The 230,686-nt window shown below is 44.5% G+C and carries 186 protein-coding genes and 1 pseudogene (1 of these 187 only partly in view); 49 read left to right on the plus strand and 138 right to left on the minus strand.

The window, feature by feature from the left end:
* Positions 1 to 132: 132 nt before the first annotated feature.
* Positions 133 to 654 (plus strand): DinB family protein, encoded by a 522-nt coding sequence (locus ACUTVW_RS07885; RefSeq protein ID WP_445645261.1) that lies wholly within the window; start codon positions 133 to 135, stop codon positions 652 to 654.
* 113 nt (positions 655 to 767) lie between these two features.
* Positions 768 to 1,535, plus strand: coding sequence for an AAA family ATPase (locus tag ACUTVW_RS07890; protein ID WP_445645262.1), 768 nt, complete (start codon positions 768 to 770; stop codon positions 1,533 to 1,535).
* Between the two features lie 174 nt (positions 1,536 to 1,709).
* Here the strand turns inward: ACUTVW_RS07890 and uidA are convergent, their stop codons facing one another.
* Both uidA and ACUTVW_RS07900 read right to left on the minus strand, forming a co-directional pair.
* On the minus strand, positions 1,710 to 3,497 hold the full coding sequence (gene uidA / locus ACUTVW_RS07895; RefSeq protein ID WP_445645263.1) for a beta-glucuronidase: 1,788 nt from the start codon (positions 3,495 to 3,497) through the stop codon (positions 1,710 to 1,712).
* Positions 3,498 to 3,579: 82 nt separating this feature from the next.
* Positions 3,580 to 4,932 carry an MFS transporter gene (locus ACUTVW_RS07900; protein WP_445645264.1) on the minus strand — a complete coding sequence of 451 codons (1,353 nt, stop codon included), beginning with the start codon at positions 4,930 to 4,932 and terminating at the stop codon, positions 3,580 to 3,582.
* A 269-nt stretch (positions 4,933 to 5,201) separates the two neighbouring features.
* Between ACUTVW_RS07900 and ACUTVW_RS07905 the strand changes: the two genes are divergently transcribed.
* Positions 5,202 to 6,446 carry an AraC family transcriptional regulator gene (locus ACUTVW_RS07905; RefSeq protein ID WP_445645265.1) on the plus strand — a complete coding sequence of 415 codons (1,245 nt, stop codon included), beginning with the start codon at positions 5,202 to 5,204 and terminating at the stop codon, positions 6,444 to 6,446.
* A 72-nt stretch (positions 6,447 to 6,518) separates the two neighbouring features.
* Here the strand turns inward: ACUTVW_RS07905 and ACUTVW_RS07910 are convergent, their stop codons facing one another.
* Positions 6,519 to 7,499 carry an ROK family protein gene (locus ACUTVW_RS07910; RefSeq protein ID WP_445645266.1) on the minus strand — a complete coding sequence of 327 codons (981 nt, stop codon included), beginning with the start codon at positions 7,497 to 7,499 and terminating at the stop codon, positions 6,519 to 6,521.
* A gap of 28 nt (positions 7,500 to 7,527) precedes the next feature.
* Positions 7,528 to 7,857 (minus strand): DUF418 domain-containing protein, encoded by a 330-nt coding sequence (locus ACUTVW_RS07915; RefSeq protein ID WP_445645267.1) that lies wholly within the window; start codon positions 7,855 to 7,857, stop codon positions 7,528 to 7,530.
* A gap of 410 nt (positions 7,858 to 8,267) precedes the next feature.
* Here ACUTVW_RS07915 and ACUTVW_RS07920 point away from each other — a divergent pair, with 410 nt between their 5' ends.
* The 3 genes from ACUTVW_RS07920 (at position 8,268) to ureC (ending at position 11,914) form a co-directional block, all read left to right on the plus strand.
* Positions 8,268 to 9,284 (plus strand): patatin-like phospholipase family protein, encoded by a 1,017-nt coding sequence (locus tag ACUTVW_RS07920; RefSeq protein ID WP_445645268.1) that lies wholly within the window; start codon positions 8,268 to 8,270, stop codon positions 9,282 to 9,284.
* Between the two features lie 294 nt (positions 9,285 to 9,578).
* Entirely contained in the window at positions 9,579 to 10,205 is a 627-nt protein-coding gene (gene ureA / locus ACUTVW_RS07925; protein WP_445645269.1) for an urease subunit gamma, read from the plus strand.
* Positions 10,202 to 11,914, plus strand: a complete 1,713-nt coding sequence (gene ureC, locus ACUTVW_RS07930; RefSeq protein WP_445645270.1) for an urease subunit alpha — start codon at positions 10,202 to 10,204, stop codon at positions 11,912 to 11,914. Before ureA ends, ureC begins: the two co-directional genes overlap by 4 nt.
* A gap of 116 nt (positions 11,915 to 12,030) precedes the next feature.
* On the opposite strand, the gene ACUTVW_RS07935 is transcribed toward ureC, so the two are convergent.
* Entirely contained in the window at positions 12,031 to 12,786 is a 756-nt protein-coding gene (locus tag ACUTVW_RS07935; RefSeq protein ID WP_445645271.1) for an SDR family oxidoreductase, read from the minus strand.
* 455 nt (positions 12,787 to 13,241) lie between these two features.
* Here ACUTVW_RS07935 and ACUTVW_RS07940 point away from each other — a divergent pair, with 455 nt between their 5' ends.
* Entirely contained in the window at positions 13,242 to 13,949 is a 708-nt protein-coding gene (locus ACUTVW_RS07940; protein ID WP_445645272.1) for a transglutaminase-like domain-containing protein, read from the plus strand.
* Positions 13,950 to 14,036: 87 nt separating this feature from the next.
* On the opposite strand, the gene ACUTVW_RS07945 is transcribed toward ACUTVW_RS07940, so the two are convergent.
* From ACUTVW_RS07945 to ACUTVW_RS07955, 3 genes are all read right to left on the minus strand, one after another.
* Positions 14,037 to 15,056, minus strand: coding sequence for a phosphotransferase enzyme family protein (locus ACUTVW_RS07945; protein ID WP_445645273.1), 1,020 nt, complete (start codon positions 15,054 to 15,056; stop codon positions 14,037 to 14,039).
* Between the two features lie 194 nt (positions 15,057 to 15,250).
* Positions 15,251 to 16,603, minus strand: coding sequence for a glucoamylase family protein (locus ACUTVW_RS07950; protein ID WP_445645274.1), 1,353 nt, complete (start codon positions 16,601 to 16,603; stop codon positions 15,251 to 15,253).
* Between the two features lie 364 nt (positions 16,604 to 16,967).
* Positions 16,968 to 18,782 (minus strand): family 43 glycosylhydrolase, encoded by a 1,815-nt coding sequence (locus ACUTVW_RS07955; protein ID WP_445645275.1) that lies wholly within the window; start codon positions 18,780 to 18,782, stop codon positions 16,968 to 16,970.
* Between the two features lie 191 nt (positions 18,783 to 18,973).
* On the opposite strand from ACUTVW_RS07955, the gene ACUTVW_RS07960 reads away from it, so the two are divergent.
* The gene (locus ACUTVW_RS07960) at positions 18,974 to 19,396 is read left to right on the plus strand and encodes a VOC family protein (protein WP_445645276.1); all 423 of its coding nucleotides are present in this window, start codon (positions 18,974 to 18,976) and stop codon (positions 19,394 to 19,396) included.
* A 199-nt stretch (positions 19,397 to 19,595) separates the two neighbouring features.
* Here the strand turns inward: ACUTVW_RS07960 and ACUTVW_RS07965 are convergent, their stop codons facing one another.
* A complete protein-coding gene (locus ACUTVW_RS07965) occupies positions 19,596 to 20,216 on the minus strand; it encodes an NAD(P)-dependent oxidoreductase (RefSeq protein ID WP_445645277.1) in 621 nt (206 codons plus the stop codon).
* Between the two features lie 119 nt (positions 20,217 to 20,335).
* Complete coding sequence (locus ACUTVW_RS07970) at positions 20,336 to 21,349, minus strand: alpha/beta fold hydrolase (protein ID WP_445645278.1); 1,014 nt, start codon at positions 21,347 to 21,349, stop codon at positions 20,336 to 20,338.
* Between the two features lie 339 nt (positions 21,350 to 21,688).
* Between ACUTVW_RS07970 and ACUTVW_RS07975 the strand changes: the two genes are divergently transcribed.
* The 3 genes from ACUTVW_RS07975 to ACUTVW_RS07985 all read left to right on the plus strand — a co-directional run bounded on the left by ACUTVW_RS07975 (position 21,689) and on the right by ACUTVW_RS07985 (position 25,158).
* Positions 21,689 to 23,284 (plus strand): hypothetical protein, encoded by a 1,596-nt coding sequence (locus ACUTVW_RS07975; RefSeq protein ID WP_445645279.1) that lies wholly within the window; start codon positions 21,689 to 21,691, stop codon positions 23,282 to 23,284.
* A gap of 77 nt (positions 23,285 to 23,361) precedes the next feature.
* On the plus strand, positions 23,362 to 24,252 hold the full coding sequence (locus tag ACUTVW_RS07980; protein ID WP_090916142.1) for an ABC transporter permease: 891 nt from the start codon (positions 23,362 to 23,364) through the stop codon (positions 24,250 to 24,252).
* A gap of 15 nt (positions 24,253 to 24,267) precedes the next feature.
* Positions 24,268 to 25,158: a carbohydrate ABC transporter permease gene (locus ACUTVW_RS07985; RefSeq protein ID WP_090916140.1), complete on the plus strand. Its 891-nt coding sequence runs from the start codon at positions 24,268 to 24,270 to the stop codon at positions 25,156 to 25,158.
* A gap of 46 nt (positions 25,159 to 25,204) precedes the next feature.
* On the opposite strand, the gene ACUTVW_RS07990 is transcribed toward ACUTVW_RS07985, so the two are convergent.
* From ACUTVW_RS07990 to ACUTVW_RS08030, 9 genes are all read right to left on the minus strand, one after another.
* Entirely contained in the window at positions 25,205 to 26,959 is a 1,755-nt protein-coding gene (locus ACUTVW_RS07990) for a cache domain-containing sensor histidine kinase (protein ID WP_445645280.1), read from the minus strand.
* Positions 26,960 to 26,970: 11 nt separating this feature from the next.
* Positions 26,971 to 28,599, minus strand: a complete 1,629-nt coding sequence (locus tag ACUTVW_RS07995) for a response regulator (RefSeq protein ID WP_445645281.1) — start codon at positions 28,597 to 28,599, stop codon at positions 26,971 to 26,973.
* A gap of 304 nt (positions 28,600 to 28,903) precedes the next feature.
* Positions 28,904 to 30,262, minus strand: coding sequence for a glycoside hydrolase family 30 protein (locus ACUTVW_RS08000; RefSeq protein WP_445645282.1), 1,359 nt, complete (start codon positions 30,260 to 30,262; stop codon positions 28,904 to 28,906).
* Between the two features lie 15 nt (positions 30,263 to 30,277).
* The gene (locus ACUTVW_RS08005; RefSeq protein ID WP_445645283.1) at positions 30,278 to 31,921 is read right to left on the minus strand and encodes a sugar ABC transporter substrate-binding protein; all 1,644 of its coding nucleotides are present in this window, start codon (positions 31,919 to 31,921) and stop codon (positions 30,278 to 30,280) included.
* Between the two features lie 51 nt (positions 31,922 to 31,972).
* The gene (locus ACUTVW_RS08010; RefSeq protein ID WP_445645284.1) at positions 31,973 to 32,860 is read right to left on the minus strand and encodes a carbohydrate ABC transporter permease; all 888 of its coding nucleotides are present in this window, start codon (positions 32,858 to 32,860) and stop codon (positions 31,973 to 31,975) included.
* Positions 32,861 to 32,874: 14 nt separating this feature from the next.
* Positions 32,875 to 33,867, minus strand: a complete 993-nt coding sequence (locus ACUTVW_RS08015; protein ID WP_445645285.1) for an ABC transporter permease — start codon at positions 33,865 to 33,867, stop codon at positions 32,875 to 32,877.
* Positions 33,868 to 34,004: 137 nt separating this feature from the next.
* A complete protein-coding gene (locus ACUTVW_RS08020; RefSeq protein ID WP_445645286.1) occupies positions 34,005 to 35,024 on the minus strand; it encodes a LacI family DNA-binding transcriptional regulator in 1,020 nt (339 codons plus the stop codon).
* Between the two features lie 227 nt (positions 35,025 to 35,251).
* Positions 35,252 to 37,630, minus strand: a complete 2,379-nt coding sequence (locus ACUTVW_RS08025; RefSeq protein WP_445645287.1) for a glycoside hydrolase family 95 protein — start codon at positions 37,628 to 37,630, stop codon at positions 35,252 to 35,254.
* A 346-nt stretch (positions 37,631 to 37,976) separates the two neighbouring features.
* Entirely contained in the window at positions 37,977 to 38,936 is a 960-nt protein-coding gene (locus ACUTVW_RS08030) for an NAD(P)H-dependent flavin oxidoreductase (protein ID WP_445645288.1), read from the minus strand.
* A 158-nt stretch (positions 38,937 to 39,094) separates the two neighbouring features.
* Between ACUTVW_RS08030 and ACUTVW_RS08035 the strand changes: the two genes are divergently transcribed.
* Entirely contained in the window at positions 39,095 to 39,466 is a 372-nt protein-coding gene (locus ACUTVW_RS08035; protein WP_090916121.1) for a winged helix-turn-helix transcriptional regulator, read from the plus strand.
* A gap of 195 nt (positions 39,467 to 39,661) precedes the next feature.
* On the opposite strand, the gene ACUTVW_RS08040 is transcribed toward ACUTVW_RS08035, so the two are convergent.
* A complete protein-coding gene (locus ACUTVW_RS08040; RefSeq protein ID WP_445645289.1) occupies positions 39,662 to 40,651 on the minus strand; it encodes an alpha/beta fold hydrolase in 990 nt (329 codons plus the stop codon).
* 409 nt (positions 40,652 to 41,060) lie between these two features.
* Positions 41,061 to 42,359, minus strand: a complete 1,299-nt coding sequence (locus ACUTVW_RS08045) for an NCS2 family permease (protein ID WP_445645290.1) — start codon at positions 42,357 to 42,359, stop codon at positions 41,061 to 41,063.
* 437 nt (positions 42,360 to 42,796) lie between these two features.
* Between ACUTVW_RS08045 and ACUTVW_RS08050 the strand changes: the two genes are divergently transcribed.
* Positions 42,797 to 44,155, plus strand: coding sequence for an alkaline phosphatase (locus ACUTVW_RS08050; protein WP_445645291.1), 1,359 nt, complete (start codon positions 42,797 to 42,799; stop codon positions 44,153 to 44,155).
* Between the two features lie 162 nt (positions 44,156 to 44,317).
* Here ACUTVW_RS08050 and ACUTVW_RS08055 read toward each other — a convergent pair whose 3' ends face one another.
* The gene (locus tag ACUTVW_RS08055; protein ID WP_445645292.1) at positions 44,318 to 45,517 is read right to left on the minus strand and encodes a macrolide family glycosyltransferase; all 1,200 of its coding nucleotides are present in this window, start codon (positions 45,515 to 45,517) and stop codon (positions 44,318 to 44,320) included.
* Positions 45,518 to 45,579: 62 nt separating this feature from the next.
* The gene (locus tag ACUTVW_RS08060) at positions 45,580 to 46,959 is read right to left on the minus strand and encodes an MFS transporter (protein WP_445645487.1); all 1,380 of its coding nucleotides are present in this window, start codon (positions 46,957 to 46,959) and stop codon (positions 45,580 to 45,582) included.
* A gap of 301 nt (positions 46,960 to 47,260) precedes the next feature.
* Between ACUTVW_RS08060 and ACUTVW_RS08065 the strand changes: the two genes are divergently transcribed.
* The gene (locus ACUTVW_RS08065; protein WP_445645293.1) at positions 47,261 to 48,487 is read left to right on the plus strand and encodes an NAD(P)/FAD-dependent oxidoreductase; all 1,227 of its coding nucleotides are present in this window, start codon (positions 47,261 to 47,263) and stop codon (positions 48,485 to 48,487) included.
* 83 nt (positions 48,488 to 48,570) lie between these two features.
* On the opposite strand, the gene map is transcribed toward ACUTVW_RS08065, so the two are convergent.
* The 6 genes from map to ACUTVW_RS08095 form a co-directional block, all read right to left on the minus strand.
* Positions 48,571 to 49,311: a type I methionyl aminopeptidase gene (gene map, locus ACUTVW_RS08070; protein ID WP_445645294.1), complete on the minus strand. Its 741-nt coding sequence runs from the start codon at positions 49,309 to 49,311 to the stop codon at positions 48,571 to 48,573.
* 285 nt (positions 49,312 to 49,596) lie between these two features.
* Positions 49,597 to 51,600, minus strand: a complete 2,004-nt coding sequence (locus ACUTVW_RS08075; RefSeq protein WP_445645488.1) for a glycoside hydrolase family 16 protein — start codon at positions 51,598 to 51,600, stop codon at positions 49,597 to 49,599.
* A 539-nt stretch (positions 51,601 to 52,139) separates the two neighbouring features.
* The gene (locus ACUTVW_RS08080) at positions 52,140 to 53,555 is read right to left on the minus strand and encodes a 6-phospho-beta-glucosidase (RefSeq protein ID WP_445645295.1); all 1,416 of its coding nucleotides are present in this window, start codon (positions 53,553 to 53,555) and stop codon (positions 52,140 to 52,142) included.
* A 13-nt stretch (positions 53,556 to 53,568) separates the two neighbouring features.
* On the minus strand, positions 53,569 to 55,503 hold the full coding sequence (locus ACUTVW_RS08085) for a glucose PTS transporter subunit IIA (RefSeq protein WP_445645296.1): 1,935 nt from the start codon (positions 55,501 to 55,503) through the stop codon (positions 53,569 to 53,571).
* Between the two features lie 27 nt (positions 55,504 to 55,530).
* The gene (locus ACUTVW_RS08090; RefSeq protein ID WP_253494598.1) at positions 55,531 to 56,085 is read right to left on the minus strand and encodes a DJ-1 family glyoxalase III; all 555 of its coding nucleotides are present in this window, start codon (positions 56,083 to 56,085) and stop codon (positions 55,531 to 55,533) included.
* A gap of 11 nt (positions 56,086 to 56,096) precedes the next feature.
* Positions 56,097 to 56,654 carry a DJ-1 family glyoxalase III gene (locus ACUTVW_RS08095; protein WP_445645297.1) on the minus strand — a complete coding sequence of 186 codons (558 nt, stop codon included), beginning with the start codon at positions 56,652 to 56,654 and terminating at the stop codon, positions 56,097 to 56,099.
* Positions 56,655 to 56,882: 228 nt separating this feature from the next.
* On the opposite strand from ACUTVW_RS08095, the gene ACUTVW_RS08100 reads away from it, so the two are divergent.
* The gene (locus ACUTVW_RS08100) at positions 56,883 to 57,824 is read left to right on the plus strand and encodes a LysR family transcriptional regulator (protein WP_445645298.1); all 942 of its coding nucleotides are present in this window, start codon (positions 56,883 to 56,885) and stop codon (positions 57,822 to 57,824) included.
* A 189-nt stretch (positions 57,825 to 58,013) separates the two neighbouring features.
* The gene (locus tag ACUTVW_RS08105) at positions 58,014 to 59,402 is read left to right on the plus strand and encodes an MmgE/PrpD family protein (RefSeq protein WP_445645489.1); all 1,389 of its coding nucleotides are present in this window, start codon (positions 58,014 to 58,016) and stop codon (positions 59,400 to 59,402) included.
* Between the two features lie 100 nt (positions 59,403 to 59,502).
* On the opposite strand, the gene ACUTVW_RS08110 is transcribed toward ACUTVW_RS08105, so the two are convergent.
* The 3 genes from ACUTVW_RS08110 to ACUTVW_RS08120 are packed head-to-tail and all read right to left on the minus strand — an operon-like array spanning position 59,503 to position 63,756.
* Positions 59,503 to 60,957, minus strand: a complete 1,455-nt coding sequence (locus ACUTVW_RS08110; protein ID WP_445645299.1) for a glycoside hydrolase family 1 protein — start codon at positions 60,955 to 60,957, stop codon at positions 59,503 to 59,505.
* A gap of 15 nt (positions 60,958 to 60,972) precedes the next feature.
* Positions 60,973 to 61,812: a BglG family transcription antiterminator LicT gene (gene licT, locus ACUTVW_RS08115; RefSeq protein WP_445645300.1), complete on the minus strand. Its 840-nt coding sequence runs from the start codon at positions 61,810 to 61,812 to the stop codon at positions 60,973 to 60,975.
* 45 nt (positions 61,813 to 61,857) lie between these two features.
* The gene (locus ACUTVW_RS08120) at positions 61,858 to 63,756 is read right to left on the minus strand and encodes a beta-glucoside-specific PTS transporter subunit IIABC (protein WP_445645301.1); all 1,899 of its coding nucleotides are present in this window, start codon (positions 63,754 to 63,756) and stop codon (positions 61,858 to 61,860) included.
* Positions 63,757 to 64,047: 291 nt separating this feature from the next.
* Between ACUTVW_RS08120 and ACUTVW_RS08125 the strand changes: the two genes are divergently transcribed.
* The 3 genes from ACUTVW_RS08125 to ACUTVW_RS08135 all read left to right on the plus strand — a co-directional run bounded on the left by ACUTVW_RS08125 (position 64,048) and on the right by ACUTVW_RS08135 (position 65,328).
* Entirely contained in the window at positions 64,048 to 64,233 is a 186-nt protein-coding gene (locus ACUTVW_RS08125) for a hypothetical protein (protein WP_445645302.1), read from the plus strand.
* A gap of 49 nt (positions 64,234 to 64,282) precedes the next feature.
* A complete protein-coding gene (locus tag ACUTVW_RS08130; RefSeq protein WP_445645303.1) occupies positions 64,283 to 64,753 on the plus strand; it encodes a hypothetical protein in 471 nt (156 codons plus the stop codon).
* Positions 64,754 to 64,857: 104 nt separating this feature from the next.
* Positions 64,858 to 65,328 (plus strand): ferritin family protein, encoded by a 471-nt coding sequence (locus tag ACUTVW_RS08135; protein ID WP_445645304.1) that lies wholly within the window; start codon positions 64,858 to 64,860, stop codon positions 65,326 to 65,328.
* 152 nt (positions 65,329 to 65,480) lie between these two features.
* Here the strand turns inward: ACUTVW_RS08135 and ACUTVW_RS08140 are convergent, their stop codons facing one another.
* The 4 genes from ACUTVW_RS08140 to ACUTVW_RS08155 all read right to left on the minus strand — a co-directional run bounded on the left by ACUTVW_RS08140 (position 65,481) and on the right by ACUTVW_RS08155 (position 69,676).
* Entirely contained in the window at positions 65,481 to 66,380 is a 900-nt protein-coding gene (locus ACUTVW_RS08140) for a cation diffusion facilitator family transporter (RefSeq protein WP_445645305.1), read from the minus strand.
* Positions 66,381 to 66,705: 325 nt separating this feature from the next.
* Complete coding sequence (locus ACUTVW_RS08145) at positions 66,706 to 67,425, minus strand: hypothetical protein (RefSeq protein ID WP_445645306.1); 720 nt, start codon at positions 67,423 to 67,425, stop codon at positions 66,706 to 66,708.
* Between the two features lie 113 nt (positions 67,426 to 67,538).
* A complete protein-coding gene (locus ACUTVW_RS08150; protein ID WP_445645307.1) occupies positions 67,539 to 68,849 on the minus strand; it encodes a sensor histidine kinase in 1,311 nt (436 codons plus the stop codon).
* Between the two features lie 119 nt (positions 68,850 to 68,968).
* The gene (locus tag ACUTVW_RS08155) at positions 68,969 to 69,676 is read right to left on the minus strand and encodes a response regulator transcription factor (protein ID WP_445645308.1); all 708 of its coding nucleotides are present in this window, start codon (positions 69,674 to 69,676) and stop codon (positions 68,969 to 68,971) included.
* Between the two features lie 159 nt (positions 69,677 to 69,835).
* Between ACUTVW_RS08155 and ACUTVW_RS08160 the strand changes: the two genes are divergently transcribed.
* Complete coding sequence (locus tag ACUTVW_RS08160; protein WP_445645309.1) at positions 69,836 to 70,093, plus strand: GlsB/YeaQ/YmgE family stress response membrane protein; 258 nt, start codon at positions 69,836 to 69,838, stop codon at positions 70,091 to 70,093.
* 146 nt (positions 70,094 to 70,239) lie between these two features.
* Here ACUTVW_RS08160 and ACUTVW_RS08165 read toward each other — a convergent pair whose 3' ends face one another.
* Positions 70,240 to 70,995, minus strand: a complete 756-nt coding sequence (locus tag ACUTVW_RS08165; RefSeq protein ID WP_445645310.1) for an alpha/beta hydrolase — start codon at positions 70,993 to 70,995, stop codon at positions 70,240 to 70,242.
* Between the two features lie 138 nt (positions 70,996 to 71,133).
* On the opposite strand from ACUTVW_RS08165, the gene ACUTVW_RS08170 reads away from it, so the two are divergent.
* A complete protein-coding gene (locus ACUTVW_RS08170; RefSeq protein ID WP_445645311.1) occupies positions 71,134 to 71,751 on the plus strand; it encodes a TetR/AcrR family transcriptional regulator in 618 nt (205 codons plus the stop codon).
* A 58-nt stretch (positions 71,752 to 71,809) separates the two neighbouring features.
* Here the strand turns inward: ACUTVW_RS08170 and ACUTVW_RS08175 are convergent, their stop codons facing one another.
* The 6 genes from ACUTVW_RS08175 to ACUTVW_RS08200 form a co-directional block, all read right to left on the minus strand.
* On the minus strand, positions 71,810 to 74,461 hold the full coding sequence (locus ACUTVW_RS08175) for an ABC transporter permease (protein WP_445645312.1): 2,652 nt from the start codon (positions 74,459 to 74,461) through the stop codon (positions 71,810 to 71,812).
* The gene (locus ACUTVW_RS08180) at positions 74,454 to 75,146 is read right to left on the minus strand and encodes an ABC transporter ATP-binding protein (protein ID WP_445645313.1); all 693 of its coding nucleotides are present in this window, start codon (positions 75,144 to 75,146) and stop codon (positions 74,454 to 74,456) included. Before ACUTVW_RS08180 ends, ACUTVW_RS08175 begins: the two co-directional genes overlap by 8 nt.
* A gap of 114 nt (positions 75,147 to 75,260) precedes the next feature.
* Positions 75,261 to 76,508, minus strand: coding sequence for an ATP-binding protein (locus ACUTVW_RS08185; protein ID WP_445645314.1), 1,248 nt, complete (start codon positions 76,506 to 76,508; stop codon positions 75,261 to 75,263).
* The gene (locus ACUTVW_RS08190; RefSeq protein ID WP_445645315.1) at positions 76,508 to 77,209 is read right to left on the minus strand and encodes a response regulator transcription factor; all 702 of its coding nucleotides are present in this window, start codon (positions 77,207 to 77,209) and stop codon (positions 76,508 to 76,510) included. The genes ACUTVW_RS08185 and ACUTVW_RS08190 overlap by 1 nt, the downstream gene beginning before the upstream one ends.
* 240 nt (positions 77,210 to 77,449) lie before the next feature.
* Complete coding sequence (locus tag ACUTVW_RS08195; protein WP_445645316.1) at positions 77,450 to 77,638, minus strand: hypothetical protein; 189 nt, start codon at positions 77,636 to 77,638, stop codon at positions 77,450 to 77,452.
* Between the two features lie 54 nt (positions 77,639 to 77,692).
* Positions 77,693 to 78,433, minus strand: coding sequence for a class I SAM-dependent methyltransferase (locus ACUTVW_RS08200; protein WP_445645317.1), 741 nt, complete (start codon positions 78,431 to 78,433; stop codon positions 77,693 to 77,695).
* 138 nt (positions 78,434 to 78,571) lie between these two features.
* On the opposite strand from ACUTVW_RS08200, the gene ACUTVW_RS08205 reads away from it, so the two are divergent.
* Positions 78,572 to 79,774 (plus strand): MFS transporter, encoded by a 1,203-nt coding sequence (locus ACUTVW_RS08205; protein WP_445645318.1) that lies wholly within the window; start codon positions 78,572 to 78,574, stop codon positions 79,772 to 79,774.
* Positions 79,761 to 80,408: a TetR/AcrR family transcriptional regulator gene (locus tag ACUTVW_RS08210; RefSeq protein WP_445645319.1), complete on the plus strand. Its 648-nt coding sequence runs from the start codon at positions 79,761 to 79,763 to the stop codon at positions 80,406 to 80,408. The genes ACUTVW_RS08205 and ACUTVW_RS08210 overlap by 14 nt, the downstream gene beginning before the upstream one ends.
* Before the next feature lie 171 nt (positions 80,409 to 80,579).
* Here ACUTVW_RS08210 and ACUTVW_RS08215 read toward each other — a convergent pair whose 3' ends face one another.
* Both ACUTVW_RS08215 and ACUTVW_RS08220 read right to left on the minus strand, forming a co-directional pair.
* The gene (locus tag ACUTVW_RS08215; RefSeq protein ID WP_445645320.1) at positions 80,580 to 81,617 is read right to left on the minus strand and encodes a ketopantoate reductase family protein; all 1,038 of its coding nucleotides are present in this window, start codon (positions 81,615 to 81,617) and stop codon (positions 80,580 to 80,582) included.
* Positions 81,618 to 81,630: 13 nt separating this feature from the next.
* A complete protein-coding gene (locus ACUTVW_RS08220; protein ID WP_445645321.1) occupies positions 81,631 to 82,377 on the minus strand; it encodes an acetoacetate decarboxylase in 747 nt (248 codons plus the stop codon).
* 165 nt (positions 82,378 to 82,542) lie between these two features.
* Between ACUTVW_RS08220 and ACUTVW_RS08225 the strand changes: the two genes are divergently transcribed.
* Complete coding sequence (locus tag ACUTVW_RS08225; protein ID WP_445645322.1) at positions 82,543 to 83,427, plus strand: LysR family transcriptional regulator; 885 nt, start codon at positions 82,543 to 82,545, stop codon at positions 83,425 to 83,427.
* Between the two features lie 408 nt (positions 83,428 to 83,835).
* A complete protein-coding gene (gene arr, locus ACUTVW_RS08230) occupies positions 83,836 to 84,252 on the plus strand; it encodes an NAD(+)--rifampin ADP-ribosyltransferase (protein ID WP_154959106.1) in 417 nt (138 codons plus the stop codon).
* Positions 84,253 to 84,395: 143 nt separating this feature from the next.
* Here arr and ACUTVW_RS08235 read toward each other — a convergent pair whose 3' ends face one another.
* The 4 genes from ACUTVW_RS08235 to ACUTVW_RS08250 form a co-directional block, all read right to left on the minus strand.
* Complete coding sequence (locus ACUTVW_RS08235) at positions 84,396 to 85,862, minus strand: glycoside hydrolase family 1 protein (protein WP_445645323.1); 1,467 nt, start codon at positions 85,860 to 85,862, stop codon at positions 84,396 to 84,398.
* A 95-nt stretch (positions 85,863 to 85,957) separates the two neighbouring features.
* Positions 85,958 to 87,955 carry a beta-glucoside-specific PTS transporter subunit IIABC gene (locus tag ACUTVW_RS08240; RefSeq protein WP_445645324.1) on the minus strand — a complete coding sequence of 666 codons (1,998 nt, stop codon included), beginning with the start codon at positions 87,953 to 87,955 and terminating at the stop codon, positions 85,958 to 85,960.
* Positions 87,956 to 88,108: 153 nt separating this feature from the next.
* Positions 88,109 to 88,957 carry a BglG family transcription antiterminator LicT gene (gene licT / locus ACUTVW_RS08245; protein ID WP_445645325.1) on the minus strand — a complete coding sequence of 283 codons (849 nt, stop codon included), beginning with the start codon at positions 88,955 to 88,957 and terminating at the stop codon, positions 88,109 to 88,111.
* A gap of 237 nt (positions 88,958 to 89,194) precedes the next feature.
* Positions 89,195 to 90,136, minus strand: a complete 942-nt coding sequence (locus ACUTVW_RS08250; protein WP_445645326.1) for an ArsR/SmtB family transcription factor — start codon at positions 90,134 to 90,136, stop codon at positions 89,195 to 89,197.
* Positions 90,137 to 90,444: 308 nt separating this feature from the next.
* Here ACUTVW_RS08250 and arfA point away from each other — a divergent pair, with 308 nt between their 5' ends.
* Entirely contained in the window at positions 90,445 to 91,953 is a 1,509-nt protein-coding gene (arfA, locus tag ACUTVW_RS08255; RefSeq protein WP_445645327.1) for an arabinosylfuranosidase ArfA, read from the plus strand.
* 1,062 nt (positions 91,954 to 93,015) lie between these two features.
* Here the strand turns inward: arfA and ACUTVW_RS08260 are convergent.
* The 11 genes from ACUTVW_RS08260 to ACUTVW_RS08310 all read right to left on the minus strand — a co-directional run bounded on the left by ACUTVW_RS08260 (position 93,016) and on the right by ACUTVW_RS08310 (position 105,886).
* On the minus strand, positions 93,016 to 93,600 hold the full coding sequence (locus ACUTVW_RS08260; RefSeq protein WP_445645328.1) for a hypothetical protein: 585 nt from the start codon (positions 93,598 to 93,600) through the stop codon (positions 93,016 to 93,018).
* Positions 93,601 to 93,736: 136 nt separating this feature from the next.
* Complete coding sequence (locus ACUTVW_RS08265; protein ID WP_445645329.1) at positions 93,737 to 94,465, minus strand: GAP family protein; 729 nt, start codon at positions 94,463 to 94,465, stop codon at positions 93,737 to 93,739.
* Positions 94,466 to 94,558: 93 nt separating this feature from the next.
* On the minus strand, positions 94,559 to 95,041 hold the full coding sequence (locus tag ACUTVW_RS08270; RefSeq protein ID WP_445645330.1) for a hypothetical protein: 483 nt from the start codon (positions 95,039 to 95,041) through the stop codon (positions 94,559 to 94,561).
* Positions 95,025 to 95,819, minus strand: coding sequence for a MerR family transcriptional regulator (locus ACUTVW_RS08275; RefSeq protein ID WP_445645331.1), 795 nt, complete (start codon positions 95,817 to 95,819; stop codon positions 95,025 to 95,027). The genes ACUTVW_RS08270 and ACUTVW_RS08275 overlap by 17 nt, the downstream gene beginning before the upstream one ends.
* 679 nt (positions 95,820 to 96,498) lie before the next feature.
* Positions 96,499 to 97,524: an alpha/beta hydrolase family protein gene (locus ACUTVW_RS08280; protein WP_445645490.1), complete on the minus strand. Its 1,026-nt coding sequence runs from the start codon at positions 97,522 to 97,524 to the stop codon at positions 96,499 to 96,501.
* Between the two features lie 199 nt (positions 97,525 to 97,723).
* A complete protein-coding gene (locus tag ACUTVW_RS08285; RefSeq protein ID WP_445645332.1) occupies positions 97,724 to 98,530 on the minus strand; it encodes a MerR family transcriptional regulator in 807 nt (268 codons plus the stop codon).
* Between the two features lie 199 nt (positions 98,531 to 98,729).
* On the minus strand, positions 98,730 to 99,536 hold the full coding sequence (locus tag ACUTVW_RS08290; RefSeq protein ID WP_445645333.1) for a lysostaphin resistance A-like protein: 807 nt from the start codon (positions 99,534 to 99,536) through the stop codon (positions 98,730 to 98,732).
* A gap of 358 nt (positions 99,537 to 99,894) precedes the next feature.
* Complete coding sequence (gene cydC / locus ACUTVW_RS08295) at positions 99,895 to 101,646, minus strand: thiol reductant ABC exporter subunit CydC (RefSeq protein ID WP_445645334.1); 1,752 nt, start codon at positions 101,644 to 101,646, stop codon at positions 99,895 to 99,897.
* Positions 101,643 to 103,403, minus strand: a complete 1,761-nt coding sequence (gene cydD, locus ACUTVW_RS08300) for a thiol reductant ABC exporter subunit CydD (protein ID WP_445645491.1) — start codon at positions 103,401 to 103,403, stop codon at positions 101,643 to 101,645. Before cydD ends, cydC begins: the two co-directional genes overlap by 4 nt.
* 96 nt (positions 103,404 to 103,499) lie before the next feature.
* Positions 103,500 to 104,513, minus strand: a complete 1,014-nt coding sequence (locus tag ACUTVW_RS08305) for a cytochrome d ubiquinol oxidase subunit II (RefSeq protein ID WP_445645335.1) — start codon at positions 104,511 to 104,513, stop codon at positions 103,500 to 103,502.
* Positions 104,510 to 105,886 carry a cytochrome ubiquinol oxidase subunit I gene (locus ACUTVW_RS08310; RefSeq protein ID WP_445645336.1) on the minus strand — a complete coding sequence of 459 codons (1,377 nt, stop codon included), beginning with the start codon at positions 105,884 to 105,886 and terminating at the stop codon, positions 104,510 to 104,512. Before ACUTVW_RS08310 ends, ACUTVW_RS08305 begins: the two co-directional genes overlap by 4 nt.
* A 721-nt stretch (positions 105,887 to 106,607) precedes the next feature.
* Here ACUTVW_RS08310 and ACUTVW_RS08315 point away from each other — a divergent pair.
* A complete protein-coding gene (locus tag ACUTVW_RS08315) occupies positions 106,608 to 107,168 on the plus strand; it encodes a GNAT family N-acetyltransferase (RefSeq protein ID WP_445645492.1) in 561 nt (186 codons plus the stop codon).
* A 269-nt stretch (positions 107,169 to 107,437) separates the two neighbouring features.
* On the opposite strand, the gene ACUTVW_RS08320 is transcribed toward ACUTVW_RS08315, so the two are convergent.
* Positions 107,438 to 108,352, minus strand: a complete 915-nt coding sequence (locus ACUTVW_RS08320) for a DsbA family oxidoreductase (RefSeq protein ID WP_445645493.1) — start codon at positions 108,350 to 108,352, stop codon at positions 107,438 to 107,440.
* A 134-nt stretch (positions 108,353 to 108,486) separates the two neighbouring features.
* Between ACUTVW_RS08320 and ACUTVW_RS08325 the strand changes: the two genes are divergently transcribed.
* Positions 108,487 to 108,837 carry a winged helix-turn-helix transcriptional regulator gene (locus tag ACUTVW_RS08325; protein WP_445645337.1) on the plus strand — a complete coding sequence of 117 codons (351 nt, stop codon included), beginning with the start codon at positions 108,487 to 108,489 and terminating at the stop codon, positions 108,835 to 108,837.
* Here ACUTVW_RS08325 and ACUTVW_RS08330 read toward each other — a convergent pair.
* Positions 108,820 to 109,140, minus strand: a complete 321-nt coding sequence (locus ACUTVW_RS08330) for an oxidoreductase (RefSeq protein ID WP_445645338.1) — start codon at positions 109,138 to 109,140, stop codon at positions 108,820 to 108,822. The two genes, ACUTVW_RS08325 and ACUTVW_RS08330, sit on opposite strands and share 18 nt — an antisense overlap.
* 17 nt (positions 109,141 to 109,157) lie before the next feature.
* Between ACUTVW_RS08330 and ACUTVW_RS08335 the strand changes: the two genes are divergently transcribed.
* Entirely contained in the window at positions 109,158 to 109,340 is a 183-nt protein-coding gene (locus ACUTVW_RS08335; protein ID WP_445645339.1) for a hypothetical protein, read from the plus strand.
* Positions 109,341 to 109,431: 91 nt separating this feature from the next.
* Here ACUTVW_RS08335 and ACUTVW_RS08340 read toward each other — a convergent pair whose 3' ends face one another.
* The 5 genes from ACUTVW_RS08340 to codB all read right to left on the minus strand — a co-directional run bounded on the left by ACUTVW_RS08340 (position 109,432) and on the right by codB (position 115,174).
* Positions 109,432 to 110,454, minus strand: coding sequence for a hypothetical protein (locus tag ACUTVW_RS08340; protein WP_445645340.1), 1,023 nt, complete (start codon positions 110,452 to 110,454; stop codon positions 109,432 to 109,434).
* A complete protein-coding gene (locus tag ACUTVW_RS08345; RefSeq protein WP_445645341.1) occupies positions 110,451 to 110,945 on the minus strand; it encodes an RNA polymerase sigma factor in 495 nt (164 codons plus the stop codon). The genes ACUTVW_RS08340 and ACUTVW_RS08345 overlap by 4 nt, the downstream gene beginning before the upstream one ends.
* 199 nt (positions 110,946 to 111,144) lie before the next feature.
* A complete protein-coding gene (locus ACUTVW_RS08350; RefSeq protein WP_445645342.1) occupies positions 111,145 to 112,209 on the minus strand; it encodes a polysaccharide deacetylase family protein in 1,065 nt (354 codons plus the stop codon).
* A gap of 444 nt (positions 112,210 to 112,653) precedes the next feature.
* A complete protein-coding gene (locus ACUTVW_RS08355) occupies positions 112,654 to 113,928 on the minus strand; it encodes a cytosine deaminase (RefSeq protein ID WP_445645343.1) in 1,275 nt (424 codons plus the stop codon).
* Positions 113,897 to 115,174 (minus strand): cytosine permease, encoded by a 1,278-nt coding sequence (codB, locus tag ACUTVW_RS08360; RefSeq protein WP_445645344.1) that lies wholly within the window; start codon positions 115,172 to 115,174, stop codon positions 113,897 to 113,899. The genes ACUTVW_RS08355 and codB overlap by 32 nt, the downstream gene beginning before the upstream one ends.
* A 457-nt stretch (positions 115,175 to 115,631) precedes the next feature.
* Between codB and ACUTVW_RS08365 the strand changes: the two genes are divergently transcribed.
* Together ACUTVW_RS08365 and ACUTVW_RS08370 are read left to right on the plus strand one after the other, a co-directional pair.
* Entirely contained in the window at positions 115,632 to 117,062 is a 1,431-nt protein-coding gene (locus tag ACUTVW_RS08365) for an N-acetylmuramoyl-L-alanine amidase (RefSeq protein ID WP_445645345.1), read from the plus strand.
* Positions 117,063 to 117,110: 48 nt separating this feature from the next.
* Entirely contained in the window at positions 117,111 to 117,680 is a 570-nt protein-coding gene (locus tag ACUTVW_RS08370; protein ID WP_445645346.1) for a GerMN domain-containing protein, read from the plus strand.
* A gap of 240 nt (positions 117,681 to 117,920) precedes the next feature.
* Here the strand turns inward: ACUTVW_RS08370 and ACUTVW_RS08375 are convergent, their stop codons facing one another.
* Entirely contained in the window at positions 117,921 to 119,696 is a 1,776-nt protein-coding gene (locus ACUTVW_RS08375; RefSeq protein ID WP_445645347.1) for a glycoside hydrolase family 3 N-terminal domain-containing protein, read from the minus strand.
* A complete protein-coding gene (locus ACUTVW_RS08380; RefSeq protein ID WP_445645348.1) occupies positions 119,693 to 120,193 on the minus strand; it encodes an S-layer homology domain-containing protein in 501 nt (166 codons plus the stop codon). The genes ACUTVW_RS08375 and ACUTVW_RS08380 overlap by 4 nt, the downstream gene beginning before the upstream one ends.
* Before the next feature lie 198 nt (positions 120,194 to 120,391).
* On the opposite strand from ACUTVW_RS08380, the gene ACUTVW_RS08385 reads away from it, so the two are divergent.
* Complete coding sequence (locus tag ACUTVW_RS08385) at positions 120,392 to 121,159, plus strand: sulfite exporter TauE/SafE family protein (RefSeq protein WP_445645349.1); 768 nt, start codon at positions 120,392 to 120,394, stop codon at positions 121,157 to 121,159.
* A 165-nt stretch (positions 121,160 to 121,324) separates the two neighbouring features.
* Here the strand turns inward: ACUTVW_RS08385 and ACUTVW_RS08390 are convergent, their stop codons facing one another.
* From ACUTVW_RS08390 to ACUTVW_RS08430, 9 genes are all read right to left on the minus strand, one after another.
* On the minus strand, positions 121,325 to 121,672 hold the full coding sequence (locus tag ACUTVW_RS08390; RefSeq protein WP_445645350.1) for a DUF4260 domain-containing protein: 348 nt from the start codon (positions 121,670 to 121,672) through the stop codon (positions 121,325 to 121,327).
* Positions 121,673 to 121,718: 46 nt separating this feature from the next.
* Positions 121,719 to 122,324, minus strand: a complete 606-nt coding sequence (locus ACUTVW_RS08395) for a TetR/AcrR family transcriptional regulator (protein ID WP_445645351.1) — start codon at positions 122,322 to 122,324, stop codon at positions 121,719 to 121,721.
* Between the two features lie 395 nt (positions 122,325 to 122,719).
* Entirely contained in the window at positions 122,720 to 123,148 is a 429-nt protein-coding gene (locus tag ACUTVW_RS08400) for a DUF3237 family protein (RefSeq protein ID WP_445645352.1), read from the minus strand.
* 227 nt (positions 123,149 to 123,375) lie between these two features.
* Positions 123,376 to 124,350, minus strand: a complete 975-nt coding sequence (locus tag ACUTVW_RS08405) for a diguanylate cyclase domain-containing protein (RefSeq protein WP_445645353.1) — start codon at positions 124,348 to 124,350, stop codon at positions 123,376 to 123,378.
* Positions 124,351 to 124,352: 2 nt separating this feature from the next.
* A complete protein-coding gene (locus tag ACUTVW_RS08410; RefSeq protein WP_445645354.1) occupies positions 124,353 to 124,979 on the minus strand; it encodes a chemotaxis protein CheC in 627 nt (208 codons plus the stop codon).
* A complete protein-coding gene (locus tag ACUTVW_RS08415; RefSeq protein WP_445645355.1) occupies positions 124,969 to 125,343 on the minus strand; it encodes a response regulator transcription factor in 375 nt (124 codons plus the stop codon). The genes ACUTVW_RS08410 and ACUTVW_RS08415 overlap by 11 nt, the downstream gene beginning before the upstream one ends.
* A 353-nt stretch (positions 125,344 to 125,696) precedes the next feature.
* Complete coding sequence (locus tag ACUTVW_RS08420) at positions 125,697 to 130,178, minus strand: carbohydrate binding domain-containing protein (protein ID WP_445645356.1); 4,482 nt, start codon at positions 130,176 to 130,178, stop codon at positions 125,697 to 125,699.
* A gap of 42 nt (positions 130,179 to 130,220) precedes the next feature.
* The gene (locus tag ACUTVW_RS08425) at positions 130,221 to 131,099 is read right to left on the minus strand and encodes a carbohydrate ABC transporter permease (RefSeq protein ID WP_434751159.1); all 879 of its coding nucleotides are present in this window, start codon (positions 131,097 to 131,099) and stop codon (positions 130,221 to 130,223) included.
* Between the two features lie 16 nt (positions 131,100 to 131,115).
* Positions 131,116 to 132,066, minus strand: coding sequence for an ABC transporter permease (locus ACUTVW_RS08430; protein ID WP_434751160.1), 951 nt, complete (start codon positions 132,064 to 132,066; stop codon positions 131,116 to 131,118).
* Positions 132,067 to 132,212: 146 nt separating this feature from the next.
* Between ACUTVW_RS08430 and ACUTVW_RS08435 the strand changes: the two genes are divergently transcribed.
* Positions 132,213 to 133,922, plus strand: a complete 1,710-nt coding sequence (locus ACUTVW_RS08435) for a sensor histidine kinase (protein ID WP_445645357.1) — start codon at positions 132,213 to 132,215, stop codon at positions 133,920 to 133,922.
* Positions 133,923 to 133,931: 9 nt separating this feature from the next.
* The gene (locus ACUTVW_RS08440; protein WP_445645358.1) at positions 133,932 to 135,572 is read left to right on the plus strand and encodes a response regulator transcription factor; all 1,641 of its coding nucleotides are present in this window, start codon (positions 133,932 to 133,934) and stop codon (positions 135,570 to 135,572) included.
* Positions 135,573 to 135,690: 118 nt separating this feature from the next.
* Here ACUTVW_RS08440 and ACUTVW_RS08445 read toward each other — a convergent pair whose 3' ends face one another.
* From ACUTVW_RS08445 to ACUTVW_RS08475, 7 genes are all read right to left on the minus strand, one after another.
* Positions 135,691 to 137,376, minus strand: a complete 1,686-nt coding sequence (locus tag ACUTVW_RS08445; protein ID WP_445645359.1) for an extracellular solute-binding protein — start codon at positions 137,374 to 137,376, stop codon at positions 135,691 to 135,693.
* Between the two features lie 171 nt (positions 137,377 to 137,547).
* A complete protein-coding gene (locus ACUTVW_RS08450) occupies positions 137,548 to 138,120 on the minus strand; it encodes a hypothetical protein (protein WP_445645360.1) in 573 nt (190 codons plus the stop codon).
* Between the two features lie 182 nt (positions 138,121 to 138,302).
* Positions 138,303 to 139,016: a beta-glucanase gene (bglS, locus tag ACUTVW_RS08455; RefSeq protein WP_145330760.1), complete on the minus strand. Its 714-nt coding sequence runs from the start codon at positions 139,014 to 139,016 to the stop codon at positions 138,303 to 138,305.
* A gap of 250 nt (positions 139,017 to 139,266) precedes the next feature.
* Positions 139,267 to 140,109: a formylglycine-generating enzyme family protein gene (locus ACUTVW_RS08460; protein ID WP_445645361.1), complete on the minus strand. Its 843-nt coding sequence runs from the start codon at positions 140,107 to 140,109 to the stop codon at positions 139,267 to 139,269.
* Positions 140,110 to 140,204: 95 nt separating this feature from the next.
* Entirely contained in the window at positions 140,205 to 140,837 is a 633-nt protein-coding gene (locus ACUTVW_RS08465; protein ID WP_445645362.1) for a glycoside hydrolase family 11 protein, read from the minus strand.
* A gap of 37 nt (positions 140,838 to 140,874) precedes the next feature.
* Positions 140,875 to 141,642, minus strand: coding sequence for an alpha/beta hydrolase (locus tag ACUTVW_RS08470; RefSeq protein ID WP_445645363.1), 768 nt, complete (start codon positions 141,640 to 141,642; stop codon positions 140,875 to 140,877).
* A 216-nt stretch (positions 141,643 to 141,858) separates the two neighbouring features.
* Positions 141,859 to 143,142 (minus strand): SGNH/GDSL hydrolase family protein, encoded by a 1,284-nt coding sequence (locus ACUTVW_RS08475; protein ID WP_445645364.1) that lies wholly within the window; start codon positions 143,140 to 143,142, stop codon positions 141,859 to 141,861.
* A gap of 316 nt (positions 143,143 to 143,458) precedes the next feature.
* Here ACUTVW_RS08475 and ACUTVW_RS08480 point away from each other — a divergent pair, with 316 nt between their 5' ends.
* Positions 143,459 to 144,601: a glycosyl hydrolase family 8 gene (locus tag ACUTVW_RS08480; protein ID WP_445645365.1), complete on the plus strand. Its 1,143-nt coding sequence runs from the start codon at positions 143,459 to 143,461 to the stop codon at positions 144,599 to 144,601.
* A gap of 120 nt (positions 144,602 to 144,721) precedes the next feature.
* Here ACUTVW_RS08480 and ACUTVW_RS08485 read toward each other — a convergent pair whose 3' ends face one another.
* From ACUTVW_RS08485 to ACUTVW_RS08555, 15 genes are all read right to left on the minus strand, one after another.
* Positions 144,722 to 146,380 (minus strand): ABC transporter substrate-binding protein, encoded by a 1,659-nt coding sequence (locus ACUTVW_RS08485; RefSeq protein WP_445645366.1) that lies wholly within the window; start codon positions 146,378 to 146,380, stop codon positions 144,722 to 144,724.
* Positions 146,381 to 146,397: 17 nt separating this feature from the next.
* Positions 146,398 to 147,318, minus strand: a complete 921-nt coding sequence (locus ACUTVW_RS08490) for a carbohydrate ABC transporter permease (protein ID WP_445645367.1) — start codon at positions 147,316 to 147,318, stop codon at positions 146,398 to 146,400.
* Between the two features lie 27 nt (positions 147,319 to 147,345).
* Complete coding sequence (locus tag ACUTVW_RS08495; protein ID WP_445645494.1) at positions 147,346 to 148,200, minus strand: ABC transporter permease; 855 nt, start codon at positions 148,198 to 148,200, stop codon at positions 147,346 to 147,348.
* Positions 148,201 to 148,481: 281 nt separating this feature from the next.
* A complete protein-coding gene (locus ACUTVW_RS08500) occupies positions 148,482 to 150,806 on the minus strand; it encodes a helix-turn-helix domain-containing protein (RefSeq protein WP_445645368.1) in 2,325 nt (774 codons plus the stop codon).
* Positions 150,807 to 151,121: 315 nt separating this feature from the next.
* Positions 151,122 to 152,837, minus strand: coding sequence for an RICIN domain-containing protein (locus ACUTVW_RS08505; protein ID WP_445645369.1), 1,716 nt, complete (start codon positions 152,835 to 152,837; stop codon positions 151,122 to 151,124).
* Between the two features lie 91 nt (positions 152,838 to 152,928).
* Positions 152,929 to 153,078 carry a hypothetical protein gene (locus tag ACUTVW_RS08510; protein ID WP_445645370.1) on the minus strand — a complete coding sequence of 50 codons (150 nt, stop codon included), beginning with the start codon at positions 153,076 to 153,078 and terminating at the stop codon, positions 152,929 to 152,931.
* Between the two features lie 69 nt (positions 153,079 to 153,147).
* A complete protein-coding gene (locus tag ACUTVW_RS08515) occupies positions 153,148 to 154,095 on the minus strand; it encodes a carbohydrate ABC transporter permease (protein ID WP_434751176.1) in 948 nt (315 codons plus the stop codon).
* Positions 154,096 to 154,112: 17 nt separating this feature from the next.
* On the minus strand, positions 154,113 to 154,958 hold the full coding sequence (locus ACUTVW_RS08520; RefSeq protein WP_445645371.1) for a carbohydrate ABC transporter permease: 846 nt from the start codon (positions 154,956 to 154,958) through the stop codon (positions 154,113 to 154,115).
* Positions 154,959 to 155,011: 53 nt separating this feature from the next.
* Entirely contained in the window at positions 155,012 to 157,582 is a 2,571-nt protein-coding gene (locus ACUTVW_RS08525) for a DUF5696 domain-containing protein (protein WP_445645372.1), read from the minus strand.
* 16 nt (positions 157,583 to 157,598) lie between these two features.
* Positions 157,599 to 158,234: a YIP1 family protein gene (locus tag ACUTVW_RS08530; protein ID WP_434751179.1), complete on the minus strand. Its 636-nt coding sequence runs from the start codon at positions 158,232 to 158,234 to the stop codon at positions 157,599 to 157,601.
* Positions 158,218 to 159,642 carry a hypothetical protein gene (locus ACUTVW_RS08535; protein ID WP_445645495.1) on the minus strand — a complete coding sequence of 475 codons (1,425 nt, stop codon included), beginning with the start codon at positions 159,640 to 159,642 and terminating at the stop codon, positions 158,218 to 158,220. Before ACUTVW_RS08535 ends, ACUTVW_RS08530 begins: the two co-directional genes overlap by 17 nt.
* Before the next feature lie 66 nt (positions 159,643 to 159,708).
* Positions 159,709 to 160,590: a carbohydrate ABC transporter permease gene (locus ACUTVW_RS08540; protein ID WP_445645373.1), complete on the minus strand. Its 882-nt coding sequence runs from the start codon at positions 160,588 to 160,590 to the stop codon at positions 159,709 to 159,711.
* Complete coding sequence (locus ACUTVW_RS08545) at positions 160,587 to 161,504, minus strand: carbohydrate ABC transporter permease (protein WP_434752992.1); 918 nt, start codon at positions 161,502 to 161,504, stop codon at positions 160,587 to 160,589. The genes ACUTVW_RS08540 and ACUTVW_RS08545 overlap by 4 nt, the downstream gene beginning before the upstream one ends.
* 58 nt (positions 161,505 to 161,562) lie before the next feature.
* Complete coding sequence (locus ACUTVW_RS08550; protein ID WP_445645374.1) at positions 161,563 to 164,460, minus strand: extracellular solute-binding protein; 2,898 nt, start codon at positions 164,458 to 164,460, stop codon at positions 161,563 to 161,565.
* A gap of 102 nt (positions 164,461 to 164,562) precedes the next feature.
* Entirely contained in the window at positions 164,563 to 165,918 is a 1,356-nt protein-coding gene (locus ACUTVW_RS08555) for an ABC transporter substrate-binding protein (protein WP_445645375.1), read from the minus strand.
* 274 nt (positions 165,919 to 166,192) lie between these two features.
* Here ACUTVW_RS08555 and ACUTVW_RS08560 point away from each other — a divergent pair, with 274 nt between their 5' ends.
* Positions 166,193 to 166,957 carry a helix-turn-helix domain-containing protein gene (locus ACUTVW_RS08560; RefSeq protein ID WP_445645376.1) on the plus strand — a complete coding sequence of 255 codons (765 nt, stop codon included), beginning with the start codon at positions 166,193 to 166,195 and terminating at the stop codon, positions 166,955 to 166,957.
* 154 nt (positions 166,958 to 167,111) lie between these two features.
* On the opposite strand, the gene ACUTVW_RS08565 is transcribed toward ACUTVW_RS08560, so the two are convergent.
* From ACUTVW_RS08565 to ACUTVW_RS08585, 5 genes are all read right to left on the minus strand, one after another.
* Positions 167,112 to 168,749 carry a response regulator transcription factor gene (locus ACUTVW_RS08565; protein WP_445645377.1) on the minus strand — a complete coding sequence of 546 codons (1,638 nt, stop codon included), beginning with the start codon at positions 168,747 to 168,749 and terminating at the stop codon, positions 167,112 to 167,114.
* Entirely contained in the window at positions 168,734 to 170,491 is a 1,758-nt protein-coding gene (locus ACUTVW_RS08570; RefSeq protein WP_445645378.1) for a sensor histidine kinase, read from the minus strand. Before ACUTVW_RS08570 ends, ACUTVW_RS08565 begins: the two co-directional genes overlap by 16 nt.
* 38 nt (positions 170,492 to 170,529) lie before the next feature.
* Positions 170,530 to 172,221, minus strand: a complete 1,692-nt coding sequence (locus ACUTVW_RS08575; RefSeq protein ID WP_445645379.1) for an extracellular solute-binding protein — start codon at positions 172,219 to 172,221, stop codon at positions 170,530 to 170,532.
* A 140-nt stretch (positions 172,222 to 172,361) separates the two neighbouring features.
* Positions 172,362 to 173,897 carry a glycoside hydrolase family 43 protein gene (locus ACUTVW_RS08580; protein WP_445645380.1) on the minus strand — a complete coding sequence of 512 codons (1,536 nt, stop codon included), beginning with the start codon at positions 173,895 to 173,897 and terminating at the stop codon, positions 172,362 to 172,364.
* A gap of 88 nt (positions 173,898 to 173,985) precedes the next feature.
* A complete protein-coding gene (locus ACUTVW_RS08585; protein ID WP_445645381.1) occupies positions 173,986 to 175,515 on the minus strand; it encodes a glycoside hydrolase family 43 protein in 1,530 nt (509 codons plus the stop codon).
* A gap of 208 nt (positions 175,516 to 175,723) precedes the next feature.
* Between ACUTVW_RS08585 and ACUTVW_RS08590 the strand changes: the two genes are divergently transcribed.
* From ACUTVW_RS08590 to ACUTVW_RS08600, 3 genes are read left to right on the plus strand one after another with little or no spacing between them, the layout of a single operon-like run.
* Entirely contained in the window at positions 175,724 to 176,605 is an 882-nt protein-coding gene (locus tag ACUTVW_RS08590) for a helix-turn-helix domain-containing protein (RefSeq protein WP_445645382.1), read from the plus strand.
* 32 nt (positions 176,606 to 176,637) lie between these two features.
* Positions 176,638 to 177,078 carry a ribonuclease domain-containing protein gene (locus ACUTVW_RS08595; RefSeq protein ID WP_445645383.1) on the plus strand — a complete coding sequence of 147 codons (441 nt, stop codon included), beginning with the start codon at positions 176,638 to 176,640 and terminating at the stop codon, positions 177,076 to 177,078.
* An 11-nt stretch (positions 177,079 to 177,089) separates the two neighbouring features.
* Complete coding sequence (locus tag ACUTVW_RS08600; RefSeq protein ID WP_445645384.1) at positions 177,090 to 177,365, plus strand: barstar family protein; 276 nt, start codon at positions 177,090 to 177,092, stop codon at positions 177,363 to 177,365.
* A gap of 167 nt (positions 177,366 to 177,532) precedes the next feature.
* Here ACUTVW_RS08600 and ACUTVW_RS08605 read toward each other — a convergent pair whose 3' ends face one another.
* The 7 genes and pseudogenes from ACUTVW_RS08605 to ACUTVW_RS08635 form a co-directional block, all read right to left on the minus strand.
* On the minus strand, positions 177,533 to 178,843 hold the full coding sequence (locus ACUTVW_RS08605; RefSeq protein ID WP_445645496.1) for a carbohydrate-binding protein: 1,311 nt from the start codon (positions 178,841 to 178,843) through the stop codon (positions 177,533 to 177,535).
* Positions 178,835 to 179,173, minus strand: a pseudogene (locus ACUTVW_RS08610) (hypothetical protein); the annotation flags it as partial. The gene ACUTVW_RS08605 and the pseudogene ACUTVW_RS08610, both read right to left, overlap by 9 nt.
* A gap of 94 nt (positions 179,174 to 179,267) precedes the next feature.
* Positions 179,268 to 180,188, minus strand: coding sequence for a carbohydrate ABC transporter permease (locus ACUTVW_RS08615; RefSeq protein ID WP_445645385.1), 921 nt, complete (start codon positions 180,186 to 180,188; stop codon positions 179,268 to 179,270).
* A 15-nt stretch (positions 180,189 to 180,203) separates the two neighbouring features.
* Positions 180,204 to 181,145: an ABC transporter permease gene (locus tag ACUTVW_RS08620; RefSeq protein WP_445645497.1), complete on the minus strand. Its 942-nt coding sequence runs from the start codon at positions 181,143 to 181,145 to the stop codon at positions 180,204 to 180,206.
* Positions 181,146 to 181,290: 145 nt separating this feature from the next.
* The gene (locus ACUTVW_RS08625) at positions 181,291 to 182,970 is read right to left on the minus strand and encodes an ABC transporter substrate-binding protein (protein ID WP_445645386.1); all 1,680 of its coding nucleotides are present in this window, start codon (positions 182,968 to 182,970) and stop codon (positions 181,291 to 181,293) included.
* A 128-nt stretch (positions 182,971 to 183,098) separates the two neighbouring features.
* On the minus strand, positions 183,099 to 184,829 hold the full coding sequence (locus ACUTVW_RS08630; protein WP_445645387.1) for a cache domain-containing sensor histidine kinase: 1,731 nt from the start codon (positions 184,827 to 184,829) through the stop codon (positions 183,099 to 183,101).
* Positions 184,826 to 186,394 (minus strand): response regulator transcription factor, encoded by a 1,569-nt coding sequence (locus ACUTVW_RS08635; protein WP_445645388.1) that lies wholly within the window; start codon positions 186,392 to 186,394, stop codon positions 184,826 to 184,828. Before ACUTVW_RS08635 ends, ACUTVW_RS08630 begins: the two co-directional genes overlap by 4 nt.
* A gap of 385 nt (positions 186,395 to 186,779) precedes the next feature.
* Here ACUTVW_RS08635 and ACUTVW_RS08640 point away from each other — a divergent pair, with 385 nt between their 5' ends.
* A complete protein-coding gene (locus ACUTVW_RS08640; protein ID WP_445645389.1) occupies positions 186,780 to 188,021 on the plus strand; it encodes a hypothetical protein in 1,242 nt (413 codons plus the stop codon).
* Positions 188,022 to 188,145: 124 nt separating this feature from the next.
* On the opposite strand, the gene ACUTVW_RS08645 is transcribed toward ACUTVW_RS08640, so the two are convergent.
* Positions 188,146 to 190,461 (minus strand): glycoside hydrolase family 95 protein, encoded by a 2,316-nt coding sequence (locus ACUTVW_RS08645; RefSeq protein WP_445645390.1) that lies wholly within the window; start codon positions 190,459 to 190,461, stop codon positions 188,146 to 188,148.
* A gap of 181 nt (positions 190,462 to 190,642) precedes the next feature.
* On the minus strand, positions 190,643 to 192,631 hold the full coding sequence (locus ACUTVW_RS08650) for a hypothetical protein (protein WP_445645391.1): 1,989 nt from the start codon (positions 192,629 to 192,631) through the stop codon (positions 190,643 to 190,645).
* Positions 192,632 to 192,787: 156 nt separating this feature from the next.
* Here ACUTVW_RS08650 and ACUTVW_RS08655 point away from each other — a divergent pair, with 156 nt between their 5' ends.
* From ACUTVW_RS08655 to ACUTVW_RS08665, 3 genes are all read left to right on the plus strand, one after another.
* Positions 192,788 to 193,648 carry a helix-turn-helix domain-containing protein gene (locus ACUTVW_RS08655; protein WP_445645392.1) on the plus strand — a complete coding sequence of 287 codons (861 nt, stop codon included), beginning with the start codon at positions 192,788 to 192,790 and terminating at the stop codon, positions 193,646 to 193,648.
* A gap of 59 nt (positions 193,649 to 193,707) precedes the next feature.
* Positions 193,708 to 194,589: a helix-turn-helix domain-containing protein gene (locus tag ACUTVW_RS08660; RefSeq protein ID WP_445645393.1), complete on the plus strand. Its 882-nt coding sequence runs from the start codon at positions 193,708 to 193,710 to the stop codon at positions 194,587 to 194,589.
* A 117-nt stretch (positions 194,590 to 194,706) separates the two neighbouring features.
* On the plus strand, positions 194,707 to 195,996 hold the full coding sequence (locus tag ACUTVW_RS08665) for a glycoside hydrolase family 27 protein (protein WP_445645394.1): 1,290 nt from the start codon (positions 194,707 to 194,709) through the stop codon (positions 195,994 to 195,996).
* 103 nt (positions 195,997 to 196,099) lie between these two features.
* Here the strand turns inward: ACUTVW_RS08665 and ACUTVW_RS08670 are convergent, their stop codons facing one another.
* The 6 genes from ACUTVW_RS08670 to ACUTVW_RS08695 all read right to left on the minus strand — a co-directional run bounded on the left by ACUTVW_RS08670 (position 196,100) and on the right by ACUTVW_RS08695 (position 203,397).
* Positions 196,100 to 197,512: an MFS transporter gene (locus tag ACUTVW_RS08670; protein WP_445645395.1), complete on the minus strand. Its 1,413-nt coding sequence runs from the start codon at positions 197,510 to 197,512 to the stop codon at positions 196,100 to 196,102.
* A gap of 82 nt (positions 197,513 to 197,594) precedes the next feature.
* Positions 197,595 to 198,185 (minus strand): TetR/AcrR family transcriptional regulator, encoded by a 591-nt coding sequence (locus tag ACUTVW_RS08675; protein ID WP_445645396.1) that lies wholly within the window; start codon positions 198,183 to 198,185, stop codon positions 197,595 to 197,597.
* Positions 198,186 to 198,246: 61 nt separating this feature from the next.
* Positions 198,247 to 198,633, minus strand: coding sequence for a hypothetical protein (locus ACUTVW_RS08680; RefSeq protein ID WP_445645397.1), 387 nt, complete (start codon positions 198,631 to 198,633; stop codon positions 198,247 to 198,249).
* A 165-nt stretch (positions 198,634 to 198,798) separates the two neighbouring features.
* Positions 198,799 to 199,527 (minus strand): amino acid ABC transporter ATP-binding protein, encoded by a 729-nt coding sequence (locus ACUTVW_RS08685; protein ID WP_445645398.1) that lies wholly within the window; start codon positions 199,525 to 199,527, stop codon positions 198,799 to 198,801.
* On the minus strand, positions 199,520 to 200,968 hold the full coding sequence (locus ACUTVW_RS08690; RefSeq protein ID WP_445645399.1) for an amino acid ABC transporter substrate-binding protein/permease: 1,449 nt from the start codon (positions 200,966 to 200,968) through the stop codon (positions 199,520 to 199,522). The genes ACUTVW_RS08685 and ACUTVW_RS08690 overlap by 8 nt, the downstream gene beginning before the upstream one ends.
* Before the next feature lie 347 nt (positions 200,969 to 201,315).
* Positions 201,316 to 203,397, minus strand: coding sequence for a serine hydrolase domain-containing protein (locus tag ACUTVW_RS08695; RefSeq protein ID WP_445645400.1), 2,082 nt, complete (start codon positions 203,395 to 203,397; stop codon positions 201,316 to 201,318).
* 249 nt (positions 203,398 to 203,646) lie between these two features.
* On the opposite strand from ACUTVW_RS08695, the gene pdxR reads away from it, so the two are divergent.
* Positions 203,647 to 205,077, plus strand: a complete 1,431-nt coding sequence (gene pdxR / locus ACUTVW_RS08700; protein WP_445645401.1) for a MocR-like pyridoxine biosynthesis transcription factor PdxR — start codon at positions 203,647 to 203,649, stop codon at positions 205,075 to 205,077.
* 64 nt (positions 205,078 to 205,141) lie between these two features.
* Here the strand turns inward: pdxR and glyA are convergent, their stop codons facing one another.
* The 9 genes from glyA to ACUTVW_RS08745 all read right to left on the minus strand — a co-directional run bounded on the left by glyA (position 205,142) and on the right by ACUTVW_RS08745 (position 214,305).
* Positions 205,142 to 206,401, minus strand: coding sequence for a serine hydroxymethyltransferase (gene glyA, locus ACUTVW_RS08705; protein WP_445645402.1), 1,260 nt, complete (start codon positions 206,399 to 206,401; stop codon positions 205,142 to 205,144).
* A gap of 25 nt (positions 206,402 to 206,426) precedes the next feature.
* On the minus strand, positions 206,427 to 207,632 hold the full coding sequence (locus tag ACUTVW_RS08710) for a benzoate/H(+) symporter BenE family transporter (RefSeq protein ID WP_445645403.1): 1,206 nt from the start codon (positions 207,630 to 207,632) through the stop codon (positions 206,427 to 206,429).
* A gap of 20 nt (positions 207,633 to 207,652) precedes the next feature.
* Positions 207,653 to 208,396 carry a YggS family pyridoxal phosphate-dependent enzyme gene (locus ACUTVW_RS08715; RefSeq protein ID WP_445645404.1) on the minus strand — a complete coding sequence of 248 codons (744 nt, stop codon included), beginning with the start codon at positions 208,394 to 208,396 and terminating at the stop codon, positions 207,653 to 207,655.
* A 230-nt stretch (positions 208,397 to 208,626) separates the two neighbouring features.
* The gene (rbsB, locus tag ACUTVW_RS08720) at positions 208,627 to 209,559 is read right to left on the minus strand and encodes a ribose ABC transporter substrate-binding protein RbsB (RefSeq protein WP_445645405.1); all 933 of its coding nucleotides are present in this window, start codon (positions 209,557 to 209,559) and stop codon (positions 208,627 to 208,629) included.
* Between the two features lie 15 nt (positions 209,560 to 209,574).
* Positions 209,575 to 210,546 (minus strand): ABC transporter permease subunit, encoded by a 972-nt coding sequence (locus tag ACUTVW_RS08725; protein ID WP_434751208.1) that lies wholly within the window; start codon positions 210,544 to 210,546, stop codon positions 209,575 to 209,577.
* Position 210,547: 1 nt separating this feature from the next.
* Positions 210,548 to 212,029, minus strand: a complete 1,482-nt coding sequence (locus ACUTVW_RS08730; protein WP_445645406.1) for a sugar ABC transporter ATP-binding protein — start codon at positions 212,027 to 212,029, stop codon at positions 210,548 to 210,550.
* A gap of 14 nt (positions 212,030 to 212,043) precedes the next feature.
* Positions 212,044 to 212,445 (minus strand): D-ribose pyranase, encoded by a 402-nt coding sequence (gene rbsD / locus ACUTVW_RS08735; protein WP_445645407.1) that lies wholly within the window; start codon positions 212,443 to 212,445, stop codon positions 212,044 to 212,046.
* Positions 212,445 to 213,323: a ribokinase gene (gene rbsK / locus ACUTVW_RS08740; protein ID WP_445645408.1), complete on the minus strand. Its 879-nt coding sequence runs from the start codon at positions 213,321 to 213,323 to the stop codon at positions 212,445 to 212,447. Before rbsK ends, rbsD begins: the two co-directional genes overlap by 1 nt.
* On the minus strand, positions 213,316 to 214,305 hold the full coding sequence (locus ACUTVW_RS08745; RefSeq protein WP_445645409.1) for a LacI family DNA-binding transcriptional regulator: 990 nt from the start codon (positions 214,303 to 214,305) through the stop codon (positions 213,316 to 213,318). Before ACUTVW_RS08745 ends, rbsK begins: the two co-directional genes overlap by 8 nt.
* 275 nt (positions 214,306 to 214,580) lie before the next feature.
* Here ACUTVW_RS08745 and ACUTVW_RS08750 point away from each other — a divergent pair, with 275 nt between their 5' ends.
* The gene (locus tag ACUTVW_RS08750; RefSeq protein ID WP_445645410.1) at positions 214,581 to 215,615 is read left to right on the plus strand and encodes a DMT family transporter; all 1,035 of its coding nucleotides are present in this window, start codon (positions 214,581 to 214,583) and stop codon (positions 215,613 to 215,615) included.
* A gap of 69 nt (positions 215,616 to 215,684) precedes the next feature.
* Here ACUTVW_RS08750 and ACUTVW_RS08755 read toward each other — a convergent pair whose 3' ends face one another.
* The gene (locus ACUTVW_RS08755) at positions 215,685 to 216,818 is read right to left on the minus strand and encodes a serine hydrolase domain-containing protein (protein WP_445645411.1); all 1,134 of its coding nucleotides are present in this window, start codon (positions 216,816 to 216,818) and stop codon (positions 215,685 to 215,687) included.
* Positions 216,819 to 217,038: 220 nt separating this feature from the next.
* Positions 217,039 to 217,236, minus strand: a complete 198-nt coding sequence (locus ACUTVW_RS08760; protein ID WP_445645412.1) for a hypothetical protein — start codon at positions 217,234 to 217,236, stop codon at positions 217,039 to 217,041.
* Positions 217,237 to 217,356: 120 nt separating this feature from the next.
* Here ACUTVW_RS08760 and ACUTVW_RS08765 point away from each other — a divergent pair, with 120 nt between their 5' ends.
* Entirely contained in the window at positions 217,357 to 218,028 is a 672-nt protein-coding gene (locus tag ACUTVW_RS08765) for a cyclase family protein (protein WP_445645413.1), read from the plus strand.
* Between the two features lie 86 nt (positions 218,029 to 218,114).
* Here ACUTVW_RS08765 and ACUTVW_RS08770 read toward each other — a convergent pair whose 3' ends face one another.
* Complete coding sequence (locus ACUTVW_RS08770; protein ID WP_445645414.1) at positions 218,115 to 218,987, minus strand: YitT family protein; 873 nt, start codon at positions 218,985 to 218,987, stop codon at positions 218,115 to 218,117.
* 142 nt (positions 218,988 to 219,129) lie between these two features.
* Entirely contained in the window at positions 219,130 to 219,486 is a 357-nt protein-coding gene (locus tag ACUTVW_RS08775; RefSeq protein ID WP_445645415.1) for a MerR family transcriptional regulator, read from the minus strand.
* A 113-nt stretch (positions 219,487 to 219,599) separates the two neighbouring features.
* Between ACUTVW_RS08775 and ACUTVW_RS08780 the strand changes: the two genes are divergently transcribed.
* Positions 219,600 to 220,391, plus strand: a complete 792-nt coding sequence (locus tag ACUTVW_RS08780) for an SDR family NAD(P)-dependent oxidoreductase (RefSeq protein WP_445645416.1) — start codon at positions 219,600 to 219,602, stop codon at positions 220,389 to 220,391.
* A 122-nt stretch (positions 220,392 to 220,513) separates the two neighbouring features.
* On the opposite strand, the gene nspC is transcribed toward ACUTVW_RS08780, so the two are convergent.
* The gene (nspC, locus tag ACUTVW_RS08785; RefSeq protein WP_445645417.1) at positions 220,514 to 221,641 is read right to left on the minus strand and encodes a carboxynorspermidine decarboxylase; all 1,128 of its coding nucleotides are present in this window, start codon (positions 221,639 to 221,641) and stop codon (positions 220,514 to 220,516) included.
* 1 nt (position 221,642) lies between these two features.
* A complete protein-coding gene (locus ACUTVW_RS08790; RefSeq protein WP_445645418.1) occupies positions 221,643 to 222,887 on the minus strand; it encodes a saccharopine dehydrogenase family protein in 1,245 nt (414 codons plus the stop codon).
* Between the two features lie 1,170 nt (positions 222,888 to 224,057).
* Between ACUTVW_RS08790 and ACUTVW_RS08795 the strand changes: the two genes are divergently transcribed.
* Both ACUTVW_RS08795 and ACUTVW_RS08800 read left to right on the plus strand, forming a co-directional pair.
* Positions 224,058 to 224,675, plus strand: coding sequence for a TetR/AcrR family transcriptional regulator (locus ACUTVW_RS08795; protein WP_445645419.1), 618 nt, complete (start codon positions 224,058 to 224,060; stop codon positions 224,673 to 224,675).
* Positions 224,676 to 224,753: 78 nt separating this feature from the next.
* Positions 224,754 to 227,078, plus strand: a complete 2,325-nt coding sequence (locus ACUTVW_RS08800) for an MMPL family transporter (RefSeq protein ID WP_445645420.1) — start codon at positions 224,754 to 224,756, stop codon at positions 227,076 to 227,078.
* Positions 227,079 to 227,212: 134 nt separating this feature from the next.
* Here ACUTVW_RS08800 and ACUTVW_RS08805 read toward each other — a convergent pair whose 3' ends face one another.
* The 3 genes from ACUTVW_RS08805 to helD all read right to left on the minus strand — a co-directional run.
* Positions 227,213 to 227,638 (minus strand): MarR family winged helix-turn-helix transcriptional regulator, encoded by a 426-nt coding sequence (locus ACUTVW_RS08805; RefSeq protein ID WP_445645421.1) that lies wholly within the window; start codon positions 227,636 to 227,638, stop codon positions 227,213 to 227,215.
* A gap of 135 nt (positions 227,639 to 227,773) precedes the next feature.
* A complete protein-coding gene (locus ACUTVW_RS08810) occupies positions 227,774 to 228,124 on the minus strand; it encodes a DoxX family protein (protein WP_445645498.1) in 351 nt (116 codons plus the stop codon).
* Between the two features lie 351 nt (positions 228,125 to 228,475).
* Positions 228,476 to 230,686 carry the 3' portion of an RNA polymerase recycling motor HelD gene (gene helD, locus ACUTVW_RS08815; RefSeq protein WP_445645422.1) on the minus strand. Its footprint extends 210 nt past the window's final position, so 2,211 of the gene's 2,421 nt are visible here — the last part of the coding sequence; its start codon lies off the right edge, out of view; it ends in the stop codon at positions 228,476 to 228,478.

Genomic DNA, 230,686 nt, shown 5'->3' on the forward strand with positions numbered 1-230,686 from the left:
AGCCCTATTTCGGTTAAATAAGCTCGTCTGAGATCGTTAGAATAATATCGAGTGCGGCGAGCCGCTTCGATTCTTTTAAAATTAGTGGTAAAATAAACAAAAAAATCAATCATCAGACAAAGGAGATATGACATGAACGAAAGACCTAATCAAGAAGAATATGCAGCATACTACGAAGGATATATCCACCTTGTTCCCGAAGGAAATGTAGTTGAATTGTTGGAAAAGCAAGCTGAACGAGTAGAAAGCGCAATTCGCTCTCTATCGGAGGAAGAAGTTAATTTCAGTTATGGTGAAGGGAAATGGAGTGTTAAAGAGGTTTTCGGCCATCTTATTGATAATGAGCGCATTATGAGCGCCCGTTTGCTTCGTATCGCCAGAGGGGATAACACTTCACTTCCGGGCTATGATCAGGACATTTTTATGGCAGGTCATCCTTTTGAAACGTATACCGTGGTGAATCTGGCTGAAGAATATGCAGCGGTACGACACTCCACGCTTCTTCTACTTCGTCGTCTGAGTCCCGAAGCCATGATACGCAAAGGTTTGGTCAATGATCAAGTGGCTTCCGCCCGCTCTATTGCTTACGTGATTACCGGACATGAGCTACATCACTTGTCTATCCTTCGTGATCGCTATAATGTCCAGATATAACGGGTGAGGTCATTCAACACGAAATAAATGTCGTATGCTATTCCGGGTATACAGGAAGCTTCATTGCTTCGGGTCAGACGAAGCGTATTATTAATCTCCGGGGGTGAAGTGAATTGAAAGGAACTCCAGCCTATTTGAGACAAATACAGCTGAAACGCAATCAAATTGCCGCTTACGATGAGTATCCTTTTGACTTGCCCGTCATTCGTAATCTACAAACGCTTGAGTTCCATCCGAAAGTGACATACATCGTTGGTGAAAACGGGATGGGCAAGTCTACGCTAATGGAGTCGATTGCTGTGTCATGGGGATTCAATCCCGAAGGTGGCACGATGAACTTTACGTTCTCTACCCGAGCCACGCATTCCAACTTGTATGAGTATGTTCAATTAGTCAAAGGCACACGGCGTCCCAAGGACGGTTTCTTTTTCAGGGCTGAAAGTTATTATAATCTGGCAACAACCATTGATGAGTTGGATCGTGAGCCTTCCTATGGTGCTCCAATCAAGGATTCATATGGCGGTAAATCGTTACATGAGCAATCCCATGGAGAGTCGTTTTTTTCCACGTTTATTCATCGGTTTGGGGGTCATGGTCTTTATATTCTGGACGAGCCAGAGGCCGCGTTGTCACCGCTTCGCCAGATGGCCATGCTTACTCGAATCCATGAACTCGTGCAACAAAACTCACAATTGATCATCGCTACCCATTCTCCCATTCTGATGGCGTATCCCGATGCGCAGATTTTCAACCTGACACCGAATGGAATTGAGATTCAGACCTTGGAAGAAACCGATCATTTCCTGATTATGAAGGAATTTTTGAATAACAAGGATAAGATGATTCAGCAGTTGTTTGAAGAACCGGACATTGACGATTAAGGACACCGAACTCCTCTCTTGCCTGCTCCTGCAACTAGTCTTTTCACTGCCACTCGACCAAAAAAGAGACAGCTAATCATTATGATTAGCTGCCTTATTTATTGATCACTCGAATTACTTCTAATTACTTCTTGATCACTTGGATTGCTTCATGTACATATTCCTTATTCGTTCTTAACTCTTGTAATAAAAATCCGGGATAGTTGTCCAACGTCTTTTCAGTTCATGTGCGATAGCTTTCGGTTTGCGATCCCGTGTAAAAATACCCTTTTTATTCCCCTGGACACGAATAATTCCCTGACTGGTGGCAAAATCAGCAAAATTCCATACTTGTTCACCCACAAAGTGTTTGAATTCATCAAATACATCATGATTCGCTTTATAAAATTCGACCTGGTATTCCTCAGTAAACATTACAGGTTCAACATCGTGTAATCCCGCGACAGTGTCTGCCCCGTATTCAGTCATCATGAACGGTTTGTTCGGGCATCGCTTAAGCCAGCCATTGAATTCAGCACGAAGCTTTTCCTTGGCAGCATCCAGATCCCCACCATCCACATACCAGCCGTAATATCGGTTAAAGGTGAGAATATCCAACAGCTCCGCAATCTGATCCTTCTCAGGTGAGGATTCCATTTGAGTAACAATAGTCACCGGACGTTTCTGTGGATCTAATTCTCTCGTTAGATCAATCAACGGTTTAAAATATTCATAGGCTCCCTTTTCTTCAGAGGCAGGCTCGTTAGCTATATTCCACATAACTACACAGGGGTGATTTTTGTCCCGCTGAATGAGTTCCCGAATGACGTCCTGATGATGTTCAAACGTATCAAGCTCATCCCATGTATTCTTCAGCACGCCCCCGCGATGAACGACCAGCATGTTCAGATGCATGCCAACCGCGGCCACCTCATCAATCACGACAAAACCTTCCCGATCTGCCAGTCGCATCACTTCTTCTGAGTACGGATAATGTGCGGTACGGAAAGAGTTGGCTCCTGTCCATTTCATCAGATTAAAATCAAGCACATTGGCGGCTTCATTAAAACCTCTGCCATGAATGGCCGTATCCTCATGCTTGCCATACCCTTTGAAGTAAAAGGGTTTATCATTAATCAGGAACTTGCCTTCCTTCACTTCGACACTTCTCACCCCGAATGGCTGTTCATAAACATCCATTGTTTCCCCTTCGGTTTCAAGTTCTACGCGCAACGTGTACAAGTAGGCATTCAGCGGCTCCCAGAGTCTAACATCTGATATGATCATTGTGCCTGATTCGCCTTCGGATTCTGCAACCAAAGAGCCGGATTCATCGATAATTTTAGCTTTCACTGACGCAGATCCAACCACATCAATGGAATACTGAACCCGACCATCCAGTCCGGTCACAATGGAGACATCTTTAATGTAGGTCTGCGGTGTTGTATATATTTTTACAGGGCGATGCAGACCGGCATAGTTGAAAAAATCAAAGTTTGGCAGATTGTGCAGCGTTTTTTGTCCGTCAGAATGTTGTTTTTCAATGACAGAGCCAACGGGTAACGTCGTTTCATCCACGATATTATTTACAGCGACGGTTATGCGATTCTTCCCTTTGTGCAAGTAACGGTTTATTTCAGCTTCAAAAGGTAAAAAGCCGCCTTTGTGCTGGGCAACAAACTCCCCGTTTACATACACTTTGGCCAAATGAGTAACGGAGCCGAACCTTAATACAACTCTCTCTTCACTCATCACACTCGGCAAGGTGATCTCCCGCTCGTACCATACCCAGCCCACATGGTCACGAATTTTGGCGCTTACTCCGATATCGTTATATGAGGCTGGGACAGCCATGCGCATCGGATCTTGGAGTTTTTCCTTTTGCCAACTTTCCTGAAATCCCTCTCCGGTATCCAGCTTGAAATTCCAAATGCCATTCAGATCGATCAGATTACGTGTTTCGGTCAATATAGGGTATAACATATGAACATCTCCTTCATTCTCTATAAAATAGGCGCTTCCTCTACCTCCTGTCTTCTATACCTTGTGAAATGGGCTTCGGGCATCAGTTCGTTCGTTTTTCTTTGATATCGCTTACAAGTTGTGCCGTACGTTTTTTGTTTAATGGATATAGGAAAGCAATGCAGATAAATACAAGAAACAGACCTATAGCCGGAACAAGCGTTGCCAAGAAATAGATGCCTTCAAGTGTACGTGGGGTTTGCACATGCATTGCAGCATTGTACCCGACAGCCGCCATGGCTACCCCGCCAATACCGCCCGCAACAGCCTGCCCGACTTTACGCGAAAAGGAATAAATGGAGTATATCGTCGCATCCTCCCGAAGCCCTGTAACATGTTCATGATAGTCAACCAGGTCTGTAATAAACGCCCAGCTGATCAGATTGAACAGAGCGTATCCAAACAACCCAACGAACAGGATCGACATGTATTGAACAGCCGAAAGATTCGGAATGAAATACAGCAGCAAGTATACGAGCGTTGAGAGTAAAAAGCCTGCAGCGGCGACTTCTTTTTTACCGAACTTTGCTACGAGCGGTTTGACTAACGGCATTCCAATGAATATAGGCGCAGCTTGAACTAGACTGAACACACTAAGTAACTGGGCATTCCCGAAATAGTCCTTGAACAAATACGTATTGACCGTACCAAGCAACATTAAATTGATTAAGAAAATGAGCGATCCGATCAGAAATATGATGAGTGGTTTATTTTTCAAAAGTCCATATAATGTCTTTCTCAAATTGGTGTTTGGCTTCTCATCCATATCCGGGATAACACGTTCTAGCGATAATTTATAACACGCCATATAAGAAGCAATGGACAATATTCCAAAAATAACAGCTCCCAGTAAAAAACGGCTCGCATTTGCTTCGTTGTTTACAAACAATAATAATGGACCCACAACGCCTACAAATAATTGAGCTAAAGTGGCTCCAAGCGATCTCCATGTAGATAATACGGTACGCTCCACAGGGTCAGATGTAATGACTGAGGCCATGGAACCATAAGGAATATTAACGGTGCTATACAACGTCCCCCACAGAATGTAAGTAACATAAGCGTAGGCAAGATAGAATCCATCCGACATTCCAGGGATGTAGACAAACATAAGTACCCCGGAGATCACAAGCGGAAATGACATTCGATAAATCCATGGTTTGAATTTACCATGTTTGCTTGCTTTCCGCGTATCAATAAAACGTCCCCACGTGACATCGGCTATGGCATCCCACAAACGAGCTAACAGGAATAACCCTCCAACCGCAGCCGGGTTAATATGAAAGACATCCGTGTAATAGACCATCAAAAATGAGCCAACCAGGGCGAAAAAGAAATCGTTTCCAAAATCACCAAACAAATAGCCGAATTTATCCTTATATCCGAAAGGACGCATAAAAATCCACCTCTTTATTCAAAATTTGGAGTAACCTATTGTTGTGTTTTATTGCAATACAAATCGGATCATTTGATAACGCTCTCAATTCAGGGTGTGGGTCGTTTTTTATATTGGTTAAGTAGCTGATCCCCCTTAAATCTATGCTTGAAATCGATTTCATGACAAATTATAATCGGTCTTGTGAGGTTTCATATGGTAAGTTTCACATGTAAATAAGAATATTCACATGTGTTTTTCACTTCTTAGACTGGAACGGAGGCTTGGTGATGTATAATTTCTCGGATGAAAACGTTGAATATATATGTAATATGACTCATCATTTATACAATGTACCCGTCTACTATTTTGATAACGATTACAAGCTAATCTATCAGGTTACCCCTGCGGATTTTCAGCATAATCCCTTATTTCCCTCTGACGATAAGATCATGACAGACCTGTTTTCCAGCACGCAAATCGAGCCATTCCCCGTCCTTCGTGAAACAATCTATTTGGAGAAATTTTTCGCAATACGTATTCGTTCGGATCATCAGTGGATCGGAATCATCATTGTAGGCCCGATTATCAATTTTAAAATGACAGAGGAAATCATTCGTGTTACTCTAAGTGATTTGTTAGCCAAAGCGGATCATCACGAAATGAAGATGTATTACGACGGAGTCCCTGTGATGAGTACTTTTAAATTGATTAATCTTAGTATGACGATGTATTTCATGCTCTATCAGGAAAAGCTAACGCTCGACGAAATCTTAATGAAAAATGAGGATGAGCGTTGGAGAAAAACGCTGGAAATCGAGCAAACGTATAAGCAAATCATAGACGACCGTCTAAATAATCTCGTTCACACGGAAATCGATAAAGAGAAGCAAGTATTTGATTTCATTCGATTGGGCAGAACCGATAAGGTGCTAGAATCCTTTCATACCATTCACAAACAAGGCAAAAAGAGTGTGTTATCCAAGACGAGTTATCTGCGTAGTCAAAAGAATCTGGCGATCTCTCTTGTCACGCTTGCAACAAGGTCAGCGGTAGAAGGTGGTGTTTTTCAAGAGATTGCTTATAATCTTAGTGATTTTTATATCCTTAAAATTGAGGACTTAACCGACAGCCAAGCGGTGGAGGATTTAATGGAGGTGGCTCTGCTTGATTTTGCGGAACGTGTGAAGCGTAGTAAAAAACACAAATACTCGAAACCGATTAACATATGCCAAAACTATATCTTCAACCATTTAAATGAACGGATTACGATCGCACAACTGGCTAAAATCACTTCGTTGCATCCGAATTATTTATCCAATCTGTTCAAAAAAGAAGTAGGCATCTCCATTTCGCAGTTTATTCTGAAAACGAAAATTGAAGAAGCTCAACATTTGTTGACGTATTCTCACTATTCATTGGCGGAGATTTCTACTCTTTTGAACTTCTACGATCAGAGTTATTTTGCGAAAGTCTTTAAAACGTATGCGGGATGTACTCCTAAACAATTTAAAGATCAAAGAAAACAAGATTAAATTAAATTTGATCAGAAACCTTCAAAAGCCGCTTTAAATCGGCTTTTGAAGGTCTATTTAGTAACTTACAAGTTACATTCCGGTGTTCGTAAGTAGTCTGTGATTCGCATATGCTGCAGCACCGATCACACCCGCTTGTCCGCCCAATTGGGCTTGCGCAATAGTACAAGCTCCAGAAGCGAGCTTTAATGAATGATTTTGAACGGTATTACGAACGGTGTTCAGAAGGCGATCACCAGCTGCGGACATGCCGCCACCTACGATAATCATTTCTGGATTCAACATATTGATCACATTGGAAAGGCCGAAACCCAATATCTCTCCTGTTTCGTGCATGACTTCAACAGCAAGTGCGTCGCCAAGGTCATACGCATTCGAGATCATATGAGCGGTAATTCTGGACGGATCTCCTTCTACCCACTCCGTAATCATACTGGATCGGCCTGCCTCCAGCTTTTCCGTCAACGTTCGAACCATTCCAATGGCAGATACGTATCTGCCCAGGCAACCTGAACTCCCGCAACGACAAAGACGGCCTTCTCTATACATATTCATGTGTCCAATTTCCCCTGCACTTGAGGTTGCTCCGTAGATTACCTTCCCGTCATTGATGATTCCAGAGCCTAGACCGGTTCCTAAGGTGATTAATACCAAGTTGCGGCAACCGACGCCTACACCAAACAGCCATTCACCATATAGATTAACACGTACATCATTGTCGATAAAAATGGGGAAATCAAGATGTTGGTTCATATGATTCACGACATGGACATTCTCCCATTCGGTGAAATTAGGCGAAAATATAGATAAACCCGTTTGTGGATCTAATAAGCCAGGTATGCCTATACCCATGCAATTTACCTCATCTGCATCGATTCCTTCGGCCAACATCATTTCTTGAGTTATGTTCGCCATTTTATGTAACACATGGTTTGAGCCTTTATCGGCTTCCGTGGCATCACTTCGTTCGTGGATTTTCTTGAATTCTGTATTAAAAATAGCGGATTTGATATTCGTGCCGCCCAGATCCATTCCAATTATATATTTAGTCATTATAAAACCTCAATCTTCTAGAATTTACTTACTCCCATCGCGACATCAACTTTTCCAACGGGCCGTGATTATACTGTTTCTTCCAGTAGACTGAAAATACGATGGCAGCAGCATAGAACAGAAATGCATAGAACGTTGAAAACATTACACTACCATTCTCTAATACGTCCAATAACTGAAGTGGGGCAAGTCCCATAATAACATGCGCTACATAATGTGTCAGCGACAGTTGTCCTGTGCTAATTAACGCTTGAACCCAGAGGCGAAATCTCCACCTCTCTGCTACTTGAATACAGATGATCAGCACGGCGAGTGCTGATGCGGCTGCGGCGCAGAAATACATCGGGTTGGGAGGCATCGGTTTCGTACCGAATAAGGATTGAGCACCTTACAGCGCTGAAGCACGTCCCTCGATTGCTCCCGTTGCCGTTTGTAACCATTCCGGCCCGGCGGTTGGAATTATTCCCAGCTTATAATTGACCAGAATTATACCAATGATAGCTAGTGCTCTTGCCAAGTCTAGACCGAAGATTCTTCCTTTTGGTTATGTACGTCCATGTTATAGCCCTACCGTATCCATCTCCATGATGTTTGCAGTTGCAAATACAACATGAAGCATATGGGTTGAGTCAGACCTAAGGTCAAGTGATATTATTTTTATTCAGATCAGATATGCCAAACCTAACGCGGTCTTGTTTGAATGAAAGTATTTAAATTGGAAAAAATGAAAACATTAATTACTAAAAACTAAAAATGGAGATGGTTTTAGTGACATATCATTTTAAAAATTTGGTCTTTGAAGGTGGAGGCGTACTAGGGTGTGCTTATGTAGGGGTCGTAGAAGTTTTACAAAAGAGAGATGTCTTTTCTAACATTTCAAGGGTAGGTGGAACATCTGCCGGAGCCATCGTAGCTCTTCTTATTAGTCTTAATTACTCAAGTACAGAAATCATGAAGGAACTCAAAGAGCTTGATTTAAGACAGTTTGTTGATGACGATTGGGGGATCATACGTGATACCAGCAGACTGTTTAATAAATATGGTTGGCATAAAGGAAAAGCAATGTTGAGTTGGCTAGAAGAAAAAGTTAAATGTAAAACGGGTAATTCAGATACTACATTTGGGGATCTTCAGAGACAAAAAGTGGAAAAGTCATTCAAAGATCTTTACATTATCGGGACCAATATAAATACACACTTCTCTACTATTTTTTCTCATGAAAAATACAGTGATATGAGAATAGCAGATGCTGTTCGTATTTCAATGTCTATACCTTTATTTTTTGAAGCGGTTGAGTTCAAAGAAGATATTTATGTAGATGGAGGCGTGCTACTCAACTATCCAATTAAAATATTTGATAGAAAGAGTTATCTAAACAATATTGAAAATGGGATTACCACTGAATCATATGACGAATATCAATTAGAAAGTCTCTCTGATCCGTTTATTACAAATACGGAGACACTAGGATTTAGAATCGAAAACTCGACCCAGCGGGATATCTTATTGGGGTTAGCTCCCAAAAAGAGAGAAGTAAAAAATGTGTATGACTTCACAAAAAATTTAATCGGTTCTATTTTAGACTTTCAGCAAAATGTTAGCTTGCAAGATCTTGATTCAGACCGGACTGTCTATGTATTAAACACCAACAAAACCTCAGCAGTAAATTTTAACATTACGGAATTAGAAAAGAATGTCTTAATTGAATCAGGGCGTGTTTCAACAGAAAATTATTTTAGCAGTTTTGACAATCCTGAGATTGAAATGAGTAACCGCCCCAGTTAGGATAATTCACTTAAACTTATCTAATTTCTCTAATTTAGACCCAACCTCCGCATTTAAGGTTAGGGTCTATTTTTTCGTGGTTAGATCTAAATTCATGTTTATAAGATCCTTTTTCAAAATCATTTGTTATCTTGCACAAATCAAACTCATGATGTTATGTTATTTGACATTCTTGTTTGACTGACACCGACAAGCATGTTACATTTTCAAACATAAGTGATTATTGGAAAAAGATTACATGATATTCATCCTGTTATTTCTCATTATTTTAACCCGGCAAAGGAGTTGCTGACTATGCATTTAACTGTACAGGAACGCGAAAAATTACTGATGTATCTAGCTGCAGATATGGCCGATAAAAGGCTGAAACGAGGCGTTCAGCTCAATTATCCGGAAGCGGCTGCCTATATTTCAGGATTTGTTGTAGAAGGTGCGCGGGATGGAAAAACCGTGAAACAACTGATGGAAGAAGCTCGTCACCTCTTGGCTGCGAATCAGGTAATGGATGGCGTAGCTGAGCTGCTGAGCGAAGTCCAGATTGAAGCTACGTTCCCGGATGGAACGAAGCTGGTGACTGTACATGAGCCAGTTGCCCGGATCGATGGTGCGATTATACCCGGTGAATACGAATTTTCGGATGACCCCATTGTGCTGCTGCCTGACCGGAAACGAATGACCCGTTCCGTGACCAATACGGGAAGCCGTCCTATTCAGGTCGGATCACACTTTCACTTTTTTGAAACGAACCCTGCTTTATCATTTGACCGCGAAGGAACCAAAGGATATCGGCTGGACATTGCTTCAGGTCTCTCCGTTCGCTTCGAACCGGGAGAAATACATGAGATTACACTCGTTGAGATTGGCGGTACGAAAGAAATCCATGGGTTTGCCGGGTTAACTAACGGGAGGGCTGAGTCATGAATACGATTGATCGCGCGACGTATGCAAGCATGTATGGTCCAACGACAGGAGACCGGATTCGGCTCGCGGATACCTCGTTAAAAATTGAGATCGAAAAAGACTTCACGGTGTATGGAGATGAGTGTGTTTTTGGCGGAGGTAAAACCGTTAGAGATGGCATGGGACAACATCCTTTAGCGACCCGGGACGAAGGTGTTCTGGATACGGTCATCACCAATGTTGTTATAGTCGATACTTGGGGAATTGTTAAAGCTGATATCGGGATTAAGGATGGACTAATCCGGGGCATCGGCAAAGCTGGAAATCCAATGATGATGGATGGTGTCGATCACGACATGGTTATTGGGGTGGGTACAGAGGTGATCTCTGGAGAAAATTTGATCGTGACCGCTGGCGGTGTAGACAGCCACGTTCACTTCATCTCTCCGCAGCAAATTGAGATTGCATTGCAAAGTGGGATTACCACGATGGTTGGTGGAGGCTCCGGCCCGGCTACAGGTACGCTTGCCACGAACTGTACCTCAGGGGTGTGGCATATTGAACGCATGCTGCAGGCACTTGATTCACTGCCCATGAATTTTGTCATGCTTGGTCGGGGGAACAGTTCCAGGCCTGAAGCGTTGATGGAACAAGTACTTGCTGGTGTCGGCGGACTGAAGATTCATGAAGACTGGGGCAGTACCCCTTATGTTATCGATAAATGTTTAAGTGTGGCAGAACAATATGATATTCAGGTCAATATCCATACGGATACTCTCAATGAAGCCGGGTATGTCGAAGACAGTTTGCGTTCGTTCAATGGCCGTGCCATTCATACCTATCATACGGAAGGAGCAGGCGGTGGTCATGCGCCGGATTTGTTACGTGTCGCTTCCATGCCGAACGTGCTCCCCTCTTCCACCAGTCCCACTATGCCATACACTCGAAATACGGTCGATGAGCATTTGGATATGTTAATGATCTGTCATCATCTGGATCCTAAAATTCCGGAAGATGTGGCTTTTGCCGCTTCAAGGATACGTGAGACGACGATTGGAGCGGAAGATATTTTACATGATATCGGTGCAATCAGTATGACCAGTTCAGATTCACAAGCGATGGGACGTGTAGGTGAGGTGGCAATCCGAACATGGCAGACGGCGGATAAAATGAAAAAACAACGTGGTTCGCTTACCGGTGATCATCAGGCTGATAATGAGCGCGTAAAACGATATATTGCGAAATACACGATTAATCCTGCAATAACCCATGGCATTTCCACATACGTAGGTTCAATTGAAGTCGGTAAAATGGCAGATCTCGTCCTGTGGAAACCAGCTTTCTTCGGAGTTAAACCGCAACTTGTCGTTAAGGGCGGCATGATTATTCATAGTGTGATGGGAGATCCGAACTCCACCATCTCTACACCACAGCCATACATGTACAGACCGATGTTTGGAGGTTATGGCCAAGCACGTTCAGCCATTTGTGCGACCTTTGTTTCACAAGCTTCCATCGATGCAGGCACTCTCTCCCCTCTTGGACTCAGTAAATCATTAAAACCTGTAACGGGCTGTCGTGCGGCTAGCAAAAAAGATATGATTTTGAACGGAGAAACCCCGAATATTATGGTTGATCCGAAAAAATATACGGTATCCGTGAATGGTGAAACACTGCGATGCCATCCGGTTGACGAACTTCCAATGGCACAGCGGTATTTCTTGAGTTAATTGGAAGAGCGTTCTATCCCTCGTTCAAGACTTTGATTATATCTTGGAAAAAGCCCAGCTAACTTAGCTGAGCTTTTTTATGAGTTCAATCTATTATTTTCGTCAGCCGTATTCGATTATTCCCTTATAAATCCACCTTCAGAATGAATGACCTGACCCGTGATCCAAGCTCCTGCTTCACTGACCAGAAAATCAACAATGTTGGCTGCATCCTCAGGTGCCCCGATCCTTCCTAATGGGAATTTTGGCAATAGAAAATCACGAATGGAGTCGTCCATCCACGTTGTATCCGTCGGCCCCGGATTTACGGCATTTACGGTAATCTTCAATGGTGCAAGTTCACGGGATAAAGACGTGGTAAAGGCGGAAATCGCACCCTTGGTTGCAACATAAGCTAATTCGCCCGGCATCGGCGATATATCCTGTCCCGACGTCATGTTGATAATTCTGCCTGAGGTTAGATTGGATTTTTCAAATTCCTGGGCGAATTTCGCACACAGTAGAAACGTCGATCGCATATTAACAGCATAGTGTTTATCCATGAGATCGGCGTCAAAGGACTTGTAATCGGTGTTGACACCATAAGCCGCATTATTAATCAGTATAGAGGGTTGTCCCAGCTGCTGGACCGCACGTTCATATACTTGATGAGCTGCATCACGGTCTGATAGATCGATCTCGATGGATGCACTGCGGACCCCCATATCTTCTATTTCCTTGTGAAAGGCATTGATCCATTCAGGGTCAGCCTTATAGTATGTGAAGAAAATATCAATATCTCTGGAAGCTAACTTGCGGCAAAAAGCACTGCCCATATCTCTTGGATCGCTGGCACCTGTGATGATTGCTATTTTTCTCTGAGTTAGAGTCATTATTTTACCTCCATGTCATGAAGTTGTTATGAAAATATTCATTAAGCTTTATCATAATAGATAATAGCGCTGATGAACATCACCTTTAACGATCTGACCAATGTTCTCTGATCCGCTCAACTAACCTCTTCCGTTTTCCCTTGATATGCAGATAAAATATCCTTTTCATCCACCACATATGTATCTCCACTTTAGGCGATTAGATGATACAATCTATTTGAAAGTTATCCCATAAGTAGTGTAATAGACAGTGAGCATGTACTTATTTTATCTATGAGGTGATACTCATGACTTTCTTTCATCTGGACATCATGCAACCTGCAATCACGGACTCTCGAATCAAGGAACTGATCCAATTGATGAAGAATTGCACGGATTCGGAGCACTCTATTCGTACTGTTTTTGCAAGTTTCCTCTCTGTACTGACGATACAATCTTTACAGGAGGTGCTCATCATGAATAACATGAATCACTATCTCGAGCAGACGGAATTGTTAAACTTTAATCACTCGGCCATCCAGAGTCTCATTCGCAGTCGTAATTGGGCCTCACTCCCTGTAAAGGAGCAGATTCTGCACGTATATAATTACGTTCGTGACGAGATTGAATTTGGTTATAATCGCGGTGATGATATTCAAGCTTCAGAAGTGCTGCAAGACGGCTACGGGCAGTGCAATACAAAAGGTATTTTGTTCATGGCATTGCTCAGAGTACTGGGCATCCATTGCCGCACTCACGGTTTTACGATTCATAAGCAATTGCAAAAAGGAGCTATGAATGGCTGGTACTATCACCTTTCTCCGAAAGAGATCATCCATAGCTGGATTGAAGTCTTATATAACGACAGGTGGTTAAATATGGAGGGTTTCATCGTTGATCTCTCTTATCTGAGCAAGCTTCAGCAAAAGTTCGAGCAATGTACGGGTTCATTTTGTGGTTATGGAGTGGCTACGGACGATTTTCAGAAACCTGCTATTTTTTGGAATGAAAATGACACCTATGTGCGGAAAGAAGGCATTGTCCAGGATTTCGGTACGTTTGACAATCCAGATCAATTCTTTTCTCTCCATCCCCAAAAGTTAAATCCAATCAAGAGAATGATATTCAGCCATGTGGTTCGTCGTCTAATGAATAGGAATGTGAGACGTATTAGGCGGGGGTGATCGTTTATTCTTTTGAAGCAAAACACCAAGAAAAAGACGGAAAGATTCGGGGTAGGTTCTCCGTTTCGTTCCGTCTGAAAGCTAGTATTAATCCATTTTTACAGGCTCGACCACTTCGAATAAAAATGGATTACCGTTCAAATATTCTCTTATGTATGCTTGGGCATATTTTTGTTCATCGATTAAACTGGCTGTTTCTCTTGGATCGGAGGCGTGATGGCAGAAGTTCTCGATCATGAACATGATGAAAAAACATTCCAGATCTCGAGTATAGTCCGCTTCCAGCTTCTTAATACTCTCATAACCTTTGATAAGCTGCCATCGATGTTTAGGCCAAAGCTCCAGCATGGTGCCTGCCATATCGTAGAGAAAATACCCGTACCCACATCTTTCAAAATCAATCGGTGAAGGTTGATCATCGTTAAAAACCATATTACCGGTATGTAAATCAGCATGAATTAGTCCGTAGTTATGTTCAGTTGGACGCATAGTGGTAAGTTGGGATACAACCTTCTCCGCTGCATCTTGATACAGCTTCCATGCCTTTTCGGATAAAAAACGTTGATGGTAACGTTCCAACTTAGCCAGTTCTCGTTTAAAGCTTTCTACTCCCCAAGCAGACCTTACAAAATCAGAAGGTGGATTGAAATCCTTTGCTGCTGCATGGAGCCTGCTTATCATTACTCCCATATTATACGCATGACTATCCGTAAATTCCCCTGTTGTTTTTTCACCCTCGATCCACCGCATCATTGTTACATAAGGCCGTCTATATCCCATTTCTGTTTCAATCTCCAAAACATAAATACCATCACAACTTGGTATCCCTTCGGATACATTTAGTTCTTTCGATTTTTTTAGTGCTTGTAACAGTAGGAGCTCCGAACGAATTTCCTCTCTGCTCAATCGGTCCGAATGAATGCGAAGCAAATAATGGTTAGCTGTACTGGTTTCAATTTTATACGTGATCGATTCAGATAGTTGAATAAACTCGATTTTATCCCATTCTAAATCATACTGTTGGATTGCTGATAAAGCAACCTTCCTTGCTCTGATTAATAACGCTTGCCGCTCTTCATCCTTATCAATTCTAAAAAAATCATTCACTTGTTATCCCCCCTGCAGTTTTCATGAAGTAAAAATCAACTACTTCTCTTATAAGTTATTGTAACGATCGTAAAAGCTTAAAAATATGTAGTAAACAATTTAAACTATGTTATACATAAAAAAGTCATATGCCTATTCAACAAAAAAAGGAACGAAGCGTCATCAAGCGATGCCTCGTTCCATTTGAATCGGGTCTACTGAATGGAGAACACTTCTTTTTTTAACAATTCTTCTGGTTTCTGACCGATGGGATCGCTGTGGAAATAATCACGGATAACTCCATCCTCCAGATAGTTCGCAATAGATACCATAATCATGCCCTGATCCAGTGCCAGATAAGCTTTGGCGATTTCTCTGGTCTCCAGATTAATGGAGTCATATAAGCCGTATTTCCCCATCATGTTTAACTTTTTCAGTGTTTTGATGTTTTTGCGTGCCTCTTCAGGCGCATAGTCCAAGGCAAGGAATGTTGCATGCGCAGTTACCGTTGCTCCGTCTTTGTAACCTGAGATGCCAAGCGGTGTTGCTGCAAACTCACTATATCCGGTAGGTGTTGCTGACGGGGAGAATCCCCATGCTGCATACCCTTTTTCTTTGGCATATTCGATTTGCAGATCGACATGACGTTTATTGTTTAGACCTAGTGCCTGAGTACCCAAGTCTTTTTCCTTGATCACCAGACCCGGCATCAGTCCTTCAAACATACTGCCTCCCCAGCTAGGAACAAACTTTTTACCTTTATACTCATAACTTCCTTCGAAGACATCGACGCCATCATAATTCACCGTTTGACCTTGAGGAATCTGAGACTGCCAATCCCATTCAAGTGGCATCGTGCGGTACATCTTCCACCAATGTTCTTTTGGTACATCTCCTTTACCGATGGCAATATAACTTCCTACACGAGGTTCCGTATAAAAGGACCCATAATGATGCTCTGTCAGTGCGCCTTTCGCGACATCATAGCCACCACGGAATTGGCCGACTTCCGGATCGTATAACGTTGTATAGTTCATCTGTTTAACGAGAGCGCTGGTTTGTGCATTTAACTCTTTATACGCTTGTCCAACGACGATTAATCCTGCGGATAACCAGCCGTTATCTACCTGTGATATAAATTGCCCCCAATCTTTTTTGACGGAACCATCGTCCGTGTTGTACCAATTATAAAAGAGCCCATTCCACTTATCCATCTTCTCCAGCGTGTTTAACGTTGTTTTCAGGCGGGATACGGCTTCTTTCTTCGAAAGCAGGCCCATTCGTTCCGCAGAAACGGTACTCATCATGTACATCGCAATGTTTGTTGGTGAGGTAAGCTTGGCTTCTTCCGTTCCCGTTTCCTTCATTCGCACTTCATCATACGTCAACCCGGTTTTGGGATCGGTAAAATCTTTGAAGTACTTGTACGTTTTTTTGGCAACCGCTTTCAATTCCGGTTTGAAGCCTGGCGGCTTGCCTGAATCATGTGCAGATATGACAGGAGCGAAAGCTGTGCTGGCAAACAGACAAAAAGTTAAAATGAATCCTAACCTTTTTACAATGTTCATCTCTTTTCTCCCTTCAAAAATGAATTCGAAACGTTTCGCATTTATGATATCACGAATGTACATACCTGGTAAATAACAAAATGAAAACCCTTACTTTTGAAGTTTTATTTAGGTTTATCTTTTGATTTTCAACTCGAAACGTTTCATCGATAAAAGGAATTCTTCTGCAAGCAGTCACTCTCTCTTGTGTAACAGCGATAATTCGGCCCATGTACGTATATAAGCAAAATCTAAAAAAGCCGCTATGGTTAGCGGCTTCCATGAGACGTACAAATGATGAATCTCCATTACGATACTCTATTTGAATTGCTTCGGTTTTGTATCGTGATTGTTCGCTTCAATACTGTTCAACCATCACATCATTTCACAAAACAATAGGCTTCATACGACCATCTGCTCCAAACTGAATCGGGTCAATACACACTTCCCGATGGTACCCTTTCCCCTCGGAGAACCGCGATAACGGAGTGACAAAACGATGGTAAGCCATGTGGTACTGATCCGTTTCAGAATCATGGAAAATACAGTGATGTCCTGTTCCAAGCATATCTTTTTCTACATTTTTACTTAAAACAGGGTAGTGATAAGTCACCGGGCCATAGAGGCTTTCCGACGTACCGTAATTGACATGGTAATCTTCACTTCCCGTATCATCACAAGACCATGTGAAGTGATACAGGCCATCCTTCTTTAACACCGTTACGGCCTCCCTGAAATCATGCAATCCTGCAAGGTTACGCATCGTTTCTTCATGAACAGTAATCATGTCGTCACCGAGCTCAACAATAGCAGCATCTCCGTTGCCAAACAACAGATACATCTTGCCATCCTGCTCTGCATAGATTGAAGGATCAATAGCTTGCCCCATCGTGATCCCAAGACGTCTTAATTGGTCCATTGTAATCAAAGGCTGAGGCTCCGCTCGGAATGGACCTGTTGGGGAATCGGCAACAGCGACACCAATAGCACTTTCCTGATTAGGCATTTTGCCGCAGAAGTAATAGTAATATTTGTTGTTGCGGCTGGCTATCGCTGGTGCCCATGCATTCCCGATGGCCCAAGGCACATCATCCGTTGCCAGATCAAGAATAATCCCTTCATCCTGCCAATATTGCAGATCGCTGGAGGAAAACACCTTAAACTGCGTACCTGACCACCCGTCGAAGCCATCCGTAGTAGGATACATATAATAGCGGTCGCCAAACTTCGCCACATCAGGGTCAGCGTATTGACCAGCCAGTACCTGGTGACCGTCTCCATAAGCGGCCAGTAGACGATTTCCTTCTTCCGCGGTGATTGGCAGAATGCCGCCGTGCCGCTTTTGGGTTTTTCCCATATCAAACTCATCATCTGAAGCTATTCGGAAGTTTCCGCTATCCAGATCAGTCGTCAACAGCGGAAGATACCCCTTCCCCTCTGCAAAACGATCCACAATCAGGCACCACTCATCCCGGTCATTAAATTTAAATATCTGCGGCCCTTCTACACCCATCAGCGCTTCCAGCACTGGCGCATGGATTGGAGTGAAGGCATCCTTGTCCAGAGAGTTCCCCTTTTCAACACGAATGTTTTTGGTTGTTTCATCTTTGGAGTATCGGTAGTAAGAACCAGATGAAGCAAGAATGGTTGTATCAATGATGTGATTTTCACGCTCGATATACTTTTCCGATGGAGTGAATGTACGGAAGTCTTTGGTGCGTGCGCTGTAAATCTTTTGTTTACGTTCAGATTCATCTGCATCTTGTGTGGCTGAGGCCCAGAATACAAGAAACTCATCAGCCGCTTCATCATATACGGCTTCAGGTGCCCACACACAACCTGCACCCGGGGTGCCAAGTGTAACTGTCCAAGGAGAAGACCAATCCATGAGATTACTGGACTGCCATACGACAATATCACGACTGCCTTCGTTTACAGCAACACCCCAGCCTTTGCCGCTTGCGATTCGTAGATCGGTTGCAATCAGATAAAACTTATTCTCCTTAGCGGAGCGAATGAGAAACGGGTCGCGTACACCCTGTTCCCCCAGATTGGAGCGCAATACGGGCTTACCCCCGTTTAAGTCCTTCCAATGAAGGCCATCCTCGCTATATGAAAAATAAACCTGCTCTCCATCGGGCTGCTCGCCGATAAAATGCACAAAAAGATATCCTGTGTAATTTGTGTTTGTATTCAACAAGTTTAGTAGCCTCCTAAGTATGTATATTGAATTTGATCTAAAAGAAAGCGCTTAACCTAGTATATATCATACTGCAAATCAGAGTTTAGGAGTAGGGAAACTTCCTGCTTTTCCTTATTTACCGTTGTAGTCTCTTCAATTACAATGGTATAACTGTATCGTTGACCAAAAGATGAAATGGAGGCCCCCTTATGATTCAGTCGATTATACATATCGCCTTGGTCGTTAACGATTATGATGAAGCGATCGAGTTTTATACTCAAAAATTGAACTTCACATTGCTTGAAGACACCTATCAACCTGAGCAGGATAAAAGATGGGTGGTGGTTGCCCCTCCTGGTTCGATTGGCACAACCATATTACTCGCTAGAGCTTCCAAACCGGAGCAAGAGCCGTTTATCGGTAACCAAGCTGGTGGGCGTGTTTTTCTGTTCCTGAATACCGATGACTTCTGGAGAGATTATAAGGACATGGTTGCCAAAGGCATTGAATTTGTGAGAGAACCAAAGGAACAAGACTATGGCATCGTTGCTGTATTTAAAGACCTATATGGGAACCTGTGGGATTTGCTGCAAATGAATGAGGATCACCCCATCTCCAGACGTATGAAGTAATTTTTCGAATAGGTTAAAGTTCTTTGATAGGGTACTCTGTTCAATCTCAAGTCACTGCTCTGTATAGGCTAAAAAAGCCTGGCTCCTATTAAATGAGTCAGGCTTTTTTCATGCGAATGTGACGGAATGTTTTTGCGTTATCAGAGAAAATTTCTATATTTTCCCACACGTTATTTATGTTCCTCAAGTTCCAAATTCCTCAGTAGCATATACCTACCCGCGAGTTGATAAATTGACGATCCATAAGTTGACGATAAGTGAATTCAGCAGTATCCCCAACGGAAATTTCAGTGCCGCTCTCTGGCAACATATCTCGTTCTACCCGGTAGGTACCAAGACGTTCCCCATCTGGCAAATACGTTGGACACACCATGGTCCACTCCAGATTAGATTCTTTAAGCAGCGCATACACCCGTTCATGTTCCTCAGCCGCTCGGGTTGACTTGCGCTTGGATTCACTGGATTGATAGCGCAGCTTCGCTGGCTCGGTTCTGCTTTGCAGAATACCAGCCGTTCCCACGGTAATGATTCGTTGTATGCCTTCGTGCACCATAGCATCCATAAGTAACGGCATACTTTCCGAAAGAGTGGTTGTTCCATCCGTATTCAGCGCACTGATCACCACATCAGTGCCTTGTATGGCACGGAGGAGATCTTGGGATTCCAGCACGTTACCTTGTATAATCGTCAAGCGATCGTGACGCGTGTTTATTTTCTCTGGCGCACGAACCAATGCAGTTACCTGATGACCGTCCTGAAGCGCGTATGTAACGATATGACTTCCGACACGTCCAGTAGCTCCGAGAACTAAAATATGCATAAAGAAACCTCCTGATTTGATGTTCACTATATGATGTATTTGCATGTTGCCCGTAAAACAATAGAATAACAAAAAAAACGTTATCCGGGTACTCCAAGTACGCCGCATAACGGTTTTCTTCAATGTGTAGTGATTTTTTCGGTGAACTCTTTAATCTTCTCAGCAATCTCCTTGGGATGGGAGCGATACAAGTAATGTCCGGCCTCCAGTAAAACCAGTTCTCCTTGTGTCGAGTTCGCCATCTGCTTTTGATGCTCTGGAACCCACTCTTTCACGACAGGGTGGTTCTTCTGTACAAAGAAAAGAACAGGTAAATCACTCGGCCATGTAAGCTGTTTTGCTGCCTGGAAGTTGGAATACATGCTTACGGCCTCGTTTAATTGTGTGTTATTATACATATTTTTTCGGATGAAGATGTTTAATTGATCTCTGGTATCGTCGTCATAGGAAAGCCCTTCATACGGGTCATCACTTAGCTTCAACTGCACACGGGCAAAACCGAGGTTACGGAACCATTTAATGGGCTCGATGTCGGATGCTTCAACTTTTTGCTCACTAAGAGACGGAACACTGTGATCTAACCCAATGAAGGCTTGTACCTCATCTGCATATCGGTTCACATAATCCAGACTATAGAGACCAGAGATGGAGTGAGCCATCAGCGTATAACGTTTGATCCCCAGGCTCTGCAAAGCGCTATGGATCTCATGTGTAATGTTAGCAGAACTACGCTCTTTGTCCGTCGGGTCACTTAATCCGTATCCAAAAGGTTCAACGACTACGACCTTATACTGAGGACTCAGTTCGGATATGAGCGGTTTAAAATCAAGCGCAGGCGAGGCTGTTCCGAACCCGGGCAAAATGACAACCGTTTCTTTTCCCTCACCCTGCATCAATACGTTCATATGCTTTCCATCGACAGGCACCTGCTGCCCGTAATGCTCTAATCTTTTTTGCTCGGAATGACTGCTGACCTGATTCACTGTGAATACAGTCGCGATGAATAACAGGATGACGATGACAATGGCAACCATAATTTTTAGCAAAAGTAGAAGAACTCGCTTTGTTTTGGAATACTGGCTTGCTTTTGATTTTTTTGAGTCCGAATGACTTGGTTCTATCAACACCTTCATCTCCTTTATGTCCTGTTTCTTTCTATGGTGGATATTGCGATCAAACCAAGTGTACTCGGCTTGGATGTCCCCAGAATGAATGCAATATGAACAGAAGATGAACTATGATAAACGAATTCAGAGTCTGATGCCCTTCCATCGATTCACTTAGGTCAATAAAGTGCAACCCGGTAAAATAAGTGCAATGCACATCTCACTTCTTACTTCTTACATCCCTCTAAAGTAAAAAATCATACAGATTCTGGTCAATAACGTTTATATCCCCTCCTCTTATTCTCCATTACAATATCTTCAAGTACAACTTTCCTAAATATGACTTGAACTTGAGGGGGAACGTGAATGAACCAAAAGATGAAGCTTCTAATCATGTCGGTGAGTATGTCCGCTCTGCTCATCACAGCTTGTAGTGACACGGGAAAAGGTAAAACACAGACCGATGCGGACGATGATGGCACAGGTGCAGTCACCATTCATACGGTCACATCGGAGTATAGTTCAGCGAAATATCCAAAGGGCGATGATATCACCAATAATGTCTGGACTCGCCGGTATAAAGAGAAGTTAAACATTAACGTCAAGACGGACTGGGTCAGTGATGAATATGAAACAAAACTCAATCTCGCCATCTCTTCCAATGAACTACCTGACGTTTTCCGGGTGAACCCTTCTCAGCTACGCCAGTTGGTTGAAGCCGATATGGTCATGGATTTGACCGAAGCCTTTGAACAGCATGCCTCGGAGCGTCTGAAAGGTTATATGAGAGCGGATGCAGACAGCTACGAATCAGGAAAAAAAGACGGGAAGCTCTACGGTATACCGCAGATGCACTGGGGATTAATTGAACAGCCCGACTTTATCTGGATACGGAACGACTGGAAAGAGGAACTTAAACTGCAAGATCCGAAATCCGTTGAAGATATTAAAAATATGGCACTCAAATTTATGGAAAAACACGGCGGATACGGCATCGCTGTGGATCAATCCCTGGACTACCTCAATCTGCTTGCCATTGCATGGAATGCACATCCCGACATGTGGATAGAAGATAATTCGGGAAAACTCACCTATGGCTCCATTCAACCTGAAATGAAAAATGCGCTTGCCGAGTGGGCGGAGTGGTATAAATTAGGCATTATTGATCCCGAATTTGCAATTAAAGACTTCAACGCGATGAATGCCGATATCGTTGCTGGTAAAGTAGGCATCCAGCCTTACTATCAGTGGTGGGGGTATAATCCGGGCGTAGATACGATTGCCAATCTGGGCAAAGATGCGATCTTTTATCCATATCTCATTCCAACCGTGGACGGTAAGGAGGCGAAACAGTCCATCTTTTTTGCCAACAATAACTACATTGTTATGAAAAAGGATGCCGCCAATCCGCAAGCGGTGATTGAAATCTTGAATGATTATGCCTACATCGTAGATGAAGGTAATGGCAAGGAAAAGCCGGAGACACTGTCTGCCCTGCTCGACAATGATATTGCCCACGTGGTTGGTGCGTTCCGTGTACTTAATCCGAATTCGGACTATGAGCAGTTTGAGGCTGTGTCCAAAGCTCTTGAAACGAAGGATACGAGCAGACTTACGACTTCAGGGATGTGGCAGAAATACAATAATAGCGTGGAGTTTATCAAAAATGCTACACCAGGCGCAACTGGAGATTACTTGCAGCAGGGAGCTCCGAAAAATGCGTATGGTCTGGCCAAAAAAGTGCTTGATAGCAATAACTATATCAAAACTGCGCTATGGGGCGTTACGCCGGAAGCTCTCTCCAGTTACGGCACAACGCTGGATGACATTCTGACCGAAGGATTTACGAAAATCGTTATGGGTAGCGAAAGCATCGATTATTTTGACGTGGTCGTACAGAACTGGCGAGCAGCTGGCGGAGACAATGCCATTGAAGCAGTCAACGAAGCCTACGGGAAATAAAGCATTTGCGCTGTGAAGCCTGAGGGGGTGAGCCCGTTCTCATCCCCTCTTTTTGATAACTGAACGGAGGAAAAGCCATGCTGAAAAAATGGAAGCAGCAAAGTCCTTACCACCTCATGTTGATCCCCAGCGTTGTGCTGGTATTTATTTTTAGCTACATCCCGTTCTATGGACTCATTATTGCGTTTCAAAAATATAACCCCGGTCTCGGCTTTAACTCACCGTGGGTCGGATGGGACAATTTCACGCATGTATTCAATCAGCCTAACTTTGTGAGAACGATCTGGAACACTCTCTACATGTCCATATTCAAAATGCTTGGCGGCATTGTGGTGCCGGTTGTTTTCGCGCTGCTACTGAACGAAGTCCTGCACAACGGGATCAAACGCACCTTTCAGACCCTCGTGTATATACCGAATTTCCTGTCGTGGGTCATTATGGCGGGTATCATGCTGGATGTTCTAAGTGCGAATGGCATCGTGAATACGTTTCTGAGTTTGTTTGGCGTCAAGCCGATCTCTTTTCTCGGTACCCCTTCAATCTTCCCATGGACAATGATCGTGAGTGACATATGGAAGGGTTTTGGTTTTGGAACGGTCGTTTATCTGGCGGCTTTAACCAGCATTGACCCCGGACTATATGAAGCCGCAGTGATCGATGGAGCCAAGCGTTGGAAGCAAACACTCTATATCACCCTGCCCCTACTCATGCCAACGATTGTTCTGATGTCTGTGCTTTCCCTTGGAAACGTGTTGAATGCCGGTTTCGACCAGATTTACAATCTCTACTCTCCTGTCGTTTATCAGACCGGTGATATTATCGATACTTATGTCTATCGTCTGGGGATACAGCAGGCCCAATATTCCATTGCGACCGCCGTTGGATTATTCAAATCCGTGATCTCCTGCATTCTAGTAGCTGTCTCTTACATTCTAGCTTACCGCGTGGCGGGTTACCGTATCTTCTAAGGAGGGCATATTCGCATGATCTATGATAAAAGTATAAGCAGACGCGTGTTTCTTATTATAAATTACACCATCCTGCTGACCATCTCGCTACTCTGTGTGTTGCCATTTGTGAATTTACTCGCTGTGTCCTTCAGTAGCAGTTCAGCGGTATCGGCAGGAAGTGTTACCTTCTGGCCTGTCGAATTCACAACCAAAGCTTATGAGTTTGCCCTTTCTGGTGGCGCATTTTATTCCTCGCTATGGGTTGCCATCCAGCGAACGGTTCTGGGTACACTTGTGAATCTGGTTTTAATTGTGCTCACAGCCTACCCTTTATCCAAAACCAAACAGAAAGTGATGGGGCGCAACGTCTACATGGGATTTTTTATCGTAACGATGCTGTTTAGCGGCGGTCTAATCCCAACCTATCTCGTTGTAGTGAAAATGGGACTGATTGATTCCATCTGGTCTCTGATTCTGCCAGGAGCGCTCCCTGTGTTCAGCATGATTATTCTGATGAACTTTATTCGTGGGCTTCCTGAAGAGATTGAAGAATCGGCTATCATTGACGGCGCAGGCCCTCTGCAAGTGTTGATCCGCATTATGCTGCCGCTTCTTAAACCTGCGCTCGCGACGGTTGGATTGTTCAGCATTGTGGGTCACTGGAACTCCTGGTTTGACGGCATTATCTATATGAACAATCCCGCCAACTATCCGTTACAGAGCTATTTGCAGACGCTGCTTCAAAGCTTTGAGCAGATGATGCTGAAATCCGGATCGGATTACACTCAACTGTTATCCATGATGAATGCCCGGACAGGGCGAGCCGCGCAGATGTTCCTCGGTGCGATACCGATTCTGCTGATCTATCCGTTCTTGCAAAAGTATTTTACCAAAGGACTGGTACTCGGCAGTGTTAAAGGTTAAAGTGTGACATCAAGGGCCACTTCGCATGCGACTGTCTAACCCACATTCACTTGTTATCTGGTAAACAGGAGATCGCTGGAAGCAGAATCGCAAACGTTGTTCCTTTGCCGACCTCACTTTTCACCTGTATCCCATACGGCTCACCGAAGTGAAGTTGAATACGCCGTTGTACATTATAGAGGCCTATCCCCCGGCCTCCATTTCCTGTTTCATGCTTTTCCTCCATCAAGCCTCGTACCATACTCTGATCCATGCCGGTTCCATTATCACAAACTTCAATGCAGATGTCTTCCTCCTGAGATCCTATTCGAATCGTAATTACGCCATCCTCTTCGATTTCGGCCAGGCCGTGAAAGAACGCGTTCTCAACGATGGGCTGCAGGATCATTTTAGGCATTGCATAATGCAGCAGGTTCTCATCGATCTCATATTTCATCTGAATACTGCCGTAATATCGAACATTTTGGATGGTCACGTAATGTGCAATGTGATTCAGTTCTTCACGAATCATGACGAGACATCCATCGGACTTGGTTGCATAACGGAGCATAGAGATCAGCGCATCAGTCATATCCACGATTTTGTCGGCCTGCTGCATGGAAGCGATCCATTTCACGGAACCTAAAGTATTATACAGAAAGTGTGGGTTAATCTGATCATGCAGTGCCCGCATCTCGGCAGCGGCTTTCTCGATCTCTTCCTGCTGCATGCGTTCCACCATTCGTTTCAATTCATGGGACATTCGGTTGAATCTGGTGGATAAATGACCAATCTCATCACGAGAGCGAATATCCTGCACCTGCTCAAACTGCCCCTTTTCGACAAGACGTATATTGTTTAACAGCTTTTTGATGGGACGTGTAATGACGTGAGACAGGAAAATGGAGATCACGGCAGCGAAAAGTGACATGACGATCGCTAGCGTTACGAGGTTTTTACCTAGTATTCTACCATCGGCAGTTAGCTCTTCCAGCGGCATATAGACATATGTAGTCCATTTCTGCTGACTAAGCGGACTCTTTACCACGACGTTGGTTGCTTCGGATGGACGAACGTTATCCCGAAACAAGGTGCCAATTAACTGGTCGTTGACGTTGTAAACGATTTTTTCGTCCTCATCAATGATCATGAATCTGGATCGAAGTCCTTCCTGCAAGTTACGATTGACGATTTCGATAAATTTAATATCGATGCTAACCACCATCACGCCAAGCAATTTGCCGTTCGTGACATCATGAATTTTTCGTGCATGGGACACGGCCAGTACTTTATTTTCGAGTTGCTTGTCAACCCGGGTTGTTAATGTGATCGTACGCTCATCCTCATGCATAAACTTCTTGAACCACAGCTCATTTCTCACATTGAAGGCCTTGTCAATCGGTTGATGTGGACTTACAAACAGGTCTTCTCCTCCGTTCATATTGTAGAGATAAATGGAAAATACACGATCCTTCATCATGATGTAATTCATTAGTATGTTATATGCCGAGATTTCGTTTTCTTCATTACTTACACGCAGAAAATCCTGGATCGGAAAGCTGCCTTCATGGGTAGCAGATAAACTGTCACTGAGTCCATTACTGGCGAGCAGGGTAATCTTTTCGATTTCTTTCAAAAACTCGTCAATGCGAATGTTCGTCTGTTTGGTTAAGTCGCTGAGTAATGTATTGTAATTTTGTGATAATAATCGCTCCGAAGAATAGTACGAATTAATGGTCATCACAACGACAGGAAAGATGATGACGATCATACAGATCACCATAATCTTGTATTTAATCTGAAAAGGCCGCTTATATTTCATCGATCACACCTCTATTTCCGAATGGCATGCACATGCTGCTGTTCCCGATATTCCTCTGGCGTAAGCCCTGTGTTCTTTTTGAAAATCTTACTGAAATACGTGTAGTTGTGATACCCGACTTTATCGGCAATTTCATATATTCTCAGCTCTTTGCTGAGCAGAAAAGCTTTCGCATGATTAATACGAACTCGGGTCAGATATGAGATGAAATTTTCCTTCTTCTCCTGCTTGAACAAACGACTTAAATAGGACGGATTCACGTTAATCTGGCTAGCTACACTTTGCAGGGAAAGGTCCTCTGCATAATAACTGTTGATGATGTCTATTGCGAGGTCTGTGTATTTGAGCTCATGTGTGACCTGGGAGCTGGCGCTAAATGTCTCCGTGATATACGTCAGCACATTCTCATGGATATCCTGCCAATGCTCCCCGTTCAGGACAATCTCATAGGGGGATTTCTCCGTCATGGAAAGCTTGCTTCGTGATGTGCTGTTCAGCAAATGGGCGTGCATTGTTTCGAGCAACGTAAGGTATTGCTTGCGGATACTGTTCTCGCCTGCCCTTACGGTCTTCAGGTCAATGTAGATTTCTTCAAGAAATTGCCGGGCTTTCTCCTTATTTTTGCTCATACAAATTTTCATGAATTGTTGCTCCTGCTGAGGACTCAGCAGATGTTCAACGTCTTCCCTACTGGGGGTTTCACGTATATCCTCAACATACAGGATCTGGCTTTCACCCGTAAAAAAACGTTCCTTAAGCGCAAATTCTGCCTCCTGACAAGCCTTCCGCAGCGACACAAAGCCGAAACTAATCGAACTTACTCCCGCTGTAAGTGACAGGTTCATAAAATCCTTAAGGGAAGTGAGTACTTTACGAATCAGCTTGTTCACGTCAACATGTGAGCCCTTGTCAGAACGTACGTTTACGACTATCCAGTATTCAGACGAACTTTCCACAAAAATCTCCTTTGCCCACCGGGATGGAATAACCTCTTCCATAATGTTGAGTATCGAGAAACGGAGCAGCTTTTCCCCTTTTTCAATGTACTTGCGTTTGACCTTCTCATAATGATTAACGATGAATTTGATAACCACCAGGTGGTTGGATTGGATGCGAAAATGAAGTTCTTCTGCTTTGGTAAGCAATTCCTTTTCATTTATGAATCCGCTTACAGCATCTTGAAAAAAACTATCCTTTAAATATCGGATACTCTTGGAATAATCGGGGGATTTATAGGGCAAGGCGTTTAATGGATGCTGTTCACTTTGCAACTTCTCCCGTATATTTGTCAAAAGTTCGATGAGCGATTGCTCATTAATTTCGCTTTTAATCAAGTAATCGGTGGCACCGAACTTTAAAGCATTTTTCACGTAATCTAATTCATCAAAATTGCTCAGAATGACGTATTTACAGTTCTTTAACGATGGGGATAACTGTTTGATTAACGCTAATCCATCCATTACGGGCATTCGGATGTCTGTAATGATCAAGTCAGGTACCTTTTCAAGCGCAAGCTCCAGTGCTTCTTTTCCATTACTAGCCTCACCTGTCACGCAAAAACCGTATTCTTCCCAGTTCAGCATGGAACGAATGCCCACGCGCATCAGCAATTCGTCCTCCACAATCATCAGTTTATACATGGAAGTCCTCCAAAGTTGGTTATTTATACACGAGCCATCACCCAAAAGATTCAGGGATAGGTACATTCCTATCTTGTACTTTATTCGGACTGCATGCATCAAATCCCCTTAAAAGGTTAGAAAAATGATCAGAAAACGATCAAAAAATACACAACAGATTAGAAAATAGATAAAAGACCGCCAAAGTTGGCGGTCTGCATGGTTCGCATTATTGCTCTCTAGGAATGTGGAGAATGCATGAATACATGCTGAGACAGGTGTTTTCATTTCTACAACCATTAGGTCATAGCCGGGCTACTGCCCTTTAATCGATCGATATTAATATGGATATAGCACTTTTGGATTCCATGTGTACAACAAGGCTTTCTTGATCTTGCATTTCAATCTTAACCTGTTTGCCTTCTTGCTCATCGTTAAACAGTACCAATGCTGTGCTTCCGTCCGTGTTCCGAAAAGCTACGGTATATACGGATTCATCACTGGAAACCGATTGGATCTGAACTGCTTTAGGACGGATCAAAGCACTAAAATGAGCTAGCGCGTAATAATCCAGCGTGTAGACTAACTCCCCCGTTTGCTGGTTGATCTGTACAATTCCGCGGCAAGTGCTTTGTCCAAAACCCGGTACGGTAGGACCGTTATTTTCATCCAGTGCCATATTCCATAAAACGAGTGACTTGCTATAGTTTCGCAGTATCTGAATGCCTGTTCGAATCACATTGGAGAATGCTTGTTCAAACGGTGGAATCCATTCCCCTCCGGAACCTTCGGTGAAATGCACTTCTTTTCCCGCAAAGGCTTCGTATACTTTGGATTGAGCAGAGGCATCTCCCCCATACCAATGCCAGGCAACCCCATCGACTGCTTCTCCCGCTTGCTCCAGAACAGTCAACGGATAATCCGGACGATCCCAGTTATGGTCATAACAGAAGATTTTGGTGTCAAGGTTGTTGCGCACGAGAGCAGGCTTGAGATGATTTGCAATGAAATCTGCTTGTGCCTCTGCAGGCATTAACATACCAGGGTAATGAGCTGGTTCATATAAAGCCTCATTCTGCGGCGTAATCGCATAGATCGGCAGGCCATGTACTGCGTAGGACTGAATGGTTTTTACGAAATACTCGGCGTAAGCCGAATACCACTCGGGCTTAAGCTGGCCAGTGATCATGGAACCACTTGTTTTCATCCAGCCTGGCGCACTCCACGGCGAAGCAAACAGTTTTAAATCGGAGTTCAGTGCAAGCGCCTGCTGCGTTAACGGAATGATATCCGCTTCATCATGTGCAATGCTAAACCCGGCTAATTCCGGGTCTGTATGTTGGTCAGGCAGATCGTTATAGCTGTATACAGTACGGGCATAATCCGAAGCACCCATCGGGTTGCGGATTACCGACAAGCCGATTCCTTCTGTCGGGTGGAACAGCCGCGTCATCACTTCCGCCCGCTGTTCTTCCGTTATCTTTTGATTCATGAGGTATGCCGCGGCGTCCGTAAAGGATGCTCCAAAGCCGTCCATCTCCTGGTACGTTTGGCGATCATCCAATTGTACGGTTACGGTTGAAGAATTAGCGTCCGTAGACTTGAACGGATTGTATTCCTCGGGGTGAACGAGACGGAACAGGTCATTTTCCCCCGCAGTTTTGAATAGTTTAAATGTTGTCATCGCGTAGCCTCCTCATTATTGCATGCCTAATTTCTCTTTATTCTGCTTCATCTTCTCGCTACGGATCTTTACGATGTCAGGCCAGCGATTTTCTTCCAGGAACGATTGATATGCCGCAAGGGCATTGTCAAACGAGGCATCATCCTTTGCCCGCAACATGCTTACCAGCGTGGAGTTCCATTTGGTGTTAACTGCCGACAAAGCACGAGCTTCTGGTGTTCCCAGGTTTGGATTAATATTTTCAAGAATAAAATGAGGTGTCAGCTTGCCTTTGCCCCATGCTTGCATTTGTTTAATGGCTTCCGGGAAGGCATCGGCACTCAGCGCCTTATGACGGTCGTGACCGAAAAACATAAATTCACCCAGACGATAATCCTTCTTGAATTGGTCCGCATTATGCAATTGCATGTCCTTTACCGCCGGAAGTAACTCCACTGTACCGTCTTCTTTTTTCTTAAACGTCTCTCCTTCAACGCCATAGTTCATCAGAACTTGGCCTTCTTCACTAAGCAAATACGTGAAAATTTGCATCGCTTTAGCCGGGTCTTTGGCATCCTTGGAGATGAAATTAATCATCCAGCCTGTAATACCGGATTGATTCAATGTTGGTGCGTTGCCCTTGGTACTTTGAGGCCCATCAATGGCCATGTACTCTTTGCCTTCGTTATCACTCATGTAGATCTGAAGGTTTCCACCCTGCTGAGGTGTACCATCGAGCAGCATCGCCGCATATTTACCGGATTTCACTTTTTCTTCAAAGGCTGTGCCGTCATCCGCAAAACTGTCATCACTAATATTACCGTCTCTATACACGGCGTTTAATGTTTTCAGCCAAGTCAGATAGTCTTCGTCCAGATTACGGTCATAGAACTCTCCGTTCTCCGTCTCCAGGGGTACGCCGATAAAATCCTGTAAGGCATCACCCAGTGAACCGGTACCTCCACCGATGGCGTTAAAGCCAAACGGAATGAGCGATGGGAACTTTTCCTTGATCTGTTTCATCACATTCTGGAATTGTTCCGGTGTTCCCATGACTGGACTGCCTAATGCTTCATATACATCCTTGCGGATAATAAAGGCGGTCTTTGCTGGAATGTTACCGCTATCATAATCTGCTTGTGTGTTGGAATAATTCGGATAACCGTAGGTCTTGCCATCCGCTTGCTGGAACCACTTCAGCGTGTCCGCAGCTGCGACCTTGTTGAAATACGGATCATATTTCTCAGCCAAATCGTTCAGAGGTATGGCCCAGGTTGATGCTTTGCTCACGACTTGAGAATTGGAATCAAACACTGTCAACATATCAGGCATATCTCCACCGGCAAAAAAGGTATTTAATTTGGTATCATCGCCTGTAATAAATTTGATGTTAATGTTCAAGTCTTCCTTAATCTTTTTAGTAACGATATCTTTGCCAAAATCGGTATTCCACCAGTCTGCATTGACGTACCAGGTTAGATCTGTGACTTCTTCCTTTTTATCGAGCTGCCATGCTGGTTTCTCCGGATCAACCGTATAACGATTCTCAATGGATACCCAGTTTGCTTCACTCGATCCATCGGAACCACCACTGCATCCCGTAATCATGAACACAGCTGTCAGTAATGCTGCACATCCTTTAACCCCTCTTTTGCCCAGTACCCGTTGAATATTAAACATATGTTTTCCCCCTCGTAGTCGAATATGAATCGTTGATGTGAATCTATCGCTTTATTCCTTAACAGCTCCAAGCATCATGCCTGAAATGAAATATCGCTGTAACAAAGGATAGATCAGCACAATTGGCAATGTGGTAATGACAATGGTGGCAAGCTGCACGCCTTTGGTTGTTGTTTCGATCACTACAGATCCGCCAACGTTCTGCATGGACTGGGTCTGGGATTGCACAATAATCTCATATAACATCATCTGTAATGGGTACAGTGATTGGTCTGTGATATACAGTTTGGTGGTCATGAAGTCATTCCACTGGCCTACCCCGTTAAACAAAGCAATCGTTGCCATGGCTGGCATGGACAGCGGGATAAAGATTTTGAGAAAGATATGCCAGTCTCCAGCCCCATCCATCTTCGCCGATTCTTCCAAGGAATCCGGTACATTACGGAAGAAATTCATCAGGATGACAACATCGAAGAAACTGAACAAAGCCGGAATAATATACACCCAGAAGCTGTTCAGGAGACCTAGCGCCTTAATAAGCAAAAAGGTTGGAATCATGCCGCCGGAGAAAAACATTGTAATTACACCCATGGCTACATACAATTTGCGCCCTCTTAGGTACTTCTTGCTCAGTCCGTATCCGACCATGGCACAGAAGAATACATGTGTCACGACACCGATCGTGGTTTTGGATATAGAGATGAAGAACGCCTGCCAGATGTTTGAATCATTAAACACCGCTCGATAGTTTTCCAGCGAGAACTCGGGTGACCAGAAGATGAACCCACCTTCTGCCAGTGCTTTGCCTGAACTAAAGGACGAGATGATGACATTCCAGAGCGGAACGATAATGACGATGGTACAGATCGTTAAAAAAATGATATTGAGGGTATCAAAGATCCGGCTGTCCAGATCTTCTTTGGCCGCTTTTCCATTCATGAGGGAACCTCCTTCTACAGCACAGACTGGTTGTCATTTAGCTTGCTAGTTATTTTGTTTGCCGTGACGAGCAGAATTACAGAAATGATGGAAACACCCAAACCTACGGCGGTAGCATATGAAAAGTCACCCTGCGACATCCCCATGCGATATACATATGAATTAATGACTTCGGCCTTCTCGCGGTTCTGTGAGTTCATGAGCACCAGCGTTTGGTCCAGATTCGAACCGAGTAGTCCGCTGACCGTCAGGATCAGATTCAGACTGATAATGGACTTCATGTTAGGCAAAGTGATATTCCATATCTGACGCATCCTGCTGGCTCCATCTATTTTGGCAGCCTCGTAATACGTAGGATCGATCTTAGACATGATGGCGAGATACAGAATGGTTCCCCATCCAGCTTCTTTCCAGATATCTGATAACGTAGCAATCCACCAGTACTTGCCTGCGTCCAGCAAAATGTTTTGTGGTTGGGAGATGATCCCGAGACCTAACAACAATTCGTTGAACAATCCAGTTGTGGAGAACCAGGTAATGAGCATGCCACCCAGTACGATCCACGAAAGAAAGTGAGGCAAATATGAAACCGTTTGCACGAATTTCTTGAATCGTCCGCTGCTTAATTCGTAGATCATGATGGCTAGAATAATTGGAATAACAAATCCAATTCCCAGTTTCAAAAAGCTGATGCCGAGTGTATTGACGACAGCATCCCAGAAGTATTTGTCTGACATGATGATTCTGAAGTTATCCAGCCCAACCCAAGGTGCACTGGACAATGTATCAATGACGGTATAATTTTTAAAAGCAATTGTTAATCCGTAGATCGGTATGTAACAGAAGACAATCATGAACAGGATTCCGGGTAGAACCATGGATTGGATCTCCCATTGTCTGGCGAAATCAATCCAAAACATTTTGGATCGTTGTTTCAACGGCAATTTGCCGCCAGGTTTTAGAGGTTGCTGCTGACTGCTTGCTGTTGTGGTCGTCAGATGACTCATCTTTCGTTGCTCCCCTCTGTATGTTCATATAACGCATTTATTCCATTATTCATAAAAACGTTTTTATTTTTGCTTCGGGAAACTCCCTTCTCTGTAATATCAATAAAAGAAGTAACCGAAGAATACTTCACCCGTTATTAGCGGGTATCTCTTCGGTTCATTCTTACATGACTTGAACCTCGTACCACCAGTTCCCCTGCCAGCTTTTGTGCTGTCCCTTGTTCCTGCTCCTTGATCATATTGACCAATTGCGTGACAGCCAGAATGCCTTGTCTTGCAATCTGATTTCGAACCGTCGTTAACGGTGGAGAATAATACGGAGCGATATCGATGTCATCGAATCCGACCACGCTGATGTCACTCGGAACTTCATAACCATGGGATTTCAACGCTTGAATGCATCCGATTGCACTTAAGTCATTACCGGCCAGAAAAGCATCTGGTAACTTGCCTGGATGCAGATGTACGAAGGATTTGATCGCACTGTAGGTGGCCTCTTCTTCGAAATATCCCTGAATAATATAGTCCTGGTCTACCGGAAGCTCGTATTCTCGAAGGGCTGCCAGATAACCCTCCCGGCGCTGTGCACTGTCAAACATCTCATCTACACCAGAGATGTAGGCAATTTTTTTGTGACCTAGCCCAATCAAATATTTGGTAGCTTCGTAGCTGGCTTCGTAGGAGTCAAAAATAACACTTCCCATTCGCTCGCTTTGATACACACGATCCAGGAAAACGGCTTTAATCTTATCCTTTTCCATCGACAGAATATCCTGTTCATCAATCCGAAGCTCTTCGTAGATGATTACGCCATCCACCCGCCTGCCCAGAATATTGCTCATAATGACATGTTTATCTTTTGTCACAAACACATTGAGACCATAACCAAGACGGTCACACTCACGCGACATGGCTTCGACTAACTTGTAAAAATACGGCCCCGACACACTTGTCGTGAAGAAACCAAGCATTTTTGTCTGCCCCGATTTCAACAGTTTCCCATTGAGATTGGGGATGTAATTCAAGCGTTCGGCCACTTTGAGCACATGGGACTTCGTTTCCGGATTCAGAACATCGACACCATTCAAGGCATTCGAAACGGTAGAGATGGAGACACCGGCTTCTCTTGCAACATCTTTGATTGTGATTTTTCCCATAAATTTCAGGTTCCTTTGCTATTAAAACGTTTTTATACATTCAAAATAGCATAAAACCGTTTTCATTACAACACTTAACTTATCAAATTTGTATAAAAGAAAACCGCTGATCTTAATTGATCAGCGGTTTGAACTCTTATCTCTTGAACTTATCATGCTCCAACAGTGAATAATTTGATCCAATACGAGTCATTACATTCGAACAACATTAGAATTCAAGTTCATGTTTATTCAAATGAAATGACATACGTTTGTCCTTTTTGCGTAAGCAGGCTAACTTGATCATCTTTTTCCGGGGTGGTTTGCACAACCGTATTCCCTTGATGAACTTTTAGACCAGGTACAGACTGCAAATAACATGTATTGCTTGTATGCGAGAGAATTTCTGCTTCGATCAGCTTGCCGTTCTCCCAGCGCAGACTAACTTCAAATCCCCCTCTTGCTCTCAACCCTTTAACCGAACCTGTCGACCAGCGTTCCGGCAAAGCTGGTAGAAACTCCAGATATCCCTGATGTGATTGCAGCAGCATCTCGGCGATACCTGCAGTTGCGGCGAAATTGCCGTCAATCTGGAACGGTGGATGAGCATCAAACAAGTTGGCGTACACTCCGCCAGTCTCATGTTTGCTTGGCTCATAAGCTTTAACCAAAGTTAGCAAATTAGAGATGAGCTGTTCAGCACGGTTGCCTTCTCCAAAACGAGCCCATAAACCGATTTTCCAGCCAAGACTCCAGCCTGTACCACCGTCCCCCCGAATTTCCAGGGAAGTGCGGGCAGCCTGCATCAGTTCAGGTGATTTTTTCTGTGTAATCAGCCGTCCCGGGAATACACCAACCAAGTGGGATACGTGGCGGTGCTGCGGATCTTCTTCCGTGAAATCCTCGCTCCATTCCTGAAGGCGACCTCTTGCGTCGATCTGCAAAGGCAGCAGTTGTTCTTTTTTCGCTCGCAGGAGATCCACGAATTCCGCATCCGTTTGCAACACTTCAGCTGCTTGAATACAGTTTTCGAACAGCTCAGCAATGAGGGAAAGGTCCATTGTCGTTGCTTCACTAACAGCGGCATGCTCTCCGTTAACCACAAATTTCATCTCCGGTGACGTTGATGGTGTTGTGATCAGATGTCCTTCTTTATTCTCAATGAGCCAGTCCAGACAGAACAAGGCGGCATCCTTCATCAGTGGATAACCGGTCTCCTGCAAAAACTCTTTATCCTCTGAGAACACATAATGCTCCCACAGATGCTGCGTCAGCCATACGCCGCCCATCATCCACAAAGCCCATGACGGATCACCGGCACCATAATCCCCTACAGGGGCTGTTTGCCCCCAGATATCCGCATTGTGATGCGCTACCCAGCCTCGAGCGCCATAGTTTACTTCAGCCGTTTTACGTCCATTCTCCGCAAGTTTTCCAATAAAATCAAGCAACGGTTCATGCAGTTCAGCCATGTTACACGTCTCCGCAGGCCAGTAATTCATTTCTGCATTAATATTCAGTGTATAATTGCTGCTCCAAGGCGCACGTGTTTCCTGATTCCAAATTCCTTGCAAGTTCGCTGGCAACGTTCCCGGTCTGGAGCTGGCGATCATCAAATAACGGCCATAGTTGAACAACAACTCGACTAAGCCTGGATCACTGCTTCCATATTTCTCGATGCGCTCATCTGTAGGCATGTCCTGCGGAGCAAGACTTTCACCCAAATGGAGTTGAACACGATTAAACAGCGTTTGATGATCCTCTACATGACGTTGACGCAATTCGGTGTAATCACGTGTCATAATCTGCCTAATAACGTCCGCAGTCTTCTCCTTCGGGGAAATTACGCTGTCACTTTTTTGAGCTGTAGGAGCATAACTCGTAGCCCCTGCAAAGTAAATGACCGCTTCCGTTGCACCAACAATCTGCAGTCCGCCACCGCTTGAATGCAGTGAACCTCCGGTATGAGATACAGCGAGTCTTCCATGGAAAGTCATCGCACGACTAGTCGCTGCATCTCCGTAACGAATAGGCACTTCAACATCGTGATAGTTTGGTGAGACATACTCCGGAGCCGTTCCGGACAATTCATATTGAGCGTTCGCAGCAGAAGTTTCGTGTCTCAGCGGACTGCTCAGTCTGGTATGGAAGTTAAGTCTTCCTTCTTTGTTTGCGGTTAAACGAATGACGATACCCTGATCGGGATGGGAAGCAAATACCTCCCTGTCATATCGTACTCCACCGATTTCATAGGAAACGCTTACAACACCTGTAGATAAATCAAGCTTGCGTTGATAGGTTTTCCGTTCACATAATTGCCCGTGCTCCATTACAAGCTCCAGATCACCAAATGGCAAGTACGATTGTGTAAATGGCCCCATCATTTTTTTGCTAAGTTGATCCGCTTCTACATACTGTTTACGGGCGATTAAATCCCTGATCTGAGGCAATACTTTCCGTGCTTCCGGATTATTCCAATCCTGTGCATAACCTGACCATAACGTGTCTTCATTCAATGCAATACGTTCTTTTTCGATACCGCCAAAGACCATTCCGCCCAACTTACCGTTGCCGATAGGAAGTGCTTCAACCCAATAAGTGGCTGGAGTGCCAAACTGAATATTCATGCTGATCGTTACCTCCGAATGCACTTGATTTTTGGACAAACTCTAATTTTACTTGCTCAGCCATTATTATATCTTTCAATGCGAAGGGAAGATATATATTTAATAAAAATGATGTAGAAAAGCTTAAACCGATGACAAATAACCCTTAATATCCCATTTGGAATGAAAGCAGTACTTTTCGATATGTTTTAAAAATTATTTATTTCACCATCACTCGCACATGAAGATGTTAAATATGTGTCTACTAAAAAGCGATACCATATTTGGCACCGCTCTTTGCTGCGTATAGATTTTAGTTGTCCATACTGGCAAGGAATCCGTTTTTTGGCTAGCATTATCTTGCTAATTAATAACCTATATGGTTTATAATCTCATCTATAACTTCCTGACATGTCAAAATTTCTAGAATCCCCCCTGCTGATGGAGAAACGCTAATTGTTCCTTGATCTAAATTTCCTAATAGGAGCGTCTCTTTATATCCATTTTTGTGGTACGGAACGGCATCCAGTGTGTTCCCTTCATTAATGAGTTGATAAGCTTTTATTCCTCCTGGAGTCGGGATTGTTCGCTCATAAACCCCTTCCAGTTCAAGCATTTCTTCACTTTTGACATTAATAATTGCTTGCTTGGCGGCATGACTCGCGGGATTTTCTACGGTTGCTATGAATCTAGTTCCCATGTAAACGCCTTGTGCCCCCATCGCAAAGGCTGCTTTAGCCCCACGTCCATCAATAATTCCACCAGCTGCAATCACAGGCAAATTAACAACTGAAGTTATTTGGGGTAACAGCGTAAATAGACTAATATTATACTGGCTAAAATGTCCCCCGGCCTCGCTACCAGTAACGATAACTGCATCAGCTCCATGTTCCTCAGCTTCTAAAATGTTATGAACCGTAGGGTTTAGCGGCCTATAGATAACGGTTATACCTTGCTCTTTTAATTTTATCATTTCGCTTGCTACCATCTGGTTACCAATGGCTACGACATATTTAACTTCTTCTTCTACTAGGATATCAAAAAGCAATGTGCCAAATGGTAGAGTGCCACTGTCATCTAGAGGGAATATATAATTTACGGCAAAGTTTTTATTCGTTAACCGCTTCACTTTACGGATCTCGTTTCGCACGTTATCAGCATATTCTCTCAAGCCTGTGGGATTTAGTGTTTGTCCAGCATTTGGTCCGAGTACCCCCATTCCCCCTGCATTACAAACGGCAGCTACAAACTCTGCTGAAGTTACCCAATTCATAGCTGCAGAAATGATGGGATATTCTATATTTAATAATTCGGTAATCTTATTCATCTGACGAGCCCCTTTTTATATATATTTCAAGCTTAGTTTGAAGAATTCCTTAATGTCTTCTATACTAGCTGAGACCTCCATAAGTTAGAAGTAGGCAAAAATAATGAACATAGTCACTTTTTTAATACTATAGGATAATCATTGAGAGGAGGAAATGTATGACTCGGATATGCAAGGATGGATTTCACGAAGAGTTTAGGGAAAAGTATCCTATCATTTTTGGCATGGCTTACACTCAGCACGTGTTATCAGGACGTTGGAAGTTTCTCATTATATGGTTTTTAAAGGATCAGGCACGACGATTTCATGAAATTAAGTCATTTCTGAATGACATACCGCAAGGTTCATTAACCAAACAATTGAGGGAATTAGAGGAAAATAGACTCATATCCAGACACGTATTTCCTGAAGTTCCACCGCGAGTAGAGTACTCTCTGTCAGACAAAGGTCGCGATCTCCTACCGATCTTAGATATGATGGAAAAGTTCGGATTGAAGCATGGGGAGATTACTCAGATAAAGGAAGCTTGAGAATTATATTAATTAATCCCGTGTAACGTTCTCCCACGGGATTTAAGTAGATTCCAGAGCTTTATTACTCACACAAAATTATTGGTACAGGTTCTTGTCCTTGTAACGAGATACGAACTATTACCAATAAAACAAAAAAGCCGCTAAAATAGCGACTTCAATGGAGAGATATTCTTCTCCCTTTACAACTTTACTTTATTGTAATTGAACACTCTTCATATAAGCTTTGAATGCTTCAGCAATCTCTTTGTACTTCGTATGATGCAGGTAGTGCGAGCCTTCCATCGGAATCATTTTGCCCTGATCCGATTGTTTGATTTGTTCCTCATGTAGGGGGATCCAATTTGGATTCGCCGTGTTGTTGGATTGAACGAAGAGCAACATCGGCAGGCTGCGAGGATAAGTCAAGTTTTCTGCATTTTTGAAATTAGATCCTAGATTTTTTAACTCATTCATTAGGGTCGAATTGCTAGAAACCTGATTCGCAATTAGATTCATCTGCTCTATGGTATGCTCATCGTAATCCATTGATTTGTAAGGATCTGCGCTCACATTTTTGATTAATCGCATTAATCCTGACGTTTGAAAAAACTTCATCAAGTTCAGGGGTAGCTTCACATCCATGTTAGGCTGATTAGGAACACTGCTGTCTATACCGATAAATGCGATCACTTCATCTGGATAATTTTTCACATAAGAGACGCTGTACAGTCCCGTAATAGAGTGTCCCATGAGAATATATCGGTCAAGGCCGAGCTGATTCACAGCCTCATGTATTTCACTAACGATATTTTCAGTGGTACGTTCTTTGTCGGTACGATCACTTAATCCATACCCAAATGGTTCAATCGTCACAATTTTGTAATCGGAGGTCAGTTGATCAATCAGCAGTTTAAAATCTAACACTGGAGATGGCGTCCCCTGCCCTGGAAGCAGCACAATAGTTTGTTTCCCGCTGCCCTGTATGGAGACGTTCATGTTTTTGCCATCCACTTGTACATACTGTCCATAGGATTCAATCTTTTTCTTTTCCATCCCATTACTAATGACATGAATCACAAATACAATGCCCATAAATAACACGAGCGCTGCGATGATTCCCCCGAATATTTTTAAGAATAACTTGCGTTTCTTGCCGCGTTTCTTCTCTGTTGGTTTAATTTCTACGATTTCTTCCACTCTCATCTTCTCCCGTCCTTAGTCTGTGTAACTGTCTTGGTGACTTATCTACAGTATAATCTGGCAAGATGTCGCCATCGTGACGCCAATATGAACGGAATATGAACTGGCATATATAAGTTGAATTACTTTACACGAGCACTCCGATGACAGAATAACCTGGAGAGTAGCTGTTATCCCCAGATTTTTTTGATTCCCTTTTTGAAAGGGATAAATCCGTTGATAAAGGCGAAGTTTATGCTTACGATGCAGCTTTCTTTCAGAAAGTTTTTAGCTCCGCTTTTCCAGGTTTTTTCTGTCCTCTCCGTTTTTGTGTAAATAAATCATTCATTTTATATCGTTTTTAAGTAGTATACATGAAAAAAAAGAACTACTTATATACAAGCAGCTCTCTTTTCCGTGGTTCCGAACATTCCTAGTGGTCGAGGAATACAAGTTGAATGAAGAAAAGGATCGCAAAAACATAAAAAATCGGATGAACATCTTTGCCTTTGCCGCGAAGCAGCTTCAGCACAGGATAGAAAATAAATCCAATGCCGATCCCTGTTGCAATACTGTGCGTCAGCGGCATCAGAATGATGATCAGGAAGGCCGGGAATGCCTCTTCAAGATCACTCCAGTTCATTTTGCTAATCACACTGATCATGAAGAAACCTACGATAATCAACGCCGGAGATGTGATCGCCGGAATGCTGGAAATAACACTTACGATTGGGCTGAAGAACAAGGTTATTGCTAGCAATATACTGACGGTCACCGCAGTCAGTCCTGTTCTCCCCCCTGCCGCCACACCCGTACTGGACTCAATATAAGCCGACGTTGGACTTGTTCCGAGCATTGCACCCGTGGTGGTACCCACAGCATCAGCGAGTAATGCGCCACGAGAACGCGGGAATTTACCGTCTTTCAGTAATCCGGCTTGTTCTGCCACACCAAGCATCGTACCTGTAGTATCAAATAATGTAATTAGCAAAAACGTGAAAATAATCGTGTACAGTCCATTGGAGAAAACGCCCGCCAAATCCATCTGGAACGCGGTTTCCCCGAGTCCTGACGGCATCGCTACAATGGATGCAGGCATTTGGAACAGTCCCATGAACCACGCAATAATTGCGGTAATGACCATTCCGATAAACAGATAACCTTTTACATTATAGGCCATTAACGTAACAGTGATGATCAGCCCGATCAGGGTCAGATACGTCATAGGTTGTGCCAAGTTTCCAAGTGTAATCAGATTGGATTTTGAATCCGCAATGATTCCTGCATTTTGCAAACCTACCGTTGTAATAAACAGTCCAATTCCTGCGGTAATCGCGTATTTGAGACTTGCTGGAATCGCATCCAGCAGCATGTAACGAAACGAAGTAAGCGATAAAATAATAAATAAAATACCCGCAATGAACACAGCACCAAGTGCTGTCTGCCAAGTTACGCCATACCCTTGTACAACACTAATAACAAAAAAGGCATTTAACCCCATGCCAGGTGCGATAACAATCGGATAATTAGACCACAGTCCCATAATCAGCGTTGCCACAATACTCGCCAGAATCGTAGCAATAAATACCCCGTTAAAGCTCATTCCCGTGCCGCTAAGAATTCCGGGATTCACAATCACTATGTATACCATGGTGAAAAATGTAGTAATACCAGCAATAATTTCGGTTGAAACGTTCGTTCCTCTTTCTTTCAGTTTGAACCAGTTGTCCATCGTAAAGCCAGCCTCCAACTTTCATATTGTCTTCTTGAATTCTCACAGCTAAAAACAAAAAAATCCTAATCACCTATAGGATGGGAATACTCAAGCTCCTATATTCGTTGTTAGGATCTGAACAGCTCCGAATGTGAATTTTCAGGAACATATTAATGTTTCTAACCTGATGTCCATTTCGAATTTTATTAAACATAACACTAGATGTCAATGGAAAACCGGTTTTGTTCACATTATTTACGAACTATTTTGGATAATTCATTGATTTTATTCGCTTTTCAAAGGTGAAGGGTTGTTTTTAATTGGTTTGTTTATTTTACATTCCTCATACAATTGTGATGGTTTTTATTTACAAATGAATGATAATCTTCTTAAGGATGAACAAATGAACAAGACTTCATGCATTCATATTAAAGAGATATCGAGGAGGAATAAGTGTGAAATTGTCTAAAAAAGCATTGCCCGCATTAGCACTAACTCTGGCTGTATCAGCCTCTACTCTTCTCTCAACTGGACAAGCAACGATTGCTCAAGCCGCAGGTGCAGAGAAAAAACCGATCAAAAATATCATTTTCCTGATCGGAGATGGTATGGGAACGTCGTATACATCAGCGTATCGTTACATGAAGGATAATCCTGCTACCAAGGTGATGGAGAAAACCGTATTTGATCCTTATCTTGTAGGCGCTCAAATGACCTATCCAGACGATGACAAACAAAACGTTACGGACTCCGCTTCCGCAGCAACCGCAATGTCATCAGGTGTGAAAACATACAATGCGGCGATCGCAGTGGACACGAATAAAAAGTCTGTGAAGACCGTATTGGAGCAAGCCAAACAAATCGGTAAATCCACAGGTTTGGTCGCAACCTCGGAGATTACACATGCCACCCCTGCTGCCTTTGGTGCTCATGATATTAGCCGTAAAAACATGGATGCTATTGCGAACGACTACTACGACGAAATGATTAACGGAAAACACAAAGTCGATGTGCTGCTTGGCGGCGGCAAAACCAATTTTATACGTAAAGACCGTGACCTTACGAAAGAGTTTCAAAAAGCAGGTTATAGTTATGTAACGGACCGTACATCTTTGCTCGCGAACAAAAATAAACAAGTACTTGGATTGTTTGCAGATGGCGGCCTGGACAAATTCATTGATCGTACAAGCGCAACGCCTTCCCTCGCTGAGATGACAAATTCGGCTATTGATCGTCTTAAAACAAACAAAAAAGGATTTTTCCTTATGGTTGAAGGCAGTCAGATTGACTGGGCAGGTCACGATAATGATATTGTGGGTGCCATGAGTGAGATGGACGATTTTGCTGCCGCTTTTAAAGCCGCGATTGATTTTGCTAAAAAAGACGGTCAAACCCTCGTGGTTGCAACTGCTGACCACTCCACAGGTGGTCTTACCCTTGGTAAAGATGGTGAATACAACTTCTTCGTAGATCCCATTAAAGCTGCACTTCGTACTCCTGACTTCATGGCTGCTCAAATTGCCAAAGGGGCTTCTGTGGATGAAACTTTGAAAAAGTATCTTAAACTTGAGCTGACTGCCGAAGAACTTCAATCCGTTAAAGATGCTGCTCAGAGTGCAGATGTGACCAAAATTGATAATGCCATTGAAGCCATTATTGACAACCGCTCCTTCACAGGTTGGACAACCGGTGGACATACCGGTGAAGATGTACCGGTGTACGCGTATGGCCCAGGAAGTCAACGCTTCTCCGGGTTAATTGATAACACCGACAATGCAAAAATAATTTTTGATATTTTGAAAAAGAGTAAGTAAATAAACTAGTGTCACGGCTTGATGTCTAGCTGAAACAAACTATACTTGTTTTTCTAAGGTGCCCCCCTCTCTTCTTTCGACTTAAATGAAGAGAGGGGGGCATAGTTATGCTTATATGCTTATGTTATTCATTATTGCAGTAGATAAACTTAGGCTCCACATTTATACCTTGGCAAATTGTTGCATAATGGCTGCCGCAGCACGTGTGTAGCCGCCAGCTTCTCTCAGAGATTTACCGATGAGATGTGCCTGCTCTCTATAGATGGGATTGTGGAGTACTTCCATAACGGCCTCCTGTAATTGGATTGCGTTCAAATGATATTGATCTAACACCACCCCGGCTCCAAGTTCTTTGACGCGACCCGCAACCATAGGTTGATCTGAAGTCATCGGGATCATGACAAGTGGAACATCAAAATACAAGGCCTCGCTTACACTGTTCATTCCCGCATGGGTAACAAAAACGTTGGTGTGCTGAAGTATTTCAATCTGTGCAACATATGATTTTACAATAAAGTTATCAGGGATCAGCTCTTCAAGAGATTCCATTTCAGTATATTTTCCAGAAGATAAAACAACGTTAATGGGCAGATTCTTAAATGCATCAAAACACAATTTGTAAAATTCCAGACTTTTATTCAATATGGTCCCCATAGAAATGTATACCGTCTCAGGATAACGTTCAGAAAGCAAATGAAATGGGAATTCCGGTGCATCCTTCCGCGGGATAATCGACGAACCAGTGAAGAGAAACCGATCATCTAATTCATCTGCTCGCGGCTGAAAATAACGGCTGGTGTAGACAATGTTCAATAGACCTGTATGTGCTGTCATGTCCTCCACTGCTGGTACACTAACCTGATGCTCTGCTGCGATCTCTCTCGCAGTTTGCATTATCGCTTCATACATTTCCTGTGTATCGATACCTTCCTCATTTATGCTCAAAGGCTCGGCGGAAGCAAAGGAAGCAATCGTACATACCGCTGGAATCTCCAATTTCTCAGCTAGTATCCTGCCTCCCCAGCCCATTAGGGAATCGTAGATCAGATAATCAAACGTTTCATCCTCTATTACACGAAACACTTCGGGAATCATTTTGGGTATCACTCCGCAAGTGATCATGTATATGAATTGGTATGGATGGCGATATTCCAACGGTTTGAGAATAGGGTCATGTGAAAAAGCATCCTCTAAAAAGGGATATGTCATGACCTGAGCCCCCGTTTGTTCAATCCGGGAACGGTACTCCTCAGCACATACATAAACAACTTCTTCTCCAAGCTTGACCAGTTCTGTGATCAAACCAAGTGAGGGATTGACATGGCCTTCAGCCGGAGTAATAACAACTAACACACGCGCCATCTTGCGCACCTCCTAATGTAATATGTGCCTCCGATCTGTATCTCGTCTGACCGGTTGTTTGTTTACATCGGAAGTGTATCTATTTTTTGTCCAGCGGGCTGACGTGATTGAGAAGTCACAACTGCGATCCGTAATGACGAGAATAAGCTGAGTAAAGCCAATAACAGTTGAAGCATCAACACCATCAGAATCCCTATGGATATGCCCCATCCCATCGTTTTCGCTAATGCAACCAATGAACCGCTTACGCCAATGCTCACAGCTACATAAAAAGAATCGACAAACTGCAGATTTGCAGACATCTTTCCTTCCTGTCCAAGTTCTGCATGTTGTAGAGCGATGACCGCGGTAGTAGGGTTAGCCAGGCCAACACCAAAACCAACAATAATCTGTGAGATAAGGATGAGGATAATCCCGGTATTCGCCAAAAACAAAGCCAGTATGACCAAGATAACTCCGCCGATCATGATGCCAATTCCGAGCGTCACTCTCTTCTTACGTCCTCCACCCCGGTCTTTTGCATCCCATCTAGCTTGTAGCCATGCTGCAGCTGACCAGCTCAATGAGCCTGCTGCTACAAGCAGTCCGGCTGTGTCTGCGGCTAGGCCTTTCATCTCCGTGAGACCCAGAATAACAAAACTCTCGGTTGCAAAATAACAAGCCACATACATTCCCCTTGTTACCAATGTTGCCGGTAAACCCGATTTGACCAAAAATGTCCCTTGAGGCATCAGTTTGCGGATGAACGGAATCATGATTATTAATCCGCTAATGGAAAGAGCTACCCCTGGCCAATTCGTAATCATGCCAAGACCTGTCAGTAACAACCCCGTTCCAATCGCTAGTAGAATGGCCTGCCCTGTTCTGGAGTCACCGGCTGTTGCTCCTCCTGTAGTTTGCATACGGCGCTGCAAATCACGAAACGACCGATATGTAAGGAGAAGTGCGAGGGCAATCAATGGAATAACAATCCAGAAAACAAACCTCCAGGACGTATAAGAAGCAATGAGACCTGCAAAATAAGGCCCGATTAACGATGGAAGAACAAACGCCATAGAGAACGCCGCCAAAATCTGTGTTCTCAGCGTTTCCGGGTAGTATAACGTTACACACACATAGACACATGTAATTAATGCACCGGCCCCAAACCCTTGAAAGGTTCTTCCCAAAATCAGCATATACATGTTCATAGATGCAGCAGCAATGATTGTGCCAAGTACAAAAACAGCAAAAGATATAAGCAAAGATGTGAACACGCCTCGTTTGTCTACTTGCTGACCCATAACCAACGTTCCTACAAGCTGGGATAATAAAAACGCGCTGAAAATCCAGCCATATAAATGAACCCCCTGCATGTCTTGAGCTATTTTCGCCGCAATGGTTGTAATTGCGAGCCCTTCAAATGCTGAAGTGGTCAATACCAACATAATGCCAATGGTCATGGTACTGTAACGTCGATTAAAAATACCGATCGGTTTCTCGTTTGTCACGGACACCTCCATAAATATTGAAATATTAGTAAAATAAACCTGCAGATGTATCTTTAATATAGAACAAGCACCCTACTTTGTAAACAAAAATGTTTAATAAGTTCTTTTTTTATCGTTTATTGCGCCCCGCTCAAAGATGACTCACTGTTCAAAGCTTTCGTAATACACTCCTCCGCAAGAAGCATCTTCTCTGCATTGACTTCCAGCAAAGTGCTTATACTACGTACCGAATATATCTAAGGAGAGATTCGACATGGATCTGCAGAGCGGTAAATTATATTGGCCAACCACAGTAAGCAATCCTCCTTCCTATCCGAAGCTTGAAGAGGATATTAACTGTGATGTTCTTATTATCGGTGCGGGTAGTTCAGGGGCACAATGTGCGCATTTTTTAAGTGATCAAGGATTATCTGTCGTTGTTGTAGACAAGCGTAAGGTTGGAGAAGGCAGCACAAGTACCAATACTGCATTGATTCAATATGCCGGGGAGAAAAGCTTTGTCTCCTTAAGTCATACGTTCGGAGAAGAAAGAGCCGCTCGTCATCTTAAATTGTGTGAGCAGTCCATTCATCACATTGAGCAGATCAGCAGTGAACTTCCGATCAACCCAGATTTTATAAGGCGTGACAGCTTGTATTACGCGAGTTACCAGGAAGATATTCCGGCATTGCAAGAAGAATATGCGCTTCTGAAAAAGCATGGTTTCAACGTAGGTTTTTGGGACGAGCAACGTATAACAAGTGTGTATCCTTTCTCTAAACCGGCTGCGCTCTATTATCATGATGATGCGGAGATGAATCCGTTAAAGTTCGTCTATGGACTGCTCGAGAAAGTCAGGTCGGAAGGTGTTCGAATCTACGAGGAAACTGAAATTTCAGGTAAACATTTCGGCGATGATACGGCTGTCTTCTACACCAAGGATCGTCGCGAGATTCGTGCCAAACATGTGATTATTGCTGCCGGCTATGAAGATAAAGACTTTAAAGTAGAGAAAAATGCCACCCTGTCCAGCTCCTACGCTGTTATTACCAAGCCAGTCTCGGATTTAGAAAACTGGTACAAACGCACATTAATCTGGGAAACGGCACGTCCATATGTTTATATGCGAACAACTCCGGACAATCGCATTATTATCGGTGGCATGGATAAGGATACAGCCTACGCCGAAACAAGGGATTCCAAAATTTTGGCGAGCAAAGATAAACTGATTCACGAGTTTACCAAGCTTTTTCCTCATATTCAGGCGGAACCAGAGTATTATTTGGGAGCTTTTTACGGGGGAACACATGATGGCTTACCAGTCATCGGCCAGTATGATTCCTATCCGCATTGTTATATCATTATGGCTTATGGCGACAACGGAACGGTGTATAACGGAGTTCTTGCCAAAATCGTTACGGATCAGATTGTGCATGGCTTTAGCAAGGATATGGATCTGTATTTACAGAACAGACCGCTTGTTGAAAAAGTAACTCACTAATTTGTTCACAACGCAAAAGCCGATTCCATATATGAAATCGGCTTTAAGCATATCCTTTGCAAAACCTGATGATACCTCTATAGTTACAGAGTGATAATGATAGGCCCTTTTTTAGACAGGATGATCGTGTGTTCAATCTGTGCTACATAGCTGTTTTTCGTAGCAAACGTCCATCCGTCTCCTTTTTGATACACTTCTTCTTCGGACGTAGAGATAAAGGGTTCAAATGCGATAACCATACCTTCTTTTAACAACTCATCATCGGATGTGTCATTGTAGTTATAGATATGATCCGGTGCCTCGTGTATTGCACGTCCAACCCCATGCCCTGTGAGGTTACGAATAACCGTTAATCCATTCTGACGGGCAGTCAGGAATACGGCTTTTCCAATGCCGCTCTTTTTAGAGCCAGGATTCGCTTTTTTCAATCCTGCTTCAAAAGCCAGTTTGGCTACCTCACAGATTTTCGTTAACACTTCTTCTCCCTGGCCGACAACAAAGGAGATACCTGTATCCGCGAAATATTCGTTTTTGGAGCCGGAAACGTCGATGTTGACGATATCGCCTTCTTGGATTACCCGATCCCCTGGAATCCCGTGAGCGACTTCTTCATTGACACTAATACACGTAAAACCAGGAAAGTCATATTCACTTTTGGGTGCGGAAATGGCGCCCTCTTTCTCAAACAGCTCTCCAGCTAAATCATCCAGTTCTTTGGTCGTTACACCCGGAACCGTCCGCTCAACCAACGTATCGCGGATGGAAGCAACGATCCTTCCAATTTCTTTTAAACCATTAAAATCCTCTTCCGTTTTTGCAATCATATGCGCGTACCTCACGTTCCTTCTTCTTTGTAAACAGAAAGTTTCATCTCATTGCAACATAAATTGCTACAGTTTGCAACATTTTTAGGATTCGATGTACTCGCACAAAGAAAAAACTCAACTATTTGACATCTATGTCGATGATTACGTGCTGGCCTTTACCTATCTTACGTGTACAAAAAAGAGGTGAACCGAAGTTCACCCCAGGTATATAGCGTTAATAATCATGTTACGTTACACGATTTCGCTCTCGCTAATTTAACTTAACGGACTAAGCTAAAACCATTATTGCTGTTTATACACCCGAACATAATCCACTTGCATGGTTGCAGGAATATCTGAAGCATCCGGAATGCGGCCACCATCGAAATTACCGCCGATCGCCAAGTTCATGATTAAATAGAACGGTTCATCAAATGGAGCATTAGGGTTGTTCGGTGCAGCTGCAGACGACCACTGCTGATTGGTAACTTTATAGAAGAATTTGCCGTCCACGTACCATTTGATGTTGTCCGGTTCCCAAACTACAGAATATACGTGATAATCATTAGCAATAGTTTGTCCTGCAGGGAAGTGATACTCTCCACCTGCATACTGATTGGCAGGCCATTGCCCGCCAAAGTGAATCGTCCCACTGGTTGTTCCAGGCAGACGACCTCTTGCCTCCATTACGTCAATTTCACCTGATGCAGCCCATGTGCCATATACCGAATCTTGCGGTAGCATCCAGAGTGCAGGCCATACGCCATCTCCTGTAGGCAGCTTGGCACGGAAATCGACACGCCCGTACTTCAAGGATAACTTGTCTTTGGTATTCACCTTACCGGAAGCATATTTAGCAAAACGATTCGGGTCTTGAGGGAATGATTGGTTACTATGTGTTGCACGGATATTTAATTTTCCATCCTGAACAAAAATATTTTGGGGACTGGTAGTGTAGTGCTGGAGCTCCGCATTGCCCCACCCCCAGGTTCCCGGATCATCATTGAGATAATACCCAGTTTCTATATTCCATTTGCTTGTATCCAGCGCAGAACCACTGAACTCATCCTGCCAAATCAGATTCATGCCTTCAATCGCCGGATTGTTCGGTGTACCGATAGAGATGTCTTCTTGGTCCGAACCATCGGGACGTGGGGCATCCGGGTTGCCAATGAGTGTATAATTCACATAGTTGCTGCCCACGTTTCCACCGGGTTGTCCATTAAGCGGATAGCCGATTCGAATTTGCATATTTTCCTGAATAGGTCGGAACCATAGACCATAGATATGATCGGCCCAGTATCCCCACTGATTGGCATCGGAAATCGGATTGTAGCCATTGCCGGAATACGTAAATTTACTTTGACCACTATTACTTAAGTCTACCCATTGACCATTGATATTGATTTGGTATACAAAATTTTGTAATTCCTTCGCAATAGGTGCGCTCCCGCCAATCTTGGGCAGCGGAATACCTATGGAACCGCTTTTATCTGCTGTGAAAGTTGTCCCTTCATAGGCAGTAACTACGAATGAATTACGCACAGGTTCATTGAATGTAATGGTGTAAATAATATTCACAGCCGATGTTTTGGACTGCAGCTTGACGTGAATAGACTCGGTTACGTTAAACCAATATCCTCCTCCACCCTCAGTGAATTGGCCGAAGTTCTGATCGTAAATCCAGCCGCTGTCTGCGTTATTGTCAATATCAATCCACGTGTTGCTCTGCACCGGTTTCACATACACCTTGAGATCCTGAGCGACGGCTTCATAGGTGACTGATGGATTATTGTTAAAGGTGGGATACGTAAAGCCGGCGCCTCCGGTGCTGCTGGCAATGATGTCAGGCCCCTGTGTAGGGCTCATTGCTGTGATCGTTGTTTCGTTAATGTTTTGAAAGACCAGTCGATAATCAAGCTTTATTCCGTTCGCTTTGGAATACAATTGAACATCGGTGGTTGAGGAGAGAGTGAACCAATATCCATGAAAGCCGGCGTCAGTCCAGTGTCCCCAGTTTTGGTTGTACGTAAAGCCTTCCGCCTGATCAATATCCACCCACTCGCTTCCTACCTTGACATTAACACCTAAATCCCCGTTCACTTCGCTCCATGCAGCAGAACCCCCATTAAACTTAGGCATCACGAACCCGAAACTGGCCTTGACAACCCCGGATTTGGATATGACAGGTCCGTCAGCAGATGAAAAGTACTCCATGGACGTAATCGTCTTCCCGGCAGCCCGAGCCGTTGAGCCGGGCCCAAGTAAAACACTGGCCAGCATGATGAATACGAGCATCACACCCATCCTTCTGTACAACAATTGCCTCTCCCTGCAAGCAGCCGATTTCATTCATTCTCCTCCTTCAAATCATTTTTCCAATCTGTTATCAATAAGGAAAAAGATTACAGATCAGATAACTCTATTCTACCGAAAAGAAGAATGTGCTGAAAGATATATTTATAATTTGTTTTAGCCTGTCAATTCATTGTATAAATGAAAAGAGATGATTCCTTTTCAATACAGAAATCATCTCTTATTTTCCTGGGATGTCCGTTCCACCAACGTATCACGGATCGAGACAACGACCCTGCCAATTTCTTTTAAGCCATTAAAACCCTCTTCCGTTTTTGCAATTATATGCGCTTATCTCACATTCCTTTTTCTTTGTAAACAGAAAGGTTCATCTCATTGCAACATAAATTGCTACACTTTGCGACATTTTGCGTTGAAAAAGCAACCAGAAGCCTTAATCTATAAGATAAAGCTTTTTGGATATTGGAAAAAAGCACTGTTGTCTTTATAGAACGAAACAGTGCTTATCTTTAACATATGCTGTTTAGGATTTATATGTTTTCCCCGTGACTTGCTATACATTCCTTGTACCAGTAAAAAGAGTCTTTCCGTACCCTTTTCAGAGAACCGTTTCCCTCATCGTCTTTGTCGACGTAGATCAAACCATATCTCTTTTTCATCTCTCCCGTACCGGCACTTACAAGGTCAATGCATCCCCATGGCGTATAGCCGATCACTTCGACTCCGTCCTCCAAAATGGCCTTTTTCATCTCACTTACATGTTGTCTCAGGTAATCAATTCGATACGGATCATGTACTGCTCCATCCGCTTCCAACACATCGATGGCACCCAGTCCATTCTCTACTATAAACAAGGGGATCTGATACTTATCGTACAGCCAGTTTAATGTAATCCGAAGACCTACCGGATCAATCTGCCATCCCCATTCGCTGGCTGGCAAGAGAGGATTTTTATAACCGCTGATTTCATTGCCCTCGCTCTTGTCCTGATCCGTTGGATCAGCCATCACGACTGAACTAGAGTAATAACTGAAACCGATAAAATCTACCGTTCCTTCTTTCAGGATCAATTCATCCCCCGGAGCAGATTCGATTTCCAATTGGTGTTGCTCCAAGAATCGAAAATATGACCGCGGATATGTTCCTCTGACATGTACATCAAGAAAATAATAAGCTTGCTGAAGTTTCTTGACATGGGCGAGTACATCATTAGGGTCGCAAGTTGCTGCATAGGACGTTGGATGAAGAAACATGCCGCCAATGATAAAGTCCGGGTTGATCTTTTTGCCGAGTTTGACTGCCTTGGCACTAGCGACCAGCATGTGATGTGCAGCCTGATACATGGTCTGCAGTTTGTTTTCTCCTTCAAACCATTGAATTCCTCCTGGCTTCCAGGGCTTGCGTACAATCATATTGATTTCATTAAACGTCATCCAGTACTTGACCTTTGTTTGAAATCTCATATAGATTGCTTCGCAGTAGTTTAAATAGAAGTCAATCAGCTTTCGATCACGCCATCCTCCATATTCCGTCACCAGATGATAGGGCATTTCAAAATGGGATATGGTGACTACCGGCTCAATTCCATAAGCCAAACAGGTATCAAACAAGTCATCATAGAACTGCAGGCCTTCTTCATTCGGCTGCGTCTCATCCCCGTTTGGAAATATTCTTGTCCAAGCAATACTGGTTCGAAAGCATTTAAAACCCATCTCATGAAACAATTGAATGTCTTCCTTGTATCTCGTATAAAAATCACTAGCCTCGTGACTAGGGTAATATACATTTTCCTCTATACCTTCTGTAATCCTCCGCTCAACTCCATGCGCTGCTGCTGACATTACGTCAGCGACACTTATGCCTTTGCCGCCTTTGTTCCAGCCGCCTTCAACTTGATTGGCAGCGACAGCGCCTCCCCATAGGAAGTGTTCTGATAATTTGTCCATGATCTCATCACCTCTAAGCATGAATGCGCAGCAATGCCTCATTTTGGGCAATTCGATCTTCTTTAGCGACCTGCTCTACACTCTGATATTCAAACGTATTTGAAATAATAATGGGTACTACTGTATCAAATCCTTCTGCACGGATAGCATTATGGTCATATTCAATTAACAAATCACCTTGTTTAATGATCTGATCCTGCTGCACATGAGAATTAAAATGTTTACCTTTCAACTTGACCGTATTAATACCTACATGAACAAGCATTTCAACGCCTTCGTTCGACATTAGTCCAATGGCATGTTTGGTCGGGAACAACGAGACGACCTTTCCGTCAAATGGTGCGTATACTTTGCCATCGATGGATTCGACTGCCGCGCCGCTACCTAAAGCAAAGATAGGATCGTCAATCTCTTTTATGTTCTTAACTGTGCCGTTAATAGGAGATCCGATGATTAACGTTCCTGAAGGCCGAATTACACGATCAATTCCTTTATTTGCAGATGTGGATGCTGACGATTCAGAAGTTGCCGCTGTTGGACTAGCCGTTCCAGCACTCACCATTCCATTACTAGCGTTAACTGTTGCTGGAGCTGGAATGTCCTCTTCAATCCCCCAGATTAAAACGGCAACCAAAGCAAGCGTTATACTTATGACAACACCAATGATAATGTGAATGTAGCTATCGGCAATATACGTTGGCAACGCAAGAATTCCGGGTAGAATCAAGGCTGTCGCTCCGCCGCCCCAGAAATTGATATAAGCTGCTCCGATCCCTCCGGCAAGCATTGCACATATAAATGGTCGCTTGTATTTCAGATTGAACCCGAAAATAGCCGGTTCCGTAATTCCAAACATCGCTGTTACTCCACTGGACAAAGCACTCGATTTACTCGCTTTATGTTTCAGCAGGAGGAATACGCCAAGACATGCTCCAGCCTGAGCCAGATTGCCTGTCAGGTTGGCAGGTGAAATGACCGAGTAACCATATTCTGCGATAAGCTGGCTGTTAATCGGTGTAATCGCGTAATGCATGCCAAATATGATCAAAAGCGGCCTGAATGTTCCGAACAGAAAGGCACCAATCACACCATTAACGGTATAGAGATACGTTACAATTTGGGCAACCCCGCTACCGAAATAGGTTCCGATCGGCCCGAATACAATCAATCCAAGTGGAACCATGATAAATAACACAATCATCGGTACGAACAGGATTTTAAACATATCGGGTATACGCTTATTTACAAAGCGATGTACGTAGCTCATAACCCATACGGAAATAATGATCGGAATAATCGTTGACTTATAGTTCACGAGCAACAACGGAAGTCCGAAAAAGCTTAAGCTGGTGACGCCGGTTTCTGCTACTTTTGCAGCACCTTCCATGATCGTCGGATACATGTAAGCGCCGGCAAGAGCGACAGCTAAATACTCGTTTGTTTTAAACTTCTTGGCTGCACTGACTGCTAGAAAGAAGGGGAAAAAATAGAAAATCAGATCGCTGATCAGGTTAAAGGTTTGATATGCGCCGCTTGTTGTTTCGAGAAGATTCATTGTCGTCAGGATCGCAAGCACAGACTTGACCATACCGCATCCAATTAACACGGGAATGACGGGCCCGAATATACCTGCAACCGTTTCTACGACTCGGGATAATACATTCTTTTTTTGTTGCACTGCTTTTACTTCGATGTCCTGATTATCCAAATCAAGCTTTTCACTGACTGCGTCAAAAACGCTTTTGACTTTTGCTCCAATAATGATCTGCAGCTGACCGCTGTTAAACTGAGCTCGCAGGACACCTTCCAGTCGATCAAGCGCTTTCAAGTTAACTTGAGTCTCGTCTTTGACGTTGAATCTCAGTCTGGTTGCACAATGCGTGGCATACGTAATATTATCCTGTCCAATGTTGGCGATAATTTCCTTAGCCAATTCCTCTGTTTTCATATAATTCCCCCGCCCTCTTAGCTGTCTTTACTTGCCTCCGGCAAAGTTGTATAACATCTTTTCACGCAAGTCAGATGTATCTTTGCCGAAAATCTCTGCAATTTTGTATGCAAACGGATAAGGCGTTGCAGGCCCTTGGCTTGTAACCAGGTTTTGGTCTGCTACGACAACTTCATCCTTGAAGATGCCACCAATCAATTTTTCTGCATATCCCACATAACCTGTTACCTGCTTCCCCTGAATGACCTTGGCATCGGACAGAACTACCGTGCCGGAACACATCGCGCCAATGTACTTGTCGTTATCATTGAAGTATTGCACCATATGAATGACATCGGGATTCTCCTTCAGATTTTGCCCACCTGGACGGCCTCCCGGCAGAACGATCATGTCATATTGCTTTACCTCTTCGCCAAATGCTTTATCTGCTTTAACAAAGATTCCGTGCATTCCCTTCACCAGCGAGTCTCCAAAATAAAAAGTGTCACAAGTCAAACCTGCTCTTCTCAAAATATCCACAATCGTCAGTGTTTCACCCTCTTCATAACCTTCCGCCATCAATACGGCTACCTTTTTTGTCATTGTAGTTCCTCCTATTCAGCATCAAATGCATTGAAATATACCATACGATTCTTTACAGCCATACTATCTCCACCTAAAGCATCCACCAACGCATAAGCAAAAGCGTAAGACGTTGCAGGGCCACGACTTGTTATCAGGTTTCCATCTTGAACCACAATGTCTTCTTTAAACGTACCGCTCGTTTGAATCTTCTGATCATATCCTACATAGGCAGTAAATTTTTTGTTTTCCAAAATACCTGCTTTAGCCAGTGCAAGCGGCGCCGCACACATAGCTGCTACATATTTGCCAGATTGGTTCATTTCCTGAAGTAGCTGGATCACACGTTCATCATCACGAAGATTGGCAGCTCCTGGCATGCCACCAGGAAGTACGATCATATCGTAATTTGTAACATCGTTACTGATGAGAGCATCTGCTTTCACTTCGATATCGTGACTGCCGCGCACCATTTCTCCCGCTGTACTAATCATGTGACACTCGATATGGGCTCTTCTTAAAATATCAACAATCGTCAGCGTTTCACTTTCTTCAAATCCTTCTGCTAAAAGAACTGCAACTTTACTCACGCACATAACCTCCTGTTTATTTTATTCAGTGCAAGCAATTGCTTATTGCTCACGCTTACAACGCTATAGATGCCGCGATACATTCATAATTTAACATACATATCCGCAACCCTAAAGCACATTTAGACTGCTTGTATGTAACTATTAGTTGCAGTATGATGATCCTAACCTTGTTGGTATATGTCATCCGTTAATCAAAGTCACAGAGAGGAAACACAGGAGGTCAGTATGCTGAATAACTATAAATACTTTTTGGTTCTATCCGAGGAGTTAAACATTTCCAATGCAGCTAAACGGCTATACATTTCCCATCAGTCCCTAAGCAAATATCTGAAAAGCCTGGAAGAAAAACACGGGGTTGCGTTTTTTGAACGAAAACCTAAAATTGCTCTGACACCTGCAGGGAGAATTATGCAAAACACGCTTCGCCAAATTGAATTGCTGGATCAAAATATGGAGAACCAACTCACCGATCTGAAAGAGGATAAGTCGGGCACCATTCATTTTGGCATTACCGAAGGGCGTTATCCGATTATCGTACCGAAGCTGTTAAAAGAATTTCGCACTTTACATCCTAAGGTTCAGCTTGAAATTCATCGTACAACTTCCCCGCAAATGCAGGAGATGGTGTTAAACAATTCACTGGATCTCTTTCTCTCGGGTGTAGACAACATCGTGACGCAAAATGTAAAGTATGAAACGATTCTGCATGAACAAATGTACATGGTGATTTCAGACAATCTGCTTAAGCTTTATTTCCCGGATCAGTATCCCGAGTGTATCGAAACCTTTAATCAAGGTGCGGATCTGAGTCTGTTTCAACATGTTCCATTTGTGCTTAACAAGAAAAACTTCAATTCTCGTATTTTACTCGATAAACATCTAGCTGAACGTAATATTTCCTTATATTGCATTAACGAATTAACTCAACCAGACATTCATCACCTTCTATGTGCGGAGGACTATGCTGCCAGTTTTTCGTTAACGATGTACCTTTCAGGAATACAGGCGTTGAATGAGTCCGGGCATACCAACTCTCCGCTTCATGTATTTCCGATCGCTGATTTTGCCCATCTCCACCCACTCGCATTGATTTATCACAGAAACAAAATCTTTCCTTCATACGTTGAGGATCTGAAAAGAATAATCAAGCATTATTGCAACCCTTAAGTGCATCAAATCGAGTAGCGGATGAAGCGATATTGCCCTTCAAGCCATCTTGTGCATACAAAAGTTGAGTGATTGCAGTTAACTTGTGCTGGAGTTCATCAGCGTGCCAACTATATATTTTTGTTATGTAAACTTCCCATACATTCGTGGATGGAAGTCAAAATAACGAGGTGAATTGTTGTGAAAACGATGATTGTTGAACTGGCCGATTATGTAACTCGCCTTCAATATGAGGATCTCTCCGAGAGGGCGATTGAGGTCGGTAAACAAGTGATACTGGACTCTTACGGTAATATGATATTTGGTCGATACTCGGAAGCAAGTGAACGCATCCTGAAATATGCAACTCTTGCAGACTCGGTTATTAAAAATGAAGAATTGGTTTCACTACTTGGTGAACGGAATGTTCGCACGAGTACAGACCATGCAGTCTTTATCCATACGATGATGGCGCGCTGTGCAGATCTTGATGATGGGTATCGTCATGCGATGGGTCATCCCGGTTCTGTGCTGGTTCCACTTCTACTAAGTATGGCCCAATTACACCGAAACGATGGGAAACAGATGATTACAGCTATTGTTTCAGCATATGACGTATATGCGAGGTTAGGTGAAGCTATTAATCCATTTATGTATCGGGAAAGAGGTTTTGATGCTACCGGGGTGTGCGGAGCTGTTGCAGCTGCGGCTTTGGTATGCAAATTAACCAATGCGGATACCAAGCAGACCAAAGATGCCATGGGGATTGCATCTCTTTTCACAGGAGGTTTGATTGAATACCAGAATGATGGAACATCGGGGAAAATTTTGTGCAGTGGCTGGGCCGCATTGACCGGATTAAGAGCCGTGAGACTGGCATCCTGTGGTTTTACGGGGCCTGATGCAGCATTAGAAGGAAGATATGGATTTTTTCAGGCCTTCAAAGGTACAAGCGGGCATTGTGATACAAGGGATGTATTAAATGGGCTGGGAATCGATTTTAAAGTAACGAGTATTTATTTTAAACGCCATGCCTGTCAGCGCGGTTTACACGCTACACTTGACGCCATGCTGGAACTTCGTGAAGATTATCATTTAACGCCTTCGGAGATTAAGTCTGTTGAGGTGAAGACATCTTCCTTTGTATACCGACTAACGAATCCAAAACCCAAGACAGCCATCGGAGCACAGGCCAGCACGCAATTCACTTCAGCCGTGGCTCTTAAATATGGCCGTATGGATTCGGAGGAATTAATATTCGATAGCTTCACTGATCCGGAAGTGCATGAACTGGTTGAAAAAATTACGGTAACTCTGGATGATGACGTACAGGAATATCTGGCTGATCATCCGACCCACTTTTGCGCTGCTCATGTTGTTATAACAACGTATGATTCTCATGTACATGAACGTTGGATGCCCGTACCTTTAGGAGATATTGAAACACCATTTGGCTGGAACATGCTTGAACAGAAATTTAATCGCTTGCTTGCGGGCACACCTTTTGATCACACCCACAAAGAACGATTTGAGATGATTCAATATATGGAGAACCTGACCGATGTGGATAAATTACTTGTTTATAAGCGACTTGATTAATGTAAATCTGAATATGCTTTTAAACCGTACAAAATGACAGAAGAAAAGGGGCTGTCCCTAAGTCATAATTATGGCTGGGACAGCCCCTGCTCTATTCTAGTTAAAGTCCATTATTAGAAATCAATTTTTGGTACCAGAAGAAACTTTCCTTCCGTCTTCGCTCCAGCGTGCCGTTTCCGTCATTATCCTGGTCGACGTGGATTAGACCGTAACGTTTTTCCATTTCCGAAGAAGAGTAGCTGATCAGGTCGATGATTCCCCAAACGGTATACCCCATGATTTCAACACCGTCGAGTATAGCCTCATGCATTTGTTCAATATGAGAACGCAGGTACTCAATGCGATAAGGATCGCTGATTGTACCGTCCTCTTCAATGGTATCGTAAGCACCAATACCATTTTCTACGATAAACAGAGGTACCTGATAACGGCTGTACAGATTGTTAAGTGCGAGTCTCAGACCAATCGGATCGATCTGCCATCCCCAATCACTGACAGGAAGGTAAGGGTTCTTCACGCCGCCCATCGTATTGCCACTAACCGTTTCCAGACCTTCGCTATCTGCACTTGCAACAAAGGAATTGTAGTAACTGAATGATATGAAGTCAGCCGTGTACTTTTTCAGCAACTCACTGTCGCCTTCAGCTTTTTCAATAATGATTGCCTGCTCTCTAAAATATCTCTCGATGTAACCTGGGTAAGCGCCACGCACCTGCACATCGGTAAAAAACAGATTAAATTGATTGTTCTTGTGTGCTGCCAATACATCCAGCGGATTACATGTGTGAGGATAGTGCAACAGGCTTGTCAGCATACAACCGATTTGGGCATCTGGAATGATCTCATGACATAGCTTTACCGCATAAGCACTCGCAATGAATTGGTGATGCAGCGATTGGTATACTGCTTGCTCAACATTCTCGAAGCGATCCGGAACAATGCCACCATTGGTGAACGGATGACGCACAATGCCGTCAATTTCATTAAAAGTGATCCAATATTTCACTTTATCTTTATAACGGTTGAATACTGTTGTACTGAAGCGTACAAAGAAATCAACAACCTCTCTGGATGTCCATCCGCCATAATGATCGACCAGATACATCGGCATCTCATAGTGAGACAAGGTAACCAAAGGTTCAATGCCATTTTTAATCATCTCATCAAAAAGGCGATCGTAGAAAAGCAAACCTTCTTCATTTGCATTCGTTTCATTGCCATTCGGGAAAATCCGCGTCCAGGCAATAGACGTGCGTAATGTTTTGATTCCCATCTCACCCATTAAAGCAAGATCCTCTGGATACCGATGATAGAAATCGATTCCTCTGCGTTTCGGATAATTCACGGTAGATTGATCCTGAAGCGCTGTCGCGAGTTGCTCCGAGCTCACAGCATTTTGTTTTTTATAGTCATCTTTACTTATGTTTTTCTTATTCATAGCCGTATCGGCGGTAGAAATGCCTTTCCCTGCTGTATTCCAGGCTCCCTCAGCCTGATTCGCTGCAATTGCTCCGCCCCATAAAAATCCTTCGGGAAATGTTCTGATGGTCGTCATATCATAATCCTCCTGTTAATGCGCTCTGTCCATCACACGGCTAATGTGAATGATGAGATACAATCTCTCCTCGTTGGACATAAAACGTTCAAATCTTGCACCAATGTAGTTGTTGATCTTCGAAACACAATTGCTCTCCTCCGGATATTTACTAGAGATCCGTTCAAGCAATTCATCATCTTTGGATTCAAGCATCGTATTCTCCAATAATCGCTGAACAAAAAACTGCAGATGAGTCAAAAAGCGTGAATAGTTAATACTTAACGTGTCCAGCTCAATTCCATATTGAATACGAATGATATTAAGGATATCCTTCACGGTGTTGGTCATGATCATAACCTGACTCATGTTCTGTTCCGTTTGCTGTGCATTGACCAGATGGAAGGCGATGTTAGCTGCTTCCTCTTCCGGCAGGTCTAGTCCAAGCTTATCTTTAATAAACTTCAAAGCCTGCTTCCCAATGAGGAATTCTTGCGGGTAAAACTTCTGCACTTCCCATAACATTCGATTTTGTATTGTAATATTGGATTTGAATCGTTTGGCAGCCATATGAAGATGGTCTGTTAACGAAAAGTATAAATTCTCACTGAGATCCCTTGATAATACTTGTTTAGCATAGGATATGATTTCGTCTGCCAAAATTAAATACTCTTCCGGCGTCTCTCTCATCAGTGCAGTCATATCCGAGGACATTCCTTCATTCTCAACGACGTATACTTTTTCAATTTCATTTTCGTTAATGATGTCCCCGGGTCTGCTTCTGAACCCAATTCCTTTGCCCATGGCGATAACCTCTTTATTGTCATTACGCTTGGCCAAAACAATACTTGTATTGAGAACCTTAACTACTCTCATATCCATGCTCCTCTATTGTTCAGGGTGAACCTCACCCTCATATTATTACAAAATGGTTATAAGTGGTGTCTCAGCTCCTATTTTACCGGACTGCTCATGTCCAAGGATTTCAAGATAATCACCACTGTTGGTTACAATAACCGGTGTTGTTGTGTCGTAACCTGCTTTTTCAATGGCCTCCATATCAAACTCGATCAGAAGTTGCCCGTGTTTCACGATATCTCCCTCCTGAACAACAACATTGAAATGCTGTCCTTTTAATTTAACGGTATCAATGCCGACGTGAATCAGAAGTTCAATGCCTTCTACCGATCTCAAACCGATCGAGTGTTTGGTGCGAAACACGGTTTGCACAGTGCCATCAAATGGAGCCACAACTTGTCCCTTAGCTGGTTTAATTGCCATACCTTTCCCCATCGCTTCTTGGGAGAACGCTTCATCGTTTACCGCTTTTAACGGAATTGCCTCTCCTTCAATCGGAGAAAAGACAACCAAACGCGATTTCAATTTCTCTTTCTTCGGAGCTGGTGGAGTTGTTTCTACTTGAGCAACTTCTCTTGATGAAGCTTGTGCATTATCTTCTACTCCTGGATCATTAAAACCGATGAAATAAACGGCAATTGGAGTAACAACGATAGAAATAGCCGCTGTAATCAAGGCATAGGTGAAGTTATTTTCAGCCCCGATAAACATAGGTAACGATGCAAGACCCGGCCCTACTGCTGCATAAGCCTTCAAGTTAACAATACCAGCGAACAGTCCCGCTGAGCCCGCTCCAATCATACAAGCTACCAATGTTCGTTTCAGACGTAAATGTACTCCGTACAAGGCAGGTTCCGTAATACCGAACAATCCAGATATACCGGCTGGCAACGCAACTTGCTTCAATTTCTTGTCCTTAGCCAAGAACCAGACCGCGAGCGCTCCAGCGCCTTGTGCCATGTTAGAAGAAAGCATTGCACTATGAATCAATGTTTCATATCCAGGTGAAACCATTGCTGCGAAAATAACGGGATAAAACACTTTGTGCATGCCGAACATCACGATAAACGGAAGGAATACAGCCAAAATTACAACCGTTAACCAGCCAATTTTACCTTGAATCCAGAATAGACCATCAGACAAACCTACACCCAAATAGTTACCGATGGGTCCCAAAACAGTGAGAGCCAGTGGTGCCATGACAAGTATGACAATTAAAGGTTTCAGGAAGATTTTCACTGGACCAGGGGATACCTTATCCGCAAATTTCTCAACATACGACATGAGCCATACGGTCAGAATGATGGGTAAAACGCTGGACGCATAACTGATATTAGGTACAGGAACACCAGCGATTTCCACGGGTACTTCTCCGCCAAGTAATGTGATCATCTTAGGATGCAGTAATACCCCCGCCAGTGTGGCTGCAATATATGGATTGGTTTTGAATTTCTGTGCACTTGAGTATGCCAGCAATACAGGCAGGAAATAAAAAGCTGAATCCGCGATAGTAAGCAATAACGCATAAATTTGACTTTCTTTAGAAAGTATACCGAGCGATGTACACAACAAAAGCAAAGCTTTAAACATGCCCGCCGCAGCGATTGCTGGAATGATCGGCTGGAAAATACCCGTAATCAATCCGGCAAAACTTTCAAACAATCCTTTAAAACTCATATCTCTTTTCTTGTTTGGCTCCGGGTTCCCCTCTGTGTTTATAGTGATCATTTCTTTAAGTTCATTATATACATAGCTTACATCATTACCGATAATAACTTGATATTGTCCGCCACTGTATACGGCTCCCATGACGCCATCCATGGCTTTAATTTCTTCGGTTTTTGCTTGATTTGGATCTTTCAGATTCATCCTTAATCGGGTAGAGCAATGGAGAAAATCATTGATATTTTCTTGTCCGCCTACTTTGTCAAGGATAGCCTTAGCAGTTTCTTTGTAATTCATGTAAACACCTCACCCTGAAATTGTGCATAAAAAAAGGCCTAAATTGGGTGGGTATAATAAATATACAAACCACCCAATTTAAGCCTTGCCTGCCGAACAGTAACACGCCAAATTGAATCATATATGATGTTGTTTAATGCAAATATAAACGTTTACATCGATAATGTAGCATGGATTTCGACAAAAAGCAACACTTTATACACAAAGAATCTTATTACATTTATGAATTACCTTAAGATGTAATGGGCATCTTAACCAGATGATAGATGTACGCGACGGGGGTTGTAAACAATGCAACACATCAATGATTGGTTGAAACAGATCGCACACAATTACATCTTGGTCGTCATCGCTGCGGTTCTCTTTTTTGCGATCAAAGCTGTGATTGGCTGGTATACGTACAGGCACTATGATCAAAAATTAAAAGCACTTACGGATAAAGTGAATCTTCTCCTTGAACAGAAAAAATCGGATTAATTGGCGAGAGTTCGTTTAGATATCACAGTTTAATTTGGAGGGAAAAGATATGCTGGGCAATTGGATCGTTGGTATGGTCATCCCCCTTCTGATAGGTGCTTGGATTTTACGGCGGAACTATAGACTCGTTTTGATTTATTTTCCGCTTGGTGTGGCTACATCCACTTGTATTAATAGTGTTGGCTTCAATTTCTTCTGGAATATACTACCTAACACTCGCAATGAAGCCTTTGCGGCTCTTCCGATGGATCTGGGAATATATCCGGTTACGGGCTGTATTATGATGTATCTGATCCTTGTTAAACACGTCAGACCTTGGCCGAGTATCGTTGTTTCAGCGCTTTTGTTAACATTAATCGAGTATATTTCCAAGCTAATGGGACATGTTGTTTATTTTAACGGATGGAATATCTTTTGGACCTTTTGGTCTTATTTCCTGGCGCTTATAATTGCCTATGGATACAGTAAGCTGATAAAAATCATGATTAGAGACGATATCGTTAAGCGGATCGAACGTTAAAGGGCTCTGGTGCAGGCATAGCATGAAGCATAGCAAAAGAGAGCGGGTTACGTTTATGGGTATATGTGCATATCTTAACTCATCATTGTTATGGAGGTATTGGTATGTACACAACGTATCCTTATTTTTATCGAAAACCCTTTACTCCCGTGTGGGCCACATCAACAGCTGAAGCGCTCGGACTCATTCAATCTGCTGTTCAGGGCGAACGAAATGATGAACTGTTCTATGATGCTCTCATTCGTATGGCTCCGGATACGTACCAAGCCGCGATTATTACAAGCATTCGCGATGATGAGCGTGGTCACAATCAGATGTTCAGAGAGATGTACGAAGACCTCACAGGTCATGAGATCACGGGCGTAAGTAGCGAATCTCCGGAAACCGTCACATCGTATCTGGGTGGTTTACAAAAGGCATTTCAGGGCGAGCTCTCCGCCGTCGAGAAGTACAGAAAAATATGGTTTGGTCTCCCCTACGGTATTTACAAAGACACGGTATGGGGCATTATCCTGGACGAACAAAAACATGCGGATAAGTATAACAATCTGATTATGTACAATATGCCTAAATGATTGCTAGATAAGATCATTCAGATTGACGTGGGCATGTTAAAAAAGTGAACGAACCTTAAATAGTTAACAACATCAAAAAACCAGTAAACATCATCGTTTACTGGTTTTTGCTTTTTCAAGGCCCTTTTACATTTTTTATTTTTTTATAAATATTACATGTATTCTTTGACCGCTTCCTGTTCTGGCTCCGGCTCGACGTGAACGTGTACCGTATACACATCATGCTCTTCCAGCAGCTCATTCTCCACATCGGTACAAATATCATGTGCTTGTTGCAGATCCAAATCTCCCCGAACCGTGATGACCACGTCAACTACGGCGTTGCTGCCGTAATTACGTGCTCGTACATCTTTAACCGTCTCTACACCATCAATTCCGGCAATGGTCTCCCGGTATTCTTGAATCAACTCTACATCAAATCCATCGGTAAGATGGTGCGTAGCTTCTCTGAAAATATCCCAGGCCGTTTTGCAGATCAGCAAACCGACGATAATCGCTGTTACAGGGTCAAGCCAAGGCAGACCGAACTGAGAACCTATGATCCCGATGACCGCACCGATACTCACCCAAGCATCGGAGATGTTATCCCGTGCAGCAGCCATAACAGCCTGACTTTTGATACGTGTTGCCAGTCTTTTATTGTATCGATAGACCAAAACCATAACAATCGCAGAGAAAATGCCTGTATACGCGGCAATAAGATCAGGAGATTCCTGCTTGCCTTCGAACACAGAACCGAAAGCTTCGAACAATACTTGCAGTCCAACGGCCATCATGATAAATGAAGCCACTAGAGACGCCACCGTTTCTGCTCGCCAGTGTCCATATGTATGATCTTTATCTGCCGGACGCTGGGCGAACCTTAAGCCAATCAGTACGGCAATGGACGCGACAATATCGGTCGCATTATTCAAGCCGTCTGCTCTAAGCGCTTCAGAGCCAGCCATTGTGCCAATCACCAGCTTCAATGCGGTCAAACATATATAAGCGATGATACTGATGATCGCCCCGCGTTCCCCGAGTTTTAAGTTATCATATCTTAGTTGATCCACGTTCTGTTCCTCCTGCCAATCTTCAACTCTCTTAACACTTGTATGATGGTATCATTGAACATTTGTGTGGGTCTAGAGAAACGTTTTAAGTGTGAGCAAACATAATCTGAGAGCGGCAAGAGTTTAATGGGAATCCAAAAAAGTTGTGTATGGCAAACTTGTACGCTGTCTATATTTTAATAAGGTTAAGCGGTCTATCCTATATCAACCTATAATCGGCTCATAACGACATAAAAACCTGCCCAACACTTTGGGCAGGTCTTAAAGTTAATCGTATTAATCAGTTCTGTGAATCCAATATGATTATTTCACTACTTTTTCTATTTTAGTCTAACAAACTGAAGATCTGAATACTTTCGACCTTGGCATCCTTGATATGGAACGACATGACATCTACATAGTTGGATGGCTCGTAACGGAAATCATCCTCCTCGTCAGGTGCTCCATTACCTACCAGTTTCCCTTCAGGATACGCTTTTTTTAGTGTGTCTAAGCTGTCCCCTGCTTTAATGTTTCGAACTGTCGTGTACTTGGGATCGGTAATTTTGATATTAAAGATCGAATCTTGTTTTCCTTCAGGTACGCTGATGGTTTTAATCTCCAGACCAGGATACGTATATACTTTTTCCGTGAATCCGATTAAATTATCCATATTGGTCCCATCGCCGGCCGTATACGTATGAGATTTCATTTTATCCGGCTTGCCCAGCTTTTGCTCCATCTGCTCTTCATTCACTGTATCCGAGATGGCAATGGTTTGATTGTTATATACAAAAGCAAGCTCCTTCAGCACGACATTACCTTCTTTTTGAACGGAGCCTTCCTTCACCACTTCAGAGCTCTCTCCTTCGGTACTTTCAGAATCTGATTTTGTTGAATCCGATGTACCTTCACCTTTACTTTGTCCGTTCGACGTATTTTGTTCAGCTGAGTTCTGTCCGGTTGCTGGTGACTTGGCATCCGTGGACTGACACCCCGTCAGAGCCATCGTTAGTAAAACACTTAACAGGATAAAGCTTGCAGATTTCTTTGTTAATTTCATCATAATCCCTCCATAGATGTGTGATTTGTTCTTATGAAGTTATTATAAAAAAAACATTTGTTAGTCTCATAACAGAATTGTATCAGTCTTGTAACAACACCTGAATAACACATATATTACGCACGAGGCAACACAATCGTCACGGTAGTCCCTTGTCCTAACTGACTTTCCACATCAATATACCCATTAAAGCGCTCTACGATTTCTTTGCAAATGGAAAGGCCGAGACCTGAACCATTTGCTGTGCTTGCATTTTTCGCCCGGTAAAAGCGTTCCTGCACTCGCTCCAGCTCATCACCAGCAATGCCTATGCCTTCATCCCGTATCCGAATGGCCAGCTCGTTTGGCGTATATTCCATCTCTATTACAATCTGTGAATGACTGCTTGAATATTTGATTGCGTTATCCATAAGGTTGGCAATCGCATGAGACATGAGCATTGGATTGACGTTTGCATAGACTTTTGTCAGACCTTCACCTTCATCTGCGGGTTCTCCCTGCGTTTTATGAACTGTAATCCGGATCTCTTTATCCTTCGCCTTTGCTTCCATATTCATGGTGACTTGCTGAATCAGCGCGTGTATTTCCGTCTTTTCGACCTCCAGTTCGCTTGAACCCGTCTTGTCGAATCGGGATAACAATAACAACTCATTAATTAAACGAGTCAGCCGATCTGATTCCTGCAGCAGATGCGAATAGATTTTTTGCAACTCTTTGTTCTCATTCTCCCCTTCATACAGGTATTGAGAGAAACCACGAATCGCTGCCAACGGTGTTTTTAACTCGTGAGATACATTGGAGACAAATTGTTTCTGGTACTGAATGTAATCGTGAAGCTGCCGTCCCATGGAATCCAGTCCATCCGCGAGCATACCCAGCTCATCCTTGCGGTTCAGATGAACTCTCCGAAATTCCTGTCTGGAGAAACTTTGTGCAGCACCAAGAAGCACTTTAATCGGTTTGGTTGTACTGCGTGCAATCCACAGGCTGGCTAACGTAATCAGCACAATGAATCCGCCTGCACCGGCAAACAGAACATAACGGATTTGATCCATGATGGCATAAAAGTACGAAATGTCCTCCACGAATTCATACACATAAGCGTTTTCGTAAAACTGATTCTGAATGGGAGTCGCAAAATAAAGCAAATGATTATCGGTTACAGTGTAGGCATAGTTGCCGTTCAGAGCTTTTTCAATATTTTTCTCGAAAATATGTGGTTTGCCATCATTAATGATGATGCCATCTACAGCTAAGCCCAGTAGCTGCTTGGAGCTGTCATAGATACGCACTTCCTTGCCTGATGCTTTCAGCTTCTCCAGAGCAAGTCTGACGATTTCCTTCGTCTGCGGTTCCCCTGACGATGATCGATGCTGTGCCAGCACTTCACGGAAGGACAACTCGGAGAGATCCGCCTTCTCCATCATTTGTTTTTCAATGGTAATGAAGCTGTAGTAATCAATAGCTTTATTGACGGCAAATATGATAATGCCAAAGGAGAGCACAGAGAAAAATAAATAATTTAGCAGTAACCGGGTTGCGTACTTCAGGCCTCGCCACCTCCAAGCTGATAACCAAATCCATAGATTGTTCTCACATACTTCGGTTCGTCCGCGTTATCCTCCAGCTTCTTCCGTAATCGCATAATCGTCATATCGACACTGCGACTGTCTCCCATAAAGTCATATCCCCAGCCGATCTGTAACAGCTCATCCCGGGTATAGATTTTGTCAGGCCTTTTGAGTAACGTTTCCAGAATTTTAAACTCTTTGGCTGTTAACGAGACAGCCACACCATTTTTCAGCACTCTACGGCTCTCCAGGTCAAATGTCAGCTCTTCATGTATGATGCGTGTGGTTTGCATTTCCGTCGCTTCACTTGTCTCATCCTTGCTTTCGTTTCTTCTCAGAATCACCTTGATGCGGGCAAGCAATTCCCGATTATCAAAAGGTTTGGTCATGTAATCTTCCGCACCAAGCTCAAGCCCGAGCACCTTGTCTATAATCTCATTTTTGGCAGAAAGCATCATTACAGGAACCGCACGTTTCCCGGTGATTTCCTTGCACAAGTCATATCCGGAGCAGTCTGGCAGCATCAAATCAAGCACCACCAGATCGGGTTGAAAAGAGTCAAGCAATTGCAGTCCGGTTTTGCCATCCTCTGCGGTTTCTACATCGTAGTTCTCTCGCCTTAGGACAAGCTCAATCAAATCTCGAATGGCCACTTCATCATCAATGACAAGTATTTTCTTCAATGCACTGTACACCCCTTCTATCTTTGTTCCCCAGCTTGAATCATACGTTACCCTCATCTTAGCACAGACACTTTGGAATCCTCCACCAACAACATGATGAGGTATATTCCAGTGAACCAAACATAACTTGTAATAGACCCGAAGAAAGGAGAACGAACCATGGATCTGCTCTGGGTACTTATTGTTGGTGGACTTATTGGCTGGTTAAGTGGCAACTTGATTGGGCGGGACGTACCGGGCGGTGTACTTGGGAACGTTGTTGCGGGTTTTATCGGTTCCTGGTTAGGAACCGAATTGCTTGGACCAAGGGGACCCGTGATTGGCGGATTTCATATCATCCCGGCCATCGTTGGCTCGATTATTGCCCTGCTCATCTTTTTTGCCTTGGCGCGCGGCGGTGCTTTCCGCAGACGTTAACAAAAAGCCGAGACGGATCCCGTTGTTCATAAGACATTTTTATAGAGATACTGCAAAAATGTTAATTTAAGGTAGTACTACAAAAAGGACCGAGAGCATTCATCCGTTGCTGATGAAAACTTCGGTCCTTTTTTTAATTTTAACGATTATAATGATTTCATCCATTCGTTCAATGCGTGAACGACCCTTTGAAGCTGCTCTTGCTCTGTGATCTTGGGCTCATGGTCCCCCTTTTGCATTCCGTAGGAGCCAAATTGACCATGGTTGCCGCCGTCAATGCTTACAAATGTTGTGTCATTCGGAAGATTGGATTTGGCTTTTTCCCACGATTCCCAGTTCAGAACACCATCATTGCTTCCCGTAATTTGCAGTGCGGACAAGTTCGTTCCGTCCAGTCTCCCTCCATCATCTGCATAGGAGGCTAGGTAGAAGACACCTTTGATCTGATTGGTGTGCGCTGCAGCATATCTGGAAGCAAACACACCTCCTAATGAGTGCCCACCAATGACAAAACTTTCACCCGCATGTTCCGCGAGAAACGAATTCGCACGGTTTCCACCGAACATCGCCAAGTTCAGTGGCATCTTGGTAATATATACACGATGTCCTTGCTCCGCCAGTGCTCGTGCCATAGGCGCGTAACTTGCCGGCTCCACCAGACCTCCGGGATAAAACACAACATTCGGCTGCGTGATATCTTGCCCTTTAGATTCAAATTGATAACCGTTCTTCACTTCACTGACACTGACCTGATTGTCACTTTTCATTTCCGCTTGTTCCGACGGGCTGTATGTGACCGATGCCAGGTAGGCAAACACGCCTGCTACCAAGGCAATGATGATTACACTAATCCATATCGTCACTTTTTTCCATCTGCTCTTACGCACTGTTGTCTGTGCCATAACTCCGTTGCCCACCTTTATAACGTATCATTTTTAATTACAGAATTAATTATATTTACTGGTAAGTAAAATTACAAGTCTCTTTACTTATATTTATGATTTGACATAAAATGTTGTGGAAGGAGTGTGTACGAATCTATGCCAGAGCAAGTACCCAAACGTTTGCGTGGGAGACCCAAGCATACGGACAATGACATTTCGATGCAGCAAACCATTATTTATACCGCGTCTACCCTTTTTAAAGAATTTGGCTACGAGACGGTGACACTTCAGCAGATCGGAAAAACATGCGGCGTCTCGAAACCAACCATATATTATCATTTCGCGGGCAAAGCGGATCTATTCGTGGCAGCGATGACAACGATGCTGCAGAATGTCAGAAAAATTACGGCGCATATGCTGGATCAAGCTGAACATCTGCGGGAAGGATTAATTCAATTAGCCGAAGCGCGGCTGGCGAATCCCCACGGTGAGATCGAAACCATGATGCGTGAAGCGGAGCCTTTATTGGAGCAAGAACAGATTCGTGCGATACGTGAAGCGGAGCATCAGATTCATGAAGTGTTAGCCTCTCATTTTAGAAAAGCGATGGATGAGAAGATTTTTCGTGAAGAAGACCCGCTTTTCTTGGCTGAGGCTTTTTCGACTCTAATGTTAATGGGTAACCGCGAGCATGATCGCCAGAAATACGAATCTCATCGTGTCCTGGCTGAGAAAATTGTACGTGTTTTTCTTGAGGGAGTGACGATCTCTTGAAACACCAAAAAAGCTCCGTTGTTCATCCTCTAGAGAACAACGGAGCTTTTTGACGAGGTTAATTTTCGCCGCGTAAACCATCTGTAATCTGGATTCGTTCAAGTCTTCTAAGCGGCCAATATGAGGCTAAGAGTGTGGCTGCGATAGCACCCAAACTGCTGATCAGAATGCTGCCCCAAGGCATCACCCATTCAATCTGCACAGCATTCCTCATCAGATAAGAAACACCGTAGCTCAAGGCTGTACCGAGAAAACTTCCGTACACAGCGGCAAAGACACCATAGAACACACCCTCAAGCAAAACCATCTTACGAATTTCCTTTTGCGTCATACCAATTGCTTTTAATACGGCGAACTCCTTCGTTCGCAGAATAAGATTCGTACTTACCGTATTCAAAATATTCAGAAACGCAATGGCTGCAATGACTCCTATAAAACCGTACAGGAATATATTTAGCGTCAGCGCATCGTTACGGGCTTGTTTCATCTCCTCTACCCGATCGCGATAGTTATACCCTGCATCCTGCTGAACAAGGCTTTTGAAATAACCTACAATTGCCCCGTTATCTGTCTCAGGATTGGCTTGAATGAATATTCTGTCATAGGCGCTATCGCCCGTGATGTTTTCAATCACCTTCGGTGTCGTTATCATTTGAATAACAGCACTTTCGGTGTATTTACCAGAGAGAGGCGCTTGATCTGCGGTTCCGACAACAGTAACGGTTTTGTATGACTGCTTGTCACCCATTGACCGGATCTTAATTTTATCCCCAACTTTGAAACGGGTTTGATCAATGATCACATTGGTTCCTTTGTCGGTGATCATACTGATTTTCTGGATAACAATGACACCATTTTCATCATTCATTTGGCTTGCATCAATGCTTCCGGAGGTGAGTTTGGGACGAAGTTCCTGAAGTCCGTTTATACCGTAAGATGTCAGAAAGTTGTTACCCATCCGATACCCGTTTTCCTGTTCAACAGTGTACATTTCTTTCTGCTGCTGGTAGTAATCCGGATTTATTTTCTCTTTCGGAATGATCGCTTGAAGCTGGTGGTTGTAGAAAGAATAAGCCTCTTTAACTCCATCAAGTGTAACCAGCTTGTTATACACCGAATTAGGGATACGTTTATTCATCCCCTGGTAGTCCAAGGAGTAAGAGTAATCGATGCCTGATTCAGAGGTTGTTCCCAGAACGTTCACCAAGCCGCCAAACACAATATACATAACAATGCTGATAATCATTGAAAAAGCCGTAATGCGAAATCTCTTTCGGTTCCGCCGAATATTTCGGCTGGCAAAGCGCCCTTCAAACCCTAGCCATTTGCTGTCCGCAAAAGATAAGGGCTTGAAATCTCCCTGTTCTACCACCGTGCTACCTGAGGTTTTCAGTGCTTCAAGCGGTGAGACGCTCGATGCCAGCTTGGCCGGGCCAAGAGCTGAGGTATAGACAATAATCAGTCCTAAACCTGCTGCCGCAAGTAGAATAGGCAATGAAATAATCATGTGCATATCGTTCAAGAAACCTAATGTCAGCATGCTAATGTTATAGAATAAAACTTTCATTAGAACTGTTCCTGTAAATAAACCGATTGGAATGGCAATTAGACTAAGCACAGTCGCTTCCTTAAAAACAATCTTGCGAATCTGGGCGGGTGTTGCACCGATACAGCGCAGCATGCCAAACTGAGAGATGCGTTCAAGCACTGAAATATGAAACGTATTGTAAATTACCGCGCTTGTGCAACCCATGATGATCAGAACAATAGCTGCAAATGCATACATTGAGCTTTGGTTAACGTTGGGATAGGTGCTCTTGCCAAACAGTTTGAGCAATTCATTGTTATATTCAATGCGTATATCCTTTAACACATTTTCCCGGTTCAGCTCCTGAGCAGAACCTTGATCCACATTCCCTAAACCCAATGAAGACAGGATGGCCTCGCTCTTCTCCTTTATATTGTCCATCGATTTCATGGTTGCATAGATAAAAAATTTCTGAGTTGGATCGATTTTTTGATGATCATCATACGTAATCGCTGAATAGATGAAGGTGGATGACCACGTTACATTTTGGGCTGTTTTCATCACCCCAACAACGGTGTACCGCTGTTTTACGCGCGATTTGAATTTCTCATCCAGATTCCACCCATAATCACCAATGGAGTTCGCACTTTTCACCTTTCCCGTGGAAGCTTCTAGCCGATCTCCCAGGTTTAGTGTAATCTTGTCACCAAGCGCTGGTTTCGAAGTGAAATTATTCAGGCTCCAAGATGACAAAATGATTTCATCAGGTTTTTGTGGCAGACGTCCACTCTCCAACTTAACTTGAAGCTTGGACATGGCTTGCGCGTCGTATCCTTTTACATTCAAATAACGGTACGGTGCAGCAAACGGGTTTTCTTTTTGCTCCTTTTCGCTAGTGGAACTTATGATTGCATAACCAATACGATGAATGACTCCTGCACTGCCTATGGTGGCCTGATTTACAATGCGAGGTACGTCTTTGCCTGGAACCCCATTGAAGGAGACCTCATAATCTCCATAATCTTGAGTCGTCTGACGTACCAGTTTGTCCTGATAACTCATCGCTAGTGTGCCGACAGCCGTAAGAAGTGTTACCGACAGAATGATGCCAACAATGGTGAGAATAGATCTTTTTTTCTGTCCAAGCAAATATTTCTCCGTGAGCGCCGTGTACTTATGCATCGTACTGACCCTCAAGTTGCTGATCGAAAAGAACCCCGTCTTTAATGTTCACAATGCGATCCGCTCTCCGGGCTATATTGGAATCATGTGTAATCATAATCAAGGTTTGATTGTATTTTCGAACCGAATAGGTGAGCAAATCTACAATTTCTGTGCTGTTTTTGCTATCGAGATTGCCTGTCGGTTCGTCAGCAAGAATGATCGAAGGTTTGTTAATCAAGGCCCGTCCAATAGCTGTACGCTGCTGTTGCCCACCCGATAGCTGGTTAGGGAGATGATGCTTTCTGTCCTTTAGACCGAGTACATTCATGAGTTCCTCAGCATAGTCTTCATCGGCTTGACGATGGTCAAGCAGCATAGGCAGTTTAATATTTTCCTCTGCGCTTAGAACCGGGATCAGGTTATAGGCCTGGAAAATAAAGCCGATCTTTCGTCTTCTGAAGATTGCTAAATCCGTCTCGTTCAGAGAATACAAATCTGTCCCATCAATGTGGACTTGTCCACTTGTTGGACGTTCCACACCTCCAAGCAGATGCAGTAACGAACTTTTCCCCGAACCGCTGGCACCAACGATAGCGACAAATTCACCCTGTTGAACGGTTAAGTTAATATCTTTCAGTGCTTCGACCATGGTGTCGTTACTTCCGTATGTTTTACATAATTCATGCGTTTTTAAAATTTCCAAAGCATGTGCCTCCTTCATGAGCTGTGAACAATTGATGTAATCATATTGGTTATTATAAGCTCGGAAGCTTACGTCAAAGTGAAGAGGAAGCTTACGTTATTGTAAGCTTCCTCTTCATGCACCGACCTTTTTCATGAAAGTGATTCGGAATTCAGCTCCCTTTCCGGGCTCGCTTGATACCGAGATCGTTCCACCCAAACCTTCAATGATGGGCTTGGTCAGCGACAGACCTACCCCGGTGCTGTGAGGTTTGACGTTACTTCTTCCCAGGTAAAATCGGGTAAATACATGGGAGATCTGCTCCGGCCCGATCCCTTCTCCTTCATCCCGGATGATAATCGAGTGAAATAAGCCTTCGTCTTCCATCGTAATGTACACTCTCCCTGATACCGGAGAGTGCTCCAGCGCGTTTTTCGTCAGATTGATAATCGCCTCGGTTAACCATTCTTCATCTACATGCAGAATCATGTCCTCGCCACCCTGAACGATGATGGTCTGTTTCTTCTGCTCTGCCAACGTCTGCAAGGTCAGCACGGTTGATTCAATGATGTCTTTGGGTTTAACCTTTTGCAGTTGAAAAACGATAGCTCCCGCTTCCACTCTTGCCAGCTTTAACAAGCTGATAATCAGCCATTCCATGCGTTCGATCTGCTGCTTGCTACGTTCCAGAAAAGTGGTTCGGGTTTCTTCTTTCATATGTGGATCATGCAACATGTTCTCATTAAATACGAGCAGGGATGCGAGCGGTGTTTTGAGTTGATGTGATATATCGGTAAGCAGATGGCTTAGAAATGTTTTCTCCTGCTTCAGCTGATCTACACTATGACTTAGTCTACCTGCCATCATGTTGAAGCTATGACCAAGCGCACTGAAGTCTCCTTCTGTGCTCTCAGGCAGAGACGTGTCAAATTGGCCTTCCACGACCTGTTCTGCTGCATGTGTAACAAGGCGGATTCTGGCAAACAACTTGCGGTACTCCCAAAATAAAAGGATTACAACCGGGATGCCACACAGGAAAAAGACCAATGCTGTATTCCCGGGTAATGCTGTTCCGGACAGGGCAGGCTGATCCTGAATATTCATTTTCTCTGTATACCCGTATTGAGACAATATTTGTTTACCTAACGTAAGATCCTGTTGGTTTGTACCTTGAGTGATCGTATGAATGAGCTGATCTTCAAGCTGTGGCTGCTTACTTAACACTTGTCCAACAAACGCCGCATGTTGGTTGATAACCGTTTCATTGATGCTTTGTATTTGCAGGTTCATCACAACGTAAATGAGTACGGTCAAACCTAATTGAACAAAGATGAATTTGGTGAAAACAGATTTCCACTCGGGATTACGGATGACTTCGTACATCAGCGGTATGCTCCTGTCGTTTCAGCGTTCCATTTGTACCCAACCCCACGAATGGTAACAATGTACCGAGGCGCGGCGGGCGTTTCCTCCACCTTTTCTCTTAATCTGCGTATATGTACGGACAACGTATTATCATCAATGAATTCCCCCGAGACATCCCATAACTTCTCAAGGATTGCTGTCCTGCTGCATATTTGTTTAGGATGGGACATTAACATGAGAAGCAGCCGGAACTCTAACGTTGTCAGCGAAACTTCCTTTTTATTTTTGAAAACAACACCTTCCAGTACGCGAACTTCAAACTCTTCCGATTTCCAGATATTCGAATTCTGCTCAGGGCGGGAATGACGTCGTAAAACAGCCTTGATTCTGGAAAGCAGCTCCTTGGTGCGGATCGGCTTGGTCATATAATCGTCAGCACCCAGATCAAGTCCTGCGACCACATTCATCTCTTCATCCAGCGCGGTGAGAAAAATGATCGGCACTTGTGATTCCATACGAATTTCCTTACACAGTTCATACCCCGTTCCATCGGGCAAATTAATATCGAGCAAAATAAGTTCTATCTCAGTCTGTGTAAGAGCATCGCGAGCTTCCTTCAAACTTCCCGCATGACTGACGTCATAGCCTTCATTGGTTAAGGTATACTCTATCCCAAACACAAAATTTTCATCATCTTCAACAAGTAAAATACGATTCATTGTAGCACCCCTATCCTAGCGTAACCTCTTAAATCCAAGTGTATGTGCCTCATCATTCTACTAAAAGTGACATTTGGAATACAAGGAGAAGGTCGGTCGTTCATTGAATCAAGAGGTTCTGATGCTGGCGGGAAAATCGAAAAAAGACAACCGATATCGGTTGCCTGTGACGAATAATCATAAAACAGCCAAGTCGTGCCAAAGTGCAGGGTTCCTTTTCACAATGCCCCTTTAACTACTTTACTTCATCAGCTTCTCCGGATTCTTTACCTTAATAGAAACGACCTCGCCACAGTCCTGACAGATCGTATATACACGTTCAGAACCAAGTGCCATTTTTTTATCCAAAGGGCGCAAATTAATAAAATCAGTTGCCTCCACGAAGGATGTGCTTCCGCAATCGTTACAAGTTCTGGATGTTGTTGTCATATCATCAATTCCCCTTTCTACTTATGTAGTTTAATCCATAATTTTAATGCATGCTTACCCTTTCTTACATACACTTATCACCATTGAACTTGAAGGCTGAAACGGCGTTTGATCCCAGTTCGCATACTGTCTCTCCACGGTAAAACCTTGCTTCTCCAGCAACTGCTGAAGTGTCTGCACGTCTGTAAATCGGCAAGCAATGCGGGAAGTTGTTTGGCGATGTCCCCAGTCCCGAATGGTCACCCAGTGCATAATCTGCTTCTCGGCATCATACGTTTGGGTGCCAGATACCTTGACCGTAACACCATCCATATCAACAAATGTACCCCAGCTCTCTTCCTCTTCATCCGATAGATCATTACCGTCCGGATTCCGCATTTCAAATACAAATATGCCACCAGGCTCCAAATGATTATACGCCGTTTGCAGCAATGCCTGCTGATCCTCATCGCTCAGAAAAGCCTGAAATGCATTTCCCGTCAGAAAAATCATCGAGAAGCGCTGATCGGACTCAAATGTACGTGCATCTGCTGCGATAAAATCAACCGGCAGATCCTTCGCTTTGATCCTTGCATAGGCAAGCATGGGCTCTACGATATCTACACCGCTAATTTGAACTCCTCTTTCGGCTAAATAAAGTGTGGCTAGTCCTGTTCCACAAGCAAGCTCCAGCACTTGTCCCGGATTTTGCTTCGCAAGTTGAAGGAAAAATTCGTATTTGTCCGTCTCACCGCCAAATTCCAGATCATAGTTCATTGGATCTCGGTACTCTTCCTGATTGTTGTGATCAATCAATACGTCTCATCCTTTTCCATCAAAAATGTATTTACAACAGGAATTATAACACATTATAATGGTTTACATTAAGTAAATGTTAACAATGTGTAAACCTTATTGATTGCGTACATGATGGAGAAGGAGAAATTTAAACGTATGAGTACAATGCCACAATCTACCCGCTTTCCGATGTTCATTCTCATGTTAAATCTGTTTATTGCTTTGTTAGGACAAGGGATGCTGATTCCGATTTTACCAGAGTATCTAAAGCTGTTCCATGCAGGAGGCACCGTTGCCGGATTTTTGGTTGCAGCTTTTGGCGCAGCCCAATTTCTATTTTCGCCGCTGGGGGGACAATGGGCTGACCGTTTTGGACGTAAAAAGCTGATTATGGCAGGTATGTTTCTGGTTGTCGTGTCTGATCTTATTTTTGCGGTATCCACATCTTTGCCTCTCTTATATATCGCTCGTTTCATCGGGGGTATCAGTCTAGGTCTGATGGTTCCAGCCAATCTGGCTTATGTTGCTGATATTACAACTCCTGAGACCCGTGCCAAGGGGATGGGTTATTTCGGTGCATCGATGAACCTGGGTATGGTGCTTGGGCCAGGTCTTGGCGGTTTTATTGCCGAGATGGGTGTGCGTATGCCGTATTTCGTCGCTTCCGGTTTGGGTCTGGTTGCCGCACTGCTCACCCTTCTTTTGCCCGAGACTCTTCCTCCTGAAAAAAGAATACTCTCTTCTTCGAAGAAAAAGGGTTTCGCTATAGGAGAACAAATCTGGAGTTCGTTCAAGGTTCCCTATTTTGGATACTTACTGATTATCCTTGTAATGACCTTTGGCCTAATGAGTTATGAGACCGTCTTCTCACTTTTTGCCAAATACAAATACGGCTTTAATGCTTCAACGATCTCCATTATCATCACTATGGGAGCGATTATAGGCATTGTGATCCAAATCTGGCTACTGGACGTTTTTGTGAAACGCTTGGGCGAGATCAAGCTCATCCGTCTGTCCTTAATCATGACTCCGATCGCTCTTCTGCTGATGTTAATTAAGGTGAATCTGGTATTTCTGTTATTTGCGTCAGCACTGTACTTTGCATTTAATGCATTCCTGCGACCGACAGTCAGCTCGCTGATCTCCAAAGAAGCAGGGGATCGACAAGGCTATGCCTCCGGCCTGAATACGACGTATTCCAGTCTGGGAACCGTCTTCGGCCCGCTCGTTGCAGGTCTGCTGTTTGACAAAAACGTAAACTTCCCGTATATTTTTGGTGCTTTAATGCTACTGGCTGCGTTAACACTTACGTTGAAGACACAACGTTCCAGGAAAGGAAACCGATATGCAAGCGAATGAGAATTGGCATCAGCAGTTAAAAAATCAGAATCGGGATGAACTGATCGAAGCGGGTAAGCATCTTTTTCTAAAGTACGGTCTGCTTCAAGTAAAAATCAAAGACATTTGTGCTGAAGCGAATCTAAGCCGAGTGACCTTCTATAAACATTTTCAATCGATCGATGAGCTGTTGCTTACCATTCAGATTCAGTTGGTTGAATCCATGACACAGCATGTCGGACAGGCTACAAGCCCAAATGCTAGTGGCCGTGAACAGCTTGCAGCGATGCTGAACGCATGGGTTTCTTTTGCTAAGAAGAACCCCGACCATATTCGTTTTATTCAACTCTTCGATATCAATTATGAGGTGGTTCATTTCCAGCAAGAACTGAAAGATACCTACGAACGGTTTATTCAAAACGGTAAAGAGAACCACTTCCTGCTTCAAGCGTTGATTTCAGGAGTTGCCGACGGCAGCATCTGTAATACTACCCCTCCGCTTAAGCTGGCGCAGTTCATATTTACGGTGATGATGGGGATGTTGCAGAAGATGTTTACACACCGCTCACATGAACTCCATCAACTGGATGATCAAATGACAAAACAGTTGGTCGATATGTTGCTGCATTATGCAGGCAATGAGGACAAAGGATAGATCGAATGCGTTGAGCAAGAGTAACCCGTTTGAATAATGACCCTTAGCTAAACTTCACAAAATAAAAGAAGCCCTCCCTCACACGTATAGTTCATTGTACTCATGTGGAAGGAAAGGCTTCTTTGTTTGCGTTTTGTGTTATGAATTTGTGATTACATCAAGCTTCAGGCTTTACACCTGTGACATATTCAAAAGCTGCTCAAACGCATGGATGTTGGTTTCAAACTCAGGTACGTTCTGTGCTTCTTCTGCGGCCTGGACAAGCTTAACCACCATATCATTATACGGTGTTGCAATTCCCGTTCCTTTTGCCTTGCTCGAAACTACACCGTTGATGTAATGAATCTCCGTTTTACGTTGTTTCTCCAGATCCTGCAACATGCTTGCTTTAAGCAGTCTCGAAGGTTCCATCACATAGCGCAGCGTTTGAATACGTTCCGGAATGTCCTCTTCGTTCTGAAGTTCCAGTGAAGCCATATCAAATCCGTTCATGGTGACAAACGAAACACCGTTCGCATGTCCAACCTTGATCGTTTCGTCAACAATATGAACCGCACTTCGAATGCCTGCTTCATGATCCAGAATATCTCCATACGTGCCATTCAGCGCCGCAGACAATCCGCTAAAAGCATTGTTAATCAGCAGTTTTGACCATTTGGTTCCCACCAGATTATCCGAGATATGTGTACCGCCAACCAGATCCAGTACTTCTTTTACCCGCTGAATTCGCTCGGTTGTTTCTCCGTTTAATTCGCCAATCTGGAATGCGTACTGCTTGAATTGAGGATACGCCGTGGTGAGGCTGGACACACCAGGTTCCATAAAGGTTGCGCCAAACTCAACCGAACCCGCGATGACCCGTTCAGCTCCAACGATCGATGCCACGTTGTCTTCCGGAATCCCGTTTTGCAGAGAACAAACGATACTGTCTTCATGCAGATACGGCAGCAACTCCTTCAGCACCGATTCATTGAACAGTTGTTTCGTTAACAACAGCACAAGATCATATTGTCCTGATTTTTGTTCAGGGGTGATTGCTGTTACTTTGGCCTGGAACTCGGTTGTTCCGGTTACTTTTGCTCCTGTCTGATTAAGTGCATCGACATGTTCCTGATACGCATCAATTAACTCCACGTCCATTCCGCCATCTGCCAGATAAGCTCCAACGATGGTTCCAAGTGAACCTGCACCTACAATTGCAATTCTCATATGTGTTGCCTCCTTATTTTTCTTCCAGATAGTTATATACAGGCTGTGCTGCATTCAAAGTTAAGTTCGTCAGGATGTGTGAAGCAGACACGACTTCAAGCACTGGTAAATCAGCCAAAGGCGCAAGCGCATGCTCAAAAAGTTGTAGCCGAGCCGGGCCTGTCCAAGCTTCCTTCACCTCGATGTCGGTAATCTGGGTACGTATCAGGTCGCAGATCCGCAGATTCCCGGTATAATCCGTAGCTATTTTGATCATAAAGTTGGGACGACAGATTTCTTTTTTCGCAAGTTCTTTGTCCATTTCCACATGTTTAAAACCCATCGTTGCAGTAGCTACGCGTAGTGAGCCGTAGTCGAGTGTGCCCACGAGTGTGTCAGAGTCCGTATACAGCTTGGGAGCACTGAGCTTTTTGGGATAAGCGGTTAACTCTCGGCCACTTGCAATGGCGGGGAAGTTATCCACGTACATCGAATGCACGTAATCCCCGTCTTCCCCATTGAACTGCACGGGAATGACCTGTCCAGCTTCCGTATACGCGCCAAGTCCAGAAACATCCGGCATCCACATCACTTCGAATTTCACCAAGGGTTCGGTGATTTGCAATGGCTCAGGAACAGCTGCCCGCAGAGCCTGTTCATCCGTTCGGTAGATAATGTTCAGATACTCGCGATTCACGAATTTATAAGGTGGCATGGGATATGCCGGGGCTGTTAAAGGCGTGTTCAGGTTTTTAGCAATATTCTTCACATCGATTTTCATGAAAAAGACACCTGCCCTTACATTAATGATTGATTGGTTATGTCATTGCACTTTTTGTTTATTTACTTATTTGCTATAAATAAAGTCTACATCTTTCTTTAAATTTAATATAATACATAATAAGCACTATATATATTTATTGAAATAAATAAGGAGTGCATACAAGTGGAGCTTCTCCAATTGAAATATTTTCAAACCGTAGCGTATACAGAACATATCTCCAAAGCCGCTGCTCAGTTAAATATCGCTCAGCCTTCGTTAAGTCTCACCATAAAGCGGTTGGAGGACGAAATGGGTACTCCCCTTTTTCATCGAAAAGGCAGAAACATTGAGCTGAATGCCGCCGGAGAAATTTTGCTGAAACATGTGAACCGCATTTTTGTTGAGCTGGAGAATGCCAAGCTGGCCATTACGGAAAAAGAGGATGAACTGTCGAGGTTGATACGGATCTCCATCTCCAATTCAAGATTTCTATCAGGTTTGATACGTGAGTATATCGAAGTTTTCCCCGATTCACAGCTTCATCAAGGTATTGCAAGTCGAAATGACATTATTACACAGCTGAAAAAAGGAGATGTGGATCTGGGGATCACCGGCTACCCGGTTCAGGATGAGGAGATTGACAGCCGTGTGCTTGTCGAGGAGGACATTGTGCTTGTCCTGCCTGCTGATCATGCTTACGGCAGTGAAAAGCAACTCTCATTACACACCGCTGCTAGTGAGCCTTTTCTTTCTCTCGCCAATAACGATGAATACCGACGTTTCACCATGATGCTGTGTGAAAGGGCAGGTTTTGTTCCCCATTTGGCATTCGAGGTCGATTCTCATACATTGGTCGAGATAATCAGGCTGGATCGTGGTGTTGCACTGCTGCCTATTTCTGTCTGTCGTAATCTTGGACTGCACTATGTGCCGATTGCTGACGATGCTGCCGTATATCCGATCAGCTTGTCATGGATGAAACATCGAAACCTCTCTTCATCATTGGAACAATTCCAACATTTTATTATTTCGTATTACACATCCAATGCCTCGATGTTTAAGGTGTAATATGAATGAGGATTCGATGGCAGGTGATTGACGCAGCCTTGGCTCTTCAGCTGACTGCTGTTCGTATTAAAAACAAAAAAAGCCGCTAAATTAGCGGCTTAATGGAAACAATTATGGTCCGTTCAACAGGACAGTATCTTTCCTACTCTAATTATAACGTTTACAAAAATAGAATAACAGACTGTTTTTTCACCGATGTCTGCACTATACTGCTTAGGGCGTGTCTTGAAACCTACTGAAGTGCATCTTTTACCGCCTTTTCGCCCCCTGCTGCGTCAGTTTCCCTTGACGTGCCTCGGCACGCCTGCAGAAAACTTCCTTGCTTGGAACGAAAATTCAGCAAAATCTGCTTTCTTCAACGTTTTCAGACACGCCCTAATACAAATCTAAAAGTTGAGGTGTGTCCGTATGGATGACAAAAAAATAGTCTTAGATCCGGGTCCCTTTTTTCACGGTACCAAAGCAGAACTAAACATTGGCGATTTATTAGAGCCACAATTTTTATCCAATTATCAAGATAAGAAGTCGAATCACATCTACTTCACTGGAACCTTAAATGCTGCTAAATGGGGTGCTGAATTAGCACGATCTGATTCAAAAGAAAGAATTTACATCGTAGAACCCTTAGGAGATTTTGAGAATGACCCTAACGTAACGGATAAAAGATTCCCTGGAAACCCGACTCGATCCTATCGATCCAAATCCCCACTAAAGATCGTCGCTGAATTAGGTTCATGGGAACGACACACGGATGCAGAAATTGATCATATGACTTCATCTCTGAAAAAGTTAAGTGACGAAGGTAAAAATGTGATCTACGATTAATGTATGAATGAGCTGCTAACAAAAAAAGGAGTGGCCTGTGTAGACCCTCCTTCTTTTGCTATGCATGACATGATTATATTTTTTAATAGATTGGTATATCTTCGGTTTTGAGGTTAGAAGTATAAGTTCCAAATTTCGGACGTTTAAAGAATCTCACCATTAGACTCAATGACTTGTTTGTACCAATAGAATGAGTCTTTGCGTGTTCTATCCAGCGAACCATTACCCGCGTTGTCTTGATCAACATAGATAAAGCCATAACGTTTACCCATCTCGGATGTAGAGCAGCTGATAATATCAATGGGTCCCCAGCTGGTGAAACCCATTAGTTCCACACCGTCAGCTACCGCTTCTTTCATCTGCTCAATATGGCTGCGCAGGTAATCAATACGATAAGGGTCATGCACGGATCCATCTTCTTCCAGTGTATCTGTAGCGCCGAGTCCGTTCTCCACGATAAAGAGCGGCATACGATAGCGGTCATACAACCGATTCAGCGCGATGCGAAGACCGATTGGATCGATTGGCCATCCCCATTCGGTGGCTTTCAGATGCGGGTTTTTGATCTGACTTACCAGCATACCGGAGTTGCTGTTGTCATTCGGGTCGTATTTTCCGATATACGTCATGTAATAACTGAATGCAATGAAGTCCACTGTGTTGTCGCGAATAATCGCATCATCTTCAGGTTCTTTCACCAGTTCAATGCCTTGCTCTTTAAAATATCTTTGCATATAGGACGGGTACTCTCCACGCGCCTGTACTTCCGGATAGAACAGGTTCATCTGGTCTTCCTTCATGGTTTGCAGCGCATCTTCCGGTTTGCTGGATGCAGCGTATGTCTCCAGACGGCAGATCATACAGCCGATTTGGGCATTAGGCATTTTCTCTTTGCCGCTTTTTACAGCCAGCGCACTAGCTACAAACTGATGATGTGTTGCTTGATAGGCTACCTGTTCCGGCGTGCCTTTGATTTTATCTTCCAAAATGCCGCCGCCTGTATACAAGCTGGTCAACATCATATTCATCTCATTGAACGTGATCCAGTATTTCACTTTATCTTTGTAACGGTCAAACAATGTGTTGGCAAATTTTAAATACAGATCAATCATCTCACGGCTTTCCCATCCGTTGTATTTGCGGGTTAACTCAATTGGCATTTCATAGTGTGAGATTGTAACCAGCGGCTCGATACCGTATTTCAACAATTCGTCGAACACTTTATCATAGAAGGCAAGCCCTGCTTCGTTCGGAACGGCTTCTTCTCCTGTAGGGAAAATTCTCGGCCAAGCGATGGAAAGACGGAATACCTTGAACCCCATCTCGGCAAACAATGCGATATCTTCTTTGTAACGGTGGTAGAAATCTACCCCATTGCGCTTCGGAAAATACACATCCGTACTGCCGCTTAAATACTGTTCCAGTTCAACGGAGTTTACATCAAACGTAAAATCTTTACCATTGCGGTCCTCATGCGGAACATATGGCGCCATGTCAGAGGTGGAAAGTCCTTTGCCGTCAGCATCAAATGCGCCTTCCAGCTGATTGGCAGCGGTAGCTCCGCCCCATAGGAATCCTTTTGGGAATGTATGTTTTGTTGGTTGTGTCATGATGGTTTCTCTCCTTTTTTTGTGTAAATATAACGTTTGATTTTAAAACTCACTGTACAATAGAAAGCCTTCATTCGTTTTGTATTAAGCTTTGTTTAACGAACGGTGAGCAGCAGTAATCCATTCATTGGAATCACCCCCTTCACCTGAACGGGTACTACATCAAGATAATCTGGCGTGTTGGCTACAATGACCGGGGTGGTCAGATCAATACCGGCAGCTTGAATACTCTGGATATCAAACTCCAGCAGTAAATCTCCCTTGTTTACCCTCTGTCCGGTAACCACCTTTGCGTCAAAAAACTGACCTTTGAGTGACACGCTATTCAATCCAACATGAATGAGAATATCGATTCCGCTGGAGGAAGTCAGCATGATGGCATGTTTGCTTTTCGCGATCATTGTGACCGTTCCGTCAAAAGGTGCGGTTACACGCCCCTCTTTTGGATAAATAGCAATGCCTTTTCCCGTCATTTCTTCTGCAAACGTAGGATCAGGTAATTCTTTGAGTAAAACCAGATCACCAGTGAGCGGGCTGAATATTTCCCCTTTCTTTTCCTCAATCGAATGGACGATTACAGGAGGCGGGGTAGGTTCTGGATTAGACCGATCTGTTGTTCCTGAAGGTTTTGCTGATTCCGATCCTATTGTTGGAGTTATAGTCGCTTTTTCTTCTGTTAACTCAGCTACGCTTCCCTGCTCGGAGGAACTTGGCACAGCAGCTTGTTGCGTAATCGGTTCATCCCACTTAAGCAATAAGGTCACTGTAAAGGAAACGACAAAGCTGATGCCTACACCGATGAGCGCGTACCAGAAGTTAGCCATACCACCATTTGGCCCAATATATAAAGGGAGTGACAATAGGCCCGGAACGGCAAAACCGAAACATTTCAGCCCTACCGCTGTAATAAAACCACCGCCAGCTGCTCCTCCGATGATGGAAGCATAGAACGGTTTTTTCAGCTTTAACGTTACTCCATAGATTGCAGGCTCTGTGATGCCCAAAAAAGCAGATATACCGCTGGATAAAGCAATCGATTTCATCGATTTGTTTTTGGTTTTGAGGAATACCGCCATTACGGCGCCAGCTTGACTCATATTGGCTACAAGGTTAAGCGGCAGTAACAGCCCGTCGTAACCGAGCTTGCTCAAATTCTGTAATGTTCCCGGGAAAAACGCATAATGCATCCCCGTCATAACGATCACTGGCATAAGTCCGCCCAATACTATTCCTGTTAATGGGCCCGAGTGAGCAAAGAGCCAGGATGTACCGATCTCCAGATAGATACCGATGTAATTACCGAGCGGCCCGATAGCGATTAACAGAATCGGAACCGTAATAACAAGCACGATCATTGATGTGAAAATCACTTTAACCGGACCAGGAATGAAACGATCCACCCAGCGATGTACATAACTCAGAAGCCACACTCCGAGGATAATCGGAATGACAGATTGGGTGTAATTCACGATCGACACCGGCAGTGACAGAAAGCGAATCGGTTCCAGATGATTTTCCGAATATGCATTCAAAATGGTCGGGTATAATAGTGTGCCTGCAAGGGTCAAGGCGATATATTCATTGACTTTAAACTTCCGTGCAGACGATACCGCAAGCAGAAAAGGCAAGAAATAAAAAGCTGCATTGGCTATGGATGCCAAAATCTGATATTCACCACTCGTCTCCTGAATAGCTCCCAAAGTCACAAGTAATGCGAGAATCCCCTTAAGCATCCCTGTGCCTACAATCGCTGGCAGGATCGGGGTGAAAATACCCGAGATTGTGTCCAATACTGCATTAATGCCTCTTGAACGTGGCGGTTCTGCTTCTGTCTGCGCTGTACCGCCTTGTTTCAACTGATCCTCCAACTCTTCATAGACGGCAGCAACTTTGTTACCAATCACGACCTGGAACTGATCGTTTTGGAATTGTGCCCCAAGGACGCCATCCAGTGTACGAATCTGTTCAAGTTGCACCTTCTTTTCTTCACGCACATTGAAGCGTAATCGAGTGATACAATGCCAGGCTTGTGTAATATTCTCCGGCCCTCCTGTTAAACGGATGATTTCTGTGGATAACTCCCGGTGATTCATGCTGCTTCCTCCTTTTTTGGCGAAAAAAAAACCAAATGTAACCCCGCCCCGCTACAGTAGCGAAATCGGAAACATTTGGTGGTGCCTGATCGAATCAGTAACACTCCATATTCAATTAATGGTGATGGTATATCTTCTAAGAGCTGTTTGAGGTCAACCCGTGTCGGTACGGGATGTTACTCTTTCGATGTGGATCATAAGGTACACCATCTCATCGGGAGTAATTACAAATCCGCGTTGCTGTTCCATCGTCTCCTTGATCTTCAGTGCACATTGGAAGCTGTCTGGATAACGTTCCGACAATACATCATATAAAAACTGCTGATCCTTGAATGAGAGCACTTCCCGGTTCATTTGCCGAACGATGAAGTATCTCAGATGCGTGATAAACCTGGAAAAATCAGCAGACTCCTGATTCAGCGCTCTTCCAAAATGATCGGTCATGATCCCAAGAATGTCATTGATCATCTGTGTAATCTTGATCGTCTGATTCATGCTGCCCGAATCAAATTGTGAATTTACAAAATGAAGAGCAATCGAGCTGGCTTCACCTGTAGGCAATGCGACCAGAAAAGCTTCGTTAATCTTGCATACCGCCAACTCACCAGCACGGTACTCTGCAGGATACAGATGGCGAATATCCCAGTGCAGCGGATTTTGCATGTCCACACCTTTTTTGAAACGATCCAAAGCAAAATGGATATGATCCGCAAGCGTTAGTAGGATAGAATCATTCAGCTTTTTCCCGATTATCTCCCTACCTTCTTCTATAATCTGATCCGTGATATCGATAACTTGTAGAGGGATATCGCTAAGAAATTGCTCGACTCGCTGATATTTATCATTCGAGCCGATCCGGAACGTTTTCTGAATCTGGCTTTGCTCGATCGGCTGTCCCTTTACTTTTTTGAAGCCTACACCCGTTCCAATGACAATGACTTCACAGCCTTCGGCATCCTCTGCCAGGGCGATATTGTTGTTTAACGACTTCTTGAACCTCATGATGTTTTCACCCCCATATATGCAAAAAGCACCACCATGGCCAGGTACACAAGAAAAATAAACTTGTGAAATCCAGACTGTGGTGGTGCCTGATCGAATCAGTGACACTCCTTATTTAGCTGTATTCTATAACAGCCATGTAATCGTTGTCAATACCATAACGCTGGAATGATGATATGTTTCGTTTAAGTCAGTTTTTCCACTGTCCTTATATAGGTTGATACCAAATTGCACATTCTATTCTTCTGAAGTGTTGTTTTCTAGAGCATTATTATCATAATAATATCGAATCAGAATGTCCTGATCATAGTTGCCAAAACCTTTGCCAAACAGTGTAAGCCCTCCTCGGTCTGCCGCGCCTTCTTCCGGCTTCAGACCAAACGTCCAATAAGTGGCTGCTTGCAGTTTCAAATCCGAGATGGAGACATCGGATATTCGTTGACCATCCATAAACGTGCCTTCCTTGTTAATGCGCAGTACTTTTAACACGCCATACTGGTTGACATCCAGTTTCCACCATAGTGGCGTATGCTTGCCCTTCCGATCTCCGAAGTCTCCAGGGCTTGTCCATGTACCCAGATCATTACCGTTAAGCGTAAAACGGATATCGGATGGCCAGTTTTCATTGACCTTGGGCGCTTCCGAACTAAGTTCGAGTGAGATCTCAATCTCCCGAAGATACTGATCATTATGAAGATAATTGGGAATCTTATATTCTAGAAAACCTCGTGCCATCCAAAGAATTGCCGCGTTAACCCGATCGGGGTCCATGAAACAGGCGGGCGTGTCGTATTGTCCAATCATCTGAGTTGTCGTTGCGAGCCCGCAGGTCGGCCATGCTTCATAATCTGTATAATGCCCAACCGGGATGGATACTTCATGATAAGAAGCGTCAGCTGGCTCGGGTGGCGACAGTTGAATGGTCATGAACTCCTGCACGATAAAACAATATTTATAGGTCCCACCATTCTCCCGTTTCATTTGGCTGCCTACAATGCCTGCCTTTTGCAATTTGCTGACATGGGTGCTCACAATAGCTTTGCTCAAATAAAGCTCTTGAGCGAGAGCATTAATATGCATTTCTCTGTTTTGCAGCAATAGGCGCACAATATTTAAACGGGCTTCACTGGCTAACGCCTCGTAGACAAGCAGCGAAGATGCATCTGTTCCAAGCATCATAGAATCCACTTCCTTTTGTATATTCTGCTTATATATTTGGTATCTCATTTGTGTTCCAGCTTCTGTTCTGCGTGTTAGTTCGATCTTGTGTATACAGAGGTTTAGAATTCGCTATTTAGCGAACTGTGAAAATTGAACTTGCTCTGTATATTCGCATTATGATACATATTAGATAACAAATCAATGTATTGATTTTGCTTTTGGGCGAATTCAATATAGATTAGTGACATCCTATGACATGACAAACGATGATATGTAACAAAATCAATCACATGCACTATAAAATTAATCTTATGGAGGTTTTCACTATGCTTAAATCCAAAATGCTGATCGACAAAGACTTTCAGATTGCTGAAGTAGACCCGCGTGTCTACGGTTCATTTATAGAACATCTGGGACGTGCCGTGTATGGCGGTATTTATGATCCAGGTCATCCAACCGCGGATGCACAAGGCTTCCGTCAGGATGCAATTGAAGCGATTAAAGCACTGAATGTGCCCATCGTTCGTTATCCGGGCGGCAATTTCGTATCCGGTTACAACTGGGAAGATGGTGTGGGTCCGGTAGCTGACCGTAAACGCAGACTTGAGCTGGCTTGGTGGACGATTGAAACCAATGCTGTGGGCACCAACGAATTCGCAGATTGGGCCAAACTGGCAGGTACGGAAGTGATGATGGCTGTTAACTTGGGAACCCGCGGTATCGATGCAGCCCGAAATCTGGTTGAATACTGCAACCACCCATCCGGCACATACTGGAGTGACCTGCGTATCTCCCACGGATACAAAGATCCACATAAATTCAAAACATGGTGCCTCGGTAATGAAATGGACGGTCCTTGGCAGATTGGTGCGATGACTGCTTATGAATATGGACGGATTGCCAATGAGACAGCCAAAGCGATGAAATGGGTTGATCCAGAGATCGAACTCGTTGCATGTGGCAGCTCCAGCCGTGACATGAAAACATTTGCAGATTGGGAAGCAACCGTGCTGGATCTTACCTATGAAAATGTAGACTACTTGTCTCTTCATCAGTATTACAATAACAACAAAGACAACACTTATGACTTCCTGGCGACCTCGCTGGATCTGGATCAATTTATTGATAGTGTGGCTTCGATCTGTGATTTTGTACAAGCGAAGAAACGTAGCAAAAAGAAATTGATGCTCTCCCTGGATGAATGGAATGTCTGGAAATCCATTGGTACAAGCCGTATGGAAGAACGCTGGCAGATTGCTCCTCCTGAGTTCGAAGATGTGTATACGCATGAAGATGCGCTGGCAGTGGGCTGTTACCTGATCACCATTCTCAAACATGCTGACCGTGTAAAAATGGCTTGCCTTGCGCAGTTGATTAACACGATCGCACCAATCATGACGGAAAATAACGGCGCTATCTGGTTACAAACGACGTACTTCCCGTTCCTGCACGCTTCCAACTTCGGACGTGGTACAGTTCTGCGGTCCATCACATCTTCACCGAAATATGATTCCAAAGACTTCACGGATGTACCTTATCTGGAATCGATCAGTGTGCATGATGAAGAAAATGGCACAATTACAATCTTTGCGGTGAACAGACACCTTGACGAGTCCATGGAACTGAATGTTGACCTTCGTTCCTTCGGGGAAACCACATTTGTAGAACATATCGTACTGGAGAGCAATGATCTGAAAGCAAGCAACACCAAAGAAAACCCACGTAACGTGTTGCCTCACAACGGCGGACATACAACCGTGGATCAAGGTAAAGTACAAGCAGTGCTGAGCAAAGCGTCATGGAACGTGATCCGTTTGAAAACAAAACAAGCGTAATCCCGCATAATCACGCAAGATCAAAAAAGCCCAGAGCATACCTGCTTCTGGGCTTTAACCTCACCTTCTGTCTTTAGCCTTTCCTGAAGCAGCACTTATAGCATTTGGGGGATGATCGTTCGTCCACTCTATATCCCCTTCTTTATGAAGAACTAACCAATTCCAATACAGCACTAACCAACTAGGCTGTGTCCGAAAACGCTAGAGGAATTCAATTTTGGAGTTAATATTGCTGAATTTTTCCTTCCATGCCTGGAAGTTTACCGCAGGCGTGCCGGAGCACATCAGGGGCAAGTGACACAGCGGGGACAAAAAGGCGATAAAAAAATCACTTCAATGGGTTGCAAGACACACCCTATTATGTAGCCTTAAATTCTAACGATCTCAGCGGAGCTTATTTGGCTCCTTTGAGGTCATTTTTTATTCTAACGATCACAGGAGACGCTATTTTGGACAATTTGGGTATTTTTAAGGCAAAATCATGTCTTTTCAACAAAATAAGGTCTCTCAGGATCGTTAGAATGTTCAAAGCTTAATATCTACCCCAATAAGCTTCCTGCTGATCATTAGCGCTTTTTCCTCGAAAAAACTCCCCTTTGCATGAAGTACGGAGAGTAGCTTGCTATGACTTAAGTAAATCTATCCTACATGATATCTTTCATTCTACTTTTAAAGTTAATCTAACAGGCTTTGAGGATCATTTCTTGTTCCTGAAGAAATCGAACTTGATCACATAATCAAATAGTGACGTAATTGCAATCGCTCCAAGCGGTAACATTAAGTATACCCACCGGGGATTATTGGGAGATTCATCTAAAAATATCATACCACTTATTTGGAACGATTTATCACTAATACTTAATAATTCTCCAGCTACTCGAAAAGTCTGAATTCAGTGAACAAGCCCCCTCCTATTCCAGCTTTCTTTATCAAATTCGGTATAAACTTAATCGATAAAAAAAGCCGCTATAATAGCGACTTAGGAGCGCTTACTAGGCGCTTACTTATACTCTCTCCTGCTCACACATCAACATGATCTAGCCACTACATCTACTTACGCTGTTACCCCTCTTGGGTTTCCGCTTCAGCTTCAACCTCGTTTGCTTGAGCCTGGCTTGCGGGCGACATCAAACCTTGCACAGCCCCCATAAACGGCTGAATTTGTTTAATCATGCCGTAGCCCATTTTCACGACAGGCACAAAACGCTGAATCATACCGAATAGACGCATACCGCCTCCAAGCATACCTCCGAAAGATCCTGCCCCGCCCAGTCCACCTAATAAAGAGCCCATCATCGGCATGAAAGATGACACTTGCGCTTGACGCGACGATCTACGGGAAGTTACTTGAGATGGAGCGGATGGCTTGCGTGAATGATTGGCCTTTTTTCGGCTTGGGGAAGATAAGCTTTTACTTGCCCCGGTTGATTTGGATTTCATTTTAGGCGTACCAGTCCGTGCAGCACCTGTTTTTCTTGTTGGAGAGGTTGAAGTTTGTGTTAATTTCCCGCCTCTGATAAGTTCTACGCCCTCGTTACTCACGCCAGAGATGTACCCGATGTACGTCTCACCATTATGAAGAGTCACGCAAACCGGACGATCCTTGAATCGTTTTGCCTTGACGTGTATTTCATTGGTCTTAGCCATGGAATTCACCTCATTCGACTTGATCTACTCTAGTCTACGCGATGGGTGGACGACTTGCCTGTGCGAATAACACATGCTTGTGCCGAAAAGAGGAAGATACAGTTACTGTCAAATACGGCTCATACCATACGTCTCACTATATCCAACCTAAATCATAAACAGCATTAACCGTAAGCAAAAAACCAACGATACCTACAATCCAGGCTGTAGCATTCTGTGCATTGTTCACCAGCCATCTATCCATTTTAGCTAAAGGTTGTTTTAAAACAGAGTAAGCAAGCAATCTCCCTGCCAGCAAAATCAGCGCTGGTAATATCATAACGAAGCAATATCCCAGTAACAGAATCCCAGACATAGGCCAGGCGGGTCCTTCACTGACTAACACTCCTATGGCTGCTAAATAGGGCAGCATTGTTCCAAGTTCCAGCACGACCGCAGTCAGGGCAAGCCCAATAAGTATAGTAATAGAACTTCTGCTGGAAACCGTTTCTCCCGTAACACGCGCCCTCCATTTTAAAATAGTACCTTCCCCACTTACTGCACGTTCCGCCGCACGCGCCCGAGATTTTTTGGTATCCATGAGTTGGCTTATAACCATTAACAATATACCTATCACCAGTTGTCCAAACAGGAAGGGCTGAGATTCCAGTAGGGGTGCATATTGGTTCAGAAATGAATCCGTCCCTAACATAATGATGAGGCCTATAACAAAGTAACAACCAGACACTGTGAATAAATAGATCAAAAACCGATCCACTCGAACACGCTGGGGTGTCATCAGTAACCAGATAGGAATTAAAAGAGTACCCACACTTGTTGAATCAATTAATGCCAGCAGTACAAGAGTAGATAACAGTGCTGTCAACGTCATTTTGTTCCTCGCTCTCTTGTCGTTTTAACCTTGCTTACTAGAAGAAAATGGAGAACATAGAACAGAAACCCCACATGCAAAGTGCAGTTATCCTGGCCCCAGCTGGAACTTCTTCTCACAGACAGCCTTTGCACCGCTCCCTCGGGACTTATGAGATGTAACTAACTCCCCATCATACCAAATGGAACAGCTTATCCAACTTGCACTGTCATCTGCTTTTGCCTTAACCTGAGTTGAGAGCAGAGGGATAAACGTATCTTTTGGAATAACAAATTTTTCTTTGTATGGAACTTCAATCGTATCCCAATATACACTCTCCGGATTTTTTCGAGCATTGATCTCTACTTCCAAACCAGATGCAGAATTAACATCACTTTCAACAAGCACCTCAACAACGATTCCATCCGAGTCATGCACTGTATTTTGTTTTGACTCTTCATGATTCAGTTCATCATTCACTGTATTTGCGATCATTCCACACGAAGTTAATAACATGAGCAGAGCTGAGAACAAAAACGGAACCCATCTCTTCTTACGTTTCATCCCGTTTTGTTTACTTACCACCTTCATGAGCGTTCTCCTCTCTTTCTTTGAGAAAAAAACGGATCATCTCATCGATGTAAGACATGAATTCATGATCCATGCCCAGTACCACGGGCTCAGCAGCATCTCCTGGTTTAATAAGCTCCCAATATTTATCAAGCAGTTTTTCATCACCATCAAATAGCTCTAAGGCCATCTCATACAATTGGCCAGCAATGGCCTGGACTTTTGAAGAATAAGGAGATAAAGACATCATTGATTGTACACGTTGAAAAATAGTTAAAAGCTCTTCCATTCGCTTATCGCCACTGCCAAGAACAGGGAGACAATGAAGGATGTCCATTTCCCTCGATGTTAACTGTAAATCATCACTGAATTCGGGACGTACGACCCCTTCTTGTAGAGGACGATCTTCCATATTGGCAATAATCTGCAATAAACTTTCAGGATCATTCATTCCTTTAAATTTCAATGTATGAAGAGTTGATCGGAGATAATATTGCTTCCGGCTTAACTCATCTTTTTTCTGCTCAATGAGCTCTATTTGTTCGTTTAAAGAAGCGATCCAGGTTTCATGTTCTTCCTTATTTTCTTGGTTCTGAAACAGTTCTTTAATCTGCTCTAATGTATAGCCAATGGATTTTAACAAAATAATTTTTTGCAAGCGAAGGATGGCACCTTCATCATAGTAACGATACCCATTTTCCGTAATACGTGTGGGTTGTAATAATTCAATCTGTTCATAGTAATGAAGTGTTCTTTTGCTGATATTTGTTTTTTTCGCTAATTCACCGATAAGGATCATGCTTACCTCCCCTTCCTGAGAACATTATAAACAATAACGTATACGTTAGGGTAAAGGGTGATTCCTAAAATAACCTCACACACAATCTTGAAACAACCTGGCGTATATTCAATTTATGGGAAAATAAAGAACACATCACGCATTACCGCAATGTGTTCTTCCATTTTTTTATGTTACTTATCCCAAGTATTTCCGTCCATTACTCCTGTAATATCATCTTATTATTCAGTGTGCCTGCAGTCCCTTGGTATAATATCTTTCATATTCTTTAGTCATCATATACCGATTAACTCCTTTTGTAGCCCGTACGGCTTTTGCAGTAAGCGCTTCGGCTTGCTCGTAATGATCCAGCTTGCGTTAAATTTCGGCTAAAAGTGCATATCGCATCCACTCTCTTTTGATCGAACTTAGATGCTCTCTGGCTCGTTCGATCTCGTATTCGGCTTTCATTCCCTTCATGATGAATTACTTATAGAACGCATAATCAAGTACTATATAGAAATTGCTATTATAACAGAAGTATCCTGTTTTTTTGTATAATTTCAGGTCATAAAGTGAAATACACGTAATGAAGAATGCTGATAAAATAAAACTCCAAAAGGCGATGCGTACATCACCCTTTTAGATTTATTTCTTCGTAATTTGTAATTTTAAATGAATAAAGCTATAAACCTGATCATTACAACGCCTTCTTTGTTAAAAACGCTTCAATCTCATCCATATACCCTTCCGTAGTTATGCTTCTTGGGGCAAATAGAAAACGCAGTCCCTTCTTCCAATCCGAACCGGCGATGGATGTCGGTAACATGGAATGTTCCGTATGTTGGAACGTTTTTACATGAAGCAAATAAGAGGGATGGATCTCTTTACGATAGGTACGCTCCGTGTCTTGAATATCTACATTAACGTCATCTTCTCCAAGCAGCAGCAGCACCGGAGTTTTGAAATTACGCAGACTCTCGGTAGCATCCGAATTAAAGTTTTTGCTGACAAAGCTCCAGCGTTCGCGGGACATTGGTTCTTCGCCTTTTCGAGTATGCTTGATATATTCCTCATAAGTGCCATAATCTTTTAAAATATCTTTAATTTGATTATCGTATTTCACCTGAGCTTCAATCTCCTGCTGTGTATGCCCGTCCTTGGCCATCTGACTCCGCGTATTATATTCCCCTTGCTTCAGCCAGTTAATAGCTGGTGACACCAGAATGCTGAATGCGAGTTGCTCCTTATCTGCGAGCTTGGGGATGACCCAGCCTGCCTGACTTGCACCCCATACACCAATTCGGGAACCGTCAATCATCGGCTGTTGTTTAGCCCAAGCGATCGCCTGTTGTGCTTCAACGACACGATCATCGATACTCTGATCCAGCCAGTTCCCCTCTGAACCTCCGATGCCACGTTTGTCCAGTGACAAGGAGACATAACCAAGCGAGACAAGACGTTCCCAGAGCGGTCTGTATCCTTCACTATGCGTTGCATCGATGGGGCCATCTCCATGGATAAAGAGCACTAAACCCAGCTTCTCTTCCCCTGTATTCTTTTTGGGCAGTGTGAGGATACCCGTTAATTTCCCTTGTGGAGTATGAATCTCCAAAGATCGCTCGACCATGTTGTAGTCCTGCTGTGCAACGATATATGCACCTGTACCCGCGAATAATACAATGATGATAAGGAATGAAATCCAGATTTTTTTGTGTTTAAACATACGCTGTTTCAATGTTGTTGTCTCCTTCGCGTGTCATGTAGTTCCATTGATGTTCACCAAGCAGCTCCATATGCCATTAGTTGTGCTGCAGCCGGATACAGCTTAGAAGTTATAGGTTCGATCCGGACGGGATTCGTTTGATTAAGTCTGGTGTTCATGAGATTCGTCTAACTGAGAGATGTGTTGAAAAGATGGCTCATTACTTTTCCGCCTCCGGGTTCGAAACATACGAGAGAAGTTCATAATGGAGCAGTTCTGGTGTGAACAGGGATAAGTATGATTTTTCCACCATGATCAACGGCCCCGAGCAGAGGTAACCCATCTCTTCAGCATAAATATAGAACTCCTGAATTGTTGTGGCGAGTCGTTCTTCATTATGTACAAAAAGCGTACGGGACAGGTAAGAACCGGCAGGCAGCATTAAATCACTCTCCCTTTTCTCTTCTTGCGTATACAAGCCGGCGATGCCTGAATCGTTGTAGACATAATGAATATCCGCTTCGAACAGATTGGAAATGTTGCTTCGATGCTCGACTAACTTTTGAGCACTCAGACTTCCAGCATCCTGCATCTCAAACCATAGAGACAATGGAACTTCGTCACGATGAATGATCTCGTACGCACCTCCCTCTGTCTGGGCGGATTTTTGAGAAATGGACTCTTTTTCTTCAAGCAACTTTTCAATAAAATATTTGGTGTCCTGCAGCCTTCGGATCTCCGCCTCTGTATCGATCAGCGCCTGACGGAAAATCGGAGTGATCTGCTCGGCAGTCAGATGGGACAGGCATTCTTGAATCACTTGCACAGACAAGCCCATCTTACGCAGCAACAAAATATGAGCTAAACGGTACACCTCATCCATTCCATACATTCGGTATTGATTTTCACCGGTATATGCCGGGTTCAGCACCCCTTTTCCTTCAAAATAACGAATCTGATGTACGGATACTTGCATGAGCTTGGCCAGCTCGCTGATTGTAATTTCATCTTTCATCCCACTCATCATGATCTCCACCTTTGTTGTCCTATCTGTGAACAGCATAAACCCTAGGTCAGACCTAAGGTCAAGACTAATTTTCAATTTATTATGATCCCTTATGTATGTGTGCAAACAGTACAAAGAAGAGCAGACCATTTAACGCCTTGCCCTTCGCATGCGAATTTGTAAATATTTTCAAAAAAAGTGCAGTGTGCATTTCCTATCCTTATCTCTTAATCTTGATATTTCCTTTGTGATGCGCGTTAATCAGCATAGGAATGGCGATCAGCAAACTAAGGATGACGGGTATGATAGATGCTTCCAGTCCGAAGCTTCCACCTGTCAACCAGGGTGGTCCGGATAGCTGCACATCAAAAAAGCCTTGTGTTGCTATGCCCGAAACCGGTATGCCCAGCATTCCCTCCAGTGCATTCCATGCAAAATGAAGTCCGATGACAAACCACAGATTACGCCGCCACAGAAACCCGGCTCCGAGCAAAATGCCTGCCTCAATGACGATAGCGATTGAACTCCAGAGGGTTGCTTCGGGATTAGGCAGGTGAGCCAAACCGAAAAAAAGCGAAGTGATGGCCAATGCAAACCAGCTTCCAAGCCGCTTTTCCACTGCTTGCAGAAACAGACCGCGAAAGATCAATTCCTCCACAATGGCTGCACCGATCGCCAAAGCCCAAATAGAACCAACCGCGTTCGTCGCTGACCATGTGAAGTTGTATCCACCAAACATCGTGATGATCCCGACAGAAACACCAATGAATATGAGGCCAATTCCTGCACCTAATGCCCATTCGATACCTGCCCCCCGAAGTTGTAATTCTTGTACCTTGCGTCCTGCCATGAATTTAATAACAAGCCAGTAGATCGCAATGGAGACGAACCCTCCTGCAAGTGCCAACATAATCGACAGGATGCCTTGCGAATCAACCAACAGCTTTTGGGTCATGAAGCCGGATAGACCCAGGAGAATAACACCTGTAAGTATCCATACGAACGGAAACTGTATTATTTTTCGCATCTCAAGCGAACCTCCTCACATCATTGGACTAGGGCATGTCTTGAAACCTACTGAAGTGCATCTTTTACCCCTTTTCGCCCCCTGCTACGTCACTTCCCTTGACGTGCCCCGGCACGCCTGCGGGAAACTTCCTTGCTTGGAACGAAAATTCGGCAAAATTGGCTTTCTTCAGCGTTTTCAGACACGCCCTAGTTACTCTTAGTATATATGTATGACGTGAATTTTGCTTTCAAGCAAGCGGCTCATTATAAGGTTTGCAATATTTGCACTGCATTGAAGCAAGGTTAGCTTATGTGCTGTTTGAGAGTGGGGAGTACAACGCAAAAAAGCCGCGTATACGCGGCTTTGCATCACAGAGCTATGCTCCTTGTTCTCCAATCATCTGCAACTCAATTTGTTTCATCTCATAAAAATACCCCTTACGCTCCATCAACGCCTTGAACGAGCCTCTTTCGACAACCTGTCCTTGATCCATGACGACAATCTGATCCATATGTTCAAGACCTGTCAACCGGTGACAGATCAACAGCACGGTATCAGCTGATGCCTGTGCTAGCAGATTCCGCAATACACGTGCTTCTGTAACATAGTCCAGCGAAGAGGTCGGTTCGTCGAGCAACCATATGCTCCCCTTGCGCAACATCGCACGAGCCAGCGCCAGCCGCTGCTTCTCGCCATCAGACAGATTTTCTCCTTTTTCGTATACCAGATCGTTTAAGGACACATGAACTAGTTGAACGTTATGCAGTACAGCCACTAGTTGTTCATCTGAATGCTGCTCCACGCTGAGCAACAAGTTGTCCCGAATCGTCCCCCTGAAAAAGTGACTTTGTTGTAAAACGATATGGGTATTCTGCCAGATGCTCGCTTCATCCAGTTCATTCACCGAAATGTCGTTGAATAATACTTCACCCGAAGCCGGTGTCCGTAACTTGAGAAGTACATCGAGAATGGTTGATTTCCCCGAACCGCTAGGCCCGACGATTGCCGTTTTGGAGCCGGGTGGAATATGCAGAGACACTTCATTCAAAGCGGGTCTCCATTCTCCTTCATATTGAAAAGTGACATGTTTTAAAGAGATCGAAGCAGCTTCCCCATCTATATCGAGAGTCAACAGGCCTCGAGACCCTTGCTCCTGTTCATCGTACCCATTGGTCGACCGTTCAGGTACTGCCTCCGCTAATCGTTTTGCAGCATGTTCGCTATCCTGCTTATACGATGGCAATATAGCCATAGCTGCAGATTCTTCAAACATGGTTTGTGTCGCCAGGATCAGCATCGCTAGAAATACACCTGCAAAGACCCCATCAGCAATGAGAAAAGCACTCAGTACAAGCACACCCCATGTGACCGAATAGGTAACAAAAATGTGCATGGATTGTCCAAACAGTAATTGACCGGCTGCCCTTTGCTGCTTGGCTGCGAGTACAGCCGAATCCTGCTGAAGCTGCTGCTCGCGCTGTGCCAGTTGTCCATATACTTTCAAATCACGGAATCCGTATAACACTTCGGTTACCTCTGTAGAGAGCTTTGCACGTTGCTGGCTCACGTGCTCACTAATTTTGCGCTGTCCGATCAGTACCAGGCTTGGTACAACAAAGGCTGTAATCAGCATGCCAATGACGAGCAAACATGCAATCCAGAATGAAAAAACGGCCGTAAACAGAACGGTGCTTAAAAATACCATGACCACCATGATCGGTGGATACGCTACACGCAGAAAATAATGTTGCAAGCTCTCCACATCACCAACGATGCGTGCGAGCAGATCCCCGCTTCGGTTTTTGTTGAATATCCCTGGTGTAATCGAAATAAGCTTGGCAAAAAACGAGGTGCGTAAACGGCTGAGAATGGAGAAAGTCGCCCGGTGAGAAGCGAGTCTCTCTACATAACGGCTTGCTGCACGCAGGAATCCAAGCAGTTTGACCATCGATGTGAGTACAATCAATGTGTACAAAGGCGGTGCAAATACCGTTTGCGAGATTAGATACCCACTAGCCGAGAAGAGGGCCACGCCTGCTATGCCAGCTATGAATCCGCACAGGATCGAGAGCAGAATATCTTTGCGCTCCTGCATCATCGCCTTGGACAAAACAGCTAACTCTTTCATGCGATCCCTCCTGTTCTCTGCACTTGGACCATCTCGGCATATGCAGGTACACGCTCCAGCAGCTCCTGATGAGTTCCTGAATCTGCAAGTGTACCGGCCGACATAAACCAAATCTGATCAGCTTGCTGAATCGTATATAATCGGTGAGCCACCGTAATCATCGTTGCCTGTTGCGACAGGGCTGTTATCGAACGCTGCAGAATCTGTTCCGTGCGCAGGTCGAGTCCAACCGTTGGTTCATCGAATAAAATAACAGCAGGCTGCTTCAGGAAAGCACGAGCCAAAGCTAATCTTTGTTTTTCTCCACCTGACAATCCCCGACCCGCTTCCCCGACAGGGGTGTCCAGTCCTTTATCAAGCTGAGCAATAAGGGCAGCAAGTCCTGCGCGTTCAGCCGCCTTTTCAATGTCAGTGCGGGATACGTCGCCGCCTGTACCAAGCTTTATATTTTCAGCCAATGTGCCTGCAAAAATATAAGGATGCTGTGTAATATAACTGATCTGTTTAAACCATTCTGCCTCGTGCACCTGTGAAAGCGGCCTTCCGTTCATGCAAACTTCTCCCGATGCGGGTTGTAATAACCCGGAAATAAGGTTCATTAACGTTGTTTTACCTGAACCGCTTTGGCCAACGATCGCTATATGTTCTCCAGCTTTAACCGCTACCTGTCCCGTTTCAAGTGTAAATGAGCCAGGGGCATAGTGAAAACGTACAGTTTTCAGTTCAATGATTGGCGGTATTACTAACTCAGTTGACGACAGACCCGTCGGAAAATGTGGATGTAACGGCTTCTCCACCCTTTCTTCGGGCGAGGCAGGAGTACTCGATTGATCGCTTTCTTCAAGCATCTGCTCTACCTTGCGAATGGCGCCCATGCTGGTTCGACCACTGTGAAAAGCAGTCCCCGTATTTTTTAACAAGCTGTAGAATTCCGGAACAAGTAATAACACCAGAAAGGCGGTATGGAATGTCATCGATTTGAACACAAGCAGCTGAATGGCAAGTTCGAGCGCGACTATACCGATACTTAACATCACAATCGCTTCCAGCATAAAGGTGTTCGTAAATGCGATTTTCAGAATGCCCATTGTGGCATCCCGATAGCCCAGACTGCTGCGCTCAATCTGCTGCTGTTGACGGCTGGCATGTCCATATATTTTCAACGTAACCAGACCTTGAAGCGAGTCCAGAAACGTACCGGAAAACTCAGCCAGCTGTGCATATTTTTCTTCGGATTTGTTCTTGGTCTGCAAGCCGACCAGGATCATAAACAACGGGATAAATGGCGCTGTACACAACAGAATCCAGCCTGTATTGGCATGTAGCGTGAAAGCAACAACCAGAATCAGGATCGGAATGATCAATGCTTCCATCATGCGAGGCATATACTGACTGAAATAGCTGTCACCCTCATCCACGGCATCCAGTGCAACACTCACCTTACCTCCGGTCTGTCCCTGCAATGATGAGAACATCGAAGCTCGGGTCAGGTTCTGCAGCACCTTGGATCTCATCTCTGTTTTGGCACGTGCAGCCATGTACAAGCCAACTTTCCCATTGCCGTAAGTTAACAATGTTCGTAGAGCCATAACGGCTAGTAATATACCGATTAACACCACGATCGATGAAAAAGAGGCTTTTTCCACAAAAATACGCTGAACGGCTTCGGCCATGAACACAGCCTGGGAGATTATTGCTACACCAAGAGCCAGTGAAAAGGCCATAAGGAGAAGTCTGCTTTTCCGAAGTGAAGACATCTGCTGTTGAATCAGAATTGATTTTCCAAGGCCGGACTGTTTTCCTTGAGGTTTGATTTGCTGTTTCCTTTGCCTTTTCACAAGACGACCCTCCTTTTATTTCTTGCCTTTGACATAATCCGCATCAAACAGGAACAATTTGAACACCAGAATCAGAGATGGGATCAGCAGGCATAGTCCCCCGATAAATACAACGACAAGCGCGAAACCCATGGCTGGTGAGGTGGCACTGCTCTGAATCGTGATATACGGATCAAGAATGTACGGATACTGACCGATGCCATAGGCAAAAAAGGCACAGAAAAATTGTAGCATGATACAAATAAAAGCAAGTCCGTAACGACGTTCGTTATGAAGCAACCACATGGCCACCATGAAGAAAGCTACGGATAAGGCGAGCAGCCACCAGAGATCCATCATATTTTGAAAATGGCGCTGATTATGCTGACCCAGATAGATAAATGCAGTTAATGCTAAAATAATCGTGGGTGTACTCCAGAATAAAGAATAATTCCGCATGAGTTTCAGGGCACCCTGATCTTCCGCCCGTGACGCATAGAAGGTCAGGAAGGTTCCGCTAATAAACAATACAGATACAATGGCCAATCCAACGATACTCCAGGATAACGGATTGGTGAACAAAGCCCAGTAATCCAGCGAAACGGTCTCTCCCTGTTTCAGAATGAAGCCACCCTCGGACAATGTCAGGGCTACCGAGAGCGATGCCGGAATCAACAACCCCGTAGCTCCGTATAAAAACAGGTACACGATGTTGTTCTTGGAACCGTAGTTCTCAAAGGCATAGAACGAGCCGCGAATGGCAAGCAGAATAACGGCGATGCTTCCAGGGACAATTAATGCTGCACCGTAATAAGAAGCCGTATCCGGGAAAAATCCGACGATTCCGATATAGAAAAAGACAAAAAATACATTCGTAATCTCCCAGACTGGCGATAGATAACGAGAGATCAAACGGTTAATCAGATGATCCTGTTTCGTAAGACGTGCGTAAAAGGCAAAGAATCCAGCCCCGAAATCAATCGAAGCAACGATCAGATATCCATACAGGAACAGCCAGAGCACCGAAATACCAATCAACTCATAATTCATTGGACATGCCCTCCATTCTCTGCACCCTCCGCAGCCTTATCTTGTTTCGCTTGTAACCATTTCTCCATTTCAAGCTCGGCAGGATTGTTATTGAACAATCGCTTCAACACGAGAGCACAGATCACACCAAGTACAATATACAGAAGTAAAAAGACAAAAAATAAAATTCGCACACTCGGCGATGAGGTCGCGGCTTCTTCTACCCGCATGTACCCTCGAATAATCCACGGCTGCCGCCCGACTTCAGCATAGAACCAACCCATCTCTACCGCGAGAAAAGCAAGCGGTGCACCGAGTGCAACAAGACGAAGCAACCATTTGTTGAGCGGATTACGTTTCTTCCACAACACAAACAGAAAATATAGACTGGAGATAGCGAGCAGAGCGAATCCAATGCCAGCCATCAGATCGAATAGATAATGCACCAGCAGTGGCGGTTGTTCATCTGGTGGAAATTCGTTCAGCCCGGTGACCTCGGCGTTGAAGTCTCCGAAGGCCAGAAAACTGAGCAGCTTGGGCAGGTGTAACGCACCTATAATCTCATGCTCCGCATTCAGCCACCCGAGCAGAATCAAATCTGCGCCGCTCTCTGTTTCGAAATGCCATTCAGCGGCTGCGAGCTTCTCAGGCTGGTGCTCAGCCAAAAACTTGGCAGATACATCTCCAGCAAGGGAATTGAGCAAACTGAATACCAAAACAACGGCCATCATCAGGTTCAAGCCTTTTTTGTGGTACGCAGATGCTCCTCTTCTCAACATCGCCAGAGCCGCGATCCCGGCTAGTAAAGCCGCTCCTGTCAAATACGCAGAGCTTAATACATGGAACACTTTGGAGAACGTTGCTGTATTCAGCATCGCTTGCACAGGGTTAACGGCCATGAATTGGCCTGCCTCCATGACAAAGCCTTCCGGTTGATTCATGAACCCGTTCACGGTTGTAATGAAAACCGCGGACATCCCTGCTCCCAGAACAACGGGAATCGTCAGCAGCCAGTGGATATACGGGTTTTTGAATCGATCCCATGTATAGAGGTAAATGCCGAGGAAGATCGCTTCGAAAAAGAAGGCGAACACTTCCATAAATAGCGGCAAAGCAATGACATTGCCAGCCAGCTTCATAAAATTCGGCCATACCAGGGCTAGCTGCAAAGATATCGCTGTACCTGTCACCACCCCTACGGCCACTGAGATAACAAATCCTCTTGACCACCTCTTCGCCATCAGTATGTAATGCGGGTCTTTCTTCCGAATACCGATGAATTCTGCTATCGCAATCATTAAGGGGATCCCCACACCGATGGTTGCAAAAATAACGTGAAACGCAAGCGTTAAACCGGTTACGAGTCTACTCCATAACACTGTATCGATTGCCATTGTATACTGCCTCCTCTCAAACCCTATTCATTGCTGCTTCTGAACTAAAGATGTTTACACGTGCACTCCGATGACAGAATAACCCTCCAATCGCTGTTATCCCCGGATTTCTTTGATCCTTATCCGGTGATAAAGGCGATCGCTTCGCTTTTCCAGGCTTTTTCTGTCCTCTCCGTTTTTGTGTAAACAAGCTGTGCGATTGGTTAAGACCTATCAGTTGAATAGTCCATTTTGAGATAGGCAGAACGAGTCCAATACATTATGAGAAAAAAATCACAAACGCGATGACAAAGATAGGTTGCCACACGCCTAGTGTATTTAATCCTGCAAACGTAGGACGATATTACAAGGTTGGATTCCTTATAGCCCCTGATCACACAGCGTCTTAGTCCTTGGCTTAGACCTATTAATCAAAATTATTATATCCTCAATTTTAATCAATTCAATCGCTGACACGGCTTTGTTTACAAACGTTCAAGAAAGGCTCAACTCTTTCTGACAACTTCGTGAAATTAAGCACAACCACCCTTTGGGGCTATTGCTTTATTAGACTCGGACGTGGTAATGAGCCATCCTACTACACTAAAATGTTGAATAATATGCTGTAATGCTCATGATGATAACGAATTAACTGTGTTACACTTAAGTTACTTCACTGTCCTCTGACAGAGAAAAAAGGACATACATCCGAACAAGGATACAAGGAGATGTGCCATTGAATATGCATAAAGAGCAATTTGATCATAGATCAGAGACTGAAAGACTGGTGATTCGGCCATTGCAAAATGAAGATTACGAGAACTGGCTGCACGAATTCGAGCGCCGGTCTCCTTCCCAACATAAACACGACCCTGGAAAAATGGATATGAGCGAATGTACACTGGAATGGTTTGAGCGTCTAGTAGCGCGGCATCAGGAACTGGCACGTAACGATAAAGTATATGTTTTTGGGGTATTCCGCAAAGAAGACGGCACTCATCTGGGCATGATTGATATAGCCACCTTGGCGAGAGAACCCTTTCAGTGGGCAAGCTTTGGGTACACCATTCACAATCAGCACTGGAAAAAAGGGTACGGCAAAGAAGCGGTAGGCGAAGTGCTTCGCATTGCAGTTGACTCTTTGAAATTCCACCGTTTGGAGGCACATATCAACCTGGATAATACTCCCTCGATCAAGCTCGCTGAAAGTGTAGGTTTGGAATTCGAATGTATCCGCAAAGGTTTTATTTATGAACATGAGGAATGGACGGATCATCTGGTTTATTTCAAGAACCTGTTCTAAAGTGGTCTATTCATTTAATAACAGATAAACTAAAAAAAGCAGCTACCATCCAAGGTAGCTGCTTTTACTTCCATATCAGATCAGACCAAGTGAACGAGTAAAATACGCCTTCCTTCACATCTAAATTCAGATCAGGGTACGCACTTCTTTTATTGTCTACTCACAATCACATGTATTAATGTGACTTTTCTGAAGTACAGCCCTCGGGGAAATTGCAATAACACATGGATAAATGTACTAATTCTACTGTTATCTTTTTCCTGAGCAAGTCACACCCGCTGAACAGCCATTTCATCTAAGATATGCCTTACCTGATAGGTACCCTCTTCTAATTCGGATTGAATGAATGACTCTATGTCATCCTTTTCCACATCATACAGCACTTCAATTTCTTTGGAGAACAGAAGGTTTCCTTCCTTAATTTTGTGAGACAACGCAGCGATCTTCTTCGGCTTCGGCGCTTCACCCAGAATCTGTTGCAGCGCTTGAACGTAAGTTTCCAGAGGGCGAGCCCCAACCACTTTGATGCCTTGCTGCTCCTTGTTCACAATAATAATGGATGGGAAACCTCGTACGCCTAGCCGGGCAGTCATCTCAAAGTCTTCTTCCAACAAGTCTTGTGCAGATTGCTGAGTAGCACTGTCCACGATTTCTTTTCCATTCAGCCCTAGCCCATTCACAAGCTCAATCAGTACGTCATCTTCTCCGATGTTTCGATTCATCGCAAACACAGCTTCTCGCGCAACTCTCAGAAAGGCATGTTCTTTGCCCGGATGCATACGCTCTATGACTTTAAATACGCGAGACGGCGGATAGGAAGACTGGATCGGATTCTCAAGCCAGAGGGAACCGTCAATCGGCATACGTGAATGCTCGCCTACTTCTCTCCAATGCCCCGCTACATCTTCAGGTTTCTGGATGCCGTTCGCCCCATCCGAGAACCCTGCCCAGCTTGCTAACAGACCACCCATTTTGGTTTCCACATTAAAATAATGACCGTACTCTTCTATAAATCGATTTAACACAGGTTCCAGTGCCCAGCAGTGTGAGCAAATGGGATCCGTTGCATAATAAAGGGTTCTTTTTTTCTCTTCCTGCTTTAGATTAATCATTTGCATTTCTGCATCATCAGTTACACCACATACTCCCGTTTCCAAATCACACATCATGGATTCATTACTCATCATTATCCCGCCTTTTTGATCTTATCTAATCGATTAACTTTGTGTTAGTATGATTATAATATCTACAATCTGAAGAACAAGTACGATTCTTTTTCTGACTAAGTATCAAAAAGTATACTAATGGGGGTTTTCGCGTGAAATATGATTTTAATTTTGATCAGCTCTGTCCGGCTACCTATGCTTTTCAAGTCATTGGTGGCAAGTGGAATCTGCCGATCCTGGCGATTTTAAGTGAACAAGATAACATTCGTTATAACGAGTTAAAAAGAAGGCTGCCCGGCATCACACCAACGATGTTAACGAACTGTTTGAAAGACTTGATTCAATACGGAATCGTTCATCGGGAGCAATATAACGAAATACCGCCAAGAGTCGAATATTCACTTACACCATCAGGTAAAGAACTGGTGCCTTTAATTGAATCCATGGTGGCATGGGGTCAGAAAAATATGCAGCAAGGGTCTGATTCACTTCAAAACAGATAAATGCTTTGTCGCATCATACGGAGTTAACGGAAGTCCCGTTGTCCATCTTTGTACCAAATCCGGATTAGCAATGAATGGTCGACCAAAAGCGGCCAGATCAATTACACCGTCATTGATTGCCTCCTCCGCCCTCTCCAGACTGAGATCCCCTACTCCGATAATCATATGCTCCCATTGTGTCCTAACCGCCTGATGGAAGTTAAATTCAACTGACCAGTCAGCTGCATAACTTTCGGTTGATGGGTGCAATATGGTGATGCCCGTTTCACGAAAAAGCTCCAGATAGGCTTGGAGTGTCTCCACCTTGGAATTCCATACATATGACGCATCATCATCTTTTTTTCGGAAAAGCGGATGATGATACGCTCAGTGCTGATCTCTTTTTTTACCGCCATAATGATCTCTTTCAAAAAGCGAAGTCTCCCCGGGGTGAAAACCGATATATCAGCAGCGCGCTGCAGCAGTTCATCAGCCTGTTAAATGATAAGGGTATGACTTTATGAATTTCTATTTTTGACATTTCATGTATTAAAAAAGAGCAGCCGACTGGCTGCCCTCATGCATTAGAGATGTACCACTTCATAATCCCTATACTTACTTCAGGCTGTTCCAGAATTGCTGGAACGCCTCCTGGTCCACTTTGAAAAATACGGGAGCATGGCCGTAACGTACCATGCCTTCCTCTCCAAATAACACAAGCTGAACCTTTGTTTTATCATCCAGAGTCAAATAAAGCATTTTACGATCTTCTTTGCCATAGAGACGTTCTTGCAGTTCAGGACTTGCTGCAACCGGAGCTGCTAAAGACAGTTTCTCAATAAAGCTATTCAGTGAATGGTCTACCGGAAGCTGCTGGAGCTGCCGCAGTCCGTTATTCCAGCTATCAAAGCCTTCCCACTGTGCCGAAGTCACGTGATCCTTAATGTTAAGTTTGCCAAGAAGATCAGATAGGCCGCTGACCGATATATCATTGGTTCTATCAAACAATTGCGCATAGACTTGCCCGTCTATTTCTATATAAGACATCATCCGAAAATCCGAATCGTATCCTTTCACGGTGTACATATCTGCTGTACCAATCGTCGAGGCCAGCTCTTTGTAATCATCTTGACCACTTAGTTCATGAATACCACCAGTGGTTTTGCCCAGTTTCTCACCTCGCAGCGCCAAGGCATCTGCACCGTCCACTGTTGTCGCAGATTCGGTATAGACATTTCCATGATAAACAACTAATCCAATCATGTCTGCCTTAACATTCTGGTTATCCCCATTGGGTAGCTCAATCTTCGGAATCTCTACGGGAACAATGTTTGAATTCTCAGTCTTGATTACGGTCTGACCTTCGGTAACCGAGCCCTTGGCAACCCCTTCAGTATTTAACGCCACCTCTTTAGCAGGTGTAGTTGTTCCACCCCATTGCTGCCAGACGGTTGGTGCTGCAAGTCCGATACTGGCGGCGATGACAACACTTGCTGCTATGTAAAGCGATTTACGCGTACGCTTCGTTGTTTGCCGCTGCGCATTCACGTTCTGTACGATTCTTTTTTTCATCTGGTCATCTGTTTTCATCTGATCCACCGCTTTCTTATATTGTTGTTTGAATTGCTCTTCATTCATGGTTGTTCCTCCCCCTCAAGCTCCAGTTTTAAAAGTTGTCTCCCCCGTTGTAATCTCATCTTTACTGCCGATTCACTAATCTCCAAAATCTTGCTAATGTCCCGGACTGCATAATCTTCGTAATAATAGAGATGAACGACCGATCTATATTTCACGGGCAGAGACAACACCAGTTCAATCAAAGCCTGATCTTCAGGATCGTCCATGATGATTGGTTCCACAGCTTCCAGCTTCACTTCCCGTTTACGCCAGCCTTTACGGAGCAAGGATTTGCAATGATTCGTAATCACCCGGATCAACCATGCTTTTTGATGTTCCGCATCGTTGAATGCAGGCGCTTTTTCCATGAATTTAATGAACGTATCTTGAGTGGCTTCTTCCGCATCTTCCCGTTTGCCGAGGTGAATCATAGCAATCCGGAACAGCGTATCCGCATACGTCTCATAGATGCTCATAACTTGTTCTCCTGGCTGGGATATGGATTGCTGCATGGTTGTTATGCCCTCCTTTATACCCTTAACACTCTTACGGACGACATTTGGTCACATTTTGTTTTCGCTTTTTTATTTTCATTTCAAAAAACACAGAAAAGGCTATTTCGCCGACACACACCACGTAAGGTGTATGACATTGAAATAGCCCAAACTTTAAGCTGCAGAATGTTACGCTCTAAAGCTACGAAAAAGTGAACTAGCTTATCTCCAGATAATCGAGATATGCGTCCCAGGTGCCATCGTCTGCTGTTACCACCAGCTCGATCACCTGATTTCCGGTGCCATGACTGATATTATTCAGCGTGTACACCGCGGGGCTGCTGCCTCCAAAATAAAAAGTACCTTTGGTCTGCCCGCCAATCTTTAGATCCACTCTGGCCATATTGGCGTTGTTCGACGCGCCTCTCAGGGCGAATGAATGGGTTCCGCTTGAAAAGTTATGAGTTGTTCTTACTGCATCGTTATTGGCATAGAGAACAACACCGTTGAACGGGGAGCTAATATTGCCGGTATACTGACCGCTTTTAGTCATATTTTCGGCTTCAATTCTCACCGTTGTTGCTGGTGGATTGTTGGTTGCCCCATCCGGTGCAACAGCTCGTCCGGTGGATGGAGAGATCATACCGGCACACAGGCCGCGGTTTTTTAGATTTTGAGCAATCTGAGGAATAGCCTGAAGTGTTGTCTGGTACTGATCATGCATCAAAATAACATCTCCGCTTGCCATACGATTCACCGCAGCTACAATCTGGGAGGCACTCGCCCCATTCCAATCCTGTGAATCGACGTTCCACAATACTTCTCTCAAGCCGTTCTGGCTAATGACCGATTTCACCGTTGCGTTGGTAGCACCATAGGGCGGTCTGAAGAGTGAAGGGGATGAACCTGTAATGGAACGAATGGTCTGCTGTGTACGTGTAATCTCAGATGCCATCTGAGAAGTATTCAGCTTTGTCATATCCGCATGCGTATAGGAATGGTTGGCAATCCACATGCCGGCGGATACCTGCGCACGAACCAAAGCCTGATTGTTTTGCGAGTTTTGTCCGGTATTAAACATCGTGGCACGAAGACCCGACTGCTTCAAAGCATTAAGAATATTGTTAGTATTGTTGGAAGGGCCGTCATCAAAAGTCAGACCTACATAACCGTTAGGACAACGGGCATCAGCCGCGGTGGCAGAAGGGAGTGGCGGTATAGCAAATAATGAACCTAAAAGAGCAACAGACATGGCAGCTTTAATGAGTTTGGATTTAAACATGAATACACCTCCAGTAAAATAGTTAACGTAATTATTATTTTGGATGAATCTAAATTCATCTGATTACAGACACCTATGCCTCCTTTCTTTTACTCATAACCCCTATAATAAAAGCGCTTTCATAATAAAATAAATAAAACTCTTACTGTCAGCATAAGTAGCGCTTGTTCGGGTTGAATCTAGTATATACGATGATTTAATAGAAGTAAATTCATATTATTACAATATATCCTATTTATTTTTTCACTTCACCTCCCTACCTCTGTTTCCAGAGTTATATCAAAAAAAAGAAAACTCCTTGATGCAGAGTTAACATCCATGTAGATGATTAGCCCTGTTTCAAGGAGATGTACTTTCTTCGCATACGGATGAGCTGGTCATGAGTCATACATTCTTATCATTGTCAGCCGCCCTGCATAAGCAGAACCGTCCTGCGACTATTTACTATTTATTAAAGGTAACCTTCTCCGAGCTACCATCCAAAATGATGGATGTATCACGCGGTTTCGTTTCCGCGATTTTGCGACCTTCCCTGAAGGAATACAGAACTGCAGCCTGTTTGCGAACTGCCTCGTATTCATTCTCGGCTTCAAGTACGATGAAGTTCGCAGGTTTGCCTTCTTCAACACCGTAACGATCCTCAATGTGTAGGGTTTTTGCACTATTTTTCGTAATCAGGTCAATCGAATTCACTATCTGGTCGTATCCGAGCAGCTGGGAGGCGTGAATGCCCATGTGCAGCACTTGCATCATATTCCCCGTACCGAGCGGATACCATGGATCGAAGATATCATCATGCCCGAAGCAGACGTTCAAACCGGCTTCCTGCAGCTCCTTCACGCGCGTCAGCCCTCTTCTCTTCGGATACGTATCGAAGCGTCCTTGCAAGTGGATATTCACCAGCGGATTGGACACAAAGTTCAGATTCGCCATCTTCAGCAGACGGAACAGCTTGTACGTGTAAGCATCGTTGTACGATCCCATCGCTGTTGTGTGACTTGCGGTCGTGCGTAAGCCCAGCCCGCGTTCGTATGCTTCCTTGGCAACAACTTCGATGAAACGGGATTGCTCATCATCTATCTCATCACAGTGAATATCGATGAGACGATCATATTTTTCAGCCAGGTCAAAAGCCACTTTCATGGAATCCACGCCATACTCACGCGTAAACTCAAAGTGAGGAATACCGCCCACAACGTCTACGCCCATTTTAAGTGATTCTTCCAGCAACTCGGCGCCGTTTGGATAAGAGTGAATGCCTTCCTGCGGGAAAGCAACCAATTGAATATCGATATAAGGTGCGAGTTCTTCCTTCACTTCAAGCATCGCTTTAACGGCGATCAGGCTTGGATCTGTCACGTCCACATGTGTTCTCACATGCTGAATGCCTTGTGCCATCTGCCATTTCAAAGCTGTTTTGGAACGTGTTTTGACATCTTCATGGGTCAAAAATGCTTTTCTCTCCGACCAGCGCTGAATGCCTTCGAACAACGTACCGCTCAGATTCCACTCCGGCTCCCCTGCTGTCAGGGTTGTATCCAGGTGAATATGCGGTTCAATGAATGGTGGAAGCACCAGTGCTCCGCCAACATCAAGTATCTCTCCATTTGTATCCGTAGCAGACTGTGTCTCTTGTGTGATCTGCTCAAATTTCCCGTCTCTAACGACGATATTCCAGAGGCCTTCTTTACCCCGCAATTTTGCGTTCTGTATAATCATGTGTTTTCCCCTTTTCTTTGGATGATGTCATGGACGCGATGGCCATGAGGGCTACATACGCCACGGCTGTACCGATCAGCGCGTTAAGCGGTGTTACTCCGGGAGCCAGCTGTGCAAACGCTACTCCGATGGCCCATGCAGCCATAGCTACCCCGTTTACTTTTTTGAAATTCATGTCGGCAAATGGTGCATACGATCTGCGTTTCACGATGAAATAGTCCGCAATGATAATTGCTCCGATCGAAGGAATCGCTGCGCCCAGCACGTTCAGGAAACCCACAAAGTTGTTGTACATCCACATTGCGAATACCGTTCCGATGATTCCGTTGATGATAACAAAAAACTTTTTCGAAATTTTCGTAATGTTGGCAAACCCCAGACCCGAAGCATATAGAGCATTGTCGTTGGTCGTCCAGATGTTCAGGCCCAGTACGATGATTGCAGGAATGAGCAGACCTTGCAGGAACATAACTTCTGATATGTCAGCCAGGTTGTACGCCATTGCGCCGACTGCCCCGAACAGGAACATAAGCGAGTTACCGAGGAAAAATGCAATCACCGTCGCCGTAACCGCCTGCCGGGACGTCCGGGAAAACCGGGCAAAGTCCGGTGTCAGCGTACCGCCGCTTATGAACGAACCGATACAGATGGTCAGAGCCGCCGCCGCAGTAATCGTCTGTGTTGGCGTGTAATCCAGCAGCCCTTGCAGACCGCCGAGTGATCCCGTCCCCTCAAACATGGAGTAACCCCCGAGTATAGCAATCGCCGGTACAGCAATATAACCAAGAATAACAAGAGATTTCATCCCGAAGATGGCTGAGGCCGTCATCGCCAGTCCAAAGATCAGGATCAACAGGTACACATTCCAGTCCATCGCTTTGGCAACCGGAATGGCAAACATCGCAACGCCGACACCGAACCATCCAACCTGTGTGAAACCCAGCAGGAATGAAGGCAGGTAAGAACCTTTTTCACCAAACGAATATTTCGCCAGCAAATGGGTGGACAATCCTGTCTTGGCAGCGATATGCGCCAGCGCTCCGGTATAGATGCCCAGCACCAGATTTCCTGCCAGTACAATCGCCATGAATTCCATAAAGGTCAGGTTGACACCAAGTGTCCCACCCGCCAGCATGCTCGCTGAGAAAAAAGTAAAGCCGAGCATGACGGATAACGTCTTCCAAAAATGATTACGCTGTGCTTTTGGCACCTCTTGCCATGAAAACTCTTGATCTTGTTTGCTCATCAGAAACCCTCCAAATAAAAGTGTTCTGATACCATAAAAAAGCAGAAAAAGAGGCTACTCATCACGCTTTTACGCTGACAAGTAGCCTCTTTGTACATCATAACCCGCGCGAAGACACAGAACATTCCTGTACAGGAAATGCCTGATCCACGCGTGATTACGAAATCCGCTGCCCTTGCCAGCCTCTCTGGACTGAATTAAAGGTACCAGTATTCAATTAGATTCTATTATTTTGGAAAAATGCGAAACTGTCAATGTAATAATTATCCAATACTATTAATATTCCAACCATAAGGAACCGTTAGATATCTCACCATTCCAGACTAGGTCTGGATTTCACGTCTTCCTTTTACTGCTTGGGTATATGCTGTAGTTTATTAAAAAGAAAAATGATAAGCAGGAACCATTCGAATAAATGTAGAATATTGTCATAAGTAATTTTAAACAGAGGTGTAAAATGAGAAAAATCGTAAGTGTACTTTTGTTCAGCTTGTTGTTTCTGCTCGCCGTGTCCAATGTGGGACATGCTGCCACAGCTACCCCGCAAACGAAGATTATCTTAGATGGTCAGGAGCTTGTGTTGCCGTTAGATGTCGAAGTTGTCAATGTAAACAACAATGTTATGATTCCTATTCGTGTTGTTGCTGAAAATTTGAAATTTAACGTGAAATGGGATCAGAAGAGTCAGAAGGTGAGCATTGAACAAAACGCAAAGCTCCTCTCTCTGAACGTGGGTAAGAAAGAAGCCAGAGTTCAGAATGTAAAAGTAACCCTAAACACGGCGCCGCAATTAATCAAAAATACGGTCGTTGTTCCCCTTCGTTTTGTCAGTGAAGAAATGGGACTGTCCGTAAGCTGGAATAACAAAGAAAAAATTGTTGGCCTGACAAGCACTGAACTTCCTCCTGTTGCTGAGCCATCCCCTGCTCCCACTGTTCCTGGCGTAGGGAATAACATCGTATGGAACAAAGTGAATGATATCAGCTTTGCTAATCAGCAGCTTGTTGTATCTGTTGACACAGAGGTCACACCGCAGATTACCCGGTTAACGAATCCGGATCGTATCGTGGTGGATCTGCCGAATACCACCTTTGGTGATATGGGCTCTACCTTGTTGCAAGGTACGATGGGTAAGCTTGATGTCAGCGGTATTGCTAATGTGACAGATGTTCGATACTCCCTTTTCAAAAAAGATCCGGCTCAAGTCAGAGTTGTTATCGAATTGAATAATTTGAGCGATGTACAGGTCAATTCTCAATATGTCAGCGGTAAACTGATTGTCGATTTGGCTCTGATCGCTACGATTGGTATTCCAGTCAACCCTATTGGCAATGACAGTGGTAAACATGTTGTTGTTATTGATGCCGGGCATGGCGGGAAAGACCCTGGCACAATCGGCATCTCCAATACACAAGAAAAAGATTTCACCCTGCCACTTGCTCTCAAAGTTCAGGCGCTTCTGCTCCAAGACCCGGATATTGAAGTGGTGATGACACGTGAAACGGATGTTTACCCTACCCGTCCAGAGCGTGTAAAATTGGCGAACACGTTAAACGCGGATGTATTTGTATCGATTCATGGAAACAGTGTAAAGGCTTCACCCCTGACCACAGGTACCGAAACGTTCTACTACAAACGAAACAGCAGTAAAGCACTGGCTGATATCGTACACAGGCATCTGATTCAAGCATTAGGTTTTAAGGATCGCGGGGTTAAGAACGGCAATCTGGAAGTACTACGAGATACAACGATGCCAGCTGTGTTACTTGAAATCGGATTTCTGAGCAATCTCGCTGAAGAACAAGCAATGCTCTCTGAAAATGTACAGAACACAGCGGCGCAGGCCATCGTGGATGGAATCAAGGAGTTTCTGCAGCAATCCCGATGAACGAGGAAGTAACGGAAAAATGAATGTGAAGATAAGGATGTGCTTAGGATGAGAAAAAAGTTAAACTACGTGAGCCTGCTCTACCTTACAGCCATAATGCTCATACTTGCTGGTTGCGGTAACAAACCTGCCACAGACCCCGGAAATGTGGAGCCCGCACCCAATCCGACTCAATCTAACGGCTCTTCCCCCTCCGTACCAGACGTAGAGAAAAAAGAGACGCAGGACATTGAAGTTGGTTATGTAGATTCTGAACTTACTCAAGTCAAAACAAAGAAAGCCACCATTGAGTTTTCGAACAGCAATGAGAAATATACACAGGCGTTTGATGTATTGCAGCGTTCGGATGACCCGGAATATATTTCGTTATGGAGTGACATTGGACTGGAATCAATTGATTTTCAGGAAAGCGATGGCAAACTTACGTTAAATATTCACATTCCGGATGAGGCAAGACTCGGTTCTGGCGGAGAACTTCTTTTTCTGGATGTGTTAAAGCAGACGCTGTTCCAGTTCGAGGAGGTCCAAAGTATTCAGCTGTTAGTTGACGGCAAGGAAACCGAGAGCCTGATGGGGCATGTCGAGCTGGAGAATCCGATCGTTCGTGGTACGGAATAATTGGATCAAGCCTAGTAAATGGCGTTTGCGAGAGCAAAGATATGAATAGTTAAACGTATGAATGACTACAGCGGTTGCCCCGCTTTAAAACATGAAAAACCTTGCGATCTAATTTTAATTAGGTAGCAAGGTTTTTCATGTTTTACATAAGCTTACGACGCAAAACTTCATTTTGAATTTCATATCGGTGCACAACATTGTTGCAAGAATTTGATCTTTTCCATTGTGATCAGAATCGGTTTATTCGCCGGACTGTTCCGAATCCATTGGAAGTTTGCCTTTTGCTTCAAGCTGTCCAAGCAGTACCTTGATGGCAGCGAGTGTGTTGGGCTCCTGTTTACCATACACGGCAAGGGCTGAGCGTACATTGTGCAAATGAAAAATCTCATAGGGATTGCCAAGAGACAGCAACGTATAACGTACCTGACGTTGGTTCAGTTCATTGATGAATAACTGCATCTCCTCCCAACGGAACTGACTCGCTACGTTGCGGAATTGATACGAAGCCATAAGAACATAGTCGGCCTTGTTTACGTTCTGGAGCAGCGTTTTCATAGTATTCGAGTTCAAGACAACTGTCTCCGTTTGAATGGAAGCTTTACCTACGGTTTGCTTAAGTTGTTGTTGCAGCTGCTCAGCCTGATTGGCATCGGATGCCACGATTACGACTCGGTCGCTTGCTCGAATCGTCTCTATTCCCTTGTCCTCCGCTCCAGCCAAAACAGTAACTGCTCGCTCCGCAATGCTACGCTCCACCTGAAGGTGAGCATCAGATCCAATGATGGTTTTCAACTCACTTAACTTCTGAGCCAGGGATGGACTGGACTCAAACAGATGATATTTAGATTTCACCGTCAAAATACGTTGTACCGCCTCATGTACCCGTTCCTTGGAAAGTGTTCCGTTATTCACTGCTTGAATCAGTGCCTGATGTGCAGTGGATACATCTTGTGGCATTAGTATGATGTCTACACCTGCAGCGGCGGCACGTCTAACGGCTTCCGTTTCACCGAAATGCTCACTAATCCCCTTCATCGTGAAAGCATCGGAAATGATCAGACCTTTGTACTGCAGCTCTTCACGAAGCAAGCCGGTTAATACCTTACGAGATAATGTAGCTGGAAGCGGAACCTGTGTACCGTCCTTACGCGAGGTTACTTGCTCGTTATCTATCGCCGGAAAGGCAATATGTGCCGTCATTATCATATCGACACCTTCCTTAATTGCCGCCTTGAACGGTTTTAACTCCACCGCATCAAGGCGGTCGCGTGCATGCGTAAGCACAGGCAACCCCAGATGAGAGTCAACAGATGTATCCCCATGCCCTGGAAAATGCTTCACGCCTGCAATAACATCAGACAGGTGCAGTCCCTTGATCATAGCTAGGCCGAGCTGGGTCACCAGCTCCGCGTTCGAACTAAAGGATCGCATACCAATAATAGGATTGTCGGGATTGCTGTTCACATCAAGCACAGGCGCAAAATTAACCTGGAACCCAAGTGCTTTTAACTCTTCTCCAGTCAGTCGTCCAGCTGCTTCTGCCAGTGCCGGGTCACCCGTTGCGCCTAGCGCCATCTGTCCAGGGAGATTGGTGCCGCCAGGAATACGGCGAATTACCCCTCCCTCCTGATCGATGCCGAGAAATAGCGGTATATCGCCAGTCTGGTTTCGGATATGATGCGTAAACGTTGTAACCTGCTCTGCATCTACGATATTTTTTTCAAAAAGGATAAGTCCGCCTACATTTTGATCTTGAAGGTTGCGTTTCAATCCTTCGTTTACAGTCGTTGTCGCTCTGCCGTTCCATTGCCTGATATCAGGCATAAGCATCTGGCCTACCTGCTCACTAACGGTCATATACGAAATGAGCTTGTTCCAATCCTTCACCTGAATCGCTGCTTCACGTTCAAATTGAATGACACGCGCCATGAATACGGCATATTCCGCTCGTGCCACCGTCCGATCCGGTTGATACGTCCCATCGGGATAACCCCCAACCAGCCCGTTTGAACTCATGATCTGGATTGGCGCCGCCCCCAATGTTTCGCCGTATCGGTCCACTGAGCGGTCAGATTCCCTTCTTCAAGTGGATATGCGCGTGTCAAAAATGCTGCTGTTTCGGCCCGACTAATCGGAGTATTGGGTCGAAAGGAGCCATCTGGAAATCCACCAGCCAGCCCATGCTGCTCAGCGATGGCGATCTCTCGGTAAAAAGGATGTGTTATCGGCACATCCGTATATTTCAACTTTCCTATTGGCTGTTCAAGCTGATCCGGATAAAGTTCCCGAACCAAAAAGGTAACGGCCTGTCCTCGAGTTACGGATATCTGCGGCTGGAACTTGCCATTGCCATATCCTGCAACTGTACCCCTTTTGGCCATATACTGAATGCCATCCTTGGCCCATTGCGTATGCTGGAGGTCAACAAAGGTCGTTTCCGCGTTGGCACTCCCCGCCCAGATCAACATGGAACCGAAAACTGTGGCCATAATGGTTTTATACGTTAAACGCACTTCATTTCACTTCCTGTTCAATTAGTTTGTTCATGAAGGGTTAGACGCGGCTTACCCCGCTTTTGTTGCTCTTATGCCCTTTAGCACTCACGCAAGTAGAGAGCCCTGATCATGCATGATATAATCAAATTCATATTACTATTCGTCAAGAAAACGTCTGACATGGTTTTCCGAGGAATAAGAGTTTGGAGTCGTCTCATGTTAATGATAACTATCGTGCTTGTTATGTTTCTGCTAGGTCTTCTTCTTGGTTTTGTTGGTGCAGGCGGTTCTGGTTTTATTATCTCGATCCTGACGGTTGTATTCGGATATCCCATTCATGTTGCTCTTGGCACGGCGCTTGCAGCGATGTTTTTCTCCTCGCTCTCCGGTTCAATCAGTCATTACCGAGAGGGAAATGCAGTACTCAAAACCGGTGTGATCGTTGGTCTGGCTGGGGCAACAGGAGCCTGGGTCAGCTCAGGGTGGTCATCCTATATTCCAGAGGATCGGCTTGGCATGCTGACTTCTTTTATGCTTTTTGCTTCAGGACTCGCGCTGTGGCTTCGTTTGATTCTCGTTTCGCGGCGCCCAGCTGGTTCTGAGAAACAGGCTGTTATACTTGGAGAAGGTCTGCGATACTGGGTATATGCATTATTAATTGGGGGAGTTACAGGTATGTTATCCGGTCTGTTCGGCATTGGCTCCACACCTTTTATTCAATTGGGACTTATGCTGATGTTAAACATGCCTATGCGATATGCCGCCGGAACCACAATGTTGGTCATTATTCCGATTGCACTAGCTGGGGGGGCCGGATATATGAGGATTGGTTATCTGGACTTGCAGTTACTGCTGCTTGTTGTGATAGGTACAATGTCCGGTTCATACGTTGGAGCGAAGTTCACCAAACGAGTGTCTGCTTTCTGGCTGAAAGTGAGTATGGTCGTGACACCGATGATTGGAGCATCCGTATTATGGATGTGATTTTCTTGAGGCGTTCTGTGTGAGACATGCTACATGTGGCGAAACTGTTCGTTGTCCCATTCAAAAAGGCTGCACCCAACATCTTAATTGATGTGGGGAACAGCCTTTTTCTGGTGTCTATTTTAAAAGTTAGACTACTAGGCTATCAAAGATATCCTTATGAGATTATACACGCTGGAGATGGGTATCCTTAAACTCCGTTTCATATTTCAAACCAAAACCAAACATACGATCCATACCAATATGTGCGATCCAGATGAAACTGATCAACAGCAGAACATCCATTTTCAACACGTAACCCGCTGCCAACAATACCATAGGAATAATGTACGTATGTCCCACATTGTAGATCAGTGCGCCCAGTTTATTGTTAGCTGCATAGCCAATCATGAACACATCCGGGAAGAGAAGCAACAGCAGGAAGAGCCACCAGGAGTAATCATTGTAAAAGTAAATCGTTGTCGCTGCCGCGAGCACCAGTAAACCCTCTAATCGAATCCATAATCTAGTCATTTTATTTGAACTCCTTTGAATGTAATTTATTTTGATTTTAACGTTCTTAATTGGCAGATTTCATTCCACTCAGCATCCACCCGATGCCCTGAGATACTTGTTCGTGTGAGAGCGGCTGGCTTGATAGCAGCACAGGGGATTGTAACGTTAATCCGTCGAACACAGCTTGAATCAAGGCTGCGAAGGTCTCCTTTTCGGTTTCGTCCAGCGGTAGCTCCATGCGATCAATAATTAATCGGATACCTGATTTCATCTCCTGGTACAGTTTCATTAACTCCAGAGCCAGCTTTTCGTTGTTCACACTCTCCGTCCACAAACTGATTAATAGCGTGAACCACTCCGGATTCGTGCTACGGAATTCAACGACATGCTGTAGCGCCTGCTGAAGTAACTCTGCGGGTGGTGCTGTCACATCCAATTGCTGTAGTGCTTCGTTCATGCCACGGTTAATCATCCATTCCCGTACAACTTCCACCAGAAGTGTTTCCTTCGTATTAAAATGGTATCCGATCAGTCCCTGAGCGACGCCAGCTTTAGCTGCAATCTCTTTCATCGTTGCTTTCGTATACCCTACTTGACCAAACAAAGTAAAGGCCGCTTGCAAAATAGCACTTCTTCGTTCGTCCTGATTCGCTGCCTGTGGTTTCGACATTATTATTTCAACTCCAATACTGTTTGGTTGAACAGTCAGTTTATACTCTTATCTTAAAACTGTTTGTTCGAACAGTCAAGGGTTAAATGAATGATATTAAATTCTGGCTTTGCTTGCAATTCATTATGATATAATAATATAAAATGTTTTATTTTAGGAGGTCCTTTATGTTACAAAGTGTTGGTATAACAGGTTCACTTATTCTATTAGCACTCATTATATTTATAATTTGGCTGGTACGAAGAATTATAAGTAAATCATAGGGTTAACAGGATTTGCTGACTTATACCTATAAAATAAACATGTGAAATTTACGAAAAGAGCGCTGTCACAAGGACAACGCTCTTTTAACAAAACGATATGAGCATCAATTACGAGTAAATTATCATGTAACATTATGGCTTCACCCTAAAAATCTTAATGTCTACGCCATCCACCGCTGGATAGCCTTGACCAATAAGCGCATCTACGTTCAGAGTGGATAAAGCATGACTGTTGGTGATAACCCGAGGCGAGGTGCGAAACAGACTGCCGTCCTTCGCCTCACCGATGTATCCGTTATTCTCGATGTAAATCTCACAGCCTTGTCCCGTGTAATCCTGTCCCTGTAACATATACCTGGCCGACAAACTATGACGTGCTCCCTCTTTACCAATGATTTGGGTATCCACCCCTCCCTCACGAACGGAGCCTTCAAAATAGTTTCCAGTGACATGTCCTGCAAATGTAATCATCACTACCGATTCGCCAGCCGCATTCTTTAACTCGATTGAATTTTCAATCTTCACATGTACGGTAAACAGTTCCTCCATCTCTAAACTCATTCTAATCACAGCCTTCCTCTCTAAGTGCCATTATTGTGATTCAACCCATTGAGTTTAACTATTCCTTCTTACTTCGTTAGATTTATAAGGACTCCTGCTTGCAAGCGAATAAAACAAAGTAGAATGAATGATGGAATGATAACAAAAAAAGTTGCCATGACAGCAACTTTAAGGGGCACAGCAAATATGAGACGGATTGGAAATGGATGCTTAAAATGAACAATATATCACCAGACATGATCCAGTTCGGGATGAAAGAAGGCATAGCCTTGCTTTCCATTTTTCTTGATTCTGTACATAGCCATATCCGCAAGCTTCAGAAGTTCAGTCGGATCTTGCCCGTGTTTTGGAAAAAGACTGATGCCAATGCTGGCAGACAGATGAATTTCAATGGCATTCACATGAATCGGAGCTTTAAACGCAGTCGTCAGGTTTTTGGCAACAATCGCCGCATCATCGTCATCCTTAAGCTGGTTCAGGATGATGCTGAATTCGTCACCTCCCAGTCTTGCTACGCAATCCGTACTGCGAATATTGCTCTTCAATCGCTGGGACACTTCCATCAAAACCTGATCTCCAATCTCATGACCATAGGTATCATTAATCTGCTTGAATCCGTCGGTATCTATATACATTACGGCAAAACGTGTCTCACTTCTCAGTGCATTGCTAACGGACCATGCCAGTCGATCCTTGAAAGCCAGCCGATTGGGGAGACCTGTCAAGGAATCATGCAGAGAAAGATGTTTGCTGATTTTCTCGGAAACTTTGATCTTGGTATACTCCGTCTCCAGTTCCTTAATCAGGTTTTTGAGTTTGTACACGCGAGTGCTCGTATTGGTTGTGTCGCTAATCTGTAGCATTGCATAACTATGCTCGTTTTCATAAAGCGGTTCAACATGCAGATTCTGTCTGTAAAAGCTCTCATCTCCTCCATCCTTCGGGAGCACAAAAGATTTATGTAGAGCGCTGGAGCAGAACCTGCTTTGTCCATGATACAGCGCATTTTGTATAATGTTCATATACATATTAGCCTTGAATCTGGGGCAAATCTCGAGCAGATTTTTACCCAGCACGTCTTCAGCGGACATACCTGTTAAACGTTCCAACCAACCATTCCAGACGAGAATTTTCAATTGTCTGTCCACAATCATAATGCCCATTTTGGTTTTGTTCAGCGCTTGTACAATGAGATTATCCATGGTTATCCTCCCAGTAGAGCATCTATCTTATCCAGCAGACTGGAGATGGAATCCATGCTCAACGCAATAACGATAATTCCTTTTACATCTGTGTCCGCAAGCAAAAAGGAGGTGTGCAGCACCAATATGTACACTTCGTTCTCAAGCAAGATTTGCGGGTCAGTTCGAGTAACATGAATCAGCTCAATATCAGGCAGTACATACTCTAGCTTCATTTCGAGGAAATTTCCGAATTCCCCGATTATCGCATTAAGCAGCACATTGCTAACCTCTTGCAGTACATCGAGATCAGTATCCATTAATCGGCAATCATTCGGATCCACATTCTCTGTGAGTTCTCCGAGACACATATTTGCCAGCACTTTGGCCTGCTCGGTGGGGAACATCAGGAAGGCTTTGCCTTGAAACTGATATCCAAACTGCAGTGATGATCTAAAAAGATGACCTTCGGCAAATAAAATATTGTACCTCCCATCCTCCCGATCCACTTCACTAATAGAGATTAGCTCAACTTCAGGGATATTGAGAACAATATGCCTGTCTACAATTTCCGATAGCATGTTAGCTGCTTGTCCAACGTAAACATTGACAAGTTCGGTAAGCAAGTCTTTCTGCATCTCATTCAGCATAATGTGCCACCTGAATCATTTGGAGCAATGTATTCGCTCTTTCTGCTGTTAACGGTTTATTCAAAAATCCAGAGATACCAAGTTCCTCCACTTCCTCACGGGTGGCCTTTTGAATATCTGCTGACAAGATAATAATTTTGACGTTCTGATCCTTCTCTCGAATCAGGCGAAGCATATCTTGACCACCCAGCCCTGGCATCAAAAGATCGGTTGTTATTAAATCAGGTTTGAAATCCTGATAGAGTTGGTATCCATCTTCTCCGTTGGGGGCCGTTCGAATGTCGCAATCCGGAATATGATCGCTAATCAACTTGCTCATCAATTTCTGCACAAAAATCGAGTCTTCCACAATTAATACTTTCATGATTCTACTCAGTCTCCTTGAATAAGTTTTAAGGGCGCAAGATATCAGGCGCTGTAGACAGTTCTTGAGAAGGAGCTTCGCGCACAGGTGGAACCCCTTAAAAGTGACTGACAGATGAACAGGCAAAATAATATAAATTTATAGTAACTCAAAAAATAGATTGTCAACAATACTTAAAAATAAATTAGAACGTATTCATTTGTCAATGGAAGGGAAATCCCATTGATATACACAGCAAAAAGGACGAGCAGAAAATCTCTGCTTCGTCTCTTCTTGAATGATGTGACAGATACAACTTTTACTGTTGAAAACATCCGCATTGCAATCGTTCCCTTACATCTTATAATAACGTTTTATTGCGTCTTCCCCATATTAACCAGATTCACATTAGTCAGTGTAATCGTGGTATCTGCTTGCTCATCCCCCTGGATCTTACCCATATCAAACACAATTCGGCTGTTCGCATAACTCGCTTCGTTGGCTTGGAACGTATATGAGAATTCTTGTTCTTCCGTGGTCAAATCCATTCGATTACCATAGAATCCAGTCCACTTATAACCTGCATCAACGTCCACCCAACCAATACCTACACCCAGCTTGCGTGCTTTATCCACTTTCGCTTTGAACGTAAGCTTATACGTGTAGCCCTGTTGCATCGCAAAACCTTCCTGGATCAATTGCCGATCCCATGGATTGTCCCCGACTTGACCGATCCTGGCTTGCAACTTCTGGTTATCCGCACTGAGGGCCAAGTCTTCCGGTTTATTACTGGCTGCATAAGCGAACCAACCGTTCGTTCCTTGCGTGAAGTCACCATTTTTAATTAGATTGACATGGACCGGCTGACCTCCCTCATCCGCACCAGGATTCACTTCAAACAACATCACATTCTGAATAGATACAACATGCTCTCCGGTTGGCACCGCAGGACTTCCCAGCCCGAAGTTTAACAATGCTGCCTCATCTGCAGTCTCTCCCATAGTAAAGGTGTACACATGTTGCTGTTTTGTTGTTGTTAGTTCAGCCGCCTGCTCCAAATACTTCACTTCATCACTGCCCGCCTTGGATACAACGACCTGCATCGGTTTTGGTGCCGAAGCCGAAGCATCAAAGCTCAGACGATACGTTTTACCTGCCTCAAGCGAGAGCTGCCCTTGCTGTAAAATATCTTCCCACCAGTTCTGCGTGGTTCCAGGCAAAGTCATGCTAAGTCCATTCTCAGAGTTAGTACTATATGTCGCCGTAGTAACGCTCTGTGGCAGCGTCCATCCCGTGGCATCTGTACTCAGCTCGCCGTTCTTCACTTTACTTTGTGAAATGTCCAACCAGCGTGTGTTGTATTCGTTCCCTTCAAAATTGACGTAATACGTTGTTCCTGCTTTCAACGAAACCTTTGGAAGATATACGGTTTTATACTTTTGCCAGCCTCCCGTATCTCCTAATGCAAGATTGGTACTTTTAACTTCATTACCTTGCTCATCCTTGACCGTAAAACGAACCTTCGCATCGGCTTTACCACTTGCCATACGTGTTGAGAAGGCGTACACCCCTTCGTTCGCTGCTGTGATTTTGAATTGAAGCAGATCGCCTTCATCCATGTAGCTAACGTGTTTACCACCTTCATCCGAATCTTCAAGCTGCAATCCCTGCATCACATACGCATCCGCTGCAGGAATATGAGCATAATTCTGGATTGATACCGGTTTTCCGCGTTTCGTCAGGCGTACATTATCCACATAAACCTTGCCAGAACTGCCTCCAAATAAAAGCTTCAATGCAGATGTTGCTGTCGCTTCCCCCTCTCCGATCACAATTTCACCAGTGTATGTTTTCATCTCGGACCCGATCTGAATCTGCTGCCCTTGATTAATTTGTACATTGTGGCCCTCATCGGTAGATAATCCAATATCCATAACGCCTGTCGTATCTGCCTTGGCATCAAATGAGAACCCATAAGACGTATTCCCTTCCAGCTTCATTCCAGGCTGAACGACAGCGACCTGCTCCGGTTGGCTATTCGTTTTCTTCACATCCACCACGAGCTGTCTTTCCATGATCGGGAACTTCAAAAAGTTATTAACTGACACCTGTGCTTCAGCATCTGCTTGAATCTCGGTGTTCCAGAAGCCAAGCCGTTGTTTGCCCTGATCAAATGTACCATTGAATACATAATTGCCATCCGGGAGTGCTTTGCGCTCGACTGGAAGCGGATCGGCGTCACCAATCTCCGTAAGTCTCACGTTGGTCACCGAAACTTCGCCTTCGTTTAATCCCAGATTAAATTCAAATCTTGCATTGTTGTCGGAACCATTGCGCATGTTGAATTCATATTGGTACGGCTGCCAAGCCGTTGTCACAGAGAATGCTTTTTCTTCTGAATAATTCGTCCAGCTTTTCTCAAACTGAGTCACTTTGGAGCGAATAACCCGGTTCTCCGAAGCTTTGGCATCGAACTCAATTTTATATTTCTTGTTTTTCTTCACATACATCGGCATCTGAGTTAACTGCACCGAATAGGTTTCCGTTCCTGCTTTGGAGATTGTTACTTTGGCTGCTTTGCCTTTCGCTTCATCCTCTACGACTTCAACCTTGCCCTCTCCGCCTGCATTAGTAATGAACTTCCAATCAGCAGGAGCACCACTTGCGTCGACACCTTGGGTAAACCGTTCATTGTAAATCTGGTTACCATTCACTTGCGGTTCGCGCTGTTTCTCAGGCTCAATCGGGCTTGAAGTTACGTCTGGCCATTGATCCATATTTTTATAGGAATACACTCGCACAAAATCCACATTCATCTTCTCGGAAACAAACTCAGCTTCCGGTGATCCTGGCCAGTCACCGCCAACCGCTAGATTGAGAATCAGATAGAACGGACGGTCAAACGGTGCAGGAAACGTATAGCTTTCCGGCTGTCCAGCCGCCGTTGTCTGCCAGTTATTGATCTGATGATGCAGCTTGCCGTCTACATAAAAGCGAATCATGCCAGGCAACCATTCCACCTGAAAATCATGATATTTTTCGGCAAAAGATTCACCTTGAGGCAATGTGAACTTTCCTTGATCATGTCCGTGAGAGCCATCGGCTTTTTTCGAATCATAATGAATGGTGCTATAGATCTCGTGATCTTTGTTTTTGCCACCGATCAGCTCCATGATGTCAATCTCTCCGGAAGCCGGCCATCCTCCATAATGGGCTTCATCCGTAGGCATCATCCAGATTGCTGGCCACATTCCCTGTTGAATAGGAAGTTTGGCTCTCACGACCACTTTTCCGTAAGTCCAGTCGCCTTTTTCTTTCGTAATCAGTTTACCGGAAGTATAATTTTTGCTGCCCTTCTGCTCCCGCTTCGCTTCAATCTGCAGTACATTACGATTGCCGTCCTTCACAATTCGTGTATTATTCGGGCTGTAGTATTGCAATTCGTTGTTATAAACAAGCTCCGTATCCTGAACCGTCCATTTAGACGTATCCACAGTTGGTGCATTGAATTCATCGTTCCAGACCAACTGCCATTGCTCATCCGGAATGGTGGTAGCCGGGATCGGCTTTTCACCTGACGGCGTGCCAGGTACGGATGGTGTCGTTCCACCTGAATTGGAGGAGCCGTTCCCGCCTGTGTTAGAACCAGTGCTACCATTAGAAGTATTCGGGGTAGCGGGTTTGGGTTGTTCAGATTGTCCAGTTCCGGGCACAGTGCTATCGCTGTACTGACCTGTTGCAATCGCCTTGCCATTAAGCAATACGTTGCCTGCATCTACGTCAAGCCGTTTGATTTTACCTTTGCTGTCGATCGCCGTATGACGGGCTTTGCTGTTTACTTTCAACATATGAATCGCACTCTCGGCAGACAACTCCACTGTAGCCTTACGTTCAACAACCATTTCTTCAACCTCTGTTGTTCCTGTTATCTCAACATGTACCGGACTGGTGTTTTTATCCACCACAACCCGATTTAGTTTGGAGTTATGAATATCGATGGAATGGCTTCCTCCGCCCTTCACAACAACACTTCCTTTTACAGTTACGCCGTCAAGGGTCACCGTACCTTCCCCAATGGCTTCTGTAAGCAGCAAGTTACCGGTAACTGTGGTGTTTTTCAGCGTCACATCGGTTGAACGTATAATCAGATTGCCGTCTACTTTGGACTCGTATGTGCCGGGTTTACTTTTAATATCCGCGATTAATGAAGACATGATGGTAGCGGCTTCTGCTCGCGTAATGTTGGACTCCGGTGCGAGACCCCCGTTGTATCCGTTTACAATTTTGTTATTCACAAAATAATTCATCGCCTGTCTTGCATAGTCAGCTACCTCTTTCTCATCATGGAATGTAGAACCCGAAGTTCCATGCTCACTACCTGTTGACAGCTGGAATGCACGATCTGCCATCACTACAGCATCCTGCCGGCTAATCGGAAGTTGCGGAGACAGATGAGTCACATCGGTTCCCTGAATAATACCTGATCCGCTTGCTCGCATGATTGCGTCGTAATACCAGTCTTTTTCACTAACATCTGCGTACGGTGCCACGCCGGGTCCACCCGCGAATCCGAACACCCGATCGAGCATGACAACAAACTCGGCGCGGCTGATGTGTTCACTTGGTCTGAATGTGCCATCGGCATAACCTTTGGTTAGTGCCATGCTCTGAATACGCATTACCGCATTTTCAGCCCAATGTCCCTGCAGATCTTTGTACGGGGCCCGAAGCAGGCTTGACGCCTGTACCTGCTCCGCTGCTGTTTGTTGCTTCCCCTGTTCAGCTCCGGCTAATGCCGGAGCGGTTAGTGAAACGATCATGCTTCCTGCTACGAGACAAGCTAACCCTTTTTTCACCCATATTCCCCCTTCGAATGTGTTGTCACTTGCAGGGCAGAACTATTCTTTCACTGCCCCAATGACGATACCTTTGACAAAAAAGCGTTGCAAGAATGGATATATGACCAAGATCGGCAATGCCCCGATGAAAATCTGTGCTGCGCGAACCGTACGCTGAGAAACATTTTCCAGCATGGATGGATCGACATTAATTTTGCTGAGGTCTTGTTGCACGATAATGGTTTGTAACAAGGAAGCCAGCGGATAATTTTTGACATCGGACATATAGATCATGCCATCGAACCAAGAGTTCCACTGACCAACCATGGTAAACAAAGACAATGTAGCAATCGCTGGCATGGACAACGGTATGTATACAAGTGCCAGCGTTTTGATGTGACCTGCACCATCCAGATAAGCCGCTTCCTCCAGCTCTTTAGGCAGCCCGCGAAAGAAGTTCATCATCAGGATAACATTCCACACAGACAAAGCTCCCGGCAGTACTAACGCCCAGATCGTATCCATCAGACCAAGCTTCTGAATCAGGATATAACTCGGAATCAGACCCCCGCTGAACAAAATCGTGAATACAAAGAACCAAGTGTAGAGCGAGCGTCCTTTGAAATTAAGATCTTCCTTCGACAGTGGAAATGCTGTCAGAAGCATAATCACCATACCGATCACGGTTGCGATTACTGTTCGTTTGACCGAAACCAGCAAGGAGTTAATAAAGTTTGAATTGCCGAACGTTTTCACATACGCATCTGTCGTAAAACCAATGGGCCAGAAGCCGACAAGATTCGATGAGGCCGGTGCCATGCTGCTGAATGATACGGCCAGGATATGAATGATAGGCAAAATGCAAAGCAAGGATAATACACCCAGGAAAATATAGTTGGCAACGCTGAATATTCGATAACCTTTTGTTTTGTAATACAAAGCCCTTTTCTCCTCTCTAGAACACGCGATAGTTCGCCAATTTGTAAGCCATGCGATATGAAATAACGATCAGAATGGTAGCTACGACAGATTTGAACAATCCTACTGCTGTTGCAAAACTCATCTTGCCGTTCAGGATACCAAGTCGGTATACGAAGGTATCAATGATGTCGCCTTTGTCATATACGAGTGGATTGTACAGGTTGAACACCTGATCGAAGCCAGCATTCAGAATATTCCCGATGGAGAGTGTCATAAGTACAATCGTTATCGGCATCAGTGCAGGAATCGTAATGAACAGCGTTTGCTTGAATCGGTTCGCTCCATCCACTTCGGCCGCTTCGTAGAGCGCCGGGTTAATGCCAGACAGAGAAGCCAGGAATACTATCGTTCCGAAGCCAAATTCCTTCCAAACATCACTAACAATCAGTGTTATCCGAAACCATGTTCCATCCCCGAGGAAAAAGATCGGATCGCCGCCCAGTGCAACCACCAGTTTATTCACCATACCGCCTTGCGGCGAAAGAATATCAAGCAATATTCCGCCCAGGATAACCCATGACAGAAAGTGTGGCAGATATACGAGAGTTTGACTGACTCTTTTAAAAGCATTTAAACGAACTTCGTTCAACAAAATGGCGAACAGGAATGGAGCAACCAAGCCCGCGATGATTTTGAAAAATGCAATCACCAGTGTGTTCCAGATGACCTGGCCCACGTCAGGGTATAAAAATAAATATTTGAAATTATCCCAACCTACCCATTTGGATTCGGTAAATCCGAGGTACGGTTTAAAATCCTGGAAAGCAATCACAATCCCGCCCATTGGTATGTACTGAAATACAATAGCCAGCAAAACCGCAGGTATAAGCATCATGTGCAAGGACCAGTTCCGTTGCATATTCCAGCGTTGTCTCACTTTGATGGCTCGCCCTTTGCGTGGCGTCTCTAACGTATGTTCCTTCACCCCTACATCCCCCATGTTCTAAAAATTTATATTTTACAAGTGCATATGAACTTGTATATTAAAATTATAGCAACGGTTATTGGCAATCTATATCCTAATATTGCAACAACGATAACAATATTTTAATGAGTTGAGGAGGCCCAGCAATGTTCGCACGTCTGAATGTCTTTACCAAAATTACACTGTTGTTTGTAGCATTGCTTGTCCTGGTTTTGTTCTTGTACACCTATTCAAACCGGGAAAGTGTACGTGTGATCGAACACGAAATTCAGAACAATACCATGAATCATTTGTCCACTTTTGCCGACTCTGTAGAATCCAATATTTACCAACTATCCCTCTATGGGATGTCCATTGGGCAGGATTCGAGCATACAGGAATATCAGCGGCCGGATTACAAAGATGTGCCTTATGAACGTGTCAAAGTTGGCAGTGCTATTCTCGAAAAAATAAATCTGTATAATGCAGCCAGCAAATGGCATTCCACCATCACCCTTTATTTTCCAAGGTTGCAAAAAGTCATTTCCACAGATTATTATGCTTATATCCCGTATGAAGAGGATGAATTTTCCAAGCCACTTTCGAAATCATGGGCATATAAGCATAATCAATTCGAGTGGTACACGACCGATCCAACAACAGCGATGGGCACCCCTGGGAGGTCGCGACTAATTACTAAAATCAGCTTTCCCGTGCATCATCTGACCCGTATGTTGGATCAGAACAAATTGAATAACAACGGTGACCCTTTTATGTTCCATCCCGAGTTTGGCTTAATTAGCAACACGAGCGGAAACGGCACGTTAAATGAGATTCAGTCCAAGCTGAAAGAGATGACTTTGCAGGGAAAAGGCGGATTCACCACGACACTTGACCGCACAGAGTACTATGTTTCGTACATACAGTCAGGCAGTCTGGGATGGTACTATGTAGACTACGTGCCTATGCAGCAAATTCTAGGGCCGATCACAAATAGTCGTAATCTCTTCTACGCTTCCATAGCCGTTTTGATTGCTATGAGCATTGTAGTGTTGTATGTGCTGTATCGTAGTGTACAGCTTCCATTGCTTCAACTGGTGAAGGGAACGAACCGTTTGTCGACTGGAGATTTCTCTGTGCGATTACATCATTCGTCACGTAATGAATTCAGTTTATTGTTTGCACGATTTAACATCATGGCACAGCGAATTCAAGAGTTGATTGAGAACGTATACGAGGAACAACTCCGAAGACGTGAGGCTACTTTGAAGCAGTTGCAATCACAGATTAATCCGCATTTTCTTTACAATTGCCTCTTCTACATTAAAAATATGGCGAGGATGAAAAATGAGAAAGCCGTTGTGGCGATGGCTCTTAATTTAGGTGAGTATTATCGGTACATCACAAGATCCGAGAATGATCAGGCCACCATCAAGGAAGAGTTGACTATGGTGAAAAACTACCTGGAAATCCAGGCTCTTCGGCTGGAACGCATGCATTTTACCATCGAGGTGCCGGACGATATGCTGCATAAAACGTTACCACGTTTAAGCTTACAACCTATCGTTGAGAACGCTATCATCCATGGCATTGAACCCCGTACAGAAGACGGGCATATCAACATAACAGGCTATCATACGGATGAAATGTGTACGATAACCGTCGAAGACAGCGGGCTGGGTATGACCGAGAATCAGATGCAAGAGTTGGTTGATAATCTTAACAAACCGCTCGATGGCAACATGGGATGCGGAACTTGGAATGTTCATCAGCGTTTGTCTTTTTTGTATGGTGAAGACGCGGGTCTGAGCTATGAACATACGCTTAGCGGAGGCGTTAAGGTAAGCATTACATGGTACAACAATATCAATGAGTAGGTGAAGTGCATGTTACAAATTTTGTTAGTCGATGATGAACGTTCCGTTGTAGAAACGCTGGCGGAAACCATTCCGTGGGAAAGTTGCGGGATCGGCGCAGTACACGAAGCCTTGTCAGGTGCCGTAGCACTGGAAATTATGGAGAATCATGATATTGATATCGTAATCACTGATATCCGCATGCCGGGAATGTCCGGTATTGAGTTAATCACGGCAATTCATGAAAAATGGTCACATGTGCAGACTATTTTACTCTCGGGCTTTGCCGACTTCGAATACGCCAAACAAGCGATGGCTCAGGAAAGCTTTGATTATTTGCTGAAGCCTGTAAGTGATGAAGATCTGATCGAAACCGTACAACGGCTTGTTGATCGGATCAAGCAAAAATGGGAAACCGCCGCTTCGTATCAACGGGCGTTACATGCGTTTCAAGATAACCTGCCTCTGCTGCAGTCCACGATGCTTCATGAATTACTCACAGGCAAAACGTATTCCTCCTCCGCACTTGCGGACAAGCTGGAGCTTCTGGAACTGCCCTATTCTGTTGGAGAAGAACTCGGGATGCTTGTGATCCGCATGGAGGAGCATCTGTCCGAAATGGCCGATTACGATCTGTCGCTGATGCAGTATGCCATCTCTAATATTATCAGCGAAGTCATGCAGCACCATTTTCATATCTGGCATACGCGGGATGTCCATGATTATCTGGTGGTACTGGTTAGTGTTAAAAAGGGTGTGCCTCAGAGCATGAACAAAGAGGAGAAACCGCAGACCCTGCTTGAGCATTATGCTGCCCAGATTCAGACGAATGTTCAACTGTATCTAAAAGGAGCTATATCCATCTCTGTCTCCCATTGGGGCAAGTTCCCTTATGAGATCGGCGAGATTTATGAGAGTGCTGTCAGATCCATGCGTAAGCGTATGGGACAGGCCCAAGGCCTGTTCATCACGGCTTCGGATGATAAGGATGTACACCCCTTGCCAGCCATACGCTCTCTGTACAAGCCTCCAACCCTAATCAGTCTTCTGGAAGCTGGCCGCTTTGACGATGTGGAACAGAAGATTGAGGTCATTTTCGAGGAATTGCTCGAATCGGCGCAACATCATGATATCGCAGAAACGACGATCGAGGTTTACCATGCCCTGGCAGGAGCTTTTGCTTATATCATCCATAAGAATGGAAAACAGATTTCTTCTGTCCTTCCTGCTGAAATGTTTAAGTACTTTCAAGCTCCAAGCTATGCTACCGCCCAGCAGTTGAAAGACTGGTCGATTCGCACACTTCATTCCATCAGTGAAGACGCAGAACAGGAGCTTAAGGATAATCATAGTACCATCGTTCGCAGTGTCAAAAGCTTTGTGGATTTGCACCTGGCTTCCGATGTTTCCTTACCGGCTATTGCCGAACATGTCCACCTGCACCCTGTTTATCTTTCCAAAGTGTATAAGGCGGAGACTGGAGAAGCGCTGACAGCTTATGTCTATCGGTTACGGATGGAAAAAGCAGCTTATTATTTGCGCTCGTCCGGCGCCAAGGTATTCGAAATTGCAGAGCTTGTCGGATACAATAATACAGCTTATTTTATCCGGGTATTCAAAAAATTCTACGATCTGACACCGCAGGAATATAGAGAGAATCTGCCGGTGTGAAGCAAAAAGGCCTCACTGGAATGGTTTCCAGCAAGGCCTTTTCTTTATACTTTCCCACCTGCTTTAGCAGCTTGGTTAGAATGAAATAACGGACAAGATCAGGTTGGTTCGCTCGTACTTACTTCCCGCTAGTTACGGATTGATACCACTCATTAACTTCCTTCGTATTTTGATCTCCACCGGAAGATTTCCATTTTTCTACAAATGTATCAAATGCCTCGATTGGAGCTTTACCATAGATGATTTGCGAGAACAGGTCCTTCTCCATTTTGGTTAAGATATCGTTATTCATTTGCATTGACATGGTTGGCGCACCCGTGAACATCTGTTTTAATGCGATATCTTTTTGATCTTGAACAATCTTGGCTGCTTCCACCATTGGTGTCGGTACGCCAGACTTGAGTTTTTTCTCGAAAGGTGTTGTTGCTTCTTCACCGTTAGCAAACTTCGCAAGTGTACTCATGTTCAGACTCGGGATACGTGCACCATCAAAGGTTAATGTATATTTCTCAGGAGCATAACCGCCTGTCACACCAGCATCTGTTGTTGGTTTGCCGTCTTTCATTGCCCAGTCATATCCTTCAGCGAAGCCGTGTTCGAATTCGTCACCTGCTTTTGGATTTGCAAAGTGATCGAATAGATAATTTTGATATGTGAAAAAGACTTCCGGGTTCTTCATATCTTTGTTAATCAGAATTACACCATTGTCGTTCGCGGTACCTCGTCTGCCTGCTTTGCCATCAGGTCCAGATGGAATCGGGTAAGCTTTGTACTCCGCTTCCGGATTGTTTTTCTTCACATCTTCGAGCGGCCATGAAGGCATCCAGTGAGGCCCCACAACAATCCCTGCTTTACCTGCTGTAAACTCTTCTGCTGCTTTGGTTTCATCATATACCCCGGCTTCTTCTGGGATGTAGCCTTTTTTCATCCAGTCAGCCAGTGTTGCCAAAGCTTGTTTCGATCCAGGGTTTACAGAGCCGTACTCCAGTTTGCCTTCTGCGTTTAAATTCCACTGATTTGGCATCGTACCGTAGGCTCCGAAGATCCAGCCAGCATCAGACATCCATGTGCTCAAAAAGTTTTTGAATCCGATCGTCAGACCGTATGTGTCTTTTTTACCATTGCCATCCGGGTCTTTATTCGTAAACGTTTCCATAATCACTTCAAGATCAGCCAGCGTTTCAGGTGCTTTCAAATTAAACTTCTTCATCCAATCCTCACGAATCCACATCACTGGATCACTATTGTAGGAGTAATCAAGAATTGGAATACCAATCCGTTTACCATCCTGCATGTACGGATACCATACGGAAGGATCTTCATTCACTGCGGCTTTCCAGGTATCACTTGCATATTTATCAAACAATTCACCTGCATCGACGAACTTGCCTGTTTCAATCAACTCGCGTGCCAGATTGAAGTCGCCGCGATACGAGATAATGTCCGGCATTTCCGCATTGGAAGCCAGCGACAAGCGCAGCTTCGTTTCAAACGCGTTGTTTGTGGATGGCGACACCCATTGATTTTTCAATTCAATGCCGAGTTTGTCTTTCGCCCATTTCGTGTGCACGTTATTGTCCTGATCTTCACCAGATTTGAATTTGATTTCCGGTCCCCAAGGACGCAAATAAGTAAGCTTTACGGGTGGATCATACTTCCCGTCCTTCAATTCCATTGTAGCACTCGGTGTGCTGGGTGTAGCCTCTTTACTTGCTCCGCTGTTACATCCGCTCAGAACTGCTGAAAGCGCCAACATTCCGGCCAAAGCCAAACCGCCAATCTTTCTTTTCTTGATTGTTTTCAACTTGTGTGTCCCCCTGTATGTAGTGATGTTGTCTACAGAGTCCATCATAATGAATGAACCATATGGATGCCCATACTAATATTGCAACATTTATTGTATTAATTTAGGATATTAAAAAGTGAATACGGATGTTGCATTAGTACAACGTCCCCATTACGTCCCTCAGTTCTGTCACGGTGCAAACACTTCCGGATAATCCTTACGCCATGCACCAATGCAGCCAATCAGACAGAAGGTAACACACAAGATCCTGGTGTTGGTGCCGTTCTCATCCGTTTCATATTCAACAGAAATATTCATACCGGACTTGCGCCACGCCAGATAGGGGCCGCTTCCTCCAATCCAATCACCTTGCTCATAGATATCCGGTTGTCCGTACGCATCGGTCCATTCGTCAGGGGCAGCGTTCATCGTCATCCCCTTCGGCAGCTGTCCGGGAAACGGCTTTTTGATCCGGTCATCTGACCCCGGTGCAAGAAAATGAATCGCTCCAATGATCCATTCTTCGGATGAGAGGTCATCACGTCCAGTCAGTTCATTGATTTTAGGAGAACGATACACATCGATGCGAATAGATGCTTTAACTGACCAGATGATGTCATCTTGAAAAGGGCTGTCCGGTCTCGCTACTCTTTTTATACCGTAAGGTTCCAATAAAGCTTGTACCTGTTTGGAATCATATGGTTGACCTAACAGCTCTATAAACTGCTCGGATGACGGGTTTTTGTTCTCCTGCATATTCATGGTTTTTCATCCTCTCAAAGTTAAGTGCGTTTTCCACGCTTTTCCCTCATCATCTTACGTTTCTTTCGTTCTGTAAAGATGGAAAAGAAACATAAAAAAACAGAGGAGTATGGATAAGATCTACTCCTCTGTTTCATGTAGTTATTTAGCTACTCCTGATTAGGACGTGTCATGAGCCCCTGTTAATTACTTGTATATTTCACCCAATCATATTCAGCATGCAACGGGTTAGCGCCGTTATATGAGCCAAGCCAGCTGTCCACACCCGTTCCGTTCCAGATATTCATCATAATTTTACCTGGTGTCTTCGGAATGTTTGTTGTAGCTGTATGCTTCAGCACACCATCTACATACCACTTGATATGCCCTGGCTGCCAATCAAACGCATACGTATGGAATCCCTGGGACGCATCGAAGCCCAGATTTACGATTTTCTCATGATTTCCGACGCCATTTGTATAATAATTGAATTGGACCTTCGTTGTGTCTTTACCCAGGAATTCGATATCAATCTCATCCCATTGGGTGCCATGAGCAGGACCGGTATAGGTGAAAAAGGAGGAGACAATCCCTGTATTTTTAGCAGGTTTCATGCTTACTTCATACAGACCATACCCGTAAGTATTCGTTGACCGATATTCTCCGCAATCAAACTTGTTGTTCGAAGGACTTGTCAGACTCAACCGCAGCTTGCCATCATTCGTAAAATTAGCATTATTCGCCCGCCAAGTACAGTTGAACATGGAACCGTTGGAATACCCATCTGCTTTCTGCCAGGTACTTGCATTGTGATACGTCAGTGGTTCCCAAAACACCCACCCAGCGAAAGCGCTTACTGAAATAAATAATGAAACCACACCCGATACCATTAATGTAAACCACGTCTTCCTTTTCATCATACACCTCCATTACGGATTCCAACCGTGTAAACGAATGAGTGAAACGATCATTCCGTTCTTGAGTTTCATGACTAAAGATGGATTCGCTTCGATATTAAAACGCTTACATTGGTTGGTATTTCCATTTTATACGGATCATAATTGCCAAACTATAGCAAAGTTTAAAGAAAGCATATTCATTTTTTAAGATTGTTGTCCCCTTTCCAGGCAAAATATATAAAGGCCCCTTTTTAATGAACGGGCCTCGTTATTTACTACGTACGACTCGCAATCCCTGATCGGGACCAAGGCCATTCGCGTCGAATTTTCCTGGATATGAAATCTCTTCTGTATTTACACTACTAACCCAGCCGCCTCCCTTGCTAACTCTCCAGGTGTTGTCCGGGGTTTCCGGATGTTTGTGCCAGTCCCAGCACCATTCTCTCACATTGCCGGACATATCAAAAATCCCTAACTCGTTTGCCTTTTGCTGACCGACTGGTTTGGTTTGATTCCGATTATTTTCGATTGCAGGCCAGTTCCAGTCTCCTGTTAACGGTTTTTCTCCCGCATTCATCCAGTACCACGCTACTTCGTCTGGATTGTTGCTTCCGCTATACGTAAAATTTTCACTCTTTTGTCCGCCGCTTGCGGCATATTCCCATTCTTCTACCGTAGGCAGACGATATCCATTCGCATCTTCATTGACGGTTACAGTCCATTTGACATTATCGTTTTCATTCTTATTATTCGTATCCATAGTTTCTTTATCAATCGTGTAATAAGGTTTCAGGTTCTCCTTGACACTTCGTGCATTACAGTACTCGATTGCATCGTACCAGCTCACCCGTTCAACGGGTCGTTCTTCGCCTTTGAAAGCGGAGGGATTGTCCCCCATAACGTCAGCCCATTGTTTCTGAGTCACTTCATATTTGCCAATGTAAAAGTCAGACAGCGTAATATCTTTACCGCTAAAACTGGTTTTACTGCTCTTGAATGCCCCACCCTCTACCAATACAAGGTCATCGCTCACGGTGGAACCGCTGGCTGCCGAACATGCAGTTAATCCAACAACAGCTACAATGAGTAGAAATACCATCCACTTTCTCATCTGGAAGTCTCCTTTTAAAACGGAAATTGAGAGCAAGACAGATCCGAAGATCTGTCTTGCTTAAGTCTAGCGTGAAAAACGAAAGGTTATGGCAATTACCAAACCGTTACGTTGGCGTTACCGCTGCTTTGGTATCCTTCCGTCGCCAAAACCTGATAGGACCAGCTGCTACCCAGATTCATGCCTTTGCTCGCCCAAGCATTAACGTGGTTTCTGAACGTAATCTGAGAGTTCACACCGATTGCACGTTTGGATTGTCTAACACTCCAGTATTGCGGGAATGTTGAATACCCATCGATGGATGGAGCATTGTATCTCATCGTTGTGTAGATGTCATACGTCCCCCCGTCACTGTTTACCGTACCTTTGTAAGTTCCTGTCGGGCGGTATGTGCCCCAGTTATCTACCACGTAATATTCGATAAGTGCATTTCGAGTCCAACCATAAAACGTCAAGTATCCATTACCGGACGGTGCGAATACGCCTGCATTGTAGTTAACCACGCGATTTGCTGTGCCGTATGTCCAACCTTTACCGACAACAAAGTTACCGGTATTCTGCCAGCTGACACTGTAGTTCCCGCCGGAGCCGTTCACGGAATTAACTGTGCCTCCCCCATCTGTCCAGTTCTGCCAGTAATCTGTAGCACCTGTCGTAGCGGCGAACACACCAAAACTCATAGAAGCTGCAAGAACAACGGTCAACAATTTTTTGCTGAATTTGAACATAGGGAAAACCCTCCTGATATTTTATTTTTGTATGCATTTACCTGAAGAGACGTTGTGAAAAAAGATAAAGGTCATTTTTCCACACGGGCCAGTCATGTCCCCCGCTCTCTTCATACCAAATATGAGGTATGCCTTGCTGCTTCAAATACTCATGAACATCAACACTAATCTGAATCAGATTGTCCTGATCTCCACAAGACACCCAAAGCAATGACAGAAGTGATGAAGCTTGAGCCGGATCAGGAATAAGTACCTCCGGTGTTTTGGTGTTTGGCGCTGCTGAAAAAGCACCCACCCACGCAAAATGATCCAGGTTGCGGAGTCCGATGTTTAAAGACTGCCCTCCGCCCATGGACAAGCCGGCGATAGCTCTCTTGTCCCTCGATGGAGTCGCTGGGTAACGAGACTGCACATGCGGGATAAGATCTTGAATCAGATCCGATTCAAATCGTTCAAATGCCCGAATTTTCTCAGGATCAAAGAGATCACCTTCTGCCCTGTCGTTAGACATTGCACGCCCATTGGGGCATACGACAATCATTGGCTCTATGAGATTCTCGGCATAGAGGTTGTCCAGGATGATTGCTGGAGAGCCATGTGTATGCCACTCCTTCTCATCCCCTCCAATTCCGTGCAGCAGATAGAGTACCGGATAGGTAAGCTCCGAAGAAAAACCTGGCGGCGTATATACCATCGCTTTACGCACGTTGCCAACCGCCTTGGAATCATACTCTATCGTTTCGACTACGCCGCGTTTGATGTTATCACGATACTGGTCAAAACCAGCAGATGCTGAAGCTATCATTTGTTTTACTCCCTTCACGGTTAGCTTAATCCTCTAAACTTCATACCAGGTTTGCTATGACGTGTCTTGAAACCTACTGAAGTGCATCTTTTACCGCCTTTTCGCCCCCTGCTGCGTCAGTTTCCCTTGACGTGCCCCGGCACGCCTGCAGAAAACTTCCTTGCTTGGAACGAAAATTCAACAAAATCTTCTTTCTTCAGCGTTTTCAGACAAGCCCTAGTCCACGTAACCAAACCCCAAAACTGTGAACTGCTTTTCCTCATGTCCTGGCGCCATATCAATCTCAATAAGATGCTCATCAACTTCCGTGTTATTAAATAGAAGCATGGCATGGCAGTGTGTCCAGTTCACTTGGTGGGGATCAGCCTGTTTGGTTCGTTGGCCATCCACCTTGATATGAGCCGTTCCAAACATATCGCTGTCTGAGTCCTTAAAGATCAGAATGAGCCGGCTGCACCGCAAATGCAGCTTGAAACCCTTCCGCTCTGCTCTTGCACCGGGAACATACATCCAGTTGTTCGGAAAAAGCGGTGTACCATAATCATGATCGTCCATCTCGGTCATCTGCAGCTCTGTGTCCGTCTGACAAAAGCTACCTGAGTCAATTCGAGCAATCTTTTCACCGTTTTTCCGATCCAGCAGTTTAACACCTACATAATCGTTTCCGATAATTGGTAACTTCGTTAATTCATCTTCTTTCTGATCAGGGTTTGTACGATCTGTAACGCGAAACAGATTCGCCAGTGCATCGGACATGATCCGATGCCCCACATTGGTGGGATGATAGATGTCATAAAAGAATTGCTCTTTGGTTATGACGCCACCTTCATCTTTCGCCTTCTGAAATTGCTCTACTAAAGCATCCTTCATGCTCACCATGGGCAGATCATAATGAAAGCCCACCGGAGCAAGACGATCCTGAAGATTCCAATCATTCTTGAATACACTAAAAAGTAGAATGACTGCTGGTTCGTTACCGGAAGCAAGCGCTTTCAATACTAAGCTTTCGTAACAGTTCCCTCGCGTTTCATCGTCAGCATCATTTACCGCAAACTCGATAATGACAATGTCCGGCTGCACGCTGCCATCCCGGAGCACATCCCGATCATAACGAATGATGCCAAGTTGGGAAGGCGTACCGCCTACCCCCGCCTTGATCAGCTGAACCGTATTGCTGTTCAAAGGGGCAAACAGTCTTTTGAAGTGATCATAGGAATGATAGGCATAACTTTGGAGATGAATGGGTGATGCACCAGCGCCATGAGTAATTGATCCCCCAATATAGGCTATAGTTACAGACTCACCACGTTTAGCTTTTCCGATCGCTCTCTTTAATCTGACGTTGTTCCCTGCACTCAGGAGTGATCTGTCGATCATGTCAAGATAAGCCGGAGAATCGTAATCAAAGTCAGCCTCAAACGATGAAACTGTAACTCCTACGGGGTCACGCGGTGCATTAGTTCCTTGATTCTCATCTACATCTCCTGAATCGCCAAGCATGTTGCATTCTCACCAACCTTCCAGCGAAAATTTTACACTCCAAGTACTGTCTTATGAAGAAACCTGGACTAGAATGATGTCGATATCAGGCGGCTCCTTCTCTCCGAGTGTAGCGCTTACATAATTTAACAACAACCTGATAAACTATAGGACTTGCCTAAATATATCACCGGCAACACAAAATGGAAATAGATGGGATATCATACCTATAATTTTCCATGTAAACGCTTTAATTTGAACAGTATCGCGAATGCTATACTTATTTATATGAAGCATTAACGAAGCATTCTGTGAATCATTTTCGGAGGAGGATCACATGAATATCACTGGAAAAGGCGCTTATGAGACAGGTACATATGTTAATCTTTTTCACAAATCGGGGTATACAGAAGAAGAAATCAACGCGAGGTTGGAACAAACATGGAATGATCTGTTCTATGGAGATGAACATACACGAATCTATTATCCCGTTGATGAAGATAAAGGTTACATGCTGGACACGGGCAACGACGACGTTCGTTCCGAAGGCATGTCATACGGTATGATGATGGCTGTACAGATGGATAAAAAAGAGGAATTTGATCGCCTGTGGAACTACGCTCATACCTATATGCAGCATACGGAAGGACGATACAAGGATTACTTTGCGTGGCATTGCAAGCCTGACGGAACCCGGCTGTCTCCGGGGCCAGCTCCTGACGGTGAAGAATTTTTTGCTATGGCATTATTTTTCGCCTCGAATCGCTGGGGGGACGGACCTGCACCTTTTGATTACAAAACTCAGGCTCGAAAGATTCTTCATGCCTGTCTGCATCAAGGAGAACAAGGTCAAGGCGATCCCATGTGGGAACCAAGTAACCGGCTAATCAAGTTTATTCCAGAGTTACCTTTCAGTGACCCGTCCTATCACCTTCCCCACTTCTATGAATTGTTTGCTGAGTACGCGAATGAAGCAGACCGAACATTTTGGAAAGAAGCTGCCGAAGCAAGCCGCTTATATCTGAATACAACTTGTCATCCGGTAACCGGGCTTTCACCTGAATACGCCAATTATGACGGGACTCCTGCCCCCGTTCAGCCGCATGGTGATTTTAGGCATTTTTATAGCGACGCCTATCGCGTTGCAGCCAATATTGCCTTGGACTGGGAATGGTTCCGCAAAGATCCGTGGCAAGTTGAACAATCCAATCGGATTCAGGCCTTTTTCAGTGATATCGATGTAGCGGATTATCGCCGGTATACGATTGAAGGTGAGGCTTTTGAAGAACCTGCTCTGCACCCTGTTGGTTTGCTGGCAACCAATGCGATGGCATCGCTCGCAGCAGATGGCCCTCATGCAGATGCTTTTATTCGGTTATTCTGGAACACACCGCTCCGCCAGGGAAAACATCGTTATTATGATAATTGTCTTTATTTCTTCACCATGCTTGCCTTAAGCGGAAGATATCGGATGTACTAGAACTTGAAATTTTGGCGCAATTGCTGGAGCTCTAACCCTGCATTGGCTTTTGATTAATGACGAATAAAAGACGAGCAGACCGCATTTTCGTAATCTGGCTCGTCTTTTATTCAATTCTATTTACTTGGATGATACGGATGATGCATCATAAGCGGACTGCATAATTTCCAGATAACGATTCATGTTCAGGCCTTCCAGTCCTTTCACATACGCATCCCAATCTTTATCCAAACTCTTTGCTCCTGTGACGAATTGTAACGCGTTCTGGTCAATATAATCCTTGATATTGGTTTGCATCATGCTGGTTTCATCTGCAAGGGATGGATCAACCCACAATGCCCAATGCGGGAAGACTTCTTTAGGTTCTTTACCTTCCATCAACAATGTAGCTTCGTACAGGCGACGTTCATACCCATCGTTAGCATAGATGTCTGTTCCCTGTACTTCTGCATCGCGATACGCCCGGTGATGATTATACTGGCTTAATGCAGCCCAGCTGTCATTACGAGGTTCTTCTCCGGATGGAAGTGGGATCGCTTTATAGAGCGGCTTCACCTGGTCATTCAAGGCCACTTCTCCCTCTTCAGGTTTGCTCCAGCTTGTGCCTTCTTCTCCCAGATATGAAGCCATTGCTCCTTCTTGTGTATAGAAGTAATCCAGCATTTTTATGGCTGTAATCTGCGTTTGCTCACTGGCTTTATTCGTTATGACAAAGGTCGCACCTGGATCAACGGGGTAGTTGTAGGAAGCATATTCAGCCTTCGGCCCTTTTAATGGTGGAATCGGATTATAATCATTGCCGTATGGTGAACCTTCAGCCGTAGTTACGAACAAGGACGGATGCATAGCCGCTCCTGCACCCAGAAGCTGTGCATCGGCATTATCTCCAATTTTCTTGAAGGCACCGACATTTTGTGTAAAAGCACCCGGATCAATCAGTCCTTCATCATACAAGGATTTGATGTACGTAAGTCCTTCTTTCCACTCCGGTTTATTCGCTACCGTTTCAACTTTGCCTTGATTCAGGATGAGGTAATTCCGGTCATCGTTATAGATGAAACCGTTCATCAGATATGGAATAATGTGTACACCAAAGTTCTCCGTTGAACCACTCAGTGGTACTTCATCTGCCTTGCCGTTTCCGTTCGGATCTTTCGTTTTGAACGCTTTCAGCATTTCCCGGAACTCTTCTGTCGTTGTTGGCTCTTTCATGTTCAACTTCTTGAGCCACTTCGTATTCACCCACATCTTGTTTGGATACGAACAGTGGAAACATTCATTCAGCCCGGTCAGTCCATAGATTTTACCGTCCGGTGCGGTATTCATCGCTTTGTAGTACTCATTGCTCTCAAGCACTTTCTTGATGTTAGGCGCATGCTGATCAATCAGATCATTAAGTGGCAAAATCACGCCCTGTTGCCCAAACTTCAACAAGTCAGTCTGTGAGAAACGATCTACCCAAGGGATGAGCATGTACAGATCCGGATAGTCCCCGGAAGCCAGGGAGATCTGTCTTTTTTCAGCTGCTCCATCAAAAGGAACGGTCGTCCAGTTGAACTTGATATTGAACTTTTCCTCCATTTTCTTGGTGAATTTATTGGTAGCAAGGTTCATATCCGATCCTTGATGCACAAATACATTCATCGGGACTTTCCCGTTCGCATCCACTTCCCCGTTACCCTTATCGGAGGACGAGCAGCCTGCAAGTACCAACGTAAGAACCAGCACGAATGTTAATCCGAGCGCACTTATTTTCTTCAATAAAATCCTCTCCCTCATGAAAGTTTGTAATCGACTTATCCTTTAACCGAACCGACCAGCATCCCTTGCACGAAATAACGTTGTACAAAAGGATAGATGATCAGAACCGGTAAGCTGGCCATGACAATCAAGGAGTACTTCATCAGTTCAGCCATCTGCTGTTGCTTGATCATTTCGGAAGCATCCATATTGCCTGAGCTGCCTAGAATAAGAATACTTCGTAATATCAGCTGTAGCGGGTAGAGCGACTGCGATTTCAGATAAATCAGTGCGTCGAAATAGGCGTTCCATTGACCAACCGCATACATCAACGACAGCACCGCCACAATAGGCTTGGCAAGCGGCAGTATGACACTGAAGATAAACCGAATATCACTACAGCCATCGATATCAGCCGCCTCTGACAGCTCTTCCGGTATGGAATTTTGAAAGAAGGTTCGTGCAATAATGACTTGCCATACCCAGATCGCATTTGGAATCAGAAGCGCCCAACGTGTATCGATAAGCCCCAGTGATTTAACAACCAGGTACGTTGGAATCAAACCACCGGCAAAGAGCATCGTGAATGTAATGAAAATCATCAGCGTGCTGCGTCCGACAAAGGTCTTTTTGGATAGTGGATAGGCAATCATAATGGTCAAAGCCACGCTGATAAACGTGCCACATACCGTATAAAATAGTGAGTTCGCGTATCCCATCAGTACTTGTTCATTGCGTAATACGGCTTTGTATCCTTCAAATGACAGGTCAACCGGCCACAGCCAGACTTTGCCCGAAGAGACAGCTGACGGACTACTGAGTGACGAACTTACGATGTAGATCAAAGGATACAGCACAGCAACCAGCACGAGTGACAGAATGATGTAAAGTGCCGTAATAAACAAGCGATCCCCAAGCGATTCTCTGATGACAGGGTTTGCTCGTGAACGACCTGTCTGTGATTGTAAATTAGACATCCTTCAAGTCTCCTCCCCTCTGTGTGGTTACCATAGGCTTGTATTGGACAGCCGTTTTGCAGCGGCGTTAACGGCTAACAACAAGATGAGATTAATGACAGAGTTGAATAAACCAACCGCTGTAGCAAAGCTGTAATTGGCGTTTAATAGTCCCATTTTGTACACATACGTTGAGATAATTTCCGACGCGGACAGGTTTAACGGGTTTTGCATCAGATATATTTTCTCGAATCCGACTGCCATAATATTGCCCACGCTTAGAATTAAAATAATGACGGCTGCAGGCAACAAACCGGGCAAATCCACGTTAATAATCTTCTGCAGTCGATTAGCTCCATCTACTTTGGCGGCCTCATACAACGAAGGGTCAATGCCGGCAAGCGCGGCGAGATAGATGACTGCTGAATATCCCATAGTCTGCCACACATCGGAAAACACATAGATGGATCGGAACATATCTGGATTTCCAAGGAAATTCAATGATTCGAATCCAAGTGCGCCTGCAATCGTGTTCACAATCCCCAGCCTAGGCGAGAGGAAAAGCATGATAATAGATACCATAACCACTGTGGATATGAAATAAGGTGCGTAGGTCACCATCTGTACGGTTTTCTTGAACCTCATGTTTTTAATTTCATTCAAAGCCAGTGCCAGCAGGATCGGGATAGGAAATCCGACAATCAGGCTATAGAACGAGATCAGCAGCGTATTTTTGATTAACGTCATAAAAGCGGGATTTTGGAAAAGCAGGTCGAAATACTTGGTTCCAGCCCACGGGCTGCCCCAGATTCCTTTGATGACGTTATAATCCTTAAATGCGAGGACTGTATTCACCATCGGTACATATTTGAAAATGATAAAGTACAACACCGGAGGCAAAATAAGCAGATATAACTGCCAATGCCTTCTGAAACTTCTGGCTAGCGCATGCTGTAACGTTGATCGTCTGCGCTCCTTCACACCCGACTTGTGTTCACTTGTAATTGTTGATCTCAGGATCATCCCCCCAGTCAAAAATACCTATGGTTATTGAAGTTAGCGTCACCTTGTATGGTAGCGCTTTCTTTGTGCCCATATCATAAATTTGACTTGAGGTAAGCGTAAAGGTACACCTCGGAAATGAGCGTACATTATACGCATGAATACTAAATCCGAAGCGTACATTAACCGCTCTGATTATCCATCTTCCGAAATACACTTGGTGAAATGCCTCGTACACGCTTGAATGCTCTGCGGAAGGAATGTGCACTGTTATATCCGGTAGAAAGAGCGATCTCATCGATGGTTTGCCCGCTTTCTAACAGCAGACCAGATGCTGCATTTATTCTCACCCGCTCCACGTAATCCGAAAGATTCTCTCCGGTATGCTCTTTGAATAGTTGGGAGATGAATTTTTCCGATTTACCCATATGTTCAGAGATCCGACATATCGTCAGAGTCGCGTCCCCATAATTATTTTCAATGTAACGTGTAATTTCTTGTACGGTATCCGCATGTGTGGATGATCTTTTTCGCAGGACTTCCTTGCACATCTCTTCGGTTAGCCGTTTGAATTTGCCTCGTAATACCATAATAGAATCGGTGATCTGAATACTTGCGACACCGTTTTTGTATTCTGCGGTAAAAGAATCATCGTGTTTGATTTTGGGTTCATCCAGCTTCAGATAGGTTCCCTTCAACTCCATAATGAACTGCTGTACCATCTCATATGAGAGTTCACGCTCTTCAAAATTTCGCGCAAACAACTGATCCAAGATGCGAAGAGCTTCCTCCATTTCCCCCGCCTTGATTGTGTTCAGCAGGCGTTGCTCCGATTCAATCGGATAATAGTACATTTCATTTTCCTTCAATGTATCTTCGAATCGTACGAGCTCGTCTGCTCCCATATGAATCGCATATTCCAGGGCCTGTTTGGCTTCATCAAATGAACGGCCTACATCATTCCAGACTTCGTAGGCTGCTCCGGTGCCAACGGTTGTGGATATCCGATAATCCTTATAAATGAGTTCGGTTAATCTGCTGAGTTCAGACTCACAATGCCGTATCGCGGCATCCAGCGGCACTTCGGTTACGGGACATATAAAAGCAATCTGATCCGTGCCCCAGTCGGTCATTAGCACATCGGCATTCCACTCGGACATCGTCTGTCTGATCACCAGTTTAGCAACGCCAAGCTCCTGAATCGTCTCTTCACTATCCAGACTGGCATAACCGTTCACCTTGAGCAGACCTGTGATTCCATGGCTGTTCTCAATGGAGAGTTGGGTCTGTGAAGAGATTGCTTCCAGCTCTCGCGGAGTATAAAACTCACCGGTAAGCAAACGTTTGATGAATCCATCTCGCAAAAGCGGAATTTGTTCATTCAGCGCGTTCTCCAGCGACTGATTATTGGTAATCAAATGATGAATATGGCTTGCCAGAAAATCATACTCGTTACGTCTTTTGCCAGAAGGCTCACTGCTTTGTTCCCGAAAGGCGGACAACAGTTTATAGATGGGTGCACTGTTTCGGTAGGCAAGAATGAGTCCAAAACCCAAGCCAAGCGCCAACGTGGCCAGAGTGAATGCCAGTGTCACTTGTTTAATCTGATCCGCATTGGTCATCAATGATTTCTCGGGAATACCTGCCATATAACTCCAACCGTTTCGATCCGAATGAATGGATATCAGCAGACGTTCATTTTCAATGGGTCGAACCTCTTTCAAATCGTCCCCAACATGTTGCGCCAATCGCTGCGCTTCCCCCTCTTCAATACCGCGTGAAAAAATAACTTCGCCGTTAGCATCTCTAACCAATGTCCAGCCGCCATACTGATCCACAATATGCTGCGTGAGGTTTGCCATCTCATCTTCATCGATTAAAACACCAATCGTCGCCTGCGGTTTATTGAAGCTATTCAGCGGTAAAGATTGCAAAAAGGTGATTGCGGGCACATTCGCAAGTACGTTGTTACTTATTTCACGTTTGTAGTTTTGAAGTGGAATAATTTCATTAAAATGCGGTTTTTTCAAAATATTTTCGCTCCACTGCTCGAATGTCATCCCATCCATCGCATTGGCTGCATAATAATGTTCTGGCCTGTAGTAGACCGTTGTTGGCGTAATAATGACGTTATAGTTCGGAATGTAAATAAAAAAATGAGATAAGTATTCGTTGGTACTGCTGTACATCGATAAACTACGCTGCATTTTACCTATGCCATATACATTGTAAACATCCCGTGGTTTCGGCTCGGCAATTAAACGGTACAGTTCCTGATTAATTGCAAGCTGTCTTGTGAAGGCCTCCACCTGAAGCAGATTTCGCTCGATAATTTCTTTGCCCAGATTCAGGGACTTCAGGCTATTCTCTATGGAGCTGGCCCGAGCCGCCTCTATGGATGCCCTGTAAGAAGCATATCCGGCAATCTGCGGAATCATCAGAATGATGACATACGAAATCAAAAAACGGCGGAACATCGGTGAAAATTTGGACCATAGGAGCTTCAATGTACTCCCCCCCTTTTTCTATTCAAGCGCTTACAATTCTGTATAACTGATCGTTATTTCATGATACAACGGGCATTTCTGAGTGGTGAAGGTACAACTTATTCCTTATGGTACATTTCCACCTGTAGCTATACAATACTTGATTTCTAAAGTGTATTGTGCCGCTTCACCAGACAAAGACAATTAAAACATGACTTCCCACTACCTGCTTATTCCGTTATAGCAGAAATAAGCACAATAAAAATAACCTTTTCAAGTCATCAGAAGACTTGAAAAGGTTATTCAGCAGACTATAGTAAATGAATAATTACACTCTTAATTGCTAACGGCAACAAATTTCCATTGTTGGTTCGTTGCACCTGTGTACGTGTTCTGTTGAAGCTTGGCTCCATCGGATGTGGAAGCATTCTCCACTTCAATCGCTTTGTTACTGTTTACGTTGATGATGCTCCAGTATCCATTACCCAGATCATTGACTTTGAAATGCTGGGCAGTTGTATTTAAATTGCTCATAAGCTGAACGGCTTCGCCATTGGTCTGTGTACCGTTACGAATGTCAATTACTTTGTCAGGTGAATTCACACTTGTCAGTGTATAGTTGCCGCTTCCAATGGAAGTCAATACCCACTTCTGAGGATTACCGCCCAGATCACTCCACTGTTGCAGCTGGAGATTGTTCTGATCTTGTCCCCCAGGAACATCAACGACTTTGTTAGAATGCCGGGCTACAATTTTGTAGGTTGCCCCCGACACCAGACCCGTAGACGGGTTGGTTGGGTTGGTTGGATTACCACCGCTGCCATAATTCTGCGAGCGCTCGTTGTACCAGTTGAACAAGAATCGTCCCATCGCACTACGTGACGCATCTCCGTCCCACTTCAGTCCTGCTGTAGGATCTGCGAACGAACTACGTGCACCTGGTTCCAGAATGAAACCATTCATATGTGCAGCAATGCTGACATTACCAGCCGCATTGAAAATCCTTTTGGTGTTCGTTCCGAAACCTTCATTACTACCGTTGAACAGATTCCAATAAGCTGAATCACCTGGTTTGTTTTTGAACCAAGTCACTTCCGTGATGTTGATTGGGTATTTATCTGCAGCAGCCTTGACGTTCGTATTCCATTGATCTTGCAGAATGTTGAAGTTGTCATAAGCTCCGTAACCTGGATACCAGTGTACCGCATAACCATAGTTGTTCAGAGGGTCAGACAATGGATGACTTGCTGTCAAGCTGTAGAACTGATTGTAACCCAGACCCGCAGCCCAGATGACGTTATCCGCACCTTGATTACGAATGGTGGAGATCATGGAATTTTGGAAGTTACGCAAATCATTCCAGTGGTCTACGAAATCATTTTCCCCGTTGTATCCACCCCAGTGTCCGTTGGCATACGATTTCACCGGCTCGTTAATCAGCTCGAAGTGAACATTGTCCGCACTTTTGATCTCTGGACGGGAGGCAAGATAACCCCAAATTTGATTGAACTTTTGCAAGTTGGCAGCTGTCGTAGCCTGATCATCCTTCAAGGTGAAGTCCAATCCCAGAACGACATATACACCTTTGGTTTTTGCATACTGGATATAAGGGATGATGACGTTCTGCGTTACAGTCTGCACACCAGCAAAGTTGTATGTACCTGCCGCCACATCTCCCATGTCCTGACGATCGATGAACAGACGTACCTGGTTCATTTTCCAGCCATGATTGCTGCCATATTTCGGACTGGTATCCGCAAATGTGTCTGTGATGTCTTTCAAATAGGCCAATGTTGCAGCATGACGATTGTTACCATGAAGGTTGAGGTAATAATTACTGTCCTGATACGTCCAGTATGCACCGGAAGGCTGATGCCAACCATTGAGAAGTACCGGTTGATTGTTGCTGTTGACCAAGTTTTTGCCACTCACTTTTAGTTTCCCCATAGGCATACCTACCCAGGCATCCGCTTTACTGCCTCCCCATGGAGCAATCGTAATCAGTAATGCCAGAACGAGTAAAAGCTTGCAAGACATCATGAACTTTTTCACTGCTATTCCTCCCGTTTGATTGAATTGGCTTACATTACTGCGATAGGAAACTGCCTTCAAACCTGAATTTTAGCAAAATCAAGATTTAGCCTCATCCAGACTCGGTTGGCGCGCGCTCCCTTAAGCCATTCCATGTCCAATGATTAAGCTGGTTGTAACACAACCGATCAGCTGTAAGCCATTCTCTGCCATTCACCTTATCAATGTAAGCTTCCTTGTTATATTTCTTGGAATCACGCATGAGATCTGCCTCCTTTCGTTCGGGGATGCTTAACATGATATAGCTGCACACCTCGTCGTCCCAATCGTTCTACCCTACGATACCTGTACGCTCCACGCTCTCCACGAAATAGCGCTGCACGAACAAATAAATGATAATTAACGGCAGGATTGCCAGCAGAATACCTGTATCCTGAATCATGCTCAGATAGAATGGATCGGCCTGAGACGCTGCACCGTCTGTAACCTGTTGAGCCAGGTTATACGGCAACGACGATAGCTGCGTTGACATGACTTTACTGGAAGTCAGATACGTCGTCGTGTAGAAGCTGTCGTTCCACTGCCATACGAAGGAAAAGAGCATGACGGTGACCATGGATGGAATGGCATTCGGCAGCATGATACGGGTGAATGTGCGACTGATCCCTGCGCCGTCCACGTATGCCGCCTCCTCTACTTCTTTCGGAATGCCTCTGAAGAATTGGCGGAAAATAAAGATATACAAACCTGCCTTGAGTGAATTTGCGGTAACGGCTGTCAGAATAAACGGCCAGTACGTATTGAGCAAGTTGACAGGTTTCCCGGAAAACAGCGTCATCAGCCCCATGAGATCAAAGCTTTTCAGGTTCAGATACACCGGAATGAGAATGGTTGTTGGCGGCACGAGTATCGTCAGAATGACACCGGCAAACAACCAGTTGCTTCCCTTGAACTTCAGTCTGGCGAATCCATAACCTGCAAGTGCGCATGAAGCTGTAGTCAGCAGTGTTGTTGTTGCGGACAGCGCAAACGTGTTGAACAGCGTAGCCCAATAATCCATGACACGAATCGCCTGCTTGAAATTGTCGATCGAGAAGTTCTGAGGAATCCATACCACGACTGCCGAATAGAGATCCCCTTTGGCCTTGATTGAGGTAGAAATTTTTTGAAATATCGGAAACAGAATAACAAAGGAAAGTCCGGTAATCAGAACAAATCGGATGACAGACCATAGCCAGCTCTTCCATTGCTCAAGCGATAATAATCGTGATGTCGTCACGCGGAATACCCTCCTTTCTAATCTTGATAGAAGACTCGTTTCGAGAAAATGATGGATACAATCACTAGAATAATAGCAATCGCTACGAAATATACCCATGCCATAGCGGAGCTAAGACCAAAGTCAAATTTGACGAATCCCGTATCACGGATCAATTTGGTCATCGCATTATTCGCAAAGGAGTCAATGATCGTATAGATCGCGTTAACAAAAATAAGCGGGCTGACCATCGGAAACGTGATTTTCCAGAATGCCTCGTATCCTGTCGCCCCTTCCATCTTGGACGCCTCATACAACTGTGGGGAGATGGTCTGAATACCGGCCAGGAAGATCAGTATTTGTACACCCGATTGACTGACAATCTGGTAGATTCGATCCACTGCTCCGCTTAAATACGTAACGATCCATTCACTTACGCCCGCATTGAGCATCAGACCTTCCAGTTCCAATGTGCCAAAAGAACTGCCGCCTGCGCTGTTCTGGTTCACAGCTTCAATCAAACTTGTGCTTTCCAGTGACATAATGACGCCGGATGCTAGAATAACGGGCAGGAAAAAGATGGATCTTGCTATGGCGCGACCTCTGAATTTTTGATTCAGAATTACGGCAAGGAACAAGCTGAAAATGACAATAAGCGGTACATTCACAAGTACGTCTGTAATGGACTCAATCAGTGCCCGGTTAAAACTTGTATTGACGGTAAGTGCCTGAATATAATTGGCAAAACCCGTAAATTGAATCGCAATTCCCTCTGCATTAGCTTGAATCGCGCTCATGCTGTATCGCAGAGACGCGAGCAACGGAACGAAGAAAAACAATACAAATCCGATCAGCCACGGAAGTACGTAGATGACACCCCACATGGCTTTCTGCTGAGCATACGTACGACTTCCCCATTTGAATTTCAGGAGTGTCTTCAGAACTGCTCACCACCAGTCACATAACTTAAAGCTTCTAAAGTATGGTTCTCCACCTCAACAGGGGAGTCATTGTAATTGACAATCACATATCCTCCGCCTTCATACGTTGTTCGGAATACACCTTCACTCAAAGATTCATGGGCTATCATTGGACGTCCAGTGAACGACTGGTTTACTTCACTAACTTCGGTATAGATCTCCGCTGCCAGATCAATCCACTGCTCGTAATTCGCAGCATATAGATTGTTATAATCCGTTTCTTTCACCACATGGCCCGGGGCATTAAACCAGGCAAAATAGGGGCTGGCTCCGTATTCAATCAGCTTCAGCACATACTGCCTTGCATCGGTATACGTGGACAGATTGTATGGCGAACCGGTATACGGAATACTGCCATGAACGACCAACTGGAAAAACGGAACTTCCTCATCTTCCAGTTTGAAGCGGCTGCTGCTCATCGGCGCATCCGTAAGCCCGGTAACGTAAGGCAGCGCATATGCGTTGCCGCCTTCAGCCACGATGGAGCCTGCTTGTTGCTTAATCTGATCAAACGCTTTTCGGACCGCATCCAGTGCCTGCGTACGATCCAGCAATTTTTTTGGATTCATATCGCTGTTTAACTGCTCTGCCATATCCTTCAGGGAAATGCCTCCCGCATCAAGCAGTCTCATGTCCTTGATCATATCTGTTGTCACATCTTCAATCTCATTAGGTGAGAGCACATAGGAAGCAGATAGATCCTTCGCCCGTCGCTCCAAAGCCAGATCCATTGGATACAAGATCGCCGGTTCCTGTGTCAAAGATCGGGACGCCTCACTTGATGGACTGAATCCTTTCTTCGATTGCACGTTCAGTACGGATACATCCGGATAAAATCCGATTCCTGCTGCACTCGTAAAAGCGCTAAAATCTTTCATTCCCTTTTTCCCGCCAATCACTCCATCCACCTTAATGGTATTGGGCAAGCGGTGGTGCAACCCATCATTGAACCATCCTGCATAACGTACCTGAATGTTGGACACCTTTTTCTCCATCAATTTCGAAAGAATCGCTTTACCCTCATCAAATGTTGTCAGAGCCTCCGTGGAATTATACGGTATGCCAAGCATATGCTTTCTGGTTGTCATCCCACCGAACAGCTTGAGGTAAAACGGGATCGTGGACTGCCCCTCGTATACTTCCAGTTCGGGAAGTTTTTCATTTTGTACCAGGTATTCCCGGTACAGCGAGGCCAGACCGGAATACGAAGCCTGCTCTGCACCTACAAAAGCGTAACGAACCACGAAGTCAGACGACGTCGGTTTATTCTGGAACTTCGGCAATGTACGAACCATGTCACTGGACTGAAGTGTAATATCACTTTTGTTCACGACATAAAAACTGGGGTATACGTTATTGTAGCTGTTCAGTTTACCGCTGATATCCGCATTCACGACCGCCACCGCATCCCCTTCTTCGATGATGCCCAGGAAAGCGCCTTCCGGACGAATCACGCCAAAGACAGGCAATCTCGCTTTGCTTTCGCTCGAACTGGCTTCACGCAGCTTCATCGTTAAGTCCGGGCCATAAATATCCTGCTGGTAGGAAGGGTACTGTAGTTTGCCATTGTTAAAATGAATCAGCGCTCCCGAACCGTCTGGAACAAAAATTGATCCATCCTCTTTGGAACCTCCAGCTCCGAAATACTCCAGCACAGACAGGGTGTTGATGGGATACTCTTCTGGAAAATGAATACCTGAAGCGGGCACTCGTACCTTCAACTGCTCTCCGTCCAGTTCGTACTCCATCGTGAGCATGAATAAGCGTGGCCCGCTTCGTTCTTGCTCAATGCCATGCTCGGCGTGATCTTTGAGAAGGTCTTCCTCTGTGTATCCGGCGTCTTCAAAGGCTTTCAATGCGCGGGTCAACTGTAGACCTTGCATGGCCTTGTCAATTCGATTGTATACGCCTTCATCTTTATCTTCCGCATATCCGACTTTCAACGCCCGTTCTCCGGATTTATCGAGCTTTGCCAGCACGTTTTGTTCAAAACGTTCTTTACTTATCTTCACTGGCAGATCTTCGATAGATCGCTCGGTGCTGCCAAATTGATAGTTCACTCGTACTCCGTTTGGCAATGCTTCATAACTCACTTGTTTATGCCGAACGCTGTCCGTGTACGAATTCACCATACTGCTCTGGCCTGAACTGTTGAAAAAGCTGAGTCTGGATTGGGAGGACAGAAGGTCCTTGTTAATCCCGGCTGCAATGCCATCCTTCTCACGCTCTTCCGGGTTACTGCGCCAGATTTCTCCGCTCTTACTATGAACAACGGCAATCTCGGCGGTCTCTTCGTTGATTAACAGCTGCAAAGCATTGTTTCGAGCGATACCGATCATGCCGGGAATACGGGCATCGCTAAATGCAGATTTCAGCTTTTCTCCGGCAGGCAGGGAAGGAGTCTGCACTTGACTAACATCTGCTGCCGTCTCCCGGGCTGCCGACGATGGTGAGAACTGGCAACCGCTTAGAAGCAAACTGCTCACCAGCAGTATTCCGGTTATTTTTTTGGCTGCGGCATATTTCATTGTGATTTCCTCCTTCCTAGCCCCGAAGCACTAATTCCTGATAGATAGTGTAAACAAATGATACGATCTGCTGTACAAGACTAAAGAATAACAAGCATAGAAAAGCCATAAAGGCCATCGCTACAAGCGTGAGCAGCATCGTTAGAATGGTTTTGGCAGGTGTATATTGATGCACAGTCATATTGCCCACAAATAGCAGATATACTGTCCAGCAGACTGCAATGGCGTTCGAGAAATAATAAAATGCCGTTTCCTGTTGAGAAATAGCCAGACTCAGCCAGATCCACGGGAAATGCACCAGAAACATCGGAACCAGTGCAAAACACGTCGACATGAAAATTTCAGAAAACTTGCCTTCTCCATCCATCAATGTGGTTAACGACCAATTGGCCACACACCAGAACAACACGGGAATGACAACGTATACCATCTCAAGCAGGCTGTTCAGGTACTTGGGATTGTTAAAGTTGATCAGAAAACCACTGTACTGCGCTTGCAAAATTTTAGTGAATACCAGCAACACCATAATCATTAAAGAGATTAGCAGTGTCGTTTTTTGATTACGTTCATATTTCAATTCCCAATACCCGTCAAAGGGGTGAAAAATCAGATGCAGCGGGTACTGGTAAAATTGTTTACTTGATGCCTGCATTCGTTGCCCTCCTTTTCTGTCTGCGAACGATGATGACGGTGACGAACGCAGCTACAGCCAGGAATATACCGGACATCACCCATGAAAAATGCTCACGCATCAGTTCTTTTCGGTAGAGAAGAAAAGCTTTGGAGTATCCTTTTCGCTCCATACTCTGCTTGAAGTATTGCGCAGACTCGGCATACTCTTTCTGACGAAGCAAAGCTTTACCAATACCCGCATAGGCATATTCCAGATTGGCATTCATCTCGGCAGCCTTGGCAAACAGTTCCGAAGACTGATCTTCTTCGCCATTGTAATAACTGCGCACGGCATCATGTAGTGTGCGTCCATACTCTGTCGTCTGGAATACGGTAATTTCACCAAGCGCTTTGTCCAGAACAAGCATCCGGTCTCCCGCTCGCTCCAGCGCGACAGGTGTATTAAACAGTCCCATCCGGTTCCCGATGCCGCCAAAAATATGGAGCAGATAACCGTCGCCATTATAGGTAAAGATGCGTCCCCTGCTGGAATCCAGTACAGAATACATATCGCTGTCACCCACATCGACATCAATCAGCCGGGATGGTCCAGCTTCCGTCGTATACCGCAGATCACCCTGAGGTGCAGAATATCCTTCTCTCCGTAGAATGTCTGTTCCCTGAGCATTCAACTTCTTGATCGGATCTTTGCCGCGATCACCACTGGTTGCATAGATAAAACCCTCTTCATCCATGTCGAGATTAGTGAACTCGGTTGGGGTGAACATGACCATCTGACTGCGTTGTTCTCTGGTGGCGAATCGTTTCCAGAGATATTCGACGGGATCAACCTGAACCCGGTTCGCACCAATGAAGGAGGAGAACTCACCATCGGCGCTGAACTCCATGAACCCGTCAAATACGCCTGCAGCCATCACGTATATGCGTTCCCCTTTGTCCATCACAATGCGAATGGGCTTGAATTGAAAGTCATCATTTAACAAGTCAGACTTCGGTTCAGAGACAATCTTGACCAGCTGTCCCTTGTCATCCAGGTGCACCACCCGATGATTATCCGAATCAGCCACAAGTAAATCTCCTTTTTCCGTTACAAACAGTCCTTGCGGATTTTTAAATTGATCTTCTTTGCTTCCGTTCTTGAACGCTTCAATGGTTCGCACAAGCTTGAAATTACGATCCATCTCGACAATTCGTCCATTGCCCGAATCAAGTACGTAGACACGCTCATCTGCGGTAACATGCATATCACTCGGTTCCTTGAAAGGCGTTATATTCAGCTTCTTACCTGTAATAATCATCGTTGCTTCATAAGCAGCCGGAGCTGGAACGGTATCACCATAGAAGGAATAATGATAGGCATCTGGTTCACCATCTGCACTTGCAGGCAGTGCTGTTGAACTGAACAACAGGAGGCAGACCAGGCCCATGATGATCCATTTACGTTGTTTCCATGTGTTTTTTCGCGTGCTATCCTGCACTTTGCTGCCTCCTTTCTATTCTTTCATGCCTGAAGTAGCCATCGTCTGCATGACACTGCTCTGAGAGATAACAAACAGGGTAATCGGAACGATCATCAGCAGTAGCGCAACCGCAGCACCAACCCCTGCTCTTGCAATCCCGCCCTGTACGATCTGACTGAGTGCATAATGCAGCGTTTTGAGATTTTCACTATAGATAAAACTTCCACCGTCCGTTCCCCACAGAGCCGGGAACTGCAGAATCATAAGTGTAAGCCACGCAGGCTTCACATTAGGCATCACAATGCTCCAAAAAATTCGATATTCGTTCGCGCCATCAATCTTCGCTGCCTCCAGCAATGCATCAGGAATCTGTTCCATGAACTGTTTCATCAGAAACAGCCCGAGTGAGAACGCCAGAGAAGGTATAATGATGGATGCGTGTGTGTTGATCCAACCAAGCCAAGACATGACCATGTAGTTCGGAATCGCCGTAACGTGCGGCGAGAACATCAAGGACAGAATGACAATGGTGAATAATATTTTGGATCCCGGAAAACGGTACTTCGCGAGTGGGTAGGCTGCTGCAGACGCAAGAAGAATATGCCCTGCCGTACCCACCAGTGTAATCAGAAGTGTATTGGCAATATAACGGGACAGCGGTACCCAGGAATTGCCCATCAGATTAATCAAATCTGCGAAATTTTCTGTCGTCGGATTGTTTACCCAAAAGCGTGGCGGGAAAATAAACAACTCATCCAGCGGCTTAAAGGCATTGTTGACGGCATAAATCAAGGGAAGCACCATAAACGATCCGAACACGGCCAGCAGCGCAAACAACATGAAACTGACGGTAAATGACCGGTTGAGTCTCTTCGGCATGCCGAAGATCGCACGTACTTTGCTGGTCATCGTCATTCACCTATCTTTCTCAGCATTTTTTGCGTGAAAATGTTCGTTCCAAGCATCAGTGCAAACAGGACAGTTGCGATCGCTGAGGCATATCCCATCTCAAAACGAATCGTACCAAAGTCCATCAAATGGGTGACGACCGTATGCGCAGCATAGTTAACACTTGGGAAACCGGCTAACGCAATCGAGATTTCGGCTACAGCGAACGATGCTGTAATCTGCATGACTGCACCGAACATCAATTGAGGTCTCATCGATGGCAGCGTAATGTACCAGAGTTCCTGCCAGCGATTTTTGATTCCGTCCACCGTTCCGGCTTCCACGAGCGAGCGATCAATCGTCTGCAGACCCGCGATAAATGCCAAAAAGCTGGTTCCGAGACTAAGCCATAGCTGTACCAAAATGACGATGCCCAGTACGTACTTCTCGTTGGCAAGCCATTGGATCGGCTCCAGAATGACGCCAAGGCGCATGAGAAAACCATTCATATAACCATAGCTGTCCCCGGAGAAGATGATCAGCCAGATAAAAAACACATTGCCTGAGATCGATGGTGCATAGAACACCAGCGTCATGACTGCCCTGACTTTAGGAGACAGCTCATTAATAATCCACGCAAACAAAAAACAGGCGACGTAACTGAGCGGACCGGTAATAACCGCAAACAGCAACGTGTTTTTGAGTGCAATTAGAAATACGTCATCGTTGAGGAACAACCGTGAATAGTTCTGCCAACCGACAAAACGAGGCAGTTCCAGCATATTAAAGTGAAAAAAGCTGAGACCGAGTGATATGCCGACCGGAATGACTGTAAACATGAAAAAGATCAGCATAAATGGTGCCATTAATACGTAATAGTGCCTGCTGAGATACAGATTCCTTTTCAATAGGGACCACCAGCCGACCTCGCGTGTATGCATGACAGGAGCGGCGGCTGTCTTGGATGTTTTTGCTTGCAACCGTTACCCTCCCTTTCCTTTATTTCAGATTAAATTCTTTACGTTTCAGTTCAATCTCATCGTCAATATAGAGTACATAGTCAGATAAGGCTTCACGCGGATTTTCATTGGCATTAACCACCTTACGGAAGGCGTTATCCAGATGTCGACCAGTAAAATAACCCCCTGGCATCTGCGGAATTCCCTTCACCCATTCCCACTGCTTCTCCAGGTTCTTATAATCCTTTACCGGCCAAGGTAATTGCTCTAACGCTTCAATATTAGCTGTCGGATAGCGCGCTGCTGCTCCCATCAGACCTTCCATCTCACGTCCATACTCGATTTGAGTAGACTCATCCGTCCACCATTTTATGAACTTCCATGCCGCCTCCTTGTTGCGCGCATTTTCGAGCATCATGACCGCACTGCTTGCGCTGGCTACCTCATGTCTGATCGAACCGTCCGGAAGCTGCGTACCTGGTACAATGGTGAAATCCCACAGATTACGGATTTCCGGTGCCAGTACCGTAAGCATATTATAGGTAGTGTAATCGGCGATTCCGATCGGCATTTCTCCTGTGCGGAAACGGTTCGGGAAATCGGCTTTCAGCGGGAATTTATAATTGGTATAAAATTGCGTCCAACGCTTGAATGCCTCCATCGAGATTTCCGAATCAAGTGCACTTTTTTTCCCATCCTCCGAATAGAAATTTCCGTCATTCTGGTATAAAAGCATCGCAAAGGTTGCGTTAGGAACCATGTTGGCATTGTTCAGTGTATCCTCGATCGGGAGATAGAACTCCATATTGTGCTTTTGCAATACAGCGATCGCATTGTACACATCCTGCCATGTTTTTGGCGGCTCCAGACCTAATTCATTCAGGATATCCTTCCGGTAAAAGAGCATTGGAAAATGCTGTTGCTCCGGGAGTGCGTATACTCCACCGTCATACTCATAAGGCGTTATTCCGCTTGCCCGGAATCTGCTAGCCACCTCTTTGAAATCCGGGAATTTGCTTAGATCCGCTGCTGCATTTCTCATCGCATAGTTCACGGGGATATCTTCGCCCATTTGCATAGCGACATCCGGTCCTTCCCCGGCCAATGTTGCAGGCAGCAATATATTCGGCGGCACAAGCCGCAACTGCACAGATACGTCCGTATCCGGCGTGAACGTATCGTCAATCATGCCCTTAAGCACTTGAGCCTGATCCCGTCCGGTAGTGATCCATACGGTGATCGAGTCTTTCTTTTTCTCCACATTACCAATGCTGTCATAGTCTTCGGTATATGACGCGACATAAGCGCCCAGTTCGTGCTTCACCTGCTGCACCGCAGACGCTTCCGCCTTGGGCATCTCTTGTCCTGCCGGAGCTACGATCAGATAATCCATCGTAATCGGCTGCTCACGTACGGTCAGAATCCACGTACCCAGACCGCCGACGTTAATTTTGAACGTATCCAGTCGTTTCGGAACTGTTTCGGGTCTTGCCGCCATATCCTTGAGCTGTACAACCATCGCGTTCAGAATGGCGACCTTGTCGCTTTGTTCTCCGGTTGCCTTTTCGAGATACTCAGCGACGGAGGTGAGGATCACCGCTTGCTTTTCAAAAGTCTCTATCATCTCTGGAATACGTTTCTCCAGTTGATAGTCCCGAAGTGGATCAGGTTTGTTGGAGGTAATCATCAATATTTTGCGGTACAACTCATTCAATTCAAGTACGCTTGATTCCACGGTTCGAAGTAAAGGAGCAATATCGCCGAGCGTGACGGTCATGCGTAAGCGGTGTTTGCCCTTCTCCAGGTGGAATTGATAAGGTTCTTCTGCACCATTTCCAAGCACTTGTGTCTGCCAGGATGGACTGTAATTAAAGCGAATTCGCTTCATTTCTTCGAACGGAGCTTTGCCATTAATGGTAAGACTGCGTGTGGCATAAATCCCCCGAAGCTGATCCTGCTTCACTTTTAACGCGATCTGATAGAGTCCATCCTCAGGTACATCTATCTCCCATTCGACCCATTCCCCCGGAAGCTTCCAGTTCACGCCTCCAATGGCATTGATCCGAATTTTGGATACGTCGTAGGGTTCGAGTGATGGACTGGATCGATCCGAGATTGGCGCAAGTGTAGGTGAGGATTTGGTGATCGCTTCTTCGCCTTGAAGCTTCAGCATGACGGGGCTGGCTGCCTTTAACCCTAATGAATCATACGTCTTTTGAAGTTCTGCATACGCAGGAACAGCCTCTTCCTGATATAACTCAATGTAATCAATCGCCATACTCTCTCTCAGAGAGGTCAGAGATAATTGCTGGGTACCTTTTTCAAAATAAAACTGGAATGGTTCCTCAAAATACCCACCACTGTCTCTAAAGGAAGCAAGTTGCCATTCAGGTTTCTCCACCTGTCTTGGTCTGAGGTCGTTACCACGATCATCCTGCCGAATATGATCTTCACGATTGCCCCATACCCTGTCGAACAGCAGTACATCCGCTTCCCGGAACGGAACTTCCCCGTTTAACTCCAGCTTGCGCTCGATTCCGGAGCTCTTGCCTTCGACAGGATAATAATGAATGCGAACGTGATATAAACCACTCACTTGAACGGGAACATCCCAGCGAATAGTTCCAGATTCGGGTGTAATGACAGCACTGCCATCCAGTCCTTCATATCTTTGTACTACCTTAAACTCCCCGTTATCTGTCTCCGTGTAAGCTTCGCCTTCAATCCTAACGGTTGTGTCCGGTTTGGCTGTGCTCGCATACGTTTCCTGATAATGTTCATAACTGCGTGAATCCCTGTTACCCGCTACAGCTTCAAAATCCTCAAGTGCATGTACTGTCCCGGGGCTCTGATTCTTGGATGGATAGATCACGATGATCGAGAACACCAAAGCCAGAACAAGTGCCAGAATCAGTACCTTTTTCTTACGTGACCGCATGTTTGCATGTATCCCCTTTCCTGTAAGCGTATCAGCAAAAGAATGATTGACTAGGACAGACCGCACTTGTTACCCGCGCGTTCTGCCCGTATTTAGCAGTGCTTATTTGTATACTTCATCAATTGCGGCCTGGAAAGGAGCCTTGTATTTCTCGATCAACGTAGATACGGACACGCCCTCTTTCAGTTCACCATCAAAATCCCAATAAGGAAGAGACGGGAAGGTGTTATGGTCGAGAACAATCATGCCAGCTGCCACCTCTCTGGCGTTGTTGATATCTGCTTCATCCGTGAGATGTCTCTCCAGCGTGGATTGTTCCGGATAATCATAGATGGAATCAATCTCATTGATTTTTTCCCAGATGTACATCAACTGCTCCGGATTTTCTACCGCTTTAGGAATGGTAATCGCTTGATAACGAGATTCACCAGAGTGGTAGGCCGAAGCGCTTGGGCCTTTAGGATACGGAAGGAAGCCAATATCATAGTCTGGCATATCTGTTTTGATACCTTCAATCTCGTACATCGCCCCAGAGTACATGAGTGTGTTCCCTTGACGGAAGAAGGTAGCCGGTTCAGTCCAGTCGCCGCCTTCTGTTGGTCTGCCCACTTTCTCTGTAGCCAATTTGTTCAAGAAATTCAGAGCTTCTTTTGTTTTTGGATCTTCGAGGTTCTGTTTATCTTCTTTGGTCAGTGAAGCTTCGTTGGAATACAGGAATGGCTCAAGCAAACCCGTTTGAGCAAGGCCCCACGTATCCAGTTTGCCGTCATTATTCCGGTCTTTGTTTGCCTGCTTGGCTACAGCCAGGAAATTATCCCAGTTCCACTCGTCCGCATCCACATATTCTTGCAACGGCTTCAGGCCGAGCTCTTGCATCAGAGTACGATTGTAGAAAATACCATTGATAAACGAAGACTTATCTTCCGTAAATCCGTAACCTTTACCTTCATATTGCATATATTCCTTGGTCGTTTTTTGATTAAATACTTGGTCGTTTTTAATATAATCATCTACCGGCCATAACAGATCCTGTTTGGTCAGTGCCGGGATCGCGTAGTTTTTACCGAGTCTGACAAAGTCGCCTAGCGGCTCGCCAGCCATCAAGGAGGCTACAACTTTCTCCTGATATTCACCAAAATCGATGGATACATATTCGATATTGAAGTTATGTTTTTTCTTCAGAGCTTCGAGGTTTTCAATTCGTTTGATGTTGTCCGGATTGTTATCTGTAATTTGCATATCCCACCAAGCGACAACTTTGATCGTTCTACCCCCCATGTCAAAGTCCATTTCGGGTGTAGAATTTTCATTCTTTTGCTCCGTTTCGGCCGGTGCTTGCTCTTCCTGTGGTGCCGGTTTTTCCGGTGCCGGATCTGCAGCAGGTGCAGAACTACAAGCGCTGATCATCAACATGATTGCAACCAAAAGACTCAGCAACATAAACTTGTTTTTCTTCATTGTCTTCCCCCCTGATTGTCGTGTGCTACCAAAGTGTAGCCTTCAAATGTAAGCGCAAACAACCTGCTTAAATGCAGGTGTTTACCCTGACAGATTATAGATCAGAGTCATTTGAGTAATGATTTGCGGTATTTCATCTGTAATTGGTAAAGAAATGCACTGTCTGCAAAATAATGCACATTGTATGCGCTTTCTTTTCTTCCCATAATAAAACTAAGCCTTATTTCAGTTAAACAGTTGATCGGAATATCAGGAGAAGGTGAGGTCATGTTTCATGTACAGTATTTTACTTGTTGATTATAGTCACCGACTGAATAAAGAGTTTGGACAGCTTCTGCAAGACAACCATTTTCCATTTACAATTACGGATTCGGTCTGCTCTTCAAGTACTGCTCTCGCTGCATTGTCTGATCGGGACTTCAGTGTTGTCGTCGTGCATACAGACCGTTACGATACCGCCGGATTATGGTTATGTCATCACATCCGTCAAACAAGCGATATCCCGATTCTCCTGCTCGGCGGAAGGGATCAATTCAGACTGGTTCGCAAAGCATTGACTTATCAGGTGAATGATTATTTGCCTTCTCCGGTTAAATCTTCTGCGCTTTTGCATAGTTTACACGGCCTTCTGAATAGACTCGGACCTGTGCCTGTGACAAAAAAAACGACCATTAAACCTAAGATTCAGCTTAATGGCAAAGCGATGGATTCCAACCATGTGATTCGGATTGTGAAATCTTATGTAAGAGATCATCTGAATGAAGAGATTACGTTAAAAAAAATCGCCGATATGCTCCATTTTAATTGTGCTTATCTCGGACAAAAATTCAAAACGGAAGAAAAAATCTCCTTTAATGACTACATGTTGAAGGAGAGAATGAAAAAAGCAAAGCAGCTTCTCTTGTCCACTGATCTGCGAATTTACGAAATCGCTCTGGAGGTAGGGTATCGCGATATCGATTGGTTTTACAAAAAATTCAAAGCTTACACTGGCTCAAGTCCCAATGCCTACCGCAGGCAAAAGGCCCATACAGCTTAAATGAAATGATAAACGGAACGATTGCTCTCCTAAAGTATCTGCCGCTTCGCCTTTGCTCTCATTATCGCCGTGCAGCGGCTGCATCCTGGAAAATGAACAAACGAAAAACACGCAGGGAGTTATTGCTCCTGCGTGTTTTTACGTTCTTACCAACTTACCGCTGAGCAAAACGGGTAAGTAAAGTTTCTCGGTACTCCTGGGGTGTCATGCCCATCTGTTTTTTGAACAGCCGGGTGAACGAATGAGCAGATTCGTATCCAACCTGAAGCGCGACTTCCCGTACCATAAGTTCATGATTCATGAGTAGCTCCTTCGCCTTGCGAATTCGGCTATCATCAATAAATTCGGACAAATTAATGCCCATTTCCTGTTTGAAAAATCTGGACAGATAGGAAGGATTGAAATGATGCAGTTCTGCCAAGCGAACTAACGTAAGATCTTTTTCCAGATTTCCCTTGATATAATTACATAAACTCTGTACGACCAGATTGGCACGTTGCTCTTCGTTTGAACGTTTGAAATGAACCAGCTCATCCGCTGCCAGATAGAGATATTGAACGGCATCTTTCATACTTGAAAAATGGTTCAAATGAAGCAAGCTTCGCTGATCCGGGGTTTTCTGCTTCAACCCCCAACGATTAAATGAAGCATAAAAGGTCAGTGCCAGGTGATAATAAGTCTCCATTGCCCGCTCCATCGTCATGTCCTGTTGAAGAAGTTCTCCCACAAGCTCTTCGAAGACATCATAAAAGGATTGAAAACGCCCTGTCTCCAGAAAACCAGACATGGCCTCTACCCGGCTGGAGATCCGTAGTACTTCCTTCGGAGTACCCACTTGAGGTTCCTCGTAATTGTCCGTTAGAACCATCGACATGCCATCTCCGACTTTCATCCACTGCAACAAGCGCAGACGCTCGTATTGCTGTGGAATCTGTAACCATTCACAGCCTCGTCCACTAAGTGTAAATGCAATCGATACGCCAAGTGAAGCAAGACATGATTCCTGCACAAGCTCTAACGTACCTTCCATATATCTGGCGAAGTGCTGATCTGCATCACCCTGCTCATCTTTAGGCTGCAGCAGCCACACCGCATCACCATAATGATCCGTAGCACTGGCGCATTCCGTATATTCCCCCATCAATGATGTTCCAATAATACGAATAGATGCTTGAGTGCACTCTTGTTCCGGTTCTGCCAGATCATGTAGCTTGTTCAATCGTCCGAGCACCAGATATACCGGAGAATTAGCTTTCAGGTGAATCTCCCTCTCCAGTAGTTCAGCCTGCAGTTGAACCGATAAAGCAGCAGAAGCACCTTCCTGAAGAAGTTTTCGGATATATTCATCCTGTCTAAATGCGGTGAGCCGGGATGTAATCTCACGTTGCTGTTTCAAGAAATTATGCATATCATGACTCTCCCTGATCTCTTCCATGACCTGCTCCACCATGTGCATGACTTTGTCGTACCCTTCCGTTTTGAGCAGGTAACGTACGTTGTTCATCTGAAAGGCTTGGTATGCATATTCAAAATCACTGTGTCCGGTCAGGAAAATAACACGGCACTGGGGCCAGCGTCTCTGAATCTCTTCGGTCAACTCCAGTCCGCTTATTCCTGGCATGCGAATGTCTGTCAGCACGATATCAATTCTGGATCGCCGCATCCAGGAGAGCGCCTCTGTGGCGGAGTATGCTTTGCATACATCCAGCCGATCCGGCATGTGCCTCGCAAATGTTTCATACAAACTATCCGTAATGATCTCCTCATCATCTACAATTAGAAGTCGATACATTTGTGTACCCCTTCTTTCCATTGGATTCGTATGACAACCTTCAACCCTTCCAGCTCACTTCGTGATAGAAAAAGTCCGCTTCCTTCACCAAATGTCAGAACCAATCGCCGATGGATATTCATTAATCCGGTTATGTCGTCCGTCGTGGCCTCGCTGTGTAGGAGTTGTTGAAGATTCTCTATATCTTCCGGCTTAAGATTATGCCCGTTATCTTCCACGGTGATCTCTGCACAAGATGACTTCATATGGAATTGAATACGTAACAGGCCTTCGGTCGTATTTTTTTCAAGACTATGCTCATATGCATTTTCAATAATGGGCTGAATCACAAGTCTGGGAACCTGAATCTGTTGCATATCTGGTGGAACTTCCGCGAACTCAACCTTGATCCGTCTGGAGAATCGCAGCTGCTGGATATCCGTATAGATCCGGGAATGGTGCACTTCTTCCTTCAGCGGCACGTGATCTGTTCCATTGCGTGTAATGAATCGAAAATATTCTCCAAGCATATTCGTAAATTGCTCGATCCGATCCGTCTCTCCTGTTCTCGCAAGTGAATTCAGAATAAAAAAACTGTTGTACAGAAAATGCGGGTTAATCTGCGACTGGAGTTGCTTTAATTCGGCTCGCTGCATCATCATTGTTTTTTTGAAATCACGGTCAATCAGCAGTTGCAGATTTTCAATCATATGGTTAAAGCGGGAGTAAAGGAATCCGAACTCATCTTTGCGATGGTGCACGATTGGGATATCCAGCACCCCGCTCTCCATCTTTTTGAACCTTTTGACCAGCAACAGTAAAGGAATGTGAATCAGCTTATACGTAGAGTAGAGGTATGCTGAAATCGCTATAAACGATGTGATAGCAAAAATCCATGCCCATTTATAAAACTTGCTCAGAGGTTTGGTAACCATCTTTTCAGGCAGGTACGTCGCGATCGACAAACCAAGTGCTTCCATGTGATGTTGGTTCACATGGTACACCATATCCTCTACGTTTATCTGGAAGCTCTCAAGTGAGTTCTTTTGACTATATTCACGGTAGTTGGCAAGAATGATTTCGCGTTCTTGCCGATCGAGAATAGCAAAGCCTGTACTCTCTTCAATGAGAAGAGAGGCACTTTCAGGATAGAGATTAAGCTGCGATAGTTCATTCTGAAATGCGGCATTATCCAATTCCACCTGAACAACAAACAGCGGTGCGTCTCCCAATTTACCGGTTAAACGTACAGCGCTCAGATTTAAAGCCTTGTCTTTTACTGTAAATCGAATGCTCTCTTCCTGGTTGGATGAATTGAAATAATCGTATGAGGCTTTATTGTATTCATCAATGCCCTGTACTGCAGAAATACTCTTGTTGACTGTGGGGATATGTACATGAACGTTCTTGATATAAGCACTACTGTTCTTGAAGGAAGCGAGCCGTTCGGATAAATAATTTAAGGTTTCACGTTTCTCAACTTGATCCATGTTGTTCCAGAGGATCGCCAGCCGATTCAGCTTGCGATCCTCAGCAATGTCAAACTGCTGCAGTTCCATCCACTCGATCTCCCGGCTAAGTTCTGTTGCATATTGACTTAACCGCCTCTCCGTCGATAAAGAAATTTCCTGGCTTGCTGTATCATAGCTCCAGTGGTACAGATACACGCCCAAAAGAATTAAAGGTATAACAAAAACAAGGTAGGTCATAATCAGCCGTGAAAATATACTGTTAAACCACGACTGTGCCGGTATCTTGATCAACGCACTCCCCTCCTGATTTCAGATCAAAGACACCTGCCTCAATAAGATAAAGCGAACGCCTGATGACTCCTCGCGGTATCGGTTCTATACCATGCGTTCACCTCCGATGTTATTTCTTTACCGCCCAGTTCAAGCCAATCTTCTACAAATTGATCGAATTCTTCAATAGGGGATCCGTAAATAATATTCATAAATACTTCGAGCTGCAGGTCCCGAAGGATGATCTGCCGATCTACCATCGTTTCCGTAATCCCACCTGTGAATTGATCATAAAGAAGCTGTCCATTCACCTCGTAATCGTCTGCGATGCTAAACGCACCTTCTGGACCATACGTCTGCTTCCAGCCCCACCCGCTCTTCAAACCTTCTGATTCATAAGCATCAATTCGTTTATGGATTGCAAGCGCTTCGTTCTCAAGAACGGAGAAGTCGCCTGTCATTCGTGCATCTCGAATATCTCTATAGGCATCTAAATTTTTGGTTCCAGGGAAAGGAGTTACAGGAGACAGCATCCACACAGCACGAGAATCATCATTGTAATAGGTCTCGTATTCCGCATTCTGTCCCCAGTTTTTGTCCAGGTGCAGATTCATCAGCTTAACGACAACTTCAGGATGAGCAAAGCCTTTTCTCACAGCGAAGTAATTTCCTGTATTCGAACGAAGCGGCACAACCATGTTTCGACCTGCCTCGGCAACGATCGGATATGCTTGCCAGTCTGCTTCCGGATCTTCTTCACGGGTAGACTGGACAACAAAAGGAGTCCACTGCTCCCCATAAAGCATCCCGATTTTCCCCTGTTGAATAAGACGGTATGCCTTGCTTCCATTTTTGTACGCAAAGTCTGGATCGAGTTGACCCTCAAGGTACATCGTCTGTAATACTTTCAACGCCTTACGCACCTCAGGCTGGATGCCACCATAGATCAGGCCACCCTCCTGGTCTTTAATCCAAATGTTCGGAAAAGCACCGTAACCAGCCATAAATCCCGAAACGCCCATAACCGGATCCCAAAGATAACTCGTTAATGCGAGTCCGTAAGTATCCTGTTTCGCATTACCGTCGGGATCACGCAATGTAAACGCTTCCGATATTTTCAATACGTCTTCTATTGTTTCAGGTGCCGGCAAGCCTAATTTATCCAGCCAATCGGTTCTAATCCACAAGTACTGTGCTGTTTCAATCGAAGACGAGGATTCGGGGATCGCCATTAGCTTGCCGTCAATGGTAGCTGCATCGAATGCACCTTTACCTTCGGCCTCCAAAATCCTTTTCGTAAGTGGCGTGGCAAAATCACGATATACATCCGTCAAATCTTCAATCAGATTGGCATTGCTTAGCTGCCTTAGCTGATATGGGTTGACTCTCACGACATCCGGGAAGCGCCCTGCAGCAAGGGAGACTCCAAGCTTTTGATTATAGACGTCACCCATTGCAATCCAGTCATACCGAATCTGAATACCGAGTTCCTTTTCATACAGACGGGTCCAGCGATTATCAACCAGTGTTTCACCTGGTAGTTGCTCGATCATACGCTGCAGATCTTCTCCCGTTTCCCTGACAAAAGAAACTTGAATTGGCGGGGAATACGCCGCTGAAGACAAGGCCTGCTGGTCTGTAGATGAGCTGTTGATTTGTCCAGAGTCCCCCTGTGTATGTCCAGCGGGTATACACACCGTTAGAAAGATAATAATGGTCCATCTTGTTTTGTACATCCATCTCTTATGCATGGTGACATGCCCCCATTTTAATTGAATGAACATATCTTTTTTATTTTTCCAGAATTGTTATCATTGTACAATATCTAACCTGTCATGAGTACGAAAAAGCCGCCGGTGGGCGACTTTTATTTACAACTCTCAGCACGGATTTAGGAAACGATGTGATATTCAAAATTCGAAAAGTCAGCCATGCCTCCAATCTCTTCTGTTGAGAACAGAAACAATCCAATTCTACAGCCCATGAAATGATCCAACTTGTAGACCATTCTATGCCGAACGCCGAGGCTTTTCCATTCAGATCCATCGCGATAAGCAAAGTGGCATTCATCTTGATTATCTACAAAATTGGCGGAGGCCTGCAGTGTCACTACAGGTCCTGTGACAGGTATTCGTACATACTCAGTAGCAGGCTCCTGATCAATCTGGTTACCAAATATGCTTAAGTCTTGGCTCGTTCTCGCCTGCATGACAAGGTAATGTTCGCCTGCTTCCTTGGTCAGTGCGATCAGGCCATAAGTGCCAATCAGGAAACATAACCCTGCGTAATCACCATCGTTCAGACCGCTGCCATCCAGTGTCACAGAAGCTGAACAAGCTGGTCCCATCGCTCTTTGGGTGAGTGTGTTCACAGCAAATGTCAGGTTAGGGCTAAGTTGACCTGTTCGAATTCGGTACACTCCCGGTTTTTCTGTCACGGACCACAGCTCATCATGGGGTGTATGATTCCACTGCCAGACGTCTTGTAAATGCGCTTTGCCTTGAGCATCGAGCTTGTATTCGAAACTGTCGCTTGCAACCAGCGGTTGATAACGATAGTCCGGTTTTGTGCTGGCAATATGGATTTGTTTCGGTGCTTCTTTTGCAAATACGGGTATGCCTGCCTCGAAACTCATCGGTACAATAACCGGTATGCGCCCTACAGCGCCATGATCCTGGAATAACATCGCGTACCAGTTACCCTCTGGTGTATCCACGATGCCACCCTGAGCGACTCCGGAATTAAAATATCCCATATCATCATTGAACACATCTCCACCGACAAATGTACCATCCAGCGTTTCCGCCCTGTAACAAGCTTGTGTTCTACGCCCTGCTGTCTTGGTCATGTGGATCAGGAATACGTAATAAATGCCTTCAATCTTGTAAAAATGTGCACCTTCATACCCCAGATAGTGTGGTTGATGATCTGTCACAATGACCCGATGTCTGCCCTCCGGCTTAGGACCGGAAAGATCAGTCTTTAATTCGGTTAAATGAATCTCTCGATTACCATGCAACAAATATACCCGTTCGTCATCATCAAAAAATAGAGAGCAATCGTGATAGAATCCCTCTACAATCTGTTTAGTCCAAGGTCCTGTTATCGTCTCAGAAGTGTATAGATACGTCTTACGCGTGTCATTGGCTACAAAAATAACGTAAAACGTTCCTCGATGATAACGGAGTGAAGCAGCCCACATCCCTTTGCCATAGATCTGTTCACCGTTCTCCAGGCGTTGGGCTGGCGTATCATCCAACTTATCATACACATACGTAGCTGTTTCCCACTGGATCAAGTCATACGAACGCAGTATCACACATCCAGGCATCATATGCATAGTCGTACTCACCATGTAATACGTATCTTCTACCCGAATGACGTCCACATCGGGATAATCGGCCCATATAATCGGATTTGAATACATCTTTTAAAACACCTCTTTTGGGAGTTCTGCATATATCTGTTCAGTCCTGCTTCTTTTCTACATCAACGGGATGAATCCCTTCTCGATGTTAGGCCTCTTCAAACGACCAGTGACTTAGAAGAATACACGTTTTATGTGCTGATGGCTTGAGTACAAGGTAAAGGTCATGTTCAAGCTGAGCACCTGTTACTGAAGTTGTTGCCTCCATCCATTCCTGACCTTCCGCTGCTGCCGGAATGTGCACCTTGCCGATTATATCCCCATCTTCACGACCTAGTCGAAGTTCAAGTGTACACGCTGCGCCCTGGCTGCATAACGATGCAGTAAAGCTTGCCGCCCCTTTTGCCCCAAAATCCACACGCGAGAGGGCAATCCAGCTTCCGCCCTGCATCAGACTGACAACTTCATCTTGCTTCGGAGACTCACCTTGTTCTACTTGCTCCGCACCCGAGCTTCTTAATTGACGTGTGTTTACGCCCGCATTCCATCCCATTGTAGAACCGTTGACTCTTTGGTACGGATTAAAAGATATTAACTGTTCTACACCTACGTAGTCTGCATGAATCGCTTTAATTCCTCCATTGGTCTCCTCATACTCTACGCGGTTCAAATGAGTAGAACGATATCCTTCCGGAATATCCATCGCTTGGCACAGTGTCTGCGCATGATAGGCAATATACCACTGGTTCCCTAACGGGAAGATGGCATGATGATTGTTACCGCCAATACCAAAGAAGTGACCCGGATTTCTAAGGATCGTTCCCTGATACGTCCACGGCCCCATAGGCTGAGTACTTGTCATGTATGCGATCTCTCCCGGCGGCGGGCTGTTCTCGTCACGTTCCACCTGGAAGAAGTTAGAGCAATAGGTATAGTAGTAGATGTTGTTATACTTATGTATTCCTGAATTTTCAAACATAAAGGGAGCAGGTATGACTTTGGCCTTGCCCTCAACACTGACCATATCCTCACCCAGTCTCATCACTCGCGCCGTATCCGGTCTTTCGGGTTTCCCTTCAGGCACGCCGCCACCAAAATAGAGATAAGCCTGATCATCGTCATCCACAAGCACGGCCGGATCAAATAACCAGGTCACATCCTCTACACCCGGTGTTTCTCTTGTTACCAGCGCTTTTCCGATTGGATCTGTCCAAGGCCCTGTCGGTGTTGGAGCGCTCAAAACACCAATGCCGCTAGCATTATTGGCAAAATACAAGTAAAAACGATTCTCACCGTCGAAGCTGCGATGCGCAGCTGCTGGAGCCCAGGATTGAGAAGCCCATGTGGCTGCACCTTCAGGACCTGCTACCTTGATCTCCCCGTGATCTGTCCAATTGATCAAGTCATCCGAAGAAATAACCGTAATTTTGTTGATCGACTGATAACTGTTTTTCTGAGGAACCTCATTGGTGTCATACTCCAGTTTATCACTGGTCATATACAGGTAGACTCGGTTATTAAACACCAGCGCATAAGGGTCTGCTCCGAATTTGTGAGACATTAAGGGATTAGCGTTAGGACGAAGCTTGCCAATCTCCTGTTGGATATTCTCCAAATGAACACGTAAACCATTGTTATCCTTTTGATCCTCAGCCTGTGGCATTGTTTCGTTATTCATTTCATTTCCTCCCGCAAATAGAGTTGGTCTTTCCGTTATCTTCAAATCTACATGGATATCAGAACAATTTGGGCACAGCAAATAGAAAGCGTTTGCAAAACAAACGTTTTCATGATAATATAGTTACATTTTAAGTGAATCTGAGTCCAATTTCATTGCGTTATTTGCTTGATTTATTGCGCCAAATGACAGGAGGTACCTCTACGATATGTCTTCTGAATATTTTTATGATCTGATCGAGCCAGAGCTTCTGTACCGCCATCCTCTCACAACCTACCAATATGAATCCAGTTATCACCGCCATAATGCGTATGAAATCTACCTGTTTCTACAAGGCCATGTGCATTTCTATATCAATCATCGTTGTTATCCCATGCAGCGTGGGGACTTGCTTGTCATTTCTCCTGAAGAGATGCATCGGACACTTATTCTCGATGAGACTGAATATGAGCGTATCACGATCAATCTCAAGAAAACATATGTATACCAACTATCTACGGTTATGACCAATCTATTATCCTGTTTTGACCACCGTCCTGACGGAAGTGGTAACATTATTCATCTGCAAGACGATCAGTTAAACCAACTGCTGTATTGGACCCATCAGATTGAGGAATCTGCCGATTCTAATTTGTACGGTGCAGACGTGCAAACCAATGCAGCCATGGCACAGCTGCTCGTTCTGATCAACCAATGGTTTCAGCATAATTCCTTTGTACCTCAAGACATCATGCCTGAACTGGTACGCAAAACGATGGAATATATTGAGAAACACATTACTCAAAGTATTACACTTGGCCAACTGGCCGAAGAGTTCTATATGAATAGTACTTCCGTCAGCCGTTTGTTCAAAAAACATACCGGACTTACGCTTCGTTCCTATATTCTAGGCCGGCGCATTGAATTAGCTAAACTACTTCTGACAGATGGAATGAGCATAACCGATGTTTGCTATCAGTCAGGTTTTAGTGACTATGCCAATTTTATTCGAAGCTTTACCAAAATCGTTGGGATCTCACCGGGAAAATATATGAAGCACCGACAAGCCGAGGTTAGAATTGATTTGCTGCCAAAAACAGATTACCATTAAAAGCATTGTCATCATCAAAAGGAGATCAGAATATGTTTTTAAGAAAATGGTTGTACCCCCTGTTCATCCTGCTTTCCGCATTGCTGTTTGCAGGTTGTGCCTCACCCATTATTCCCGATTCCAGTTCTAACGCTGGTCAAGTCTCGAAGGAAATGGGATTTCAAGAAGTCGGCGATTACATTAAAGAGCACCACGAGCTTCCGCCCAACTACATTACCAAGAAAGAGGCTCGTGCACTGGGCTGGGAACCAAGTGAAGGTAATCTGCAACAGGTGGCTCCAGGCAAGAGCATCGGCGGTGATATATTCCGAAATCGCGAAGGATTGCTTCCTAATAAAAAAGGCCGAATCTGGTATGAAGCGGACATCCATTATAATGGTGGGAAACGCGGAAGTGATCGGATATTGTATTCGAGTGACGGTTTAATCTATCAAACCACCGACCATTACAAGTCATTTCAACAGATCAAATAATGGAGGAACACATGAATATCATTCAGATTGATGGTCGTCACCTGATTAATCGAGAATCATTACATCAGTTGTTGCAAGACAAACTTCAACTGGGCGAATACTACGGACATAATCTGGATGCCCTATGGGATGCTTTAACAGGTGAAGTCCAGATGCCGCTGACTATTCACTGGATTTTTTTTGAATCCAGCAGAGAAACGCTCGGGGATTATGCAGATCAGATGCTTGATTTGATGCGCGAAGCAGAGCAAGAGATTGACGGATTCACCCTAGAGTTATCTTCATAAATAGAACAGGCTGCCTAAGTGCAGCCTGTTCTTTTAACTTCTACGATCTTTTTTTAACTTCTACTAACTTCTTTTTACTTCTAATACTTCTTTTCCTCGTTCTTCTCTTCCTTATATCTATACTTGCTCTTTTGCTTCTTGCCTTGTTCTCTTTATTCAAATCTACATTACGGCTGCACAACAAACGTTGTTACACTTTGAGCTGGCAAGTTTGCAGTGAAGCCGTTACCGGATATCTGCAGTGCAGAGCCAGACGCTAGATTTCGTGTGCTGTCTGTTACCCAGGAGGATACAGCGGAGGCTGTTCCATTTTGCACGGTGAATCGCTGGTTCACGCCTGATGTATTCTTGTTAATCGCCACAATAACGATCTTGTTGTTCTCTCCCTTGTATGCTGACACATACACGCCGTTTGCCGGATTTTTGGTTGCATCTACTCTGACATCACCCGGACGCACGAATTTGGAGTAATGGGCCATACTATAGCCTCGTTTACTTATCGATCCGTCCTCTTTGATCGGTCCATAATTTCTGCGGATGTACCACCATACGTACGTCTGAAAATTACCTTCGACCATTGCATTGTACATATGCTCTGCCACTCCGAGAGCTTCAGGCCAGCGATCTGCTGAATTGGTTTCACTGTTTGGATAATATACTTCTGTCATCCAAAGCTCTTTCCCTGCTCCCTTTTGTTCAAATAACGGATAAGGGAAGTCGCTGTATTGTGTTCCATACGTATGTGCACCGAGAATATCGAGATTCGCAAGCGCTTGTGGATCATTGAGAAGTGGGTCCGACATGTTTTTCACATAAGAGAAAGATTCTGGAGCAATGACCCGATTATTGATGGAACCCGCATTTTCTTTCATAAAACGCAGCATTTCTTCTGGAGACCACCATGTCCAGTCATGCGCGTAGTCCGGCTCGTTTTGTACGGAAATAGCGTACAAGTTAACGCCATTATTTTTCATAAATGTATCAAATTCATTCAGATATTGAGCGTAAGCTGCATACTTGTCGTACTTGAGACGTTTAGCCTGTGTAATCTGCGTATAGGCAGTTACATTAATATTGTCGATGTTCGGTCCACCAGTCCCCGTAGTAACCAGCTTTAACGTACTTGTTCCATTCACCATCGGCACCTGAATTGATTTGTCTTTCCACGTGTTTCCACTGCCTGTAGCTTCAAATGGTACGTTACTGAGTGCTAATGTGCCGTTCACATAAACGTCCAGATTACTTGTTCCTGATGGAAGTGAATATCGGATTTTAATGTTTTTGGTGCCTGTGCTGCCAATCAAAATCGCATTCCACTGAACAGCTGAGCCACTCGCATTTTGGAATGCAACATAACCCGATCCCGTATAACCTGTAAAAGCATTGCCCGTCGCTGCACCAGTCAACGTTGTCGTGGATTCAGCTTCATACGTTGAACCCCCGCCCGAAGTAGTGCCCAGGGTGACCAGTTCCGTCATATCACTAGGTGGATTCCAAGGAGATGCAAATACAATCGCTCCATGTTCAATGGCTTTTTTAGCTGTTTCCACTTCCCGCTGCCAGTTGTTCTTATTATCGTCAATCGGAATTCTTAGCACAGAGAAGCCAAGCTGGTTAGGTCCATTGCCAAAAGCGGTCTCCCGTTCAGTCGCAGTGAGATCACCAATCCAGCCGGAATGCGTCATGCCGCCAAAGCCACGAATCACTTGTTTAGATGAAGTTACATTAATTACAGCATCGTTTGCCGCCATCACTTTGGAGGAAGCAGGTACATAAAACAATGGCAGTGCTGTCATAGCTGCAAGCATTGTACAGAGTGATTTTTTGATCAATGAATTCACGTTTGCTCATCTCCCGACAATTCAAATTTGAACAAAAACAATATTAACCTTAACACAACTTTTAACCCTTCACGCCGCCAATAGTCATACCTTGTACAAAATATTTCTGCAGGAACGGATATACCATCAAGATTGGAACACTTGCTATAATAGTCATCGTTGCCCGAATGGAAGTTGGCGTCACAGCGACACCGGTATTCTCGGCAGATTGATACACATCGCTTGCCGATGAAGTCGCCGCCGTTGTGGAGGTTTGAAGAATCTTCATCAGTTCATATTGAAGTGTACTTAACTCCTTGTTAGATGAGTTATAGAGAAAAACATCGAACCAGGAGTTCCATTGACCTACTGCCACAAAAAGAGAAACCGTTGCCATGGCCGGAATCGTTAACGGCAACACCACTCGAATAAATGTCGTAAACTCTCCGGCTCCGTCAATACGAGCCGACTCCAGAATGCCCTCAGGCAATCCTTCAATGAAGGAACGAATGACGATCATATTGAACACACCGATTACACCCGGAATGATGTAGACCCAGAAAGAGCCAATCAGACCGAGATCACGAATCAACAGATATCCCGGAATCAATCCTCCGCTGAAGTACATGGTGAAGACAAAAAACATCGTCACGAACTTGCGAAGTACAAATTCCTGCCGACTTAGTGTATAAGCAAGCATGGCTGTACAGAAAACAGAGACAATTGTTCCGATAATCGTACGAAGTGCCGAGATCAGCGTGGCATGATAAATGTCGGATTCTCCAAAGATATATTTGTAGTTATCCAGTGTCCACTCCCGAGGCCATAGATAGATACCTCCACGTATGGCATCATTGGCATCATTCAAAGATACAGCAATCATATTAATAAATGGATAGATCGTAACGATCATCAAACAGATCATAAAAGTAATATTAATAGCATCAAACGCCCGATCCCCGGCGCTGCTGTTACGCAAGCGGGATGATTTTGCTTTTGGCATGGCCTAGGCCTCCTCTTAGAATAGTCTGCTCTCTCCCATTTTTTTGGCGATGTAATTGGCGGTGAAGAGGAAGATGAAGCTGACCACAGTTTTGAAAATCCCTGCTGCTGTACCCAAGGAGAAGTTCCCCATTCCCAAACCATACTTCAAGACAAAGATATCCAGGTTCTCTGAATAGTCCATATTCATTCCGTTGCCCAGCAAATATTGAGGTTCAAATCCGGATTCCAGGATGCTTCCCATATTCATGATGAGCAGAATAACGATAACCGGTTTCAAGCCTGGCAATGTAATGTATAACATACGTTTGAAACGACTGGCCCCGTCAATCTCCGCCGCTTCATACTGAGCAGGATCGATGGCGGTGATCGCTGCCAGATAGATGATTGTGTTCCAGCCGACATCTTTCCATACTTCGGTGGCTCCCAGTATGCCCCAGAAATACTCCCCTTTTCCCATCCACAATACCGGACTGTCGATCAGGTGAAGTTTCATAAGAATCAGGTTGATGATTCCATCAGGTGAGAGTATTGTGAGCACAATACTTGAAGCAACAACCCAGGAAATGAAGTGAGGCAAATAGCTGACAGTCTGTACAAATCGTTTAAAAATGATATTTTTTAGTTCATTTAACAGGAGTGCAAGTGTAATCGCTGTTACAAATCCGAGAATCAGCTTGATCGAACTCATCACCAGCGTATTTCGCAACACCCGATAGAACGTATTGTCTTCAAACAGGGTTTGGAAATGTTTCATACCTACCCATTTTTGATCCGCAAAGGCTCTTGCCGGTTTAAAGTTCTGAAAAGCCATCGTCCAGCCCCATAAGGGCAAATATTTGAACACAAACGCCCATATCACAAAGGGAATACACATAAATGCCAAGCTTCGTTGTTGCAGCAGTCGTTTGTAAAAACTGGTTTCCCCATTCCTCTTGCGACGAGAATTCGGCGGGATCGATTGAAGAGTTACATTAGGTTCCTCCACGATGCAGATACTCCTTTCCCTATCTGTTATTCGTGCGCGAAGAAAGTATATACTCGGAAGCTAGTCCTCTCTCTCCAGCGCACGTAACAGTTTATTTTATATAGTCTTGTTTAAATTACCATTTACCTGCCACTCGATTTTGAATGATTTCGGTCATCTTTTTCTCGTAGCCTGCTTTATCCAGCTTGCTAAATTCGGCAATGTAGGCATTCCAGATATTATCGAAGTTGGACGGTGCGCTCAGAATCATCTCAGGTAAATATTTGCGCTGTACATCATCCGATTTGGTGGTGAAAATTTGTTCAGGCGAACCTTGTTCGAGTGCAATAGACCAAGCTGGGAACCATGGACGCTCTTCCGGCTTGTTGAACATTTCACTGAATGTTTTTACACCATAAGCATCGAGGAATTTTTTATCTCCATCGGTGTAAGTTGCTGCAACAACTTCTGGCTGATTGCCTGGGTTGAATGCGTTTCCATCCGACAAGGTAGATTCTCCGCCATAACGCGGCCAGTCATTGCTGAAGTAAGTAAAGCCGAATTTACGACCCAGCTCGACATCGTCATGAATCTTCCGCTGTTCATCGTTGGCATAATAGAAGCGTCCCTTTTCATCTACACTGTATGTCTGATCCTTGATCCCCCACTGGATCAGGATCTGATTCTCTTCTTTCAGCAAATTATCAAAATACTTGATAATACGTTCCGGGTCTTTTGCTTTCACACTAATACCGGTTGCATAGTTGTTTACAAAGCCAGGAGGATCAATGTATTGGTCCTTGATGCTTTTGTCGAAGACGATCGGAAGCGGTGCATAACGTTTCTCATCGATACCTGCTGCGAGCAAGTTTTTCGTTGCATCTCCGACCTGCCATGCGTAGTTAAAGTAACCGAGTACACGACCCGAAGTCAGTTTCGCCAGATACTGGTCCTTGTTCATCGTGAACGACTCCGGATCAAGCAGGCCTTTTGCATTAACTTCATTCAACTTCTTAATCCACTTTTTCTGTTCTTCCGTACCCGAAACAGTCCTTGCTACATGGGTTTTCATATCGACCATAACGCCGCCGTCATTAGGATATCCTGCAAGGTGCATCGCTGGATTCTGCAGCGTGAAAAAGTTATTAGCTACGCCAGCAAGTGATACAAAACCGATGGTTTCAGCCCCATCAACCGTTGGATGTTTTTCCTTGTAATCCTCAATCAGGTCAAAATATTCATCCAGCGTTGTAATTTTAGGATAATTAAATTCCTTCAATACAGAACGTTGAATCCAGAAAGCTCCTCCACCAATATTAGGGCTACCTGAATATTCGCCTTGGTTTGCCGTATAGGGCAACGCGTAAATTTTACCGTCTTCCGGATTTCTCATTTTGTCAAAGTACGGACCATACACTTTTTTAATATTCGGACCATATTTTTCAATCAGATCATCAAGAGGTATGTAGGCACCAGCATCTAACAACTTGGACATCTCTCCGCTTGAGGCGATGACATCGGGATAGTCCCCAGACGCAATCATAACGCCGGCTTTGGTCGCGCTATCACCAACCAGATATTCCAATTTAAAGTCTACGCCCGTCTGCTTCTGCAACTCTTTACCAATCGTGGTTTCACTCGCCAGAGTATCTTTCTTACCTGAAGAAAACATGTAATACGAGAACGTAACCGGGCTATTATCATCTTCTTTTGCTGTAGGTGAAGACCCTGGAGAGGTATTTCCTGAAGAGCATCCAGCCAAAAGAGATGCCAGTATTACAGCTAATCCTGTCGTTTTCAAAAGCGGTTTTAACATGTGTTTTGTTCCCCCTTTTTAGTTGAACGGTTTCTGTAAGCCTTCTCAATATACCAAGATAACGCTTTCATAGTTACCCATGAAACTGTACATTGTTCTTCAAAAAGTATATCGCGCCATCATTTTCCTTAAGATATCTCTTCATCCAGCGGGAGCCTGATTCGAATGTTCGTGCCTTTGTTTTCTTCGGATTGAATGGAAAAAGAGAACCGATCCCCGTAACTGAGTTTCAACCGGCTATACGCATTTTTCATACCAACATGCTCGCCTATATCCATATTTTGCTCTAGATATCCTAGCAATTCTTCCAATCTAGCTGCAGACATGCCAATACCGTTATCCTCCAGCTGAATACAAAGCTCCTGTCCTTCCAATGTAACGTACAACCGAATCATCCCCTCACCCGGTGTAGATTCAATGCCATGAATACTGGCGTTTTCTACAAATGGCAAGATGACCATTTTCGGAATGCGATACGTTAAAGCAGCCGGGTCTGCCTCAATGTGAACCTGAAGCTTTTCACCAAAGCGATATTTCTGGATTTGCAAAAAGCTGTCGATTAACTCCAGTTCTTCCTTCACAGTCACTTCATGCTGGTTCCAGCTAATGGACTTTCGGAACATTTTCGCCATATGATGAACGACCTTAGCGGTCTCTTTCTCTCCTTTAATCAAGCTTCGCATCCGTACGGATTCAAGTGTGTTAAACAAGAAATGCGGATTAATCTGACTATGTAATGCATGCAACTGAGCCTGTTGCTGTTTCAGCTCCAGGTCTTTTTTCTGAATATCTGCAAGGTATACTTCATCAATCAGATTCCGAATCGTCTCCGTCATCCGGTTAAATTCAGTTGTCAACTGACCAATCTCATCCCTTGCATCTTCGGGAGGAATGGTCTGAAAATTTTGCGTTTTTACTTTTTTCATATGTTTGAGAATGCGTACCAATCTGACATGAATGGACCGGGACATCGCCGCGATAATAATCGTAGGCAGCACAAAATTGATGCACGCCAGCCAGACGACAAAGGATCGTGATTGACGAACCTCCTGCAACACGATTTCCTCATCCATCACGCCTTGCAAAGACCATCCTTCCAGATAGTTAATCCCAGAATAGACACGATCAAACCGAATCGTTTTGTTGGAAAACTCGATCTCGCTGTACTTCTCTCCGATCGGAGTATCCTCAGATTTTGCATCATTTGAAAAACGGATGCGACCTCCCGGATCAACCAAATATACTTTGCCATCAAAACCGCTGTTGCGAAACTGTTCTTTGAGCAGATCCATATTAAAGTCTATTTTGAGTAACTGTTCGATTCCGCCCGTGTCCACATTGTTTAACCGTTGAACGAGGCTCAACATCTGATCGGCTGCAATCAAAGTTGGATAAGGCACCACATTATCCTGTATCTGTTTATACCAGTGGGAGGTACGAACGGCTTCGGTTAAATGTTCAATGTAACCTGAGGACAAAATCGTTGGATTATCAGTATACACTTGGTACCAACGAATCCCCTGACTCAGTTGACCGGAAAACTCTCCTTTGAGATATGAGTTATATGCCCGAATATACTCCGCGTTACTTTCGAACGAACGGGATAACGTCTCATTAAATATGGGATCGGCATACAAGGAATAAGACAAGCCTACCCCCTGATCAATGGTCACTCGCAGCTCACTCTTCAGATTGTTTAAAGCAACGCCGGCATCACGAGTTTTCTGGCTACGGATATTAGCGGTTGTCACTTGGTAAAACACGACATTGGTCACTACAATCGGAATGAATACCGATAACACGTACATCAGCAGGAGTTTGTCCCGAAGCTTCATGTAATTCAGGTTCCACCTTTTCATTGGGCACCCCGCTGTCCATCCTCTTTCAGAAGATTACGGTAGGCTGTTGGAGTCATATTGACGATTTTCTCAAATTGGGTCACAAAATAATCCGCATTCTGAAATCCGATTCGAGCAGCTACCTCGTACATCCGCAGATCCGTCTGACGGAGCAATTTCTGTGCCTCCTGAATGCGAAGATTAAGCAGATATTCGTTGAAATACTGATTGTAACTTTTACGAAAGAGCCTACCAAGGTAGACCGGATTCATATAAAACTGGGCCGCAATGCTTTTGAGACTGATATTCTCTGTGTAATGGGAATCAATATATCGTTTGATCTTGTTGATATCTCCTTTGGACTGTTCCATACGCAGCTGCGTAATATATTCCTCAGCTTCCTCCAGTGCATTCAAGAAAGCTTCTTTCAAGAGGCGCAAATTCCACCCATCCTGACCATGCTCGGCTAACAACCTGAGTTTCGGCAATCCTGCATCCGTGCCTCCCATTTCATGCACAACAGCGAGTATGCCCGTAATGCAGCGCAGTAAAGAACCTGTAACGGCCTGAGGAGAAAACCGACGGGAATGAAACATATTGAACATATCGTGCACAATGGCATGACATGCAACGCGATTTCGCTCTTCCAGACTCAGGATTAACGGGTCAACCTCTTCTTGATTTAGATTGAATACGTATAAGGGTTTGTCCTTCACTTCTGTATAACGCACGACACTTCCAGATTCTGCGAATTTATGTTTGGAGGCTTCCTCGGCTTCAGCATAAGACCGCGGCGCATCAAGCATGTTTTTCACCACTGTACCTGCATAGAACCCTACATCTGCTCCCAGCTGCGCGCTCATTATTTTTTGAAGAGATTGAATTTTATCTTCCTGGTGCCTCTGCGGATATGGTTCTTTCCATAGAAGAATCAAGGCAAATCTGCCCAGTTGCTCCTCAATAACATACAGATCGAAGTCAGTGTCTGCCAAAGCATGAATAAAATCACTAACCTGTTGAACTGTAACTTTTCTATTCTCCGAGCCTGTCTGCAGTTCAAACAGTACAATTGTCAAAGACGTCTGACGAGTGATACCTAGCATATCCGCATACCGAATTTCATCTTCTTCCCGAATCTGACCTTTAATCATATCTTTCAGCATAATACGGCTAGCCTGATCTTCTGCCAAAAACACATGTTTACGCCTGCTTCGAATCAGTTTAGACGCCTTCTGTAGCGTTGCGGTCATTTCTTCATCATCAATCGGCTTGAGGATGTAATCCTGAACGCCGTACCTTATCGCTTGCTGTGCATACTTGAAATCATGGTAACCGCTAATGATGATAAAAACGGGCTCCAGCGTGGGTGACTTTTCTACAGCACGGATGAGCTCGAGTCCATCCAGAATGGGCATTCGGATATCCGTAATAATTACATCGGGCTGCAGACACTCCGCCTTTTTCAGCGCTTCCAGCCCATTCTCTGCTTCTCCTGCAATCTCCATCCCGAGACTGTGCCAATCAATCAGTTCATGCATTCCTTTACGGATGTACATCTCATCGTCGACGAGCAATACTTTTAACATCTAAGCTTCCCCTTTCCTTCAACCGAAAAATAAATCACTTACCGCTAATCAACAAAAAAACGGTATGCTCTAATTATAGTTAGAAACCGTTTACATTTCTGCAGCAATTTGCACATATTGTTTTCATTCTATAGTTTGCGGTTAGCAAATTCATTGCATGAATCGTCAAATTTATTGCGCGAAACATAGCAAGCAGTTTTAGACTGTTCTCTCCGTTCAAGTTTAAAAGAATAGTTCAACTTATGTAGATACATTCAAGTTGTACCGTTACTAATGATTTTCTTATATTACATAATATAAGAAGATCATTAAATTGAAATAAATTAATATTCAACCTTAATATTATTTGTTAGAATGATTCTGACAAAATAATAGGAGGTTTAGTATGTTGAAATATTTGAAGAAAATTCTACCTGTGCTATTAGTTTTAGTGCTCTTGTCCCCTGCACTTCTCTATTGCTCAGACCATGTGGATGCAAAGAAATATGTAAAAGGATACTACCGTAAAGACGGGACTTATGTAAGTGGTTATTGGCGTGGAGGCGGTTCTTCGAGTTCGAATTCGAGTTACTCTACAAGTCCAGGAAGAAATACAGAGCCAGTTACAGGTACTAGTTTTAATCAAATGTTGATAGTTAATCTTTACAAAGGTACTACATATGAAAGAAGTATATCGACTGGTAATTTAGTTTTTGTTCAAGGATATTATCGCAAAGATGGAACTTATGTAAGACCACATTACAGAACTACCCCAAATGATTTCCTTGCAGACAATTTTAGTTATCTTGGTCTCTCTACTTTGGAACCTCTACAAAAACCTTTCATAAACAATAGCGATTTTCAATACAATGTTACCCCAACGATTAGTCTGATTGAAAAGTATCTAGGATATCAAGCTGTGAATCAAACTCTTACATCCGATCAACTGAACAATCTCAAAGACTATGCAATTCACTTAAACTATTATGATGAAGGTAGAGAAGATAGAGATAGTATTATAAATCACGGCATTTTTTATTACCAGAGCATGGGGATAAGTCCTGAACTCGGCAAAGGGCTTGCAACCTTCAATATTGAAGGTAGTTATGACCCACAATCTTACATTAGTCAAATTTTAATTTCGAATGGCATCTACAACTTAAACAATGATGATATCTATCTTATGAATGCCTATATTCTAGCCCTTACTGGAGGAAAACAGGTAATTAATCAGAGTTTTTACATTGACAAGGCACTGAGTATTGGAAAATTCTTTTACACAAAGTTAGGACTTTCCAATTCGGTAGAACAAGTTGAAATGGATATGCTACAGGATTTCAGTTCATTACAGAAAAATTCTAATCTAAGTAGTACTATTAAAAACTTAAACACCAATTACATTGGGAAATACAGTACTAACATGAATGATACTCAGAAATATCTTGTTAATGTTATTCCGACAGAGTTAAAAATAAATATTGGAAAATTTGAATCAATCGTTTATTCTGTTTCCCTCAGTTCTTTTAGTGGAACATCATTTTCTTATGATCTGAATAAAGGAATTGAATACTACACTAAAGCCAAATTCGATAATGAACAGATAATAAAACAAATTACTCAAGATATTATATTATTTTTCCACAGATAATTCTTAAGAGAGCTACTGAGTCAACTAGAATACGGACTGGCGCTGGTGAATACCAGCGCCAGTTTTTCTGATTGAGTCGCTTCATTTTTTATGATTTGAGCTAAATATTTTGCCAAACTGAATGTCACATCAACTCTTTCCCTTTTAGAATAATCGGCTCATGCCCACTCTTGAATTCCAGTTCCACATGTTGATCCAGATAAGAAACGTTGACTTTACTTGCTTCACTTGCACGTATGTTGGCTTGAATCAATTGCCCTGCCGACCATTCCATATCTACCTCAAATCCGCCGCGCGCCCGCAGCCCGCGAACGGAACCTTTCGGCCAAGCCTTCGGTAATGCGGGAAGCAAACGAATCTCGCCGCCGTGACTCTGGAGCAACATTTCGGCAATACCCGCGGTGCCCCCAAAGTTACCATCAATCTGAAACGGAGGATGATCGCAGAATAAATTAGGCAACGTCGAGGAACTAAGCAACTCCACAACGTTGTCATGCGCCTGTTCAGCCTGCTCCAACCTGGCCCACATGTTCAGTATCCAGGCCCGGCTCCAGCCTGTATGCCCGCCGCCATGCTGTAATCTGCGATCCAACGTGATCCGAGCGGCCTTGGCCAGTTCAGGAGTTGCTTGCGGGGTAATCTGTGATCCCGGATGAAGCGCAAACAAGTGTGATATGTGTCTATGACCTGGTTCAAGCTCCTCATAGTCCTTGCTCCACTCTTGAATCTGTCCGTATTTTCCCACAGTAATGTCTGGAATGCGAGCTAGTGCTGCACGCAGCTGTGATGCAAATTCCTGATCTTGTTGCAGAATGTGTGCACTTTCGATACACCGTGTAAACAGCTCGCGAATAATCTGGTTATCCATCGATGCCCCATAGCAGAGCGCACCGGACTCCCCGTTGTCCAGTATGTAAATATTCTCTGGTGAGGAAGAAGGACAAATGGCGAGATTCCCCTCGGGATCTTGCACAAGAAAATCCAGAATAAACAACGCTGCCTCTTTCATTGTTTCGTACACTTTTACCAAAAAATCCTTGTCTCTGCCGTATTCATAATGATCCCACAGATGCAGGGACAACCACGCGCCGCCCATCGTCCAGAAGGTCGACGTCAGGCAGACATCCTGCGGAGCAGGATCTGCCCATATATCTGAATTGTGATGTGCTACGAATCCTCTGCAACCATACATCTTGCTTGCAGTTTCCCTTCCACGCAACTGTAATCGCTCGATAAAATCAAATAACGGGATGTGACACTCCGGCAGATTACAGCTCTCCGCTGGCCAATAGTTCATCTCTGTATTGATATTAATCGTGTATTTACTGTCCCATACCGGAAGCATATCTTTGTTCCATATGCCCTGAAGATTGGCAGGTAACGAACCGGGCCGGCTGCTGGAGATCAGCAGATATCGTCCAAACTGGAAATACAGACTGACCAGTTCAGGGTCACCCTGACCTGCTCTGATCCGTGAGATCCGCTCATTTATCGGTAAATCCAAGTAACTTGTATCTGCGTGTTCTCCCTTCAGATGTAAGTCCATTCGTTTGAACAGTGCCTGATAGTCAGTGATATGATTCTGAAGCAATTGTTCATAGGACTTGGCAGAGGCAGCATCTATTCTTCGTAAACATTCAGCCTCCAGCTCTTCCTTGGCATAGCGAAAATCGGTGCATGCTGCTATGAGCACGGTTGCCGAATCAGCGTTTAACAGTGATATTTGACCGCTTGAATACTGAAGCTCTCCTGCTTCATGCATGACCCGAATTGCACAGCAAAAGCGGATTCCCCCTTCTCCTCCGCTTCTGCCCCGGATGATCATATCGCCATTGCTGCGCTGTTCGATTCGATCGATCAAAGAATGGAAACCGACTGGATGTCTTAGCGCCCCCGATAACGGTGACCAGTTTAATATGGCACCTCTGCCAAATAAAGCGGAGAATGATAATTCGCCTGGCACACCACTAGATAAATGAACAGCCATAACCTGATCAGGATAACTTGAAAAACATTCTCGCTTGTATTTGGTTTTGCCTGATGTATACTGAACGCGAGCAATTCCTTGTTCCAAATCAAGATATCTCTGGTACTCCGTTGCTTCCTCGTCTTTATGATGCATGGCCACATAGAAATCACCAAGCGGCTCGTAGTGCCGTTGCCCATCAGGCACTCCAACGAATGAAGCTAGTGCAAGCTCCTCTGCCTGCCCAATCTGTCCACGAAACAGAAGTTCCCGTATGTTATCCAGCGATTGAAGTGCCTGCGGATTGTTACGCTCCATCGGTCCGCCGTACCACAGGCTATCTTCATTTAACTGCACTCTCTCCAGATGTGTTCTTCCAAATACCATACCACCGAGGGTTCCGTTTCCAATCGGAAACGCCTCTTCCCACTGCCCCGCAGCGTGATCAAACCACAATTGTTTTGAATTCATCATTATACCTCCACTAGAGATGCCAAGGTTCACTGCTGCCCAGCAACATGACAAACAGGACTCAATATGACCCGAAGCGCAGACCACATCATCAGTTTACTTTGTTTACCCAGCTACGTTGAATGAAGAAAACTAACCTAAACCTTCACAATGCTAACCCGTTAGGAGGCATCATCATATCTAATCAATCGCTGGAGGTGACTTGATCCCAATAGTCACCAACGAGACCTTCGATGATGGAGCCGCTGGCCCACGGCATCAGACAGAACCAAGTGCTTGCCGGCGTACCATCGGCATAAGTCTCCGTAACGAGTCCTTGCGAGTGACAAAAGCGCTCGGACATCCATCCTTTTTTGCCATAACCATATTCACCATCAACACGATTATAGGTTTGACATCCCCAAGCGACCGTATCATCCATACGCTGACGGATATAGTCATCCTCACGTTGCTGAAGATAATATAAAAGCTCATCGACGAGATTGCTCGACATGGGATGAATATGCGGATTAGCTACCGAAGTGACGCTTCCGCCCGAACTTGACCAGTTCAATGTACTCAGCGGCGGAATCTGCACCGGCGAGTTATAACAAAATTTAAAACTGAACTCGTAGCTGATGGCGTCTCTCATATGATGGAGTAACGTCTCCTCACCGGAGAGTGCATGCAGGAAACGGAGAGCTTTGATATATGCCAGAATACCTTCCGAATCCACTGCTTTGTCCGCATCAAGCGGAGCACCGTAACATTCCATCTGTTTCACATAGGCATGGTAATAATGTGTTTCACTGCGTCTCATTTCCTCCAAATCGGATAAATCATTGGTCAACCAGCTGTAATAAGCTTTCGCAGCGAGGCACCACGCCCCGCTAAAAGCGTCATACTCCAGGCCTGCACCCGTGCGCTCGGACAATATCGTCGGATATTCGCCATCCGCATTTTTGCTCCGTTCCAGGCATTCCAGTACTTGCTTCACATAGGCGAGCCAGTCATCATGTCTAATCTGCCTTATGCGGCATTCATAGTCATAACATTTCAGGATATAAAACATGGCTTGTGCAACGAGATAGGATGAGTGACCTGGTGTACGCATACCGTCAAACCACCAGCCTTTAATGCTCCATTTTCCATCCTGATAAGCATCATACGGAAGTCCTGACTCTGGATTCATCGCATTTTCGATAATGTTTGTGATACAGGACAAAGCCTGCTGACGCATGGGCTCATTGTTCTGACGCAATGCTGCAAGCAGCATGGGGGTTGCAATGGTCATGCCGTTGGTCCAACTGATCGAGATGATTTTGTTATATCGATACCCCCCGCTCTCCGGGTCTTCATACACAAAAGTAGAATAGTGACGGTCATCTGGAAGCCAGGCGTAGTCTCGAACAGCAGCGGACAGGTCGGATACGGCTGTGCGGATGTCGCTTCCTTGTCTAGGCTGTTCATGGTACTTTTGGTAGACATGTTCTAATGCAGGGTTAATACCCAAGGGCGAAGAGGAATCATAATCATATAGTTCAAGGGTGAACGCCACCGATTCTCCTGCTTCCAACACAAAGACGCTCTCTGCCAAGGCTGAGCGCTCGTGCACAAGTCTTGATTTGATAAACAGCAACGGAGCATTCTCATACCCTAAGGTATAACCAACGGTGCCTTTCTCGATTGAACATGTGAAACCTCCATATTGTAGAAAAGTTCCTGTTTGACCCGGATACCACGGCTGCTTCTGTCCACTATGCTTGCTTTCCACCCAATATGGGCTTGCGCTTAGTCCGACAATTCGGCCTGAATCATAAACAAGTGCAGCCGGATGCGATAAACGATCACTTCGAACCATCCACCAAGGGGATGAAGGGCGGGATGGTTTTCCGTCACGAATTCTTGGAAATTCGTTAGGTACATTTTGGGGTGCTTCTCCCCGATTACGACCATACATAAAGGCAGGCAGAAAAAATCTGGGCTGCTGTTTGTCAAAAGCAAGCTCTACATGAATCACTCCACTCCACCTTTGACTGTCTTCATTCTTAATGGTAATCTGTGCCTGCTTTGGTTCATCTGCACTTCCTGTCCCGGCACTCATATTTACGTCAGCCCGAAGATTATGCGTGCTCATTCCAGTATAGGCTGTCCCTTCCTGCCTTCTACTGCGTGCGGTAAAGATCAGTTCCATACAATCCTCCCTTTCTATTTCCCTACTCCTTCAGAAAACGCTTGCAAATTTTAAACCAAGATGCTAGGATGGTACCATTTTATAGGTTCAGGTTCGCAATTTCATTGCTTAGATCGTGATATTTATTGCGCCAAACGATTAGGAGGATTTCATGATATGAATGAATCGCAGGAGTACCAGTATGATCCCATTCAGATGGATCTGCTGTATCTGCATCGTGTCACGACCTACAATATGGGCACTTTCTACCATCGGCATAATGGATATGAGCTGTACATTTTTCTTCGTGGCAATGTGAATTTCTATATCGAGAATCGATGTTACCATCTGGAGCGAGGTGATCTTATTGTTTTAAGTCCAGAGGAAATGCATCGGTCCTTTGCACTCGACAAGAATGAATATGAACGAATCACAATTAATCTGCAAAAATCATATCTTAATCGTTTATCCACATCATCTACCAACCTCTCTGCCTGTTTTGAACATCGGCCTAAAGGTAAGGGGAATATCATTCATTTGAATGAAGAGGAGTTAGAGCAGTTTCTCAATCTTGCAACCCAAGTGGAGCAAATGTTGCTAATCTCAGACTACGGTGCGGATATTATGAGAAATATGCTGATCGCCCGACTGCTTCTCATGACCAATCTGGCTTTTAAACATACGGATTTTGTGCCCACCGACATTATGCCTGAACTGGTTCGTAATACGATGGACTATATCGAAACGAATCTGACCGAATCTCTAACACTTCAGCACTTATCAGAAAAACTATTTACCAACAGCAGTTATATCAGCCGTCAATTCAAAAAACACACCGGACTTACAATTCGAAACTATATTCTTACTCGCCGAATTGAGCTCGCCAAAAGTTGCCTAACTGAAGGCATGAGTATTACCGAGGCTTGTTATCAGTCTGGATTCGGCGATTATGCCAATTTTATTCGTACCTTTACCAAGCTGGTCGGAACATCGCCCGGCAAGTTTGCACGCAACCCTTCAGATTCAGAACTTCAATGATAGTTAAATAGTGAACATAAGTGTACATTGAGCAGAGTATCCAAGATTGGAGGAAAGCGATGGATATTATGAAAGGTACTTATGGTTTTCGATTTGCCGAAGATCGTGAACTTGACCTATGCAAGCTCTATGCAACGGGGAGCGATATCATTACTGATCCATCGTATTACTGGGATGGACTGGATCGAACGGATGGTCGTCTTCTATTATTTCAGTACACCCTTGCTGGAGAAGGTATTTATGAAAGTAAAGACCGTACATACCGTGTGACCTCCGGACAGGCTTTTCTTGCTGAGATCCCGAGCGCTCATCGATATTATTATCATCCAGAGTGTGCTGAGCCATGGCATTTCATCTTCCTACTCTTCCGTCCTGATCTTATTCAAGCTCATTGGCAGAAGTTTGTGCGAGAAGCAGGTGAGGTTGCTTCTCTCCCCATGGATTCGACTCCCATCCGACTGCTGCGAATGATTGTAACGGATGCTGCGGCTGGGCGGATAACGGACCCTTTGATTGCCTCATCCAGTGTGTATCAGTTCATGACAGAGCTTGTTCGCTTACAGACGACTGCACGTCATAATCGAGAGAACTGGCCGGAACATATTCAGCAGGCTACGAAGTATATCGAGACCGATTACGCCAGTATGATCAGCGTGGATCAGCTTGCAGAACGTGTTGCACTATCCAAATATCACTTTATTCGTAGATTCTCGGCCAGCACAGGCCTCACTCCAGGTGCCTATCTCACCCGTGTTCGAATCGAGAAAGCCATGGAATTACTTCGGGGCACGACACTAAGCATTGAACAGATCGCAGTACAAGTGGGATACTCCAGTGGAAGTTATTTTATCAAAGCTTTTCGAGGATTAACTGGACTCACACCGGGGGAATTTCGAAGCGGTGGCGAGAGTCTGGTATATCGGAAATTATTTTTCGACTAACCGCAATATATTGCTATTGAAGACTTAACATTACTGTAGATTATTGTATTTCTGTTCATTATGATAAATGTGACTAGAGCAATAATTTAAATTACGTTCAGGTAAAGGAGCCTTTCAATGGATCATACTCATGTTGCACCAACACCTCCTCTTGGCTGGAACAGCTGGGACTGCTACGGCGCTGCTGTCACTGAAAAGGAAATTCGTGGCAATGCGGAATACATGGCTACACATCTGAAAGAATATGGCTGGAGCTACATTACCGTTGATATTCAATGGTATGAACCTCTGGCAAACTCATCACAATACCGCCCGTTCGCTCCACTGATTATGGATGAGTACTCACGTCTGATGCCTGCAGAAAATCGCTTTCCTTCTGCTGCGGAGGGTCAGGGATTCAAACCACTTGCTGATTATGTTCACAGTTTGGGACTAAAATTCGGCATTCACATTATGCGCGGAATTCCAAGGCAAGCTGTTCATGCGAATATAGCTCTGTTGGGGACCAACTCTACCGCCCGTGAGATCGCTCATACCAACTCCATCTGTCCTTGGAACACGGATATGTATGGCGTGGATTACAACAAAGAAGGCGCCCAAGCCTATTATGATTCGCTATTTGAATTGTATGCTTCATGGGGTGTTGATCTGGTCAAAGTGGACGATATCGCTGCCTCCAGATTATATGACACACATCAGCCTGAGATTGAGATGATCTCGAAGGCGATCAAACGTGCTGGACGTCCCATGGTATTAAGTCTGTCTCCCGGTCCTGCCCCCGTGGAATACGCTGAATTCTTCGCGGAACAGGCTAACATGTGGCGGGTAACGGATGATTTCTGGGATCAATGGCCACTTTTGCTAGATATGTTCGACCGCTGCCGTAAGTGGCAGGGCCTTCCTAAGGAGGGATGTTGGCCGGATTGTGATATGTTGCCTCTGGGGCACATTGGTATTCGCTCTGTGGATGGAGGTGGAGCCGATCGGTGGACAAGATTCACTAAGGATGAGCAATTGACGATGATGTCTCTGTGGAGTATCTTCCGTTCTCCTCTCATCTTTGGCGGCGAGCTACGAGATAACGACGACTGGACGCTGTCTTTGCTAACGAACCGCGAGGTTCTGCGTATGCATCGTGAGAGTTATGATGCCAAAGAAGCGCTGCGCCAGGAAGATCTGATCGTATGGACTGCTGCACATGACGATGGGTCCACTTATGTAGCACTGTTTAATGTCGGAGAGCAGCAAGCGCTGCCTGTAGAACTTAACATGGAGAGCATTGGTTTATCACCTTCCATGGCAAGCCAAGGTACTGAACTATGGAGCGGCCATGAGGCACAAGTTGACGGGAAAATTTTACGTGCAGATGTGCCTTCGCATGGTGTGCGTCTCTACCATTTCGCTTGAGCCATTCTATCAAAAGAAGAGGCTTGTCATTAATGACAAACCTCTTTTTCTGCTTTCTGAAACGATACAAACCGTAGACGGCTTGTTATATGAAGAACCTGCATCAGATCGATGTTGATGATTCATTCTTTCGTGCTTGGAATTTACGATCAAAGTGCCACCGATACACCAAAGTCATCACGACAACCATAAAAGCAAGTAAAATAAATAGGTTACTATATACAGAAGCAGATGACAGGCTGATAAAAGGATTCAAATGCAACTGCTGCGCTCCTCCGTCGATGACTTTGCCAAGAACGGTTGTAGATACAGAAGCCGCGATGAAATTAAACATTGACAGTAACCCCATACCAATGCCGACCTGTTCTTTGGAAAGGGTCTGTGCGATCGTATTGGACAGCCCTATTTGCATATACGATTGACCAAGAACCGCCAGGATTAGAAAAGATGAAATGAAAAACAGCGATATACCGTTAGCAAACGATAAACTTACAAAGCCGATAACAAGCATCGTTGAGGCTGTATAAATCAAATAGACATTGCCTTTATCATCAGCTAACTTTCCTCCTCGTCTTCCCAGTAATGCTGCAATCAGAGCCGAAGGTAACATAATTAGACCTGTCAGAGCCGGATAAGCATCATACACATGGGTTAACAGTTGCGGGATAATAAATGGAATGCTAAATCCACATGCAACTAACACAAATGAAATAATCATTCCCCATGTATAGGAGCGGTTGCGAAAAACAGCTGGTTGCACAAACGGTGATGCTGCATGGAGAATACGAAGGATAAACAATGCTAACGCTACAATGCCCAGTAGCAAATACCACAAATTTAATTGAGTCAGTGCGAGCAAAATGCCTCCAATGCTTACGGCGAGCAGTATACCTCCGAGATAGTCCATCTTTTCATACCCTCCCCTCTCATCATTCAAATACTTTCTATAGAAGGGGAGCGTCAACAGCGAAAGTAGCGGAATCGCAAATAGAAACTTCCAATTTAGTGCACTGGATACGAATCCGGCAACAATAGGACCTAACGCAGATCCCAGGGCGATTCCGATCGCAGAAGTACCGAGTGCCTGACCACGCTTGTTCGGCGGAAAATATCGAACTGGTATAATCATGGCCAGAGCTGGAATGACGGCAGCCCCTGCGGCCTGAATCAGACGAGCCAAAATAATCATAAAGTAGGAAGTAGAAAGAATTCCTATAACGGAGCCAGTAGCCAACAATAAGAGTCCAAATGTGATTAAATGTTTAATACTATATCGATCTGTTAGCTTCCCGTAAGTGACTGTACCAACGGCGTATACAATTAAATATCCAGTAACGATCCAGCTTGTCTCAGAAGCCGATCGTTCGAATTGATCTCCAATGACGGGTAAGACAACATTAAACATCATTCCGTTCATTACAGAGATGATCAAAGTGAAGACAAGCACGCGAAGTAGTGCAGTTTCTTTGCCCGTTGCAGATGTATCCTGGATCTCTAAACTCTCTGTGGTCTTCATCGTTTCCCTCTTTTCCTTACGTTACTAAAAAAATACGCGAAATTGACTGTCAGTACTTACTGTCATAATATAACTTAAAATACTAGGGCGTTAGCGCCCTAGTGAACGTCCATACACTTTCGGTAATCACATCTTCTAATGAAAGCCACGGAAAATGTACATGATCCTCCATATGGTTAATAAACAAGCCATAATTCAATGCCATGAAGGAGAAAGCCTGTAATTCAGCGTTGATCTGAATCACCTTGCCTTGCTCGTACATCGTTTGCAGATATCGGGTTAAAAGCTCAAGTAACTGCTGGGGATGTCTTATCGTTCGTGTTCTTAACTCCGGCAAATGATTCATTTCCTTCAGACTGATCATGAATAGTTTACGGTTCTTATGCATGATTTCATGATAGGTTTTACTGACTAACAATAAGTCAGAATGCAGATTCCACACTACTTTTTCCTCAAAAAGTCGTGTCATTTCTGCGGAATAATGATATTCGTCAAATGCGCTCTCCAGCAGATTTTGTTTCGTACCAAAGTGGCGAAATAACGTCTTCTCACTTACGCCGGCGGTTAAGGCAATCTCCTGCGTTGTAACACTTTTATATCCCTTTACCGAGATCAGCTCAATCGCCGTTAACATTAACTTCTCTCTTGTGTTCCGTTTACTTGAATTGGACATTAAGCTCTCCTTATACTCGAATGTCAGTGATCACTGTCATAAAAGAAGACTACCTTTTGAATCACTCTTTGTCAAGTACTTCAACTCCTTTCTGTTCCATCGCATGTGCAGCAAGTTGGAAAGCTCGAATCCTTCTTTCGAGCAATGTATATTGAGGTGTTCCAGTTGCAGACTTCTCCATCATTCGTTCAAGAGAAGGAAGGAGATTTATTATTACATGACGTGCCTCGGATACTTCCAAGCTGTCGTAATGTTGGTCTCCTTTCCCACTCCAGTCATGTTCCAATATATGTAAACTGATAATCAACGCATGAAGCCGTTTCTCTATAACAGATGTATTTGCTCCTTTCTCCACCATATTTTGCAACGCGTTTTTCGACTTGCGTATCACTGACTGAAAAGCTTCAATCGATTGTCGTTGTACAATTTCAGATAAGGGTTCGATCACAGGCACATGCTCCTTTGCAGGGGATTTATAACGTTGTTATATGGATAATAGCTACCATATATTCATTGTTTTCAGAAATCCTATTATAGTCCCATATGCAATCCATGTACAAAATAAAAAAAGCCGCATATGCGACTTTTTTGTTCATCCACAATTTGAATGTAATTAGAGCACCTTTTCCAAAAAGCTGATTGTGCGTTCATTCTGCGGTTTGCCGAAGATCTGTTCAGGATTTCCTTCCTCAACAATATATCCGCCATCCATAAAAATAACCCGATCCGCAACTTCGCGGGCAAAGCCCATCTCATGCGTAACAATCATCATGGTCATGCCTTCTCTTGCGAGATCCTTCATGACACCAAGCACCTCTCCAACCATCTCTGGGTCAAGTGCCGATGTAGGTTCATCGAACAACATAACATCCGGGTTCATCGCGAGTGCACGAGCAATAGCTACGCGCTGCTTCTGTCCGCCCGAGAGCTGACTTGGAAAGCTCTCCGCTTTATCTGAAAGACCGACACGGTCAAGCAAGCGAAGCGCGGTGTCCCTAGCCTGTGCTTGATTTAATTTACCAAGTTCCATTGGCGCGAACATAATATTTTTGAGCACACTAAAGTGAGGAAATAGATTAAAGTGCTGGAATACCATACCAATGTTCTCACGGGCTTTGTTAAGATCGGTGTCACGACTGTTCAAGTCCTGATCATCGACGATCACACGGCCTGCAGTAATGTCCTCCAGACAGTTGATGCAACGAAGAAATGTACTTTTTCCCGAACCGGATGGGCCGATGACACATACAACCTCGCCTTCATTAACAGCAATGTCGATCCCTTTCAGCACCTGATTGGAACCGAAGCTTTTCTTCAGACCTTCTACTTTAATTTTAGTCACGGCGAATCTTCACCTCCAGATAATCGGCAAGTCTAGTCAGTGTAATGATAACAATCAAGTACATTACCGCTACCGTTAACCATATGTCAAACGAGGATAAGGTTCTGGCAATAATGATTTTACCCGACTGTGTAAGCTCAACCAGCCCGATTACGGACAAAATGGATGTATCTTTGAGCGTAATGACCATCTGGTTAATAAATGAAGGAATCATCACACGAACGGCTTGAGGAATGACAATTTTCATCATCGCTTTGCGATATGGAAGACCTAGTGAGCGAGCAGCCTCCATCTGTCCACGATCAATCGATTGAATCCCCCCACGGATAATCTCAGTAACGTACGCTCCGGCATTTAAGCTCAGCGTCAGAATCGCTGCAAGGAACAGCGGCATCGTAAAGCCAAATGCCTGAGGAATACCAAAGTAAATGAAGAACGCGAGTACAAGCAACGGAATACCACGGAAAATATCAACGAATACGGTGGCAATGCCGCGCAAAAATCTGTTACGTCCTACTTTCATAAAGGCGAAGATCAAACCGATAATAAACGCAAAGAATAGAGACATGATGGTGTATAAAAGTGTATTCCCCAAACCTTTCAACAAAGCCGGAAAAGATTTGTATATAAGTTCCATACGCCCCAATTGTGCAACTGACTCTGCGTTATCACCTATATACTTATCTACAATACGCTTGTATTCACCGCTCTCCTTGATGTTTGCAAGGCCTGCGTTAAACTTTTGCAGCAGCTCCTGGTTTTTTCCTTTACTTACGGCAAAGCCGTAAGGTGCACCTTTTTCTGGTTCTGTGACAACTTTCAGTCCGTTTTTCTGATTCTCCCCGTATTTCAACACAGGGAAGTCATCAAAACATGCTGCAGAATTCCCCGTTTTCACATCATCATACATCTGTGCTGAATCATCAAAAGGTACAATGGTAAACCCATACTTTGATGCGTTCGCTTCAGCAAAACGATAGCCTTCCGTCCCCGTTTTTACAGCTACCTTTTTGCCACGAAGATCTTCATAGCTTTTTATCGTATCATTATTGACTTTAACGCCCATAACCACGCCCGATTCAAAATACATATCGGAAAAATCGAATTTGGTTTTTCGTTCATCCGTAATACTCATACCTGCAATGACGCCATCCACCTGATTCGATTCCAGTGCCTGAACGGCAGCATTAAATCCTAAGGCTTTGATCTCATATTTAAAATTCTGATCCTTGGCGATCGCTGCCATGATATCCATATCGATGCCGACAAAGTCGCCGTTAATTTCCTGAAATTCAAACGGTGCAAAGGTAATATCGGTACCGATCGTATAGGTTTTGCCCGAATCCGACTGTGCCTGCACACTTCCCGTCCAACCTGTAAAGCCGGACACCAGAAGCAGCACCATGGTAAGTATAAGTATTGTAATCCTGTTATTCTTCATATGTCCTCCTCGTCTTGACGTCATGCCATACGTATGTCCCGAATCATGCTAAGGTTATTATTCTCAGCTCTTGACCAATCAATGCCCTTTCTACCCACCTTCATTTTTGTTTCCATGGCATTTCTTCAATCCACTTGTAAAAGTCCTCTTATACTTACCCTGAAGGTCAGGTTAGCGAAACCTAAACTTTAAATTTGAAACATTAAAATGCAAAAAAGCCGCAAAATGCGACTTTTTAGCTATCTTATAGACAAGCATTAATTCCCAATCGATAAACTTTAATTCTTAAGATCGATCAGCAGTGTTTCAAAAATAGTATCATTTCGTTTATATCGTGGGTTCATACTTTATTTTAACGTAATCTCAAAGACTGATCCCGCTTCACCCGCAAAGACAAGGTAGCCTCTCTCGGGTAGTACCACTGTCGTTTGACCACTGACTACGCTATGATTCAGACTGGCTCCAGACGCATCATACACAACAAATGAACCATCGGAAGGTAAGTTCACTTTCATTTCTTTCCCGCGAGCCGTAGTCGGAATCGAAAACCATTTGGCGTAACCATCCGACTGAATCGTCGTTTTTGATTGCCGACCTGCATAGACCGGTTTCACGATATCCTGGCTGGCATATACATTGCCTCCTTGTGAGACATATTCCACACCGTCTTGCTTGAAAAAAGTGAATTCCATCGTATCACGACCCGCTACACCCGGAATCTGCAATTGGTTCATAGCTTGATCCCTATCTGTAATGGCATTCGTATAAATATACCCTGGTAACTCACTTAACAACTGAATAGGAATAAGCGGCATTGCTGTATTATATAGAGTCGAGGTATGTTTTTCATTAACGAGTACATACGTTTTACCCACACGCGCTTGCCAGGCAGCTTTAGCTTCGCCCGACAATGGATTGGCTTGAAGCTTCTCAGCCTTATACTCCGAAGAAGCAAGTTGCCCGAGTCCAGGTACCGATTGATACGAACGTGTCCAAAGATACGTATTTCCGTTATCTTCCTTAACCAACTTTAGTTTCTCCGTACCTGTTTCATTTACAAAAGAACCGTCAGCAATATAGGTGTAAGACTCTTTCGGGCTATTTGGTGCCGCTAACATCGACATCGTGAGTTGCCCATTTTCCTGCACATCCAGTTTTATTAACGTATTGGCTCCGCCGCCATAGATTCCGGAATAGTTCATTTCTTCTTTCGGCATAACCGCTTTTACAGGTACTCCATGCGACTTCTCCGCTTTACGCTCTGGAATCAGCTTCTTTTCTTCCAGGCTACTTAACAACAACTCTGTTGCAATCAATTGATTCGTTGAACTTGAACCTCCTGAAGATGTAACGGCTGCAGCCATGTTATGCTCAGGCAACACAATCAGAGAAGCATGATAGGCGATTGTATTTCCACCTTTAGTCCATGCCTTGATGCCGTATTGATTAAATGGAAACAAGTTCACACTATCCCATCCCAAACCGTAAGCAATAGATGAGTCGCCGTCCTCCGGCCACACTCCCCGTTTGTACTCTTCTTGCCCGGTAGCTTTCGCTGATTTTTTGGATAGAACACCATTCTTCTCATTTGTGAATACTTGTGACAGCTTCACCAAATCTTCGGCTGTGGAATAGATGCCGCCTGAAGCAATCATGTTGGTTGTCTCCAACGGCTGTTGTTCTTTTTTGGCAGAGTATGTCGTTGCCATTTGTTTCAGATTCAACGGATCTTGCGGTGTTTTGGTATGATCCATGCCAAGAGGTGTTGTGATATTACGATGCATGAATTCCGTAAAACTCAAACCGCTCACTCGCTCCACCAGAATCTCGGCTAAAGAAAACCCATCATTACTATAGACCGAGTAGGCTCCAGGATCTGCCTTCAAATGCTGTGAGGCTAACTGATCCAGCAAAGTGTCATGTGCGTGCGTATCCGCATCTTCGAAGAGAATAGCACTGTTACTGGATGTGCCAAGCAATCCCGATGAATGATTTAACAGCATACGTATTGTAATCTGAGCATAACGCTTGTCCTTCATTTTAAAATCAGGAATATAGTTAACCACTGGATCATCCAGTTTCACTTTACCATCGTCCACCAGCTTCATTATCGCGGTTGTGAGGAACATTTTACTTGTTGATCCTATGCCATACATCGTTTCTGACGTAAGTGGTATACTCTTGGCAGGGTCGTTGATCCCTGTTTGTCCTGAGAGAACGATCTCTCCTCCATCCATAAGTGCGTACTGTACACTCGCGACACCGTAGGTTTCGGTTAGTGTTTTGGTTTTCGCGGTGACTGCTTTTTGAGTCAACCCGTAGTCTAGTTTACCTGGAACCTCGGCTGCATATGCAGCTGTGGGAGTTAACATTGCAAATGCCAAGGTCATGGCGACGAGGGACGTTCTTTTTTTTCGTGTCAAATTCATCTTCTCCTATTCTGCTCTATGGTCGTCGTGTTTGAGCTGTTACCTAACGCAGTATAAGTGTTGAAAATGAACTGCCCACGTCCTGAATATGAACTGAAGATGAACCGTCAAATAAATATATAATAGCGATTCATCATTGCAGATTGAACTGTGATCATGATAATATTCCTACAATGGAACGCCCAAAAACCCATCATGTTCAAGTAATATGCAATCCATAATTTCAACAACAACGGAGTTGTTATAATAATGTTAAAAGTGAACCGAAATGATGACCGTCCGATCTGGCAGCAGCTGCTTGATCAGGCTATTCACAACATTACAACCGGGAACTGGCCTCCAGGTGAACTGCTGCTTCCGTCGCGTGAGTTAGCCGGGCGAATCGGTGTTTCGCGATCTACCATTCAGATCGTTTACGAAGAATTATTCAGCCGGGGTTATACGGTAACCTCACGTCGCGGCGGAACAAGAGTCAGCCGCTCGATCCAGGTGCTCCGTTCTTTAGAAGAGGAGCCACCGTCCGGGCCTGTACCGCCCGCACTGCCTGTAGTACACGAATCCATTGCCAAGCTGCAGAGCTGGTTTGGTGATCGAGATGCAACGCAGGTGGACATTGATTTTAACCCGCACGAGCCATACATAGATGAAACGTTCACGCAATCCTGGAGAAAATCATTTTTGCAGGTGTCAGCTGAACCCAACCTCGATATTTGGTCGTATGGCGATGCCCGAGGTTTCCTGCCGCTGCGAGAACAGATCCAACGATACTTGTCACTGGAACGAGGAATTCATATTGAAGTTGATCAGATTTTGTTAACTTCAGGTGCACAGCACAGTATTGATTTGATTGCTCAGGCACTTCTGACTGGAGGAGACAAAGTAACCGTGGAGGACCCCGGTTTTCCTGCCGCTTGGACCACCATGAGATACCGCGGTATGCAGATCGATGCCGTACCGGTTGATGAGCAGGGGCTGTGCATAGATCGCATCCACCCAGAATCCAGGCTCGTATTTGTCACCCCTTCGCATCAATGCGCCGCTGGTGTTATTATGTCAGAGCCTCGCAGGCAGCAATTATTACACTTGGCAGGTCAACGGGGAATGTGGATTATTGAGGACGATTACGACAGTGAATTCAGATACCGTGGAGATCCGCTTCCAACCCTGTTCAGTCAACTGCCTCAGAACACGCTTTATATGATGAGTTTTTCCAAAATGATCGCACCCGGTATTCGGTTGTCCGCGATTATAGGACCTAAAGTAGCCATGGATCGGCTTACACAGGTTCATGAATTGACCTATCGCCATCTACCCATTATGGAGCAGCTAACGTTGAATCATTTTATTGAGCGGGGGCACTTTATGCGCCATATGAGAAGGGTTCGTAACGTTTATCGCCGCAGACACGAGGTCATGACCAGAGCCATCCATTCTTCCGGTCTTAGTTCGCGTTTTAGATTAAGCGGTGTAGAAACGGGATTACATATGCTGCTTGAAGCAGATAACCCATGTGATGAAGCAGCAATAACCTCTGCCGCCCGCAGGCAGGGCGTCTGTGTTTATCCACTGAGCAGATATTGCCTGGAGAGTGATCGTAAGGGGTGGGTATTAGGTTTTGCAAAAGTAGATGAGGAACGAATCGAAGAAGGCATCTCCCGATTGGCCAGCACCGTATTATAACAATTGAATACAGCCCGCAGGCAATCCAAAATCAATAAGAAGATTGCAGACGGGCTGTATCTATTTATGAGGTGAACGAGGCCCCTGTTTCGTACAGGGGAAATCGAGATGTGATCTCGCGCACACAACCTGATATGTGCTGCTTTACTTTAGTGTTCGCTGGGTTTTTAAAAGCAAGCGCGATAAGCTCGGCGATTTCTTTCATCTCCCCGGCGCCAAGTCCTCTGGTTGTCATAGCCGGAGTTCCAAACCGAATACCGCTTGTAACTAACGGACTTGCTGTATCATAAGGAATCGAATTTTTATTTGCCGTGATGCCTGCTTCATCCAGCATAATTTGAGCATCTTTCCCCGTAAGGCCAACGCTGCGCAGATCAACAAGAATGAGATGATTATCGGTCCCTCCAGAAACAAGCGAAAGCCCTTCATTGATTAGCGTTTCTGCCATTACTTTGGCATTATTCAGAACGTTTCTCATATAAACCGTGAAATCAGATTGCATGGCTTCCCCAAAAGCGACTGCTTTTCCCGCAATAATATGCATAAACGGCCCGCCCTGTGTTCCCGGAAAAACAGCTTTATCGATGGCCTGTGCCCAGGATTCCTTACACAAAATAGCACCTCCACGCGGACCTCGCAGCGTCTTGTGTGTCGTGGTTGATACAATATGTGCATGCGGTACGGGGTTAGGGTGTAATCCTGCTGCAACAATGCCCGCAATGTGTGCCATATCTACAAATAGTAAGGCACCCACTTCGGAAGCAATTTGAGCAAAAAGCTCGAAATCAATGCGCCTCGGGTATGCACTTCCGCCTGCAACGATCATTCGTGGACGATGTTTGTGAGCCAGTTTTCGAACTTCGTCAAAGTCAATAAGACCCGTTTCTGGATCAACACCATAGGGAACAAAGTGATAAAACATTCCTGAAAAATTAACAAGATTTCCATGGGTCAAATGACCGCCATGAGCAAGATTCATTCCAAGAATCGTATCACCCATCCGGGCCGAGGCAAGATATACAGCCATATTCGCCTGTGAACCGGAATGAGGCTGCACATTCGCATGTTCAGCACCAAATAGTTGTTTCAAGCGGTGATTAGCAATATCCTCTACCGTATCAACATGCTCGCATCCACCATAATATCTTCTGCCCGAATAGCCCTCTGCATATTTATTGGTTAATACGCTGGCCGTGGCCTCCATTACGGCTTGGCTCACAAAATTCTCTGAAGCAATCAATTCTATCGTATCCCGCTGTCTTGCAAGCTCGTGACGGGTTGCTGCTGCCAAAGTTTTATCTTGATTCTCTATATGTTTTAACATCTTGACCATCATCCCTTCCTTTTTCTTAAGCATTCGTTCCAAGTTGTTTTTTTCCAAATTTATAATGGATTAGAAGATGGGCCATGACTCCAGCCACAAGTCCCCAAAATGCACCGCCGATACCAAACAAAGTTACATTAGCGGCTGTTGCTAAAAATGTAATCAATGCCGTTTCCCGTCCGTTCGGATCCGCCAAAGCGTTAGCCAGGCTACCGCCGATCGTTCCAAGCAAAGCCAGTCCTGCTAAGGTGGCGATAAAAGCTGCTGGAAGAATTAAAAATAATGCGGCTAAGGTTACACCAAAAATTCCCACAGTTATGTAGAAAACTCCGCAGGCAATGCCCGCAATATAACGCTTGGACGCATCTTCATGCGCATCTTTTCCTGTACATATGGCTGCGGTAATGGCTGCCACGTTAAATGCATGTGAGCCGAATGGTGCAGCGATTAGTGAACCCAGTCCGGTTACCGTTAATATAGGGTTGGCACTCGTTCGAAAACCATCATTGCGGAGAACCAGCATACCTGGCATGTACTGCCCCGTCAGCGTAATAATAAATAACGGCAGGGCCACACCGAGCAACGCTTGAATTGAGAATTCAGGCGCAGTGAATACAGGTAAAGCGACCGCGAGCTGAATGGAGCTAAAATCGGTTTTCCCCATAATCATCAGATAGATCAGGCCGAGAACCAATATACCAACGATGGCATAGCGAGATGTAAACCGTTTTAACACGATGTAAGTGGTGAACAACAGAATAACCAATCCAGGTTCGACCTTGGCCCCTTCAAACGCGGAGATACCAAACTGGAGTAAAATTCCTGCAAGTAAACCGGAAGCGATCCCTGGCGGAATTAATCGCACGAACCGTTCGAACAAGCCAGACATGCCCAAAATGACAAAACCAACGGCGGATATCATATAAGCACCTATGGCTTCAGAATAAGGAGTTACAGCCAGCATGGAGACAAGGAAGGCTGCAGCTGGGGTAGACCACGCTGTTATGATAGGTTCTTTATAGCGATAACTAAGCCAAATCCCTGTGATCCCCACGCCAATCGAAATGGACCATATCCAGGAAGCAGTCATTTCCGGGCTTAACCCTGCTGCTTTAGCTGCTTGAAACACAAGAATGAAGGTCCCTCCATAATTGACAATTACAGAAATTAGAGCGGCGGTCACTGGCGATATCAAATCGCGCCCGCGAATCTTATTAAATGCTGTTTTCAATGTAAACCCCTGCCCCTCAACTAATCTTCTATCTTTTTATGTTCGTTCCAGTAATATTCATCGGGCAGATAACGTGGGCCAAATACATTGGTTCCGACACGAACAATGGTCGCTCCCTCTTCAATCGCCATACTGAAATCACCCGACATGCCCATCGATAACATGCCCATGTCGACACGCGGGATGTTTCTCTCTCTGATCTGCATACTGAGCTGTTTCAACAACCGAAAACATTGGCGTGTCTCATCAGCTGATGCATGCAGCTTCCCTATCGTCATTAATCCTTTTACATTCAGTGTTTCAAATTGAGACAATTGTTCAACGAGCTTCACTGCATCCTCTGGAGAAGCACCGAATTTACTTTCTTCATAGGACGTATTAATTTGTACAAGAATGTCCATGGTCCGCTGTTCTTTGACAAGCTGGTCATGTAACACCTGCCCGAGCTTCAGACGATCCACCGAATGGATCATTGTCACATACTTCACAACCTCCTTTACTTTATTCGTCTGCAGATGTCCGATAAAATGCCATTCCACCGCTTTGGACTGCTCCATAAGAGGATATTTATCTCGCAATTCCTGTACCTTGTTTTCTCCAAACAGCTGTTCACCTGCCTGCACAGCGACCTGTAACTTCTCAAGCGGTACCGTTTTCGTCGCTAAAAGCAGCTGCACATCGTTTACATTTCGTCCAGAAGCCTTGCAAGCCAGTTCCATTTGTTTTCTAACCATCTTTAAATTTTCTTCAACCGGATGATCCAAGCAAAGATGCCCCTTTCTACTCACCATTTGAATGACAGTATAACAATCTATGGACTGAATATGTATATCCAAAGATATAATTTTTGTGCAATCCAAAATTCAGCAATTTGCAATTGGAGTCACGAATGAGCCTGATTCGAGTTAAACCATCTATGATTTTCACGATAAAAAATCCCGTTCCGGCTTTATCAGCCAGAGCGGGATTCGTGTATTACCTTTTAAATATAGAATTATTGATTCACGTTATCTTTTGTTACCAGCTTCAATTCAGCTGGTATGGATTTCTCCACTTGTTCACCACTCAACACATCGAGTGCGGCCTGCAATGCAAGCTGTCCGATCAAATCAGGTTGTTGAGCTACGGTTGCCGTGAGCTTACCATCCTTAATTGATTTAATGGCATCGTCGTTACCGTCAAATCCGATCACCGGGATATCTTTACCGGAGCTTTGGATTGCTTCAATGGCCCCCAGAGCCATTTCGTCATTATGAGCAAACACGGCTTGAACTCCTGGGTTACCTTGCAACAAGTTCTCCATGACATTCAGACCTTTGGAGCGGTCAAAGTCAGCGGACTGTTTGGCAACCACATCGAGCTTCTGGTCTGCAATCTCATGGAAACCTTTGCCACGCTCACGGGTGGCTGATGCACCCGGTACACCTTCAAGTTCAATCACTTTAGCACCTTCACCAAGCTGCTTCACGATATATTCAGCAGCCATGCGTCCACCCTTTGCATTATCCGATGCGACGAGCGCTGCAACTTCACCTTTATCCGCAGAGCGGTCAAGCGTAATTACCGGAATGCCAACACTATTGGCGGATTGAACGGCTGTAGAGATCGCCGCGGAATCGGCCGGATTGATTAACAAGGCATCAACGCCCTGCTGAATCAGGTCATCCACATCGTTCGTTTGCTTCGCGGAATCGTTCTGTGCATCTACGACAACAACTTGAATACCTTGTTTCTGTGCTTCAGCAACGACACCATCTTTCAGTGAAACGAAGAACGGGTTGTTCAGTGTCGAGATCGACAAACCGATTTTTTTCTGTTCCTTACCTCCGGCTGACTTTGGTTTCGCCCAGCCTGGCGGCTCCAGCGAACATCCGGCCAGAACAACGATCAGTATCATGCTAACAAGCGTTAGTGTCCATTTTTTCATGTTGTTTTCTCTCCCTTAAGCAGTTTTCTTGCGGTCCAGCAGGACAGCGATAGCAATAACGACACCCTTCACGACCATCTGGTAGAAGGAGTTCACACCGAGCAGGTTCAGACCGTTATTCAGTACACCGATGATCAGCACACCAATCAATGTACCTACAATGCGTCCGCGGCCGCCAGAAAGGCTTGTTCCGCCCAGCACAACTGCAGCGATGGCATCCAGCTCATAGGATGTACCTGCCGTAGGTTGAGCGGAATTCAGACGAGATGTCAGAATCGCACCAGCCAGCGCGGCGAGCATCCCTGCAAGGGAGTAGATCATAATTTTGACACGGGATACTTTAATACCCGAGATAATTGAAGCTTTTTCATTACCGCCGATGGCGTACGTTTTGCGGCCGAAGGCCGTTTTATGCAAAATGGTCCACAGAATAACAAACGTAATCAGCATTGTAATGGCTGGTACCGGAATGCCGAGCAGGTATCCCCGTCCAAACAATTGGAACAACAGGCTATCACCAAGCCCCGTGATCGGATTACCATTCGTGTATACCAGTGTCAAACCTCTGAAAATGGTCATCGTTGCAAGGGTGGCGATAAAAGGAGCCATATTACCCTTGGTAACCATAAGTCCGTTCACCATACCCATGACTCCGCCAAGTGCAACCCCGATAATGATCGACAGAATCGGATCCAGACCCGATAACATCATGTTGGCTACAAACGCACTGGATAAAGCGAGTATAGAACCCACCGACAGGTCTATCCCGCCAGTGAGAATAACAAACGTCATGCCAAATGCAATCAAGGCATTAATGGAAACCTGACGTAGCAGGTTTAGAATGTTAAGCGGTTCCAAGAAACTTGGATTAAGCACCGAAACAATCACAATCAGGATGATTAATCCGAGTAATGGACCGAGTTTTTGTGTTACGCTAGACAAGCGGAACCCGCTTTTGGCTGTTTTAGTGTCCTGCATTGTTGTCATGTTACTGTCCCCCTGTAGCTAGAGTCATAATATGTTCTTGTGTCGCTTGTTCCTTCGGCAGCACGCCGGTAATGTGACCCTCATGCACAACGGCAATGCGGTCACTCATACCCAGCACTTCAGGCAGTTCGGAAGAAACCATGATAATCGCAACACCGCGGTCTGTCAGTTCGTTCATGAGCTGATAGATCTCACGCTTCGCTCCAACGTCTACCCCGCGTGTAGGCTCGTCCAGAATGAGTACACTTGGACCAATACCCACCCATTTGGCAATGACAACCTTCTGCTGATTTCCCCCGGATAAGTTCCGAGCCGCGGTTTCCGAGGATTGGGTTTTGATCTGCAATCGTTTGATCAGTGTGTCCACAAACTCCTGTTCTTTCGCATTCGAGATGAAACCTTTATTGGAGAAACTGAACAAATTCGTCAGTGCCATATTTTCACGGATGGAAAAGTCGAGCACCAGCCCTTCATCCTTCCGGTCTTCTGTAATAAAACCAATGCCGTGCTTCACCGCATCCGCCGGTTTCCGAATGTTTACCTTTTTGCCACGTATCTTGATTTCTCCGCTGTCCAGCCGATCCAGACCAAAAATCGCTCTCATGATCTCCGTACGCCCTGATCCCATCAGACCGGAGAAACCGAGTACTTCGCCGGCTTTCACATCAAAGCTGACATTTTCGAACAATCCCTTTCGGTTTACTTCCCGCACCTCAAGCACCACTTCGCCATACTTCGGATTGCGGGACGGATAACGCTCCGTCAGTTCACGTCCTACCATCTTACGCACGACTTCATCAAAGTTTGTCTCAGCAATCGCCTTGGTATCTACGGTTCGCCCGTCACGCATAATGGTGATGCGATCACAGATCGTGAAGATTTCCTCCATCCGGTGAGAGATGTATACAATGGATACGCCGTTCTTTTGCAAGGAACGTATGACACCAAACAGCTTCTGGATCTCACGTTCGGTCAAAGCCGCTGTTGGCTCGTCCATGATAATGACTTTGGCATCGGTCATAAGCGCTTTGGCAATCTCAATCATCTGCTGCTGTCCCACAGAGCACTCTCCTGCAGGGCGCTCCAGCGGGATGTCCACCGACAGTTTGGCGAATTGTTCGACAGCAAGCGCTTTCATCTGTTTCGTGTTCAGCAACCCCATGGAGGACGATATCTCCTTGCCGATAAACAGGTTATCCAGCACCGTCATCTCTGGCCAAACATTTAACTCTTGGTGAATAAATGTAATGCCGAGTTGCTCTGCTTCTTTTGGACTGCCAAAATATGTTTCCTTACCATCAATCTCAATCGTCCCTTGATCACGCTGGTGCAGGCCAATCAGAATATTCATGAGCGTTGATTTGCCGGCTCCGTTCTCCCCCATCAGGGCATGAACCTCACCTTCTTTTAATTCGAAATCCACGCCGCTTAACACTTGATTTGTGCCAAACGCTTTATGGATATTATGCATCTGAATGTGCATGGTGCTGCCTCCTTTTAACCGAAATGAACTCCCGATTGTAAAATGCAATTGGCATACGGTGTAGCCTCACCTGTACGAATAACCGCTTTCACCTTCTGGGTTAAGGCTTTAAACTGCTCATGGTTCTGACTATCGTCGATAACCTCCGAGTCAAACTTTTCTTTCAAATAGGACAATGTCTGTGGATTCCCTTCATGTATCTCACTAGCTACGATGACTTTCTCAATCACCATATCTTCCGTTATAACGTCCAGCACCTCACTGAAGGTTGGTGTTCCGAGTTTGAGTGCCAGATCAATCTTGAGCACGCCATCCGGAACGGGCAAGCCCGCATCCGCAATGGCGATTTGATCCGTATGCCCCAGATCAGACAAGATTTTAGAGATGTGACTGTTCAAGATGCCGTTTCTTTTCATTACAAGTTCTCCTCTACTTCGTCCCTGGTTGGCATACCGCCCTGTGCACCAAACTTGGTCACAGATAATGACGCCGCCCGATTGGCAAAACGCACACTGTCCTGAATCGATTTTCCCTCAGCCAAAGCGACTGCAAATGCTGCATTAAACGTATCGCCAGCTCCGGTTGTATCTACGGCTTCGACTTTATAAGTTGGCACAAGAATCTCTTCATTACCGTCAAAATATCGAACACCTTTGCTGCCTTCTGTAATAAATAACTTGTTTGGATGTTGACGTAAGGCTTCGGCTGGCTTCAACCCTTTGAACAAAATTTCGGCCTCATGCTCATTCGGTGTAATATACGATGCATTGTCGATCACCTCTTGCGGAACTGCACGGGCAGGAGCCGGATTGAGTAGTAAGGGCGTCTTGTATTCCGCACATAACTGGCTGACATGAACTACGGTTTCTTCTGGAATCTCCTGCTGGATCAGTACAATATCCGCGTTGCGAATCGCTTCAGCAGCTTCATTCACATAAGCAGGTGTCACTTCACGATTGGCCGCTTCAACCACCACAATGCTATTATCTCCCTCTGCCAAAATGATATGAGCCGTACCACTTTCAGAATGTGTAACCGGTTTCACATTGCTTGTGTTTACACGATTCGCTTTAAAGTTTTCTAAAATATCTGTACCGAATATATCATCTCCAACTCGGCCGATCATCACAACTTCGGCTCCCAAACGAGCTGCAGCAACAGCTTGATTGGCGCCTTTCCCGCCGGGTACTGTTTTGAAGCTTTCACCAAGCACGGTTTCTCCCGCGCCCGGTCTTCTGGAAGATGTCACGACCAAGTCCATTGAACTGCTTCCAATTACACAAATGTTAGCCATCGTTTCTCACCTTTCTTGTTGTTCCCCGTTCAATGAAGGACACAGGCAACTGTATGTTTTTACTCTCCATCTTATTTTGCTCTACTAACTGAATAAGTAATCCTGCCGCTTCTCTGCCCATTTCATATGCAGGCTGACGAATCGTAGACAATGCGGGTGACAATAATCCACTCATCGGTATGTCGTCAAACCCGATAACCTGTACGTCATGCGGGACGTTCCTCCCAATCCGATAAGCTTCATGCAATACCGCCATTGCGGCGATGTCATTACTGGCAATCACGCCGTCCGTGTCCGGAAATTTTCTGAACAGTTCCTCTGCCCACACACCCGCTTCATTAAAGGAAAACGAGGTTGTTTGAATAATCTCATAATCCAGTCCTGCTTCGCGGATGACCTCAATAGCGCCTTCAAACCGATCTTGAGCCGGCCGAATATGAGACGGTCCTTGCATTACGGTAATACGTTTGCTGCCTCGTTCAATGATTTCCTTGGCAGCCAGCCTTCCGCCTTCTCTACCATCGGCATAGACCGATGGTCGATCCAGTGAAGTTCTGTCCAGAAAGACGACAGGAATCTTCAGCTTTTCATATATTGAAGAGTGAGGATAGTTGGTGGACGAGATTACACCCACGACGTTATTTTGGATAAACGTCTGGATGTAATCCTGCTCCTTCCGTTCATCCTCATCGCTGTTTCCAAATATTAATCTATAATCCTGCTCCTGCATCCGATCCTCCACACCTCTTGCCAGTTGAGGGAAATAAGGATTCGCAATATCGGGAAGCAGTAGTCCGATCAGTTTCGACTTGCGTGTGTATAGTGAGCGTGCTACTTCATTCGGTGAAAAGTGAAGTGCGTTAACTGCATCTTCAACTTTCTTGCGTGTGTCTGCGTGCACATATCCCCTGTCATTGATCACTCTGGATACCGTGGCTACGGATACGCCAGCTAAATTCGCTACGTCTTTAATCGTTGTCATGGAATGTTCTCCTTATGTGTAACCGGTTACAGACATTAAATTATCACATTCTTTTTTATTTGGCAAGGGGTCTTTCAATGGAAATATACCCCAGACTACTTTTGTTTTCAAAAAAACATCCCATTTAAGCTGATTTGATTATGCAGTAGAGCTGGATTAGCTCTATCTCCAACTTTTCTCCCAACACAAACGCTGTATTTTATGATATGGTCTATAAGACATGACATTATATCCATACATACAGGTGTGCACAACAAGCGAGGAGAAGATTAAGCGTGATTGAAAGAGAGTCAACACTTACCAGTTCAAAGGCAACAGTGAATGCAAAAAGAGATATTACGGCAATAGAAAGCACCACTCCAGACATGCAGGAACACCGAAGCAGATTTAGCGACCCGTTCATCGTCATGCTCGTTGCAGGCTTATGCTGCTTATTATGGGGAAGTGCCTATCCTTCCATCAAACTCGGCTACGTGGCTTTTCATATTCTGCCCGAAGATATCGCTTCAAAGTACGTTTTTGCGGGGTATCGATTCAGCTTGGCGGGTATATTGCTCCTCCTTCTATATCGGATTGGTTTCAGACGCAAGCCCAAGCTTAGCGGACGTGAATGGGCAAGTTTGAGCATACTCGGCGTGCTGCAGACAGGACTGCAATATATGTTTTTTTATGTAGGCGTAGCGAACACCACGGGTGTGAAAGGCTCCATCATGAATGCAACTACGACGTTTTTCAGCGTTGTGCTAGCTCATTTTATCTATAAAAATGATAAGCTGAGCCGTAACAAAATTATGGGTTGTGTGCTTGGATTCATCGGTGTCATTATCGTCAACTTTCATGCCGACTTGCTTACCTTTTCATTCTCTTTCACAGGAGAAGGATTTATCATTATGGCAGCTCTCGTTTTCTCGATTACAGCCATTTATGCGAAGCGTTTAACTGCGGTTATTGATGTTATGATGATCACAGGCATCAGCCTGCTGGTTGGCGGACTGGTACTGACTTTGCTCGGCCTCTCGCTCGGCGGTCAAGTTACACATTTTACATGGGAATCCACACTGAATCTGGTTTATCTGGCTTTGCTCTCATCCGTGGCTTTCTGCTTGTGGAATCTGCTTCTGAAGTACAACAAGGTTGGCAAAGTATCGGTCTATAACTTCCTGATCCCTATCTTTGGCGCATTGTTATCTGCACTATTTCTCGGAGAAACGATATGGGAACTGAAAAACCTTGTTGCGTTAATATTAGTATCTGTGGGAATTTATCTGGTCAACCGTGTAAACGCACTCCGAATGACAAAAAGCCGCTAATCAGCGGCTTTTGTTTATATATAATCGATACCCTAATATCAGTTCAATTTAACCAGCTTACGTTCCAGCTTACAGGCAAGAATATACTGCATTGCGCAAGCGCCGCTGTACATAATGCTCCTGGCTGTTCAGGAGATGCTGCGCATACATCACGGTCAGTCCCGAATCCGGGTCAATGATCGCCATACAGCCAGCCGCGCCAGCCCATCCAAATTCGCCAACTGGACTAAGTGATCCACTGCCTGCTGTGGAGATATGTGTACGAACCCCGAGACCATAACCGTACCCATACATATGATCCCATGAAAAATCTGGGCGTGTCATCTCGTTCAAGTGATCGGTTCTCATGAGCTCCACAGAAGCCCGTGACAAGATACGTACACCTTCAGGGCTTGTGCCAAATCCGGTCAGCGCATTCAAAAACTTGGCGTAATCGTTCACCGTGGACAATAAACCGGCACCACCGCTATCCAGTTCTGTACCCACGCGGAAACCGTTTCCGTCCATACGCACAGCTTTATCCTGCTCCTCATCAAAAAGATATTGCGGGATCAAGCGAGACTGCTGGTCTTCGTTCAGATCAAAAGTGGTATCGTACATACCAAGCGGTTGAATAATCTCATCTTGCAAGTATGTGCCGAATCGCTTGCCACTTACGACTTCCACCAATGCACCGAGTACATCATGACACATGCTGTAATTCCAGTGTGTTCCCGGTTCAAACATCAGCGGTTCTTTCGCCACAGCTCTAGCAAACTCCCGCGTAGGCAGCGTTCCATTCGTGCGTTCTACAGCTTCCTTAATACTTGGCGCATGGATATCATAGGAAAAGCCCGCTGTCATTGTAAATAGATCACGCACCGTAATAGGTCTGGTCGCTTTCTCAAAATACACCTCACCATTCGGAAGTGACTTTTTCACCTGCATTTCCTTAAATTCAGGTAAATACTGAGACAGCGGGTCCAGTAATAAGATATCCCCTTTCTCAACCAGTTGCAGTGCAGCAACACAGGTCATAATCTTGGTCATGGAGTACAAATTAAAGATGGCGTTATCCCGAATTGGAGTCTTCTCCTCCAGATTCTCAAATCCATTGCGATACTGGAAAACGATTTCATTATGATGCATGATAAGCACTTCTGCCCAAGGAACTCTCCAGGAGGTCAAGCGATCAATTAATGAAGCAACCGGTTTAAAGTCCATATTTCCCCATCCTTATATGTAAAATTATTTTATTTGTGCTCTCAGGAGCACTTAGCGAAATATACTTCTCTTTCCTTCAACATATACTACTATACGACCTTTTGAACCTGTTGACTAGTTTGATTAAATGTTAATTTCGTTAGGCGAGGTATTGCTTTTCAAATGCAAAAAGCTGATCCATGACTGGACCAGCTAATTACCTTACCATCATATTTGTACGCTAATTTGGATAAGCTCTTCTATTCTCTACCGATTTCATGCGGTTCTGATCATCAGTCACGTGATCCTGACTAAATTCCTGGCCTGCTTCCACCTCACCATGTCCTGATACATTGCGGGAGAAATTGGTGAATTGTCTTTTGTGATCATCCTGTTCATGCTTTTGCTTCAAAAGTTCCTGTGGGTCCTGCTTGGTCATCACACTAACCTCCTCATTAAACTGTCATGTATTTCTTCACACTAAACAAGTTTTCCATACGTAAGCCCTACTTATGCACGAAATCCAGGTTGCAACAACAGGAAGGAGATAACACCCAATATGACACGCCTTCTCTTATCTTATCCGCTAGGTGTGAACACCCCGGTATACAAAGACAATCCTCCAATTGTGATAGAGCAGCAATCCAGTATTGCTCAAGGTGATCCTTATAACCAGTTTATTATCTCAAGTCTCAATCATAATGGAACACATATCGATGCCCCATGGCACTTTAATCCTCAAGGCAAGAAGATCAGCGAGATTCCGATTGATGATTTTATTTTCAACTACCCTGTAATTATTGATATTCCCAAAAGTGATGATGAGTTGATCACCAAAGCTGATCTTGAGCCATATGAGCATCTGATCGCTGGAGCGGATCTTGTGCTTATTCGCACGGGTTTTGGCAGAATTCGCTCATCTGATCCCGAGCGGTACGCTAATCACAACCCAGGTTTATCCGCATCGGCAGCACAGTACTTGATGATTTTTGATTCCCTGCGTGCCATAGGTATAGATATCATATCCGCTGGTGCAGCGAATCATCCGAAGGAAGCCGTTGCTTTTCACCAGATTATTCTGGGCAAAGGACGGGTCGATGGCAAGTATATACTCGTCATTGAAGATCTGAATCTGAATCAGGATCTTTCTCACATCGCCAAAGTTTACGCGGTCCCCCTGTACATCGAAGGTGTGGATAGCAGCTTTGCTACTGTTTTTACCGAAGACTAAGGCTGGCTAGCGGATTGATTATGGTTTTGTGAAAAAAAGATAAGAAAAAGCGCTGACAAGAGGGTTGCTCTTATCAACGCTTGTTCTTAGTGAATGTCCTTCTTCTTGAAATTGCCGCCCTTCACTTCGGCTACATCGTAGACAACAACAAAGGCTGTCGGGTCAATCTCATTAATAATTTCTTTGATTTTACTCTCTTCCATCCGGTTGATGACACAGGTGATTTCCTTGAACTGCTCGTTAGAGTATCCACCATATGCCTCGGTATACGTTGCTCCACGCCCGAGTCGGTCACGAATCGTTTCCACCATAATCTCAGGTTGTGTTGTGATAATTTTGAATGTCTTCGAGCCGCTCAAACCTTCTTCGACAATATGTATCACTTTAGAAGCAATAAAATAAGCAAGTCCTGATAAGATAGCTCCTTGCAAACCAAATACAGTCGAAACAACGATAAATACAAACATGTTCAGGAACAAAATCAGATCACTCGTTCCGAACGGCAGTTTACGTGATAACAACACGGCAAGCATATCGATCCCATCCAGCGCTCCGCCGTTACGCAGTGCGAGACCCATACCAAAACCGATGATGATACCACCCACAACCGTAACCAGCAACGTATCACCTTTAATAATCGTAGGCACATGATGCATCAAACTGGCACTGATCGCCAGTGAAGCAATTCCGATGACGGAGTATAACGCAAAGCTTTTACCAATCTGCTTGTAACCGAGCCATACAAACGGGATGTTTAACAGTCCGATCAATACTCCGAGTGGCAAGCCGAACAGATTCGAACCTACGATACTGAGACCGGTCACGCCACCATCGGATACCTGGTTTGGAATCAATATAGCCTCCAGACCATAGGCCGTGATGAATCCCCCGATAATGATGAGTAGCACTTTGGAAAGGATTTTGAGCTGGTTAGACTTGTGTGCTTTGTGTTGATGCATTCCATTTCCCCCTTGGTGAACGATGAACAACATAAATTTTAACAAACATAAAAAATAGTCTATAACAAAAATCACACGTTTGGCAATAGAGGGTCATTTCAAAAAGCAGGATATTCTGCTCATCGCATTCGACCTCATTACATTATTTCCCGATAAATGATCGATATGCCGTAATTTTAAGTTCCAACATTTCATTCGCTGCGTGGAGCGTATTCATCTGCTGTTCAACGGATTTTTTATGGTTCTCCAGAAGCTTCAAACGTTCGGTAGCGGTATGTTCTCCTTCCTGAAATAAAGAAGCATACTGCTTGATCTTCGCGATTGGCATTTGTGTTTCTTTTAGCTTGATGACAAACTGAAGCCATTGGAGATGAGACTCATTGTACCGCCTGTCCCCACTGGAATCCCGTAAAGGTACTATGATCTGTTCCTTCTCATAATAACGTAGTGTGTATGCGCTGATGCCCAGCATTTCGGCCACTTCTCCGATGGTATGCATTGTTGTTTCACCCCCTCCACCTGAGTGCTTGACTTAGAGTAAACTCTAATCAGTATAATCAATTCGTGGTCATCCCACAATAATGCTTAGCATTGATCCCAGGAGGAATTCACATGAAATATACCGTTATTACCGGTGCAAGCTCAGGTATCGGCTATGAAGCCGCTTTAGCTTTTGCAGCCAGAGGCAAACATCTCATTTTAGCTGCGCGCAGAACAGAAGCTTTGGATTTGTTGAAAAATAAGATTGCCGAACTCAATCCGGAACTGGATGTTGTTGTTCGTACAGTAGATTTGTCCATTGCCGCAGATGTACATGCTTTCTATGAAAGCTTGAAAGGTTACTCCATTGAAACATGGATCAACAACGCAGGCTTTGGCAACTTCGCTTCGGTCGGTGAGCAAAATTTGCCTAAAATCGAACAAATGCTTCATCTGAATATTGAAGCACTTACGATTCTCTCCACTCTCTATGTTCGGGATTATGCCAATACTCGGGGCACGCAGATCATCAACATCTCTTCAGGGGGCGGCTATACGATTGTACCGGATGCTGTGACGTACTGTGCGACCAAGTTTTATGTCAGCGCCTTTACTGAAGGCCTGGCACAAGAACTTCAGAGCAAAGGCGCTCCAATGCAAGCTAAAGTGCTGGCACCTGCTGCAACAGAGACCGAGTTTGCCGAACGTGCCTTTGATCTGGATCAGTTCCAATATGAAGGCCGTGTGCCCAAGTTCCATACTGCCGAACAGATGGCAGGATTTTTACTTGATCTGTATGACAGCCAAAATGTCGTAGGTATTGTAAACGGGCTAACCTATGAGTTCGAACTGAAAGATCCTATCTTCCCCTATGCCGCGAGAGCTGCAAGCAAACCTGTAGATTCAAACGAATATTACGAGTAGCGTAAAAAGGCTGTCCCCTGGTCACACGGAGTTGTGACCTTGGACAGCCTTTTTACGTTGTACTGCAATATGGTTATCGCTATTGTTAATATCTCTATATTCTTAGGAAATATAATATAGTATTATGCCAAGCGCATTTTGAAATCCTGATATCCGAATTCACGTACAACTTCGCAATCGCCATCTTTGCGTTTAACCGCAATGGCTGGAAGCGGCATGCCGTTGAACGTATTGGTTTTAACCATGGAGTAGATCGCCATGTCTTCGAATACAAGGCGGTCGCCTTCTTTTAGGGGCTCATCGAATGAGTAGTCACCAATCACGTCACCAGACAGACACGTTTGGCCACCCAAACGATACAGGTGCGCTTTCTCACCCGCTTCTCCTGATCCGATCAATGGCGGGCGATATGGCATTTCCAGCACATCTGGCATATGACACGTTGCTGAAGTATCCAAAATGGCAATATCCATGCCATTCTTGTGGAAGTCCAATACGGAAGTTACCAGGTAACCTGCGTTGAGGGCAACCGCTTCTCCTGGCTCCAAATATACTTCGAGATCGTAATCGTTTTGCATCCGTTTAATACAAACTTCCAGTCTTGAAATGTCGTAATCTTCACGGGTAATATGGTGTCCACCGCCGAAGTTGATCCATTCCATCTGTGGCAGCCACTGTCCGAACTTCTCAACAACAGCATTCAGGGTGGTTTCCAGATCGTCCGAGTTTTGCTGACACAGAGTGTGGAAATGCAGTCCAGATACCCCTTCGAGCATCTCTGCGCGGAAATCCTCCTCCTTGGCGCCAAAGCGCGAACCTGGGGAACATGGATCATAGATCTCATGTCCTTCTTGAGTGGAGCATTCCGGATTTACACGCAAGCCAACCTTACAGCCAGCTTGCAGTGCTTTTTCCTTGAATTTTGCCAGCTGCGAGAAGGAATTAAAAATGATGTGGTCGCAGATGGAAACTATCTCATCGATCTCTTCCTCACGAAAAGCCGGAGCAAAGACATGATTCTCTTTGCCCATCTCTTCGTGACCGAGGCGTGCTTCATACAAACCGCTCGCAGTCGCACCGCTCAGGTATTCTCCAATGAGTGGATACATCGCCGTCATAGAGAACGCCTTCTGCGCGAGTACGATCTTTGCTCCTGTACGTTGCATCACACCGTTCAGGATTTTCAAGTTTTTCTCAATCAGACCTTCGTCAACAACATAACAGGGTGTCGGTAATTGCTCGAACCGCATGTTAGCGAACAAGCTCCGATTCTTTGGATTTGGACTCTTCTGGCAGCTCATCCACGAGAACCGGATTGAAGTCTTCTACCCAAGGAAGTCCCCATTTGTTCAGTTCTTCCATGAATGGATCCGGGTTGAACTCTTCCACGTTGTATACGCCTGGTTTGTTCCATTTGCCTGTCATCACCATCGCAGCACCGATCATTGCCGGTACGCCAGTCGTATAGGAGATCGCTTGGGAACCTACTTCTTTATAGCACTCTTGGTGGTCACAGATGTTGTATACATAATATGTTTTGTCTTGGCCATCTTTTTTACCTTTGAAGATACAGCCGATGTTTGTTTTACCTACTGTACGAGGTCCAAGGGACGCCGGATCAGGCAAGACTGCTTTCAGGAATTGCAAAGGAATGATTTGTTTTCCTTCGAACTCGATCGGCTCGATGGAAGTCATGCCTACGTTTTCCAGAGCTTTCAGGTGAGTCAGATAGCTTTGACCAAATGTCATGAAGAAACGGATACGTTTCAAGCCAGGCATGTTTTTCGCCAGAGACTCCAGCTCTTCATGGTACAACAGGTACATGTCTTTTTCGCCAACTTCTTTGAAGTCGTATACACGTTTGATCTCCATCGGTTTTGTTTCAATCCATTCACCATTCTCCCAGTATCTGCCGTTCGCAGAAACTTCACGAATGTTGATCTCAGGGTTGAAGTTGGTAGCAAACGGGTAACCATGGTCGCCGCCATTGCAGTCAAGGATATCGATATATTCGATTTCGTCAAAATAGTGCTTCAATGCGTAAGCAGAGAACACGCCAGTTACACCCGGGTCGAATCCGCTACCCAACAAAGCAGTGATACCTGCTTTTTCGAAACGCTCTTTGTAATCCCATTGCCAGCTATATTCAAATTTTGCCGTATCTTGCGGCTCATAGTTTGCTGTATCCATGTAGTTTGTTTTCGTTGCCAGGCACGCATCCATGATCGTCAGATCCTGGTATGGCAGCGCCAGGTTCATTACGATATCCGGTTGGAACTCATTGATCAACGCGATAAGTTCTTCAACATTGTCCGCATCCACTTGAGCTGTCGAAATTTTTGTTTTGCCGCCATCCAATTTTGCTTTCAGTTCATCACATTTGGATTTCGTACGACTAGCGATACAAATCTCTTCGAAAACCTCGCTGTTTTGAACGCATTTGTGTACTGCTACAGAAGCCACGCCGCCGGCGCCGATGATTAGTGCTTTTCCCATTTTCTCATTCTCCTATCCCCATAATTAGGATTTTTAGTTTTGTTTTTTTCGTTAAATTCCAACACGATCACAGTTGTATTGTTTCATTATGCAACGTCCACCCGCTCCTGATACAATAAAAAAAGCAAGGTGAAAAATGTCGCGTTCGCGCACACCATCACACTTGCTTGTCGATATACATCCTGAAAAAGACGTGAAGTCTCCATGACCAAAAAAAGTCCACAAGAACTCCTTCGGCTGAAAGCTCCTTCATGTATATCAATATTGGATCAGAGTCTATATAGCAAATAATTCGCCTTTACCACTCTTATTGACCGTTTCACAAGTTGATGTGCAGATGCACTGGTTGTAAAGTAACCAACTTATAAAATTTGAGCTTTGAACTCAATCAATAAGGCAACATAAGTTGCCAATCGGCATTTGACCCGGCTGTCCGTATGGCCTTAACTTCACGTGGGAAGTGGTCAAAAATTATCTGCTGGAAAGCTCTAATTCATATTGATAAATCAACTTTCCAAAATCACAGGTATTACACTATCAGACGTTTCCCGAAAAATCAAGGGATATTTCAAAATTTATTTTTTCAATTGAATTTGATTGGAAATGAAACAAGGTTTGCATGTACTTGCAAACCTTCAACATTCATTCTTATGCTCAGTATCAAAGGTGCCTTGAAACTCTTCGTTGCAGATCACCCACGAGGATTAGATCCATCGTTCACCTGCATAAATATACTTCCTCCGTTGATTATCGCTATTCTACATCTAATTGAAAATAAATGTACAACAACACACTTTCGCAGAAATCTCTATTTATCTATATTGATTTAATCAATGATCCTCTTCATTCCAGCCATACTTTCTCGAAAAAAATGTTCGTTCTCTCTCGCTGTTTATTCCCAAATGTTGATTTACGAATAATTCCAAACACTCGCGGATTAGTGATCCATCTATTCTCTATTTATTAGATCTATTTATCCGTTTGAATTTTATTTTGATTATGATGCATATTCATAAGTTTTTAATGGATATTCATCCAACCATAAAAACATTGCACAATGAGTAAAATTGCACAAAGTGCAAGTTTTTGATATGATCCTCTCACAAGTATTATTCCCAAGTATTTTTTTGGTCCATCACAAGGAGGTGAACGCATAGGCGGTATAATATCATGAAACGAACGCTGCGACATTTGAAAAAAGAAGCCACAGAAAAAGCTCTCGCCGGAGTCGCTTTTGACCTTGCACTGAACCATGGACTCGACGGATTCACGGTCGAAGATATCGTGCAGCAGGTCGGATGTTCACGCAGAACATTTGCCAACTACTTCACTTGTAAGGAAGAAGCTGTTGCCCTTGGAGCCCTCTCTGTACCGAATACAGCTGAGCTTGAACACCTGATTACCCAGCTCCCTGACCACGCCTCTTTGCTTGAAATCATGTACGAACTGGTGAAAATGCAACTCACGTCAGAACTAATCGGCAGACTCCACCAACTCGTCATCTTATCCCGAACCTATCCGGTGCTTGAACCTCACTATTTGGCTGCGATGCACCGGCTGCAGACTCAGGCTCAGGAGACCCTGCTCGATTTGTCGAATGGACAATACGACGAGATTTATACGTATCTGCTCATTAGTGCCATATATGGCACCGTGCTGCCCCTGATTGAAGGGAGGCTTCCAGTATTGCTTCCTGGAAAGAATGTCGCTACCGATACTCATCCAGACGCAGTTTCTTTTGAACAGTTTATGGAAAAGGTGTTTGAACATTTGCGAAAAGGGTTTTAAACCTTATCCTTCCAAGCATTATAATCATCCAGCATCGTAACCGACATACTTATAATAGAAGGAGTGTAAAATTAATTAATGTCTACCTTATTATATAAAATAGGAAAAACCGCTTTTCGCAAACCCGGTTATTTCATTATCGGCTGGGTTATCATTCTAGGGATCGTCATCTCCATGATCAGCATCAATGGCATTCATATCAGTTCCGAGATGAAAATCGAGGGCACAGAATCACAGAAAGTTCTGGATCAGCTAGCCAAAGAACTGCCTGCCGCCTCTGGCGGTCAAGGAAGCGTGGTATTTAAAGCGCCAGACAACGAACGGCTGGATACACCCGAACGTGTAGCTGCCATCATGAAAGGTGTCAGCGAAGTGTATGGGCTGGACAAAGTCATTAATCCAGCGGATTATGCAGCTGCACAGGCGAGCAGTTTAAGCTCGTCCTCGGATGCGGCACAATCCATGAACATGGCTCAATCAGCTACGGCATCGCCCCCTCCATACGGCCCATTAATGGTGAACAATACTCCCGTTCCTGGTGTATTGATCTCTTCCGATGGAAGCACGGCACTGTTTCAGTTCCAATTCACGATTGAACAATCAGCCATTACACAAGATGTGTTTGATTCTGTCATTCAATCCGTGATGAAGGTTGAACAAGGCACACAGATCAAGGTGCTGCCAGGTGAAACGCTCAAATCGGTGTCCATAGGTGTTGGCTCCGCTGAGATTGTGGGGCTGGTTATCGCGGTAATTGTACTGCTGATTACCCTTGGCTCCGTAGTTGCAGCTGGCCTGCCGCTGATCACAGCCCTTCTCGGTGTTGCTATTGGGGTTGGGGGAGCATTCTCCATCTCCAAATTTGTTGACATGCCAAGTGTTACATCCGTTCTGGCTCTCATGGTTGGTTTGGCTGTCGGTATCGATTATGCACTCTTCATCGTCAACCGTCAGCGCCGACTGATTATTGATCAGCGCCTGAGTGCACAAGAAGCTACAGCACGGGCGATCGGTACATCGGGCAGTGCCGTATTTTTTGCCGGATTAACGGTCATTATCGCCCTCTGCGGTATGCTCGTGATTGGTCTGACCTTCTTGTCCACGATGGCATTAGTCGCAGCTGCAACAGTTCTGATTAACGTATTCGTTGCGTTAACCCTGCTGCCCGCTTTGCTTGGTCTGGTTGGTGAACGAATCTGTTCGAAAAAAGCTCGCGAGAAGAGCGTTAAATCATCGGGATCGTCAAGTCACGGTGTGGCTGACAAATGGGTCAAATTCGTTATCAAAAATCGCTGGGCGACCGTTATTGCGATCATCCTCATTCTTGGTTTTGCTGCCACTCCGATCACCAAAATGGAAATGGGTATTCCGGGTGCATCCTCAGCAAATCTGGATACGAATGCAAGACAGAGTTACGATGCCATCTCGGAAGGTTTTGGAGAAGGCTTTAACGGACCACTGATCCTGGTAGCTGAACCTCGTAATGCGTCTGCAAAAATGACACCAGAGCTTCTGGGCGGACTCGCCATGGAGCTGCAAGGTCAGAATAACGTGACTCAAGTCTCACCACTAGGAATGACGGAAGACTTGGCTATTTTCAGCCTGATCCCCAAGACGGGTCCTAACGACGCTGCCACGAAAACGCTGGTCAACGATCTGCGGTCGACAGACTCCAGCATGGCTAAAACATTTGACGTCAAACTTGGCGTAACCGGACTTACCGCCGTAAATATTGATATGTCAGCCAAGCTGTCTCAGGTTTTCCCGATCTATGTAGGGATTATTATTCTACTTTCATTGATTATCTTGCTGCTTGTATTCCGTTCGATCATCGTTCCAATTAAAGCAACCATTGGTTTTCTGCTTAGCATCCTGGCCACGTTCGGCATCACAACGGCTGTGTTCCAATGGGGCTGGTTGCATTCCCTCTTTGGTTTCGATACGGGCGGCCCGCTACTTAGCTTCATGCCTATTATCGTAACGGGTATCCTCTATGGTCTTGCTATGGATTATCAGGTGTTCCTGGTCAGTTCGATGCGTGAATCATATGTCCATGGTCACCGTGGAACCGAATCGGTCGTGCATGGTTATAATCAGGTTAGTCGTGTCGTCGTAGCCGCAGCGATTATCATGGTTTCCGTATTCGCCGGTTTTATCTTCACCGATGATGTTATGATCAAACAGATCGGATTCACACTTGCTGTCGGTATTCTGATTGATGCTTTCATTATCCGCATGGCACTGGTGCCTGCTGTTATGGCGATGTTTGGCGATAAGGCCTGGTCACTCCCAAAATGGCTGGATCGCATTTTGCCGAACCTGGATGTTGAAGGCGAGAAGCTAATGGCTACCCTAAGTACCCACAACGACGAAGTGAAACCCTTGTCGGATTCCAAGTCATAACGTATCTTCAACAAAAGACCTCCTCAGTTCATGAGGAGGTCTTTACATTATAATTATTCTCAAACTTAACAAATCCCCTTATATACATGCTATAGCATGTATATGCCGGACTTTAATTTCTTTCTTTATTTCACTTAATCCTCTCGCACGTTCAAGTACAACTTCTCTAAAATTGCTTTTAGCTGTTTCAGTTCCTCTGGCTCTATACCTCGAGTAACATAATTATGAGCGTCTTGGACCGTTAGCAACAACTTTTGTTTTATTTCTTCTCCTTTGGGAGACAAGTATAAATGATGTGAACGTTTGTCTTGATCATTAACAATACGTCGAACCATTCCCTTACGTTCTAATGAATGAATCATTCGTACGACTGTCGTTTGATCCCGATCGATAGACTCTGCCAGCTCTTTTTGAGTCGTAGCTTTATCAATATCCATATAAGAAATAATACTCCATTGTTCAGGAGTGACTTCGTAAGGTTTCAATTGTTTGATAAAATAATTCGTAAGTTTGAGATCCGTCCGGTGAATTAAAAAACCAGTCACATTGTATAAATCCATTGTTGTACCCTCATTCATCATTTTCTTACACCAATTATAGGTGATCTGAACGATTGTTACAAACGACACTCATCGAGGAATGAGGCGGCTAAAACGATTGTTATTCCGATACTTAGTATCCCCCTTATTCAGTTCTTAGAAGAAATAATACATTGATACAATCAAACTAAGAACAAACAGAACACTTGCAGGAATGGCCTTTTGTATTGGATCTTTGGCTAAAACAATCAAGGTGAATGCTCCAGCAAGCATCGTGCCACCAAGTAGCAAACCTGCCCAAAATGCAAAACCAGGTATCCATAAACCAACAATCATACCCATAGCTCCAACAATCTCAAACGATCCGGTCAAAACATTAAAAAAGGAGGGCAAACCAAAACGTTTGAATTCATCGGCCATCTTACCCGAAATAATTTTGCTTCCTGTAAACAGGAAAAAGAGACCTAACAGAACCTGTAAAATCGTAATAAAAATGAACATAGCGATCCTTCTTTCATTATTTTTTGCACATATATATACATGCTATAGCATATATTTTGTTTCAAATATTACGTATTGTCAACCTCTATATAAAATTTTATAGATTGTCGCTCTCTTATATCCTTTTACATTGCTTAAACTTGCACATAACCTTGCATTCCCATACCTAGTACATCCTTCCCTAGCATGAGAAAAAGTAGAGAGCAACGCCAAAAAAGCCGCCGTCGCAGCGACTCTCGTTTGACGTTATTAAGTAAAAATAAGTTATACTAGCTGTTGCATAGGCTCTACAGCATGTCAGCCGGTTTAAATAAATGCGCCGTTAAAGTAGAAAATTACACTATGGAAAAGGTGAACTTATACACTTTTTAAAAGATACAAGTTTTCAGGCAATGCCTGCACAAAAGGAGACCAGTCCTTCGCCGTATATAGATGTAACCGATGCATAGCGCGAGTACAAGCCGTATAGAGCAGTTTGCGATCATATTCTTCCCCATATCGAGATGCTGAGGCCTCATATACAAGCACTGCATCGAATTCCACACCTTTGGCAAGATACACCGGAATGACCATCACGCCCTTTTCAAACTGCTCCGTATCTTTCGTAATCAGGGTTAGTCCCTCTACACCGACCTCTCGCAAACGTTCATATGCAAGGTGACTCTCTGCTGCCGTTTTGGTTATAACGGCAATCGAACGAAAACCCTCGGTTTGAAGGGTCTCAACGTCAGATCGGATGAACTCATGAAGTTGTTTCTCTCCTGCCTCTGACCGAATTAAAGCCGGCTTCTGATCCCTTCTATCAAAAGCAACGATCTCGTCGCCGCCTGGCAGCATCGCCCGAGTAAACTCAACAATTTCACGAGTCGAGCGATAGCTTTGTACTAACCGGATTAGAGTGGTTTCTTTCGCACCATATAGGTCCGTTAAAGGAGAATCGGCAGCAGCTAGTTCTGTTGCTTGCATATAGATCGCTTGCCCGAAATCACCCAGCACCGTCATGCGGGCACGGGGAAACAACTTTTTGAGATATTCATATTGAAACGCTGAATAATCCTGACCTTCGTCCACAAACACATGACGGATATCCGTGTTTATTCGTACACCTTCAATGAGTTCTTTTACATATAAGTACGGGGTCGCATCTTCATGCAACAGCTTGTTCTGACGTAACATGTCTTTGGTTTGTTTGCAGATTTCAGTCCAGTGTGACGGAACAACCATTGCATGAGTACGCTCCTGGTAGGCTGCCGCCTCAACAAATAGTTGTTCATATGCTGCCTGAACATTCACGAATTTGAACTTCCGTACACGCTGCCGTAGTGGCTTGAACATCTGTTTCACAATATTACGTCGCAGCAATTCTTCCTCCCGCTCCACAAAATCAAACGCGCCTTCATCCAGGTCAGGGTGTTTCCCAGCATTCTTCCGAGCTGCGTACTGCTCCGCCACTTCAAAAACAGCCTTTTCCTTGTGCAGCTTACCGTATGCATCCGCATAGTCGTCTGTATCGAGATAATTCAGCGCTTCCTCCACCCAGTCTGCTTGCCGTTCCTGTTGCTCTAAAACTGTCAGTTGTTTCAGTAGCCATTCCTGCAATAACAACATACGACTTGGTAACGGAAGATTCACATCATAAGTAGAAAATTGTGTCCACATCTGAGCTGCTGTAATGAACTCACGTTCACGAAAGCGGATGCCGATAAAATGTAATCCCTCACGTCCGAGCCATTCCCCATAGTTTTTTAAAGCTTGCAGGAATTCTGCGGATGCTTTATATCGAATTCCTTCCATACGAGCCGAATAACCTTGCTCCTCACCAGCTGTGAGCACATATTCCATCTGATCAAGCGGATCTTCAAGGCTTAAGCTAGACCCCAGCCAATAATTCAAGTATTCCTGGAACGTTGTCTGTTGAATATTTTCTTCACCCAGTTCAGGCAGTACCGTTGAGATATAACTCGCAAACATCGGGTTCGGCGAAAAAAGAACCATCTGATCTGCCTTGATGGTCTGGCGATGTTTATATAAAAGATAGGCCACTCGCTGAAGCGCAGCGGAGGTTTTCCCACTTCCTGCTGCTCCCTGCACGATCAGCATTCGGCTGTGATCATCCCGGATAATAGCGTTCTGTTCCTTTTGTATCGTGGCTACGATGCTTTTCATCTGAGAATTCGCACCTTTGGAGAGCACTTCCTGAAGCAAAGCGTCTCCAATCGTTTCATTTGCATCAAACATGCCCAGCAACTGACCTTCCTGAATTTGAAACTGGCGTTTCAGTTCCACCGTTCCTTCAATTCGACCCATTGGCGTTTCGTAAGCCGCAGGGCCAGAGCCGTAATCGTAGTATAGACTCGCAATCGGTGTGCGCCAATCATAGATTAGAAAATCCAAGCCTTCTTTATCCGTAAAAGAAGACACACCGATATAAATTTGCTCCGTAAAACCAAGACCCTTTTCCTTAAAATCAATACGACCGAAGTAAGGTACAGGCAGCAAACGATTCACGTTTTTCCACTGCTGCACTAACAGCTTATGTCCACGCTCCCGTTCAGCCAGCACTCTCGC

The sequence above is a fragment of the Paenibacillus sp. TSA_86.1 genome, assembly GCF_052691815.1.

Excerpts from the sequence above, each read along its gene's own strand:
- ACUTVW_RS08370 (WP_445645346.1), top strand. The coding sequence starts at position 117,111 with ATGAGAAAAAAGTTAAACTACGTGAGCCTGCTCTACCTTACAGCCATA.
- ACUTVW_RS08725 (WP_434751208.1), bottom strand. The coding sequence starts at position 210,546 with ATGACAACAATGCAGGACACTAAAACAGCCAAAAGCGGGTTCCGCTTG.
- ACUTVW_RS08660 (WP_445645393.1), top strand. The coding sequence starts at position 193,708 with ATGGATATTATGAAAGGTACTTATGGTTTTCGATTTGCCGAAGATCGT.
- ACUTVW_RS08585 (WP_445645381.1), bottom strand. The coding sequence starts at position 175,515 with ATGAATAACGAAACAATGCCACAGGCTGAGGATCAAAAGGATAACAAT.
- ACUTVW_RS08395 (WP_445645351.1), bottom strand. The coding sequence starts at position 122,324 with ATGTCGAAACCACAGGCAGCGAATCAGGACGAACGAAGAAGTGCTATT.
- ACUTVW_RS08520 (WP_445645371.1), bottom strand. The coding sequence starts at position 154,958 with ATGTGGGGTGTCATCTACGTACTTCCGTGGCTGATCGGATTTGTATTG.
- ACUTVW_RS08345 (WP_445645341.1), bottom strand. The coding sequence starts at position 110,945 with ATGCAGCAATCCATATCCCAGCCAGGAGAACAAGTTATGAGCATCTAT.
- ACUTVW_RS08110 (WP_445645299.1), bottom strand. The coding sequence starts at position 60,957 with ATGACGACCATCAGAACATTTCCCGAAGGATTTTTATGGGGCGGAGCA.
- ACUTVW_RS08045 (WP_445645290.1), bottom strand. The coding sequence starts at position 42,359 with ATGGACAACTGGTTCAAACTGAAAGAAAGAGGAACGAACGTTTCAACC.
- ACUTVW_RS08525 (WP_445645372.1), bottom strand. The coding sequence starts at position 157,582 with ATGAAATATGCCGCAGCCAAAAAAATAACCGGAATACTGCTGGTGAGC.
- ACUTVW_RS08550 (WP_445645374.1), bottom strand. The coding sequence starts at position 164,460 with ATGCGGTCACGTAAGAAAAAGGTACTGATTCTGGCACTTGTTCTGGCT.
- ACUTVW_RS08060 (WP_445645487.1), bottom strand. The coding sequence starts at position 46,959 with ATGACCATTGGCATTATGTTGGTATTGACCACTTCAGCATTTGAAGGG.
- ACUTVW_RS08170 (WP_445645311.1), top strand. The coding sequence starts at position 71,134 with ATGCCAGAGCAAGTACCCAAACGTTTGCGTGGGAGACCCAAGCATACG.
- map (WP_445645294.1), bottom strand. The coding sequence starts at position 49,311 with ATGATTGCAAAAACGGAAGAGGATTTTAATGGTTTAAAAGAAATTGGA.
- pdxR (WP_445645401.1), top strand. The coding sequence starts at position 203,647 with ATGTTAAAAGTGAACCGAAATGATGACCGTCCGATCTGGCAGCAGCTG.
- ACUTVW_RS07985 (WP_090916140.1), top strand. The coding sequence starts at position 24,268 with ATGATCTATGATAAAAGTATAAGCAGACGCGTGTTTCTTATTATAAAT.
- ureA (WP_445645269.1), top strand. The coding sequence starts at position 9,579 with ATGCATTTAACTGTACAGGAACGCGAAAAATTACTGATGTATCTAGCT.
- ACUTVW_RS08355 (WP_445645343.1), bottom strand. The coding sequence starts at position 113,928 with ATGATTATACAGAACGCAAAATTGCGGGGTAAAGAAGGCCTCTGGAAT.
- ACUTVW_RS08125 (WP_445645302.1), top strand. The coding sequence starts at position 64,048 with ATGCAACACATCAATGATTGGTTGAAACAGATCGCACACAATTACATC.
- bglS (WP_145330760.1), bottom strand. The coding sequence starts at position 139,016 with ATGAAAAGGAAGACGTGGTTTACATTAATGGTATCGGGTGTGGTTTCA.
- ACUTVW_RS07970 (WP_445645278.1), bottom strand. The coding sequence starts at position 21,349 with ATGAAGGTGTTGATAGAACCAAGTCATTCGGACTCAAAAAAATCAAAA.
- ACUTVW_RS08405 (WP_445645353.1), bottom strand. The coding sequence starts at position 124,350 with ATGGATAATCTCATTGTACAAGCGCTGAACAAAACCAAAATGGGCATT.
- ACUTVW_RS08310 (WP_445645336.1), bottom strand. The coding sequence starts at position 105,886 with ATGGCAATCGATACAGTGTTATGGAGTAGACTCGTAACCGGTTTAACG.
- ACUTVW_RS08190 (WP_445645315.1), bottom strand. The coding sequence starts at position 77,209 with ATGAATCGTATTTTACTTGTTGAAGATGATGAAAATTTTGTGTTTGGG.
- ACUTVW_RS08335 (WP_445645339.1), top strand. The coding sequence starts at position 109,158 with ATGACGCATCATCATCTTTTTTTCGGAAAAGCGGATGATGATACGCTC.
- ACUTVW_RS08560 (WP_445645376.1), top strand. The coding sequence starts at position 166,193 with ATGTACAGTATTTTACTTGTTGATTATAGTCACCGACTGAATAAAGAG.
- ACUTVW_RS08460 (WP_445645361.1), bottom strand. The coding sequence starts at position 140,109 with ATGAGAAAGTGGATGGTATTTCTACTCATTGTAGCTGTTGTTGGATTA.
- ACUTVW_RS08220 (WP_445645321.1), bottom strand. The coding sequence starts at position 82,377 with ATGAAAATCGATGTGAAGAATATTGCTAAAAACCTGAACACGCCTTTA.
- ACUTVW_RS08675 (WP_445645396.1), bottom strand. The coding sequence starts at position 198,185 with ATGTCCAATTCAAGTAAACGGAACACAAGAGAGAAGTTAATGTTAACG.
- ACUTVW_RS08415 (WP_445645355.1), bottom strand. The coding sequence starts at position 125,343 with ATGAAAGTATTAATTGTGGAAGACTCGATTTTTGTGCAGAAATTGATG.
- ACUTVW_RS07915 (WP_445645267.1), bottom strand. The coding sequence starts at position 7,857 with ATGCCTCCCAACCCGATGTATTTCTGCGCCGCAGCCGCATCAGCACTC.
- ACUTVW_RS08240 (WP_445645324.1), bottom strand. The coding sequence starts at position 87,955 with ATGAATCACCGGGAGTTATCCACAGAAATCATCCGTTTAACAGGAGGG.
- rbsK (WP_445645408.1), bottom strand. The coding sequence starts at position 213,323 with ATGGCTAACATTTGTGTAATTGGAAGCAGTTCAATGGACTTGGTCGTG.
- licT (WP_445645300.1), bottom strand. The coding sequence starts at position 61,812 with ATGAGAGTAGTTAAGGTTCTCAATACAAGTATTGTTTTGGCCAAGCGT.
- arr (WP_154959106.1), top strand. The coding sequence starts at position 83,836 with ATGGATGACAAAAAAATAGTCTTAGATCCGGGTCCCTTTTTTCACGGT.
- ACUTVW_RS08065 (WP_445645293.1), top strand. The coding sequence starts at position 47,261 with ATGGATCTGCAGAGCGGTAAATTATATTGGCCAACCACAGTAAGCAAT.
- ACUTVW_RS08055 (WP_445645292.1), bottom strand. The coding sequence starts at position 45,517 with ATGGCGCGTGTGTTAGTTGTTATTACTCCGGCTGAAGGCCATGTCAAT.
- ACUTVW_RS07975 (WP_445645279.1), top strand. The coding sequence starts at position 21,689 with ATGAACCAAAAGATGAAGCTTCTAATCATGTCGGTGAGTATGTCCGCT.
- ACUTVW_RS08315 (WP_445645492.1), top strand. The coding sequence starts at position 106,608 with ATGCATAAAGAGCAATTTGATCATAGATCAGAGACTGAAAGACTGGTG.
- ACUTVW_RS08150 (WP_445645307.1), bottom strand. The coding sequence starts at position 68,849 with ATGATGGAGAAGGCGGATCTCTCCGAGTTGTCCTTCCGTGAAGTGCTG.
- ACUTVW_RS08510 (WP_445645370.1), bottom strand. The coding sequence starts at position 153,078 with ATGCGTGATTCCAAGAAATATAACAAGGAAGCTTACATTGATAAGGTG.
- ACUTVW_RS08410 (WP_445645354.1), bottom strand. The coding sequence starts at position 124,979 with ATGCTGAATGAGATGCAGAAAGACTTGCTTACCGAACTTGTCAATGTT.
- ACUTVW_RS08695 (WP_445645400.1), bottom strand. The coding sequence starts at position 203,397 with ATGAATTTGACACGAAAAAAAAGAACGTCCCTCGTCGCCATGACCTTG.
- ACUTVW_RS08000 (WP_445645282.1), bottom strand. The coding sequence starts at position 30,262 with ATGACAACATTTAAACTATTCAAAACTGCGGGGGAAAATGACCTGTTC.
- ACUTVW_RS08670 (WP_445645395.1), bottom strand. The coding sequence starts at position 197,512 with ATGAAGACCACAGAGAGTTTAGAGATCCAGGATACATCTGCAACGGGC.
- ACUTVW_RS08005 (WP_445645283.1), bottom strand. The coding sequence starts at position 31,921 with ATGTTTAATATTCAACGGGTACTGGGCAAAAGAGGGGTTAAAGGATGT.
- ACUTVW_RS08770 (WP_445645414.1), bottom strand. The coding sequence starts at position 218,987 with ATGCATCAACACAAAGCACACAAGTCTAACCAGCTCAAAATCCTTTCC.
- ACUTVW_RS08340 (WP_445645340.1), bottom strand. The coding sequence starts at position 110,454 with ATGAATGAAGAGCAATTCAAACAACAATATAAGAAAGCGGTGGATCAG.
- ACUTVW_RS07885 (WP_445645261.1), top strand. The coding sequence starts at position 133 with ATGAACGAAAGACCTAATCAAGAAGAATATGCAGCATACTACGAAGGA.
- ACUTVW_RS08010 (WP_445645284.1), bottom strand. The coding sequence starts at position 32,860 with ATGAATGGAAAAGCGGCCAAAGAAGATCTGGACAGCCGGATCTTTGAT.
- glyA (WP_445645402.1), bottom strand. The coding sequence starts at position 206,401 with ATGTTAAAACATATAGAGAATCAAGATAAAACTTTGGCAGCAGCAACC.
- ACUTVW_RS08580 (WP_445645380.1), bottom strand. The coding sequence starts at position 173,897 with ATGTATTCAAATCCGATTATATGGGCCGATTATCCCGATGTGGACGTC.
- ACUTVW_RS07980 (WP_090916142.1), top strand. The coding sequence starts at position 23,362 with ATGCTGAAAAAATGGAAGCAGCAAAGTCCTTACCACCTCATGTTGATC.
- ACUTVW_RS08080 (WP_445645295.1), bottom strand. The coding sequence starts at position 53,555 with ATGGACAAATTATCAGAACACTTCCTATGGGGAGGCGCTGTCGCTGCC.
- ACUTVW_RS08365 (WP_445645345.1), top strand. The coding sequence starts at position 115,632 with ATGAGAAAAATCGTAAGTGTACTTTTGTTCAGCTTGTTGTTTCTGCTC.
- ACUTVW_RS08275 (WP_445645331.1), bottom strand. The coding sequence starts at position 95,819 with ATGATCCTTATCGGTGAATTAGCGAAAAAAACAAATATCAGCAAAAGA.
- ACUTVW_RS07910 (WP_445645266.1), bottom strand. The coding sequence starts at position 7,499 with ATGACTAAATATATAATTGGAATGGATCTGGGCGGCACGAATATCAAA.
- ACUTVW_RS08015 (WP_445645285.1), bottom strand. The coding sequence starts at position 33,867 with ATGAGTCATCTGACGACCACAACAGCAAGCAGTCAGCAGCAACCTCTA.
- ACUTVW_RS08075 (WP_445645488.1), bottom strand. The coding sequence starts at position 51,600 with ATGGGTGTGATGCTCGTATTCATCATGCTGGCCAGTGTTTTACTTGGG.
- ACUTVW_RS08595 (WP_445645383.1), top strand. The coding sequence starts at position 176,638 with ATGTTTTTAAGAAAATGGTTGTACCCCCTGTTCATCCTGCTTTCCGCA.
- ACUTVW_RS08250 (WP_445645326.1), bottom strand. The coding sequence starts at position 90,136 with ATGATGCTTGGAACAGATGCATCTTCGCTGCTTGTCTACGAGGCGTTA.
- ACUTVW_RS08105 (WP_445645489.1), top strand. The coding sequence starts at position 58,014 with ATGATTGTTGAACTGGCCGATTATGTAACTCGCCTTCAATATGAGGAT.
- ACUTVW_RS07965 (WP_445645277.1), bottom strand. The coding sequence starts at position 20,216 with ATGCATATTTTAGTTCTCGGAGCTACTGGACGTGTCGGAAGTCATATC.
- arfA (WP_445645327.1), top strand. The coding sequence starts at position 90,445 with ATGCTTAAATCCAAAATGCTGATCGACAAAGACTTTCAGATTGCTGAA.
- ACUTVW_RS08555 (WP_445645375.1), bottom strand. The coding sequence starts at position 165,918 with ATGAAGAAAAACAAGTTTATGTTGCTGAGTCTTTTGGTTGCAATCATG.
- ACUTVW_RS08465 (WP_445645362.1), bottom strand. The coding sequence starts at position 140,837 with ATGTTCAAATTCAGCAAAAAATTGTTGACCGTTGTTCTTGCAGCTTCT.
- ACUTVW_RS08545 (WP_434752992.1), bottom strand. The coding sequence starts at position 161,504 with ATGCATACACGCGAGGTCGGCTGGTGGTCCCTATTGAAAAGGAATCTG.
- ACUTVW_RS08795 (WP_445645419.1), top strand. The coding sequence starts at position 224,058 with ATGAAACGAACGCTGCGACATTTGAAAAAAGAAGCCACAGAAAAAGCT.
- ACUTVW_RS08480 (WP_445645365.1), top strand. The coding sequence starts at position 143,459 with ATGAATATCACTGGAAAAGGCGCTTATGAGACAGGTACATATGTTAAT.
- ACUTVW_RS08215 (WP_445645320.1), bottom strand. The coding sequence starts at position 81,617 with ATGAGAATTGCAATTGTAGGTGCAGGTTCACTTGGAACCATCGTTGGA.
- ACUTVW_RS08375 (WP_445645347.1), bottom strand. The coding sequence starts at position 119,696 with ATGAGTTCAAACGGGCTGGTTGGGGGTTATCCCGATGGGACGTATCAA.
- ACUTVW_RS08605 (WP_445645496.1), bottom strand. The coding sequence starts at position 178,843 with ATGACGGAACTGGTCACCCTGGGCACTACTTCGGGCGGGGGTTCAACG.
- ACUTVW_RS08385 (WP_445645349.1), top strand. The coding sequence starts at position 120,392 with ATGTTAATGATAACTATCGTGCTTGTTATGTTTCTGCTAGGTCTTCTT.
- ACUTVW_RS08280 (WP_445645490.1), bottom strand. The coding sequence starts at position 97,524 with ATGTTTAAACACAAAAAAATCTGGATTTCATTCCTTATCATCATTGTA.
- rbsD (WP_445645407.1), bottom strand. The coding sequence starts at position 212,445 with ATGAAAAGAAACGGCATCTTGAACAGTCACATCTCTAAAATCTTGTCT.
- uidA (WP_445645263.1), bottom strand. The coding sequence starts at position 3,497 with ATGTTATACCCTATATTGACCGAAACACGTAATCTGATCGATCTGAAT.
- ACUTVW_RS08100 (WP_445645298.1), top strand. The coding sequence starts at position 56,883 with ATGCTGAATAACTATAAATACTTTTTGGTTCTATCCGAGGAGTTAAAC.
- ACUTVW_RS08130 (WP_445645303.1), top strand. The coding sequence starts at position 64,283 with ATGCTGGGCAATTGGATCGTTGGTATGGTCATCCCCCTTCTGATAGGT.
- ACUTVW_RS08030 (WP_445645288.1), bottom strand. The coding sequence starts at position 38,936 with ATGAATAAGATTACCGAATTATTAAATATAGAATATCCCATCATTTCT.
- ACUTVW_RS08575 (WP_445645379.1), bottom strand. The coding sequence starts at position 172,221 with ATGCATAAGAGATGGATGTACAAAACAAGATGGACCATTATTATCTTT.
- ACUTVW_RS08435 (WP_445645357.1), top strand. The coding sequence starts at position 132,213 with ATGTTCGCACGTCTGAATGTCTTTACCAAAATTACACTGTTGTTTGTA.
- ACUTVW_RS07995 (WP_445645281.1), bottom strand. The coding sequence starts at position 28,599 with ATGTATAAACTGATGATTGTGGAGGACGAATTGCTGATGCGCGTGGGC.
- ACUTVW_RS08085 (WP_445645296.1), bottom strand. The coding sequence starts at position 55,503 with ATGAAAACAGAGGAATTGGCTAAGGAAATTATCGCCAACATTGGACAG.
- ACUTVW_RS08640 (WP_445645389.1), top strand. The coding sequence starts at position 186,780 with ATGTTGAAATATTTGAAGAAAATTCTACCTGTGCTATTAGTTTTAGTG.
- ACUTVW_RS07905 (WP_445645265.1), top strand. The coding sequence starts at position 5,202 with ATGTATAATTTCTCGGATGAAAACGTTGAATATATATGTAATATGACT.
- ACUTVW_RS08485 (WP_445645366.1), bottom strand. The coding sequence starts at position 146,380 with ATGAGGGAGAGGATTTTATTGAAGAAAATAAGTGCGCTCGGATTAACA.
- rbsB (WP_445645405.1), bottom strand. The coding sequence starts at position 209,559 with ATGAAAAAATGGACACTAACGCTTGTTAGCATGATACTGATCGTTGTT.
- ACUTVW_RS08165 (WP_445645310.1), bottom strand. The coding sequence starts at position 70,995 with ATGGCACAGACAACAGTGCGTAAGAGCAGATGGAAAAAAGTGACGATA.
- ACUTVW_RS08025 (WP_445645287.1), bottom strand. The coding sequence starts at position 37,630 with ATGAATATTCAGTTTGGCACTCCAGCCACTTATTGGGTTGAAGCACTT.
- ACUTVW_RS08625 (WP_445645386.1), bottom strand. The coding sequence starts at position 182,970 with ATGTTAAAACCGCTTTTGAAAACGACAGGATTAGCTGTAATACTGGCA.
- ACUTVW_RS08440 (WP_445645358.1), top strand. The coding sequence starts at position 133,932 with ATGTTACAAATTTTGTTAGTCGATGATGAACGTTCCGTTGTAGAAACG.
- ACUTVW_RS08210 (WP_445645319.1), top strand. The coding sequence starts at position 79,761 with ATGCAAGCGAATGAGAATTGGCATCAGCAGTTAAAAAATCAGAATCGG.
- ACUTVW_RS08175 (WP_445645312.1), bottom strand. The coding sequence starts at position 74,461 with ATGCATAAGTACACGGCGCTCACGGAGAAATATTTGCTTGGACAGAAA.
- ACUTVW_RS08650 (WP_445645391.1), bottom strand. The coding sequence starts at position 192,631 with ATGGAACTGATCTTTACCGCACGCAGTAGAAGGCAGGAAGGGACAGCC.
- ACUTVW_RS08790 (WP_445645418.1), bottom strand. The coding sequence starts at position 222,887 with ATGGGAAAAGCACTAATCATCGGCGCCGGCGGCGTGGCTTCTGTAGCA.
- ACUTVW_RS08630 (WP_445645387.1), bottom strand. The coding sequence starts at position 184,829 with ATGAAAAGGTGGAACCTGAATTACATGAAGCTTCGGGACAAACTCCTG.
- ACUTVW_RS08565 (WP_445645377.1), bottom strand. The coding sequence starts at position 168,749 with ATGTATCGACTTCTAATTGTAGATGATGAGGAGATCATTACGGATAGT.
- ACUTVW_RS07990 (WP_445645280.1), bottom strand. The coding sequence starts at position 26,959 with ATGAAATATAAGCGGCCTTTTCAGATTAAATACAAGATTATGGTGATC.
- ACUTVW_RS08800 (WP_445645420.1), top strand. The coding sequence starts at position 224,754 with ATGTCTACCTTATTATATAAAATAGGAAAAACCGCTTTTCGCAAACCC.
- ACUTVW_RS08530 (WP_434751179.1), bottom strand. The coding sequence starts at position 158,234 with ATGCAGGCATCAAGTAAACAATTTTACCAGTACCCGCTGCATCTGATT.
- ACUTVW_RS08775 (WP_445645415.1), bottom strand. The coding sequence starts at position 219,486 with ATGCATACCATCGGAGAAGTGGCCGAAATGCTGGGCATCAGCGCATAC.
- ACUTVW_RS07950 (WP_445645274.1), bottom strand. The coding sequence starts at position 16,603 with ATGAACATTGTAAAAAGGTTAGGATTCATTTTAACTTTTTGTCTGTTT.
- ACUTVW_RS08590 (WP_445645382.1), top strand. The coding sequence starts at position 175,724 with ATGTCTTCTGAATATTTTTATGATCTGATCGAGCCAGAGCTTCTGTAC.
- ACUTVW_RS08765 (WP_445645413.1), top strand. The coding sequence starts at position 217,357 with ATGACACGCCTTCTCTTATCTTATCCGCTAGGTGTGAACACCCCGGTA.
- ACUTVW_RS08035 (WP_090916121.1), top strand. The coding sequence starts at position 39,095 with ATGACTCGGATATGCAAGGATGGATTTCACGAAGAGTTTAGGGAAAAG.
- ACUTVW_RS08600 (WP_445645384.1), top strand. The coding sequence starts at position 177,090 with ATGAATATCATTCAGATTGATGGTCGTCACCTGATTAATCGAGAATCA.
- ACUTVW_RS08270 (WP_445645330.1), bottom strand. The coding sequence starts at position 95,041 with ATGAAGGTGGTAAGTAAACAAAACGGGATGAAACGTAAGAAGAGATGG.
- ACUTVW_RS08320 (WP_445645493.1), bottom strand. The coding sequence starts at position 108,352 with ATGAGTAATGAATCCATGATGTGTGATTTGGAAACGGGAGTATGTGGT.
- ACUTVW_RS08235 (WP_445645323.1), bottom strand. The coding sequence starts at position 85,862 with ATGACACAACCAACAAAACATACATTCCCAAAAGGATTCCTATGGGGC.
- ACUTVW_RS08645 (WP_445645390.1), bottom strand. The coding sequence starts at position 190,461 with ATGATGAATTCAAAACAATTGTGGTTTGATCACGCTGCGGGGCAGTGG.
- ACUTVW_RS08205 (WP_445645318.1), top strand. The coding sequence starts at position 78,572 with ATGAGTACAATGCCACAATCTACCCGCTTTCCGATGTTCATTCTCATG.
- ACUTVW_RS08450 (WP_445645360.1), bottom strand. The coding sequence starts at position 138,120 with ATGAATATGCAGGAGAACAAAAACCCGTCATCCGAGCAGTTTATAGAG.
- ACUTVW_RS08805 (WP_445645421.1), bottom strand. The coding sequence starts at position 227,638 with ATGGATTTATACAATGTGACTGGTTTTTTAATTCACCGGACGGATCTC.
- ACUTVW_RS08730 (WP_445645406.1), bottom strand. The coding sequence starts at position 212,029 with ATGCACATTCAGATGCATAATATCCATAAAGCGTTTGGCACAAATCAA.
- ACUTVW_RS07960 (WP_445645276.1), top strand. The coding sequence starts at position 18,974 with ATGATTCAGTCGATTATACATATCGCCTTGGTCGTTAACGATTATGAT.
- ACUTVW_RS08185 (WP_445645314.1), bottom strand. The coding sequence starts at position 76,508 with ATGTACGAAGTCATCCGTAATCCCGAGTGGAAATCTGTTTTCACCAAA.
- ACUTVW_RS07900 (WP_445645264.1), bottom strand. The coding sequence starts at position 4,932 with ATGCGTCCTTTCGGATATAAGGATAAATTCGGCTATTTGTTTGGTGAT.
- ACUTVW_RS08260 (WP_445645328.1), bottom strand. The coding sequence starts at position 93,600 with ATGGCTAAGACCAATGAAATACACGTCAAGGCAAAACGATTCAAGGAT.
- ACUTVW_RS08780 (WP_445645416.1), top strand. The coding sequence starts at position 219,600 with ATGAAATATACCGTTATTACCGGTGCAAGCTCAGGTATCGGCTATGAA.
- ACUTVW_RS08635 (WP_445645388.1), bottom strand. The coding sequence starts at position 186,394 with ATGTTAAAAGTATTGCTCGTCGACGATGAGATGTACATCCGTAAAGGA.
- ACUTVW_RS08020 (WP_445645286.1), bottom strand. The coding sequence starts at position 35,024 with ATGGGAAAAATCACAATCAAAGATGTTGCAAGAGAAGCCGGTGTCTCC.
- ACUTVW_RS08755 (WP_445645411.1), bottom strand. The coding sequence starts at position 216,818 with ATGGACTTTAAACCGGTTGCTTCATTAATTGATCGCTTGACCTCCTGG.
- ACUTVW_RS07935 (WP_445645271.1), bottom strand. The coding sequence starts at position 12,786 with ATGACTCTAACTCAGAGAAAAATAGCAATCATCACAGGTGCCAGCGAT.
- ACUTVW_RS08690 (WP_445645399.1), bottom strand. The coding sequence starts at position 200,968 with ATGAAGAATAACAGGATTACAATACTTATACTTACCATGGTGCTGCTT.
- ACUTVW_RS08540 (WP_445645373.1), bottom strand. The coding sequence starts at position 160,590 with ATGACGATGACCAGCAAAGTACGTGCGATCTTCGGCATGCCGAAGAGA.
- ACUTVW_RS08285 (WP_445645332.1), bottom strand. The coding sequence starts at position 98,530 with ATGATGAGTGGGATGAAAGATGAAATTACAATCAGCGAGCTGGCCAAG.
- ACUTVW_RS08760 (WP_445645412.1), bottom strand. The coding sequence starts at position 217,236 with ATGACCAAGCAGGACCCACAGGAACTTTTGAAGCAAAAGCATGAACAG.
- ACUTVW_RS08615 (WP_445645385.1), bottom strand. The coding sequence starts at position 180,188 with ATGCCAAAAGCAAAATCATCCCGCTTGCGTAACAGCAGCGCCGGGGAT.
- ACUTVW_RS08470 (WP_445645363.1), bottom strand. The coding sequence starts at position 141,642 with ATGATAGCTTCAGCATCTGCTGGTTTTGACCAGTATCGTGATAACATC.
- ACUTVW_RS08535 (WP_445645495.1), bottom strand. The coding sequence starts at position 159,642 with ATGGGCCTGGTCTGCCTCCTGTTGTTCAGTTCAACAGCACTGCCTGCA.
- ACUTVW_RS07940 (WP_445645272.1), top strand. The coding sequence starts at position 13,242 with ATGAATAACATGAATCACTATCTCGAGCAGACGGAATTGTTAAACTTT.
- ACUTVW_RS08490 (WP_445645367.1), bottom strand. The coding sequence starts at position 147,318 with ATGTCTAATTTACAATCACAGACAGGTCGTTCACGAGCAAACCCTGTC.
- nspC (WP_445645417.1), bottom strand. The coding sequence starts at position 221,641 with ATGCGGTTCGAGCAATTACCGACACCCTGTTATGTTGTTGACGAAGGT.
- ACUTVW_RS08305 (WP_445645335.1), bottom strand. The coding sequence starts at position 104,513 with ATGAATTATGAGTTGATTGGTATTTCGGTGCTCTGGCTGTTCCTGTAT.
- ACUTVW_RS08745 (WP_445645409.1), bottom strand. The coding sequence starts at position 214,305 with ATGACAACGATTAAAGACGTAGCGAATTTAGCTGGCGTATCCGTAGCC.
- ACUTVW_RS08665 (WP_445645394.1), top strand. The coding sequence starts at position 194,707 with ATGGATCATACTCATGTTGCACCAACACCTCCTCTTGGCTGGAACAGC.
- ACUTVW_RS08135 (WP_445645304.1), top strand. The coding sequence starts at position 64,858 with ATGTACACAACGTATCCTTATTTTTATCGAAAACCCTTTACTCCCGTG.
- ureC (WP_445645270.1), top strand. The coding sequence starts at position 10,202 with ATGAATACGATTGATCGCGCGACGTATGCAAGCATGTATGGTCCAACG.
- ACUTVW_RS08195 (WP_445645316.1), bottom strand. The coding sequence starts at position 77,638 with ATGACAACAACATCCAGAACTTGTAACGATTGCGGAAGCACATCCTTC.
- licT (WP_445645325.1), bottom strand. The coding sequence starts at position 88,957 with ATGAGGTTCAAGAAGTCGTTAAACAACAATATCGCCCTGGCAGAGGAT.
- ACUTVW_RS08160 (WP_445645309.1), top strand. The coding sequence starts at position 69,836 with ATGGATCTGCTCTGGGTACTTATTGTTGGTGGACTTATTGGCTGGTTA.
- ACUTVW_RS08475 (WP_445645364.1), bottom strand. The coding sequence starts at position 143,142 with ATGCTTGGCGATTCAGGAGATGTAGATGAGAATCAAGGAACTAATGCA.
- ACUTVW_RS08145 (WP_445645306.1), bottom strand. The coding sequence starts at position 67,425 with ATGATGAAATTAACAAAGAAATCTGCAAGCTTTATCCTGTTAAGTGTT.
- ACUTVW_RS08350 (WP_445645342.1), bottom strand. The coding sequence starts at position 112,209 with ATGTTTAAATCCAAACTCATTAAAGCTGCCATGTCTGTTGCTCTTTTA.
- ACUTVW_RS08655 (WP_445645392.1), top strand. The coding sequence starts at position 192,788 with ATGAATGAATCGCAGGAGTACCAGTATGATCCCATTCAGATGGATCTG.
- ACUTVW_RS08400 (WP_445645352.1), bottom strand. The coding sequence starts at position 123,148 with ATGAGTTTAGAGATGGAGGAACTGTTTACCGTACATGTGAAGATTGAA.
- codB (WP_445645344.1), bottom strand. The coding sequence starts at position 115,174 with ATGAGCAAACAAGATCAAGAGTTTTCATGGCAAGAGGTGCCAAAAGCA.
- ACUTVW_RS08120 (WP_445645301.1), bottom strand. The coding sequence starts at position 63,756 with ATGAATTACAAAGAAACTGCTAAGGCTATCCTTGACAAAGTAGGCGGA.
- cydD (WP_445645491.1), bottom strand. The coding sequence starts at position 103,403 with ATGTCTTCACTTCGGAAAAGCAGACTTCTCCTTATGGCCTTTTCACTG.
- ACUTVW_RS08390 (WP_445645350.1), bottom strand. The coding sequence starts at position 121,672 with ATGACTAGATTATGGATTCGATTAGAGGGTTTACTGGTGCTCGCGGCA.
- ACUTVW_RS08290 (WP_445645333.1), bottom strand. The coding sequence starts at position 99,536 with ATGCGAAAAATAATACAGTTTCCGTTCGTATGGATACTTACAGGTGTT.
- ACUTVW_RS08040 (WP_445645289.1), bottom strand. The coding sequence starts at position 40,651 with ATGAGAGTGGAAGAAATCGTAGAAATTAAACCAACAGAGAAGAAACGC.
- ACUTVW_RS08090 (WP_253494598.1), bottom strand. The coding sequence starts at position 56,085 with ATGACAAAAAAGGTAGCCGTATTGATGGCGGAAGGTTATGAAGAGGGT.
- cydC (WP_445645334.1), bottom strand. The coding sequence starts at position 101,646 with ATGAAAGAGTTAGCTGTTTTGTCCAAGGCGATGATGCAGGAGCGCAAA.